The sequence below is a fragment of the Egibacter rhizosphaerae genome, from assembly GCF_004322855.1.
Classification (GTDB): Bacteria; Actinomycetota; Nitriliruptoria; order Euzebyales; family Egibacteraceae; genus Egibacter; species Egibacter rhizosphaerae.
This window is the reverse complement of the sequence record NZ_CP036402.1, coordinates 1424379-1651264: the sequence shown is the minus strand read 5'-3', so window position 1 is coordinate 1651264 and position 226886 is coordinate 1424379. Positions and strand designations below refer to the sequence as shown.

The 226886-nt window shown below is 71.5% G+C and carries 212 protein-coding genes, 2 tRNA genes and 4 pseudogenes (2 of these 218 cut by a window edge); 141 read left to right on the top strand and 77 right to left on the bottom strand.

Annotated elements, in window-relative coordinates:
• Nucleotides 1–309: the start of an acyl-CoA dehydrogenase family protein gene (locus ER308_RS07665; protein WP_165491895.1), read on the bottom strand. 882 nt of this gene lie to the left of the window's left edge; the window shows 309 of its 1191 coding nt (coding positions 1–309); its start codon is at nt 307–309; the stop codon falls past the left edge of the window.
• A gap of 234 nt (nt 310–543) precedes the next feature.
• On the opposite strand from ER308_RS07665, the gene ER308_RS07660 reads away from it, so the two are divergent.
• The 4 genes from ER308_RS07660 (at nt 544) to ER308_RS21460 (ending at nt 5085) form a co-directional block, all read left to right on the top strand.
• The gene (locus ER308_RS07660) at nt 544–2340 is read left to right on the top strand and encodes an MBL fold metallo-hydrolase (RefSeq protein WP_131154438.1); all 1797 of its coding nucleotides are present in this window, start codon (nt 544–546) and stop codon (nt 2338–2340) included.
• Nucleotides 2315–2578 (top strand): hypothetical protein, encoded by a 264-nt coding sequence (locus ER308_RS07655; RefSeq protein WP_131154437.1) that lies wholly within the window; start codon nt 2315–2317, stop codon nt 2576–2578. Before ER308_RS07660 ends, ER308_RS07655 begins: the two co-directional genes overlap by 26 nt.
• 171 nt (nt 2579–2749) lie before the next feature.
• Complete coding sequence (locus ER308_RS07650) at nt 2750–4291, top strand: phosphoenolpyruvate carboxykinase (ATP) (protein ID WP_165491894.1); 1542 nt, start codon at nt 2750–2752, stop codon at nt 4289–4291.
• A gap of 167 nt (nt 4292–4458) precedes the next feature.
• On the top strand, nt 4459–5085 hold the full coding sequence (locus tag ER308_RS21460) for a lysophospholipid acyltransferase family protein (protein ID WP_165491893.1): 627 nt from the start codon (nt 4459–4461) through the stop codon (nt 5083–5085).
• A 66-nt stretch (nt 5086–5151) separates the two neighbouring features.
• Here the strand turns inward: ER308_RS21460 and ER308_RS07640 are convergent, their stop codons facing one another.
• Together ER308_RS07640 and ER308_RS07635 are read right to left on the bottom strand one after the other, a co-directional pair.
• Complete coding sequence (locus tag ER308_RS07640) at nt 5152–5715, bottom strand: mismatch-specific DNA-glycosylase (RefSeq protein WP_240732005.1); 564 nt, start codon at nt 5713–5715, stop codon at nt 5152–5154.
• A 40-nt stretch (nt 5716–5755) separates the two neighbouring features.
• Nucleotides 5756–6316: a hypothetical protein gene (locus tag ER308_RS07635; RefSeq protein WP_131154434.1), complete on the bottom strand. Its 561-nt coding sequence runs from the start codon at nt 6314–6316 to the stop codon at nt 5756–5758.
• 254 nt (nt 6317–6570) lie between these two features.
• Here ER308_RS07635 and ER308_RS07630 point away from each other — a divergent pair, with 254 nt between their 5' ends.
• The gene (locus tag ER308_RS07630; protein ID WP_131154433.1) at nt 6571–7107 is read left to right on the top strand and encodes a hypothetical protein; all 537 of its coding nucleotides are present in this window, start codon (nt 6571–6573) and stop codon (nt 7105–7107) included.
• Between the two features lie 47 nt (nt 7108–7154).
• On the opposite strand, the gene ER308_RS07625 is transcribed toward ER308_RS07630, so the two are convergent.
• Entirely contained in the window at nt 7155–9614 is a 2460-nt protein-coding gene (locus ER308_RS07625) for an AfsR/SARP family transcriptional regulator (protein WP_131154432.1), read from the bottom strand.
• 149 nt (nt 9615–9763) lie between these two features.
• Nucleotides 9764–12457, bottom strand: coding sequence for a bifunctional acetate--CoA ligase family protein/GNAT family N-acetyltransferase (locus ER308_RS07620; RefSeq protein ID WP_131154431.1), 2694 nt, complete (start codon nt 12455–12457; stop codon nt 9764–9766).
• A 124-nt stretch (nt 12458–12581) separates the two neighbouring features.
• Here ER308_RS07620 and ER308_RS07615 point away from each other — a divergent pair, with 124 nt between their 5' ends.
• Nucleotides 12582–13016, top strand: coding sequence for a hypothetical protein (locus ER308_RS07615; protein WP_131154430.1), 435 nt, complete (start codon nt 12582–12584; stop codon nt 13014–13016).
• Nucleotides 13017–13119: 103 nt separating this feature from the next.
• Here the strand turns inward: ER308_RS07615 and arfB are convergent, their stop codons facing one another.
• The gene (gene arfB / locus ER308_RS07610; protein ID WP_131154429.1) at nt 13120–13548 is read right to left on the bottom strand and encodes an alternative ribosome rescue aminoacyl-tRNA hydrolase ArfB; all 429 of its coding nucleotides are present in this window, start codon (nt 13546–13548) and stop codon (nt 13120–13122) included.
• 135 nt (nt 13549–13683) lie between these two features.
• Here arfB and ER308_RS07605 point away from each other — a divergent pair, with 135 nt between their 5' ends.
• From ER308_RS07605 to ER308_RS07595, 3 genes are all read left to right on the top strand, one after another.
• Complete coding sequence (locus ER308_RS07605; RefSeq protein ID WP_165491892.1) at nt 13684–14505, top strand: inositol monophosphatase family protein; 822 nt, start codon at nt 13684–13686, stop codon at nt 14503–14505.
• A gap of 172 nt (nt 14506–14677) precedes the next feature.
• Nucleotides 14678–15619: an ABC transporter ATP-binding protein gene (locus tag ER308_RS07600; protein WP_131154427.1), complete on the top strand. Its 942-nt coding sequence runs from the start codon at nt 14678–14680 to the stop codon at nt 15617–15619.
• Nucleotides 15619–16797, top strand: coding sequence for an ABC transporter permease (locus ER308_RS07595; RefSeq protein ID WP_131154426.1), 1179 nt, complete (start codon nt 15619–15621; stop codon nt 16795–16797). Before ER308_RS07600 ends, ER308_RS07595 begins: the two co-directional genes overlap by 1 nt.
• A 31-nt stretch (nt 16798–16828) precedes the next feature.
• Here ER308_RS07595 and ER308_RS07590 read toward each other — a convergent pair whose 3' ends face one another.
• From ER308_RS07590 to ER308_RS07570, 5 genes are all read right to left on the bottom strand, one after another.
• Complete coding sequence (locus ER308_RS07590; RefSeq protein ID WP_131154425.1) at nt 16829–17800, bottom strand: ATP-dependent 6-phosphofructokinase; 972 nt, start codon at nt 17798–17800, stop codon at nt 16829–16831.
• A gap of 55 nt (nt 17801–17855) precedes the next feature.
• Nucleotides 17856–18746: a helix-turn-helix domain-containing protein gene (locus tag ER308_RS07585; protein ID WP_131154424.1), complete on the bottom strand. Its 891-nt coding sequence runs from the start codon at nt 18744–18746 to the stop codon at nt 17856–17858.
• A gap of 207 nt (nt 18747–18953) precedes the next feature.
• The gene (locus ER308_RS07580; protein WP_131154423.1) at nt 18954–20636 is read right to left on the bottom strand and encodes a D-alanyl-D-alanine carboxypeptidase/D-alanyl-D-alanine-endopeptidase; all 1683 of its coding nucleotides are present in this window, start codon (nt 20634–20636) and stop codon (nt 18954–18956) included.
• Nucleotides 20633–21880, bottom strand: coding sequence for a class I SAM-dependent RNA methyltransferase (locus ER308_RS07575; protein ID WP_131154422.1), 1248 nt, complete (start codon nt 21878–21880; stop codon nt 20633–20635). Before ER308_RS07575 ends, ER308_RS07580 begins: the two co-directional genes overlap by 4 nt.
• Before the next feature lie 73 nt (nt 21881–21953).
• Nucleotides 21954–22826, bottom strand: a complete 873-nt coding sequence (locus tag ER308_RS07570; RefSeq protein ID WP_131154421.1) for a 50S ribosomal protein L11 methyltransferase — start codon at nt 22824–22826, stop codon at nt 21954–21956.
• A 25-nt stretch (nt 22827–22851) separates the two neighbouring features.
• On the opposite strand from ER308_RS07570, the gene ER308_RS07565 reads away from it, so the two are divergent.
• The 5 genes from ER308_RS07565 to ER308_RS07545 all read left to right on the top strand — a co-directional run bounded on the left by ER308_RS07565 (nt 22852) and on the right by ER308_RS07545 (nt 26358).
• Nucleotides 22852–23676 (top strand): pyridoxamine 5'-phosphate oxidase family protein, encoded by an 825-nt coding sequence (locus tag ER308_RS07565; RefSeq protein ID WP_165491891.1) that lies wholly within the window; start codon nt 22852–22854, stop codon nt 23674–23676.
• Nucleotides 23677–23698: 22 nt separating this feature from the next.
• Entirely contained in the window at nt 23699–24247 is a 549-nt protein-coding gene (locus tag ER308_RS07560; RefSeq protein ID WP_131154419.1) for a hypothetical protein, read from the top strand.
• A gap of 18 nt (nt 24248–24265) precedes the next feature.
• On the top strand, nt 24266–25111 hold the full coding sequence (locus ER308_RS07555; protein ID WP_131154418.1) for an aminotransferase class IV: 846 nt from the start codon (nt 24266–24268) through the stop codon (nt 25109–25111).
• A gap of 136 nt (nt 25112–25247) precedes the next feature.
• On the top strand, nt 25248–25826 hold the full coding sequence (locus ER308_RS07550) for a biotin transporter BioY (protein WP_131154417.1): 579 nt from the start codon (nt 25248–25250) through the stop codon (nt 25824–25826).
• A gap of 88 nt (nt 25827–25914) precedes the next feature.
• Nucleotides 25915–26358, top strand: coding sequence for a hypothetical protein (locus tag ER308_RS07545; protein ID WP_131154416.1), 444 nt, complete (start codon nt 25915–25917; stop codon nt 26356–26358).
• Here ER308_RS07545 and ER308_RS07540 read toward each other — a convergent pair.
• Nucleotides 26343–27449 (bottom strand): AI-2E family transporter, encoded by a 1107-nt coding sequence (locus ER308_RS07540; protein WP_131154415.1) that lies wholly within the window; start codon nt 27447–27449, stop codon nt 26343–26345. The genes ER308_RS07545 and ER308_RS07540 overlap by 16 nt on opposite strands.
• Nucleotides 27450–27646: 197 nt before the next feature.
• Nucleotides 27647–28969, bottom strand: a complete 1323-nt coding sequence (locus ER308_RS07535; protein WP_131154414.1) for a M18 family aminopeptidase — start codon at nt 28967–28969, stop codon at nt 27647–27649.
• Nucleotides 28970–29173: 204 nt separating this feature from the next.
• Between ER308_RS07535 and ER308_RS07530 the strand changes: the two genes are divergently transcribed.
• The 6 genes from ER308_RS07530 to ER308_RS07505 all read left to right on the top strand — a co-directional run bounded on the left by ER308_RS07530 (nt 29174) and on the right by ER308_RS07505 (nt 37125).
• Nucleotides 29174–30070, top strand: coding sequence for a MurR/RpiR family transcriptional regulator (locus ER308_RS07530; protein WP_205745952.1), 897 nt, complete (start codon nt 29174–29176; stop codon nt 30068–30070).
• On the top strand, nt 30067–30852 hold the full coding sequence (locus ER308_RS07525; RefSeq protein ID WP_131154412.1) for an enoyl-CoA hydratase/isomerase family protein: 786 nt from the start codon (nt 30067–30069) through the stop codon (nt 30850–30852). The genes ER308_RS07530 and ER308_RS07525 overlap by 4 nt, the downstream gene beginning before the upstream one ends.
• Nucleotides 30849–33047, top strand: a complete 2199-nt coding sequence (locus ER308_RS07520) for an acetate--CoA ligase family protein (RefSeq protein ID WP_205745951.1) — start codon at nt 30849–30851, stop codon at nt 33045–33047. The genes ER308_RS07525 and ER308_RS07520 overlap by 4 nt, the downstream gene beginning before the upstream one ends.
• 88 nt (nt 33048–33135) lie before the next feature.
• Complete coding sequence (locus ER308_RS07515; protein WP_131154411.1) at nt 33136–34281, top strand: TAXI family TRAP transporter solute-binding subunit; 1146 nt, start codon at nt 33136–33138, stop codon at nt 34279–34281.
• The gene (locus tag ER308_RS07510; RefSeq protein ID WP_131154410.1) at nt 34274–34858 is read left to right on the top strand and encodes a DUF1850 domain-containing protein; all 585 of its coding nucleotides are present in this window, start codon (nt 34274–34276) and stop codon (nt 34856–34858) included. The genes ER308_RS07515 and ER308_RS07510 overlap by 8 nt, the downstream gene beginning before the upstream one ends.
• A gap of 8 nt (nt 34859–34866) precedes the next feature.
• Nucleotides 34867–37125: a TRAP transporter permease gene (locus tag ER308_RS07505; RefSeq protein WP_131154409.1), complete on the top strand. Its 2259-nt coding sequence runs from the start codon at nt 34867–34869 to the stop codon at nt 37123–37125.
• 22 nt (nt 37126–37147) lie between these two features.
• Here ER308_RS07505 and ER308_RS07500 read toward each other — a convergent pair whose 3' ends face one another.
• Together ER308_RS07500 and ER308_RS07495 are read right to left on the bottom strand one after the other, a co-directional pair.
• Nucleotides 37148–37576: a universal stress protein gene (locus ER308_RS07500; RefSeq protein WP_131154408.1), complete on the bottom strand. Its 429-nt coding sequence runs from the start codon at nt 37574–37576 to the stop codon at nt 37148–37150.
• Nucleotides 37577–37636: 60 nt separating this feature from the next.
• Nucleotides 37637–41377, bottom strand: a complete 3741-nt coding sequence (locus tag ER308_RS07495) for a multifunctional oxoglutarate decarboxylase/oxoglutarate dehydrogenase thiamine pyrophosphate-binding subunit/dihydrolipoyllysine-residue succinyltransferase subunit (RefSeq protein ID WP_131154407.1) — start codon at nt 41375–41377, stop codon at nt 37637–37639.
• Between the two features lie 232 nt (nt 41378–41609).
• Between ER308_RS07495 and ER308_RS07490 the strand changes: the two genes are divergently transcribed.
• The 3 genes from ER308_RS07490 (at nt 41610) to ER308_RS07480 (ending at nt 44482) form a co-directional block, all read left to right on the top strand.
• Nucleotides 41610–42377 carry an alpha/beta hydrolase family protein gene (locus tag ER308_RS07490; RefSeq protein WP_131154406.1) on the top strand — a complete coding sequence of 256 codons (768 nt, stop codon included), beginning with the start codon at nt 41610–41612 and terminating at the stop codon, nt 42375–42377.
• Between the two features lie 4 nt (nt 42378–42381).
• The gene (locus tag ER308_RS07485) at nt 42382–42996 is read left to right on the top strand and encodes a TrmH family RNA methyltransferase (RefSeq protein WP_131154405.1); all 615 of its coding nucleotides are present in this window, start codon (nt 42382–42384) and stop codon (nt 42994–42996) included.
• Between the two features lie 145 nt (nt 42997–43141).
• Nucleotides 43142–44482, top strand: a complete 1341-nt coding sequence (locus ER308_RS07480; protein ID WP_131154404.1) for a M20 family metallopeptidase — start codon at nt 43142–43144, stop codon at nt 44480–44482.
• A 54-nt stretch (nt 44483–44536) separates the two neighbouring features.
• On the opposite strand, the gene ER308_RS07475 is transcribed toward ER308_RS07480, so the two are convergent.
• Nucleotides 44537–45643, bottom strand: coding sequence for a hypothetical protein (locus ER308_RS07475; RefSeq protein ID WP_131154403.1), 1107 nt, complete (start codon nt 45641–45643; stop codon nt 44537–44539).
• 127 nt (nt 45644–45770) lie between these two features.
• Nucleotides 45771–45864: transfer RNA gene (locus tag ER308_RS21455), tRNA-Sec, on the bottom strand.
• Between the two features lie 169 nt (nt 45865–46033).
• Here ER308_RS21455 and ER308_RS07470 point away from each other — a divergent pair.
• Nucleotides 46034–46600, top strand: a complete 567-nt coding sequence (locus ER308_RS07470) for a hypothetical protein (protein ID WP_131154402.1) — start codon at nt 46034–46036, stop codon at nt 46598–46600.
• 43 nt (nt 46601–46643) lie between these two features.
• Complete coding sequence (locus ER308_RS07465) at nt 46644–47501, top strand: PAC2 family protein (protein ID WP_131154401.1); 858 nt, start codon at nt 46644–46646, stop codon at nt 47499–47501.
• Nucleotides 47502–47550: 49 nt separating this feature from the next.
• Here ER308_RS07465 and ER308_RS07460 read toward each other — a convergent pair whose 3' ends face one another.
• From ER308_RS07460 to ER308_RS07425, 8 genes are all read right to left on the bottom strand, one after another.
• Nucleotides 47551–48519, bottom strand: coding sequence for a hypothetical protein (locus ER308_RS07460; RefSeq protein ID WP_131154400.1), 969 nt, complete (start codon nt 48517–48519; stop codon nt 47551–47553).
• A 9-nt stretch (nt 48520–48528) separates the two neighbouring features.
• The gene (locus ER308_RS07455; protein WP_131154399.1) at nt 48529–50046 is read right to left on the bottom strand and encodes an acyl-CoA synthetase; all 1518 of its coding nucleotides are present in this window, start codon (nt 50044–50046) and stop codon (nt 48529–48531) included.
• Nucleotides 50047–50089: 43 nt separating this feature from the next.
• Complete coding sequence (locus tag ER308_RS07450; protein WP_131154398.1) at nt 50090–50965, bottom strand: amidohydrolase family protein; 876 nt, start codon at nt 50963–50965, stop codon at nt 50090–50092.
• A 37-nt stretch (nt 50966–51002) separates the two neighbouring features.
• Nucleotides 51003–51464 (bottom strand): MaoC family dehydratase, encoded by a 462-nt coding sequence (locus ER308_RS07445; protein ID WP_131154397.1) that lies wholly within the window; start codon nt 51462–51464, stop codon nt 51003–51005.
• 91 nt (nt 51465–51555) lie between these two features.
• On the bottom strand, nt 51556–52854 hold the full coding sequence (locus tag ER308_RS07440; protein ID WP_131154396.1) for a TRAP transporter large permease: 1299 nt from the start codon (nt 52852–52854) through the stop codon (nt 51556–51558).
• Between the two features lies 1 nt (nt 52855).
• Complete coding sequence (locus ER308_RS07435; protein ID WP_131154395.1) at nt 52856–53437, bottom strand: TRAP transporter small permease; 582 nt, start codon at nt 53435–53437, stop codon at nt 52856–52858.
• A 39-nt stretch (nt 53438–53476) separates the two neighbouring features.
• Nucleotides 53477–54697, bottom strand: coding sequence for a TRAP transporter substrate-binding protein (locus ER308_RS07430; RefSeq protein WP_131154394.1), 1221 nt, complete (start codon nt 54695–54697; stop codon nt 53477–53479).
• A gap of 162 nt (nt 54698–54859) precedes the next feature.
• Complete coding sequence (locus tag ER308_RS07425) at nt 54860–55777, bottom strand: SDR family oxidoreductase (protein ID WP_131154393.1); 918 nt, start codon at nt 55775–55777, stop codon at nt 54860–54862.
• A 286-nt stretch (nt 55778–56063) separates the two neighbouring features.
• On the opposite strand from ER308_RS07425, the gene ER308_RS07420 reads away from it, so the two are divergent.
• Nucleotides 56064–56915: a PaaX family transcriptional regulator gene (locus ER308_RS07420; protein ID WP_165491889.1), complete on the top strand. Its 852-nt coding sequence runs from the start codon at nt 56064–56066 to the stop codon at nt 56913–56915.
• A gap of 111 nt (nt 56916–57026) precedes the next feature.
• Here the strand turns inward: ER308_RS07420 and ER308_RS07415 are convergent, their stop codons facing one another.
• Nucleotides 57027–57440 (bottom strand): PaaI family thioesterase, encoded by a 414-nt coding sequence (locus ER308_RS07415; RefSeq protein ID WP_205745950.1) that lies wholly within the window; start codon nt 57438–57440, stop codon nt 57027–57029.
• A 160-nt stretch (nt 57441–57600) separates the two neighbouring features.
• Between ER308_RS07415 and ER308_RS07410 the strand changes: the two genes are divergently transcribed.
• Together ER308_RS07410 and ER308_RS07405 are read left to right on the top strand one after the other, a co-directional pair.
• On the top strand, nt 57601–58419 hold the full coding sequence (locus tag ER308_RS07410) for a tetratricopeptide repeat protein (RefSeq protein ID WP_165491888.1): 819 nt from the start codon (nt 57601–57603) through the stop codon (nt 58417–58419).
• Between the two features lie 128 nt (nt 58420–58547).
• Nucleotides 58548–59057 carry a proteasome activator gene (locus tag ER308_RS07405; protein WP_131154389.1) on the top strand — a complete coding sequence of 170 codons (510 nt, stop codon included), beginning with the start codon at nt 58548–58550 and terminating at the stop codon, nt 59055–59057.
• 36 nt (nt 59058–59093) lie between these two features.
• Here ER308_RS07405 and ER308_RS07400 read toward each other — a convergent pair whose 3' ends face one another.
• Nucleotides 59094–60020: an HAD family hydrolase gene (locus ER308_RS07400; protein ID WP_131154388.1), complete on the bottom strand. Its 927-nt coding sequence runs from the start codon at nt 60018–60020 to the stop codon at nt 59094–59096.
• A gap of 176 nt (nt 60021–60196) precedes the next feature.
• Here ER308_RS07400 and ER308_RS07395 point away from each other — a divergent pair, with 176 nt between their 5' ends.
• The 7 genes from ER308_RS07395 to ER308_RS07365 all read left to right on the top strand — a co-directional run bounded on the left by ER308_RS07395 (nt 60197) and on the right by ER308_RS07365 (nt 65686).
• Complete coding sequence (locus ER308_RS07395; RefSeq protein WP_131154387.1) at nt 60197–61306, top strand: hypothetical protein; 1110 nt, start codon at nt 60197–60199, stop codon at nt 61304–61306.
• A complete protein-coding gene (locus tag ER308_RS07390; protein ID WP_165491887.1) occupies nt 61303–62427 on the top strand; it encodes a TadA family conjugal transfer-associated ATPase in 1125 nt (374 codons plus the stop codon). Before ER308_RS07395 ends, ER308_RS07390 begins: the two co-directional genes overlap by 4 nt.
• Nucleotides 62427–63563, top strand: coding sequence for a type II secretion system F family protein (locus ER308_RS07385; protein WP_131154385.1), 1137 nt, complete (start codon nt 62427–62429; stop codon nt 63561–63563). The genes ER308_RS07390 and ER308_RS07385 overlap by 1 nt, the downstream gene beginning before the upstream one ends.
• Nucleotides 63564–63988: 425 nt before the next feature.
• Nucleotides 63989–64177, top strand: a complete 189-nt coding sequence (locus ER308_RS07380; RefSeq protein WP_131154384.1) for a hypothetical protein — start codon at nt 63989–63991, stop codon at nt 64175–64177.
• The gene (locus tag ER308_RS07375; RefSeq protein WP_131154383.1) at nt 64174–64818 is read left to right on the top strand and encodes a molecular chaperone DnaJ; all 645 of its coding nucleotides are present in this window, start codon (nt 64174–64176) and stop codon (nt 64816–64818) included. Before ER308_RS07380 ends, ER308_RS07375 begins: the two co-directional genes overlap by 4 nt.
• Before the next feature lie 293 nt (nt 64819–65111).
• The gene (locus ER308_RS07370) at nt 65112–65435 is read left to right on the top strand and encodes a hypothetical protein (protein WP_131154382.1); all 324 of its coding nucleotides are present in this window, start codon (nt 65112–65114) and stop codon (nt 65433–65435) included.
• Nucleotides 65435–65686 carry a hypothetical protein gene (locus ER308_RS07365; RefSeq protein WP_131154381.1) on the top strand — a complete coding sequence of 84 codons (252 nt, stop codon included), beginning with the start codon at nt 65435–65437 and terminating at the stop codon, nt 65684–65686. Before ER308_RS07370 ends, ER308_RS07365 begins: the two co-directional genes overlap by 1 nt.
• Here the strand turns inward: ER308_RS07365 and ER308_RS07360 are convergent.
• Both ER308_RS07360 and ER308_RS07355 read right to left on the bottom strand, forming a co-directional pair.
• Nucleotides 65671–65901, bottom strand: coding sequence for a hypothetical protein (locus tag ER308_RS07360; protein ID WP_131154380.1), 231 nt, complete (start codon nt 65899–65901; stop codon nt 65671–65673). The two genes, ER308_RS07365 and ER308_RS07360, sit on opposite strands and share 16 nt — an antisense overlap.
• Nucleotides 65901–67022, bottom strand: coding sequence for a tyrosine-type recombinase/integrase (locus ER308_RS07355; RefSeq protein WP_131154379.1), 1122 nt, complete (start codon nt 67020–67022; stop codon nt 65901–65903). Before ER308_RS07355 ends, ER308_RS07360 begins: the two co-directional genes overlap by 1 nt.
• A 154-nt stretch (nt 67023–67176) precedes the next feature.
• On the opposite strand from ER308_RS07355, the gene ER308_RS07350 reads away from it, so the two are divergent.
• Nucleotides 67177–67356 carry a hypothetical protein gene (locus ER308_RS07350; protein ID WP_131154378.1) on the top strand — a complete coding sequence of 60 codons (180 nt, stop codon included), beginning with the start codon at nt 67177–67179 and terminating at the stop codon, nt 67354–67356.
• On the opposite strand, the gene ER308_RS07345 is transcribed toward ER308_RS07350, so the two are convergent.
• Nucleotides 67319–67630: a helix-turn-helix transcriptional regulator gene (locus ER308_RS07345; RefSeq protein WP_131154377.1), complete on the bottom strand. Its 312-nt coding sequence runs from the start codon at nt 67628–67630 to the stop codon at nt 67319–67321. The two genes, ER308_RS07350 and ER308_RS07345, sit on opposite strands and share 38 nt — an antisense overlap.
• 202 nt (nt 67631–67832) lie before the next feature.
• On the opposite strand from ER308_RS07345, the gene ER308_RS07340 reads away from it, so the two are divergent.
• The 23 genes from ER308_RS07340 (at nt 67833) to ER308_RS07235 (ending at nt 78098) form a co-directional block, all read left to right on the top strand.
• Entirely contained in the window at nt 67833–68168 is a 336-nt protein-coding gene (locus ER308_RS07340) for a helix-turn-helix transcriptional regulator (protein WP_131154376.1), read from the top strand.
• Nucleotides 68169–68376: 208 nt separating this feature from the next.
• Nucleotides 68377–68598 carry a hypothetical protein gene (locus ER308_RS07335; protein WP_131154375.1) on the top strand — a complete coding sequence of 74 codons (222 nt, stop codon included), beginning with the start codon at nt 68377–68379 and terminating at the stop codon, nt 68596–68598.
• A gap of 40 nt (nt 68599–68638) precedes the next feature.
• Complete coding sequence (locus ER308_RS07330) at nt 68639–68974, top strand: helix-turn-helix domain-containing protein (RefSeq protein ID WP_131154374.1); 336 nt, start codon at nt 68639–68641, stop codon at nt 68972–68974.
• A gap of 21 nt (nt 68975–68995) precedes the next feature.
• Nucleotides 68996–69217, top strand: coding sequence for a hypothetical protein (locus ER308_RS07325; RefSeq protein ID WP_131154373.1), 222 nt, complete (start codon nt 68996–68998; stop codon nt 69215–69217).
• Nucleotides 69218–69219: 2 nt separating this feature from the next.
• Nucleotides 69220–69402, top strand: coding sequence for a hypothetical protein (locus ER308_RS07320; RefSeq protein ID WP_131154372.1), 183 nt, complete (start codon nt 69220–69222; stop codon nt 69400–69402).
• Nucleotides 69402–69569: a hypothetical protein gene (locus ER308_RS21450; RefSeq protein WP_165491886.1), complete on the top strand. Its 168-nt coding sequence runs from the start codon at nt 69402–69404 to the stop codon at nt 69567–69569. Before ER308_RS07320 ends, ER308_RS21450 begins: the two co-directional genes overlap by 1 nt.
• A gap of 13 nt (nt 69570–69582) precedes the next feature.
• Nucleotides 69583–70005 carry a hypothetical protein gene (locus ER308_RS07315; RefSeq protein ID WP_131154371.1) on the top strand — a complete coding sequence of 141 codons (423 nt, stop codon included), beginning with the start codon at nt 69583–69585 and terminating at the stop codon, nt 70003–70005.
• Nucleotides 70002–70535: a hypothetical protein gene (locus tag ER308_RS07310; RefSeq protein WP_131154370.1), complete on the top strand. Its 534-nt coding sequence runs from the start codon at nt 70002–70004 to the stop codon at nt 70533–70535. Before ER308_RS07315 ends, ER308_RS07310 begins: the two co-directional genes overlap by 4 nt.
• Nucleotides 70456–70887 (top strand): hypothetical protein, encoded by a 432-nt coding sequence (locus tag ER308_RS07305; RefSeq protein ID WP_131154369.1) that lies wholly within the window; start codon nt 70456–70458, stop codon nt 70885–70887. The genes ER308_RS07310 and ER308_RS07305 overlap by 80 nt, the downstream gene beginning before the upstream one ends.
• Nucleotides 70888–70924: 37 nt before the next feature.
• Nucleotides 70925–71257, top strand: a complete 333-nt coding sequence (locus ER308_RS07300) for a hypothetical protein (RefSeq protein ID WP_131154368.1) — start codon at nt 70925–70927, stop codon at nt 71255–71257.
• Nucleotides 71254–71499 (top strand): hypothetical protein, encoded by a 246-nt coding sequence (locus ER308_RS07295; RefSeq protein WP_131154367.1) that lies wholly within the window; start codon nt 71254–71256, stop codon nt 71497–71499. The genes ER308_RS07300 and ER308_RS07295 overlap by 4 nt, the downstream gene beginning before the upstream one ends.
• Nucleotides 71496–71918, top strand: a complete 423-nt coding sequence (locus ER308_RS07290; protein ID WP_131154366.1) for a hypothetical protein — start codon at nt 71496–71498, stop codon at nt 71916–71918. Before ER308_RS07295 ends, ER308_RS07290 begins: the two co-directional genes overlap by 4 nt.
• Complete coding sequence (locus ER308_RS07285; protein WP_131154365.1) at nt 71915–72301, top strand: SLOG family protein; 387 nt, start codon at nt 71915–71917, stop codon at nt 72299–72301. The genes ER308_RS07290 and ER308_RS07285 overlap by 4 nt, the downstream gene beginning before the upstream one ends.
• Before the next feature lie 312 nt (nt 72302–72613).
• A complete protein-coding gene (locus tag ER308_RS07280; protein WP_131154364.1) occupies nt 72614–73153 on the top strand; it encodes a crossover junction endodeoxyribonuclease RuvC in 540 nt (179 codons plus the stop codon).
• Between the two features lie 157 nt (nt 73154–73310).
• Nucleotides 73311–73568, top strand: a complete 258-nt coding sequence (locus ER308_RS07275) for a hypothetical protein (RefSeq protein WP_131154363.1) — start codon at nt 73311–73313, stop codon at nt 73566–73568.
• Entirely contained in the window at nt 73568–73876 is a 309-nt protein-coding gene (locus ER308_RS07270) for a hypothetical protein (RefSeq protein WP_131154362.1), read from the top strand. The genes ER308_RS07275 and ER308_RS07270 overlap by 1 nt, the downstream gene beginning before the upstream one ends.
• Nucleotides 73869–74933, top strand: coding sequence for a hypothetical protein (locus ER308_RS07265; protein WP_165491885.1), 1065 nt, complete (start codon nt 73869–73871; stop codon nt 74931–74933). The genes ER308_RS07270 and ER308_RS07265 overlap by 8 nt, the downstream gene beginning before the upstream one ends.
• 46 nt (nt 74934–74979) lie before the next feature.
• Nucleotides 74980–75837, top strand: coding sequence for a hypothetical protein (locus tag ER308_RS07260; protein ID WP_131154360.1), 858 nt, complete (start codon nt 74980–74982; stop codon nt 75835–75837).
• A 502-nt stretch (nt 75838–76339) separates the two neighbouring features.
• Nucleotides 76340–77107, top strand: a complete 768-nt coding sequence (locus tag ER308_RS07250) for a hypothetical protein (RefSeq protein ID WP_131154358.1) — start codon at nt 76340–76342, stop codon at nt 77105–77107.
• A gap of 105 nt (nt 77108–77212) precedes the next feature.
• On the top strand, nt 77213–77428 hold the full coding sequence (locus tag ER308_RS07245) for a hypothetical protein (protein ID WP_131154357.1): 216 nt from the start codon (nt 77213–77215) through the stop codon (nt 77426–77428).
• Nucleotides 77425–77553, top strand: a complete 129-nt coding sequence (locus ER308_RS22745; protein ID WP_276319878.1) for a hypothetical protein — start codon at nt 77425–77427, stop codon at nt 77551–77553. Before ER308_RS07245 ends, ER308_RS22745 begins: the two co-directional genes overlap by 4 nt.
• Entirely contained in the window at nt 77543–77752 is a 210-nt protein-coding gene (locus ER308_RS07240) for a hypothetical protein (RefSeq protein ID WP_131154356.1), read from the top strand. The genes ER308_RS22745 and ER308_RS07240 overlap by 11 nt, the downstream gene beginning before the upstream one ends.
• A gap of 46 nt (nt 77753–77798) precedes the next feature.
• Nucleotides 77799–78098: a hypothetical protein gene (locus ER308_RS07235; protein ID WP_131154355.1), complete on the top strand. Its 300-nt coding sequence runs from the start codon at nt 77799–77801 to the stop codon at nt 78096–78098.
• On the opposite strand, the gene ER308_RS07230 is transcribed toward ER308_RS07235, so the two are convergent.
• The 24 genes from ER308_RS07230 to ER308_RS07115 form a co-directional block, all read right to left on the bottom strand.
• Entirely contained in the window at nt 78095–78868 is a 774-nt protein-coding gene (locus ER308_RS07230) for a peptidoglycan recognition protein family protein (protein ID WP_131154354.1), read from the bottom strand. The two genes, ER308_RS07235 and ER308_RS07230, sit on opposite strands and share 4 nt — an antisense overlap.
• 3 nt (nt 78869–78871) lie before the next feature.
• On the bottom strand, nt 78872–79264 hold the full coding sequence (locus tag ER308_RS07225; protein WP_131154353.1) for a hypothetical protein: 393 nt from the start codon (nt 79262–79264) through the stop codon (nt 78872–78874).
• Complete coding sequence (locus ER308_RS07220; RefSeq protein WP_131154352.1) at nt 79248–79451, bottom strand: hypothetical protein; 204 nt, start codon at nt 79449–79451, stop codon at nt 79248–79250. The genes ER308_RS07225 and ER308_RS07220 overlap by 17 nt, the downstream gene beginning before the upstream one ends.
• Nucleotides 79444–80862, bottom strand: a complete 1419-nt coding sequence (locus ER308_RS07215) for a tail fiber domain-containing protein (protein ID WP_131154351.1) — start codon at nt 80860–80862, stop codon at nt 79444–79446. The genes ER308_RS07220 and ER308_RS07215 overlap by 8 nt, the downstream gene beginning before the upstream one ends.
• A complete protein-coding gene (locus ER308_RS21445; protein ID WP_165491884.1) occupies nt 80855–82633 on the bottom strand; it encodes a hypothetical protein in 1779 nt (592 codons plus the stop codon). Before ER308_RS21445 ends, ER308_RS07215 begins: the two co-directional genes overlap by 8 nt.
• Nucleotide 82634: 1 nt before the next feature.
• The gene (locus ER308_RS07205) at nt 82635–83498 is read right to left on the bottom strand and encodes a hypothetical protein (protein ID WP_131154350.1); all 864 of its coding nucleotides are present in this window, start codon (nt 83496–83498) and stop codon (nt 82635–82637) included.
• Nucleotides 83491–83793: a hypothetical protein gene (locus ER308_RS07200; protein ID WP_131154349.1), complete on the bottom strand. Its 303-nt coding sequence runs from the start codon at nt 83791–83793 to the stop codon at nt 83491–83493. The genes ER308_RS07205 and ER308_RS07200 overlap by 8 nt, the downstream gene beginning before the upstream one ends.
• Entirely contained in the window at nt 83790–84029 is a 240-nt protein-coding gene (locus ER308_RS07195; protein ID WP_131154348.1) for a hypothetical protein, read from the bottom strand. Before ER308_RS07195 ends, ER308_RS07200 begins: the two co-directional genes overlap by 4 nt.
• A gap of 121 nt (nt 84030–84150) precedes the next feature.
• On the bottom strand, nt 84151–85275 hold the full coding sequence (locus ER308_RS07190) for an SU10 major capsid protein (RefSeq protein ID WP_131154347.1): 1125 nt from the start codon (nt 85273–85275) through the stop codon (nt 84151–84153).
• The gene (locus tag ER308_RS07185; protein ID WP_131154346.1) at nt 85268–85588 is read right to left on the bottom strand and encodes a hypothetical protein; all 321 of its coding nucleotides are present in this window, start codon (nt 85586–85588) and stop codon (nt 85268–85270) included. Before ER308_RS07185 ends, ER308_RS07190 begins: the two co-directional genes overlap by 8 nt.
• 2 nt (nt 85589–85590) lie before the next feature.
• Nucleotides 85591–86154, bottom strand: coding sequence for a hypothetical protein (locus tag ER308_RS07180; RefSeq protein WP_131154345.1), 564 nt, complete (start codon nt 86152–86154; stop codon nt 85591–85593).
• Between the two features lie 369 nt (nt 86155–86523).
• Nucleotides 86524–86865, bottom strand: a complete 342-nt coding sequence (locus ER308_RS07175) for a hypothetical protein (RefSeq protein ID WP_131154344.1) — start codon at nt 86863–86865, stop codon at nt 86524–86526.
• Nucleotides 86866–86889: 24 nt separating this feature from the next.
• Entirely contained in the window at nt 86890–87285 is a 396-nt protein-coding gene (locus tag ER308_RS07170) for a hypothetical protein (RefSeq protein WP_131154343.1), read from the bottom strand.
• Nucleotides 87286–87333: 48 nt separating this feature from the next.
• On the bottom strand, nt 87334–88368 hold the full coding sequence (locus tag ER308_RS07165) for an ATP-grasp fold amidoligase family protein (RefSeq protein ID WP_131154342.1): 1035 nt from the start codon (nt 88366–88368) through the stop codon (nt 87334–87336).
• Between the two features lie 25 nt (nt 88369–88393).
• A complete protein-coding gene (locus tag ER308_RS07160; protein WP_131154341.1) occupies nt 88394–90292 on the bottom strand; it encodes a glycosyl hydrolase family 28-related protein in 1899 nt (632 codons plus the stop codon).
• On the bottom strand, nt 90292–90735 hold the full coding sequence (locus ER308_RS07155) for a hypothetical protein (RefSeq protein ID WP_131154340.1): 444 nt from the start codon (nt 90733–90735) through the stop codon (nt 90292–90294). Before ER308_RS07155 ends, ER308_RS07160 begins: the two co-directional genes overlap by 1 nt.
• A gap of 64 nt (nt 90736–90799) precedes the next feature.
• The gene (locus tag ER308_RS07150) at nt 90800–92245 is read right to left on the bottom strand and encodes a hypothetical protein (RefSeq protein ID WP_131154339.1); all 1446 of its coding nucleotides are present in this window, start codon (nt 92243–92245) and stop codon (nt 90800–90802) included.
• Nucleotides 92245–93612, bottom strand: coding sequence for a peptidoglycan-binding domain-containing protein (locus ER308_RS07145; protein ID WP_205745949.1), 1368 nt, complete (start codon nt 93610–93612; stop codon nt 92245–92247). Before ER308_RS07145 ends, ER308_RS07150 begins: the two co-directional genes overlap by 1 nt.
• The gene (locus ER308_RS22015; protein WP_240732074.1) at nt 93613–94704 is read right to left on the bottom strand and encodes a D-Ala-D-Ala carboxypeptidase family metallohydrolase; all 1092 of its coding nucleotides are present in this window, start codon (nt 94702–94704) and stop codon (nt 93613–93615) included. It lies immediately after the preceding gene.
• A gap of 12 nt (nt 94705–94716) precedes the next feature.
• Nucleotides 94717–95811, bottom strand: coding sequence for a hypothetical protein (locus ER308_RS07135; protein WP_131154337.1), 1095 nt, complete (start codon nt 95809–95811; stop codon nt 94717–94719).
• Nucleotides 95808–100883: a hypothetical protein gene (locus tag ER308_RS07130; protein ID WP_131154336.1), complete on the bottom strand. Its 5076-nt coding sequence runs from the start codon at nt 100881–100883 to the stop codon at nt 95808–95810. Before ER308_RS07130 ends, ER308_RS07135 begins: the two co-directional genes overlap by 4 nt.
• Complete coding sequence (locus ER308_RS07125; protein WP_131154335.1) at nt 100880–101392, bottom strand: hypothetical protein; 513 nt, start codon at nt 101390–101392, stop codon at nt 100880–100882. Before ER308_RS07125 ends, ER308_RS07130 begins: the two co-directional genes overlap by 4 nt.
• Nucleotides 101393–101401: 9 nt before the next feature.
• Nucleotides 101402–103285: a hypothetical protein gene (locus ER308_RS07120; protein WP_131154334.1), complete on the bottom strand. Its 1884-nt coding sequence runs from the start codon at nt 103283–103285 to the stop codon at nt 101402–101404.
• On the bottom strand, nt 103285–105069 hold the full coding sequence (locus ER308_RS07115) for a hypothetical protein (protein ID WP_131154333.1): 1785 nt from the start codon (nt 105067–105069) through the stop codon (nt 103285–103287). Before ER308_RS07115 ends, ER308_RS07120 begins: the two co-directional genes overlap by 1 nt.
• A gap of 222 nt (nt 105070–105291) precedes the next feature.
• Between ER308_RS07115 and ER308_RS07110 the strand changes: the two genes are divergently transcribed.
• The 11 genes from ER308_RS07110 to ER308_RS07065 all read left to right on the top strand — a co-directional run bounded on the left by ER308_RS07110 (nt 105292) and on the right by ER308_RS07065 (nt 111588).
• Entirely contained in the window at nt 105292–105474 is a 183-nt protein-coding gene (locus ER308_RS07110) for a hypothetical protein (RefSeq protein WP_131154332.1), read from the top strand.
• Nucleotides 105467–105661: a hypothetical protein gene (locus tag ER308_RS07105; protein WP_131154331.1), complete on the top strand. Its 195-nt coding sequence runs from the start codon at nt 105467–105469 to the stop codon at nt 105659–105661. The genes ER308_RS07110 and ER308_RS07105 overlap by 8 nt, the downstream gene beginning before the upstream one ends.
• A 1005-nt stretch (nt 105662–106666) precedes the next feature.
• A complete protein-coding gene (locus tag ER308_RS07100; protein WP_131154330.1) occupies nt 106667–106882 on the top strand; it encodes a hypothetical protein in 216 nt (71 codons plus the stop codon).
• A complete protein-coding gene (locus ER308_RS21435) occupies nt 106883–107047 on the top strand; it encodes a hypothetical protein (RefSeq protein ID WP_165491883.1) in 165 nt (54 codons plus the stop codon).
• An 86-nt stretch (nt 107048–107133) separates the two neighbouring features.
• Nucleotides 107134–107433 carry a hypothetical protein gene (locus tag ER308_RS07095; protein ID WP_131154329.1) on the top strand — a complete coding sequence of 100 codons (300 nt, stop codon included), beginning with the start codon at nt 107134–107136 and terminating at the stop codon, nt 107431–107433.
• A gap of 87 nt (nt 107434–107520) precedes the next feature.
• Complete coding sequence (locus tag ER308_RS07090; RefSeq protein WP_131154328.1) at nt 107521–107721, top strand: hypothetical protein; 201 nt, start codon at nt 107521–107523, stop codon at nt 107719–107721.
• A gap of 296 nt (nt 107722–108017) precedes the next feature.
• A complete protein-coding gene (locus ER308_RS07085) occupies nt 108018–108578 on the top strand; it encodes an LPD29 domain-containing protein (protein ID WP_131154327.1) in 561 nt (186 codons plus the stop codon).
• Nucleotides 108579–108689: 111 nt separating this feature from the next.
• Nucleotides 108690–109787, top strand: coding sequence for a DNA polymerase III subunit beta (gene dnaN, locus ER308_RS07080; protein ID WP_131154326.1), 1098 nt, complete (start codon nt 108690–108692; stop codon nt 109785–109787).
• Between the two features lie 121 nt (nt 109788–109908).
• The gene (locus ER308_RS07075; RefSeq protein ID WP_131154325.1) at nt 109909–110313 is read left to right on the top strand and encodes a hypothetical protein; all 405 of its coding nucleotides are present in this window, start codon (nt 109909–109911) and stop codon (nt 110311–110313) included.
• Between the two features lie 38 nt (nt 110314–110351).
• Complete coding sequence (locus ER308_RS07070; RefSeq protein WP_131154324.1) at nt 110352–110906, top strand: 3'-5' exonuclease; 555 nt, start codon at nt 110352–110354, stop codon at nt 110904–110906.
• A 268-nt stretch (nt 110907–111174) separates the two neighbouring features.
• The gene (locus tag ER308_RS07065) at nt 111175–111588 is read left to right on the top strand and encodes a hypothetical protein (protein ID WP_131154323.1); all 414 of its coding nucleotides are present in this window, start codon (nt 111175–111177) and stop codon (nt 111586–111588) included.
• 525 nt (nt 111589–112113) lie between these two features.
• Here ER308_RS07065 and ER308_RS07060 read toward each other — a convergent pair.
• Nucleotides 112114–114435: a DEAD/DEAH box helicase gene (locus ER308_RS07060; RefSeq protein WP_165491882.1), complete on the bottom strand. Its 2322-nt coding sequence runs from the start codon at nt 114433–114435 to the stop codon at nt 112114–112116.
• Between the two features lie 188 nt (nt 114436–114623).
• Here ER308_RS07060 and ER308_RS07055 point away from each other — a divergent pair, with 188 nt between their 5' ends.
• The 3 genes from ER308_RS07055 (at nt 114624) to ER308_RS07045 (ending at nt 116223) form a co-directional block, all read left to right on the top strand.
• Nucleotides 114624–114965 carry an STAS domain-containing protein gene (locus tag ER308_RS07055; protein ID WP_131154322.1) on the top strand — a complete coding sequence of 114 codons (342 nt, stop codon included), beginning with the start codon at nt 114624–114626 and terminating at the stop codon, nt 114963–114965.
• The gene (locus tag ER308_RS07050; protein WP_131154321.1) at nt 114962–115459 is read left to right on the top strand and encodes an ATP-binding protein; all 498 of its coding nucleotides are present in this window, start codon (nt 114962–114964) and stop codon (nt 115457–115459) included. Before ER308_RS07055 ends, ER308_RS07050 begins: the two co-directional genes overlap by 4 nt.
• A gap of 137 nt (nt 115460–115596) precedes the next feature.
• Nucleotides 115597–116223: a class I SAM-dependent methyltransferase gene (locus tag ER308_RS07045; RefSeq protein WP_165491881.1), complete on the top strand. Its 627-nt coding sequence runs from the start codon at nt 115597–115599 to the stop codon at nt 116221–116223.
• A 71-nt stretch (nt 116224–116294) separates the two neighbouring features.
• On the opposite strand, the gene ER308_RS07040 is transcribed toward ER308_RS07045, so the two are convergent.
• Nucleotides 116295–118403, bottom strand: coding sequence for a sodium-translocating pyrophosphatase (locus ER308_RS07040; protein ID WP_131154319.1), 2109 nt, complete (start codon nt 118401–118403; stop codon nt 116295–116297).
• Nucleotides 118404–118821: 418 nt separating this feature from the next.
• Between ER308_RS07040 and ER308_RS07035 the strand changes: the two genes are divergently transcribed.
• The 6 genes from ER308_RS07035 to topA all read left to right on the top strand — a co-directional run bounded on the left by ER308_RS07035 (nt 118822) and on the right by topA (nt 126315).
• On the top strand, nt 118822–119973 hold the full coding sequence (locus ER308_RS07035; RefSeq protein ID WP_131154318.1) for a phosphate/phosphite/phosphonate ABC transporter substrate-binding protein: 1152 nt from the start codon (nt 118822–118824) through the stop codon (nt 119971–119973).
• A 77-nt stretch (nt 119974–120050) separates the two neighbouring features.
• Entirely contained in the window at nt 120051–120827 is a 777-nt protein-coding gene (gene phnC / locus ER308_RS07030) for a phosphonate ABC transporter ATP-binding protein (protein WP_131154317.1), read from the top strand.
• Complete coding sequence (locus ER308_RS07025; protein WP_131154316.1) at nt 120824–121726, top strand: PhnE/PtxC family ABC transporter permease; 903 nt, start codon at nt 120824–120826, stop codon at nt 121724–121726. The genes phnC and ER308_RS07025 overlap by 4 nt, the downstream gene beginning before the upstream one ends.
• Nucleotides 121723–122601, top strand: coding sequence for a phosphonate ABC transporter, permease protein PhnE (gene phnE, locus ER308_RS07020; RefSeq protein WP_131154315.1), 879 nt, complete (start codon nt 121723–121725; stop codon nt 122599–122601). Before ER308_RS07025 ends, phnE begins: the two co-directional genes overlap by 4 nt.
• Nucleotides 122598–123623 carry a deoxyguanosinetriphosphate triphosphohydrolase gene (locus tag ER308_RS07015; protein WP_131154314.1) on the top strand — a complete coding sequence of 342 codons (1026 nt, stop codon included), beginning with the start codon at nt 122598–122600 and terminating at the stop codon, nt 123621–123623. The genes phnE and ER308_RS07015 overlap by 4 nt, the downstream gene beginning before the upstream one ends.
• 85 nt (nt 123624–123708) lie before the next feature.
• On the top strand, nt 123709–126315 hold the full coding sequence (topA, locus tag ER308_RS07010; RefSeq protein ID WP_165491880.1) for a type I DNA topoisomerase: 2607 nt from the start codon (nt 123709–123711) through the stop codon (nt 126313–126315).
• Between the two features lie 248 nt (nt 126316–126563).
• Here topA and ER308_RS07005 read toward each other — a convergent pair whose 3' ends face one another.
• Nucleotides 126564–127487, bottom strand: a complete 924-nt coding sequence (locus ER308_RS07005; protein ID WP_131154312.1) for a class I SAM-dependent methyltransferase — start codon at nt 127485–127487, stop codon at nt 126564–126566.
• A gap of 211 nt (nt 127488–127698) precedes the next feature.
• On the opposite strand from ER308_RS07005, the gene tmk reads away from it, so the two are divergent.
• Both tmk and ER308_RS06995 read left to right on the top strand, forming a co-directional pair.
• The gene (gene tmk, locus ER308_RS07000; protein WP_165491879.1) at nt 127699–129888 is read left to right on the top strand and encodes a dTMP kinase; all 2190 of its coding nucleotides are present in this window, start codon (nt 127699–127701) and stop codon (nt 129886–129888) included.
• Nucleotides 129885–131066 carry a DNA polymerase III subunit gene (locus tag ER308_RS06995; protein WP_131154310.1) on the top strand — a complete coding sequence of 394 codons (1182 nt, stop codon included), beginning with the start codon at nt 129885–129887 and terminating at the stop codon, nt 131064–131066. The genes tmk and ER308_RS06995 overlap by 4 nt, the downstream gene beginning before the upstream one ends.
• A 364-nt stretch (nt 131067–131430) precedes the next feature.
• Here the strand turns inward: ER308_RS06995 and ER308_RS06990 are convergent, their stop codons facing one another.
• From ER308_RS06990 to ER308_RS06975, 4 genes are read right to left on the bottom strand one after another with little or no spacing between them, the layout of a single operon-like run.
• A complete protein-coding gene (locus ER308_RS06990) occupies nt 131431–132516 on the bottom strand; it encodes a glycine betaine ABC transporter substrate-binding protein (RefSeq protein ID WP_131154309.1) in 1086 nt (361 codons plus the stop codon).
• 60 nt (nt 132517–132576) lie between these two features.
• Nucleotides 132577–134520, bottom strand: a complete 1944-nt coding sequence (locus ER308_RS06985; RefSeq protein WP_131154308.1) for an ABC transporter permease — start codon at nt 134518–134520, stop codon at nt 132577–132579.
• Nucleotides 134517–135623 (bottom strand): quaternary amine ABC transporter ATP-binding protein, encoded by a 1107-nt coding sequence (locus tag ER308_RS06980; protein WP_131154307.1) that lies wholly within the window; start codon nt 135621–135623, stop codon nt 134517–134519. Before ER308_RS06980 ends, ER308_RS06985 begins: the two co-directional genes overlap by 4 nt.
• Nucleotides 135620–137092, bottom strand: a complete 1473-nt coding sequence (locus tag ER308_RS06975) for an aldehyde dehydrogenase family protein (RefSeq protein WP_205745948.1) — start codon at nt 137090–137092, stop codon at nt 135620–135622. The genes ER308_RS06980 and ER308_RS06975 overlap by 4 nt, the downstream gene beginning before the upstream one ends.
• Nucleotides 137093–137340: 248 nt before the next feature.
• Between ER308_RS06975 and ER308_RS06970 the strand changes: the two genes are divergently transcribed.
• Complete coding sequence (locus ER308_RS06970; protein ID WP_165491878.1) at nt 137341–138189, top strand: cytochrome c oxidase assembly protein; 849 nt, start codon at nt 137341–137343, stop codon at nt 138187–138189.
• Nucleotides 138190–138258: 69 nt separating this feature from the next.
• Here the strand turns inward: ER308_RS06970 and ER308_RS06965 are convergent, their stop codons facing one another.
• Nucleotides 138259–138561: a hypothetical protein gene (locus ER308_RS06965; protein ID WP_131154304.1), complete on the bottom strand. Its 303-nt coding sequence runs from the start codon at nt 138559–138561 to the stop codon at nt 138259–138261.
• Between the two features lie 244 nt (nt 138562–138805).
• Between ER308_RS06965 and ER308_RS06960 the strand changes: the two genes are divergently transcribed.
• Nucleotides 138806–139291: a universal stress protein gene (locus ER308_RS06960; protein ID WP_165491877.1), complete on the top strand. Its 486-nt coding sequence runs from the start codon at nt 138806–138808 to the stop codon at nt 139289–139291.
• Between the two features lie 81 nt (nt 139292–139372).
• On the opposite strand, the gene ER308_RS06955 is transcribed toward ER308_RS06960, so the two are convergent.
• Nucleotides 139373–140737, bottom strand: coding sequence for a cell wall-binding repeat-containing protein (locus ER308_RS06955; protein WP_165491876.1), 1365 nt, complete (start codon nt 140735–140737; stop codon nt 139373–139375).
• Nucleotides 140738–141296: 559 nt separating this feature from the next.
• Between ER308_RS06955 and ER308_RS06950 the strand changes: the two genes are divergently transcribed.
• The gene (locus ER308_RS06950; protein WP_131154301.1) at nt 141297–142697 is read left to right on the top strand and encodes a dihydrolipoyl dehydrogenase family protein; all 1401 of its coding nucleotides are present in this window, start codon (nt 141297–141299) and stop codon (nt 142695–142697) included.
• Between the two features lie 99 nt (nt 142698–142796).
• On the opposite strand, the gene ER308_RS06945 is transcribed toward ER308_RS06950, so the two are convergent.
• From ER308_RS06945 to ER308_RS23145, 6 genes and pseudogenes are all read right to left on the bottom strand, one after another.
• Nucleotides 142797–145955 (bottom strand): ATP-binding protein, encoded by a 3159-nt coding sequence (locus ER308_RS06945; protein ID WP_131154300.1) that lies wholly within the window; start codon nt 145953–145955, stop codon nt 142797–142799.
• A 73-nt stretch (nt 145956–146028) separates the two neighbouring features.
• The gene (locus ER308_RS06940; protein WP_131154299.1) at nt 146029–147420 is read right to left on the bottom strand and encodes an FAD-binding oxidoreductase; all 1392 of its coding nucleotides are present in this window, start codon (nt 147418–147420) and stop codon (nt 146029–146031) included.
• 153 nt (nt 147421–147573) lie between these two features.
• Complete coding sequence (locus tag ER308_RS06935) at nt 147574–148509, bottom strand: ATP-grasp domain-containing protein (protein WP_131154298.1); 936 nt, start codon at nt 148507–148509, stop codon at nt 147574–147576.
• 100 nt (nt 148510–148609) lie between these two features.
• Nucleotides 148610–149107: a hypothetical protein gene (locus ER308_RS06930; RefSeq protein WP_131154297.1), complete on the bottom strand. Its 498-nt coding sequence runs from the start codon at nt 149105–149107 to the stop codon at nt 148610–148612.
• A 117-nt stretch (nt 149108–149224) separates the two neighbouring features.
• Nucleotides 149225–149866 carry a helix-turn-helix transcriptional regulator gene (locus ER308_RS06925; RefSeq protein ID WP_165491875.1) on the bottom strand — a complete coding sequence of 214 codons (642 nt, stop codon included), beginning with the start codon at nt 149864–149866 and terminating at the stop codon, nt 149225–149227.
• A 258-nt stretch (nt 149867–150124) separates the two neighbouring features.
• Nucleotides 150125–150217, bottom strand: a pseudogene (locus tag ER308_RS23145) (hypothetical protein); the annotation flags it as partial.
• A 423-nt stretch (nt 150218–150640) separates the two neighbouring features.
• Here ER308_RS23145 and ER308_RS06915 point away from each other — a divergent pair.
• Nucleotides 150641–156157: a S8 family serine peptidase gene (locus ER308_RS06915; RefSeq protein WP_131154295.1), complete on the top strand. Its 5517-nt coding sequence runs from the start codon at nt 150641–150643 to the stop codon at nt 156155–156157.
• A gap of 141 nt (nt 156158–156298) precedes the next feature.
• Nucleotides 156299–158860 (top strand): sensor domain-containing protein, encoded by a 2562-nt coding sequence (locus tag ER308_RS06910; RefSeq protein WP_165491874.1) that lies wholly within the window; start codon nt 156299–156301, stop codon nt 158858–158860.
• A gap of 33 nt (nt 158861–158893) precedes the next feature.
• Here the strand turns inward: ER308_RS06910 and ER308_RS06905 are convergent, their stop codons facing one another.
• Together ER308_RS06905 and ER308_RS06900 are read right to left on the bottom strand one after the other, a co-directional pair.
• Nucleotides 158894–159763 (bottom strand): RNA polymerase sigma-70 factor, encoded by an 870-nt coding sequence (locus tag ER308_RS06905; RefSeq protein ID WP_131154293.1) that lies wholly within the window; start codon nt 159761–159763, stop codon nt 158894–158896.
• Complete coding sequence (locus ER308_RS06900) at nt 159760–160350, bottom strand: carboxymuconolactone decarboxylase family protein (RefSeq protein ID WP_131154292.1); 591 nt, start codon at nt 160348–160350, stop codon at nt 159760–159762. Before ER308_RS06900 ends, ER308_RS06905 begins: the two co-directional genes overlap by 4 nt.
• Before the next feature lie 470 nt (nt 160351–160820).
• Between ER308_RS06900 and ER308_RS06895 the strand changes: the two genes are divergently transcribed.
• Both ER308_RS06895 and ER308_RS06890 read left to right on the top strand, forming a co-directional pair.
• Nucleotides 160821–163205, top strand: coding sequence for a cell wall-binding repeat-containing protein (locus tag ER308_RS06895; protein WP_131154291.1), 2385 nt, complete (start codon nt 160821–160823; stop codon nt 163203–163205).
• A 156-nt stretch (nt 163206–163361) separates the two neighbouring features.
• Nucleotides 163362–163437: transfer RNA gene (locus tag ER308_RS06890), tRNA-Thr, on the top strand.
• Nucleotides 163438–163752: 315 nt separating this feature from the next.
• Here ER308_RS06890 and ER308_RS06885 read toward each other — a convergent pair.
• The gene (locus tag ER308_RS06885) at nt 163753–164064 is read right to left on the bottom strand and encodes a hypothetical protein (protein ID WP_131154290.1); all 312 of its coding nucleotides are present in this window, start codon (nt 164062–164064) and stop codon (nt 163753–163755) included.
• Nucleotides 164065–164477: 413 nt separating this feature from the next.
• On the opposite strand from ER308_RS06885, the gene ER308_RS06880 reads away from it, so the two are divergent.
• Nucleotides 164478–164750 (top strand): hypothetical protein, encoded by a 273-nt coding sequence (locus tag ER308_RS06880; RefSeq protein WP_131154289.1) that lies wholly within the window; start codon nt 164478–164480, stop codon nt 164748–164750.
• Between the two features lie 94 nt (nt 164751–164844).
• Nucleotides 164845–165477 (top strand): DUF4126 domain-containing protein, encoded by a 633-nt coding sequence (locus ER308_RS06875; RefSeq protein ID WP_131154288.1) that lies wholly within the window; start codon nt 164845–164847, stop codon nt 165475–165477.
• On the opposite strand, the gene ER308_RS06870 is transcribed toward ER308_RS06875, so the two are convergent.
• Nucleotides 165464–165988: a DUF421 domain-containing protein gene (locus ER308_RS06870; protein ID WP_131154287.1), complete on the bottom strand. Its 525-nt coding sequence runs from the start codon at nt 165986–165988 to the stop codon at nt 165464–165466. The two genes, ER308_RS06875 and ER308_RS06870, sit on opposite strands and share 14 nt — an antisense overlap.
• A 329-nt stretch (nt 165989–166317) precedes the next feature.
• On the opposite strand from ER308_RS06870, the gene ER308_RS06865 reads away from it, so the two are divergent.
• The 26 genes and pseudogenes from ER308_RS06865 (at nt 166318) to ER308_RS06745 (ending at nt 196302) form a co-directional block, all read left to right on the top strand.
• Nucleotides 166318–167088 (top strand): cell wall-binding repeat-containing protein, encoded by a 771-nt coding sequence (locus tag ER308_RS06865; protein WP_131154286.1) that lies wholly within the window; start codon nt 166318–166320, stop codon nt 167086–167088.
• Between the two features lie 608 nt (nt 167089–167696).
• Nucleotides 167697–167981, top strand: a pseudogene (locus tag ER308_RS23140) (transglycosylase family protein); the annotation flags it as partial.
• Nucleotides 167982–168203: 222 nt separating this feature from the next.
• Complete coding sequence (locus ER308_RS06855; protein ID WP_131154285.1) at nt 168204–169229, top strand: ring-cleaving dioxygenase; 1026 nt, start codon at nt 168204–168206, stop codon at nt 169227–169229.
• The gene (locus ER308_RS06850) at nt 169226–169897 is read left to right on the top strand and encodes an alpha/beta hydrolase (protein ID WP_131154284.1); all 672 of its coding nucleotides are present in this window, start codon (nt 169226–169228) and stop codon (nt 169895–169897) included. Before ER308_RS06855 ends, ER308_RS06850 begins: the two co-directional genes overlap by 4 nt.
• A 52-nt stretch (nt 169898–169949) precedes the next feature.
• On the top strand, nt 169950–170531 hold the full coding sequence (locus ER308_RS06845) for a disulfide bond formation protein B (RefSeq protein ID WP_131154283.1): 582 nt from the start codon (nt 169950–169952) through the stop codon (nt 170529–170531).
• 163 nt (nt 170532–170694) lie between these two features.
• Nucleotides 170695–171333 carry a TlpA family protein disulfide reductase gene (locus tag ER308_RS06840; RefSeq protein ID WP_131154282.1) on the top strand — a complete coding sequence of 213 codons (639 nt, stop codon included), beginning with the start codon at nt 170695–170697 and terminating at the stop codon, nt 171331–171333.
• A gap of 202 nt (nt 171334–171535) precedes the next feature.
• A complete protein-coding gene (locus ER308_RS06835; protein WP_131154281.1) occupies nt 171536–171901 on the top strand; it encodes a hypothetical protein in 366 nt (121 codons plus the stop codon).
• A gap of 123 nt (nt 171902–172024) precedes the next feature.
• Nucleotides 172025–173119, top strand: coding sequence for a zinc-dependent metalloprotease (locus tag ER308_RS06830; protein WP_131154280.1), 1095 nt, complete (start codon nt 172025–172027; stop codon nt 173117–173119).
• Complete coding sequence (gene tilS / locus ER308_RS06825) at nt 173116–174723, top strand: tRNA lysidine(34) synthetase TilS (protein ID WP_131154279.1); 1608 nt, start codon at nt 173116–173118, stop codon at nt 174721–174723. Before ER308_RS06830 ends, tilS begins: the two co-directional genes overlap by 4 nt.
• Before the next feature lie 101 nt (nt 174724–174824).
• Nucleotides 174825–175379 carry a hypoxanthine phosphoribosyltransferase gene (gene hpt, locus ER308_RS06820; protein WP_131156938.1) on the top strand — a complete coding sequence of 185 codons (555 nt, stop codon included), beginning with the start codon at nt 174825–174827 and terminating at the stop codon, nt 175377–175379.
• A 256-nt stretch (nt 175380–175635) separates the two neighbouring features.
• Nucleotides 175636–177291, top strand: coding sequence for an ABC transporter permease (locus ER308_RS06815; protein ID WP_131154278.1), 1656 nt, complete (start codon nt 175636–175638; stop codon nt 177289–177291).
• On the top strand, nt 177288–178340 hold the full coding sequence (locus ER308_RS06810) for an ABC transporter ATP-binding protein (RefSeq protein WP_131154277.1): 1053 nt from the start codon (nt 177288–177290) through the stop codon (nt 178338–178340). The genes ER308_RS06815 and ER308_RS06810 overlap by 4 nt, the downstream gene beginning before the upstream one ends.
• 204 nt (nt 178341–178544) lie before the next feature.
• Nucleotides 178545–179711, top strand: a complete 1167-nt coding sequence (locus ER308_RS06805) for an iron ABC transporter substrate-binding protein (protein WP_131154276.1) — start codon at nt 178545–178547, stop codon at nt 179709–179711.
• A gap of 239 nt (nt 179712–179950) precedes the next feature.
• Nucleotides 179951–181951: an ATP-dependent zinc metalloprotease FtsH gene (gene ftsH / locus ER308_RS06800; RefSeq protein ID WP_131154275.1), complete on the top strand. Its 2001-nt coding sequence runs from the start codon at nt 179951–179953 to the stop codon at nt 181949–181951.
• 130 nt (nt 181952–182081) lie between these two features.
• Nucleotides 182082–182777, top strand: a complete 696-nt coding sequence (gene folE, locus ER308_RS06795; protein ID WP_131154274.1) for a GTP cyclohydrolase I FolE — start codon at nt 182082–182084, stop codon at nt 182775–182777.
• Nucleotides 182778–182821: 44 nt separating this feature from the next.
• A complete protein-coding gene (gene folP / locus ER308_RS06790) occupies nt 182822–183961 on the top strand; it encodes a dihydropteroate synthase (protein ID WP_240732000.1) in 1140 nt (379 codons plus the stop codon).
• A gap of 131 nt (nt 183962–184092) precedes the next feature.
• Nucleotides 184093–184470 carry a dihydroneopterin aldolase gene (gene folB / locus ER308_RS06785; protein WP_131154273.1) on the top strand — a complete coding sequence of 126 codons (378 nt, stop codon included), beginning with the start codon at nt 184093–184095 and terminating at the stop codon, nt 184468–184470.
• Nucleotides 184467–185027, top strand: a complete 561-nt coding sequence (folK, locus tag ER308_RS06780; RefSeq protein WP_205745947.1) for a 2-amino-4-hydroxy-6-hydroxymethyldihydropteridine diphosphokinase — start codon at nt 184467–184469, stop codon at nt 185025–185027. The genes folB and folK overlap by 4 nt, the downstream gene beginning before the upstream one ends.
• Complete coding sequence (locus ER308_RS06775) at nt 185024–185647, top strand: LOG family protein (protein ID WP_205745946.1); 624 nt, start codon at nt 185024–185026, stop codon at nt 185645–185647. Before folK ends, ER308_RS06775 begins: the two co-directional genes overlap by 4 nt.
• Nucleotides 185648–185649: 2 nt before the next feature.
• Nucleotides 185650–186426 carry a type III pantothenate kinase gene (locus tag ER308_RS06770; RefSeq protein ID WP_131154272.1) on the top strand — a complete coding sequence of 259 codons (777 nt, stop codon included), beginning with the start codon at nt 185650–185652 and terminating at the stop codon, nt 186424–186426.
• A 202-nt stretch (nt 186427–186628) separates the two neighbouring features.
• Complete coding sequence (locus tag ER308_RS06765; RefSeq protein ID WP_131154271.1) at nt 186629–190024, top strand: pyruvate carboxylase; 3396 nt, start codon at nt 186629–186631, stop codon at nt 190022–190024.
• Nucleotides 190025–190188: 164 nt separating this feature from the next.
• Nucleotides 190189–191730, top strand: coding sequence for a lysine--tRNA ligase (lysS, locus tag ER308_RS06760; RefSeq protein WP_131154270.1), 1542 nt, complete (start codon nt 190189–190191; stop codon nt 191728–191730).
• A 223-nt stretch (nt 191731–191953) separates the two neighbouring features.
• Nucleotides 191954–192395, top strand: a pseudogene (locus tag ER308_RS23360) (Clp protease N-terminal domain-containing protein); the annotation flags it as partial.
• A gap of 77 nt (nt 192396–192472) precedes the next feature.
• Nucleotides 192473–194491 (top strand): annotated as a pseudogene (locus ER308_RS06755) (ATP-dependent Clp protease ATP-binding subunit); the annotation flags it as partial.
• Nucleotides 194492–194970: 479 nt separating this feature from the next.
• Nucleotides 194971–195645: an endonuclease NucS gene (gene nucS / locus ER308_RS06750; RefSeq protein WP_131154268.1), complete on the top strand. Its 675-nt coding sequence runs from the start codon at nt 194971–194973 to the stop codon at nt 195643–195645.
• A gap of 165 nt (nt 195646–195810) precedes the next feature.
• Complete coding sequence (locus tag ER308_RS06745) at nt 195811–196302, top strand: hypothetical protein (RefSeq protein ID WP_131154267.1); 492 nt, start codon at nt 195811–195813, stop codon at nt 196300–196302.
• Nucleotides 196303–196322: 20 nt separating this feature from the next.
• Here ER308_RS06745 and ER308_RS06740 read toward each other — a convergent pair whose 3' ends face one another.
• Nucleotides 196323–197051, bottom strand: coding sequence for a pyrimidine reductase family protein (locus ER308_RS06740; protein WP_131154266.1), 729 nt, complete (start codon nt 197049–197051; stop codon nt 196323–196325).
• Between the two features lie 89 nt (nt 197052–197140).
• Here ER308_RS06740 and ER308_RS06735 point away from each other — a divergent pair, with 89 nt between their 5' ends.
• The 8 genes from ER308_RS06735 to ER308_RS06700 all read left to right on the top strand — a co-directional run bounded on the left by ER308_RS06735 (nt 197141) and on the right by ER308_RS06700 (nt 205509).
• The gene (locus ER308_RS06735; protein WP_131154265.1) at nt 197141–198115 is read left to right on the top strand and encodes an HhH-GPD family protein; all 975 of its coding nucleotides are present in this window, start codon (nt 197141–197143) and stop codon (nt 198113–198115) included.
• 29 nt (nt 198116–198144) lie between these two features.
• On the top strand, nt 198145–199539 hold the full coding sequence (locus ER308_RS06730) for a YihY/virulence factor BrkB family protein (RefSeq protein WP_165491872.1): 1395 nt from the start codon (nt 198145–198147) through the stop codon (nt 199537–199539).
• Between the two features lie 73 nt (nt 199540–199612).
• Nucleotides 199613–201001, top strand: coding sequence for a DNA repair protein RadA (radA, locus tag ER308_RS06725; RefSeq protein ID WP_131154263.1), 1389 nt, complete (start codon nt 199613–199615; stop codon nt 200999–201001).
• A gap of 49 nt (nt 201002–201050) precedes the next feature.
• Nucleotides 201051–202118, top strand: coding sequence for a DNA integrity scanning diadenylate cyclase DisA (gene disA / locus ER308_RS06720; protein ID WP_131154262.1), 1068 nt, complete (start codon nt 201051–201053; stop codon nt 202116–202118).
• Nucleotides 202119–202321: 203 nt separating this feature from the next.
• Nucleotides 202322–202804, top strand: a complete 483-nt coding sequence (locus tag ER308_RS06715) for a CarD family transcriptional regulator (RefSeq protein WP_131154261.1) — start codon at nt 202322–202324, stop codon at nt 202802–202804.
• A gap of 35 nt (nt 202805–202839) precedes the next feature.
• Nucleotides 202840–204045 (top strand): PIN/TRAM domain-containing protein, encoded by a 1206-nt coding sequence (locus ER308_RS06710; protein WP_131154260.1) that lies wholly within the window; start codon nt 202840–202842, stop codon nt 204043–204045.
• Between the two features lie 44 nt (nt 204046–204089).
• Nucleotides 204090–205133: a sugar-binding transcriptional regulator gene (locus tag ER308_RS06705; protein WP_131154259.1), complete on the top strand. Its 1044-nt coding sequence runs from the start codon at nt 204090–204092 to the stop codon at nt 205131–205133.
• A gap of 7 nt (nt 205134–205140) precedes the next feature.
• The gene (locus ER308_RS06700; protein ID WP_131154258.1) at nt 205141–205509 is read left to right on the top strand and encodes a hypothetical protein; all 369 of its coding nucleotides are present in this window, start codon (nt 205141–205143) and stop codon (nt 205507–205509) included.
• Nucleotides 205510–205521: 12 nt separating this feature from the next.
• Here the strand turns inward: ER308_RS06700 and ER308_RS06695 are convergent, their stop codons facing one another.
• Nucleotides 205522–206253, bottom strand: a complete 732-nt coding sequence (locus tag ER308_RS06695; RefSeq protein WP_131154257.1) for an IspD/TarI family cytidylyltransferase — start codon at nt 206251–206253, stop codon at nt 205522–205524.
• Nucleotides 206254–206611: 358 nt separating this feature from the next.
• On the opposite strand from ER308_RS06695, the gene ER308_RS06690 reads away from it, so the two are divergent.
• From ER308_RS06690 to ER308_RS06670, 5 genes are all read left to right on the top strand, one after another.
• A complete protein-coding gene (locus ER308_RS06690) occupies nt 206612–207154 on the top strand; it encodes a 2-C-methyl-D-erythritol 4-phosphate cytidylyltransferase (protein ID WP_165491871.1) in 543 nt (180 codons plus the stop codon).
• A 17-nt stretch (nt 207155–207171) separates the two neighbouring features.
• Complete coding sequence (ispF, locus tag ER308_RS06685; RefSeq protein WP_131154255.1) at nt 207172–207672, top strand: 2-C-methyl-D-erythritol 2,4-cyclodiphosphate synthase; 501 nt, start codon at nt 207172–207174, stop codon at nt 207670–207672.
• Nucleotides 207673–207712: 40 nt separating this feature from the next.
• The gene (gene cysS, locus ER308_RS06680) at nt 207713–209113 is read left to right on the top strand and encodes a cysteine--tRNA ligase (RefSeq protein ID WP_131154254.1); all 1401 of its coding nucleotides are present in this window, start codon (nt 207713–207715) and stop codon (nt 209111–209113) included.
• A 212-nt stretch (nt 209114–209325) separates the two neighbouring features.
• A complete protein-coding gene (gene rlmB, locus ER308_RS06675; protein ID WP_131154253.1) occupies nt 209326–210030 on the top strand; it encodes a 23S rRNA (guanosine(2251)-2'-O)-methyltransferase RlmB in 705 nt (234 codons plus the stop codon).
• A gap of 113 nt (nt 210031–210143) precedes the next feature.
• On the top strand, nt 210144–211445 hold the full coding sequence (locus tag ER308_RS06670) for an SAM-dependent methyltransferase (protein WP_131154252.1): 1302 nt from the start codon (nt 210144–210146) through the stop codon (nt 211443–211445).
• 25 nt (nt 211446–211470) lie between these two features.
• Here ER308_RS06670 and ER308_RS06665 read toward each other — a convergent pair whose 3' ends face one another.
• On the bottom strand, nt 211471–212277 hold the full coding sequence (locus ER308_RS06665) for an SDR family NAD(P)-dependent oxidoreductase (protein ID WP_131154251.1): 807 nt from the start codon (nt 212275–212277) through the stop codon (nt 211471–211473).
• 132 nt (nt 212278–212409) lie between these two features.
• Here ER308_RS06665 and ER308_RS21425 point away from each other — a divergent pair, with 132 nt between their 5' ends.
• Nucleotides 212410–213054, top strand: coding sequence for a hypothetical protein (locus ER308_RS21425; RefSeq protein ID WP_165491870.1), 645 nt, complete (start codon nt 212410–212412; stop codon nt 213052–213054).
• A gap of 67 nt (nt 213055–213121) precedes the next feature.
• Nucleotides 213122–213919 (top strand): SURF1 family cytochrome oxidase biogenesis protein, encoded by a 798-nt coding sequence (locus tag ER308_RS06655; RefSeq protein WP_165491869.1) that lies wholly within the window; start codon nt 213122–213124, stop codon nt 213917–213919.
• A gap of 51 nt (nt 213920–213970) precedes the next feature.
• Here the strand turns inward: ER308_RS06655 and ER308_RS06650 are convergent, their stop codons facing one another.
• A complete protein-coding gene (locus ER308_RS06650) occupies nt 213971–214342 on the bottom strand; it encodes a SaoD/DsrE family protein (protein ID WP_131154249.1) in 372 nt (123 codons plus the stop codon).
• A 560-nt stretch (nt 214343–214902) separates the two neighbouring features.
• Between ER308_RS06650 and ER308_RS06645 the strand changes: the two genes are divergently transcribed.
• From ER308_RS06645 to ER308_RS06600, 10 genes are all read left to right on the top strand, one after another.
• Entirely contained in the window at nt 214903–216174 is a 1272-nt protein-coding gene (locus ER308_RS06645; RefSeq protein ID WP_131154248.1) for a glycine cleavage T C-terminal barrel domain-containing protein, read from the top strand.
• Nucleotides 216175–216274: 100 nt separating this feature from the next.
• Nucleotides 216275–217324 (top strand): methylenetetrahydrofolate reductase, encoded by a 1050-nt coding sequence (locus ER308_RS06640; protein ID WP_131154247.1) that lies wholly within the window; start codon nt 216275–216277, stop codon nt 217322–217324.
• Nucleotides 217321–219018 (top strand): formate--tetrahydrofolate ligase, encoded by a 1698-nt coding sequence (locus ER308_RS06635; RefSeq protein WP_131154246.1) that lies wholly within the window; start codon nt 217321–217323, stop codon nt 219016–219018. Before ER308_RS06640 ends, ER308_RS06635 begins: the two co-directional genes overlap by 4 nt.
• 90 nt (nt 219019–219108) lie before the next feature.
• Nucleotides 219109–219699, top strand: a complete 591-nt coding sequence (locus tag ER308_RS06630) for a cyclodeaminase/cyclohydrolase family protein (RefSeq protein WP_131154245.1) — start codon at nt 219109–219111, stop codon at nt 219697–219699.
• Nucleotides 219696–221090, top strand: a complete 1395-nt coding sequence (locus ER308_RS06625; RefSeq protein ID WP_131154244.1) for a bifunctional folylpolyglutamate synthase/dihydrofolate synthase — start codon at nt 219696–219698, stop codon at nt 221088–221090. The genes ER308_RS06630 and ER308_RS06625 overlap by 4 nt, the downstream gene beginning before the upstream one ends.
• 239 nt (nt 221091–221329) lie before the next feature.
• Complete coding sequence (locus tag ER308_RS06620) at nt 221330–222061, top strand: GntR family transcriptional regulator (protein ID WP_165491868.1); 732 nt, start codon at nt 221330–221332, stop codon at nt 222059–222061.
• A 73-nt stretch (nt 222062–222134) separates the two neighbouring features.
• On the top strand, nt 222135–224666 hold the full coding sequence (locus ER308_RS06615) for a GcvT family protein (RefSeq protein ID WP_131154242.1): 2532 nt from the start codon (nt 222135–222137) through the stop codon (nt 224664–224666).
• A 9-nt stretch (nt 224667–224675) separates the two neighbouring features.
• The gene (locus ER308_RS06610) at nt 224676–225443 is read left to right on the top strand and encodes an electron transfer flavoprotein subunit beta/FixA family protein (protein ID WP_131154241.1); all 768 of its coding nucleotides are present in this window, start codon (nt 224676–224678) and stop codon (nt 225441–225443) included.
• Entirely contained in the window at nt 225443–226423 is a 981-nt protein-coding gene (locus tag ER308_RS06605) for an electron transfer flavoprotein subunit alpha/FixB family protein (protein WP_131154240.1), read from the top strand. The genes ER308_RS06610 and ER308_RS06605 overlap by 1 nt, the downstream gene beginning before the upstream one ends.
• Nucleotides 226424–226474: 51 nt before the next feature.
• Nucleotides 226475–226886, top strand: the start of a protein-coding gene (locus ER308_RS06600; RefSeq protein ID WP_131154239.1) for a PLP-dependent cysteine synthase family protein. Its footprint extends 557 nt past the window's final position; only the first 412 of its 969 coding nucleotides appear in the window; it begins with the start codon at nt 226475–226477; its stop codon lies beyond the right edge, outside the window.

The following is a 226886-nucleotide window of genomic DNA, read 5'->3' as shown; positions in this document are numbered from 1 at the left end:
CGGGTTCGGTGGGCCGAGCGCGTACCCCGCGAGGGCGAGTCCGGAGCGTGCGGCGTCCTCCACGAGCAACGTCATGCCGAGGGCCGAGAGGTCCCACCCGCCGACCTGCTCGGGCATGTGCGCGGCGTAGAACCCTGCCTCGCAAGAACGCCGCCGGACGCTGTTCGCCGCTGCCTGGACGTCCGGGCCGACCGGCTCGCGGCGCAGCGCCTCCGCGAGCTGGTCCTCCAGGGGGCGCACCTCCCGGTCGAGGAAGGTCGCGAACGACGCCCGCAACGCGTCGAGCTCGCTGGGGATCGTGAAGTCCACAGATACTCCTTCGGGCTCGGCGCGTCCCAGCCCGCTGCATGTTAATGGCCGTTCGCCTGCCCTGGTCCGACGGGCCGGTGCGGTGTCCGCGCACGGTCGCGTGGGTGCACGGCCACTCGGGGGCATCGATACGCGGCCGCGCGGACACGGCGCGCACGGCCACGGCGCGCACGGCCACTCGGGGGCATCGATACGCGGCCGCGCGGCCGGGTTCGTGGCGGTTAGCCTCCCACCGTGCCCAACGCGACGCCACGTTCCGCCACGGACGGGATACCGACGCCGGTCCCGCCGCGCCCCGCAGCGACGGTTGTGCTCGTCCGTGACCGCCCGCACGGCATGGAGGTGCTGCTGCTGCGCAAGAGGGAGGACAGCCCTTTCGCGGCGGGAGCGTGGGTGTTCCCCGGTGGCGCCGTCGACGAGGCCGACCGTGCGGTTCCTCTCGAGCGGCACGCCGCGATGGACCTGTCGGACCGGGCGAGGCGGCTGCGCTCGCGGGTCGGTGAGGTTGCCGGCTGGCACGCGGCGGCGGTGCGCGAGACGTTCGAAGAGGCGGGCATCCTCTTGGCCCGCCGGGTCCGGACCGACCACGAGCTCGCGGCAGGGGCCGAGCTCGTCGGCGGGCGCATCGCACAGCGGCAGGGGCTTGTTTCCGGCTCCGCCACGGCGGCCGATTTCCACGCGTGGCTGTGGAGCAGCGGGCTGGCACCCGACACCGGGAGCCTGACGCCCTTCCGGCGTTGGCTCACCCCTCGCCGCGAGCCGAGGCGCTTCGACACGCTCTTCCTGCTGGCCACCGCACCCGACGAGCAGGTCGCGGTCTCGGACGAGGTCGAGACGACCGCGCACCGGTGGATGACCCCGGCCGGCGCGCTCGCGGCGGCCGAGCGGGGCGAGCTCCCGTTGATCCATCCCACGATCCGGACCCTGCACGCGCTGGCCGACTGCGAGTCGACCGGGCAGGCCCACGGTCTCGCGACGGCCGGCGAACTGCGGCCCCACCTCCCCCACGTCGCCCGCGATGCGGGGGGCCGCCCGACGATCATCGATCCGGGCGAGGACGGGTATCCCGAGGGCCTGTTGGCCACCGAACTCCCCGAATGGGGAACCGGGACCCCTGACCGGGATGCCGGTCGCACGACCGGTCCCACGAGAGGAGGCTGTGTGGAGGCGCGCGCCGAGCTCGATCCCCTCACCACGCGGGTGCTGGCCCCGAACCCGTCGCCGATGACTCTCGACGGGACGAACACCTACCTCCTCGGTGCACCCGGGTCGGGCGAGGTCGTGTGCGTCGACCCCGGCCCCGAGGACGCCGAGCACCGGCGGGCGGTCGAGCAGGCGGCAGGCGATCGGGACGCGGAGATCGTGGCGGTCATCGTGACCCATCACCATCGCGACCACGCGGAGGCGGCGGGATGGGCCGAGGCGTGGGGTGTACCCCTCCGCGCGTTCGACCCCCCGAAGGTGGCGAGCGCGGCGGCCGCCGCCGAGCGGGCCGAGCCCCGGTCGCTGTCCGACGGGGAGGCCGTGCATGCCGCCGGCGTGACGGTGGAGGCGGTGCACACGCCCGGACACGCGAGCGACCACCTGTGCCTGCGCGTCGTCGACACCGGCGCCGTCCTGACCGGCGATCACGTGCTCGGTCGGGGATCCAGCGTCGTGGCCTGGCCCGACGGGGACCTGGCCGCCTACCTCGAGTCGCTGGAGCGCCTCCGCCGCCTGGACGCGACCGCCCTGTACCCGGGCCACGGCCCGTCGCGGGACCGGCCCGGTGATGTGGTCGACGCCTACCTCGCCCACCGGCGAGAACGTGAGCAGCAGGTTCTCGCCGCGCTCGAGCGGGGCGCTCGGTCCGCGCGGGACGTCGTCGAGGTCGTGTACGCCGACGTGGATCCCGCGCTGCACCCCGCCGCGGCGCTCACCGTCCGCGCCCACCTCGAAAAGCTGGTCGCGGAGGACCGCATCGTGCGCGATCCTGGGGGCTGCGGCGACGACGAGGAGGCGTTTGGTGTCCGTCCGGCGAGGCGGCGTTGAGGGCGGTGCGAACACGACCGCCGACCAGCAGCGAAGCGATCGGCGCATGCTGCTGGCGCTGGGGCTCATCGCGCTCGCGGTGCTCGCACTGGGGATCATCGCGGGAGTCCTGGCCACCGGCGGAGAGCGCGGCGGCGAAGGGATGATCCCGGCTCCCGAGGACCGGCAGGGAGAGGAACTCGACGAGCTGCCCGCCGACCCCGAGGCCGATCGGATCCCTGACGCGGACGAGGGCTGATCGCGGCGCCATGCGCCGGAGGGGTGGGGGTCGCCTCTCCCCGAGGTGCCGCCTAAGGGCCCCGAACGATTTCGGGTCTGTCCGGACTCGGCGTTACGCTCACCACAGCGCGGCCGTTCACAGACTGCGCGACGGGGCGTAGCAACGGCCGTCGAGAAGGGAGGTGCCGTCGTGGGCACGTTGCCGCCGGCCAGATCGATCGTTGCGAACCCGACGCAGGACGAGTTGCGCGATTTCGTCCGCACGATGCCGAACGCCCAGCGGACCGAATTCGGCAACTTCAACGTCACCACGGAGGTGACCGCGCGCTCGGCGGGCTCCACGTTCGTGGTCACCGACGATCCGTCATGGTCGTCGAAGCCGACGATGCCCCGTGACCAATACCTTGCGGAGGCGGAGCGGCAGAACGCCTACATCGCCGAGCAGGACATGGTGCTCGTCGAGGGGTACATCGGGCCCGAGAACTCGCCCCTCAAACGCCCCGCGCGCGTCTTCATCGAGGCGTCGAACGCCAACATCCCGGGGATGCAGCAGCAGCTGTACTACCCGAAGGACGCGGACTGGCGGGAGGAGGAGGCCTTCACCGTCCTCTACACGCCCAACCTCTCCGCCCCCGGGTACCCTGAGGAACGGCTCGTGACGATCGACGTCGACGAGTGGACGACCCGCGTGTTCGGGATCGACTACTTCGGCGAGTCGAAGATGGGCGGCCTGCGGATGTGGATGGACTGGGCCTTCCGCCAGGGTGCGCTCGCCATGCATGCCGGCGCGAAGGTCATCCCGACCGAGGACGGCGAGAAGGTCGGACTGATCATCGGCCTGTCCGGCACGGGCAAGACGACCACGACGTTCACCCGGCAGAACAACTCGTTGCCCGTGCAGGACGACATCGTCGCCCTCACCGAGGCCGGGGACGTCTACTCGACCGAGAACGGTTGTTTCGCGAAGACCTTCGGGCTCGATCCCGAGTTCGAACCGACGATCTACCACGCGCTCGCCTCCCCCGAGGCATGGCTCGAGAACGTGGCCGTCGACGAGCACGGCCGGGTGGACTTCTTCGACGACAGTTACACCGCGAATGGACGCGGAACGTTCTCGTTGTCGGCGATCGACCATTTCGATCCGCGCAAGCTCGGCAAGGCCGACTTCCTGCTGATCCTGAACGCGAACGAAACCCTGCAACCCGCCGTCGCGAGGATGGCCTCGGTCGAGCAGGCCGTCGCCTACTTCATGCTCGGTGAGACCAAGGGCACGAGCGCGGGCGGCGCCGCCGAGGCCGGCAAGTCGTTGCGGGTGCCGGGCACGAACCCGTTCTTTCTGGGGCACGAGTACCTGCAGGGCAACCGGTTGGCCGAGCTGATGCGCTCGATGGACTATGACTTCGGCGTCTTCGTGCTCAATACCGGCCGAGTTGGCGGTGGCGAGGACGTGCCGGGATCGAAGAACGTGAAGATCCCGCACTCGTCCGCGATCGTGAAGGCCATTGCCGAGGAGACGATCCGCTGGGAGCGCGACCCCGACTTCGGGTACCTCGTGGCGACGGAGGTGCCCGAGTTCGACGATCCCGAGCTCCTGCAGCCCCGCCGCCTGTACGAGCGGTTGGGCCGCAGCGACGAGTACGCGCGGGAGGTCGCGGCGCTCAAGCAGGCTCGGCAGGCGTTCCTCGCCGAACACGCAGGGCTCGAGCCGGGCATCATCGAGGCGGTGGGCTGATCCCCGAATCGGATTCCGGTCGGCCGGATCGCGCCCACCGGCCGGCCCGGTCGGCCCGGTCGGCCCGGTCGGCTCGGTCGGCCCGCCCGGCCCGGTCGGCCCGCCCGGCCCGGTCGGACCGGAATCCCTCCGACCCCGCACCCGACCGTGAGCCGGTCTACGCCGCGGTGGTCCGCGTACTCGATCTGTGGGTCCGGGGGCGGTACCGGTTACGGGTCCGCGGGCTCGGGCACATCCCCCCGGCCGGCCCGGCCTTGCTCGCGCCCAACCACGTCTCCTACGAGGACCCGGTCGTCATGGCCGCGCTGGCCCACCGAGCCGGCGGTCGGCGCGTGCGCGGGATGGTCGCGGCCGGCGCGTTCGAGCATTCCGTGGCCGGCCCCTTCCTGCGGGTGGGCCGTCAGATCCCCGTGCAGCGTGGACGCGGCGGGGAGGCGCTGGCCGGAGCGCGGCGCCGTCTCGCCGACGGGGAGCTCGTGCTGCTCTACCCGGAGGGCCGCATCACCGTCGACCGGCCCGTCGAGGCCCGCCCGGGGATCGGTCGTCTCGCCATCGCGGCCGGGGTCCCGATCGTGCCGATCGCTTCGTGGGGTCTCGCGCGTGCGGGTGAGGGGCAGCGGCAGCGCGCGGTCCGCACGCCGGCGGGAGTGGCAATCGGCCCGCCACTGTGGCCTCCGCCTGCGGTGAGGCCGGGTGACCGTGATGCCGCGAGGGTGCTGGCCCGGACCACGCTCTCCCGCATTCGGAGTCTGATGCCGGCCGCGCGCCTATTGGCGGGCGCCGAGCCGCACTGACCACGGGGCGTTGCGAGGCCAGCCATCCCCGCGTTGTCGCCTTCCGTCGGGCGCGGATCCTCCAGCCTATGCGTCGACGATTAGCCCCGCTGCACGCCCTGCCGTGCGCAAACTCTGCGCGTGTTCGGCCGGCGTGGCGTGGGCGTTCAGGCCGCTGGGGTTGTGCAGGACCCACCACCCCGGGGGGTCGTTCTGAGGACCCACGCGCGCGTCCGGGCGCTCGAAGGCCACGCGGAACGCGGTGACGCCGAGCACGGCGACCACCCGTGGCCGCCAGTCGGCAGCGAGGCGGCGCAGGCGGGCCGCCCCCCCGCGCAACTCGTCCGCGGACACCTCGCTGGCCCTCGTGGTCGTGCGAGGGCACAGGTTCGTGAGTCCGATCCCGAAGGCGGGCAGGAGGTCCTGCTCGGAGGGGCGGAGACGCCGTGAGGTGAGTCCGGCGTCGGCGAGCGCCCGCCAGAACCGGTTGCTCGGCCCGGCGAAGTGGCAGCCCTGCGTGCCGGATGTCGTGCCGGGGTTGATGCCGCACAGGAGCAGGGCGATGCCGGGACGGCCGATGTCGGGCAGCGGCCCTCCCGAGGGATGGCGCACGACCGCGAACGTTTCGACTCGCGCTGCTTCGTCCGACACGGCCGGTACGTGCCGTGAACGCGATCGTGTGGGGGTCGCGCTACCGGTGGTAGAGCCGCGGAGCCCGGCCGGGGCCCTTGTGGTCCGGATCCGAACCCTGGTCGCTCACCCGTCCGGCCTCGACCTCCTCCTGCACGACGCGACGTACCACGGCCGCGGACGCACCCGTGGCCTCCTCGACCTGCTTGATCGTGAACGTGCCCTTGGGCAGCGCCTTGCGGACCTCGTCGGCCGAGACCCGACTGCGGCGCTGTCGACGCGTGCCGCTGGTCCGGCGGCCGTCGCCACCACGCACCCCCGTGAAGCCGGCCTTCCGGAGCACCCGTGGCGGTACCCCCTCGGCTTGGAACGCACGGTCGCTGATCCCGTGCTGCTCGGCCCAGGCTTTCGCATGCTTGATGAACGCCTGCTCGAACTGCTCGACCGGCGGACGCTCGGCGTCGAGTACCTCCTGCCGCAGTCGCAAACGTTCGAGTTCGTCGTCGGTTTCCTCGATCTTCCGTTTCAGCTCCGCGAGGCGCTCGTCATCACGCATCGCGTCCGGATCCCGCAACGCCACGAGATAGTTCCGGACAGCTTCATCCTGCGTCTTCGTTGCCATTGGGTTCCTCCGCCAGGATTAGAAACGTCCAGGGCACCCACAGTCTAACGCGCGAAGTGCTTGACGCGTAATCACGACTGGCAGAGAAGATGTCTGGACGCGATTTTCGTCATGGTTCGCAGCTCGGGCTCGGTGATCCGCTCGGCGGACACCGCCCACCCGGCCCCTTTCCTTTACCCCGTCGGTGCGCCATCCTGCAGGCGCGGCCCGAGGTCCGTCGCAGCGCTCGAACCCTCGGGCGCGAAGGAGGGGGCATGCGTCCGACCGCCCCGAGTGCGCGATTCGACCCGGCGGCCGTCGCGGTCGAGGACGACCTGTGGGTGCGCCCCGATGCGGCGGCCGAGACCGAGATGAGCGATTGGGACTCCGCCACTCCTCGAGTGGACGCCACGCTCAACGCCCTCCGCGACGATTTCGTCGACGCCTTCAACGATCGCGACCTCGACGCCGTCCAGGGCCTCTGCCGTGCGGATGTGGAGTGTCCGGACCTGCCCGGTGACGGATTCGAGGTGCTCGCCGACGAACTCACCGCGGTCTGGGAGCGATCACCGGGGGTGGTGCTGACCAGGGCGGTGCTCGACGACGAGCTCTGCGCCATGGCCTGGCTGCCGGACGACGAGGGCCGCTGGTCCCGTGCGGCGGTCGTCCGGTTCGTGGCAGCAGGGGATCTGCTCGCCCTCGTCACGGTGTCGGACGACGTGGGGGCCTTGCCCCTCGCCACGGCGACCACCCCGGAGGGAACCGATCCGCTGGCCTGGCTGGGTACCTCCGCCGAGCACGAGGAGGCGTAGTCGGCCGGCGAGGCCGCCCCGGCCACGGCCCGTGGCACGGCCGGAGCTCAGGTCGCCGCCGTCCGTGCCTGCTCGGTGATGTGCTCACCGCCACGACGACGCAGCGTGGCGAGGTCGCGCTTGATCGTGCGCGAGCTCACCCCCAATCGGCGGGCGAGCTCGGTGACGTTCGGCCGCAGCCCGGAGCGCTCCGCTTGCTGCAGGAGGCCGCCCAGCTCGGCGCGCCGGACCGCGACATCGTGGCCGTTCGCCGACGAGGTCTCGAGGCCGGGTTCACCGGCCGCGCCCCTCTCCCCCTCGTGTGCGGGCCGGGCCGGGATCGGCGCAGGCGCGTTCACCGCGGCCCGCCGGGAGGTCCCGCTCGGCCGGTCGGTGATCGTCACGAGCGCTTCCCGGTCGCCCACCCCCCACTGTCTCGCCGTGGCCACCAGCGCCCGGGTGGTGGGGTCGCGATCGAGCATCATCCGGCGCTGCTCGGCGTCCTCGGCGAGCTGGAGGAGCTCGCGCAGATGGGTCCACGCGGTCGCGAGATGCTCGCGAGCTCGGGCCTGATCGCCGCTCGCCGCGGTGGTGAGCGCGTGCGCGAACCAGAACACCGGCAGATGGTCGCCCTCGGCGGCCTGCTCGAGGACCGCGAGGACCGCCTCCCGGGAGGCGTGGACGGCCTCGGGGGTGCGTCCCAGTTCGAGCAGGAGCAGCGCGCGGACCGTCGAGACCCGGGGCAGCACCTCCGGTTCGCCGCGACCCTCGAACACGGCGGCGGCCTCCTCCGTGTCAGCCAGGGCTGCCTCGGGCTGCCCGAGCCGCCCGCGCAGTTGCGCGCGCAGGAGATGGAGCGCGCCCTCCACCCAGGTCGTCCGGTCGACGTGCTCGCGATGGATCGCCAGGGCCTCCTGGACCCTGGCCAGGGCCTCGACGTTGTGGTCCTCCGAGGCGCAGTGCAGGGCGAACGCACGGAAGAGTCGTGTCCGAGCGCGGGTGTGCGGGTCGTCGCGACCGTCCGCGAGCTCGACGGCCAACTGGGTGTCGCGCAGACCTCGCTCGAGATCCCCGAGCTTCAACCGGGTGCTCGCGAGGTCGGTGAGCGCGATCGCCTCGCTGCGGTCGAGGGCCAGGTCGCGCCGAAGCTGCACCTCCTCCTCCTGTAGGGCCAGGGCCCGAGGCAACTCCCCGGTGAGGTTGCAGAGCGTGCCGAGGTAGTGCAGCGCCATCGCCCGGTCGAGGGCGAGGCCCTGCTGTTCGCTGAGCCGGAGCACGTCCGTGAGCAACGGTCGCGCGTCGGTGAGGCGGACCTGCCGGTGCAGTTCGATCGCTCGGGCGAGCAACGCTCGGGCGAGGCCGCGACCGCTCGCGCGGGCGGTCGCCACGGCGCCGTCGGCGCTCTCGAGCGCGCGACGCCCCTCGGCGCCCAGCCCGCGGGCGGCCGTGAGCTCGACGAGCGCGTCGATCCGGTCGTCCGGGCGTGCGTCGTGCCCGCTGGTCGCGAGCACGGCCTCGGTGGCCAGCTCGGTGGCGCGGCGGTGATCGTGGCGGGTGCGGGCCACCGCCGCGGAGGCCACGAGCACCCGCGGATCGGATCCGTCACACCCGAAAAGCAGCGATTCGGCGCGGGACTCCTCCTCGCGAGCGATCGCCAGCTGTGCGGCGGCCAGCCGACGTTCGGCCGGGGGAACGTCCCGGCGGTGCTCGACCTCACGGAGAAGCCGGGCACCCAGGGCGAAGTCCCCCGCACCGGCCGCGGCCTTCACGCCGTCGGCTGCCCGTTCAGGCCCCGGCACTTCGCGGACGTGCGCGGCCACCCTCCCGGCGACGAGCTCCTCGCGAAGCTGTGCGGCGCGGGCATCGGGCGCCAGTCCGTAGCCCTGCAGGCTCGCCTCGAGTCCGTCGAGGACCCCGAGCGCGTCCGCTCGGTCGCCGCGCATCGCGAGGAGCTCGGCGAGCTGGATCGCGTCCGCCTCCCGGAACGGGTGGCGAGCCACCGCGGCCCGCAGGAGCATGACCGCCTCGTCGTCACGACCGCGTGCGAGCAGCTGCCGGACGGTCTCCCGACACGCGGTGCGATCGGCCTCCTCGAACGCGCGCCGGGCGCGCTCGAGCCACTCGCCCCCGGGGCTGATGTCGCAGTCGACGCCCTGCAGCAGTTCGCCCTCGATCCCCAGCAGCACCGCGGTCGCGGTGTCGGGCTCACTCGCGGGGTCGATCGTTCGCAGCCGCTCCCCGTCGACCCACCGTTGCTCGGGGGGCAGGGCCACGAACTCCCCGTCGACCGACAGCGGCAGGTCCGGGAGCGCGCGGCGCAGGGCGAACAGCAGTTGGCTGACCCGGCGGCGTCCCGCGGGGACGCCGCCGCCGGGCGCGAGCGTCACCGCGAGCTCCTCGCGTGTCACCGGCTCCGGCGTGAGCGCGAGATAGGCGAGGAGCGGCTGCAGGCGCGGTGCCGGCGGTCGGACCGGCGCGCCGTGCACGTGCAGACGCAGCGGTCCCAGCAGCGTGAACCGCCACGGCACCGCTGATCGATCCGCCTTCGGGTTCGTCGTACGTCCTCCGAGTCGACCGCCTGTCCCGCGCGGTTGCGCCGCGCGCCCGCTCCAGTACTAAGGGTAGCGGCCCGGCCGGTCGAACGGGAACAAGCCGGGCGCGCGGGACGCCGAGCCCGTTAGCGTCGCGGCCGAGGATGCTCGGCCGCGAGCTTGATCCTCGCGTCGACGGCTGCGATCCCCTTCCGGTGCACGAACACGGGGTTGAGGTCGACGTCGTCGATCTCGGGGACCTCCTCGACCAGCGCGGACATGCGGAACAGCAGGGTCCTGAAGGCGTCGACGTCGACCGCTTCACCGCCGCGGTATCCGGTCAGCAACGGGTAGCCGCGCAGGCTGGTGAGCATCTCCTCGACATCGGTGTCGGTCAGCGGGTGGATGCGCACGCTCACGTCACGAAGCAGCTCGACGAGCGTGCCGCCCATGCCTGCCATGAGGATGGGCCCGAACGTCTTGTCGTGGCTCACGCCCACGACCATCTCGACGCCGCTGCCGACCATCCGTTGGATCAGGAACCCCTGCGCCGCGATCTCCTCCCGTTTCGCCTGGACCAGCTCGGCGTGCATGGCCCGCACTGCTTCGGCGGTCGCTTCGGGCGTGGTGAGGCCCAACTTGACGCCACCGATGTCGGACTTGTGCACCGGGGCCGCGACCTTCGCCGCCACCTCGCCCCCGAGCTGCCGCTGGGCCTCGGCGGCCTCCTCGGGGTCGTGGACGACCCGGGCCGGCGCGGTCTCGATCCCGAACGCGCGCAGCAGCCGGTCCGCCTGCCAGGCGTCGAGCCACGCCTCGTCGCGGGTCCCGCCCAGTGCCTCGTCCACCACGGCTCGGGCCGCGGGCACGTCCGCGTCGTGGATGTCGACGACGTTGCCGAGCGGGCGACGCCGCCACGCGCCGTACTGGGCGATCCGGCCCAGTGCCGCGGCGGCGTCCTCGGGGAAATCGAAGTCGGGGATCCGCGCGTCGAGGAGTTCCTGTGGGGTCCCGCCCTCGGACATGAACACGCCGAGGACCGGGATCTGTGGATCCAGGTGGTCGCGCTGCGCGACCTGCAACTCCCGCGCGACGTCGTTGGCGCGTGTGACGATCGGCGGGATGAAGATCACCATGACGGCGTCGACGTGCGGATCCTCGGCGAGCACTCGCAGCGCGTGGCCGTAGTCCTCGGCGGTGGCGCTCGCGACCATGTCGACCGGGTTGCGGATGCCGGCCTCGGCCGGGAGGAACTCACCGAGCGCCTCGAGCGTCTGTGGCGCCAGCTCGGGCACCTCCAGACCGTTCGACTCGCAGGCATCCGCCGCGAGGATGCCGGGGCCACCACCGTTCGAGAGGATCGCGACGCGGTTGCCCCGTGGGGCAGGCTGGTCCGCGAGGACGCTCGCCGTCCCGAACAGCTGCTCGAGGGTGTCGACCCGGATGACGCCGGCCTGTCGGAAGAGCGCGTCCACGGCGACGTCACCCGCGGCGAGCGCGCCCGTGTGGCTCGAGGCCGCCCGTACCCCCGCGCTCGTGCGGCCCGACTTCACGGCGACGATGGGCTTCTGACGTCCGATGCGGCGGGCGATCCGGCCGAACTTGCGGGGGTTGCCGAAGGACTCCAGGTAGAGGAGGATCACTTCGGTGTCGGGGTCGCTCTCCCAGTACTGCAGCAGGTCGTTGCCGCTGATGTCGGCTTTGTTGCCGATCGAGGCGAACGAACTGATCCCGAGGCCGCGGTTCTGGGTGGCGGACAGGATGGAGAGGCCGAGCGCTCCGGACTGGCTGGAGAACGAGATGCGCCCCGGATCGGGGAACACCTGGCTGAACGTGCCGTTCATCCGCACCGCCTCGGACGCGTTGAGGACACCCATGCAGTTCGGCCCCACGACCCGAGCGCCGTACGCGCGGGCGATCCCCATCACGCGTTTCTCCTCGGCCGCACCCTCCTCGCCGACCTCGCTGAAGCCCGCCGAGATGATCACGATGGCCTTGCTGCCGAGGCGGCCCGCCTCCTCGACGGTGTCGGCGACCAGCGGTGCCGGGACGCACACGAGGACCATGTCCGGGACGGTGGGGCAGGCGGCGAGGCTGGGGTAGGCCGCGACCGACTGCACGTGCGGCGCCGAGGAGTTGACCGGGTAGACCGCGCCCGTGAAGTGGCCGTCGAGCAGGTTGCGGAACACGAGACCGCCGATCGAGGTCGGCTTGCGGCTCGCGCCCACGACCGCGATCGACGTCGGCTTCACTATGCTCGTGAGCGCCGCCACCGCCGCTTGGCGGTCCTGCTCGTCGCTGCTCGCGAGGAACTCCTCGGTCGGGGTGGCACCGAACCTCGCCGTGACGACGTTGCCGTCGGCGTCATAGGCGGGTTCGAGGCCGGCCTCGCGCATGACGGCCAGCATTCGGTCGTTCTCGCGCAACACGTCGCCGGTGAACGACTTGACCCCGAGCTCGTCGGCCGGGGGCAGCAGCGCCCGCAGCAGCTGCGTGCCGATGCCGCGACCCTGCTCGGCGTCCTCGACCACGACCGCGAACTCGGCCGCCGTGGGATCCTCGTCGAGCCGGTCGAAGCGGCTGACGCCGAGGATGCGCCCCGCGCTCTCGGCGACGACCGCGAAGCGGCTGTCGAAGTCCACCTCGGTGAAGTAGCGCATCTGCTCGCGGGTCATCGAGCGCGGGGCGAAGAAGCGCATGCGGATGGTCTCGCGCGACAGCCTGGACCACCACTCCATCATCGCGTCGAGGTCGTCCGGGCGGATCGGGCGGATCCGCACGGTTCGGCCGTCCCGCAGCACGGCGTCGTACTCGTAGCGGGCGAGGTTGGACAGTGGCATCGGGTGGGCTCCTCGGCACGATCGGCGAGCGGCCGGCTGGGGACGCGGTGGTCGGACGTCCCGTTGCTCCAGCCTACGGGCCCGGTGGCGTCGCCCGTGGTCGCCTCTGGCCTACCCTGGGTCCGTGAGCTGGCGAACGATCGCGGCGCGGTTGCGCGCGGGACCCAGGACGGTACCCGAGCACCTGCGGCCCGCCCACACCGCGTTCGAGGCCCAGGCCGAGCGGGTCCAAGCGGCGCGAGAGGCCATGCAGTCTTGCGTGCCGGTCGGGCGCGCGGCCCGCGCGCCGATCGAGGTCGGTGTGGACCTCATGCGCGACGAGCTCGACGAGATCCTCGCGGCGATGCCCGACTGGCGTGTCGACGAGCTCGAGGCCGAGTGGCAGCGGTGTCGGACGGCGACCGAGCGGGCCCGGGCACGCTGTGACCGGGCCGCGCAGGCCGTCGACGGCACCGACGACGGCCACGTCGTGCTGCGCGAGGTCGCGGCGATCGTCATGCCGCTGGAGGTTTGGCTCGAGGCCGAGCGCCACTGGAGGTCACTGCGAACCCGCGGCTGACGTGCGCAGGCGGATCGGCGACGCATCCGCGCCGGCCAGGCCAGCGAGCGTCCCGAAGGGCATCACGCGCAGGTCGGCCGCAGGCGCGGCCGGCGACGGTCGCTCATCCCTCCGGCGGTTTGCGCAGGCGCTTGCGCTCCCCACGGCGGCGCTTGTGCTCGAGGCGGCGTGCTTCCGCCGAGCGGGGACGCCGGGTCGGTCGCCGGGGTTGTTGTGGGGTCAGGGCCTCGGCCAGCAGCGTCTGCAGCCGCCCACGCACCGCCTCGCGGTTGCGGGTCTGCGAACGGTGCTCGCTCGCTTCGAGCACGAGCTCGCCAGCGATGGTCATGCGGTGTCCGAGCGCACTCCGGATCCGTGCCTTCTGGTCCTCGGTGAGGGTCGGGCTGCCCTCCACGTCGAAGCGCAGCTGGACCTTCGTGGCGGACGTGTTCGCGTGTTGCCCACCCGGCCCACCGCTGCGGGCGAAGGACAGCGACAGCTCGGGCTCGGGGATCACGAGCCCATCGCGGATCGGCAGTCCGTCCTCCGGCATGCCTCCAGCGTGCCGCGTTCCCGTCGTCGCCGGCACGGCCTCGAGCCATGGGTGCGATGGTGGGGAGCCTGCCGACCCCAGCGCCGGCCGAGCTCCGGCTGGCCGGCGCCGAACGGAATCGAGGCGGAAGTGGAGGTGGACGAGGCGCTCCAGCTCGCGCTGGCCGCGGCCGAGGAGGCCAGTCATGCGATCCGGACCCGTCTGTCGTCGGCGGGGCTGCCGCTCGCGGCGGCGCGGGCGAAGGGCGGGGACGGCGACGTCGTCACCGAGCTCGACGAGGCGGCGGAGGCCGCGATCATCCATCGCCTCCGGGAAGGGTCGCCCGGCGTGCCGATCACCAGTGAGGAGGCCGGTGCGGAGACCTCCCCCGGGCACGGCGAAGGCCGCGGCGACGGTGATGTGCGGGAGTGGCGGTGGCTCGTCGATCCGTTGGACGGGACGAACAACCTCGTGGTCGGCCTGCCGCTCGTCGCGGTGTCGATCGCGCTGGTCGTCGACGGCGAGCCCCGGGTGGGGGTCGTGCGGGACATCGTGGCGGGCTCGGTGACCACCGCGGTCGCCGGCCGTGGTGCGCACCGCGACGGACGTGCCCTCTCGCTGGGTCCGCCCCCGCCGATGGAGCGCGCGACGGTGTCGTGGATCCAGGGACACGCGGTGGCCGACGCGGACGCTGCCACCGCCGTGCGGCGACGGCTGGAGGACCGCTGCCGCCGGGTGCTCACCACCTGGGCACCCGCCCTGGACTGGTCGCTGCTCGCGTCGGGAGGGACGTCCGGCCTGGTGCTGGTCGACTCCGAGCCCGAGGACCTGGCGGCGGGTCTGCTGTGTGCCAGGGAGGCCGGCGCTGCGGTGCTCGACGCGGACGGTGGTGAGGTTCGCGCCGTCGGCCAGGCCGACCGGCTCGTCGCCGCGCACCCGGAGCTGGCCCCCGTGCTCGTCCCGCTCGTGGCGGCCTGAGTTCGTCCCCCGGCTCGACCGAGGGCCGCGGTGACCGGACGGTGGGAGGATCACGACCTCGCCCGGGGGAGGACGGGGCGTCCGCGACCACGTACTGTTCCCGGCGGCTCGAGGCACGTCGGGGTGACCCGCGGAGGGCCGATGATGCACGAGTCTCGATGAGGAGCGGTGGATGCTGGAGCTCGTTGATCTGGAGCGGAGGTTCGGGGACGTCGTCGCGCTCGGTGGCTTGTCGTTCGCCGTGCCCCAGGGGCAGGTGTTCGGGTTCGTGGGGGCCAACGGGGCCGGGAAGACGACCGCCATGCGCATCGTCATGGGCGTCGGCGCGGCCGATCGCGGGGAGGTGCGTTGGTGCGGCGCCCCGGTCGACGCCGCCACACGCCGCCGGTTCGGCTACATGCCCGAGGAGCGCGGTCTCTACCCCAAGATGGCGGTCCGTCGCCAGCTCGCCTACCTCGCACGCCTGCACGGGTTCGCCCGCGGCGACGCGGACCGGGCGGCCCGCGGGTGGCTCGAGCGGCTCGGCCTCAGCGAACGAGCCGAGGACGCGCTGGAGGACCTCTCGCTCGGCAACCAGCAGCGGGTCCAGCTCATCGCTGCCTTCGTGCACGGCCCGGAGCTGCTCGTCCTCGACGAGCCGTTCAGTGGTCTCGATCCGCTGGGCATCGATGCCATGAGTCGGGTGGTGCGCGACGCCGCGGCGAACGGCGCGGCCGTGCTGTTCTCCAGCCACCAGCTCGACCTCGTCGAACAGCTCTGCGACGGCGTGGCCATCATCGACGACGGGCGGCTGGTCGCCGTCGGCACGGTCGACGAGCTGCGGCGCGGGAACGGCGACCGGCTGCTCAGGGTCCGGGTGGTCGGGAGCTCGGGCGCGCTGGTGGGCGGCTGGGTCGACGAGCTGGCGGGCGTCCGCGTCCGGGGCCGCGAGGGCGGGGTGCTGCTGGAGCTCGATCCGGATCTCGACCACGGCGTGGTGCTCGACGCCGCCCGCGCCGCGGGGTCCGTCGAGCACTTCGGGTTCGTGCACCTGTCGCTGGCCGAGCGCTACCGGGAAGTGGTCACCGAACGCCACCAGGCCCGCGTGGGCGGGCCGCTCGCGGAGGTCGGCTGATGCGCAACACGCTGTTGGTCGCCGGTCGCGAGTTCAGCGAACGGCTGCGCTCGAAGAGCTTCCTGCTGTCGATCGGGTTCTTCCTGCTGGTCGCGATCGCCGCGGCCGTCGTGCCAGTGCTGCTCGAGGGCGACGGTCGCACCGTCGTCGGCGTCGTCGACGCGTCGACCGAGGAGATCGTGCGCAACGCGGAAGCACAGCAGGCCCAGTTCGGTGTGCACTTCGAGGTGCGGCAGGCGAGCCCCGACGAGGCTCGGGCGCTCCTCGAGGATGGTGAGCTCGACGCGGCCGTCGTCGACCGCCGGACCGTGCTGGTGGACGATGCCCTGCCGCGGAGCGCGGAGGCGCTGTTGCAGTCCGGGGGCCAGTCCGTCGCCATCGAGGAGCGTATGGCGGGGGCGGGCTGGTCCTCATTGGAACAGCGTGAGCTGCTCGCCGGCGGGGCCCCCATCTCGTTCGAGTCGATCGACCCCGAGAGCGAGGGCGAGGGCGTCTTCCAGGGAGAGCCGGAGGGCCTTCTCGCCCTCGTCGGCGTGCTCGTCCTCTTCGGGCTGGTGGCGACCTTCGGGCAGTGGGTCTCGCAGGGCATCGTCGAGGAGAAACAGTCCCGCGTGGTCGAAGTGCTGTTGTCGACGGTCTCGTCCCGGGAGCTCCTTGCCGGCAAGGTGCTGGGGCTCGGTGCCCTCGGTCTGCTGTCGGTCCTGCTCGTGGCCGGCCTGGGGGTGGGCGGCGCCCTGGGCACGGGGATCGTGGACCTGCCCGAGGGAGCCTTCGGGGTGATCGCCGCGCTGATCGCATGGTTCCTGCTGGGGTACGTGCTCTACTCGACCGTCTTCGCGATCGCGGGGGCCCTGGTCCCGCGGGTCGAGGAGCTGCAGAGCACCACGGGCCCGGTGATCATCGTCCTGGTCGCGGCGCTGTTCAGTGGGCAGTACGCCCTGTTCAATCCGGGGGCGGCGGCGGTGCAGGTACTGGGCTACTTCCCGTTCACCAGCCCGATCGTGCAGCCGGTCCGCACGGCCATCGACGCCACGACGCCGGTGGAGGTGGCGCTGTCCGCGGCACTGGCCGTCGCGACGATCCTCGTGCTCGTCCCCGTTGCCGCCCGGATCTACGAGCGCGGCGTCCTGCAGACGCGCTCGAAGCTGTCGCTCCGACGAGCGCTGGGCGGTGAGTGACAGGGACGGTGTCGCACCGGACAGCCGGTGTTCAGCGGGCGAGGCGATCCATGAGCGAGATCAAGGGCTCGGGGATCTCCTCGTGGTCGGTCCACGAGCGGGACAGGGGGGTGCGCTCGAGTCGCCCCTTGCGCTCGCCGACCATCACGCGGTCATCGCCATCGAGCAGCGCCTCCACGGCCGCGTCGCCCAGGAGCGAACCGAGCACGCGATCCCGCATCGTCGGCGACCCGCCCCGCTGGATGTGGCCGAGGGCGGTGACGCGGTGGTCCACGTCCCTGAGGCCCTCCACGACGCGGTCGGCCAGCGAGAAGGCACCCCCCGCCTGGTCGCCCTCGGCCACCACGACGAGGCAGAACTGTTTGCCGAGGTCGAACGCCCGCTGAACGTCCTCGCGGACCCGCCGTACGTCGGTCGGGGTCTCGGGGAGCAGGACGTGGGTGGCCCCACCGGCCAGCCCGCAATAGAGGCTGATCCACCCGGAGTGGCGCCCCATGACCTCGATGAAGAACAGGCGGCCGTGGCTCGCCGCGGTGTCGCGGATGCGGTCGATCGACTCGAGGGCGGTGTTGACGGCGGTGTCGAAACCGAGCGTCCAGTCCGTCCCGGCCAGGTCGTTGTCGATGGTCCCCGGCACGCCGACGACCCGGATCGGGCCCTCGCGGCTCAGGGCGTCGGCGCCGCGGAACGAGCCGTCCCCGCCGATCACGACCAGGCCGTCGACCTCGGCCAGGTCGAGGTGCTTCTGAGCCTCGCGGCGCCCCTCGGTGGTCCGGAAGCGCGATGAGCGCGCCGTGCCGAGGAACGTGCCCCCCAGGTGCAGGATGCCCGACACCTCGCGGCTGGTGATCGGCTCGACATCCCCGTCGACCAGCCCCGCGAAGCCCGAGGCGACGCGCATCGTCCGGATCCCGTGAGCGTCGGCGGCCCGCACGACCGCGCGTATGGCCGCGTTCATCCCCGGGCTGTCGCCCCCGCTGGTCAGTACCGCGATCGTCCGCATGTTCCGCTCGCTTGTCCGGGCGACCCGCCGCTGTTCGTGACGCCGGCGAGGGCCCTCAGGTGAAGGTGGGCTCGTCGTCGGTCCGGGACTCGAGCAACGCGTCGAGCCGCTCGGTGAGCTCGGCGAGGTCCTCCACCGACTCGGCACCCGCGGCCCGAGCCCGTTCGGGACGGTGCCCTCGCCCACCGAACACGACCAGCGCGTCGGGGAGCGCGGCCCGGCAGGCCGCGACGACGTTGCGCTCGGTCTCCTTGTCGAGATCGGGGGTGCTCATCGAGACGCAGACGACGTCGTTCGGAACCACCTGCAGGAAGAGCGTGAGGTCCTCGAGCGGCACGTCGGGTCCGAGGTGATGCACGTCGAAGCCGCCGGCGCGCAGGAAGTCGGCGACCATCCGGGCGGGGACGGCGTGGTGGTCGCCCGGCGCGGTGAGCGTCACCGCGGTGCCACGGGTGGGCCCTCGACGGCGGAAGAACTCGGAGAGGCGCGCCATGATCGCCGAGACGATCTCGGTGGCCCGGTGCTCGTCGGCGACGGTGATGCGGCCGGCGGCCCAGTCCTCGCCGATGCGATGCAGCGCGGGCGCGAGCAGGCGCAGGTAGGCGTCGCCGGCGCTCGCGCCGTCGGAGACGACCTTGCGCACGAGGTTGCCTGCCTCGACGCCCTCGCCCCCCAGGAGCAGTGCGTGGAGGCGGTCGACGTGGGTCGGCCAGTCGGTGCCCTGTCCTTGGGCGGAGGGCCGTGCGACGTCGACCTCGCGGTCCGAGACGAACCGTTCGAGGTCGGCGGTCCGTACCCGCAGGCGCCCGCCGGCCTTGAACGCAGGCAACTCGCCCTTGCGAACCCACCGGTACGCGGTCATGTAGTGGACCTTGAGACGGTCAGCGGCCTGCTGCAGCGTCAGCAAGTCGCCGTCCACGGTCGGGGAATCGACCGCTTCCGTCACGGAACCCCCCTTCGATCAGCAGCTGCATCCTATCAACGCTGAGGACCGCTGGCTGGTACCGGATGTGTCGTCGTAGCGGGGATGCGCTGCCTCCACTCAACGATAGATGCTAACGTCTACTTAGCAACGCTGCGCTCGGCGGTGGACGTCCCGGGGTGAGGCCGTACCCGGCCGGTCGCGCCGGGGACGGGGGTCCACCGTCACGGCTCACCCGTCGGCGCCGTCGTCGTTCTCGCCGTCGTCGTTCTCGCCGTCGTCGCTCTCGTCGTCCTCCGGCGGGTCACAGGTCCCGGGGTGGTCGGCAGGCTCGCAGTCGGGCGGATCGGCCAGCACCAGCGCCAGATCGTCCTGCAAGCGTCGGACCGCCTGGATGCCCGGCCCGTCGAGATCGCCGCCCAGGATCGCGAAGTGGTAGCGGTCACCGTCCCGACTGTCCACGTGACCAGCCAGGGCACGGCTGTCCCGCAGCGTTCCCGTCTTGGCGAACACGTTGCCCTCGGCGGCCGTGCCGGTCAGCCGGCGTCGCAGCGTGCCGGACTCACCCGCGACGGCGTGGGTCTCACGCCAGAACTCGTCGTGCTCGGCGGTCACCGCGTGGTCGAGCTCGGCGAGGAGCAGGGCGGACAGCCGGTCGTCGCGCGAGAGCCCCGAGCCGTCGGCGAGCACCGCGTCACCCCAGGAGGGGTCGAGGTCGCGGAGGGCCTCGCGGACCGCATCGTCACTGCCCCCCCAGGTCGGGTTGCCGTCGTGCGCGCCGAGCGTGCGGAAGGTGGCGTCGGCGAGGTGGTTGTCGCTCTCCTGCATCACCACTTCGAGGAGCTCGCCGAGGGGCGGGCTGTGAACCGCGCCGAGCTCCTCGGCCTCCGGGTGGGTGTGCCCGTCCTCGGACGGAGCGCGGCCGGGGTCGCCATCGACGTCGATGTCGGCGTCGTCGAGGAGTTCGGTGACGACCTCCGCGGTGGTGAGGGCGGGATCCTCCGCGGCCGCGCCGAGGAGCCGGCCGTCGCGCTCCTCGAGCTCGCGGCCGGCGTCGATCGTCAGCCCGCTCGACCGGGTGGTGTCGAGCGAGTGGAAGTAGCGCTCCCTCCACCCACCCGGCTCGGGCTCGTCGGCGAAGAAGGAGGGGTCGCCCAGCACGGACCCTTCGATGGTGTCCACACCCGCCTCCTCGACCGCCTCGGTGAGCGGCTCGATGGGGGTGTGCGGACGCTGGGGATGGACCTCGTCGCGGAAGGGCTCGCTGGCGAGGGTGGGATCGCCTTCGCCGACGATCACCAGGTCGCCCTCGAGCGTGCCGTCGATGATCGGTCCGGTCGCGACCGCGCGCGTCGTGAACTCGTGCTCGGGTCCCAGCTCCCGCAGGGCGGCGGCGGAGGTCACGAGCTTCTGTGTGGAGGCGGGCACGACCGCGCGCTCGGGCTCGTGGCCGGCGACGAGGTGGCCGTCCGGGTCGAGAACCGCCACCGACAGCTCCTCGATGTCGGTGATGTCGTCCTCTGCCAGCAGCCCCTCGAGGTGGTCGACCAGATGGGGCGGCAGGTCCCGCGGCTCGCTGCGGGGCTCCTCCTCGGGGGTGGTCCCGGCGGTGTCGGGTTCGCCGGACCCGCTGGACCCCCGATAGAACGGGGTCTCGCGGGCAGCCGAGTCGTGGGGGCGGAGCATCTGCTCCCGGTCGGCGCGCTCGTCCCGGGGAGCCGGACCCCCGGGCCTGATGGGCGACTCGGAGGACGGCGCGGCCGTGTCCGGGGCCGTGTCGGGTGAGGGCGCCTGCCCGCCCGCGGCGAACGCGAGGACGCTCGCGACCGCGACCGCGGTCGCGAGGAGGAGGCCCACCGCGAGCACGGGTGCGCGGCGCCGTCGCTGCCGGAACCAGGGACGAGGACGGCTCATGCCGGCCTCTCGAACCGTGCCACGATCTCGACGTGCGCGGAGTGGGTGAACTGATCGACCGGCGTCGCGCGTGCGAGCCGCCAGCCGTGATCGATCAGCGCGCGAGTGTCGCGCGCCAGCGCGGCCGGGTCGCACGACACGTAGACGAGCGTTCGGTCGCACCGGTCCGCCAACGCGACGACGGACTCCGGGCCCGCGCCCTTGCGGGGCGGATCCAGCACCACGACCCCGAAGCGCTCGCCGTCCTGTGCGAGCTCGGCGACCGCCTCGGGGACCGGAGCGGTGATGACCTCCGCGTCCGCCGGGAGGTTCACGAGCGCGTCCTCGGTGGCCAGTGGGTCGCCCTCCACCGCGGTCACCCGCCCCCCGTCGGCCGCCAGCGCGGCCCCGAACAGGCCGACGCCGGCGTAGGCGTCGAGGACTCGCTCGCCCGTGCGCACCGCGGCTTCGGTGCGCACCAGGTCGGTGAGCGCCGACGCGCCGGCGCGGCTCGGTTGGAAGAACACCGTCGGTGAGACGCGCAGCGAGACCTCGCCGACCTGCTCGCGCAATCGGGGGTCGCCGCGCAGCGCCACCGGTCCGTCGGTGCCGATCAGCGCCGTGTCGGGGGCATGCGGGGTCAGCGGCGGCAGCGGGTCGTCGCCGGGATGAACCTCGATGCTCCGGTGCCCGTCCGCGTCGCTGCGCACGACCACCGCGTCGACGCCCTGCCACGTGTCGCCGGCCGCCTCGCGAGCGGCTTGGGCCGCGGGTTCGAGCAGCGGGCAGGTGGCCACCGGCTCGACCTCGTGGCTCGCCGCGCGATGGAACCCGAGGTGCCCCGACCCGTCCGGCGTGAAGCGGGCACGGTTGCGGTAGCCCAAGCCGTCCCCGCCGTGTGGCCGCACGGTCTCGGCGACGGGAGGGTCCTCGAGCCGCGCGATGCGCTCCAGCTGCTCGGTGACGATCCGTCGGAGCAGGACCGCCTGGTGGGCCGGGGAGATGTGCTGCAGCCGGCATCCCCCGCAGCGGCCCGGACCGAAGTGCGGACACGGCGGTGTCACCCGGTGGGGCGAGGGTTCCACCACCTCCACCGCGGTGCCGCGGGCAAAGCGCTTGCGCTCGTCCTCCACGGCGACCACGACCGTCTCACCGGGAATGGCGTGCGCGACGAAGCACGCCTTGCCGTCCGCCAGACGCCCGACTGCCTCCCCCCCGTGGGCAATCCCGTCGGCGGTGATGGTCTCCGTCCGCGCAGCCGTCATCGGAGGACGATGCTAGCGCCCGAGCGGAGGCGGTACGTGACGGCTCGCCCGCGCTGCCCCGACGAGGCCGGCGTCACGACGCGTGGGTTGCCCGCATGGCCACCCATTCACGCCCCTCGGTGCGCGTCACGGTGAGCCCCGTCCGCTCCAGCGCGCCGCGGGCCTCGTCGGCCCGTTCCGTGCTCACGCCGCTGACGATCAGCGTCCCGTGCGGTGCCACGGCCTCCGTGAGAGCGGGTGCGCTCAGGCCGAGCGCGCGCGTGTCGAGGTTGGCGAGGACGAGGTCCCACCCGGGGGCCACCGCGTCGACGCTGCCGACGGCGAGCACGAGGGCCGCCGGATCAGCCAGGTTCGCGTCCGCGTTCTCCCGGGCGGCCTCGATCGCCACGGGATCGGTGTCGACGCCGCAGGCATGCCTCGCGCCGAGTCGCAGCGCCGCGATGGCGAGGATGCCGGTGCCGGTGCCGACATCGAGGACCGCCAGGTTCTCCAGCGGCTCCCACTGCAACGCCTCGAGGCACATGGCCGTGGTTTCGTGATGGCCGGTCCCGAAGGCTTGTGCCGGCTCGATCCGCAGCTCGACGAGGTCGTGATGCCCGACGCCCGGTGGATCCTGCCACCACGGCGGCACGATCCGCACCCGCACCGCCTCGACCGGCTCGACCGAGGCGCGCCACGCAGCGTTCCAGTCCGTGGCGGGCACTTCCTCCCAGCGGCCCTCGATCGGCAGCGCCCGGCTCGGCCGGGTGGCGAACCAGAGGGTCGCCCGTCCCTCCACCTCGTCCGCCCCGAGGAGCCCCGCGGCCTCGAGCGCGGGCAGGTGCGGATCGAGCTCGTCCAGGGAACGGTCGGTGCGCAGTGCCCACGCAGGCATCGTGGTGGGGGAGGCGTTGCTCGCTGCGGGTGGCATCGGCAGGCTCTCGGCGGGATCGACCACGCGGCGCATGGTGCCAGAGCGGAGAGGAGGGCCGGTGCGCGTGCCCAGCAAGGCTCTCGGTGAGTCGAGTCGGTGCGTGCTCGCCCTGAACGGGCGGCGGGGACCGGTCCTGGCGCCGATGACGTACTGGTCCGACGGGGCCCACCTGTGGCTCACGACGGCCGCATCGTCGACCAAGGCCGCGCTGCTGCGCCGCAGCCCACAGTGCCAGGTGTACGTGGCGCCTCCCGAGGTGGGCGCTCCCGGCGTCGTGGCCCGAGGGGAGGCACGGGTGTTCGGCCTCGACGATCCCGTCGGCCTCGCCCTGCACGGACCGGCGATCGGAGGGGCGCTCGCCGCTCTCGGGGCACGCAACCTGCCCGGCGTGCTCGGTTACGCGCGCGATCTCCCCCGCGTGCCGAAGGCCTGGCGACCACGTGCACGGGTGGTCCTGCGCGTACGGCTGGGGGATGCCAAGCTCGTGACCCCGCCAGCCCTCGATGCCGGTGTCGCGCCGGCGCTGCCGAGCGTCGTGCCGGCCGATGTGCGTCGCGCGCTGGCGGGGGAGCGACGTGTCGCCCTTGGCCTCGGTGAGGACAGAGGGCTCGCGATCGCGCCGGCGACGTGGAGCGCCACGGACCACGGGATCGCGATCGACAGTCCGCTGCTCGACGCGGCTGCCGCGACAGGGCGACGGGCCTGCGTGGCGGTCCACGCCGAACCCGGCTCCGGCCCGCTCGGTGTCGCGGGGAGCGCGCTGCACGGCGAGCTCGCGCAGGGTGTCCTCACCCCGCAGCGCGTCACGTGGTGGCGGGGTTTCTCCGCGGAGACCGTCGGCGTGCCCTCCCGGCAACCCGGTGGCATCGAGTTGCCCGACTGAGACCCCTTCTGGGAGGAATCACATGGGCCCCGAGGTCCCGACCTGCGTCTACCGCGTCGACGCGGCGCTCATCGAACGGCTCGACGAACGCCTCGGCCCGCCGCTGGACTCGTACGTGCGCGGCTGGCAGGTGTGGCTCGAGCCCCACGGACCACAGGGCGAGACGCTCGAGTGGCGGCTGCATCCACCGGCCCGGTTCCGGATGCCCCGGGGGGTCGATCCGCACGACCTGTTCGAGGTGGTGCTCCAGGGGCTCGCGGCCGTCGGTGACCCCGACGACGAGGCCTTTGCCGCCGGTGAGGAGGCACGACGCCTCACCGAGATCTGGGAGGTCCTGGAGGTCTGGCCGACGTTCGGCGACGAGCTCGCGCCCGAGCTGGTGGCTGGCGCCGCCACGAGGGCGCTCGGTCGTCCGCCCGATGCCGCGGGTCACGCGGACCACGCCCGCCTGGGCGATCAATTCAAGGGGCGGCGCGGGGACTTCTCGGTCGGCGTTGCGCTGCTCGAACAGCTCGAGCCGGTGGACCCGGCCGTGCTGCCACACGAGGGCGAGGGGCAGTACCCTTCCTGAGTCGACGAAGGGGGCCCCATGGCCATGACGGTGACGCCGCCGTTGCGCGCGCTGCTCGACGGCGAGCCGGCCGACGAGGACGGTGTCCGCCTCGCGATCACCGACGACGGGGTCGCGCGTGGTGACGGCGCCTTCGAGACCGTCGGGGTCTGGGACGGCCGCCCGTTCCGGTGGGACGACCACCTCGACCGGCTCGACGCGTCGCTCGCGAAGACGCTGCTGCCGCCAGCCGACCGGGCCGCGATCACGGCCGATCGCGACCGCCTGCTCGACGGCCTCACCATCGACGGGGCGCTGCGCTGCTACGTCACGGCTTCGGGCACGCGGGTGCTCACCTTGTCGCCGGGGCCGACGAGCCCGCCCGGACAGGTGCTCATGCCGCAGCCGGCGCCGTGGATCCAGCCCCCGGCGGAGTACGAGCCGGCGGGCGCGAAGACGATGTCGTACGGGCCGAACATGGCCGCCTCCCGGGCCGCCCGCCGGGACGGCGGCGACGACGCGCTCCTCGTCGCGTCCGACGGCACGGTGCTCGAGGGACCCACCTTCTGCGTGCTCTGGGTGAGCGGCGGGACGCTGTGCACCGCACCCGTCGACCGCGGCATCGTCGACTCGATCAGCCGACGGACGTTGTTGGAGCTCGCCGACGACCTCGGGATCCCGACCCGCGTGGTCGGGGTGCCGGTCCCCGCACTCGCCGATGCGAGCGAGGTGCTCATCTGCTCCGCCGTGCGCGACGTGGCCTCGATCGGGCGGATCGGGCCGCACGTGTTCGACGGTCCGACGCCGGTGCGCGACGCGCTCTCGGGTGCGCTCGACGCCGCCCGTCGGGGTGGGCGCCGACCAGCGGCGGGCGCTCCTCCGTAGGCTCGTCACTCGGAGGTGCGCGACCGGCGCTCGATCCGCGAGAATGACTTCCCGTGTCGCTGCGCCGCTGTCCGCTGGGACGGAGAGCGGGGGGCGACCGACCGATACCGCCGCTCAGACTGCCGGAGTCCGTACGATGACCTCCATCTCGGTCCCTCAGCCGGTGCTCGCCGACCGCCTGCCGCGCACGCTCGTCCGCGATGCCGCCCTCGTCGTCGGGCTCGCGGCGCTGACCGCGCTGCTGGCCCAGGTGCGGGTGCCGATCCCGTTCAGCCCCGTCCCGGTGACCGGGCAGACGCTCGCGGTGTTGCTCGGGGCAGCGGCGCTCGGGCCGCTGCGCTCGATGCTCGGCATGCTGCTCTACGTGGCGGTCGGCGTCGCCGGCCTGCCGGTGTTCACCCAGTGGGGCTACGGACTCGGGACCCTGTTCGACATCACGGGTGGCTATCTCCTCGGATTCCTGCTCGCCTCGCTTCTCGTGGGGGCGATGGCGCGGCGTGGCTTCGACCGCCGGCCCCTCGGGACCGCCGCCGCGTTCGCCGCGGGTTCGCTGGTGATCTACACGGTCGCGGTGCCGTGGTGGATGACCGTGACGGGGGAGCCGTTCGGCGCCGTGCTCTGGCAGGCCGCCGGCGTGTTCGTCGTGGGGGATGCGCTGAAGGCGCTCATCGCCGCCGGGCTGCTCCCGGCGGCGTGGAGGCTCGCGAACCGCTGACTCCTTTCCGAAGGCCTCGGCCCCTCCTGCCCCGGCGCATCCGCCGGGCTGGCGCACGTCGGTGGGGAAGGGCACCGTGGTGGCGGCCATGACCGATGCCGCCATGCCGTCACCCCCGGGCTCCGAGGAGGCGCTGTTGCGCGACCCGGAGGCGACCGGTGACCCCAACCTCGTCGCGATCGCCCGCTCGGGGATCGGCCGCGCGCACGCCACCTGGCTCGCGACCGTGGCGCGATCCGTGCCCGCGCGGCTCGACCGGGCGCTCGGCGAATGGTGGGGGCGCCCCGATGCCGTGGTGTTGGTCGCGGCGGTGTTCGGGCTCGCGCTGGGCACGCTCGCGCGCGCGTACCCCGATACGAGCCCGGTGCTGGGCAGGGTGGCCGAGGCGCATCCCTGCTACGCGCCATTGCCCTCGGGACGCCGGCTCGAGGTGCTCGAGACGCTCGCGGGCGATCCCCATCTCGTGGTCGACTGGCTCGAGGAGCTGCTGCCTGGTCTCGAGCGGGAGCGCGCCACCTACTTGGCCGGCTGAATCGTCCCGGCCGTGGCTGGCTCTTCATCGGTGCCCAACGGTGCGCCGAGGCGGCGCCGCAGCACCCCCACCGCGCGGACGGTGCTCGCGGCGACGGGCACGGCGAGGAACGCCCCCAGCACGCCGAACAGTATGCCGCCGGCTGACAGCGCGACGATGATCGCGAGCGGATGCAGTGCCAACGATCGGCCGAGCACGATCGGTGCGAGCACGTTGCTCTCGAGCTGCTGGACCGCGACGACGAGCGCCAACGTCGCGATGGCGATCGCCACCCCCTGGCTCGCGAGGGCAACGAGCACCGCCACCGCCCCCGACGCGACCGCCCCGATGATGGGGAAGAGACCCCCCAGGAACACGAGCACCGCGAGCGGTAGCACGAGGGGGACCCCCAGGATCGCGAGGCCGATGCCGATGAAGATGGCGTCGACGAGCGCGACGAGCAGCTGACCGCGGAAGTATTGCCCGATCGTGTTCCAGCTGGCGTTGCCGAGGTCGTGGACCGTCGCTCGGGCCGAGGTCGGCAACTGGTCGCGGATCCAGACCGCCATCCGCCGCCCGTCCTTGAGGTAGAAGAACAGACCGACCGCACCGAACAGCAGCCCGGCCACGCCCTCGGCCACCGCCGTCGCGATCGTGACGCCTTGCTGTTGCAGGAACTCGACGGCCTGCTCCTGGGCGAGCTCGAGGGCCTCGCCGGGCGTGATGGTGGGCTCGAAGCCCAGCAGCCCGTCCTCGAAGAGGTCCTCGACCTGCCCGATGCCGGCCTCGACCTCCTCGATCAAGCCGGGGATCTCCGCGGCGACCTGGGGGGCGAGCAGGGTGACCCCGCCGGCCACGACCCCCACGAACAGGACGATCGTGAGGAGGGAGGCGAGGCTGGGCGGTACGCGCCACCGCTTCAGTCCCTCGGCCAACGGGGACAGCAGGGCGGCGGGGAACAGCGCGAGGATGAGCGGCACGGTGACGACGCCGAGCTGGCCGAGCACCAGGGCGATGAGCGTGGCGGCTCCGACGATGCCCAGTAGCCCCCAGGCGTAGGCGCCCAGGCGCACGAGTGCTGAGCTGGTCCACGGGCGCTCCGTGGACGACATGGCCGACTCGGTGGGTGTCCGCGCCTGCTCCTCGATGTCCGGGGCATCCCGTCTCTCCTCGGCGAGCGGGGCGCCGTCGGGTGAGCGATCCGCGTGGGGCGTGGGGCGTGGGGCGCCGGCTGGCGCGCGTGGGCCGACCTCGGTCGGGGCCCGCGCCGCACCATGGCGGCGTCGCCCCGCGAGTCGCCCCGCGAGCCTCACGTCTTGCCCCGCTCGATCCGCCCCGCGCCCGACAGATGCGCGCGCAGGGAGGCCACGGTCGGGACGATGTCGCGGGCGTCGGCCTGTTCGCGAACGGAGTGCATCGACAGGATCGGCGCACCGATGTCGACGGTGGGCAGGCCCAGCCGGGTCGCGGTGAGCGGCCCGATCGTGGAGCCGCACGGCAGGTCGGCCCGCGAGGCGAAGCGCTGCGGGGTGACCCCGACCTCGGCGCACGCGGCGACGAACTGGCTCGCCGTGGCCGCGTCGCTCGCGTAGGCCTGCCCGGCGTGATCCTTGATCGCCGGTCCGCCGCCGAGGCGCGGCCGGTGCTCGGGCTCGTGTCGGTCGGCGTAGTTCGGGTGCACGGCGTGGGCGGTGTCGCTCGAGACGAGCAGCGATCTGCTCATCGCGCGCGGCAGGCCCACCGCGGGCTCCTCGCCGGTGGCGGCGACGATCCTCGCGAGCACGTCGCCCAGGAACGAGCCGCGCGCGCCCTCGGCGGAACCGCTGCCGACCTCCTCGTGGTCGTTGGCGACGAGGGCGGCAGTGGCCGGGCCGACCTCGGCCTCGAGCAGCGCCTGCACTCCGGCGTGGCACGAGGCCAGGTTGTCGAGGCGTGGCGCGCGGATCGACGGGCCGTCACCGAACGCCGCGGGCTGGGTGTCCGCGGTGACGAGGTCCCAGCCGAGCAGATCGGTGCGCGCGACGTCCGCGGCTTCGGCGATGAGGTCGAGCAAGGCGTCACACCCGTCGCCGTCCGGACCGTGCACCGGCACCACGTGCTGCTGCGGGTCCGGCTTGAAACCGTCGGTGCGCACGCTGCGGTCCAGGTGGATCGCCAGCGAGGGGATGCGCAGGGGCGCGCCGGGCAGGTGGACGCGTTCCAGACGCACGGCGCCATCGCCCGCGCGAACCGCGACCCGGCCGGCGAGGGTCAGGTCCCGGTCGAACCAGGTGTGCAGGAGGAGCCCCCCGTACGGCTCGCAGCCCGCGAGCCGGTAGCCGTGGCGGGACACCTCCGGATGCGGTCGGAGCTTCAGCGCCGGCGAGTCGGTGTGGGCACCCACGAGGCGGAAGCCGCCGTCGGCCGGCGCGGCCGAACCCACCCGGAACGCGACGATCGAGCCCCCGTCGCGTACCACGTAGCGGCGGTCACCGGCCCGGAGCGACCAGTCCGCGGCCTCGTCGAGCTCCGTGAAGCCGGCGGCCTCGAGGCGACGAGCCATCTCGCCCACCACGTGGAAGGGGCTCGGCCCCGCGTCGACGAACGCCAGCAGGTCGCGCGCGAAGTCGATGTGGGTCTCGTGATCGCTCATGGCGCGACAAGTGTAGGGGCGCGGGCACGCTCGGGATCCGAGGTGCCGCCGTTCCGCACGAGTTCGCCCGGGGGAACCGGCCCCGGCTCCCGACACTGCTGCAGGCTTAGGAGTCCTACTAGCGGAGACGTGCAATATCTGTTGCGTCGAGGCGGCTGATCGGTTAGAAGTCCCGAGTACATGGATGGCGGGGGACAAGACGCCGTGGTCGAGCCCACGAGCTACAAGGATCTGGAGGCCCTCCTTCGGGAGCGCCTCCACGAGTTCACGCCGAACCAACGGCGGATCGCGCAGCAGCTGCTCAGCGACCCCGAGGGCTGTGCCTTCCAGACCGTGAGCGAGCTCGCTGGCTCAGTCGGTGTGAACGAGTCGACGGTGGTGCGCTTCGCCAACGCCCTCGGCCTGCGCGGCTACCCACAGCTGGCTCGGCTCTGCCAACAACGGCTGCGCGAACAGGCGCAGCTCCTCGAACGCTTCGACGCGCTCAACTACCTCGAGACGGTCGACGGCGAGCTGCTCGGGCGCACCGTGGCCTACGACCAGGCGAACATCGCCCGCACGTTCGCCAACGTCGACCCCGACTCGTGGCAGCAGGCGGTGCGGGCGCTCAGCACCTCGAGGGCGGTGGGCGTCGTCGGGCTGCGCAAGTCGTTCGCGGCCTCGACGCTGCTGGCGTACCTCCTGCGCCTCGTCCGCGACGAGGTCCACGAGCTCGGGACCCTGCCGGCGATGCTGCCGGACGGGCTGCGCCGCTTCGGCCCCGACGACGTCGTCGTCGGGATCTCGATCCACCGCTACGCACGCGACACCGTCCGAGCGCTCGAGGTCGCCCGCGCGGCGGGCGCCACCACGATCGCTCTCACGGACAACGCCTCGTCCCCGCTCACGCCCCAATCTGACGTCTCCTTCTACGTTGACGTCGCCGGTGTGTCCCTGTTGCGTTCGGTCACCGCCTTCACGAGCATGGTCCAGGCGCTGGCGAGTGCGGTGGCGACCGAACTGGGCACCCACACCCGGTCCGCCCTGCTGCTCGAGGAGAAGCTCTTGGCCGACTTCGACGTCTACCACGACGGTCCCTCCCGCTCTGGTGGTGCTCGATGACCCGCGAGGTGTTCGTCCACAGCGAGGTCGAGGACGGGATCTGTCACGTCCGTCTCGACCGCCCGGACCGTCTGAACGCCGTGTCCGAGGAGCTCTACGCGGACCTCGAGGCGGTGCTCGAGGGCGTCGCCGGCTATCCCACCGTCCGCGCCATCGTGTTGACCGGTGAGGGCCGCGCCTTTTGCGCGGGGGCGGATCTCAAGGCGCACGCGGATCGCACGCGGACGCCCGCCGAGCGCCGGGCGTACGTGTGGGCCGGTCAGCGCATCTGCCGGTTCCTGCAGCAGATGCCGCAGCCGGTAGTGGCGGGGGTGCACGGGCACGCGATCGGTGCCGGCGCCGAGATCGCCTGGAGCGCTGACGTCGTGATCGCGGCGGAGGACGTGCAGTTCCGGCTACCCGAGATCGGCCTCGGGACGTTCGTCGGCGGTGGCGTCGTGCAACGGCTGCCGTTGCTGGTCGGGCACCTCCGCGCGAAGCAGCTCCTGCTCCTCGGACGTCCCGTCTCCGGCGTCCAGGCTGCGGCATGGGGACTCGCGACCGAGGCGGTGGCGAGCGAGCGGGTGCAGGAGCGGGCCGTCGAGGTCGCGCGGGAGCTCGCCGATCAACCGGCTCGCCCGTTGCGTTTGGCCAAGCAGGCGTTGAACCGCGCCGGTGCGCTGACCCCCGACGAGGCGTTGACGTACGAGGCGGAGTCGCTGCTCGAGTGCATGGGCACCGACGACTGGGAGCGTGGCGTCCAGACCTTCACCGACGACCGCGGCGACCGGGAGGGCCGATGATGGCCGATCCCGTCGCTGCCCTGCTCGACCCGCGCAGCGTCGCGGTCGTCGGCGCGTCGACCAACCCCCTCAAACGCGGGTATCAGGCGATCCGCACGCTGTTGTCGGACGGGTTCCCGGGGTCGATCTATCCGGTGAATCCCCGGGAGACCGAGGTTCTCGGCCTTCCGGCCTACCCGTCGGTGACGTCGATCGATGGCTCCGTCGACCTCGCGTTGATCGTCACCCCGGCCTCCGCGGTGGCCGGGCTGCTCCGCGAGTGCGGGCGCAAGGGCGTCGGCGCGGCCGTCGTGATCGCCGTGGGGTTCGGGGAGACCGGCGAGGACGGCGCGGCGCTCGAGGCCGAGATCCGCGGAGTCGCCGCCGGTGAGGGCATCGGCCTCATCGGCCCCAACACCAACGGGGTGTTCAACCTGCCGGCACGGCTCAACCTCGTCGGCGCCTCCGACGTGCCGCAGGGACGGCTCGCCCTGCTGTGTCAGAGCGGGAACATGGCTTTGTCGTTGTTCACCGAGGTCGCCCACGAGACCTCGCTGGGATTCAGCACGTACGTGGGCATCGGCAACGAGGCGGGCCTGCGCTACCACGAGCTGCTCGACTACCTGCGTGACGACCCGGACACGGGTGCGGTGCTCACCTACGCCGAGGGGTTCCGTGACGGCCGGGCGTTGCTCCGGTCCGCGGCGAACCTCGCCGGGCACAAGCCCATCGTGTGCTACAAGGCGGGCCGCTCGGAGGCCGCGCAACGCTCGGCGCTGAGCCACACCGGTGCGGTCGCCGGCAGCCACGCGGTCGCCGAGGCCGTGTTGCGGCAGGCCGGGATCGTGGTCGTCGAGCGGTCGGACGAGCTCGTGCCGGTGGCGGAGACACTTCTGCAGCAGCCGGCCCTGCCCAGCCCGCGTGTGGGCGTGCTCACCGATGGCGGCGGTCACGGCACCGTGGCCGCGGATGCGCTCGCCGCGCACGGTCTCGAGTTGCCCGCGCTCACGGCATCGACGCGGGAGCGGCTCGCCGAGGTCCTGCCGGACGCGGCCTCCACCCGGAACCCCGTCGATGTCGCCGGTGCCACCGACCGGGACCCGCGGGTGTTCGAGCCCTGCCTCGAGGCGCTCCTCGACGATCCGTCTATCGACGGGATGCTCTGCGTCGGCCTGTTGGGTGGGTACGGGATCCGCTTCAGCGACGAGCTCGCCGAGGCCGAGGAGCAGGCCGCGGCACGCATGGCCGAGATGGCGGCAAACGCCGGTAAGCCGTTGGTGGTGCAGAGCGCTTACGCGCCCGCGCATCCACCGGCCCACGACCTGCTCCGCGGCTCGGGCGTGCCGGTGCACGGCTCGATCGAGACCGCTGCGCGGTGCGTGGCGGCACTCGAGGAACGTGGCCGCTTTCGCGCCACCGCCGAGATGCGCTCGGGGTTCGCCCACCGGTCCCGGGGCGAGCGTACGGACCGGGCCGATCGCGCTGGCGGCGAACGCCGCGCGCTGACCGAGCCCGAGGGGCGTGCGCTGCTCGAGGCGCACGGGCTGCCGGTGGGGCCTTGGACGCTCGCGACCGATCCGGACGTCGCCGCCGACGCGGTCACCGCGCTGGGTGGCCCGGCAGCGCTGAAGATCGTCTCCCCCGACGTCGTGCACAAGTCCGACGCGGGCGGGGTGCTCCTGGACGTCGGTAACGCCGAGGATGCCGCGGCCGGCTTCGAGCGGGTCGTCGGGGCGGTGACCGCGGCCCAGCCGGACGCCTCCGTCGACGGCGTCCTCGTCACGCCCATGGCCCCTCGCGGCGTGGAGCTGATCGTCGGGGTGACCACCGATCCGTCCTTCGGGCCCCTGCTCGCGGTCGGCGCGGGCGGCACGGCCGTGGAGGTGCTGCGCGACACCGCTTTCCGCGCCGTGCCCGTCACCCCGACCGAGTGCGACGAGATGCTCGCCGAACTCGCCGTCGCCCCGCTGCTCGACGGTCACCGGGGCGCTGCCCCGGTCGATCGCGCGGCGCTGCGCGCGCTGCTGACCGGCGTGTCCCGGCTGGTGGCAGCCGAGCCCGGGATCGCCGAACTCGACCTCAATCCCGTCATCGCCCATCCGGACGGCCTCGCGGTGGTCGATGTGCGTGTCGTCGTCGACACGCGGATCGGGCTCGCGACGCCGGGACGGAGGGTCGAATCGATCGCCATGAACCCGGAACACGCAGGGAGGTGAACGGCCGCCAGGACCTCTCGCTTCCCACGGAGCACCCGGGGGAGGGCATCGTCCGCACGACCGCAGCACCGAGACAAGGAGAAGGCAGATGACGACACACCGCGTAAGAGGGCGCACGCTCGCGATGCTCATCGCGCTGCTGGCCATCGTCGCACTGACACTCGCGGCCTGCGAGGAGGCCGACGAGGACGTGGCCGACGTCGATGACGAACCGGACGAGGAACCCGACGAGCCGGACGACGACGAACCGGACGACGACGAACCGGACGACGACGAGCCGGACGACGACGAGCCGGACGACGAGGAGCCGGACGACGAGGAGCCGGACGACGAGGAGCCCGCCGCCGACGAGGCGCACCTCACGCTCGGCACCGGCTCCACCGGCGGCACCTACTACCCGCTGGGCGGCGCCATCGCCGGCGTGTGGAGCACCGAGATCGACGGCGTCAACGTGAGCACCCAGGCCACCGGCGCTTCGGTGGAGAACGCGCGGCTGATCACCGCCGGTGAGCTCGACGTCGGCATGGCGGTCAACGGTGTGGCTGCGGATGCGTACGCCGGCGAGGGCGAGTTCGAGGGCGAGGACCACGACTTCAACATCGTCGGCAACGTTTACGGCGAGGTCATGCAGGTCGTCGCCCGCGAGGACTCCGGAATCGAGACGATCGCGGACATGGAGGGCCAGCGCGTGGACCTCGGTCCTCCGGGCAGCGGCACCGAGGTGCTCGCCCGCGACCTCCTCGAGTTCCACGACATCGACCCCGAGGACGACATCGAGGCGTTCGGCGACACGTTCGGCGACGCCGCCGACAACCTTCGCGACGGCCAGATCGACGCCGCCTTCGCGATCCTCGCCCTGCCCGCCGCGAGCATCGAGGAGGCCGCGACCGCGACCGACCTCAACCTCGTCAGCATCGAGGGCGATCCGCTCGACGCGGCGCTCGATGCCGACCCGACCCTCTCGACGCTCGAGGTCGAGCCCGAGACGTACCCGGACCAGGAGGAGCCGGCCACCTTCGTCACCAACTGGGCGACCATGTACGCCCCGTCGGACATGGACGAGGACCTCGTCTATGACCTCACCCGCGTGCTGTACGACGAGCGCGAACAGATCGCCGAGGCTCACGCCGTCGGTGAGCAGATCCAGATCGACACCGCGGTCGACGGTGAGGGGGGCATCCCGCTTCACCCCGGCGCGGAGGCCTACTACGAGGAGCAGGACGCGCTTGACTGACCCTCGGGCCTCACGGGCGGCGCAGCCGGATCCGTTCGCTGCGCCGCCCGTGAACCCTCGGCCCCGGCGCCGGTGGCTGTTCGCGGCCGGCGCCGGACTGGTCGCTCTGTCCGTCGGGGTGGCCGTGCTCGGCCTGCAAGCATCGGGGGCCACAACCCTGCAGATCGTCGATCGAGGAGACGACGAGACGGTGCACGAGCGCGAGGTCCGGGTGGGCGAGGAGTTCCGGCTCGAGCACCGGCACTCGGTGACGCGGCGCATGGTCTACGAGACCTTCTCGGTGCTGGACCGCGACACCGTGGCGATCGAGGAGTTGTGGTTCGACGAGTTCGGCGCGAATCTACCGGCCGGCCCCGAGGAGATCGACGGCGAGATGACCGAGTTCATCGCTGAGGACGGGGCCTACCGGGTGGTGCACGACAGCCGTCCTCTCGGATCGCTGCTGGTAGTGGCGGGAAGCGCGGACGTCGACCACACCATCGAGTTCGCGGACGGCGAGGAGGTCCGATTCCTCGACCTGGTCGAACCCGGAGCGCACGTCGAGGTCCTGGCGGGCGACGACGTGTCGGGTCAGTGAGGGACGCCATGGGCGAGGATTCCAAGCGGAGCGCGGAGCCGGGCGCAGCCGGCAGTGGCGACGGCTGGAACGACCCTCACGCCCAGCGGGGCCAGACACCCGAGAACCTCGATCGCGGCGACGCCGAGAGCGAGGACCTCTCGGAACACGTGGAGCAGCTGGAGGCTCAGAGCTTCGCCGACTCGCAGCCCGGTACGCGCAGCCAAATGCGCGCCTTCTGGCGATGGGCGATCTTCCTCCTGGCGCTCGGTTACACGCTCTTTCACGTCTACACCGCGATCGTGGGCACGCTGCCGACCCATCAGCACCGCCCGTTGCACCTGGCGGGCGCGCTCGGGCTGATCTTCCTGCTCTACCCGGCGAAGCAGCACCCGGGCCCGAAGGAGAAGCGCCGCAGTTGGGTGCTCACCCTCGTGGGCTTGGCGGTGCTCGGCTATCTCGTGGCCACCGAGGAGGCGGGTCTCCACGCGGTGCTGCCCGCCGTCGGGGTGCTCGCGGTCGTCCAGATCGCCCGTCACCTGCCCTGGCACATCCTCGGGATGCCCATCGCCGACCTCGTTCTGGCGGTCGGTGGCTTCAGTTCCGGGATGTACCTGTTCCTCTTCGGGGATGAGGTCGCCCGCCGCGCGGGCATCGAGACCGAGGTCGACATCGCCTTCGGGGTGCTCGGCACCCTGTTGGTGCTCGTCGCCGTCCAGCGGGTCATCGGGACGCCGCTGGTCGCTGTCTCCATGGCGGCGCTCGGGTACGCCTACCTCGGGCCCCACCTGCCGGGGTTCTTCCAGCACAGCGGCTACACGATCGACCGGATCATCGCCAACTCCTTCCTCGGCAGCGAGGGCATCTTCGGGACGCCGATCGCGATCTCGTCGACGTTCATCTTCATGTTCATGGTGTTCGCGTCGATGTTGCAGCGCACCGGAATGGAGCGCTTCTTCACCCAACTCGCGTTCGGCGCGACCGGTTGGATGACCGGGGGCCCCGGAAAGGTGGGCGTGCTGACCAGTGCGTTCTCGGGGACGATCACGGGCAGTTCAGTGGCCAACACCGTCGGCAACGGCGCGTTCACGATCCCGATGATGAAGCGCGCCGGCTACAAGGCCGAGTTCGCGGGTGCGATCGAGGCCTCCTCGTCCACGGGCGGCCAGTTGGCCCCGCCGATCATGGGCGCCGCCGCCTTCATCATGATCGAGTTCACGGGCATCCCCTACATCGAGATCATCCAGGCCGCGATCATCCCGGCGATCCTCTACTTCACCGCCCAGTTCGTGGTGATCCACTACGAGTCGAAGCGCCAGGGGGTGCGTGGCCTGCCGCGGGATCAACTCCCGAACGTCCCTCGGCTCATGTTCACCAAGGGCTACCTGCTCATCCCGATCATCTTCATCTTCATCATCCTCGCGATGGGCTTCACGCCCCTGACCTCCGCGCTCTACGCGGTGTACGCCACCGTGGTCGTCAACCTCGTGGTGCAGGTCATCGCGGTGATGATCAACAAATGGCGCAGTCTCGAGGACCGGCTGACGATCACCACCCTGCTCGACGGCCTGGTGGACGCGGCACGCATCGCCCTGCCGGTCATCGCGGCGTGCGCCGCCGCCGGGCTCATCGCCGGCGTGGTCACGCTCACCGGCCTCGGTCTCCGGTTGTCCGACGGGATCCTGCAGCTCGCGAACGAGACGCTGATCTTCACGATGATCTTCGCGATGATCGCGTGCTTGATCCTCGGGATCGGGTTGCCGACGACCGCGAACTACGTGATCACCGCGACGCTCGCGGCACCGGCGCTGCTCGTCTTCGATCCCGTCCCGCTGATCGCCGCGCACTTCTTCGTGTATTACTTCGGCGTGATGGCCGACATCACCCCTCCGGTGTCGCTCGCTTCCTACGCGGCGTCGGGTATCGCGAGGAGCAATCCGTTCATGACAGGGGTGCAGTCTGTCCGAATAGCGCTCGGCGGATTCCTCGTGCCGTACATGTTCGTCCTGTCACCCGAGCTGTTGCTCCAGGATTGGACGTGGGCCTTCGGCAGCCTGGCGGTCATCACGGCAGTTGCTGGCATCTTCTTCCTGGGGACGGGTGTCGCCGGCTTCATGGACCGCAAGCTCAACCCCGTCGTACGCGCGCTGATGATCGGTGTCGGGTTGGCGCTGTTGTACGGCGATCCGATCACCGACGGGCTCGGGCTGGGGGTCGGCGCCGCGGTCTTCGTCTGGCAGTGGTGGACCGGCCGCTCCCGCCGGGCCGTGGAGAAGGCCGCGGTGTAGGTGTCCCGAGTCGGGTCGACGGCTACGAGTCGGGCGCCTTCACGGCCAGGACCGGGCAGTCGGCACCGAGCAGGACGTCCTGGACGACGCTGCCCATCACGACCTTGCCCACCGGAGAGCGGCGACGCATCCCGATGACGACGAGTTTCGCGCCTTCGCGGTCGGCCGTGTCGAGCAGGGCCTCGGAGACGCCCTGCCGCAGTCCGTGGCGCACCTCTACCGAAACCTCCACGGATCGTTCGACGAGCTGTTCCCGTAGAGCCTCGAGGCGCTTCTCGATCTCCTCGGCCTCCGCGTGCTCCTCGCGCAGGCGCGTGGGGCTGTCCCCGCTGTCGTGGCCCACGTAGCGCACGATGTGCAGCCGTGCGTCCCGGAGCTGCGCCTCGGCGGCCGCCTCGTCGAGAGCGGCCAGCCCTTGAGGGGACTCGGCGTATCCGAGCACGATGCTCACGTCGCTTCCTCCCGATCCGGATGACCTGCCGGGGCAGGGCTAACCGCGCACCCTATCGGTTCACAGCCCGTCGAACGTCGCGTCGAACAGCTCCTGCTCCTCGATCTGGTGGATCGCGGGACTGCCCGTCGCGGGGCTCGCGCTCTCGGGGCGTGAGATGTGCTTGAGCGTCCACCGGTCACGGAGGATCCTGTGCAGTCGCTGGTGGGCGAATGGCCAAGGCCCCATGTTCTCTGGCTCGTCCTGAACGAAAAACACCTCGTTCGCGTCCGGGAAGGCCTCGATGGCCTCGAGGATCTGGTCCTCGGGCCAGGGGTAGAGCTGTTCGATGCGCACGACGGCCGCAGCAGCCTCCCGTTCGTCCCGCTCGTTCATCAGCTGGTGAGCGAGCTTGCCCGAGCAGAGCAGCACCCGCCGCACGTGCTCCGGCGGGGCGCGGTCGGGCAGGACCTCGCGGAAGTGTCCTTGCTCGAACGCGGCGGCCGGGCTCTGGGCGTCCTTGGCCCGCAGCATCCCCTTCGGGGTGAAGACGATCAGCGGCTTGCGGATCTCGCGCAGGACCTGGCGACGCAGCAGGTGGAAGTATTGGGCGGCGGTGGTCGGCTGCGCCGCCTGGATGTTGTCGTGCGCCGCGAGCGTGAGGAAGCGCTCGATGCGGGCCGAGGAATGCTCGGGCCCCTGCCCCTCGTAGCCGTGCGGCAGGAGCAGCACGAGTCCGGAGGTCTGATTCCACTTGGCCTCCGCGGCCACCATGAACTGGTCGATGATGACCTGGCCGCCGTTCATGAAGTCACCGAACTGGGCCTCCCACATCACCAGGGCGTCCTTGCGGACGACCGAGTAGCCGTACTCGAAGCCCATCGCCGCGAACTCCGATAGCGGCGAGTCGTAGACGGCGAACGGCGCCTGTTCGGGATCGAGCCGCGCGAGCGGCATGTGTTCGGGTCCGCCCTCGTAGTCGACGAGTACCGCGTGGCGCTGGCTGAACGTGCCGCGTGCCGAGTCCTGCCCGGCCAGGCGCACCGGCACCTGCTGCAGGCACAGCGAGCCGAACGCGAGGGCTTCCCCCATGGCCCAGTCGATGGCGTCCTTCTCGAGGAGGTCGCGGCGCTTCTTGAGCTGGCGGCCGAGCTTGGGATGCACGGTGAAGCCGTCCGGCCACGAGGTCACCGCGTGCACGATCCGGTCGAGTTGCTCCCGGCTGACACCGGTCTCGATCGAGGGCAACACCCCGTGGCTCTCGGGTGGTGGGACGTCCGCCTCCTCGAGCGCGCCGCTCGTGGACGCACGGGTCTCCTTGAGGGCGCTCTCGAGCTGCTGGCGGAAGGCGTCCATCGACGCCTCGGCCTCCTCGGCGGTGATGTCGCCGCGGTTGACGAGTTCCTCGGTGTAGATCTTGCGCACGCTGCGGCGCTGCTCGATCGCCTCGTACATGATCGGCTGCGTGTACGAGGGGTCGTCGCTCTCGTTGTGGCCGTGGCGGCGGTAGCAGACCATGTCGACGACGACGTCCTTCGCGAACGCCTGCCGGAACGCGAAGGCGAGCTTCATGACCCGCACGCACGCCTCCGGGTCGTCTCCGTTCACGTGGAAGATCGGCGCCTGGACCATCTTCGCGACATCGGTCGCGTACTCGCTGGAGCGGCCCTGGTGCGGCGCGGTCGTGAAGCCGAGCTGGTTGTTGATGACGAGATGCACCGTGCCGCCGGTCGCGTACCCGTCGAGCTGGCTGAGCGCGAACGTCTCGGCGACCACGCCCTGGCCGGCGAACGCGGCATCGCCGTGGAGGAGGATCGGCAGCACGGGGAACGTGCCGTCGTCGGGGTCCTGGCCGTGGTGCACCCGCACGCCACCCAGATGGTCGGCGGCGTCGCCCTCGCCCTGCAGGCCGGTGGCCTCCTTGCGTTCGAGCAGCGCCCGGGCCATCCCGGTCACGACCGGGTCGACCGCTTCGAGATGGCTCGGGTTGGAGGACAACGCGACGTCGATCACGTGCCCCTCGGGGGAGGTGTGCCGCCCGCGGGTGCCGACGTGGTACTTGACGTCGCCGGACCCCTGCACGCTGTCGGGATCGATGTCGCCCTCGAACTGGCGGAAGATCTTGTTGTAGTCCTTGCCGAGGATGTTGGTGAGGACGTTGAGGCGCCCGCGGTGGGCCATCCCCATCACGGCCTCGTCGATCCCCTCGTCAGCGGCTTGGGACAGGAGCACGTCGAGCATCGGGATCGCCGACTCGGCTCCCTCGAGGCCGAAACGCTTGTGCCCGATGTACTTCGTGTGCAGGAACTTCTCGAAGGCCTCCGCGTCGTTGAGGCGCTCGAGGATGTGCACCTGCTCGTCGTGGTCGAGGTCGATCCGTGCGCCCTCGACGTGCTGTTGGATCCACGCCTTCTGCGAGGGCTCCTGGATGTGCATGTACTCCACACCGATGGTGCGGCAGTACGCGTCGCGGAGGATCCCGAGGATGTCGGAGAGCTTGCGCGGCCGACCGGTCTCCGGGCCGCCGCCGAGCCCGCCGGTCAGGAACTCGCGGTCGAGGTCCCAGATGGTGAGGCCGTAGGTCACCGGGTCGAGCTCGGGGTGGACCTCGGTGAACGAGTCGTACAGCGGGTTGAGGTTCGCGATGAGGTGGCCCCGCACCCGGTACATGTTGATCAGGCGGCCCACCGCGATCTGCTTGGCGGCCTGCGTGTCCCCCGAGCTGTCGAGCAGGCGCGGGTTCTCGTCGGTGCGCCAGCGCACCGGCTCGTACGGGATGCGCAGGCTCTCGAAGACCTCGTCGTAGAAGTCCCGCTCGCCGAGCAGGAGCTCGTGGACCGCTTTCAGGAAGAGTCCGGACTCGGCGCCCTGCACGACGCGGTGGTCGTAGGTCGAGGTGAGGGTGATGACCTTGCCGACCCCGACCTCGGCGAGCGTGCGCTCGTCGGCGCCCTGGTACTCCGCGGGGTAGTCGATGGCGCCGACGCCGATGATGGCGCTCTGACCGGTCATGAGGCGCGGCACGCTGCCGACGGTGCCGACGGTGCCCGGGTTCGTGAGCGTCGCGGTCGTCCCCTCGAACAACTCCGGCGAGAGGTCGTTGGTGCGGACCTTCCGCACGACCTCCTCGTAGGCGTGATAGAAGCCGGCGAAGTCGAGTGTCGCCGCGTCCTTCACGTTGGGCACGAGCAGGGTGCGGCTGCCGTCCCGTCGCTCGACGTCCATCGCGAGGCCGAGGTTGAGCCGATCCGGTCGGCGGGAGTGGGCCTTGCCGTGCTCGTCCTCGTAGTAGATCGTCGTCATCGCGGGGACCTCGGTCATCGCCTTGACGACCGCCCAGCCGATGAGGTGCGTGAAGCTCACCTTGCCACCGCGGGTGCGGCGCATCTGGTTGTTGAGGATCCGCCGGTTGACCTCGAGCAGCTTCGCCGGGATCTCACGGATCGACGTCGCGGTCGGCACCCCGAGGCTCTCCCGCATGTTGTCGGCGATGGTGGCCGACACGCCGCGCAAGGGTTGGGCGTCCTCCGGTGGGCTCGGCGCGGTACCCACCGGTCCGGTGCGTCCGCCCGGCTGCTCCGCAGACGGGGCGGGGCCCTCGTCGCCTGCGGTGCGGGCGGGCTCCTCCCGGATGGCCGGAGCGTCGGCCGTGTTCCGCCCGTTGCGGGCGCCGTCCCGCTCGGCGTCGCGGTCCCACCCCGGCGTGTAGTCGGCGAAGAACTCCTTCCACGACTCTCCGACGGCGTCGGGATCGGCGAGGTACTCACGGTAGAGCTCGTCGACGATCCAGGAGTTCGTACCGAACTGTCGCTGGTCAGTCATTGGGTGGTTCACCGCACCTTGCGTCGTTCTGTCCCGGCGTTGTCGCCGCGCGCCTGCGATGCTATCGGGACTCCGGCTTCGGAGCCTCCCCGAACTTCCAGCTTTGCCGGTTCGGGCGGAGCTCGAGGCGCGTGCGCCCGTCGGCGGCCGTCGCGGGCACACTAGGGCTTCGCGTCACCGACGGAATCGTCGTTGACGTGAAGCGTGGGTGCGGACAGGGAAGGGACTGCGGATGCGCACCGAGGAACTCGAGTTCGTCGGCTCGGCCGGGGATCGCCTGGCCGGCGTGCTGCACGTCCCCGAGGACGCGGTCGAGGGGCCGCCCCGCGGCAGCATCGTGCTCGCGCACTGCTTCACCTGTTCGAAGGACTTGCACACCATGACCCGCCTGGCGCGTGGCTTGGCGGAAGCGGGGTACGCGGTGCTCCGGTTCGACTTCACGGGCCTCGGGGAGTCGGAGGGCGAGTTCGGCGAGACCACGGTCTCGACCAACGTGGGCGACCTCGTTCGGGCCGCGGCGGCGCTGCTGGAACGGGGATACGGGCCGTGCGGGCTCGTCGGGCACAGCCTGGGGGGTGCCGCGGCCCTGCTGGCCTCCGAGCGGCTCAAGACCGTGCGCTCCGTCGCCGTGATCGGTGCCCCCAGCACCCCCGAGCACGTTCGGCACCTGCTCAGCGACCGCGAGGACGCGATCCGCCGGAAGGGCGAGGCCGTCGTCGAGATCGCCGGCCGGCCGTTCCCGATCGCCGAGGAGTTCCTCGACGACCTCGAGGCGCATCGACAGCGCGATCACGTCCGCCACCTCGGGCGGCCGTTGCTCGTGCTGCACGCGGTCGACGACGAGGTGGTCGGCGTCGACGAGGGCGAGGCGAACTTCGCGGCGGCTCGCCAGCCGAAGTCGTTCGTGCCGCTGCTCGAGACCGATCACCTGCTGTCGAGCCACGCTTCCGCCGAGCAGGCCCTCGACAGCGTACGTGCCTGGTTCGAGCGCACACTGTGAGTCGGTGACCGAGCTCGGACCCCAGCGGGAGGTCGGCGTCGGTCCACATCCGGGGCCGTGGCCGGACGATCCGCGGCTCGACCCGGAGCTGCTGGCGCACGGCGACCGCCGCAACGTGGCCGACCGCTACCGCTACTGGACCGTCGAGGCGATCCGCGCCGACCTCGCGTCGCGGGCCCATCCGTTCCACGTCGCGATCGAGAACTGGCAGCACGACTTCAACATCGGCGCGGTCGTGCGCAACGCCAACGCCTTCGCGGCGCGTGCGGTGCACGTCGTGGGACGACGCCGCTGGAACCGCCGGGGCGCGATGAAGACCGAGGCCTACCTGGAGGTGCGTCACCATCCCGACGTGGGCGCGCTCGCGGAGTGGAGTGCTGCCGCCGGCCTCGCGGTCGTGGGAGTGGACAACGTGATCGGCGCGGTCGATCTGCGCGCGGCCGAGCTGCCGCGTGAGAGCGTTCTGCTGTTCGGCCAGGAGGGCCCGGGCCTGTCCGGGGAAGCCGTGGCCGCCTGCGAGGGTCTGGTCGCGATCCCCCAGGCGGGCTCCACTCGGTCGATCAACGCGGGAGCCGCCAGCGCCGTGGCGATGTACGAGTGGGTACGACGCCACGGCTGACCCTCACTGCCACCGGAGGGGAGCCGGGCTCGCCCGATCGGGGGCGACCCGGTGGCGCACCGCGGGGCCGCCTCTCGTCAGCGCGGAGCGACCCTCGGCCTGACGCCCCACCGTCACGATGCCGCCGGCGGGTAGGGTTTGCGCCATGGAGCACAGCCGCAGCCCCTACGACTCCCCGGCCCAGCCCTACCAGGGACTGCTCGAGGAGCGGTTCGCCGCGATCGAGCGCCAGATGGGGCAGGCGCAGCCGGTCCGCTCCCCGCATGACGGGATCGGCGGTGCACGGTACGACCGGATCGCCCAGGCGGTCCGGGAACGCACCGCGAGCCTCGTCGAGCTGTCCCACGCGATCCATGCTCAACCCGAGCTCGCCTTCGAGGAGCACGCGGCGAGCCGCTCGGTCGCACGGTGCCTCGCCGCGGAGGGTCACGACGTCGAGGTGGGCGCCTTCGGGCTGGAGACCGCCGTGCACGCTCGTGCCGGGACCGGCCGCCCGCGGGTCGCCATCCTGGCCGAGTACGACGCGCTGCCGGGCATCGGCCACGCCTGTGGCCACAACGTGATCTGTGCGACCGCGGTCGGCGCCTTCCTCGCCGCGGCCGAGTTCGTGGACGAGTTGGGCGGCTCCGTGGACCTCATCGGCTGCCCCGCCGAGGAGGGTGGCGGCGGCAAGGAGTACATCGCCCGCGCGGGTGGCTTCGACGACCTCGACTGCGCGATCATGCTGCACCCCATGGGCGTCGATCTCGCCGAGCACCCCTGGATCGGCGTACGGCAGGTCGGCGTCACGTACCACGGCCTGCCCGCGCACGCGTCCGCGATGCCGTGGCTCGGCCGCAACGCCCTCGACGCGGTCGTGCAGGCCTACCAGGGGATCGCGCAGCTGCGCCAGCACCTGCTGCCCACCGACCGGGTGCACGGGATCATCACCGAGGGCGGCCAACGTGCGAACATCGTGCCCGACCGGACCGCCGCGACGTTCTACCTGCGGTCGAGGGAGGTGCGGACGCTCGCGGAGCTCGCCGGCCGCTCGCGCGAGATCTTCGAGGCCGCGGCGCTGGCCACGGGGACCCAGCTCGAGCTCGATTGGGACCCGTGCCCCGTCTACCTTCCGGTGCGGCACAACCGGACGCTCGCGGAACGCTACGCGGTCAACGTCGGGGGTCGCGACCGCCGGGTGCTGCCCCACGGCGTCGTCCCCGCGGAGATGACCGGCTCGACCGACCTCGGCAACGTGTCGGTGCGCGTGCCCGCCATCCATCCGACGCTCGCGATCGCCCCGCCCGACGTGACGATCCACACGCCGGCCTTCCAGCGGTGGGCCGCGTCGGAGCGTGCCGACGCGGGTGTGATCGACGGCGCGATCGGCCTCGCGGCGACCGCGGCTGACGTGCTCGGCGACCCGCGGCTCCGCGAGGCGTTCTGGAAGGAGTTCGAGGAGGCCGGTGGCCGCCTCGAGCTCGAGGAGGCGCTCACGCCGGACTGATCCGCGCAGAAGGCATCCTCGTCCCGCGCGGCCGCGCGCTCGCCGGTCCGTCGGTCAGCCGGGCCCCACGACAGGGGCCGCGCCGGCCGCGCCGGCGATGAGCGCGAGCCGCAGCGGGAACTGCACGGCGCGCGCGGCCCGCAGGTCGAAGCGCGCTGTCGTCATCCGGTGCGCGGCGCTGACGCTCAGCAGGTGACCCGCGAGCACGGCGCTCCACGCGACCGTCTCGAGCAGGACGCGGTCGGGGGCCGGGAGCGAGGTGAGCCCGATCGCGACCGTCCAGCCCGCGAGCGCGGGCACCAGCGCATCCGCGAGGAACGCGCGGGGTGTGGCGGCCCGGATCACGACGCTCGCGAGCACGAACGCGGCGAGCAGGAGTAAGGCGATCGCGGGGAGCCCTTCCGGGGCGAGTCCCGCGGCGGTCGCCGCCTCGCCCCACCAGTCCGCTCGGCTCGCGGCCGCCGCGGCCAGCCCCGCGCTCCATGCGGCCAGCACGCCGCGCAGGCCCGGCCGCGGTGCCGACTGGACGATCCCGAGCAGAGGACTGCGTCCGACGAGCGTGTTACGCGCGGCGCGGTCGGGGCCGACGGGCGCGAGCCTCGCCAGCAGGCCGCTCACGACCTCGAACGCCTCGCCGCGCGCGCACCAGTCAGGGCCGCGCACCGCGACCGCCGCGGTCACGAGGAGCGCGTACCCGACCAGCCCGGCCGCGAGCCGTGCGGGGTCCAGGTCGGCGATCAGCAGCGCGGCGACTGCCAGCGTGGTCGGGATCGCCGGTCCCAAGCCCTTGGACCCGGTCGACGCGGCCGGGTCGGGATCCCGCGCGCGCAGCGGGGGCCGGAGGAGCCTCCAAGGGCTGAGCAACCGGCCGACGGGGCCGGCCAGGAGACTGGTGAGCCCGATCGCCATTACGCCGGCACGCACGAGGCCGACGGGCTCGGTGAGCCTGTCGGGCATGGCCGAGGCGACGAGGAGCGTTCCCAGTGCGACGGCCAGACCCGCGAGACCGAGCGTCCGCAGGGCACGGCGAGGGCCGGGAGCCCGAGCCCAGCGGGCCACACGAGGCGGCAGGGGGCGACGCCACAGGGCGAGGCCCGCGCGTCCACGGTGTGCCCGCGCGGTCAGCCAGCCCGCGAGGCCGACGACCGCGGCAGCGCCCACGAGGGCAAGGGTTGGTCTCACAGCGGGCCATCGATCAGCCGGGACCGGTGCCGACCCGGTACCGCGGCGCCGGGCACGCCGACGGCGAGCACGACCACGGTCGTTCGGGTCGGTCGTCGGACGGTCGCGGAGGCGGACGGGAATCGAACCCGCCAGGCCGACTCGGGTCGGCCTCGTCGGTGTTGAAGACCGCGGGGCCCACCAGGAACCCTTACGCCTCCACCCGAGAGGCTACGGCAGCCACCGGCTCCGGGCAGCGACCTGGCGTGCCGAATCGGGACGGAGCCGACGACGTCACCGGGCCGGGGACGACGACCGGCCGCTCGACGGGTAGCGTAATCGGCCAACGTCCTCCGCGATGACGCACCGGCACGTGGGAAGGATGGAGGCATGAACCAGTGGGACGGCGTGGCGAGATGGGTCAACGCGGCCCTCCTCGTGGTCGTCGGCGTGCTGGGCTTCGACACGCTGTTTCGCCTGCTCGAGGCGAACGAGGACAACGTGCTCGTCGCGCTCACGCGCGAGGTCGCGGAGTTCCTGCTGGCGCCCTTCGAGGGCATGTTCGCCGAGGACGAGTTCCTGCTGACGACGTTCGTCGCGGTGCTCGTGTACGGGCTGGTCGCCGCGATCGTGCTGACCGCGCTGCGCGCCTCGCAGGCGACCGGGCGCGCGATCGCCCGGTGGGTCCGCCGCGCGTGGGACTGGGGGAGGAGGCAGCGGCGCTCCCCGTCCGATCCGGAGGCCGAGACGCCGACCGCGATCTGGGGCGGTGCGGCCGCGGAGGGCTTCGATACCGGCCCGCCAGGTCCTGCCACCACGCTCGAGGGTCAACGGGACGGCAGCGCGAACGGTCCGCACCCGGGCGAGCCGTGGCGGCGCGGTGACGTGGGCTCGCAGGGGGACGGCGGGACCGCGGCGACGCAGGAGGGTCCCGACGCCAAGCACTCGTCCTCGTAGGGTCCTCGGCAGCTCGTGGGCCGACGCGTCTAGCCTTGGAGACATGAGCAAGCTGCTGAGATGGCTCGATGACCTGCCGGCCCTGCGGGACCCGGTGCTGCTGGTGGCCCTGGACGGCTTCGTCGACGCGGGCGACGTGGGCGAGCACGCGTCCACGTTCCTGCGTCACCGCTGGCAGGCCGAAGCGGTCGCGGAACTCGACGGTGACGAGCTCATCGACTTCCGCGCGCGACGTCCGACGGTGGTGGTCGACAGCGGCCAGGTCCGCCGGGTGGAGTGGCCCCGGATCCGGCTGCACGCCGCACAGCTCGACGGCCCCCGGGACGTGCTGCTGCTCACCGGGCCGGAGCCCGACATGCGCTGGCACGCGTTCGTCGACGCGGTCGCGAGCCTCTGTGCCCAGGTCGACGTGAGCCGGGTGGTCACGCTGTCGGCGTATCCCGCTGCGGCGCCGCACACGCGTCCGATCGAGATCGTGCAGGCCAGCAACGCGGTCGACGATGGGCCGGTGGAGGGGGCGCGGCCGGTCTCGGGGTACACCGGCCCGATCGGTGCGGCCACCGCGCTGCAGGCCGACCTGGCGGAGCAGAACATCGGCGTGCTGGGATTCTGGGCAGAGGTGCCGCACTACATCTCCGCGAGCCCGAATCCGCCCGGAGCGCTCGCGATGGTGCGCATCGTCGCCGACCTGCTGGGCACCGAGGTCGACACCGAGGAGCTCGAAGCCGCGGCGAAGCTCCATCGCGAGCAGGTCGACGAGGCCGTGAGCCAGCACGACGAGGCGGCCGAGCTCGTGGAGAACCTCGAGGAGTTGCAGGATTCGGACGACGCCGACACCGACATCCCGTCCGGTGAGGACATCGCCGACGAGATCGAACGGTTCCTGCGCTCGCAGGAGTAACGTCTGGCGGCCTCCTTGGCTCAGACGTTCATGCGAATGCGGCAACGTGTCATCGTAAGATGCTGCCGACTCCGCGTAAGGGGCGGGCAGGAGATGGGACCGCTGACAAGAGGTTCGGGTGGGCGCAATGCGGAGGATCGGGACCCGTTGCGCTAGCCCCCGAGTGCGTCAGCGTCTCGGCGCTGTCAGACCATTCCTCCTCGTCCAGCACTCTGAGATTCTCGACCTCGAGATAGCTCACCGGCATTCCGTCGGCCGTCTCGCGGTACTCAAGGATGATCCCGCTCCCTTCGTGGGCGACCTGCTCGACCTCGAAGTCGATCGCACCATCGCTGTCGCCGCAATAGGCCGACTGCTCGTGGCGGCAGTCGATGATGCTCGCCTCCGCGGAGGAGACCAGTTCGTCCTTGCTGATGTCGAGGCGTTCGGCGACTGCCTCCTGTGCCTCGACCGCCTCGTCGGGGGCGGCGCGAACGCTGTCGAGATCTGCGGGGCGCAGGTACGGATTGGGAGCGATACGTTCCTCGGGCGGATGGTCGCGCGTCATCTGCCACCCTTCGGCGCAACTCCGGATCGACGTGCGTAGCGCGTCAGGGGTCCGCTGCGTGCAGGAGACCAACCCGCCGTCTCGGTCGTAGCGGGCGTCGAACCAGTCGTTCCAGGCGGCGGCCCGGAACACGTGGGTTACGCTTTCCACTCGCCCTTCCGTGCCCGGCTGCACCGTGCCACCGAGTATGTACTCAATCTCCACTGGCCAGTTCGAATCGACGGGCCCCAGCGCTTCCGCGGCTGCGCTGTCGGCTGTCGACGTGGAACCTTCCTCGCCGGGCGAGAGAAGGGCGGTGTCCGCCCCCTCGGATGGCAGGCAACCTTGCAACAGGCCTACGGTGCCACAAAGGAGAAGTACCCGAAGGATCATCGGTCGCACTGCCTTGCCTGCGTTCGGGGTCGGACTCCATGGATCATGCGAACGTAGCCACGCGCCATGGGACACCATCGATGCGACCACGATTGTCAATGGGCACGCCTAGTCCGTGCGCAGTTCCTTCTTGAGCAGCTTGCCGCTGGCGCTGCGGGGCAGTTCGTCGACGAGCACGAGCGATTTGGGGATCTTGTAGCGCGCGAGGCGCTGCTCGAGGAAGCCGCGCATCTCCTCCTCGGTGAGGTGCTGCCCATGGTGGGGAACCACGAACGCGCGGCCGGTCTCGCCCCACCGCTCGTCGGGGACGCCGATCACCGCGCAGTCGGCGACCGCTGCATGCTCGTGCAGGGCGTTCTCGATCTCGGCGGGATAGATGTTCTCCCCTCCCGAGATGAACATGTCCTTCACGCGATCGACGATGTAGAGGTAGCCGTCCTCGTCGCGCTCCGCCAAGTCGCCCGAGTGGAACCAGCCGTCGTCGGACATGACGGCCGCGGTGGCGTCGGGCTTGCCCCAGTAGCCGCGCATCACGTTCGGACCGCGGACCACGACCTCGCCCGGACGTCCCTCGGGCACGGAGCAACCGTTGTCATCCACGACGTCGACGTCGCTGAAGAAGCACGGCGCTCCGGCGGAGCCGACCTTGGAGAGGCTGTCCTTGGCCCGCAGGAACGAGACGCCCGGTGCCGCCTCCGTCATCCCGTAGCCCTGCATGAAGGTCATGCCGCGGGCCTGGTAGGTGCGGATCAGGTCCTCGGGGACGGGGGCGCCGCCGGCCTCCACCGCTCGGATCGATGACAGGTCCGCGGACTCCCACTTCGGGGACTGGGCCAGCGCCTGAAACATCGCGGGTACCCCGAACATCCACGAGATCCGGTGTCGTTCGATCAGCTCGAGGGTCTCGTCCGGATCGAACGCGGACACGAGCACGCTGGTGCCGCCCTTGACGAACGTCGGCAGGAAGGTCTGGTTCAGCGCGGCGGTGTGGAACAGCGGAGCGCTGACCAGGGTGACCTCGTCCTGGGAGACGTCGACGTCGATGAGCACGTTGAAGCAGTTCCAGGTGAGGTTGGCGTGGGTGAGGGCCACCCCTTTGGGCTCGCCGGTCGTGCCGGACGTGTACATGAGCATGGCGAGGTCGTCGAGGACCACCGGCACGTCGGGGGCATCGCCGGGGGAGGACTGCGCGATCAGCGGTTCCAGCGCCTCCATCGAGGCGGCCGGCCGGTCACCCACGACGAACCGATGCCGCACCGGCGCCCCGGCCAGGGCGTCCTCGGCCGTGCCCGCGAGGTCCGGCGCCACCACGAGGACGTCCGGCTCGGCGTCGCGCAGGATCGTCCCCAGCTCGGCCGCGGCCAACCGGGAGTTGAGGGGCACGAACACCGCCCCCAGCTGCCCGGCGGCGAACATCGTCTCGACGAACGCGGGGTGGTTGGGTCCCAGGTAGGCGACCCGGGTCCCTCGTGCGACACCGACGCGGTGCAGGCCCCCCGCGAGCCGGGAGACCCGCTCCCGGACCTCGCCGTACGACCAGTGGCGGTCGTCGTGGATCAGGGCGGTGTCCTCCGCGGAGATCCGCGCTCGGCGGTGCGGCCACGATCCCAGCCCTTCGTTGCGCATCGCCCCTCCTCGGGTGCGTCGTATGTCGGTCGTCGCTGCGGGGTCAGCTCGCGACGAGCCCGAGTGCCCGGACCGCGTTCTCCTTCAGTATGAGCGGACGGACCTCGTCCTTGAGCTCCAACTGCTCGAAGTCCGCCAGCCACCGGTCGGGGGTGATCACCGGGTAGTCCGAGCCGAACAGCACCTTGTGCTTGAGCAACGAGTTCGCCTGGCGGACCAACTGCGGGGGGAAGTACTTCGGCGACCAGCCGGAGAGGTCGATGAAGACGTTCGGCTTGTGCATGGCCACGGCCAGGGCCTCGTCCTGCCACGGGACCGAGGGGTGCGCGCAGATCATCGTGAGCGCAGGGAAGTCCACCGCCAGTTCGTCGAGCTCCATCGGGTTCGAGTACTTCAGGCGGATGCCGCCGCCGGCCGGCAGCCCCGCGCCGATCCCGGTCTGGCCGGAGTGGAAGAGCGCGGGCACGCCGAGGTCCTCGATGGCCTCGTACAGCGGATAGAACGCCCGATCGGTCGGCCAGAAGCCCTGCAGGGAGGGATGAAACTTGAAACCACGGACCCCGTGGTCGCGCACCAGCCGTCGGGCGGCGTGCACCGCGGCCCGGCCCCGGTGGGGATCGAGGCTCGCGAACGGGATGAGCACGTCGCTGTGGCGCGCGCACCCCTCGGCCACCTCCTCGTTGCGGATCGGTGGGTGCCCGGTGGCGGCCTCCGCGTCGACGGTGAACACGACCGCCGCGATCCGGCGCTCCCGGTAGTACCCGGCGATCTCGTCGACGGTGGGCTGGGGCACGCCGGCCTTGAAGAACTTGGCCTTGCCCGCCTCCAGCTCCTCCGGCAGCGACGGGTGTCCGTCGGCCGAGAGCTCGGCATGGGTGTGCACGTCGATCGCCTGGAGCGCGTCGAGGTCGAGCGTCATCGCGGCCTCCCGTGGGTCGGTCCCTTCGCCGCCGTCATCACGGGAACCGGCGTTCCAGGAACCGGGCCACGCACGCGGGCTTGTCCGCGCCGTCCACCTCGACCGTGACCGTGTAGGCCGTCTGGACCCCGCCGCCGACGTCCGACACCTCGTCGACGGTCACTCCCGCGCGCACCTTGCTGCCGACCGGCACGGGCGACGGGAAGCGCACCTTGTCGAGCCCGTAGTTCACGCCGAAGCTGAAGCCGCGCACATCCAGCACCTGCGGGAGCACCGTCGGGATCATCGACAGCGTGAGGAACCCGTGCGCGATCGTGCCGCCGAACGGTCCGTCGGCAGCCCGCTCCGGGTCGACGTGGATCCACTGGTGGTCGCCGGTCGCGTCGGCGAACCGGTCGACCTGCTCCTGGGTCACCTCGATCCAGTCGGTGTAGCCCACGTGGGTCCCGGCGAGGGCTCGGAGCCCCTCCGCGCCCTCGACGATGGTCGGTTCGGTCATCGGGGTGCCTCCTTGCCAACGGGTTCGGTTCCGGTGGTCGCGCGACACGGGGTCGGGTCGCGCGACGTGCTGACGAGGCGTCGCGCCTGCATCAACGCATGAGTTCGGGGAGTCGGGTCGCGAGCTCCGGGAACGCGATCACGAGCGCGATCGCGAGGCAGAGGGTGAACCAGAACGGGGTGAGGCCCCGGAACACGTCGCCCAGTGGGATCCTCGTGAGCCCGGACACCACGAACGTGAGCAGGCCGATCGGTGGGGTGAGCAGCCCGGTCAGGAGCATCATGATCGTCAGGACGCCGAACCAGACCCCGTCGTAGCCGAGGTCGATGATGACCGGGTACATCATCGGGGTCATGATCACGAGGATCGCGAGCTCGTCCATCACCGCGCCGAGCGCGAAGTAGACGAGGAAGATGAGCGCGACGATCAGCCACGGCGTGAGGTCGATCTCGGTGACCGTGCGGCCGAGCCACATCGGGATCCGGGTCACGGCGAGGAAGAAGCCGAACATCTGCCCCGCGATCATGAGCAGGAAGATCTGGGCCGAGACCTTGATGGTCTCGTTGACGGCGGTGGCGAGGCGGCCGCGGTCGAGTCGCCGGGTCACCAGGCCGTAGGCCAGCGCGAGGAAGGCGCCCGCGGCGCCCGACTCGGTCGGTGTGAAGATCCCGAAGTAGAGCCCGCCCATGCTGATCGCGAAGATCGTCGGGGCCGCCCACACGAGCTTGACCGCCTGCCCGATCGCGAGGTCGGGACGCTCGCGGGCGGTGGGCGCCAGGGCCGGCCGCCAGCGCACCAACGCGTAGGCGGTGAGCATCAACAGGAGCGCGGTCATGACGCCCGGGACGAACCCCGCGACCAGCACCTGGCCGATCGGCTCCTGGGTCAGGACGCCGTACAGCACGAGCAGGGCGCTCGGGGGAATCAGCGCACCGAGGGTGCCGCCGACCGCCGCCGAGGCCGCGGACATGCCGTCGTCGTACCCGTACCGCTGCATCTCGGGCACGGCGACGCGGGACATCGTGGACGCGGACGCGACGCTCGAGCCGCTCACCGACGCGAACGCCGTCGAGGCCCCGATCGTCGCGACGGCCAATCCGCCACGCATCCGCCAGAGCACGCGATCGAGCGAGCGGTACACGTCGGAGCCGAGTCCCGCGCTCGAGAGCAGCATCCCCATGAGGATGAAGAACGGGATCACCGAGAGGCTGTAGACCGAGGCGCCGCGGAACGCGTCCGAGCCGAGCCGCCCGAGCGCAGGGTCGAGACCGACGATGTAGCCGTAGCCGGCGATGGCGACACCGATCATCGCGAGCGCCACGGGGACCCGGAGCGCGATGAGCACCAGCATCGCCACGAAGCCGAGCAGGCCGACCAGCTCGGGATCCAACTCAGCGCCGCTTCACGAGCGCCGCCAGTGCGACGTAGGCGTTGAGCAGCAGCGCGAGCACGAAGGCGGTGCTGCCGACCACGCCGACGAGCGCGACGGGGTAGAGGGGGAGTCCCCAGGAGGCCGTGGCGTAGCCGCCCGCATCCAGGTCGCCGGCGAACACGAACAGCCGCCACGTGAGCAGGCCCATGATGCCCGCGCCCAGGAGGCCGGCCAGTCCCCGCAGCAATAGCTGACCCCGGGTGCCGAGGCGGCCGAAGAGCAGGTCGACCGCGATGTGCGAGTCCTGGTTCTCGACTCGCGCGAGCCCGAGGTAGACCAGGATCACGACCGCGAGCTCGGTGAGCTCCACCGTGCCCCGCAAGGGCATGGAGAACAGCGAGCGCCCCAGGATGTCGACGACGGTCCAGAGCAGCAGACCGACCATCGTCACCCCGGCGAGCGCGTGGAGCGCCCGATCCACGTGGCGCAGACCGCGTGCCAGGCGTCCGCCGTGGACGTCCTGGAGCCGTTCCATCGCCGGGCCGACCTCGGGGCCGTCCTCGGGGGGAGGACGGCCCTGCGCGGTAGCGTCGTCACCCATCCCGGTGCTGTCCGCCTCCCGTTGCTCGCTGGACCCGACTCACTCCCCTCGACCCGTGAGCTCGAACACGCGGTCGGCCATCTCGGTCCCGGGGACTCCCTCCTCCTCGCGTTCCTCGATCCACGACTGGAACACCGGATCCACGGCCTCGAACCAGCGGTCGAACTCGTCGTCGGACAGCTCGACCGCCTCGACGTCGTGCTCGGGCCAGTACTCCTCCTCGACCTCGGCGGCGGCCGCCGCGTGCGCCTCGGCGAGCTCGAGCGCGAGGTCGTTGCCGGTGAGATCGGCGATGGCGTCCTGCTGCGCGGGTGACAGCTGCTCCCACGCGGCGGGGCTCATCACCAGGACGAAGGCTCCGGTGTAGCAGTTGCACTCGGTGCGGTAGTCGGTCGTGTCGCCGAGGTCGAACACCCGTGTCGCGGAGTTCGCCAGCTTGTAGCCGTCGATCACCCCGCGCTCGATCGAGTCGTAGATCTCGGGCCCCGGCATGCCGGTGGCCGAGGCGCCCATCTCCTCCAGCGCGTCTGTCTGGAGGGGGGCGGGGCTGCGGACCGTCAGGCCCTCCACGTCCTCGAGCGTCTCGACCGGTTCGTCGCGGGTGAAGAGGTCACCCGTGTCCATCGCCCAGAGCGCCAGCACCTCGGTGTCGTCGTACTCGTCGCGGAAGGCGTCGAACTCGTCCCACAGCTCGTGAGCGACCTCGGTGCCCTGGACCGCGTCCTCGAACACGAACGGCGCCTCGATGATCTGCGTGATGGGGAAGCGTCCCGGCGTGTAGCCGGGCATGGTCCATCCGATGTCCTGGGCGCCGGCCACCACGTTCTCGTAGATCGCGTCACCGCCCGCCAGCGCCCCACCGGCGTGGATCTCGACGTCGACGGTCCCGTCCGTCGCCTCGCGGACGTCCTCGACCCAGGGCTCCCAAACGTTCACCTGGATCGGGTCGGTCGGTGGGAACGGGTGACCGAAGGTCAGCGTCACCTCGTCGCCGAAGTCGACGTCGTCGGCCTCGTCGGCCTCGTCGGCTTCGTGGTCGGCTTCGTCGTCGGCTTCGGCGTCTTCGTGGTCGGCTTCGTCTTCGTCGTCGGCTTCGTCAGCCTCGTCGTCATCGTCGGCCGCCTCGTCGGGTTCGGCCTCCGCTTCGTCCTCGGGCTCGTCGTCGGTCGTCTCCTCGGCGTCCTCGCACGCCACCAACAGCAGCGCGAGCACGCTCGCGGCGATGAGGCCTCTCGCGAACCGGCTCATGATGCGTGTCATGGAGCTCCCTTCAAAGGACCGTGGTCTCGACCGCGACCACCCTCAACTCGTGGCCGAGTCCTGCACCCGCGAACGATTCTGCGGGAACACATTAGATGGTCACCACGTTTCGCGTGTCAAGAGATTGTCGTGCTTTGGCCGGCCCAGCGACCGGCGCGCGCACTAGCCCGCCGGGTGCGAGAGTCGGCGGAACAGGCGCTCGGTCTGCTCGGCCGCGCCGGTGCCCCGGTACTCCGCGCCGCCGTTCACCGTCGTGATGTCGCCCCAGTGGTCGGCGACCTCGTCGGGCGTGGGCACGCGGTCGAACTGGACGCCGTCCCCCTGGGCGACCGCGACGCGTGCCACGTGCCCGCCGCCGGCGGCGACGATCGCGCCCGTCTCGCGACAGGCGTCCGAGAGGAGGTAGGCGACGACGGGCGACACGTACTCGGGGGCGAGCAGCTCCTGCTGCTCCTCCGACAGGATCGTCTCGGTCATGCGCGAGGTCGCGATCGGCGAGACGGCGTTCACGCGGATGCCGTAGCGGGCGCCCTCGATGGCGAGGGTGCGCGTCAACCCGACGATCCCCATCTTCGCCGCGCTGTAGTTGGCCTGCCCGAAGTTGCCGAAGAGGCCCGCTCCCGAGGTGGTGTTCACGATCGCGCCGGACGCCTGCTCCCGAAGGTGCGGCCACGCCGCGCTGGTCACGTTGAACGTCCCCCGCAGGTGCACGTCCAGGACGGCGTCGAACTCCTCGCGCGTCATCTTCGCGAACGACCGGTCACGCAGGATCCCGGCGTTGTTGACGATGCCGTCGAGGCGTCCGAACCGATCCAGTGCGCGCTGCACGAGCGCCACGGCGTCCTGCTCGCTCGCGACCGAGCCGTTGTCGGCCTCCGCCTCGCCGCCCGCGTCGGTGATCTCCGCGGCGACCGCCTCCGCCGCACTGGGGTCCTGACCTTGTCCAGCGAGGTCGCCGCCGAGATCGTTGACGAGGACGCGCGCGCCGCGCTCGGCGAGCAGCAGGGCGTGACTGCGGCCCAAGCCACCGCCGGCGCCGGTCACGAGAATGGCGCGCCCCTCCAGGTCGGTATCACTCATCGTCGCTCCTGTCACTGTGTGCGGCCCGCACCGGTTCCACGGCCACGGCGAGCGGATAGTATGCGAAGTCGACACGGTCGAAAGCAATATGTAACACATTGCGACGGGTCGCCAGTGGCGGGGTCTGTCCCGGGCGCGGCTTGACCCGCCCGCCCGCAGGTGCTGTGCTCGGGTCGCCGGTCCGGATCGGCTCGTGCACCATGCGGCCAACGCGGACCGTGCTGAGCGTCCGCTCGGGAGGAGGATGTCGGTGTCGGTCGGGACGGATGCAGCTCCGCAACCGAGGGTGCGCGCTCGGTCGCAGCGGCTGCTGGTCACGCTGCTGGGGGAGTACTGGAGCGAACCGGGAACCCCGATCCCGTCGGCCACCCTCGTGTCGCTGCTGGGGGAGTTCGGGATCGCGCCCGCCAACGCTCGCGCCGCACTGGCCCGCCTCGCCCGGCGCGGTCTGCTGGAGCGCTCACGCAACGGCCGGCGCACCTACTACGACCTCACGCCCGAGGCCGTGGCCGTGCTCGAGCGGGGGGCGCAGCGCATCTTCGGTCTCGGGCGCCGCGGCGCGTCGTGGGACGGGCGCTGGACCGTGGTGATCTTCTCCGTGCCCGACGCGGAGCGGGACCTGCGTCACCTGGTGCGCAGCCGTCTGCGGTGGTTGACCTTCTCGCCCCTGTACGACGCCGTGTGGGTCTCGCCCCACGCCGACCCGGACGACGTGCTGCACCTGCTCGACCAGCTGGGGCTCACGGATGTGCTGGTGATGCGCACCAGCGACGTCTCGTTCCGGGAAGGCAGCAGCCAGCGCCTCGAGCAGGCCTGGGACCTCGCCGCGCTCGCCGAGCGGTACGAGACGTTCCTGTCGCGGTTCCGCCCCCTGGTCGAGCGGGCGGGGCGGGACCGGATCGACGCCGCGGAGGCGTTGGTCGGTCGCACCGAGATGGTCGACGAATGGCGCGGCATCGCCCGCGACGACCCGGATCTGCCCGCGCAGTTCCTGCCCGAGCACTTCCCGCGGGCGGAGGCTAACGAGGTGTTCATGCAGGCGTACGAGGCGTTGAAGGCGCCCGCGCGCGAACGCTTCGAGGAGCTCGTAGCCGGTTCGGCCGACGAGTCCGGTTCGGCCTCCACCGCCTCCGCCTAGGTCGTGGCAGCCAGCCCAGGGCGCGGTCCGGAGTCGCCGGCAGTGGCCCGAGCGGGGAACGCTGCGGGTTTCGGTGCGGTTGCAGCCCGCCTGACCGTTCGCGAGCGGGGCTCAGCCCGCCTCCTCTGCGGGGGAGGTCGGGGGCGTGGACGGGGTGTCGCGAACGTTGGCCAGGCGCACCTTGGCGTGAGCGACGAGTCCCACCTGCGCCTCGGTGATCGCCACCTGCCAGAGCTGGAGCCGGCGACCGCGCTGCAAGGGGGTGGCTTCGGCGCGCAACGATCCCTCGCGGACGGCACGAATGAAATCGGTGTGGTTGCTCACGCCGACCGCGATGCCGTTGCCGGCCAGCCAGGCGAGGCCGCCACTGCTCGCGCAGGCCTCCGCCAGCGCGCTGTACACGCCCCCGTGGACGATGCCCCCCGGCTGGTGCAGCTTCGTGGTGACCTCGAGTTCGCACACCGCGCGATCGGGATCGGCGCTGACGTACCGGGTGCCCATGAGGACGTCGAACGGGCTCTCCACGGGGACTCCTTCGGGGTCGGGGATCGGTCGGGCGCAGGTGGCGGCGGGAAGTCTGCAGCACCACGACGCGTTCTGTCGCGTGGGCGATGATGCTGCCGGTCCGCGTAGGCTCGGAGCCCGCGAGGTTCTCGAAGGACGAGCGAACGGAGGAACGCGCGAGATGGCCGAGACCGTGATCACCACCACGACCGCCGAGACGTTCGATGCCGACGTCGTCGAGCGCAGCCGGGAGCGGGCCGTGGTCGTCGACTTCTGGGCCGATTGGTGCGGTCCGTGCCACCAGCTCGCCCCGATACTGGAACGCGTGGCCGGACGGTTCACCGGCGACGTCGAGGTCAGGAAGCTCGACGTCGACGCCGCCCCGGCCGTGGCCCGCCGGTACCGGGTCCAGGGCATCCCGGCGCTCAAGGCGTTCCGGGACGGGCGTGTCGTGGCGGAGCTCACGGGCGTGCAGACCGAGCGGGCGCTGGAGGACCTGTTCACGAAGCTCGCGCCGTCACCCGCGGACCGACTCACCGCCGCCGCCGAGGAGGCCTCCGAAGCGGAGGCCGAGTCGCTGCTGCGCGAGGCACTGGCGCACGAGCCGGGCCACGCCGGGGCGACGGTCGCCCTCGCGCAGCGCCTGGCCGACCGCCGCGAGATCGACGAGGCCGAGCAGCTCCTCGCGGCGGCGCCGCAGGACGACCGGGCTCGCGAGCTGGCCTCGCGGCTCGCGCTCTCCCGCGCCGGCGGCGGTGACCTGGACGCGCTGCGGGAGCGCGCGGCGACCGATGCCTCGGCCCGGGTCGAGCTGGGACGTGCGCTCGCGGGGCAGGAGCGCTACGAGGAAGCGCTCGACGAGCTGTTGTCCGCAGTGAGCGACCGCTCGGTTCGCGAGGACGCCCGCGCCGCGATCCTCGAGGTCTTCGCCGCGCTCGGCGACGGCCACGATCTCGTCGCACGAACTCGGCCGCGGCTCGCGAACGCGCTCTACGCGTAGCGCACCGTGGCCCCGTGACGCCCTTGCCCCGTGGGTAGGCTGCGAGGACGGACAGGCCAAGGCGGCTGGCCGATGCCGGGAGGCCGGCCGGCGCTGCCCCAGGGCACCGCGAGGACTTGAGGACCAGGATGAGCGATCCGAACGCCACGCCAGCGCAAGGGCAAGAGGCCGCGTCCGGTGGGGACGACTCCGTCGAGATGGTGGAGCACGGCCGCGACGGCTCGTCGATCCACGAGCCCACCAAGCTGATGCGCATCGCGGTGATGCTCCGCGAGATGCAGGAGGAGGTGCGCCGCGCCGAGCCGGACGAGGGTGGGCGTCAGCAACTCAGGCAGGTGCAGGAGCGCGCAGTCGCCGAGATGCGCGCCGTGCTCTCGCAGGACCTGCAGGACGAGCTGGACGCGTTGCTGATCCCCCACCAGGAGGACGCCCCGAGCGAGTCGCAGATCCGCATCGCGCAGGCGCAGTTGATCGGTTGGCTGGAAGGGCTGTTCCAGGGGATCCAGGCGGCGGTGTTCAACCAGCAGATGCAGGCGCGTCAGCAGCTCGAGCAGATGCGGCAGCAGGGTGCACTCCCGCCGGGGCCGCAGGGTTCCCAGGGCGGTCGCGAGCGGCACGGGACGGGCCAGTACCTCTAGACCGGTCGGTGGTCGGGTCCCGGCTCGCCGGGCTGGTCACGAGCGGCGCCCCGCCTCGGCGACGCGTTCGAGCGTGCCGCTCGTCCGACGGGTGATCGTGTTGCGGGCGCCGGCGAGGCGGTCGAACGGCAGGCGCTCCCAGGTACTGGCGAGTGACCAGGGATCGCTGCGCTCGCGACGGTGGTACAGCCACCATCCGAGAGCGGCGACGGCCGACAGCGCCCCGGCTCCGGCGACGATCTCGGCGTGGGGATGCGAGAGGCGGGGAGGGGACTCCGGGCGCTCGAAGTCGCGCACCTGCCAGCCTCGCTCGACCGCGACATGGCGCAGGTCGCGGTCCGGGTTGACCGCGACCGCGTGGCCGACCGCCTCCAGCATCGGCAGGTCCGTGATCGAGTCCGAGTAGGCGTAGCTCGCCTCGAGATCGAGCTGGTCGGCGGCAGCGACGTCACGCATCGCGTCGGCTTTCGCCGGTCCGTAGCAGTAGAAGTCGAGCGTGCCGTCGTAGCGCCCCTCGTCGTCCACGCCCATGCGGGTGGCGATGACACGGTCGACGCCGAGCCGGCTTCCCAGCGGCTGCACGATCTCCTCACCCGCGCTCGACACGAGGAACAGCACGTGACCGGCTCGGCGGTGCTCGTCGAGCAGCTCGAGCGCCTCGGGATACAGCATCGGCTCGATGATCTCGTCGAGGCCCTCGGTGACGAGCTCCCGCAGCCGCGCGGCGTTCCAGCCGTGCATCAGCTCCAGCATGGCCTCGCGTGAGCGATCCATCTTGTCCGCGTCGGCCCCGAACAGCTGGAACGACAGCTGCGCGTAGGTCGTGCGCGCGACGGTGGTCGACGAGATCAGGCCTTCGCGGTGCAGCGCGCGCCCGTACGCGAGCGCGCTGGACTTCGCCACGACGGTCTTGTCGAGGTCGAAGAACGCGGCAGCTCGCCTCCGTCCGTCCCCCAGGGCCATGGGTCCCAGCGTAGCCCCCGACCCGCGCTCGACCGGTCGGGGCGAGGTCGTCCCCCTGTCCGGGGCGGAAGGCTCCCCGCCGCTTCCACAGCGCTCGCCGACCGATCGGCGGGTGGGGACGGGGGTCGCTCGTACGGTCACGGCGACCGACCGAGAGGAACCGCACGGGAGGCGAGATGGGGGAGCCCGACCCGGGACGCAGTGCCGTCGCCGCCCTCCCCGTGGCCGTGTGCCTCGAACCACCCTTGTACGACGAGGTGGCGGGCTGGGTCGAGCAACACTTGGGTTGGCAGGTCGTGACCCCCGAAGGGCCGCCCTCCCCGGCGCTGTTCCTGGTCGCACCGGCTCGCGTGTCCGAAAGGGACGGTCCCGCCGTGGTCGTGATCGACGGGGTCGCCGACGCCGAGGCGGTGCGAACGGCATTGGACGCGGGCGCGCTCGACGCGCTGGGGTGGCCCGAGGATCGCGAGCGTCTGGCCACGCTCGCGGAACGGACCGGACGTCCGTCGACGCACGGGGAGCGAACCGCAGCCGGCGGAGGTGGCTCGACCCCGCATGGTCGGTCGCCGGATCACGTGCAGCCGGGTGGGCCCCGACTGTTGGTGATCACCGGGATCGGCGGCGGGGTCGGCGCCTCGACGGTCGCCCTCGCGCTCGCGGGGCTGACCGCGTGGGCGGGGCACTCGGTGGTGGTCTGCGGCGGGGATGACCTGCTCGCGCTCGCCGGCCGGGACCGGTGGCAGGGCCCCGGCGGGCGTGCCGTGGCCGCGCTCGATGCCGGTGCCGGGCAGGAGATCGAGACGCTCGCGGTCGCCGTTCCCGGCGTCGAGCGCTTGCGCCTGCTCGGTGACGGCCGTCCGGTCCGCCGGGTCGCCGGGTGGCCCGCCGACCTGGTGGTGGTCGATGCGGGTCCCGAGGGCGATGGCGTCGCAGAGGACGCCGACACCGAGGAGCTGGCCGGGGAAGCCGCGGTCCCGGGGCGCGGGTCCGGGAGCCGGCTGCGGGTGGCCCGACCCGATGGCCGGTTGGTGCGGGCACCTCGGACGGGTGACCCGCTCGTGCTCGTGGGTGATGGGCCGCTGTCCCGGCGCGCGGTGCGTGGCGAGCGGGGGAGGAACGCCGTCGTCTCGGTGCCGTGGTCGGCACGGGTCGGGGTGGCCGGTGTGCGCGGCCGGGTGCCGGGTGCGCTGCCGGGCTCATGGCTGGCTGCGTTGCGACGGCTCCTGCCCGTGCGCGGCTCGAGCCCGCCGACTTCGACCCGCGATGGCGGCGCGAGGACGTCATGACCGCGGCACCCACCCTCGCGCGCATCCGACGGCGCGTGGCCGAGGACCCGGAGGTGGCCCGAGCGGGCAGCGGAGCGGACCGCGTTCCTGCCGTCCGTGCCGCCGTCGCCCGCGCCGTGCGCAGCGAGGGTCTGCTGCTGCCCCATGACGAACTCGCCCGCCTCGTCCGCGAGCTCACTGACGAGCTCGCCGGGCTCGGTCCGCTCGAACCGCTGCTACGCGACCCCGCCGTCACCGACGTCCTGGTGAACGGCCCTCGGGAGGTCTGGGTGGAACGGGCCGGACGGCTCGAGCGCACCGACGTCACGTTCGACGACGGTGATGCGGTGCACCAGGCGGTCCTGCGCGTCGTCGGGCCGCTCGGCTACCGCCTCGACCGGGCCCGCCCCCACGTGGATGCGCGCCTTCCGGACGGCAGCCGCCTGCATGCGGTCCTCCCGCCGCTCGCTCCGGACGGCCCGCTCGTCGCGATCCGCCGCTTCGCGCCGGTCGCGATGAGCTGGGACGACCTCACCTCCAGCGGTGCGGTGCCCGAGGACGTCCGCGACCTGTTGCGTGACGCGGTGGCCGAGCGGCGCGCGATCGTGTGCTGCGGGCGTACCGGGGCCGGCAAGACCACGTTGCTCGGGCGGTTGGTCGACGACGTCGGTGCGGACGAGCGGGTCGTCCTCGTCGAGGACGCGCCGGAGCTGCGGCCCCGTTGCCCGCACGCGGTGCGGCTGGAGACGCGGGAGGCCAACGCCGAGGGGGTGGGCGAGACCACGATCCACGACCTCGTGCGCCAGGCGCTGCGCATGCGGCCGGACCGGATCGTGGTGGGAGAGGTCCGAGGTGTGGAGCTCGTCGACGTGCTCCAGGCGCTCGCGACGGGCCACGAGGGCTGCATGACGACCGTGCACGCACGGGCGGCCGACGAGGCGCTGGTGCGCATGGAGGGCATGGCGCTGCTCGCGGGCCTGCCGCTCGACGCCGTCCGGGCGCAGCTGGCAGTGGCCCTCGACCTGCTCGTGGTGCTCGGGCGCGAGCGCGACGGCGCCCGCGGGGTGGTCGAGGTCGCCGAGGTCCAGCGGCGCGGCGACGGGGAGCTCGGCGCGCGCCGACTGTGGCTGCGGGGCGGTTGATGGCTCGGCGCGATCGGGCCGAACCCACGACCGCGGAGCTGACCGCGGTCCGTGCCGCACTCGCCGCGGGGGCCGCCCCTGCGGCCGCGCTGGCGGAGGCGACCACGTCACCGGGGTCGGGTGGCCAGGTCGCGCTGTCGGGTGCGGCCAGCTCGGCTCGGCTCGGCGTGCCGTTGGCCGAAGCCGCGGAACGGGTGCCCGGCGACGGGGCGGCTCGCCTCCTGGTACGTGCGCTCGCGGTGGCCGAGCGCGCGGGAGTGGGCGGCGTCGCGGCGGTCGACCAGGTGCTCGGCGCCGTGCGGGACCGCTCCCAGCTGGATCGGTTGCTGCGGGTGCGGACCGCGCAGGCCCGTGTGTCGGCCCGGGTCCTCGTGCTCGTACCGCTGGGTGCCTGGGTGCTGCTCACCGGCCTCGATCCCGGCTCACTGGGGTTCTACGCCACACCGCTGGGAGCGCTGGCGGGAGTGGCTGCGGCGGCGTTGTTGGCCACGGGGTGGGCTTGGTCGGCCCGCCTGGTCCGACGTGCCGCCACGGCGGGCGAGCGGGCGGATCCCCTCGCGCCGCCGGTCGGGCGTTCGCGGTGGGGGCGCGGTGTGGCGTTCGCGACGCCCGTGGCGTTCGCCGGTGCGGCGCTGGTGGGGCCGCTCACCGGGCTCGCGGCCGGCGTGGGCGTCGCCTGGGGCGCCTCCCGCCCGGTGAGGGCCGACACGCCCGGAGCACGGGTGGGCGGGGGAACCGCCGAAGCGTGCGAGCTCGTCGCGATCGGCCTCGACGCCGGACTCGACCCGGCCGGGGCGCTCGACCTCACGAGCGATCTGGTCCCACCGGCCGCCGGCCCACCACTGGCGCGTGCGGCGCGTCGTCTGCGGGCCGGCTGGAGCCCCGCCGAGGCGTTCGAAGGAGGCCCACTCGCACCCTTGGGTGCGGTGCTCGACGTCGGTCACCGGTGGGGCGCGGGTACCGCGGAGCCGGTGCGACGCCTCGCGGCGGATCTGCGCGACGAGCGCCGCGCCGCCGCCGAGGAGGCCGTCGAGCGGGTGCAGGTCACGCTCGTGTTCCCGACGACGCTGTTCACCCTGCCCGCGTTCGTGCTCGGCGTGGTGCCGCCCGTGCTGTGGACCGCGTTCGGCAGCTGAGGCCGAGATCGAGCCCAGCGGGAGCCCTCGCTCCACAAGGGCGCGCCACCGATCTGAATCACACCGGCGAAACCACCCGTACGTTGTTCACGCCTTCCCCACCGATCGCCGCGCCCGCTCGTGGTCAGCGAGTTCGAGGCGTGGCCCGACCAAGGAGGTGCCCATGGTGCGAACCACCGTTCTCGCGCCGGTGCGCGCACTGCGGCGCCGGCTCGACCCCGCGGACGAGTCCGGCGCCCAGGCCGCGGAGTACGCGATGCTCCGCCCCCACGAGCCGCCGTAGACCGCTGACCAGGAAGGACGCCGCCGATGTGTGGTTCGTGCTGGCACGAGTGCTGCCACGAAGGGAAAGGGTGAGACCGATGGCGACCTGTCGAAGCTGCCGAGCACCGATCGTGTGGGTCGAGACCGTCAACGGGAAGGCGATGCCAGTCGACGCCGAGCCCGACGACGAGCGCGGCAACGTCGCGCTCACCTACGTGGGCAGCACCGGCTCCTACCTCGCTGACGTGTACGCGGACAACGCCGCCGCGCGCGCCGACGACACCCCGAGTCTGTACACGTCGCACTTCGCGACCTGCGAGCACGCCAGCCAGCACAGGAGGGACACGTGAGGATCGTCTGCCGCCCCCTCACCAACTGGCCCGGCCAGCTCCGCGAACCCGGCCAGCGCCGCCGCGCTCCCTTTTCCGCGGGCTGGACCGCCACGCAGGAACTGCTCGGGCGCGAGGCCCGCATGATCGGCGGCCGCGACCTGGTGTTCCAGCTCGCCCTCGACGACACGCAGCTCCGCATCGACGGGTGGCCCCGGGCGAAAGCTCAGACGGACCACCCGGGCGTGACCGTCGTGGTGCCCGACACCGACCACGGCCGTCTGAGCTGGAGCACTGACCGGTACACGCGCTGGCAGGACAACGTCCGCGCGATCGGCCTCTCCATGGAAGCCCTCCGCGCCGCCGACCGGCACGGGGTGATGGCCGGCCGCCAGTACGCCGGGTTCCGCGAACTCGGCTCCGGGGAGAGCGACGAGCCGCGGTTCGCCACGGTCGAGATGGCTGCCCGCTGGCTCGCCTCGGCCTCCGGATGGAGCGGTTCGGACCTTCCGGACTCGTTGGTCACCTCGCCGGGCGTGCGCGAGAACGCGTGGCGCGAGGCCGCGAAGCGGCTGCATCCCGACGCTGGCGGCAACCCCGAAGCGTTCCGCCGCCTCGAAGAAGCCAAGCGCATGCTCGACCTGCACGGAGGTGGCGCGTGATGGAACGGGCGTTGACTGTCCGCCAGCCGTGGGCGTCTCTCATCATGGCTGGCGTGAAGCCGGTGGAGAACAGGTCGTGGCCGGTGCCGTCCACGCTGCCGCAGTACGCGAGGTGCCGGGAGTGTGGCGGTCGATCCGCGGAGCCGGTACCAGGCTCACATGATGATCGGGCGCACATTCCCGCGAGGAGTCTGCGGCCCCACCTAGAGGGCTGCGAACCGGACGGTTCGTTCCCGTTCCGCCTCTGGATCCACGCGGGGCAACAGCACGACCCGGCCGGCACGCAAGCGGTCATGGAGTGGGCGCGCGTAATCAGCGGCGAGACGCGTCGTCGCGGCGTCGGGCCGCTGTTGTCTCCCGTGAAGGAGGCGGCACGGTTCCAAGATCGCAGCCTGCGCGGCGTGTTGCTCGGCTCGGTGAAGGTCACCGGCTGCCACCACGCCGACGATTGCCTGACCGAGACGGGGCCGAACTGGTCGGAGCTTCGCTACTGCTCCCGCTTCGCCGAGCCCGATGCCTGGCACTGGACGCTCGCCGACCCCGAACCGCTCGACGAGCCGATCCCCATGCGCGGCCGACAAGGGCTGTGGCGCGTCGAGGTCGAGGGAGCCGTGTGATGGCGCGCCGCAAGAAAGACGACGAGCCCCCACCGCCCTGCCAACACTGCAACACCAGCCGGCCGCACAGCACCACCCAACGATGCGCGCGGACCGCCAAGCAAGCAGGCGAGACGGCCCGCGCCGAATGGCCCGACCCCCAAGGGCTCGCCAACGCCGCCGACCAGTTCGAGACCGTCGCCAGACAACAACCCGAATGGGTGCGCGACGACCTCGCCGAGCACTACGCCCGCGCCTACTGGGGCCAATGAGACCCGCGCCGCAACCCCCGAGACCGCCGCACCATCACCACCGCCCCCACAACACCGCCGACCAGCGACAGGAACCCGAAGACCCCCGCGAGCGACCCGCCGAACTCGAAGCCCACCACCATAACCACCGCCACGTCCACGATCCAATACGCGACCGTGACCGCGACCCAGCCGAGCGCGAACCCGGCGACCCCCGCGCCCACCGTTCGGAGCATCAATGCCCCCCAAGCATCCCGTCGAGCCTGCCGACCGCCTCGCGCGCGACCTCCCGGTCCACATGCGCGTAGATGTCCGACGTCGTCGACGCCGAAGTGTGCCGCAAGATCTCGCTGATCACGCGCATCTCGACGCCCTGCGCCACCAGCAACGTCGCCGCTCCATGCCGCAACAACTCGTGCGCCGTCATGCGCCGCACCCCCGCCGCCTCGCACACGTCGCCGACCCACTCCGACAACTCCGACGGAACGATCGGGCCGCCCTCCGGGCCGGCCCACACCAGCGGCCACGGCGGCTCGCGCCACCGCTGCGACGCGAGCCGTTCCTCGGCCTGCGCGACCCGGTGACGACGCAGCACATCCACCAGCGTCGAGGTCAGCGGCACCGGCGCGGCGCTGCCCTCCGTCTTCACCGGTTTGCGGCCTCGCCGCGACCCTTGTCGCCCGTAGGGCTGCGCGTCGACCGCCTCGTGCCCGCGGGTGAGCGTCCACCGCACATGCAGCGTGCCCGACTCAAGGTCGACGTCGTTCCAGTCGAGACCTCCGATCTCACCGGGCCGCAGACCGGTGGACAGGCCGACGCGCACGAGGCTTTCGAGACGATGGCCGCTGACCGCATCCAAGATCGCGCGCGCCTCCGCTTCGGTGAGCGCGCGCACGCGTTCGCGGCGCACCTTCGGCGGCTCGACGCGGTCGGCGGGATTGCGGTCGACGAGGTCGAGCCGTTCCGCGCGCGACAAGGCGGCCCGCAGCGTCGCGTACACCTGGAATCGGCTGCGCTGCCCCAGGTGCGCGAGCCTCGGCGCGGCGAGCAGATGCGCGACGTGTTGCGGCGCGAGCTTGCGCAGCGGCACCTCGCCGACCTCCGGGGTGATGTACAGGCGCGCGCGGCCCTCGTAGTAGCGCCACGTGCCCGCCGCGATGTCACCGCGGGCGACCTGACCGGCGAGGTCGGTGTGCAGCCACCAGTGCAGATACTGGGCGACCGTCTGGCGCGCCGCGTCGGGCGGCGCGCCGCGTTCGGCGCGCAGGCGCTCGTCGGTGAGCTTGCGTTCCGCCTCCGCCTCGGTCGCGCCGTAGACCGTGAGGCGCTGCCGGCTGCCTCTGCCGCCGACCGACACTTGGCCGACCCACCGGCCGTCTCCGCGCTGATACAGAGAGCCCGATCCGGCCACTCTGCGTCTAGACAATCTGGATCACCCTCTCGACTTCACGGGCTAGTCCTGTTTGGCTACGAATGACTCGTGTGGTTGAGGCATTGCGAAGGGAGCGGGGATGGGCGTTGACGAGATCCGAGCCGCGGTCGACTACCTGGCGGCGCGTGCGGGCGAGCTGGAACGGCGGGCGGCGGCGGGCGAGGACGTGTCCGGCGAGGTCGCCGAGGTCGCTGAGGACACGAGGCTGCTGGACGCGCATCTCACGGCTCTCCGCCGAGACGTTCGACGCGCTCTTTGAGGTCGTTCATGGCGGTGACGACTTCGGCGAGTTCGCGGTCGCGGCGGGCAGCGGCGTCGATCTCGCCGTAGACCAGCTCGTCGAGGCTGACGTCGAGCGCGTTCGAGATCGCGGTGAGGTGGGTGAGGCGCGGCGAGTGGGCGCCGCTTTCCCAGTCGTGGATGGTTTGCTGGGTCACGCCGACGCGTTGCGCGAGGGCGTCTTGTGACCATTCCTTCTTGGTTCGGGCGCGCTTGATGTGGTCGCCCATCTGTTTCGGGTCGAGTGTCGCCACTTGGTGTTCTCCCTTTCGCTCCCGCCTACGTGACAGGGTGTCCCTGTAGGGGGAGTGTGACGCATCCCGGCGACCCGCGCATCCCCCCGGCGACCGGTCGACGCGGCCAAACGTGTGCGGCGGGACACCTCTTGACAGGGCTACCCTGTGAAGCTACGGTGTGGACCTGTTAGCGATTCCGCCTGTCGCACGAGGGAACCCAATGGACTACCCCGCCGTATGGGGCACCCGCATCCACCGGTGCCGACTCCGCAAGGGCCTCTCGCAACGCAAGATGGCCCCCCTCGTCGCCGAAGAACTCGGCGAGCCGTTCTCGCAGCAGGTCTTGTCGGAGATCGAAGCCGGCGAGTACGCGCCCGTCGACAAGCGGCGCATCGCGATCGCCAACGTCCTCGGCGTCAACGTCTACGAGCTGTTCGCCTACGAGGACAACCGGCTCGACACGGATCAGGGGTTGCGGGACGCGGTGCCGCGCGACGACGACCCGCCGGTGGTGGGTTCGGGGTCGCTGTCCGACCCGCTCGGGGGTGGGTCATGAGGCCGCGGCTGCCGCGCATCCGTCGCACCGGCACTCGGTCGCCGAACGATCCGCCGCCCGAGTGCCACCAGGCGCCGATGGTGCGTGAGGGCGCCGGGTTCGCGCCGGATCTCGGTCATGTGACGTTTTGGCGGTGTGGTCGGTGTCACCAGTGGTTGCGGTTGACGACGGTTGCGGAGTGTGAGCCGACGTTGTTCGGGGGTGACCGGTGACCGCCCCCGACGACGCCGTAGAGAACGCCCGCTGGTTTGAGGACTTCCACCGCGACCGCGCCGCTCGATTGGAGCGCCACCTGCGCGCGCTCCTTGAGATGGACGATCCCCAATGCAGGTACGACCACAACGGGCGCTGCCAGGCGCACTACGTGGAGTCTCCGTGCCGTGTCGCCGCCGCCCGGTCGGAGTTGGGCGACGACGGGGGTGACGACTAATGACCCTCCTCCGCGCCGCGCTCGACGGGGAGAAGACGCCATGACCGCCGACAACGTCGTCTCACTCCCCACCCCCACCACCAACACCGAACAACGCATCGTCATCGAACTCCGCCTCACCAACCCCCACAACCCCAGTGAGGCGGACCACCCACTCCCCGCCGACCCGTTCCCACCAACAAGCGGCGGGGAGTGGGCCATCAAGATCACCGACGCCGCCGAACGCCTCGGCATCTCCGACAGCCACATCCGCAAGCTCATCAAGAACGGAGAGATCCCCAGCGTCGACCTCGGCGGCGCGGTCCGAGTGCCCCTCGAACCGCTCGCCGACTACCTCAACGAGCAGGCCCGCAAGCGCATGCAGTACCCCCACTAGCCCAAGAGGGAGGGATCAGCGATGCCGCACAACTCGACGCACATCTTCGCGGGAGAAGCGGACGAGCCCGAAGTCCAAACCGAATCCGACGGAACCGTGTTCGTCCGATTCTTCGAGGGCGACACGCGAGTGGTGATCTCCGGCTCCGCCGAGCGAGTCGGCGCACTGCTCGGCGCGCCCGCCGACCTGGTGCGCCTGCACGCGGCGCACCGCGCCGACCCCGTCGAGCGGGAGGCGGGTTAGCGATGCCGCGCCGCCAACGCCTATTCGACATGAACCCGCAGACCATGCCGGGCCCCGGCGACCCCGAGACGTGGCCGCCCGGCGCGCGCGACGAATACGACCCGATCGAGCACGAGGACCTGTACACCGACCCCGACGACCCCGACGAAGCGCCGACCTGGCTCGGCTACGCGAAGGACTGGTGATGCACGGACACGCAACGTTCGGACAGCCACCCGACCCGGGTGGCACCACCGGCTATCGCTGCCGCGACTGCTCGGCGGCGTGGCGCACCCCGTGGGGCGAGTCCCCCCAGTGCTGGCACTGCGGCTCGGACCGGGTCGCGGTGTACGCGGGACTGCCGCACCAATAGGAAAGGAGCCGCGATGAACAAGTTCCCCGACTTCGAAGGCGAAGAAGTCCACCGAGGCCGCATCCGCGTGTCCGGTACGGGCGCGTGCCACGAGCCGATGCACCGCGAAGACGAGATCGCGATCGTCATGGTCGGCACGGTCGCCGAGGTCGCCCACAAGATCCACGACAAGCTGCTCACTCGCCTGCACGTGATCGACCCGAACGAGGTGTACGTCACCCACCCCCAGCGGGTCGGCAAGACGATCGCCGAGCTACGCGACGAGCACCAGCAGCTCGAAGACGCCGAGGAAGGCGTCGAGCGGTTGCCGTTCCCCGGCGACGAGGAGCCGCGCGGCGGCGATCCCGAGCAGGTCACCCCGCAGGACCTGGAGGGCGTGGTCGGCGTCGCCGAGGACGCCGAAGCCGACGAGGAGTTCGAGGGGGCTGACGCGTGAGCGGCGAGCCGCGAGCGATCGTCCGCGAAGACGCGAGCGGCAACTGGCGCGTGTGGTGCTTCCCCCCGACCGGCTGCGGCCATCTCACCGGCGGCTTTCCCGACTGGAAGACCGCGGATGCTCGCAGGCGCCAGCACGACGACGAATGTCCGGTGCGCAAGCGCCAGCGCGGCTACACGGGCCAGCTCGACACTGACGAACTGCTCGACGTGGCGCGCGAGCACGCCGACAAGGCGTTCCGAGCGCGCGACGCGTACTACGCGGCGTGCGCCGAGCGCGACGAGTTCGTGCGCATCGCCGTCGACCAGCACGGCGTCGCCGTCGACCGGATCGCCGGGTTGTGCGGCACCGGCCGCGACGCGGCGAACCGGTGGCTGGCGCGCGGACGGCAACGCCACGAGGAGGACGCCGATGAGTCAGCCAGCGCACAAGCCAGCGAACCCGCCGTCGATGGAGGCGATCCGTCGGTTCCCGACGAGGCCGCAGGGGGAGAGCCGTCTGGCGGGCCAGATTCTGCAGTGGGCGCATGATCACGGCTGGTCGTCGCCGCGGTTCGACGCGCGCATCGACTCGTACCGGTGGGCGCTCGACGTCGCCCGCGAATCGGGCGCGGTCGACCCTCGCGGCGAACGATGGCCGCTGTTCGCTGCCCACATCGTCGCTGAGTTCCTGCAAGACGTCACCGGGGAGGAGATCTGCCAGCGCGGCCGCAAGGCGCTGAGGCGGCTGATCACGCAAGCAGGCGCGACGGTGACGCTCACGCTCGTCGCTGACGCGGCGATCCGCGTGATCGAAGCCGACGGGGACCGCACGTTCGGGGAGAGCATCACTGCGTACGCAGCGGCCGTGTGGCGGCGTCAGCGCGCCGACGCGGGTCGCTAGTCACAAGTCAGCCCTGTACGATCGACAGGAGGGAACGATGGCGGACCTTTCCACGATCACCGACACCGTGCTCGCTGCGGAACCGCTCGACGACGCGTCGTGGGTCGCGCATCTCGACCAGTCCGACCGCGAGTACGAACAGCGCGCCCGCGCCCGCGGGATCCACTTGGACGATCAGAGCGACCGCGAGGCGATCCTGCGGTTGTTCGACTGGGTCACCGACATCGCCGGCCAGCACGTGGCTGCGGTCGTCGGCGACGACGAGAGCGCCGTCACCGACGAGGTGATGCGGGAGGCGCACATGCAGGGGCTGGTGCTCGCGCATCGGCTCGCGGTGGTGTGCGCGATGCGGGAGCGGGCGGGTCGATGATGCGCAGCGTCGAGCAGGTCCGCGCTGCGCACTGCGACTCGAAGACGGCGTATCCGAACCGGTTCCAGGCGAAGTTCGAGGCCGACAAGGCGTCCGACCGCACCGGCGAGCTGATCCGCGCGTACCGGTGCGTGTTCTGCCCGGAGCATTTCCACATCGGCCATCCGCCGACCTATGAGCGGTTGGAGGAGTTGGCGTGGGCGGCGCGCCGCCACGCGCAAGGCGAGGAGCTGCCGTCGTGAGCCGCTTGGACGCGCTGCTCGCCGAAGCGCACGCGGCCCTGCCGCCCGACCGCTACGCGCGGCTCATGGACGGTGTCGAGACGACCCGGCAGGCGAGCGAGTGGGGCGACCGGTTCGCCGAGATGATGGTCGAGCGCGCGCTGCGCGACCGCGGTCGAGACCCGGTTGAGGTGTGCGACTGCGACGGGTCGGGCTGGATGCCCGGCGATGGCGGGATGGTGCCGTGCGCGGATTGCGCGCCGGAGCAGTGGCGGCGTTGGCAGGCGGGCCATCTCGGTTGTGACGACGCGGAGTGTGCGGAGTGCGCGAACCAGTCGTCGGGGCGGGCGACGGAGGAGGAGTTGTTGCCGCAGGTGTCCGAGCCGGAGCGGGCTGGCGACATCGCTGAGGTGTTGCCGTTGCAGGGGGGTGAGCGGTGAGGGTGCTCGTCTGCGGAAGCCGCGACTGGGACGACGAGCAGGCCGTCCACGCGGCGCTCTACGGGTGGTACGCCATCGCCAACGGGCGGGGCGACACGTTCACCGTGATCGAAGGCGGCGCGCCGGGCGCTGACAGGTGCGCCTTGACCTGGCCCGCACTCATCCCGCGCGGCCCGGGCATCCGCCACCAGCAATACCCCGCCGATTGGGACACGCACGGGAACGCGGCGGGGCCCATCCGCAACGAACGAATGCTTCGGGGCGGGCGGCCTGACCTCGTCCTCGCGTTCCACGAGGACCCCGAGTTGGGCCGCGGCACGGCCGACATGGTTGAGCGCGCCCGCAAAGCCGAGGTCCCTGTGTACGTGATCGGAAGGGGATAGCGATGCCGGTGAAGCGAGGCCGCGACAGCGAAGGGCCCTTCTACCGCTGGGGAAGCCAAGGCGCGAAATACCGGTATAGCCCCAGCAACAAGCAGTCGCGCCAGACGGCGAAACGCCGCGCCGAGAAACAGGGCCGCGCCGCGCGCGCCCGCGGCTACAGGGGGTGAGACGCATGCTGCACTGGCTGCTCTGCCGACTCGGACTCCGCCACACCCGCATATCCATGCTCGGCTTCGAAGACGCGAACTGGCTGATCTACCACCGCGAATGCGTCTACTGCGGACGCGCGCTCGGCGTGAGAGTGAGGCCCCGATGAGAATCCTCGCGATCGACGCGAGCCTGCGCAGCACCGGATGGGCCGTCGCGCCCGCCCACCACGGGCTCGTCAAACCCCCCAGCGACTATCGCGGCGCGCAGCGCCTCAACTTCATCGTGCGGGAACTCGCCCGCGTCGCCGCGCCGCATGACGACAGTGCCACGTCGTTGCAGCTCGACGTCGCGGTGATCGAGGGGGCGGCGTATCTGCGCACCAACCGCGCCTACGAGCTGGGCGAGCTGTCGGGCGTGGTGAAGTTGTGGCTGCACAGCCACGGGGTGCCGTATGTGGTGGTGCAGCCGAAGCGGTTGAAGAAGTACGCGACCGGCAATGGGAACGCGGACAAGGCGGCGATGGTGTCGGCGGCGCGCGATCGGCTGGGTTATGGGGGACGGTCGGATGATGAGGCGGATGCGTTGTGGTTGTGGCATTTGGCGGGGGAGGCGTTTGGGCTTGTGGCGTCGCCGCATGGTGAGCGGTCGCGGGTGGTGGACGAGGTCGACTGGCCGCGCCTTGCGTCCCGCGTGACGGGGTGATACTGTTTCGCGGCGTAGGCGGGGGTCTGATCCCTCCCGACTACAGGGCTGACGCCCCCGTCGCTTCGGCGGCGGGGGCTTCTTTCGTTCCACCGTTGACAGCCCCACCCTGTCGTTGTACGGTGTGGCCCTGTCAGCCGAACGGGAGGGGTCAGTGGTGAACGAGGAGAACGCGACGCTCGCGAACGTCAACCACAAGACGCAGCAACGCATGCGCGTCGCCGCGCACAAGCTCCGCCCCGGCGACTACCTCTACCCGCACCCCAACGACCCGCCGCATGCGATGTCGCCGGTGCAGGTCGCGAGCGTGGCGGTGAGCAATGGGGTGGTGCGGGTGTGGTCGCCGCGGGGGTCGGTGTTGCGGTTGGGGTCGCGGTCGTCGGTGTCGATCAGCCGCTCTCAAGGAGACGCGTGATGCGTTATGTGTCCAAGCCGCAAGAGGTCGAAGCCATCCAGTGGAGAGGTGACAACCCCGAGGAGGTCGCCTCATTCCTCGGTGGCATGGCGTACTTCGACGTGAGCGCGCCCGTAGGTGGCCCCGACGACGGCCAGCACGAGTTGACCATCGACGCCGGCAAGGATGGCGCGCAGGGGCCGGTGCCGGTGCCGGTTGGGCACTGGGTCGTTCGCAAGCCTGGCGACGTGACTCACCTGTGGCCGGTGGACCCCGACCACTTCGCGCATAAGTACGAGCCGGCAGACCAAGGGAGCAGCGATGAGTGACGAGATCGTGGACGCCGAAGTCGTCAACGACGACCAACAAGACAACAACGTCGCCGCCCTCGCACGCCGCGACGAACACGAAACCGCGCTCCTCCAACCCGCCGCCAGCGTCGAACACATCGGCCAAGCCTTCGAGGCCTACCAACACCTCCGCTCACGCATCCTCACCGACGCCGACTTTCAAGAGGCCGCCGGGTCGAGCTTCGTGAAACGATCCGGCTGGCGGAAGCTCTCGACCGCGTTCGGCGTCACGTTCGAGATCGTGCACCGCGACATCGAACGCGACGACCGCGGCGCCGTCCGCCGAGCCGAGTTCACGACCCGCGCGATCGCCCCCAACGGCCGCCAGGTCGACGGGTGGGGCGCGTGCGACGTGTTCGAGCGATGCTGCGAGCCCGGCTGCACGCGAGGGGGCCGCCATCAGCATTGCGCCGGCGTCGACGGCTTCCGGGCGCACGAGGACGCGTGGACGCACTTCTCGAAAGCCGAGCACGACATTCCCGCAACCGCGGAGACCCGGTCGAAGAACCGCGCGGCAGCGGACTTGTTCGGCATGGGGGAGGTGTCGGCGGAGGAGATGCAGGGGGTCGAGCAACGCGCCGGAAGTGGTCGGTCGCAGTCGAGCGGCGGCAGCAGCGGCGGCGGTGGCGGTCAGCGTGGTTCGCAGGGGTCCAGCGGCGGCGCGTCGCAGCAGTCCGCTAGCGACGCGCAGGTGAAGATGATCCGCTCGGTCTGCACTAGCCGCAAGGTCGGCGACGACTACGTGGACTGGCCCGATGAGCAGCAGATCTCCGACGACGAGTTGAAGGTGTTGATCCACGGCAAGTACGGCGTCCAGTCGACGAAGGAACTCGGCAAGAAGCAGGCGTCCGAGCTGATCGACGCGCTCACCGACGAGAACAAGCGCGCCGCAGCGATCGCGTGGACCCGCGAGCGCATGGGCGCACACCCCCCGGAGACGAACGTCGCCACCGGCGAGGACGCAGACGCGGACGCGGCCGAGCAGGAAGCCGCCGGCCCGCCGACCGCGCCCGAACCCGAAGAAACCCCCTTTTGACCCGCGCCACAACCCCAGCCGGTAGCCGCAACGGGAGGACACCGTGATGAGTGCCACGCCACACGTCAGCGCCCTATCGAAACAGCCGAGCCCGCAGCCGGTGTTCGCGCCGATCCTCGCCGAACGGTGGACCGAAGAGCGCGTCTCCGAAGACCCGAAGGAGCACGCGGTCGCGGGCACTCGGGTGCGCCACAGCGATGCGGGCAAGTGCTCGCGCGCGATCGGCTACCGCGTGCTCGGCGTCGACGAGACCAACCCGACCGACATGACGGGCTGGTGGAACATGGGCATCGGCACGATCTTGCACGACCAGTGGCAGGAGGAGGCGCAGCGCCGCTGGCCGCACGCCGAGGTCGAGGTGAAGGTCCGCGCCGACCCGAACGACGACGTGGGCAGCGGCCACGTCGACTTGGAGGTGCGCGACGGGCCCGTGGAGGGGCTGGCGAGCGTCGAAGTGAAGACGATCGGCGGCTACGGGTTCAAGCGGAGCGTTGGCGCATACACGGGCCGCAAGCGGCAGCCGCCGGAGGGGCCTCGGTTCGACCATATCGTGCAGGGCGCGGTGAACGCGCACTCGAAAGGCGCGGACCGGCTCGTGATCGTCTACCTGAGCAAAGAGGCGATCAGTGCCCAATCGGCCGACCGCGACGGCATCCCCGACCATCTGCGGATCGTCGCCGAGTGGCACTACGAACCCGAGGAGTTCACGCCGATCGCGCTCGGCGAGATCGAGCGGTGGCGCGACATTGTTGAGGCGGTCGACGCGGGTTATGTGCCGCCGCGCTACATCCCTGAGCACGTCGATGTGGTGACGAACCCGGAGACGGGGCGGATGAGCGGTGGCGGGAAGTATCCGTTGTGTGCGTATTGCACGCACCGTGACCAGTGCATCAACGATGGCTGAGGTTCGCTGCGGCTCGGCTTTTCCCGGCGTGGCTAGGCGCGTCCCCGCATGGTGCGGCTTGGTTTGGCTAGCCGGGCTTGCCGAGGCAGGGCTGGGCTTCCCTTCTCGCCGCGGGGCTAGGCGCGGCATGGCTTGGCGCGGCGGGGCAAGGCCCGGCTCGTCTCCCCTTCCCCTGGCCAGGCGCGACCTGTCTGGGCTTGGCATGGCCTGGCGCGGCTCGGCACGGCGGGTCATGGCTTTTCTCCCCTCTGGCGCGGCATGGCTCGTATCGGCGCGGCGTGGCAGGGCATATCGGGGCTCGGCCCGGCTCATCTCCCCTCCGCGTGGCGAGGCTTGGCGCGTCCAGGCGAGCCCTCGCGGGGCCAGGCCTGGCGTGGCATCGCCAGGCGCGGCAACACAAGGCTTCCCTTCCCCCCGCTCCACGGGCAGCGGACACCCGCCCCGCCATCTATCGCGCCACACACCCAGTGGCGCACGTAGCCAGAAAGGAAGGTGACGAACCATGCAGGTTCTCCTCACCGCCGACGGCCGCAGCGAGGCCGGAGGCACCCCGCTGGTAGTGCACAACGAACGTCTCGCCGACCCGCTCGACGACTACGCGCGAGCGATCGCAGCCGTCAGCAAGAAGCGCAACAAGACCGAGGCCGACTTGTGGGAGATCTCCCGCTTGGAGTTCTACGGCAGCCTCTACACGAACGGGAACGGGCCGTGCCTGCCCGCGTGGAACGTGTTGCGGTGCTTGCAGGACGGCGCCAAGCGGATCAAGCGCGGCCAAGACGTCCTCCGCGGCGTGTTCCCACTCACCGAACACGCCGACCTCGTGTACGACGGGCCGCGAGACCCGGAGGAACTGTGGAAGGACGGCAGTTTCCGGCTGCGGAAGACGGTCGGTGTGCAGAAGAACCGGACGCCGCGGACGCGCGGCATGTTTACGGAGTGGTCGTTCTCGCTGCCGGTCGAGGTCGATCCGGTGATCTTCGACCCTGACACGCTCTCGGAGTGCTGGCGCCACGCTGGCCGCTACGCGGGCTTGGGGGAGATGCGGCCGATCTACGGGAAGTTCCTTGCGACGGCGACGGAGTGGCCGATGTCGCAGGACGTGGCTGTGGAGGAGGCCGCGTACGCGCTGGCGATGTCTGTGTCTGCGGAGCAGGTGCAGCGTGACGATCAGAACCGCGCGGAGCGGTATGTTTCGCCGGCTTCGCGGCTGGTGGAGGCGGCTGCGGAGAAGGCGAAGTCGCTGCGTGGGCATGGGAATGGTCATGCCTAGTAGCTCGTACGCGGCGGGGACGCAGGTGTGCCTGCGTCCCCGCCGCGTCGCGTGCTCGCGTTCGCCGATCACGCGCCCCAGCGCTCACCGGAGAGGAGCACGGAGATGAGTGAACGACTGAACTGCCGCCGGAACCGGGTCGCATGGAAGCTAGCCAACCTGGCACTACATCTCGGCACGCCGCGATACCGGATGCTCATCGGACAGGCGGTTCGTCGTGGTCTTGTGCTTCAGCGCCGCGAGACCGAGGAGATTCTGGAGAATCTTGAGGAGATGAGGGCGGGGATTGCGGCCACGCAGCGTGAGGGGGGTCGACGGTGAGCGGTGACGACGTGACGCACTACTGCGGCGACGGCTGCGACGAGACGCACGGTGAGGGGCACTGGTTCGCGACCTACCAGTGCGTGATCTGCGGCGCGACAAGGGAGGCGCAAGGTGAGCGGTGATGACGCGCCGGAGTGGATCGTCAAGCAGGGCTGCGGTCACGTCTCCCGCTGGGTACTGGCCAGCAAGCCCGAGCACTTCAACGGCGACTGGCCCGACGACGGCACCCAGCCGTGCAAGGGCGCGCCGATCATCGGCTGGGGTGAGTGGTGCCCCCGCTGCCGCGACATCGTGTCCGTGAGGGAGGTTGCAGACTGGTGAGTGACGACGCGCTGACCCGCGCTGGCCCGCGACGAGAGGTGACCCGGTGAGCACCACAGCCGAGGACACCTACCTACGCCCCCGCGCCCAACGCGCCCTCACCACCCTCCAACACGCCCACACCGAACCCACCACCAACGGCTGGGTCTGCTCCATGCGCCTCCAACACTGGCGCAGCGCCGGCCAAGGATGGTGGCGAGCCCTCTCCGAACTCCGCAACGCCGGCCACACCATCACCAAACAGGTGTGCCACTGCCCCACACGCTGCCGCCCCCGCCGAGACGCCGCCCGCGAACGCGGCGACCCCGCCCCCGTCCGCTACGCCTACCGCCTCGAACTCGACTAGAGCTTCGACAGCGCCTTACTCAACGACGACACCCGATCCGCGCCGACCAGCTTCCGCGACGACGGCAACCCCGACAGCGTCTCCGCCGCCGGACCGCCGACCGCGAACACCTTGCCGCCGCGCTCGATCTCCGCGCGCGCCTGCTCCGCGTCCGAGGTGAACACGCCCTCGCGCTTGGCCGCCACGACCGCTGCGGCCGACAGCTCGTCCGCGCCTTCTGCATAGACCAGCATCTCGAACCTCGCCTCCTCGATCTCCTCGCCCTCGTCGCCATCGTCGCCGGGGGATAGGCCGGAGAGCTTCGACACCGACGGATACTTGTGCGTGCCCGGACACGACTTCGACGCGTCCAGATCGCGATGACCCCGCGACCGATACCCCTCAGACACGTGGCCGCGCTCGATGCGCCAGCGCACAAGATCCCCCGACGCGGCGACCTGCTGCGACGTCAACCCATGCCGGTTCCCATCGCCGGGCCACAGCACCCCCCACGACGAGTCGTTGTGGCCCGCCACGTGCGCGCCCTGCGAATCGCCGCGCCCCTCATACACACGCCCCGAGGGGAACACGCAGTCGTTGTAGCCGAAGCCGCGCCAGCCGATCGACTTGTGCCACGCGTCGATCGCGTCGACGCGCGCGACCTCCTGGGCCACCGACATGCTCGCGTCGACCGGCGCGCCGTCCTCGGTGTGCCACACCACCATGTCGACCGGCGTCGACAAGCCCCCGCCACGCGCGATACCCAGCTCGGAACGCGACCGCGTCAACAACGGCTACGCCTCCTCGTCGACGTCGAGGCCGATCAGCTCCGCGGCCTCGCGCACCGAACCGACACCCAGCGCCTGCAGATAGCCCTCGGCCTCCTCGTCGCTGCGCGGCGCCTGTTTGAACAGCGCGTAGGCGGCGGCGGCCCGGTGAGTCTCGTCGGGCCACGTCCACCGCTCGGCGGCCTTGCCGATCGCAGCGCCGACGAGCATGGCGACGATCACCGCGACCGCCTCGGCGGCCTGCGCCACCCCGTCGGGCACGGCGACCGCGTCGAGCCCCCAGTCGGCGAGGCGGACGAGCAGCGTGGCGACGGCGCCGGTGAGGCCGGCGGCGGTGGCGGGCGGATGGTCGCGGGCGGCGCGGCGCGCGCGGTGGGCGGCGTTAGCGAGGCGGTTCACTCGCGTCTCCTTGGTCGACGTCGACGGGCTCACCCGATTCTGCCACAGGTTGTTCCTGTAGTTCGCGGCGGAGTTCGCCGAGCGCCTGCACCGCGTCGGCGAGGTCGACCTTCAAGGCGGCGTTCTCGGTTTCGAGCTTGGCGATGCGGTCGGCGAGCCGGTCGATGACCTTGTGCGCGTCAGCCACCCTGGGTCTCCTCCATGCGGTCGGCGAGTTCTTGGATCGCGCGCCACGCGAACGCGGCGAGCTGCACGCCCGACACGGCCCACGAGACACGCTCGCCGCGCTCGTCGGGCACGTCGCGGCGGAGCAGGTCGGGCAGGTCGTCGGCGATCACGCCGACGCGGCGCTTGTCGGCGTCGCGGTGCTTCTTGGCGAACGTGACGACGTCGGTGGCAAGCACGGTGTTGAGCGCGGAGTCGAGCGGTTCGATGTCGCGTTTCGACGCGCGGGCGGACTGCTCGTCGAACGAGTCGGCGTTGATGCTCGTGTAGTTCGTGTCGCCGGTGCCCTCAAGCGCGCCAATGTGCCCGTCGAAGAACCGGAACGTCGTCCCGTCGCTTCGACCCACGCGCAAGCCCGACCCGCGCCAGTCCTCACCGAGCCCCATGTACGGGGCCGTGCCGCCGTCAGAAGCGCGGAAAAGCCCGTTCGTGTTGTTGAGCGTCGCGTTCATCGTCTGCGTCACGCTCGTGCCGCTGTTCACGTACGGGTGGCTGTGGAACGGGTCGTTGGAGTTGATGTAGCTCTGCACATAGTTCTGCGTCGCGACCTCGCTGCCCGAATACTGCAGCGACCCGAGGCCGCTGGGGATCAGGTTGATGGAGCCCTGCGGAACGTCGACCACCAGCCCGCCATCGGTCACGCCGATCTCGGCGCCATCGTTCTCGATGGCGATCTCCATCTCCGGCTGCCGGCCGCCGCCTTCGTACTTCAACGTGAATGTCGGCGCGTCGATCGAGATCGTCGCCTCGATCTCGCCCGCTCCGATGCGGTCCGCTGAGATCGTGCCCGCCGTGATGTTGTTCGCGTTCAAGTTGATGACGTCGATCACGCCCGCGTTGATCGTGCCCGCCGTAATCTTGTCCGCCGTAAGACTCTGGACCTTCTCGTCCGTCACCGACCCGTCGCCATAGTCGCCCGTATCCACCTGCAACGGCTCGACCTCGACCCCATCCGACCACTCGCCCACAGTGCCCGCCGCATCGACCGCGCGGACGCGCGCCCACTTGCCCGCACCAACCGTGATCTCCTCGACGATCGCCCACGTCGACGCGGTCGCCACATCGTCGAGCACGTCGCCGAACCCGCTGTCGATCGCGACCTGCAACTGGTAATAACCGTGGCCGTGCACCAGCGACGAGCCCGACCAGCCGACGAACGCGCCCGACGGGCGACCCCGACGAATCGACACGATCTGCGGCACGGGATCTTCGTCCTCAACCGGCGACTCGTGCGCGTCGATCGCCCCCTCGACGTTGGCGGATGTCTCTACCCCCGCGCGCGCGAGCCGCGACTTGAGGTTCGCCGCGAAATCGCTGTCGAGCCCCGCATGCTCAATCAGGTCGCCGATCACACGGTCGCGGTCGCTAGCCATCGTCGATCACCCGCAACGTCACCACACACGGGCCCTCCAAGCTGTGCCCATCCGTCGACAAGCGCAGATTCGGGCCGCGCACGATCTGGTCGATCACCGCCCAATAGTGCCGCCCCAGCTCCTGCACCTCGACCGGCTCGCCGTCGCGTTCGATGCGCTTTAGCCAGTCGAACTCGCGCTCGGGGTCGGCGTGCTCGACGCCGCCGTGGAACCGCGCCACCGTCTCGTACAGGTTCAAGGGGACCTGCACCACGTCGCTGCGGTCCGGCACCCCATAGGCGCGCAACAGCCAGCGCGTCACCACCGGCGCCTCACCGCCGCCCGCAGACAGGGTCACTCGCGACTGCGCGTACTCACCGCGCCCCCCGACGCGCACCCGCAACGTCGGATCGCTGACGCTCGACACCGACCCGCGACCCGCCGGATCGTCGCTGCCGTCGACGCGCACCTCGGCGGCCACCGTCGCGCCGACCGGCAACGAGTCGGCGTGCACATCGAACGACCAGAACACCTTCTCCTCGTCGAGCCCGAACGCCACACGCCCCGAATCGACCCAGCCCTCGCCGACCGGCACCGTCGACTCGCGGAACACGCCCTCGCCCTCGACCACGAACACGCGCCGGTCGTCGAACGTGACCACCGACACGCACTCGCCGCTCGACACGCCCTCGGCCTCAAGATCCGGCGCCCACGCGGCCACCAGGTCCTGCCCCGGCAGGAACCGCGTCAAGTCGATCCGCCCGAGACTCGGCCCGCCCCCGTTGTCCGGGTCGCTCCACGTGAACCACACGAACCGACCGTGCGGCTCCAAATCGCGCACCGGCCCGCCCGTCTCCACCACCGGGCCGATCTGCACCCCCTCGCCCTCCTCGACGCCGAGCCGCACACCCTTGCTCGTGCCCAACACCACCAAGCCGAGGTAGAACACCATCGCGTAGACACGCTCGCCGTCGGGCAACCGTCCCGCCTGCGCCCCGGCGCGCAGCCGCGTGCCGTCCTCGCGGATCCCCCACCGGTACACCATCGACGTGTCGCCCGAATGGCCCGCCGCGAAGATGAACCGCAGCCCCTCGCCGAACGTGTCCCACTGCCAATCCGGGTTCACCAGCGCCGACACCGGATCGGGCGGATCAGGATCGGTGATGTCGCTCACGTCGTACACGTCCGCGCCAGCCGCCGCCATCAACCGGCCCTTCGCGAACGCGACCCGGTCGGCGACGAGGTCGTTGATCGTCGCCGGATTGTCCGAGGTCGACGTGACCGCCTCGATCCCGTCGCTCTCGGTCGCGCAATACACCCGCTCGCCGTCGGTGGCGACGTCGACGATCGTCGACGAGAACGACGACGTGTCCGACCAGCTCGACCCGTTCCAGTAGGACAAGAAGTTGCCGCGCACCACGTACAGGCGGCCCGCCGCCACGATCGCCTTGCCGACCGTGCCCGAGAACGAGTCGATCCGCTCCGCGCGCGGCAACAAGGTCAACTCGCCGCGCTCCCACGGGTCCACGCCGCGTGACGCATCGAACCGGCGCGGCGACGCCTCCTCGCGGTCGCGCCACAACTGACCCGACCCGTGCGTCCAATCGTGCTGCGACCGACGCCACAAGTCCCGCGGATTCAGCGACTGCTCGCCGGGCACCTCCGACACGTCGATCTGCTGCCGCTGCGTCTCCAACGTGCCGCGCTGCCACTGGTCCACGTCGACCGCGAAGCTGCGCCCCGCGATCGCGACCGCATAGGCCCCCGGCACCTCGCCCGACCGCGCGCGCATCCTACGGCGCCTTCCCCGGCGGGAACGCCGCCGCCTGCGCCGCCAACGCATCGCTCACCGCACGCCGATACAGCCCGTCGACCTGCTGGCGGAAGAACCCGCCCGCCTGCATCTCCTGCGCGTCCCGCGGCCCACGCGCCGTGTCGCGCTGCAACAACTCGCCCATCACGCCCGGCGGCACGCGCCGCGCCGCGCCGACCTCCAACACCTCCTCGGCATAGTCGGGCACGCCGCACACGGCCTGCACATCGTCCGACTCCGACGTGAACTCGGAGAACCCGCGCGTGTAGATGATCCGCACCGACTTGCCCTCGGCGCCCCACACGCGCACCACCGCCCCCGACCCGTGCTCGTCCGGGTCGGGCTTGCGGATCACCCGCCAGCCGATGCGCGCCTCCTTGCCAGAGACCGGCCTCACGTCGTAGACGCCGAGCACCGCATGGTTACCCTCGGGTTCGAGGGTCACGACGCTCTCATCGCCACTCAGCGCCTTCGTCGTCGCCTCGAACCCCAACAAGCCTGTGCCCGACAGCTCGCGCAGCTCGCGCAGCATCGAATCCCACAGCACATGCCGCGGCGCGCGCGGGTTGCGGCGCACCGTCGCCGCCTCGAAATGCGACTCGACCGGCGAGCCGCGGAAACCGCGCTCGACCTCCGCGACCGGCTGCGGCAAATCCGGATCGGCGCGCCACACGTACATCAGCTCGCGGCCGACCTCTAACACCTCGCCGACCGCCAGCGACCGCACGGGGAACTCCAACTCGACCTCGCCGTCCGACGTCGACAGCGGCGCGGCGAGCCGGTTGCGTTCCGCGCGCAGCCCACCGGTCAGATGCCACTCAGCGCGGTCGAGCAGTTCACCCACCGTCGCCATCGTCGCCCTCGCTCTCGATCTCGTCGAGCCGCCGCTCGATCTCGTCGAGCTGGCCGTCGACGTCGCGTAGCCGCTCGTGCATCTCCGGCACCTGCTCGAACACGCGGCCCCGCGGGCCCGCGTCGCCGTCGTCAGCGAACGAGCCCGGCTCGCGCAGCTCGATCCGCAGCTCGCGCAGCGCCTCTTGCTGCTCATCGAACGCCGACCCGAAGTGCCAGCCGACGATCAGCACGAACACGACCGCCGCGACCCCCAGCGCCAAGTCCAGCCAGTCGCGCAGCCTCATCCCAGCCCCGCTCCCGCGACCACACCCAAGATCGCCGACACGATGATGCTCAACGCCAACAGCGCGTTTCGTACCGGGATCTGCCCCTCGCGGGCTTTGAGGTGCGCGATGTCGGTGCGGTTGTCGCGCACCTGCCCGTTGATGCGCTTGACCTCCTCGGTCAGCGACGTCACGTCGCCGCGGAGCCCCTTGATCTGAACGATCAGCTCGCGCGCGGTCGGCTCGTCGTCGGTCACGACTCGCTCCAACGTCGCTTCCACAAGCTCACGCCCCCTCATCGCTCGCCACACGGCGGCCCCCGCCGAGCCTCATCGCTCGGCGGGGAGCCGCCCCGACAACCGCCCTGCCCCGTGGCGGTTACACGGTGAGGCTGTTGAAACGGGCAGCGTGACGGTCGCGGCGGAACTCCAAGCTCCGCTCCGACACCAGGAAGCCGCTGGTGTAGTCACCGACCGTCGAGCGCGGCACGAACTGCATCGGCCGCAGCGGACGTTGGATCGCCTGATCCCGGTTGTACAGGAACACGTCCTTGTCCTTCACCTCGCGGCTCTTGACCACCGTCACGTCGCCGTAGGAGGTGAACAGCACGTCGACCATCTCGCCGCGACCGTTGTCGACGCGCTGCAACCGGATCTGGTTGTTGTCGAAGTCGTCGATCACGGCCTTCTGCGCGATCGAGCAGAGCAGCCGATCCGCCGACCCGCCCTTCTCGTAGATGGTCTGCAACTGGTCGCGGATCGACGAGTAGTCCAGATCGCTGGTGGACGAGTCGACATTCTCGGTGATGTAGAACGTGAGGCCGCCCATCGCGCGGCGCTCCGCCGACTCGTCGTTGAAGCGGGTGCCGTAGATCAGCGCCTGCTCGCGAGCGACGAACTGCTCGCGGGTGCGCCGCTCGGCCTGATGGTTGTACTCCGACGCGACACCCCAACGCTGCGTCACCATCTTCGTGCCCGACACCTTCACCAGCGTCGGCCCGAAGATCTGCGTGAAGTTGTGCCGGTCAGTGCGGTCGAGCGCCCGGTTCTCCTGCGGATCGCTGCCCTCGGGCAGCATCGCGCCGAGCCCGGTCACGTCGTCGCCCGCATCGTGCGTGGACGCCGTGGTCGACATGACACCGCGCGCCACGTCGAGCACCCCGTCGCTGTCGTTGTAGCCGGTGACGCGCAGCTTTTCGTCGTCGATCATCACGACATCGCCGGTCTGGAACCGCTGCCGCTCGTCGTTCGAGCCGAGATCCATCGTCTCCTGCGCGTCGGTCATCGCGTCGCTGAGCGTCGCGCGCGGCAGCAGCAACGTCTCGTCCTGCCACTCGACCTTCTTCTGGCTCGCCGGACGGGACGACAGGATCGTCCGCCCGTCCGCGCCGTACTGGCCCTGCAACACCACATCGGACGGGTCGAGCAGCGCGATCAGCGGCTCGAAGTCGCGCGGCTGGCCCGCGGTGAACTGGTACTCGGTCAGCGGTCGCTCGTCAGGCATCGGCCTGCTCCTTGCTCGACGTCAAAGCCGCCTCGCCCTGCTCGCGGACGCGGCGGCGGGCCTGCTCGAACCGGCCGCGATAGTCGGCGTACTGCTTCACGCCGACCTCGTGGCCCTTCGAGTTGATGATCGGCATCTGGAACCCGCCGGGGCGGTCCTCGTGCGCGACGCCGGCTTCCCAGCGGTTGTAGCGAGTGCGCTGCGGACGCACCGCGTTGCGCCGCGTCGGCGTCGCCTGCGGCGACAACATCACCGTGGCGGCCTTGCACGCGAAGCACGACGAGTCGTGCTGACCGTGATGGCGTCGCTGCATCGCTACTCCACCGGTTCGCTGGTCTGCGCGATCGTGCGCGGATCGTCGCTGGCGATCACCGCGCCGATCGCGTTGCCGACCGCGTCCTCGCGCGTGGCGCCCTGCGTGATCTGCTCGTTGGCCTGCCCGATGATCTGCTCGTACGGGTCGGCCTGGTTGTCGCCCTCCGGCGAGGTGCCGCTGGCGACGCCCTGGCGGATCTCGGTCGACTGGCGCTCGCTGTCGCTCAACTCGGGCCCCTCACTCTGCGACTCCTCGCCACCCGACCCCTCGCTGCCTTCGACCTGGGTGGCCTGCTGGCCCTGCGCGGCGAGCTGGTCGACGAGCTGATCGGGGATCTCGCCCTCGATGCCCATGAGCATCTGGCCCGTCTCGCCCTCCGGGTCGACGCCCTTCTTGAGCAGGAAGTTCTCGCGCTTCACGCGCTGCGTGTCCTCCCTGCGGTTCGCGGCGCTGCGGAGATTGTCGAACGCCTCGCGGCTGATCACGATGTTGCCGTTCTCGTCGGTCTGCGGCTCGTTGTCGCCGCCACCGTCCTGCGCCTGCGCGGTTTGCTCGTCACCCATCGCCAGTCACCCTTTCTACGCTCCGAATGTCCCTGATACGCCAGGGCGCGCGGAGGACACGCCCCAGGGGGGAACCCTCGTTCGAGGGGAATCTGAGATGCACGATTAGCCAGCACCCTCCCGATTCGGGGGTCTCGCTGCGTGTTCGCTGGCTACTCCGCTTTGATGGCTACCCCCGGCCCAGCGGGAAGGCCGGTTCGCGGCCAAGGAGACGATCCTCTCTACAGCTCTCGCCCGCCGAAGGGCGCGGCCAACCTCGCGGTCAGCTCGCGCGCCCCCCGACGACGGCCGAAGTGGATCGGCAGCCTCCTTCGCGCCACAAGGTGTACCTGTTCGCTCGCCGCGACGCAACGACCTCGCCCTGTGGCGCTAGACCGTGTCGATCACGAACGGGCCGAGCACCGGCACCACGTCGCCGCCCGCGCCGGTCGTGTCGACCCGCACCCACACGGCCGCCTGCGACCGGCGCAGCCGCGCGAACCCCGGTCCGACCAGCAACCGCGCGACCGCGATGTGCGACTCGATCGGGTCGCGCCAACTGCCAGATTCCCAGTCGGACTCGTCGATCTGGTCGCTGGGCACGTCTGTGCGCGCGACGGCGAACTCGACGGGGAAGTCGGTGAGGTCGTCGTTGCCGAGGTCGTCGGGGTCGGCTTCGACGCGCACGGGCAGGTATTCGATGCTCGCGCGCGGCAGGGTCTCGCGTCGCATCCCCATCTCCTCCCAGGCGGCCCCTTAGTGCCGCTCCACGGTAGCCGACCAGATCCGCGGGGCGAGTTCGCCGGTGATGCGGACGTTGCGGCCAGTGATCACCCGCAGGTTCGGAGCGACCGCTTGGTAGACGGCGTCGCCGGGCGCGGGATGCACGCGGTCGACGATGCGCAGCGTCGGGGCCAAGGCGGTCCAGGTCGAGTCGGCGGGCTGCGGCTCGACGAGCTGGCCGAGCCCGATCGTGGGCGTGGCACTCGTGTAGGTCGCGTCGCCGGGTGCGGGGCGGATGCGAATGTCGGAGACGACGTTGGGGGCGACGGCGGTCCACGTCGAGTCGGCGGGGATCGGCGTGATCGTGCGATCACGTGCTTGGGATCGCGCGTACGTGGTGCGCCCGTGGGTGAGGGTGCCGTAAGTCATCGCGAGGATGGTACTAGCGCGGCGAGGCGATCCGTCGGATAGCGGGCCCTAGTGGATGGCCTGCGCGGCCTCCAGCGCCTCGAATCGCTGGCCCGCCAGCGCGTCGTTGAGTAGGCGTCCCTCGGCTTCGAGCCAGAGGTCTCCAAGCCATCGGTCCGTCTCATCGTCGAAGCGGTCATACCGAGCAGGCTTCGCGCCCATCTCGCCGAACACGAGTCCGTTTCGGCCGTGCAGGAAGTCGATGCGCATGAACGGCGCGGGGATCTCCGCGCTGAACCGCTCGACCATCTCAAAGTCCGCGTCACTCACCCCGACGCCCTCGAACGCGCTGTCCTCGTACTTGCCGGTCGCGATCCGCTCTCCGTCGCGTGACCACCAGCAGTGGCGCGTCTCAGGGTCCCGCACGATCTCTAGTGCCAGCCCGACGCGACCGTAGAAGCAGTAGAACTTCACGTCGCGGGCGGGCCCCTCCTCGGCGACGTCCTCGACTAGCTCCTCCCGGGCCCACTCGTCGGTCTTGATCCGGCCCTCGGCGAGCATCTGGCGGCTCATTGCCACCGACTCGCCCCACTCGGTCCAGGTCTGCTCCTTGGGGCGGAACACGCGGTGCTCGTCGAAGCAGAGCATCACACCGCGCGCACCGGTCGAGTTCGTCGGCTTGAACGCAACACCGGGGCGCGGGTCCAGCTGGTCGAGAGTGAGTGTCTCCGACGAGGCTTGTGGGGTTCGGATGCCGCAGAGGTCAGCGAACCTTGCCGACACTGCTTTCCGCTCAAGTGCCCCTTCGAGCTTGAACGGGCCGAGGTGGTGGCGACGGCGCCGCAGTGGCAACAGCCTCTGGAACGAGGCGACTGGAGCGAGGTCGGCGCGGAGACTGAGCGCGTGACGGAGGATGTCCTCGGGCAGCTGGCCGGGCTCTAGCGCTTCGAGGATGTGGCTGATGGCGCGCAGCTTGGTGTCGGCATCGGGGGCGTTCCGGATCACGCGGCGGCACGCGTCGGCGAGGTCGCGAGCGGACGCGTGGTCGCTGTCGATCTTGTCGGCGGCGAGCTGCTGCAGCGTTGCGAGATGGTCGTCTGTCATGGTTGCAGGCTAGGCGACTCGTTGGCTAGCCGTCGATCTCGCGGTTGTCGCCGATATCAGCGGAACCCCAATCGCCATGCAAGTGTTCGCCGTCCCGAGCGACGATGAGGTTCCCGTCCACCCAGCAGTCCTGCACGTTGTCGGAACGAATGCCTCGACCGTCGGGCACAGTGACGCTGTTGCCGGTGATCGCGATGTGCTCGACGAGATCGCCCTCGCTAGGCTCGTCGGCTATGAGAAAAATGCCCGTCCAGATCTCCGTATCGGGGGGCGATTCAACAATGTTCCCCGAGATCGCGCCACGTCTGATCGCACGCCCGTGGCGCGACTGGAGGGTCAAGACCCGGAAGGCCTGAGACCGCACCGTGTTGCCCGTGACGACGACATTCGTGAGGGGCTCCTCAGCGTCCCCGATGTCCTGCGAGCATCGGATCATGATGCCCTCGCCGCCATCGGCGGGATAGATATCATTATTGGCGATGGTGTACGAGGCCTTCTCGCCGTTATCGGGCTCACACAAGAGCCCATAACCAGCACCCCCATAAACGATATTACCGTCGAGGGTCACATTGATCCCACGAATAAAGATACCGTGACCGGACTCGTCACTGACGCTGATCGTGTTTCCCTCATACACGAAGAACTCGCCAGCGCCATGCATCGACAGCCCCGCCGCCCGGCCGCCATAAACGGTGCACCCAGTCACGGTGACGAACCGGCTCCATCCATAATCGGACGAGTCTCCACCGTTATCGACCAGGTGGCGAACATCATCGCCCGTGCATCCCGCAACGCTGCCCCATTGAGCGCCGTTCTGAAATGCAACCCCAGCGCCACCGGTGTTGTCGATACCGCGCATCTGTGCCCAGTGGACCCCCGCCACGCGCAAGTGCATCGTTCGGTCGGCGCAAATGGCCCGACCCGTCCACCCCTCGAAGGTAACGTCCTCGACCATGACGTTGGCGGAGTTCTTGAACACCACCGCCGACTGCGCATCCTCCTGGGTCTCGCCCGGATCGGGATCGCCGATGATCTTCCCGGCACCTCGGACGCTCACGTTCGTGATCGGGTCGAGCTTCGACGCCTTGGGGTTCTCGTCGGTCGGGTAGCGGCCCCACACATGCTCCCGTAGCTGCACGGTGTTGCCGTCCACCGAGACTACTGTGTGGGTTTCGCCCTGCATGGGCATGTTGGTGCGCCACATAATGTCGCATTGCAGGAAGATGAAGTCGCCGAAGCTGAACGGCGAAGCATCGGCCAGATCCACGGTGAGATCGCCTGGCTCGACGGCTGCGGTGATGTCGGTGGTGTCGGTCAGGTCGCCTTCGGACTGCAGTAGCCCGTCGCCGAGCATTCCGGTCTTGGGCGCCTCGGTCCCGTCGATGACCGCGTCGGGCGCGAGATCGAGCGTCGTGTTCGACGGCAGCGTGACCGTGTCAGTGACCCGGTAGGTCCCCGGCGGGAACCACACCGGCCGCCCATCGGCCGCGTCGATCGCTGACTGGATCGCCTCGGTGTCGTCGGTCGACCCGTCGCCCTCAGCTCCGTAGTCAGGGTGGGTGACGTCGACCATGCGCTGCAGCTGGTAGGTCGCGCCAGCGGACGCCTCGGTCAACAGTTCGTCCAGCTCGGCCGCCGTCAACCCGTGCCGCCACAACGTGCCCTGCGGCCACTCCTGCGCCGACGTGCCCTCCTCGCCGCGCGAAATCGTCGCCGACGACGAATCCGCCGCGTGATCGGTCACATGCACGACCTCGGGATCGCCGCCCATCGGATCGAGCACGAGCACCGCGAACTCGTCCGGGTCCCCGCCATCGACCACCGGTAGATCCTCAAGGCCCGGCGAGTTCAGCGTCGACGCGCCCGACCCGAGCGGGTCGTCGTCGACCTCGCCGTCAACGAAGTTCGCGCGCACCCTGCCCATCAGGCAGCCTCCGCCGCGCTACGCAGAATCCCCGCGTCATCCCAGTCGATCAGCAACTCAGTGCCGTCGGTCTCACGCTCCCCGCCGAAGTCGACATAGCCCAACAGCAGCGACGTCGACGCGGCCCCGGTGTCCTTGTACGCGACCGCCCAGCGCGCCGCCACCGACGAGTCAGGCCACGCCACATTGTCCGCGTGGAACACGGTGCGCAGATTCGCGGCCCCATAGGACAGCGACCGGCCAGTCAACGCCTCACCGCCCGACGAGTAGCCGGCGCCGGACACCTCGTCGGCGTTGACGTCGCCCCAAAACTGGTGGTTGGCCTGGTCCGGCGTGTAGTCGTCGGTGAGCAGCGCAACGCGGATCGTGTCGTTCAGCAGGTCGACGTCTTGTCGGACGACCGCTTCGACGCCGCGTCCGAACCAGTGCATCGCATCGGCCATCGCCAACCCCTACCAGTCGGCGCCCCACAGGGCGCGGTTATGTCTTCCACAGGGTAGACCCGTGCTAGTCGGCAGGGCCAACACCCAACCCCTCCTGGCCGAGCAGCGCGCCGCCCGCGCCCTCGAACGGCGACTGGCGCAACTCCTGGCGGCGGCGCATCCGCTCGGTCGCGTCGACGTCGACCTCGAACGCCGCGTCGACCAACTGTCCCTCGGTGAACTCGCCGCGTTCCCACGGCAGATCGTCTGCGAGCGGGCGGAGCTGCCCGGCCTCCTGAAAGCGCGGCTGCGCCTCCTCGAACCCGAAGCCCATACCGGCGATCCGCTCGGCGCGGTCCTCGGACACCTGGAACCCGCCGATCGACCCTGCGCCGCGCACCCCCGCCATGTCGACCGCTCGCTCTAGCTGCGGCAACGACCGGTCGGGGTCCAAAATGAAGCTCGCGAGCGCCTGACGGTTGTTCGCGCCGAACAGCTCCCCGAACGCGTCAAGTACCTCCTCGGGCTGCTGGTCGACGCGCACGAACCCTTCCTGTACGCGCTGCTCGACCTCGCGGGGGGAGAGGTCGTCGACCAGTAGCTCTTGGATCTGCTGCGGCGAGTCGTAGAAGCCCTCCGGCATGCCCGACTGGCGCATGATGCGGCGCACGTCCTCCTCGTACTGGATGACCTCCTGCTCCGAGACGGGCGTCAATCCCTGTTCGCGGCGTTCGGAGATCGAGGGGAACCGCTGCTGGTACTCGGGGCGGTCGCGGAGGTCGCGCATGATCTCGGTCTCGCTGCGGCCCGCCTGGATCTGCTCCCACACCCAGTCGGCCAACGACCCGAGGCCCCACTCAGACAGGTCGTCGCGGATGCGGTTGAGCGCGTCGCGATCTCGGGGCTCGTCGTCGCCGACCAGCGACTCTTGCACGAAGTCGCCGTGGATGGTGCGTTCGATGCCCATCGGGCCGCCGAACACGTCGAGCGCGCGCGTGTCGTGCCGCTCGCCCATCGCGTCGAGGTCGCTTTCGGACACCCGCTCGGGTTCGCCGTACAGCGACATCAACCCCGACTGGATGCCCGCGCCACCAGCTCGGTGGACGCGCCGGTTCGCGACGAAGTAGTGCTCGCCCGCGTCGGTGACGACGAACCGTCCGCGCGGCGGATCGTCGACGAAGCCCTCGCGGATCTGCTCCTCGATGCCGCGCGGCCCGCCGAAGAAGTCGATCGCGTGCTCGTCAGTGATGCGCCCGCGCTCGTCGAGCGCGCGCCAGCCGACCTCCTCGGGGCGGCCCCCGAACAGCGTCTGCAGTCCAGCGCGCAAACCAGGCCCTGACACGCGATGCAGTTCGCCGTCGTAGGCCAGCCACTCGCGCCCGTCCGGGTCGACGAGGTAGCGGCCGTGGCGCGCCACGTCGCGGATGCTGCGCGTGCCCGACGCGCGCTCGCGCGCCTCACGCGCCGCGTCCGGCTGGATCTGCACCTCGCCGCGAGGCGCAGGCGTCAAATCGTCGAGGTTGAAACCCATCAGGCGATCCTCCCGAACGTGCGACCCAACATCTCCGTGAACGCGGAACCCTGCTCCTGCGCCTGCCGCGTGCCGCGCCACTCAGGCAGCCCACGCGCGTACTGCTGCACCTCGCTCATCGTCATCGGCCGGCGCTCGTCACCTTCGGTGGCGAAGTCGAGCACCGGCGAGAACCGCGAGTCGTTGACAAGATCGATCGTGTCCGGGTTCATCTCCAACGTGCGCGCCAGCTCCTCGCGGTAGGGCTGGAAGAACTGCTGCGGCGAGACGCCGCGCGCGAAGTAGTCCTCCAAATGCGGGTAGCGGCTGCGCGCCATGTCGCGCAGATGCGTCTCCAACCCGTCCTCGGTCGCCTCGCCCGAGAGGATGCGCTGCGCCCAATCCAAGGCGCTGTCCTCCGACATCGGCACCATCCACTCGTGCGACTGGGCGACGATCGCGTCCTGCATCGCGCCCATGTCGCCGCCGACGCGCTGATCGCCGCGGAAGTCGGCCTCGTTCGCGATCGCGCGCTGCATCCGCTCGCCCTGGCTGATGCGACCCGTGTTGATGTCGACCCAGCCGTTGCCGACCGCCTCCAAGGCGAGCTGACGCATCCGGTCCTGGTCGATCGACACGCCCATCCGCGAGGCTTGCAGGCGAATGTCGAGCATCACCGAGTCCATCACCTGCTCGCTGCGCGCAGGGTCTTCGGAGCGGATGCGTTGCCACTCGCGCCGCGCCGGCTCGGTGTCGGTCCACCAGTCGGTCGTCATTATCTGCGACTCGATCCAGTCGGGATCTCGGCCCTCCCGAATCGCAGTGCGCATGACCTCGGCCAGCTCGGGCTCGTCGAGCACCCACGCCATGAAGCCGTAGCGTTCGCGGACGAACTCCTCGATCTCCTCGTCGGACGCGTCGGGCCCCGGCTCGTCGGGGTCTCGCGGCGCATCGAGCGTCGTGCCCGGCACGCTCGCGCCGCCGCCTGGGCCGCTCGGTGTGGCATCGTGCTCGGGCGACACGCGGCCGGGCGGCTGGTCGCCGCGCACGGGGTCGCCGGGCCGGCCGGTGTCCATGAAGTCGGTGTCGCCGCGGCGGAACTCGTCTCCGCCCTCCCACGAACGGCCGAGCAGACGCGACCCGGTGCGATGGTCGACGACGCCGTTGACCGAGATGCCGTTGTCGCGCTGGAACGCGCGCAGCGCGTTCTCGGTGCGCGGCCCGAACAGACCGTCGATCGGGCCGACGTCGTAGCCGCGATGCTGCAACGCGCGCTGGATGCCGCGCACATCGTGGGTGTAGCTCGGCGTGCCGCGCACCGGATCGCCGGGTCGCGGCTCGTCGGGCGCCATGTGCGGCGGCAGCGACCGCCCCTGCGTGTCGGACATCTACCTCACCCCTCCCGGCAGCGACGACGAGCCGAGCACGCTGCGGAACGCGTCGACCGCCGTGCTCACAGGGCTCGCCGGTTCCTGCATCATCGTGCCCACATCCTGAGCTTGTGGGAACGATCCTGCGTCGAGGTTGCCGAACCCGTCGAGCCGCACCGGCGCGTTCGCGCCGCGATGCCACGAGATGTGCACGTGGTCGTCGTGCCCGTCAGGGTCGTTCCACGGGTGCAGCACGATCCGGAACGGCCCGTCGGGGCCGGCCTGCGCTTCCGCCCAGTCGGCGAGTTCGCGCATCTGCTCCATCGACCCGGCGAAGTCGACCGCGCCGCCCCACAAGTGGTCGCTGTTCGTCGCCCCGCCGACGCGTTCGTTGTGCGCCTCCGACCGGTGATGGCTGGTGACGCGCATCCCGAACGACTCGGCGATCGTCTCCGCGGCCCGGCCGATCTCGTCGCCGGTCCACTCGCCGCCGCCCTGCGGGCGCATGCGTCCCGCGCCCGCCTGCGTGCCCGGCGACGGGCGGTGCATCTGGCCGAGCACACTGTCGACGTACTGCTCGACGCTGGTGCCGAGCGTGTCCGCGATGTTCGCCACGCTCGACGAGTCCTGGTTCCACCGATGCGCCCGACCGGGGCCGGCGAACCACGCGACCGCGACCCCGTCCCACGAGCCGAACTGCTGGTAATACTCCAACATCTTGTGCTGCGCGACGCGGTCCTGCGCCTGCGGGTCGCGCCAGTCCGCACCGGGAATGCCGGCTTCGGCCGCCCAGTTGTCCCAGTTCGAGTCCAAGATCTGGTACTTGCCGAGCGGCTGGCCGTGGCGCGTCTGCGGCCCGCGAATGTGGTACTGGCCGCCCGACTCGACCTGCGCGATCGACTCCAAGAACTCGTCGATCTCGCCGTGTCCGCCGCCGCGACCCGGCGCGGGCTGCGCGTCGACGACGTTGCCGCCACGCATCTCGCCGACCGGCAAGCCGCCCTGCCGGCCCGCGTCGACGTCGCCGATCGTCGTCACGTCGCGGTCGCCGCTCTCGCTCACCATCGACCCGCCAGTGAGCCGCTGCACGCTCGACATGAAGTTGCGCATGCCCGCCACGAGCTACACCCCCCGCCCGCGCGTCGCCATGCCGCGGAATGCCTGGTGCGCCTGCCGCGCCTCGCGATCCAAGACGTCGCCGGGCGCTTGCTCCTCGACGAACTCGCGGGCGCGCGCGGCGACGTCGACCCCTTCGGTCTCGACCGCCTCGGGCGGCTCGCCCGGCTCGACGTCGGGCGCGCCGCGCATCGGATGTTCCGGGTCGGGCCGGTCGAACTGCGTCTCACCCTCGGGGTGGCCGACGAACTGCTCGTCGCCGGGCCGCTGCGGCATCCCCGCCTCCTGCCTCTGCAACGCGGCGCGGTACTCGTGCTGGGTCATCTGCCGTTCGCGCTGCAGCCGATGCGTGAGACTCACGAACGCGCGTTTCTCCTCGTCGGTCGCGCGGCGGCCCGCGACCTGCCGGAACGTGTCGTCGACCGTGTGCCCGATCGCCTCGGGGTCTTGCAGGTCGATCATCGGCGCGGGCTCGCGATGGTCGGGGTCGTCCTCCAAGTCGTCCATGCCACCCGACGAGTCCACCACGCGTTCGAGCACGTCCCAAAACGGCAGCTCCTCGCCGGTGCCGGGCTCGCGGTAGTGCGCGGCGAACTCGAAGAAGTTCATCGCCGCCGACAGCGTCTCCGGGCCCCCGAAGCCCCAACGGATGTCCTCGAACGGCTCCTGGTAGAACCCGCCCGCGTAGAGCTTGCGCTGGTACTCGCGCAACTCGCGTTCGGGCGCGTTGCCGATCACCGACTGGGCCGCCTCCTCGGGAGTGCGGCGCTGCTCGACCGTCTCGCGACGAATCGGGCCGGGCGTGGTCATGTGCTGCGCGATCGGCTCGGGCCAGCGGCCCTCCTGGCGCGTCTCTTGCCGAAAGCCGGTGATCACCGTCGGCTGCTCGAAGTCCTGGTCGGCGCGGCTCGCCGCCGTCGACGCGATCGCGAGGTCCATCATCTCGTCGACGCCGAGGTCGCCCTGACCTCCCACCGGCGGCGCGAGCCCGTCGTCGCCGACCGTCGGGCCAGCCGGGTCGACCGCGGCCGGGTCGACGCCCGCCTGCTCGGGCGGCTGGTTCTCGTCGAACGCGTCGGCGGCGCCTGTGATGTCGCTCACTGTGCCGCCTCCTGCCGGCTCGTGCCCGGCTCCAACGTGTCGAACTCCAAGTAGCGGTGCGCCAGGTCCGCGAACGCGGGGTTCTGCTGGATGAGCTGCTGGCGGGCGTGCTGCCACGCCTGGTGCAGATCCTCGTTCGCGCGCGCGGTCAACGAGCGGACCTCGCGCTGCTCCAACTCGCCGATGAACCGGTCGCGCAACTCAAGGTACGTGTCGAGACCTTGGATGTCGGGCCGCTGGTTGACCGGTTCGAGGCGCGTCATCCAGTCGAACGCGCGGATGCGTTCGCGCCAGCGGCCCCGGTCCATCTGCTCGCGCTCGCGACGCCACTCGGGATGCTGCTGCTCGACCTGGTCGACGACCATGCTGCGCGCGCGAGCGATCGGCTCGGCGTCGGGATGGTCGAGGTGCGGCAGGCCGCGCCGCTCAAGCTCGCTGTCGATGCGGTCCATCAGGCGGCTGAACTTGATCCGGCCCGCCCGCACGTCGGTGTCCTCGATCATCTCGTCGGGCGTGAACCGGCGACGTCGCGTCTCCTCCGCGCCGAACCGCAACGGCGAGTCCATCTGCGCGTCGTACACCGCGCGGGAGAACTCAGGGATCGAACCGCCGCCGCCCGAGCCCAAGATCACGGGGAACAAGTCGGGATGCTCCTCCGCGAACGCGCGGTACTGCTCCCCCGCGACCCAGCCTTCCTGGGTGGCGGGCACCCCGTCCATCGACTCGGTGAAGTTCTGCGTCAACGCGAAGAACTCGTCGCCGAACGTCTCGTAGAACCGCGAGTCCGCCGTGGCGGGATCTTCGCGCTGCAGCTCTTGGTACCGGTCGATGTAGGGACGGAACGGCGAGTCGAACTGGGGGCTCGCGGGAGCCGCGAACGACGTGAGCGCGTCGAGCAGTTGCAGCGACGTCGCTTCGCTCTCGACCTCGTCGACGAACGCGCGTCGCGCCTCGGGATCGTCGAAGTCGACGGGCTCGCGTTCGCCGAGCCGCATCTCGGTGAGCTTGGTGCGCAGGATGCCTTGGAAGTTCGAGGCGTAACGGTCGTCGCTGTAGCCCTCGAAGTAGCCGCGCATGTCGCGTTGCCAGCTCGACATCAGCGCGTCGGGAATGTCGCGGCTTGGCCCGAACGGCAAGATCGGCGACATGACGTCCTCGAACTCGGGGCGGCGGCGCACCAGCTCCGAGGCGGGAATCTGAATCCACGGGCCGAAGCCGGCCATCGTCTCGACCATGCCCTGCACCCCCTCGGGGCCGCCGACGACCGGCGCGACCGCCAGCGACCGCGGCGACAGGCGCATGTAACCCTGCGAGTCGACCGCGTCTTGGAACAATGGCGACTCGTTGAGCAGCCCCTGAGCGAAGTCGGGCACGCGCATGTCGATCCACCGGTTGCCTTCGTCGTCCTCGTGGAAACCGGGATACTCGGTGAGGCCTTCCCACGACTTCATCGCGCGCACCGCCGCCGCCGGGTTGTCGGCGACCAGCCCCGCCCACGTCGCGGTGATCTCGCGGAACGCGTCGAAGAACTGCGACTGGAACCGCACCATCTCACCGAACTGGCTGCGCTCGGCGAGGTCGAACATCAACTCGCGCGTCTGCGACAACGCATAGTCGCGCGCCTGGCCCTCCCACGCGTCGAGCTGCTGCCGCGAGATCCGCTGGCCCTCCGGCACGCCCCCGTGCAGCTCGCGGAGCCGCTGGTTGTAGTGCAGCGAGAACGACGGCATCCGCGACAACTCGTCGTCGACGAGCGTGCCCAAGAACCGCATGCCGCGCTTCACGAACGTGTTGACCGTGCCCATGACCCCCTGGCCGGCAAGCTGCGCGATCGCTTCGCCGTGCACCTCGGGACGCAACGCCGCATCGGGGATCGCCGTCTCAATGTCGTTGGCCTGCAACGTGCGATGCAGCGCCTTGTCGGCCAGCTCGGGATTGCCGTCGACGAGCCGCTGGGCCTCGTCGTAGAGATGCGCCGCCCACGTCTCGCGGTCGAGGTTGACCCACTCGCCGCCCTCGGGCACCTCCACGCGCGCGCCCGACCCGTCGACGTCGTCGCGCCACGGCACCGACCGGCGATACGCCGCCCCGTCGGGCGAGTCGAGCCAGTCGACCATCCGCTCCATCGTCACCGACGGCGTCTCGCCGTCGCGGATGCCGCGCAGCGCCTGCGACCAGAACTCGTCGCCGCCGACCTGGTTGTTGACGTTGCGCGCCCACGAGTCCGCGTGCCGCGGGTCGGTTCCCTGGACCGTCTCCATGTTCCGCGGGTCGGGTTCGAGGCGCCGCATCAGCGTCTCCTCCGACCCCATGACCTCCTGGATCTGGCGCATCTGCCGGTTGCGTTCGCGGTAGATGTTCGACGCGTCGCCCGCCGCGCCGAACGGGCCCTCGTGGCGGGCCCCGCCGACGACCGGGCCCTTATAGCCCATCGCGTCCATGTCCGACAGCTTGCGATGCAACCCGCGGCCAGTGAACCCGCCGATCGCCGCGCCCACCGCCGCGCCCGCCGGCCCGGCCGCCGCGAAGCCGGTGCCGGCGCCGCCCGCGACGCCGAGCTGCGTCGCGCGTCGCTGGCCCCTGCCCGAGTGCGGCGCCATCTCGACGCCCAGCTCGCGCATCGCCGCGCGCGTCATGTTCGCGCCCGCGCGCGGCATCTGGCCAGCGGTCGCGAGCGCCCCGAACTTGAAGACGTTACGCATGTTCTGGTCGGCGACCACGCGCATCGGCCACGCGGGACGCAGCAGCACGTTCGCCTTCCAGAAGTAGTTCAGCCCCTCGGCGGCTTCGCGGCCGAGCCGCCGCGTGCCCTCCATGCGCCGCCGCGCCTGCGTCGGATCGGGCAGCGCGCCGACCTCCTCGCGCAGCCGCTGCATCTCCGGCAGGATCACGTCGCCCGCGTCGGGGTTGGTGGCGGCCCAGTCCTCAAGGTCGTCGAGCGCGTCGTCGATCATGCGGCGCTGGTAGCGCGGCGCGTCGGTGTCCTGGTCCATCGCGCGGCGCGACCGCTTCAACCGGCCCCGCAGGTCGGTGCCGACCTCCAGCCCCTCGATCGTCTGGTCCATCAGCGTGCGCGCGCGGCCGAGGACGCCCGCCGGCAACGGGTCGGCGGGCGGCGTGAACCCTTTCTTCTCCAACCGGCGCATTGCCTGCAACACGGCGGGGAAGTCGGTGGCGGTCGTGAAGTTGCGGGTCTGCGTCTTCGCCATCGGCGCGGGATACACGCTGATCTCGCCGTCGGGGCCCGCGAAGCGGATCAGGTCGCGGTCGCCGGCCGCGAACGCCTCGCTGCGGCCCGACTGCTGCAACCGGCGTGCCTGCTCGCGGCCCGTTGCCATCTTCTCCATGATCGGGCCCATGTCGGCCTCGTTGACGCCGAAGTCGCGAGCGACCTTGCGGAACGCGGCCTGCTCCATGCGGTTCCACAGCTCGAACCGCTGGCCCGCCTGCATCGGCTCGTTGAACGCGCCCACCCACCGGTCGATCTCGTCGCGCGACATGCGCGCCTGCCGCAACGTCCGCTCGACCATCGTCGACACGTGGTGGCCGTCCTCAAGGTCGATCTGACGATGCGGACGCTTGGTGAACATGTTCAGCACGCGTCCCGAGCCGGGCTCTTGGAACATGCGACCGCGCGTGACCGCGTCGCGGGCGTCGCCGAGACGCGACAAGCGCGGCTCGTGCTGCTGCGACCCGGCGGTGCGGCGCCACTGCTGCAACATCTCGTTCTCGACGTCGAGGTAGCGCAGCTCCGCGTCGAGGCCGGCCTGGTGGACCTGGTCGTTCTTGATGCGCTCGTGCGCGAGGTCGCGGAACCACGGGTCGCCGATCTCGTTCGGCCACGAGTAGTCCTCCATGCGCCGCTGGATCTCGTCGGTGACGCGCCGCTGCTGCGCCTGCCACTGCGTCAGCCGGTCGGCGGCTGGCTGCTGGAACGCGCCCTCGCCGGGGCGCGGGGCGCCGTGCTGCTCGCGCAGCCGCGAGAGGTCGCGCTGCTCGCTGGTGGCCTCCGCGACGCGCAGTTCGAGGTCTTGGCTGTAGCGGTCGAGCGCGCGGAGCTGCGACATGTCGCCCATGAACAACCGCATCGCCTGCTCGCGGCTCTGCTTGTTCGGCAAGCTCGCCAGCGCCCACGACTTGAACTCGCCGTGCGGGTCGCCTTGGAAGAACCGGCGGCGGATCTCCCCCGCGGTCTGCGCCGCGTCGCCGGTCTCGTCGAGTCGGCGGGTGATGAAGTCGTCCATGTCGCGCCACGACGCGCGGAAGACGCCGCGTTCCTTGCCGCGGCCGGTGAAGAACTCCTCGCGTTGCACCGCGCGTCGCTGCGGGTCGGCGTCGAGCGGACGTTTGAGGTAGCGACGCCGCGCGCTGCCGATCCACGACGCGCCGATCACGTCGGGCTCCAACGTCAACGTCGACACCGCGTCGTAGGTGCCCGACCAGAACCGGAACGCGTCCGAGCCCATCAGCTCGGCGACGTCGTCGGGGTCGGTGATGTCGGTGCGCGTCAGCCGCGCGCCGAGCGCCTGACCCGGCGACGCCGACTCGGCGAGGTCCCACGCGGCCTGCCACTGCTTCGACAAGCCCTCGAACAAGCCGAGATCTTCGGTCTCCTCGTGCCACCGCTGGTCCTCGGAGAGGTTCTGCATGTGGTGGGTGGCGGCGTGCGCGCGGTTCCACGGCTCGTAGATGTTCTCCATCATCCAGTCGAAGCCCTCGCCGACTGGTTCGCGCACGCGCTCGGGCACCGCGCCGATCGCTGCACCCACCCCCCGGTCGGGTCCGAACATCTCGCCCATCGCGCCTTCGAGCAGACGCTCTTGCGTGATCGACCACAGCGACTCGTGGAAGTCCTCGTCCTCGAAGCCCGGCAGGATCGGGGTGGCGTGCGCCATGTCGACGAAGAAGCCGCCCGTCTCGATCGCGCCCTGACTCAACCCGCCGAAGAAGTCGGTGGTGCGATCCCAGCCGCGCTCCCAAATCGACGCCGACTCGGCGACCTCCTCGTCCGGGTCGGGCGGCGACTCGTGCACATTGCGGCCCAGCCGCGCGAACTCGCCCATGTAGCTCATCGACTCGCTCCGCCCCCTTCGCCGCCGAGCAGTTCGCTCATGTCGACATCGGCGGGCATCCGCGACCGCATGATCCGAACGAACTGCTTGAACACGTTCGACGTGCCCGGCCGCGCGGCGTGCTGCTCCCACAGCGGCAAGCGCCGCGCGATCTCGACCAGCCCCTCGCGCTGGCCGGGACGCATCTGCTGCATGCCCTCAAGGCCCTGCCCGCCAGTGCCGAGCCCTTCGCGCACATCCTCGCCCGGCCGATCCGACGGACGGTTCATCATCACCGGCGACGCGTCGGCCTGCTGCGCGCGCTGCAAGACCTGCTGGAACCGCTGCCGCTCGTCGGGCGCGGGCATCTGCTGCTGCTGCTGCTCAAGCTGCTGCCGCTCGCCCCAGGTCGTCGACCCGGCAGGCACATCGGGCGCCTGGGCGGGCGCGTCGGCCTGGTTGCGGTCGGTGCGCTGCGCCGACGGCCGTCCGGTCTGCGACGGGTCGGGTCCGCGTCCGCGCCTTGGCATGTCGCCTCCTTAGCTCGGGCTCGCCCGCAACGCGGTCGCGAGCTGACGCAACCGCTCCTGCCCCGTCGTCGGTCCCTCGACCGGCGACAGCTGCGGCGCAGCCTCCTGGCGCGCCTGCATCGCCTCCTCCGCGGGCGCGGCCGGCTGCAACCCCGGCTGCGCCTGCGGCGCCTGCGGATCGTCCTGCATCTGCTGCATCTGATCGGCCTCGCGTTCCTGCGCGGCCTCCTGCGCGCGCTGCACCGCGTCGACCTGCGACTCGCCGCGCTGCATCGCCCGGATCGCCTCGACCGCGTCCTGCACCAAGATCTCGCCGCCCGCGACCTGCTGCGCGAAGCTCACCCCGAACGCGTCCTCCAACCGTTCGAGGTGGATCTGATGCTCGGCCTCCTCGTGGTCGGCGATCATCGGATGCTTAATCCGCGCGGTCTTGCGGTCGAGCAGGTTCGCGCCGACCATCGACCCGATCGCCGTCGTCGTCTGCGTCACATCGGCACCCGCGATCGCGTAGCTCACCGCATTGTTGCGGCCACCGTCGGCGGTCTGGTTGTGCTTGGCGGGCTCGAACGCGAACACGCCCCGGTCGGCGGGCCACCCCGAGAACCGCTGGTGCCTGCGCCGCGGCCAATAGCCCTCGTCGACAGCGAACACCATCTCGTTGACCGTGCGCAGCGCGTACTCGGAGACGGTGTGCATCTCTTGGATGCGCGGGTCGAGGCTCATGTCCTGCATCGCGTCGAGCGCGCGCCCGGTCCGCAGGCTCGACGGCGTCTCGCCCTGGAACTGCGGCAACGCGCCCGCGTTCGCGCGCACGCCGCGCTCCAACCGGTCGATCACCGGCTGCGCCGCCGGCCCCGGCCCGTCCTGCAGCACGCCGAGCTGCGCCACGCCGCGCAGCCGATTCATACGGCCCGTGTGGCCCGGCTGCCAGTTCCCGTCGTGCGACACGATCTGCGGGTCCTCGTTTTCGCTGCCGACGAGGTAGCGGTCCTGGAACACGGTCTTCTCGGCGGCCTTCACGTCGAGCGCCATCATCTTCGCCCACAGGTCCGAGACCGGCACCGCGTTCTTCACCTGCGCCATCACGCGGTTCAACGTCACCCGGTAGGGCACGTGCGCGGTGCACCGGCCCGCGCGGTTCGGCCACCGGTGCAGCGGCGCGGACACCTCGGGCTTGTCGGCCAGGAAGTTGCGGGTGCGCGACCAGTCGGGCTGGCGAGGCCCGAGGATCCCGAGGACGATCTCGTCCTCGTCGATCCACTCGAACACGTCCCACACCTGCGACTCGGGGTTGACGCGGTAGTTGTCGAGCACGTCGCGCACGTCGTCGCCGTACTGGGCGAGCAGTTCGGCGCGCGTCTTGCCGTACACGAACGCGCAGTCGCGCGGCGCGCGGACCTCCTCGGCGTCGCGCGGCTCCGGGTAGCTCGACAGCGGATCGCGCAGCACGATGCGCGACCGGCGCTCCTCGAAGTCGGGCACCACCGCGAACGCCATCGACCCATAGCCCGCGTAGTGGCGGAACGCGCGCGCCATCAAGATCGGCAGCGCCGAGTAGTCCCACGCCGAGTAGAGGTTCTTGCGGCGCCGACGCGCCCAGTCGGCCGCGGTCTCGTGCGTCACCCCGTCGCCGACGACCTTCGGCACCTCCACGTGCGGCATCACCGACGCCGCGCGCATCGCCGTCTGGTCGATCGCGTCGGCGAGCAGGAACGGCACGGGCGCGTCCAGCTCCTCCTCGTCGTCGACCTCGGGGATCGGCACGCTCCAATCGCCCTCGTAGCGGTCGCGCACCTCGATCATCTCGCGGATGCGCTGCGAGTCGCCGTCGCGGCGCGTCCGCACCTTGTGCAGGATCTCCTCGAACTTGTCGTCGCGCGCCGGGCGGACCATCAGCGCCTCCCCGAAGTCAACGGCGTGTACGCCACCGGCTTCCAGCCGGTCGGCCGGTCCCACTGCGAATCGTCGGACGGCGCGGTCGGGCGCATCTGCTGCCACCTGATCCATGCGATCCACAACGACATGACGCGGTCCTGCTTCAACCGCGAGCCGCGCACCGGCCGCCACGCCTCAAGTTCCTGCACCAGCGGCTCCATGCGCCGCCGCGTCCACCCGACCTCGCGCGAATCGGGAAGCTCGTGGCACGCCGAGCACGACGCGACGTCGCACTCGCCGTCGCGGTGCCACGGGACCTCGATCTCGCGTTTCAAAAAGCTGCGCGCCATCGTCGCGATGCCGAGCTGTTCGAGGTCGTGGGAGACCTTCTTCTTGTCGGTCGTGTGCTCACGAATCGAGAACCCGTACTCGCGCGCGAGCGCGCGCAACCGCTCGTCCTTCTGCAACCCCCGCTGGAACGCGTTGATCTCGATGCGCACATCGACCGGCCGATACGCGCTCGCCCACCGCTCCAACCGGTCGAGAATGTCCTCGGTGCGCGACAGCCCGTACCACTCGTGACTGTCGAGCACGCGCGCGCGATCCGGCCAATAGGCCAGCGCGCACAAGCTCGTGTAGCCCGCCCCCAAGTTCGGGTCGACGCCGATCACCACCGGCGCGGCCTGCTCGTGCTCAGCCAGCGGGCCCGCCGCCATCGCCGGCTGCTTGCACTCGTCGAGCGCGTCGCTGGGGAACGTCGCGTTCTCGCCGAGCTTCGGGCGCATCATGTACGCCGCCGCCCACGACTGCTCGCCGACCTGCTTGCGCACCTTCGGCAGATGCTCCTTGGGGAACACCACCGGGTCGACCGGCTCGCCGTCGCCGTCGACCACCGGGAACTTGAGGTAGTGGTCGACGACGTCCTCCTCGATCAGTCGCTCGTACAGGTCGCCGTGGTCGAGGCGCGTTCCCAAGATCACCACGCGCCCGCGACCCGGACCGGGCCGGCGAGTGAAGATGTCGAGGCGGAGCTTGTCGAGCTTCTTCTCGGTCTGGTCGACGTCGTCGATCGTCTGCGGGTCGTCGATGATGATCGTGTCCGCACGCGACCCGTAGATCTGCGACGTCCACCCGCGCGCGGTCATCGAATAGTCGCGGTGCGACAGCGTCGACGTGGCGACCGTGAAATGGTCCTGCGCCCACGGCTTGCCGCGCTTCTCCTGCCCGTACTCCTTGAACGGGCCGAACCTCGCGATCATCTCCGCCGTCAAACTCGTGTCGGTGAGCAGCGCCTGCATCCGCCCGACCGACTTCTTCGCGTGGTCGAGGCTCTTGGAGATGTTCAGGATGCGATGATTCGGGTCGGTCGCGAGCTTGCCGACCGCCCAGTTCTCCAACGTCGTCGTCTTCCGAGCGCCCGGCGGCAACAACACCAGCGTGATCTCGCCCTCGCGCGTGCCCTCAAGCGCGCGATGGATCGCCGCGGTGTAGAAACTCTGCTCGACCCGTCCGCCCTCCGGGCTCGGGATGAACGCGCGCTCGAAGTCCTGCAACGTCCCGTTGAACCCGGACGCGTCGCCGCGCGCCCGCTGCCCCGCCAGGTCGGCGCGCGCCGCGAACTCCGGGTCGCGCTGACGCCACCGCTGATACGTGTTCAGCGCGACACCGACCTCCTGGCACGCGCCCGCCACCGTGTGGCCGGCGTGGCGGAACTGCAGCCAGTCGGCCTTGCGTTTCTCCGCCGCCTGAGAGATCCGCGCCGTGTTCCGCGCGTGCGGCGTGAGGTTGTCGGTCGCGCTCATCGCCCGCGAGGGTACACGCCTTCACCCTGTTGACGACACAGCGCAGCCCTGTCACACTCCCACGCGTCGCAACGGCCCTTCGGGTGCGTGACGTCGCTTGGGGTGAAAGCCCCCAGGGTCCCCGCCGGCCCTGGGGGCTTTCTTATGGCCGAGGTCGTTGACCACAACCAGAGCCTGTGCCACCCTCGTGCCCCCCAGACGACGGGACCACAAGGAGGGGCTGTGAACGACAAGGCGACCGAACGAGTCTCCCGAGCCGCCAGCGTGCTCACCCTCACCGCCCTCGCACCGTGGCTCGCGAGCTACATCGGCTGGCCCACCAGCCTCGCCATCGCCATCTGGATCTTCTTCGCGTTCGACGACCGCATCCCCCAACCCACCGCGGAGGAGGCGACTCGTGCCTAGCCACTACGCCGACCAGCCGCCCGCAGCCGCGCCCACGCCACGCACCGACGGGCGCGGCTTCTACGACACGTTCCAGCCCAACCCGCCGCGCCGCCAGCGCCGCAACCAACGCAGCGGCACGAACTCGGGTGGGGCGCGCAGGCGACAGCCCAGCCGCGGCAACTACCGGCGCGGCAAGCGCGGCTAGGCGCTCCACGATGGCGAAGGGGCTCGACTGGGAGAAGGCGCGCAGCCGCGAACGCGGCCGACGCGGCTCACCTGCCTACGCGCCCTCCCGCGACCTCGAATACGCGCCCGGCGTCACCCGAGCACGACACCCGGGCGCCTGCCCCGCGTGCGAACACCGCATCGCAACCGGGCAACTCATCCAAGGCTCAGGCATCAGCGAACCCGGCTACCGCTGGGAACACGCGCGATGCCCGAAACAGCGCGCTGCTGCCGGCGCGCGTCCCGGCGAGGAGCGGGGCAACCGATGGCAGCCCGCTAGGGAAACGTAACCGGCCGGAACTGTGAGCTAAGAGACAAGCCACGGCCCCCAGACCCGCACGCGTACCGCTGGACAGCACCCACAGCAGGTGGACGAGCGCAGCGGGCTACGGCGAGTCGGGGGGCCTCAAGGTCGGAGTGACGCCCCTAGCGTGAGACAAAGAACGGCCTGCGATCCTTTAGGGCTCAGAACGGGGGGCACAAAACCACGCGCCATACCAGAAGCCCCGGGCGCGAAGACACCACGCAGGAGATCGCTGCGAAAAAACGGACCGGCGGGCGGGCGGCGGGGACGTAGGGCCAACCGCCGAACCCCACCCACCCCAAAACCCCAGCACACACCCCCAACAACACCCCCCCCAACCCACCAGCCACCCGCCTAGTGACCCCCACAACACCACCACAACCCCCACCGTCCACCACACCCACAACCCCACAGTCAGGGCGTGAGCGGGGGGTGGGGGGTCGGCACATCGGCCGGTTGCCTCGATGAGCAACCCCCCACCCCCTATCCGCTCACGCTCGCCGACGATGGCTGTCAGGTTTGACTGGTTGTGGTTGGTGGGTGGGGGTGGTTGGGTTGGTTGGGTTTGGGTGTGCGGTGGGTGCACCCCGTGCCGGTAACAGGTTGACCCTGTTGCGCTCGGGGGTTACGATGCGGTCGCACGGTACAGGTTGGCCTTGTGGAGCTAGGGAGGGATTGGCGATGCGGACGATGGTTGGTAGGGCTCGTGCGGAGGCGATGCGCAACGGCCTCGTGCGGGTGTCGATGCGTGGCAGTGGGCTGGTGGCGTTGTTCGATGCGAGCGGTGAGCCGTTCGACGGGACTGCTCAGGCGTTGCGCGGTGATGCGTTCGCTGCGGCGCGGGATGCGGCGCGCGCGGAGGCGGAGCGCGCGTGGGGCGAGCGGGAGGTGGTCTAGGTGCACGCGACACGGGTACGCACGTTCGATCGTGACGGGCGGCAGGTCACGCGTGCGGAGTGTGTCACGTGCGGCTCGCACGGGCCGGAGCGCGACGGCGGGGATATCGACGTTCTCGCCGTCGCGCGGGCGGACGCGGGACGCCACGAGCGGGAGGCGGAGTAGCTGCAGCGCGGCGCTCATGCCTCGCGCGTGGGCGTCTCGGTGCCGCTAGGCGCCACCCCTGTAGGACGGATCAGAAGGGATCAGCGATGGACACTGTGACCACTCTCACCGAGGCGCGCGTGCGCGTCGACCAGCTCGCCGACGACCTGCACCGCGCGGCCGATGCCGTGGAGGTGTCGGAGGCGGGCACGCTCGCGCGGATCCGCGCGCACAACATGCGCACCACGGCCGACAAGATCGCCGCGGCGGCGGGCAGCTCGTCGCCGTTGGGGCCCGTGGAGGCGTCGGCTCGGTTGATGCATGAGTCGGAGGTGTTGGCCGCGAACGGTCGCGAGCGTGAGGCGGTGGCGTGCGAGCGCGCGGCCGCCCGGATCGCCTTCGAGTAGCGGCAGCGCAGAGCCCATACGCGCCACGGTGCGGCGTGTGGGCTCGACGGTGCCACTAGCCCGAGGCGCCAATGGGAGGGATCAGCGATGGCAACACAAGTCACGATCGACGGCGCCACGTTCGAGGTCAGCGACCGCGGCCGCGTGTTCTGGTCCGACGACTGGGGCCGCGTGATCGGCTGGGCGATCCGCAGGGAGCACGGTCTCCGCGATGTGCACTACGGGGCGGAGACCTACGGGCACGTCAGCGTGCACTTTGATGGGCAGTCGACCGGAGGGAGTCGGTGATGGAAGCTGCACCTGTCTCGCGGTGCCGTTACTGCGGCCTCGCGATCACATACGAGACCGACGAGGCCGCCGACGGGCAAACCCACACTTCGTGGTGGGCCGAGGACGATACGCGCGGATGTGCCGGCCAGGGCGAGTGGGGCGAGGTTGTGGAGCATCGCCCGTATCCCTCGCCGTTGTCGTCTGCCTCGGTCCCCTGGCCGGGCATCGATGAGGCGCGCCTCACATAACAGGTTGACACCGTACCCGCAACGGGTGTACCCTGTACCCGTCAGCCCACATAGGAGGGATCAGCCATGACGCACCGCCGATACCTCGCCCCAACCGAGACCGCCAAGCTGCTACGCAAACACCTCCGCGCCACCTTTCCCAGCGCCAAGTTCAGCGTCCGCACGAGCAAGTACGCCGGAGGGGCAAGCCTCCGAGTCTCATGGACCGACGGGCCCACCGACGACGAAGTCCGCGCGGCCACCTCGCTATACGAGGGCGCCGACTTCGACGGCATGACCGACTGCAAGCACTACCGAGATTCCATCCTCGCGCACCAGGACGGCACCGTTGAGGCCGTGCACCACGGCGCGGACTTCATCTTCACCCACCGCCAGCTATCTCCCGAGTTCGTGCGTGCCGCTAAGGACTTCATCGCGCACCAGGGGCGGCAGGTGATCGGGGGGAACGGGATCGGATGCTACGGGCGCGGATGTGCCGCCCGCGGATTCGACGATCCGGGATGGGGCGCGCGCGGCCGAGACGGCGAGCGCGTGTGGGCGTGCTCGATCGAGTGCGCAGCGGAGATCGAGATCCGAAACGGCCAGATACGACCGACGAACAAGGAGGTGATGCGATCCGCGAGCTAGGTGCCAGCGCGGCGCCCACACCCACCAGGCGGGGGAGGTGTGGGCGTCCCGGTGGCCCCATAGCCCAACGAGGCCACCTAGCCCTGTACCGCCAACACGGAGGGATCAGCGATGAAAGCCACACTCGCCACGCGCGACCTGAAAACCGCGCTCGCCGAAACCAAGCGCAGCCTCGGCAACCGCGCAAACCTACCCGCACTTTCCGGGGTCCGCGTCACCGTCGACAGCATCGACGGCGTCACGCTCGCCACAACCGACCTCGAACTCACCACGTGGGCGCGCGTCGACACTGCCGACGCGCTCGACGACGGCCACGCGCTCGTGCCGTTCGCCGCGCTCGACAAGATCGCGCGCAAAGTTGACGGCGACACGGTGACGCTGCACGTCAACGGCGACCCCGACCGGCTCCGCATCGTCTCGGGCGACGCGGACGTGTCGCTGCGGACGATGCCGGCCGACGACTACCCGCCGCTGCCGCAGCCCGACGGGGTCGACTGGCGCGACCACTCGGACCACCTCGCATGGTTCGCGGCGATGGTCGAGACCGCCAGCTCGGACGACGCGCGGCCGGTTCTCACCGGGGTGTGGTTCGGTGACGACGGGATCGTGGCGACCGACAGCTACCGGCTCGCGTGGGCCGCCACCTCGTCGCACCTGCACCGCCTCGTGCCGAGCCGCGCGCTCGACGCGGTCCGCAAGTCGAAGGTCAAGACGCTGACCGCCGCCCCGGGGGCCGACAATCCCGGCGCGGGACTGCAGGCTGCGTGGTTCCACGGGGCGACCGGCCGACTCACGCTCACGTGGCACTCGCGCACCATCGTCGGCAAGTTCCCCGACTACCCGCAGTTCTGGCCCGACAAGACCGAGGGCGCGGTCACCGTCGACCGCCAGCGACTGCGCAAGGTCGTCGACCGGATCGGCTCGCTCACCGGAACGCAGCCCGTCGTCCTCGCGATCGACAGCGGCCGACTCACGGTTGAGGGCGGCACGGGCGAGACCGGCGAGGCCAGCGAATCGGTCGCAGTCGAGACAGGCGGCGAGCCCCCCGAACGGATCGCGTTCAACCCGCGCTACCTCACCGGTGGGCTCGGGATGCTCGACGGAGACCGGGTGACCGTCGAACTTCGCGACGAGGTGAAGCCCGCAGTGATCCGAGACGCGGAGGGGGGTGATGAGTTCGGGTACTTGTTGATGCCGGTCCGCGTATAGCGCGGGCGGGCATCCGAGGCTGGCCCGCCGGGATGGTCTTTGGGGAAGGGGACCGGACCGGCGGGCCAGCCGCCCTAATCGGTCGATCGTGGATGGAGGGACGACGATGCACCCGGATTCGATGGAATCGCCAGAAGACGAGATCGAGGCGCCGACGGGCACGCGGACCGTGCTGCTGCCCGTCGAGGAGCTGCGCGCGGGCGACTACGTGTGGGCCGGCACCGACTTCGGCTTCATCCGACTCGCCGACGACCCGATGTTCGACCATGCCGGCGACGTGATCTTCGGTGACTCGTGGGAGGAGGTCTCCCCAGTCGCCAACTACTCGCTAGACCGGCTCCGCTGGCTGCCTAGGGGGTCGATCGTGCGTGCTGCTGTTCCCACTCGCACGGACCTCCGGGCCTCGTTCCGCAACGTCGGCGCGGTCATCTATGGGCAGGCCCCCGGAACCGCTCCCGTCGCCATTGCCAGCACGGTCACAGACGCCGAACAGCTCGTCCGCCTCGCCAATGGCGACAGCCCCTAGGCCGACCGACACGCTCGACGCACGAAAGGACGCGCGCCATGAGCCGCCTCGTGTTCCTCGACATCGAAACCACCGGGCTCGACCCGGACCGCCACGAGCCGTGGGAGATCGCCCTCATCGTCGACGGCGAATCCGACGAGCGCGTCTACCGACCGAAGCCCTCACTGAGGACCGCGGACCCTACCGCGCTGCGCATGACCGGCTTCTACCACCGCACAGAGACCTTCGAGTGGACGTGGGAGTACCCGCCCCACGTAGCGGATCGGATCGCGCCGGTGCTCGCGGGCGCGCACCTCGTCGGCGCGGTGCCGAGCTTCGATGCTGCGTTCCTTGACCGGTTCCTGCGCGACTGGGGCCAGGCGCCTGCGTGGCACTATCACTTGATCGACGTGGAGGCGATGGCCGTCGGCTACCTCAACGGGCGGGCCGACTGCGGGGAGCCGATGCCGGACCTGCCGCTGCCGTGGCGCTCGGATGACCTCGCGCGCGCCTGCGGCGTCGAACCAGTCAGCGACGACGAGCGGCACACCGCCCTCGGCGACGCCCGCTGGGTCCGCAGGTGGTACCTCGCGCTCACCGAGGCGGCCTCGTGAGACCGCCCGTGCTGCCACCGTACTGCCACGAACAACCCGCCACGTGGCAACACAAGGCCACCCCGTGAACTCCACAAGCCCCGAGACCAGCAACAAACCAGTCCAGCCAGTGCCACGCACAAGGCCATCCCGTAGGTGTGGAGTACGCGATGCTGGGCGGTGTGAGCGCCGCTGCGTGTGGCGGGCTGGTGGAGATCTTCACCGAGCCCGACGTGCTGCGGATCATCGTCGATGCGGTGGTCGACACGCTCGGCGACACCGTCGGCGGATGGTTCTGAGCTCCCGGTCGGGGGACGCGCGCAGGCGCGTCCCCCGACGCGACCACCGGTGGGCGGAACGGGGCAGCCAGGCCGTCGAGCTCGCCCTCTTGTTGCCCGTCGTCGTGCTGCTCGCGGTTGCCGTCGCACTCTCCGCGGTCGTCGGTGCCGACGTGGTCGCCGCGCAGACCCTCGCGCGTGACGCGGCGCGTCACGCCGCGGTCGGCGATACCGCTGCGGCGGAGCAGGCGGTCGCGGACGCCGCGCCGGCCCCCTACGAGCTCGTCGTGGAGCCGGCGAGTCCGCAACCCGGCCAACCGGTCACCGCGAGGGTTCGGCTGCAGGCCCGGGTGCTGCCCGAGCCGTTCGGACCCGCGTGGCTGCCCGAGGTCGAGGCGACGATGCAGGTCGAGGAGCCCCCGTGAGAGCGCCGCAACGACGATCGCGAGGCTTCGACGCAGGGGGACGTGCGCCAACGGGTCGTCCACCGACGAGCGGGGACGACGAGGGCAGTGTGGCCGTCCTGCTCGTGGGCTCCATGCTGGCACTCCTGCCGGCCCTGCTCGTGTCGTGCGTCGCGCTCGCCGACCTGGCGCTCGCGCACGCCCGCGCGCAAACGGCTGCGGACGCCGCGGCGCTGGCCGCTGCGGGTGCCTCTCCGCTGGCAGGGGGAACGGGGGATGCCGAGGTGGCCGCGCGACGACTGGCGAGGGCCAACGGCGCCCGGTTGCGCGACCTCGATGCCGACCTGCTCTCGGCGACCGTCGTCGTCGCGGCCGAGCCGACCGCCGAGCTCACCCGACTCGTCACCCCGGAGGTGCGCTCGCGTGCCAGCGCCGAGCTCTCCCCGCCCGAGTCGACCCCGGATCCCCCCGCGGACGGGGGACCGGCCGCGGCGGCCGTCGGTCACGGCAGATCCCCAAGAGCCGCGTCTCGGGCGACGCCGGGAGTCATCCGGCGGACTCGCTCGGCTCGGCGAGCTCGTCCAGTACCGCCGAGAGCAGTCGCACCGCGCCGGCCTTGTCCAACGGCTCGTTGCCGTTGCCGCACTTCGGTGATTGCACACAGGAGGGACATCCCTCGGTGCACCCGCATCCCGCGACGGCGTCGCGGGTCGCGACCAAGTGCGTCACGCCCGCCCTGAACGCCCGGTCGGCGATCCCGGCGCCGCCGGGATAACCGTCGTAGACGAAGATCGTCGCCGCGCCCGTGTCGGGGTGCCAGGGCGTCGACAGACCGCCGACGTCCCAGCGGTCGCACATGGTGGTGAGCGGCAGTAGTCCGATCGCCGCGTGCTCGGCCGCGTGGGCGGCTCCCGCCACCGCGCGCTCGTTGTTGGGGAGCCCGGCCTCGGCGAGCACGTCGGCCGCAATCGTCAACCAGAATGCTCGGGTGTCCAGGCGCGAGCGCGGCAGGTCGAGGTCGACGACGCCCAGGGACTCGCCGGTGAACAGCCGCCGCCGCTCGTAGGCGAGCACCTGGGTCGTGACCTCGACGCGGCCACGCGCGAGGCCGCACCGCCCCCAAGCCTCCTCCTCGGCGACATCCGCGACGGTTACGTCGGTGTCGACACGAGGGTGGGTGGTCACGTCTCCGTCGTACGGCGAGACCGCCGCGATGCGGTCGTCGAGGTCGAGGTCGTCCACCGCGTACACCGCGCCCTGGTGCACGTACACCGCTCCCGGGTGCACCGTCCGGAACGCACGCGCCTCGTCGACGTCGCCGATCAACTCCCCCGTGGCCGCGTGCACGATGCGGAAGGGCTCGCCGCCGGCCGAGCGGATGGCGACGTTGCCCGCCGGCGACCCGCGTCCGGCCCAGTACCGCTTGTCGCCCCTGCGGCGCAGCCGCCCGGCCTCCTCCTCGGCGGCGAGCACCGCCCGTGCATCGGTCCCGAGCAGGCAGGCCTCCTCCTCGTCGGCCACCGGCAGCTCGAAGGCCGCGCATCGCACGTGCGGCGCGAGCACGTGCGGGTTCGACACATCGGCGGTGGCGGCCTCCAGCGGACGGCTCCAGAGATGCTCGGGGTGCCGCAGCAGGTACCGGTCGAGGGGATCGTCGTCGGCGACGAACACCACGACCGCCTCGCGGTCCCGGCGGCCGGCGCGACCGGCCTGCTGCCAGAGCGAAGCGGCGGTTCCGGGCCATCCCGCGATCACCACGGCATCGAGGTTGCCGACGTCCACGCCGAGTTCGAGCGCGTCGGTGGCCGCGACCCCCCGCAACGACCCGTCGGTCAGGCCCCGTTCCACGTGGCGCCGCTCCTCTGGCAGCAGCCCCGCTCGGTAGGCGAGGACGCGATCACCGACGCGTTCCCGGGCCGCAGCGGCCACCAGCTCGGCGGCCTTGCGCGACTTCACGAACGCCAGCGTGGCGGGGCCCGCTTGCACCATGCCGCTCAGCAGGTCCGAGGTTTCGGCGAGCGTCGACCGACGCGTGCCGGCGTCCGGGTCGGTCAGGGGTGGGTCCCAGAGCGACAAGGTCACTGCGGGACGCGGTGAGCCATCGACCGTGATCTCGTCGACGTCGAGCCCGGTGAGGTGGTGGGCGTGCTCGCCGGGGTTCGCGATGGTCGCGCTCGCGAACGCGAACGTGGGTGCGGCACCGTACCGCTCGGCCACGCGGCGCAGGCGGCGCAGGACGGCCGCGACATGGGCGCCGAAGACCCCGCGAGCGGTGTGCAACTCGTCGATCACGACGAATTCGAGCCGGTGGAGGAAGTCCGCCCAGCGGCGGTGATGGGGAAGCAGACCGGTGTGCAGCATGTCGGGGTTCGTGAGCACCACGTTCGCGGTACGTCGAACCGCGTCGCGTTCGTGGCGCGGCGTGTCCCCGTCGTAGGCCGCGGCGCGCACGTGGGGAAGCCGGAAGTCGCGCAGCGCGCGCAGCTGGTCGCGCGCCAGTGCTTTCGTCGGGGCGAGGTACAGCGCCGTCGCCCGATCGTCGCCCGTGAGCCGCTCGAGCAGCGGTAGCTGGTAGCAGAGGCTCTTGCCGCTGGCGGTCCCGGTCGCGACGACGGTGTGCCGCCCGGCCCGCAAACGGGCGTGCGCCTCCGCTTGGTGCGTGAACAGCTGCGCCACGTTCGCGTCGGCGAGGCGCTGCCTCAGAACGGGGGGAAGATCGTCCGGCAGGGGCACGGTCCGCGCGGGGCGGGCGGGCAGCCGGTGGCTCGCCGCGATCCGAGGCGCGATCGTGCGATCGGCGTCCGGAACCGGCGGATGGCGCTCGGTGAGGTCGCCCGCGATGGCGTCGAGGGCTCGGGCGGCGTCCACGTTCCCATCCTCGCACGCGGTTCCTTCGGTTCCCGCAGGTTTGCCGGGCGCGACAGTCGGGCACCAAAGGAGAGTGGCGCGGCATCCCCCAGCCGCCCCTGCAAGCGTCGAGCACACCCGGGTACCCGGACGGTTCCGGGTGCGAGAGCCGATCGTCCGGGCGAGGCGCGGACGAAGGAGCAGGTTCAGTGGAGCTGTCCCTCAATCATTACACCCAAGGCACGCGTACAGTCCTCGAGGTCGGCGGCGAGGTCGATGTCTACACCGCCCCGAAGCTGCGCGAGCAGCTCGTCGAGTTGGTGAGCGACGGCCATCACGACATCATCGTCGACATGACGAAGGTCGAGTTCCTCGACTCGACGGGGTTGGGCGTGCTCGTCGGAGGCCTCAAGCGGGTGCGCTCCCACGACGGGTCGCTCGCGCTCGTCTGCGACCAGGAGCGGATCCTCAAGATCTTTCGGATCACCGGGCTCACCAAGGTGTTCCCGATCCACGATTCACTCAGCGAGGCGCTGCAGGACGGGGAATGAACGAAGTCGAGCTACGCCTGCCGCCCGACGTCGCCTACGTCGGGATCGCACGCCTCGTCGTCACGGCCGCGGCTCGCCGCCACGGCCTCGACGATGCCCGCGCCGAGGATCTCAAGATCGCCGTGAGCGAGGCGACGACGAACGCGATCCTCGCCCACCAGCGGGTCGAGGAGGAGCAACCGATCGTGCTCGCCTTCGGTCCCGAGGCCGGACAATTCCAGGTGCTCATCCGCGACACGGGACCCGGGTTCGAGCCGCCGCCTCCCGACGACCCGGACACCCGTGACTGGACGCAGGAAGGTGGCCTCGGAGTCACCGTCATCCGGGGTCTCGCCGACGAGGTGATGTTCGTCCGTGAGCGGGGGACGTGTGTCGACATGAAGTTCTCGGTCGAACTGGACAACCACGACGGCGCGTCCGACGGGAACGGTTCTCCCGACGGGGACGGTTCCCCCGCCGGGTCCGCGTTCCCACGAGGCGACTCCAGCGGCTGACGCCGCGTCGACCGACTCGACGCTCGCGCGGTGTCGTCCGCTCGCTAGCCTGCCCGGTGGCGGCGACGTCGCTGACGAGCCGCTCACCCGCACGGGTGAACCGATGACCGCGGCCGGCTTTGGAGCGGGGGCAACGGGTGGACGCGCGCACACGCCACAGCATCGATGCCTACGACGCCGCGGCTCGTGCCTACCACGACCATTGGTGGGATCGCCGACCGCTCGACGCGGTGCGGCGGTTCGCCCGGTCGGCCGGCCGGGGCGCGATCGTTCTCGACGTCGCGAGTGGGCCCGCGCTCGACGTCCGTGGGCTCCGCGACGTCGGCCTCAGCGTCGTCGCTGGCGATCGGTCGATGGAAGCGATGCGCCTCGGCCTCCACTTGTTCCCCAAGCGACCCCTGGCCGTGTGGGACCTGCGGGCGCTGCCGTTCGCTGACGACACCTTCGGTGGCATCTGGGCGCACGCGGCACTGCAGCACCTGCCCCGCGGAGAGTTGCGTCGGGCCTTCGGCGAGTTGCGCCGGGTCCACGCGCGGGGACCGATCTTCGTGACCTTTCGCGAGGGTGACGGGGATCTCGAGCGCGTCGATGACCCCCCCGTGGGGGAGGTTTACGCCACGACGCTGCGGGAGGCCGAACTGAAGGCGCTGCTGATCGACCAGGGGTACCGGGACGTCGAGGTCGAGCGTCGCCCCGACCCGCTCGAGCGGCGCGAGGTCGCCTGGCTCCACGGTTGGGGGCTGTTCGGGGCCCCGGGCACGTGATCCCGTTGACCCCGTGATATGCGACGGCCCCGCCGGTAGCCGGCGGGGCCTCGTGACTGGGGCGGGCTCGGTTACGAGAAGATGCCGAAGTCCACGAACGCGGTCGCGAAGATCAAGGACACGATCGTCATGACCTTGATGAGGATGTTCATGGCTGGCCCGCTCGTGTCCTTGAACGGGTCGCCGACCGTGTCGCCCACGACCGCCGCGGCGTGGGTATCGGTGCCCTTGCCGCCGAAGTTGCCGGCCTCGATGTACTTCTTCGCGTTGTCCCACGCGCCACCCGCGTTCGCCATGTAGATGGCGATCGCGAAGCCGGTGACCAGGGCGCCGGCGAGGAAACCACCGAGGGCGTTCACGCTGATGAGCCCGATGATGATGGGGACGAAGACCGCGAGCGAGCCCGGCAGCACCATCTCCTTCAGCGCGCCCTGGGTCGAGATGTCGACGCAGCGGGCGTAGTCGGGCTTGGCCTGCACCTGCCCCTCGCGCAGCCCCGGGATCTCGTTGAACTGGCGGCGCACCTCGATGATCATCTTGTCGGCGGCCCGGCCGACGGCCTGCATCGTCAGGGCGGCGAACAGGAACGGCACCATCGCGCCGATGAACAGCCCGACGAACGCGTCGACCTGGCTGATGTCCATCATGATCTCGCCGCCCGCCGCGATGACGGCTTGCTCGAACGACCGGAACAGCGCCAGGGCGGTGACGGCCGCGGAGCCGATCGCGAAGCCCTTCGCCACCGCGGCCATCGTGTTGCCGAGCGAGTCGAGGCTGTCGGTGACCTCGCGGACCTCCGGGTCGAGGTGGGCCATCTCGGCGATGCCACCCGCGTTGTCGGCGATCGGACCGTAGGCGTCGGTCGACACCACCACGCCGAGCGTGGCGAGCATGCCGATCGCCGTGAGGGCGATGCCGTAGGTCCCGGCCTCGGGCACGTCCGGAGCGGCCCACTGGCCGGCGAAGAACGCGACACCGATGGCGGCCACGATCATGAGCACCGAACCGGCCACCGAGAGCTTGCCGGTGGCCACGCCCGCGACGATGTTGGTCGCGGTGCCCGTCTGGGAGGTCTTGGCGATGTCCTGGGTCGGCTTGTAGTGGTCGCTCGTGAAGTACTCGGCGAGGTGGCCGATGCCGAGCCCGACCAGCAGGCCCGCGACGACCGCGATCGGGAAGCCGAGCCAGTTCTCCACGTCCTCAACGCCGCTGAACAGCCACCACGCCAGCACGAAGGCGAGCACGACCGTGATCACGGCCGCGACCTTGGTGCCGCGGGTCAGCGCCTTGGAGAGCTCCTTGCTTTCGATGTCGGGCTTGGCCTTGACGGTGAACGCCCCCAGGATCGCGGCAAGCATCCCGAAGGCGGCGATCGCCAGCGGGAAGACCAGCGCCGGACCCTGGATCGCGAGGCCCGCGAAGGCGAAGCCCGCGAGCGCGATCGGGGCGATGATCGACCCGGCGTAGGACTCGAACAGGTCTGCGCCCATCCCGGCGACGTCCCCGACGTTGTCGCCGACGTTGTCCGCGATCGTCGCGGGGTTGCGGGGGTCGTCCTCGGGGATCCCGGCCTCGACCTTGCCGGAGAGGTCCGCGCCCATGTCGGCGGCCTTGGTGTAGATACCTCCACCGATACGGGCGAAGAGGGCGATCGAGCTCGCCCCGAGGGTGAACGCCGTGACGACCTGGAGCGAGTCCTCCACGGCGAGCCACTGGTGGAAGACGATGTAGGAGATCGCCACCCCCAGCAGGCTCAGCCCGGCGACCGAGAAGCCCATCACCGCGCCGCCGCGGAAGGCCAGCGGCAGCGCGAGCTGGGGCCCGGTCTTCGCGGCCTCCGCGGTGCGCGCGTTCGCCATCGTGGCCACGGTCATGCCGATGAACCCGGCCAGGCCCGAGGTCACCGCGCCCAGGATGTAGGCGATCGAACCCCAGGGGCGGCCCCAGGGCAGCGCGATGAAGATGATGATCGCGAGGACGACGACGAACACCGCGATCCAGGTGTACTCGCGGCGCAGAAACGCGCGCGCGCCCTTCTGGATGTCGCCCATCAGCTCGACCATCCGGTCGCTGCCGGGGTCGGCGCTGCGCACGATGCCGAAGAACACGTAGGCCAGCACGAGGCCAGCCAGCGCTGCGATCACAGCGAAGGTGGGGATCAGATCCTGAACACCGTCCATGTCGGCTCCAACTGAGGGTCGGGGCTAGGGGTCGGTACGGAGGTCACGTCCGTCGGGCCGCCGCGCGCCCTGCGCGAAACCGGTGTGTGTCGCGTGCAGGCGCAGCGAGGGTCTCCGTCGGGGTTGCGATACCCGCGCGAGGCGCGCAGTGTCCGCACCTGCGGGCTGGACCGCGATGCAGGATACCCAGGGCGGCCGGTCGCGGCCAACCGACGCCGACCGCCCGGTGCCGGCGGGGTGAACCCGACTGCTCCGTTCGGTCTCGGAAAGCGCGCGTCGACACCGTTCGTGCGGTACCGTCGCGGGGCCACCTCCCCCACCCTCGCCCGGTTATCGTGCGCCCGTCACGCGATCACGGTGCCGCTGTTCCCCGCGGACTACTCCGCTAGTACATTTCGCGAGGACCTTCCGCTAGGACATGGAGATCATGATGAGGCGACTGTTGCTCCTGTTGCTCGCCCTCGGCCTGGTTGTCGCCGCGTGTGCCGAGGAGGACGAGGACATCGCCGACGAGCCCGACGACGACGAGGAAGAGCCCGTCGACGACGAGGACGATGAGGACGACGAAGACGATGAGGACGACCCGGACGACGACGATCCCGAGGACGATGCTCCCGACGAGGACGAGGAGGACGCCGCCGCCGAGCCGGGGGAGGACTGGCCGGACGAGATCACGCTGACCCTCACGCCCTCGCAGGACGCGCAGGCGCTGATCGACGACGCCGAACCGCTGGCCGAAGCCCTCGAGGAGTCCCTGGGCATCGAGGTCGAGTCCCAGGTTCCGACCGACTACGCGGGCGTGATCGTCGCGCTGGGTTCGGGCGAGGCCGACGTCTCCGGCGGGCTCGGACCGGTGCAGATGACCCAGGCCGAGGACGACGCCGGCGCGAACCTGATCCTGCAGTCCGAGCGGTTCGGCGAGTACGTCTACGTCTCGCAGTGGTTCACCAACGACCCCGACACCTACTGCGAGGACGAGCCCGTCGACGTCCCGTACGAGGAGGACGGTGAGGAGTACTCGATGCTGTTCTGCAACGGGGTCGACGAGGCCGAGGACTCCGAGGCCGGGCCGATCGGAGAGGACGCGCTCGCGAACGCCGACGGCGCGACGATGGCCTACGTGGAGGAGGGCTCCACCTCGGGCTTCGTGTATCCGGCGCTGCAGCTGCTCGAGGCCGGCCTCGACCCGATGGAGGACGTCGAGCCGCTGTTCGCCGGCGGTCACGACAACGCCGTCACCGCCGTCTACGAGGGCGACGCCGACCTCGGCGTGTCCTACAACGACGCGCGGGAGGACGAGGTCGACGTCTTCGACGACGTCGGGGAGGAGACCGTGGTCTTCGCGTGGTCCGATCCGATCCCGAACGACGGGTTCGCGGTGAACAGCCAGCTGCCGGAGGATCTCCAGGACGCCATCACCCAGGCCCTCCTGGACTTCGCCGACGATCCGGACGGTCAGGAGACCCTCGACAATCTCTACAACATCGACGGGCTGACCGAGGTGGACGAGGAGGCGTTCGACGTCATCCGGGCGGCTCGCGAGGAGCTCGACGACATCATCGACGAGTAGCCGCGTACGAAGGCACCGGGGCGGACGGTACGATGCCGTCCGCCCCTGCTCGTCGCCGCTTGGCAGGTGGGAGCGAGATGATCACCTTCGACGACGCCACGGTCGTCTACCCCGGGGGCGTGCGGGCGCTCGACGGGCTCAGCCTGGAGATCCCCGAGGGTGAGTTCGTCGTCATCGTCGGCCTGTCCGGCGCCGGGAAGTCGACGATGATCCGCACCGTGAACGGCCTCGTCCCGGTCACAGGCGGCTCGGTCACGGTCGGTGACCGCCGCGTCGACCAACTGGGGCGCGCGGGCACCCGGCAGCTGCGGGCCGAGGTGGGGATGATCTTCCAGGCGTTCAACCTGGTGGAGCGCACTAGCGTGCTGAACAACGTCCTGATGGGGCGACTGCACCACGTGCCGCTCTGGCGCTCCACCCTGGGACTCTACGGCCGCGAGGACGTCGAGATCGCGATGCAGTCCCTGGAACTGGTCGAGATCGTCGAGAAGGCGTACGTGCGGGCGAGCAACCTCTCCGGGGGCCAGCAGCAGCGCGTCGGGATCGCCCGCGCACTCGCGCAGGAGCCGACGGTGCTGCTCGCCGACGAACCGGTCGCCTCGCTCGACCCGCCCACCTCGCACGTGGTGATGAAGTACCTCCAGGAGATCAACCGGCGGCTCGGCATCACCACGCTCGTCAACCTCCACTTCCTCGACCTCGCGCGCAAGTACGCCGACCGGCTGATCGGCCTGCGGGAGGGGCAACTCGTCTTCGACGGCCCGGGATCGGAGGCGACGGAGGAGGTCTTCGAGCAGATCTACGGGCGCAGCCTCACCGCTGACGACGTGCTCGAGGGCGGGGCTGCCCTGTGACCACCCCGGCCTCGTCGCAGCAGGCACCGGCGCGCGGGGCGCGGCCGCGCAAGCCCCCGCCCACACCGTTCGCGATCGGCGGGATGATCGGCCTCGTGGCCTTCACGCTCGTGACCGCGTGGGATTGGACCTTCGGGATCGGGTTCAACCCGCTCGAAATCCCCGGCGAGTTCCGTGACTCGAACCCGCAGATGGTCGAAGGGTTGTTCAACATCACGGACGCGGAGTGGCGCGCCGAGTACGCCGCGCGCCTGAGCGCGGCGTTCATCGACCCCGAGAGCCCGCTGCTCATCTCGTTCGACTCGCGCATCGGCCGGGGTCTGCTCGAGACCATCCACATCGCCGTCATCGCCACCATCCTCGGCAGCGCGATCTCTCTGCCGCTGTGCATCGCGAACTCGAAGGTCGGGGCGCCGAACCCCGTGGCGCGCGTGGTCATCAAACTCCTCAACAACGCGAACCGCGCGATCCCCGACATCATCTGGGCCTCGGTCTTCGTGGTCCTCGTCTCGGTCGGCGCACTGCCCGGCATCCTCGCCCTCACGATGTTCACCATCGGCGTGGTGGTGAAGCTCACCAGCGACACCGTCGACGGGATCGACATGGGGCCGGTGGAGGCCGCCCACGCCGTCGGTGCGAGCCACCCCAACGCGATGCGGGTCGCGGTGGTGCCGCAGGTCCTGCCCGCCTACGCGGCGTTCTCCCTCTACGCCTTCGAGTTGAACCTGCGTGGCGCCGTGATCCTCGGGTTCGTCGGCGCCGGTGGGATCGGGGAGGCCTTCAACTACTACTGGTCGCGTCTCGAGTTCGAGGGCGTCTCGGTCGTCGTGTTCGTGTTCCTCGTGGTCGTGATCGCGATCGAACGCATCTCGATCGGGGTGCGGAGGCGGCTCATATGAGCCGGACCGAGACGCCCGCGGAGCGCCACGTTCGCGAGTCGGTGCGGCCGGAGAAGCCCTTCGCGCGTTTCCGCTGGACCGTCACGGTCGTCGTGCTCGGGGTCTTCCTCTGGTCGACCCTCACCGTCGACGCGGCGTGGGGACGGCTGCTGCAGGCCCCCGAGCGGGCGTGGACGTTCCTCGTCCTCGTGATCGAGAACGCCTCGCTCGCCCCGCTGCTCATCGCGCTCGAAGACATGTGGATATCGGTCGCGATCGCGTGGATCGCGACGATCATCGGCGTCGTCCTGTCGTTCCCCCTGATCTTCCTCGCCGCGTACAACCTCGTGCCGCGGTGGATCGTGCAGCCGGTCCGCCAGGTACTGAACGTTTTCCGCGCGATCCCCGAGATCGCGCTGGCGATCGCCTTCGTGCCCTTCTTCGGCCTCGACCCGGTGACCGCCGCACTGGCGATGGGCATCAGTTCGATCGGCACCCTCGGCAAGCTCTCCGCCGAGATCGTCGAGGACATCGACCGCGGCCCGCTCGAGGCCGTGGAGGCCAGCGGGGGTGGCTGGCTCTCCAAGGTGCGCTGGGGCGTGTTGCCGCAGGCCATGCCGGAGATCGCGGCATTCTGGCTCTATCGTTTCGAGATCAACGTCAGGGTCTCGGCGGTCCTCGGCGTCATCGGCATGGGGGGGATCGGGACCTTCGTGCAGGAAGCCATGCGCTTCAACGACTACGAGCGCATCGGCCTCGGGTTGGTGGTCGTGGTCGTGGTGACGATCCTGATCGATACCGTCTCGTCAGCGCTGCGCCGGCGCCTCATCGCCGGGGTGCCGGTGTCGGTGGACGCCAAGCGTCAGCAGATCCCGGACGGGACGAGCTCACCGTGACGCCACCCGCGATCCAGCTCCGTGACCGTGGAGCCCGCGAGGCCGCCGAACAGCAGCTCAGCCCCATCGCGACCCGGTCGACCGAATCCCGCGGTCGCGTCGAGCCGGAGCCGCCGTGCCGCCTGCGCACCTCGTTCGAGCGCGACCGCGACCGGATCCTGCACTCCAAAGCGTTCCGGCGGCTCAAGCACAAGACCCAGGTGTTCATCAACCCCGAGGGCGACCACTACGTCACCCGGATGACCCACGCGCTGCAGGTCAGCCAGGTGGCGCGCGCGCTCGCGGCGGCGCTGTCACTCAACGAGCCGCTGACCGAGGCGATCGCGCTCGGGCACGACTGCGGGCATACACCCTTCGGGCACACCGGCGAGGACGCCCTGGATCAGCTGGTCGACGGCGGATGGCACCACGCGGCGCAGGGCGTGCGTATCTTCGAGCGTCTCGAACCGTGCAACCTCACCTGGGAGGTGCGGGACGGCATCCGCGGGCACACGTGGAAGATCGATCCCCCGCCCGCGACCCCGGAGGGCACCGTCGTGCGGTTCGCCGACCGCATCGCCTACCTGTCGCACGACGCGCTCGACGCGATGCGCGCAGGGCTCGTGGCACCGGAGAGGTTCCCCGACGATGTGCGCCGCTATCTGGGCCAGCCGGGCCGGGAGTGGATCGAACGGATGATCGACGCGGTCGTCGATCCCTCGGTTGCGGCGGGCGAGGTCACGATGGACCCCCGGCTGCTCGAGGTCATGGGGGAGCTGCGCGACTTCATGTTCCGCGAGGTGTACCTGTCGCCGGAGAACGAGGCCCACAAGAGCGCCGCCGTGCAGGTCATCCGCCAGCTCGTCGAGTACCACCTGGAGTACCCGCAGGAGGTGCCCGAGAGCTACCGTGACGCCGATGCCGACCTCACCACCCGGGTCGTCGACTACGTGGCGGGCATGACCGACCGCTACGCGCTCGCCCGACACGACGAGTTGTTCCGGCCCGTCCTCTTCGACGAGCCCCGCCGTACCCTCGGGTAGGGTGGACGATCGCGGTTCCACAACCCCGGTTGGCGGGCGACGGCGTCCAGGGGTAGTAGTGGGGTGCTGCCGAACGGCAGCGCTCGTGGCAGGCTCCCCGGTCGAGCAGGACGCCATCGCGGGGTGGCCGGCGTGCCGGCCGGTGCGGGCATGCTCGCGCTGTCCCGTCGAGCTGGGGGCCGTGTTCGGTCAGTGTGAAACCGGATCACGGTGGCACCCTGCGAGGGGTGGTCGGCAGCCGAGCCGGCGCCCGCACGATCCGGCCGCCGTCCCGGTATCGGTCCGCATCGGTACGAGAAGCCGCACGATCCGCGACTGCGGAAGGTACGCCGTGGCGAAGAACGTGGTCATCGTCGAGTCGCCGTCGAAGGCGAAGACGATCGAGAAGTACCTGGGCGACGACTACAAGGTCGTCGCCTCGTACGGTCACGTCCGCGACCTGCCACGCAGCGACTTCGCGGTCGACGTGAACGGCGGAGATGCGTCGTTGCGCTACGAGGTGCCCAAGTCCGCCGAGAAGGTGGTCGGTACCCTCAAGCGCGAGATCGACAAGGCCGACAACGTCTTCCTCGCCACCGACCTCGACCGCGAGGGCGAGGCGATCGCGTGGCACGTCGCCGAGCTCGCGGAGGTGTCGACCGACGCGGCGAACCGCGTGGTCTTCAGCGAGATCACTCGCGACGCGATTCTCGCCGCGTTCGAACAGCCGCGCGAGATCGACGAGGCGCTCGTCGATGCGCAGCAGGCCCGCCGCGCGGTCGACCGCATCGTCGGGTACCGGTTGTCGCCGACACTGTGGCGCAACGTTGCGAGCGGCATCTCGGCCGGTCGTGTCCAGTCTGTCGCGTTGCGGCTGATCTGTGACCGCGAGGACGAGATCCGCGCGTTCGTGCCCGAGGAGTACTGGACGCTCGAGGCCGACTTCGACGCGGATGGCGGCAACCGGGTGACGGCGAAGCTGCACACGCTCGACGGCCGCCGGGTCGTCGATCCCAAGACCCGCGACGAGCGGGAGGACAAGGGCACGTCGGACCGCGTGGTCGTGCTCGGCGACCAGGCGAGCGCCCGCGAGGTGGAGGCCCGCACGCGGGCGATCCCGTCGTGGACGGTGACCGGGACGACCCGTCGGGAGACCCGGCGCAACCCGCAGCCCCCCTTCATCACGTCGACCCTGCAGGGCGAGGCCTCCAGCAAGCTCGGTTTCACGGCGCAGAAGACGATGCGCGTGGCCCAGCAGCTCTACGAGGGCATCAACCTCGGTGACGAGACCGTCGGCCTCATCACCTACATGCGGACCGACTCGGTCAACCTCGCGGCCAGCGCCCTCGGCGAGATCGGGGAGCTCGTCCGGCGCGAGTACGGTGAGCGGTACGCGCTCGACCAGCCGCGCCGCTTCACCCGCAACGCGAAGGGCGCCCAGGAGGCCCACGAGGCCATCCGTCCGACCGGCATCGACCGTCGCCCGCGTGAGGTGGCCGGACGCCTGGACCGCGACCAGCTCGCTCTCTACGACCTGATCTGGAAGCGCACGGTCGCGACGCAGATGGCGCCGGCGGTGTTCGACAACCTGCGCGCCGACGTCGTCGACGCCGAACAGCCCGACCGCGGCCCCGCCTACCGGGCGACCGGGCAGGTGCTGAAGTTCGACGGGTTCCTGAAGGTCTACCGCGACGAGGACGACCCCACCGGTGGCGGGCAGCTGCCGGAGCTCGCCGACGACCAGGGGCTCGAGCTGGCCGAGGTGCGCAGCGAACAGCACGAGACGCAGCCACCGCCTCGCTACACCGAGCGGCGCCTCATCGAGGTGCTCGAGGAGGAGGGCATCGGTCGGCCGTCGACGTACGCGCAGATCATCCAGGTCCTCGTGCAGCGCGAGTACGTGCGCCTCGAGTCGCGCCGCTTCTTCCCGACACCACTCGGTGAGGTGGTCACGGCCTATCTGAAGCAGCACTTCAGCGAGGTCGTCGACGTCTCGTTCACCGCGCGGATGGAGGCCGAGCTCGACGAGGTCGCCCAAGGGCGCCGTCACATGGGCCCGATGGTCAGTGAGTTCCTCGGCGAGGTCGACGACTGGATCGCCGAGCGCAAGCCCGAGCGGCCCCGCATCCCGATCGACGGTGTGGAGTGCCCGACGTGCGGCGCCGGGATGGAGAAGGTCTTCAGCGGGAAGTCGCGACAGTGGTTCGCCTCGTGCAGCCGGTGGCCCGAGTGCGACGGCACCCTGCCACTCGACCAGTACGGCAACGTGACCAGCGTCGAGGAGCTCCAGCCCGACGAGTCCGTTCCGTGCCCCGAGTGCGGCAAGGGCACGATTCGCCGCGAGGGCCGGTTCGGGCCGTTCTACGGGTGTCAGGACTATCCGAAGTGCCGCGGCATCGTGAACGTCGAGCAGCGCATCGGCTTCTCGTGCCCGAAGTGCGAGCAGGGACAGCTGGTCCAGCGCATGAGCCGATACGGCAAGCCTTTCTACGGTTGCAACCGCTACCCGGACTGCGACTTCGCGCTGTGGACCGTTCCGCTCGCCCAGCCGTGCCCGCACTGCGGTGGGCCCATGAAGCCGCCGCGGCGCAACGCGAAGAACCCGACGGCCCAGTGCGCGAAGTGCGACGAGAAGGTGCCCGTCGATCCCGAACCCGAGCGGGTGACCACCGAGGAGTACGTGCCCGGCCGTCGTGAGACGGCGGCGTCCTGACCGCACCGTCGGGCCTCGTCCCCGATGGTCGCGCCGTCCGGCCTCGTCCCCGATGTCCACCGGCTCGCCCCGTTGCACGCGGGTGAGGTGGTCGTTCTGGCGCGAGATGTTGCGCGGGGATGAGGAGGTCGATCCGGTGCAGGTTGCACGCGGGTGAGGTGGTCGTTCTGGCGCGAGATGTTGCGCGGGGATGAGGAGGTCGATCCGGTGCAGTGCGAAGCGTGCGGGGAACGCCCGCCGAGCGCTGGTTAGGTCGCGCTCGCGGGTCGGCGCGCGACGGCGAGTAACCCCGTACCGGGCCCTTCCGGCTGATCGTAGGCGCGAACGGCGCCGATCCGTTGCGTGCCCGGCGCGCCCGCGCTCGGCCGCCGCCTGCCCGCGGCGGCGCCGAGCCGCACGACCGCGCGTTCCACCGCTGACGGCGAGATCGCCCGCACGGCGCCCCAGACGCGATTGGCGAGCGGTTCCCCGACCCGACGTAGCGGCCCGATCCGGAACACCGGTCCGTCGAGACGCCACACCTGGAGTGGCCACCCGCCCGTGGCGCCGATGAGGAGGCGCCGCAGACCCTCATGGTCGAGCGGGCCGATGTGGGGCGCGTACCCCGACCAGCGCCCGAGGTAGCCGGTCTCGTCCGGGGTCGAGCAGACCAGCAGGCCCCCGGGACGGACGAGGCGGGCGAGGTCACGGACGAAGGCCGGCTGCTCGTGCGGCGGGATGTGCTCCACGACCTCCATGGCCGTCACGAGGTCGCTGCTCGCGGTCGCCAACGCGTCGGTCGCGGGGAGCAGGCCGGCATCGGGGAAGGCGCGACTCGCGACGACGCGGACGGGGTCGTCGGGCTCGACGAGCGTGAGGTCCGCGCCGAGGCGCCCTGCCGCCCAGTGCGCGAACGCTCCCGTGCCGCCCCCCACGTCGACGACGTCGCGACAGGGCCGCCGTGACGCGAGGTCCACCGCCGCCAGGTAGTTGGACAGGTGGCGGGCCAGGAGGCGAGTGTCGCCGTGCGTCGACGGATCGCCGCCGTCCTCGTTGGTGGTGCCCTCGAGGCCCCGGCGGGCGGCCGCGACGGTCTCGAGGGTGGGCGTCACCTCTTCGAGCGCGGTGGGAAGTCCGCGCAGATCGGGTGGCGCCGTATCGGGCAGACCCGGGTGCGAGATAGGCGACCGCATGCGGGCACGGTATCGTGCGCGCCGCGCGCGAGCGCGCCGACGGTCTCGACCTCCCGACCCACCTCGTGGGTGCTGGCCGGCGCGGCGCGTCCCGTGGGTCGGTCATCGATCCGCATCGGTACGCTTGCCCGGAGCGCGAAGGCCGCGCGGTCGCAAGGGGGCTGTCATCACCCGGGAGTCGGACGCGAGTGGCGCGGCACTGGGTCCCATCGTGACCAGCGGCGCCTCCAGGTCGGCGTACCGCCACCTCCTCCGCAACCGGAACTACCGCGTGTGGTTCTCGTCGGCCCTGCTCTCGGGTCTGGGCGACTGGATCGGGCTGGTGGCGCTGCAAACCCTCGTCGCGGGCCTCTTCGCGGACGCGGGGGAGGCCCGCCTGCAGCTGTTCGCCCTGAGCGGGATCATGATGGCGCGGCTGCTGCCGAGTCTGTTGGTCGGCCCGGTCGCCGGGGTCTTCGCCGATCGCTACGACCGCAAGCGGCTCATGGTGTTCACCCACCTCGGCCGCGGCACCATCTTCGTGCTCATTGCGTTCAGCGGTGATCTGATCGCGCTGTTCACGCTGACCCTGCTGGTCGAGTTCCTGTCGCTGCTCTTCCTGTCCGCCAAGGACGCCTCCCTGCCCACGATCGTCGACCGACGGCACCTCAAGGAGGCGAACCAGCTCAATCTCCTGGTGACCTACGGGACACTGCCGGCCGGGGCGTCGGTCGCGACCGTGATGATCTGGTTCGCCGGGCTCCTCGAGGTGATCGGGCTCGAGGACGCGGACCCGGTGATCATCGCGTTGCTGCTGAACGCGACGACGTTCCTGCTCGCCGGGACGCTCCTCAGCCGACTCCACCTGCCGCGGCAGGAGCGTCGCGCCGCCCCCGAGGAGCGCGCGGGCCTCGTCGCCGAGCTCCGTGAGGGGCTGCGCTTCATCCGGGAGCTGCCGGTGATCCGGGCGCTCATCACCGGCGTGGTGGGCGTCGCGTTCGGTGCGGGGGCCTTCGTGTCGCTCGGCCCGGCGTTCGTGACGCAGACGCTCGAGCGGGTGGAGGCCGACTGGTTCATCCTGATGACCTCGCTCGGCATCGGACTCGTCGTCGGCATCGGGTTGGCGCCGGCCATCACCAAGCGGCTCTCCAGCGAGCGCGCGTTCGCGATGGGGCTCGTGCTGGTCCCGATCGCCGCGCTCGTGACCGCCACCCAGTCGAACTTCACGATCGTCCTGGGCGGGGGCGCGGTGCTCGGCAGCATGGTGGGCTTCAGCTTCGTGCTCGGCTACACCCTGCTGCACACCCACACGCCGGACGACCTGCGCGGCAAGACGTTCGCGGCGTTCTACACGGGGACGCGTCTCGCGATGTTCGCGGCCCTTGCCGCCGCGCCGCTCGTCGCCGCGGTGATGGTTCGCGGCACGCTGATCCTCGGCGAGGTGCTGATCACGTGGTCGGGGATCCGCATCACGATGACCCTCGCGGCGTTGGTGGCCCTGGTGAGCGCGGCGCTGGCCGGTCGATCGCTCTGGCGGGCCGCGAGCCCCGTCCGCCGCCCGATCGAGCTGCTCGGCCGCTCCGAGGTGCGGACCGACGGGGTGTTCGTCGCCTTCGAGGGTGTCGAGGGCTCGGGCAAGTCCACCCAGGTGCGCACGCTCGCGGAGCGGTTGCGCGCCGAGGGGCACGACGTGCTCGTGACCCGGGAGCCCGGTGGTTCCCCGGTCGCCGAACGGGTGCGCGAGGTGTTGCTCGACCCCGAGAGCGAGGCGATGGACGACCGGACCGAGGCGCTGCTGTACGCCGGCGCGCGGGCCGAGCACGTGCGGAAGGTCATCCGTCCGGCGCTCGACGAGGGGAAGGTGGTGATCTGCGACCGGTTCATCGACAGCTCGCTCGTCTACCAGGGCATCGCGCGCGGTCTGGGTGAGGACGACGTGGCCGAGATCAACCGGTGGGCGATCGAGGGCCTCGTTCCGGACGCGGTCGTCCTGTTGCGGCTCGACCCGGCCGAGGGATTGGCCCGGGCCCATGCGCGCCGCGTCGAGCTCGAGGGCACCGGGAGCTCGGCCGACCGGTTGGAGCAGGAGCGCCTCGACTTCCATCGAACGGTGGCGAGCGGCTACCTGCGCCTCGCGAAGGTGCACAACCGGCGCTTCGTGGTGATCGACGCCAGCTCGCCACACGAGGTCGTGGCCCGTCAGGTCCGCACTGGGCTGCACCGGTGGCTGCCGCTGCCGGAACTCGACGAGACAACGGACGTGGCCGGTGAGCACGTTCCGGACAGCGCGCCGTCTGCCGCGGCAGGCGCGCACGATGAAGGCAACAGCGCGGTGGAGCAGGAGCGCAGTGCCATCAACGCCGATGATCGCGTCCCCCCGCACGACGAGGAGCCCGCCGCCACCGACGAGAGGCGTCCATGACCTGCAACGAAACGCTGTTGCCCAGCGAGGACGACCCCTGGGTGATCCCCGGCCAGGACCGGGCCGCCGGCGTGCTCCGCGAAGCCGCGAAGCAGCGAGAGCCGGGACACGCCTGGGCGTTCGTGGGGCCCCGCGGGGTCGGCCAGGACACCGCGGTGCGCGCCCTGACGGCCACACTGGTGTGCGCGTCGGACGCAGCTCCGTGCGGCGCCTGCCCCGGGTGCGATCAGGCATTGCGGGGCGTGCATGCCGCGCTGCAGGAGTTCCCTCCGACGGGATCGGCGCACCGGGTCGACGACGTGCGCGAGCGCTGGCTCCCCGCGGCCTTCCGCAGCTCGGCGGACTGGAAGGTGCTGCGTATCCCCGACGCCGACCGCATGACCGATGCGGCGGCGAACGCGTTCCTCAAAGGGCTCGAGGAGCCGCCGCCGCGCACACTGTGGCTGCTGGAGATCACGGACCCTCAGGCGCTGCCGGACACGGTCCTCTCGCGCTGCCGGACGTTGCGCTTCGTGCCCCTGGGGGTTGCCACGCTCGAGGCCGAGGCCGCCCGCGTCGGGCTTGCAGATCCGACCGACGCGGCGCTCGCGGCCCGTGTCTGCCTGGGTGAGCCGGCCCGACTGGGATCGCTCGCGACGACGGGACTCGAGCCCGTGCGTCGCCACCGCGCGTTGCTCGCTCGGTTGCGCGAGCACGGCGCGGGGCAGGCGCTCGTCGCGGCCAAGGAGATCACCGATGAGCTCGGGCAGGCCGAGAAGGTCGCTGACGACGAGTACGACGAGGCACTCGAGGCGCTGCGCACCGCCCACGGGGAATCGCCGCCCCGCTCCCTCGAGCGCGCCCTGACCGAACGGCGTGACCGGCGCCGTCGGGAACTGCGCACCTCCGCCGCCGAGGCGGCGCTCGACGACCTCGCCGCGTGGTACCGCGACGTGTTGCTGGTACAGACGGGGGGTGATCCCTCGCAGGCCGTGCACGCCGACGCGGTCGCCGAGCTCCGCGAGGATGCGGATGCCCTCGCGCCCGCCGGGGCGCTCGAGAGCCTCGAAGCGGTGCTGGCCACGCGCGATCGGTTGGAGACCGCGATCACGCCGAGGCTCGCCCTCGAGGCGCTCTTCCTGGACGTCGCAGCGCTGATGCTCACCCACCGAATCGGGCCACCGACCGCAGGGCGGTGAGGCGGGGTATCGCCCCGCCGCGCGACCGAGGGGTTGGGAGGGTGCCGCGCGGCGGGGCTGGGCCGCTGCCCGCCGGGAATGCCACGCCATCCCCGGCGCGGCGGGCCTTGCGTGTTGCTGGACCCTCAGAATGCCCTCGGCGATTCGCGCCGGCCGGGCCGTTGGTCCCGAGGTGGCGGGACCTCCGGTACCCGCTCGGCTGCGACTCGGGAAGGGCAGCAGACGGTCGGATTCGGCTCAGCGCTGGCGGAACCGCTGCCGTGGTGGCCATGGCGCGCACCTCGTCAGTCGGTCAACACACGGGGCAAGCGAAGGACCGCCCCCGGGGCGGCCCCTCGCTGGTTCCGAACGCGTGGGTGACTGCCTACGGCAGCCAGTCCTGCCACACGTCCTCGCGCTCGTCGACCCACCACTGGGCCGCGTCACGCTCCGACTCGCCCTCGACGTCGATGCGGAACGTGATCTCGTCCTGCCACTCGTTCTCCATCGTGAAGCTCTCGAGGAACGCGTGGGCGTCCGGCTCCTCGTCGGCGAGGTCGGCGTTGGCCACCTTGAGGAGCACGTCCTCGGGATAGCCGCAGTCGCGTTCCTCCTCGGGGGCCTCGAGGCACTCGTCGGTCGGCTCGGGGAGCTCGACCATCGCGAGGTCCTCCTGCGCGTGCATCCAGTGCGGCGTGTAGAAGTAGAAGAGAACCGGCTCCTCGTTGTCGATCGCGGTCTCGACCTCCGAGAGCTGTGCGGCTTCCGAGCCCGACTGGACGATCTCGAAGTCGAGGCCGAGGTTGTCGATGATGTGCTCGTCGAACTGCACGAAGCTGGGATCAGCGGCAAGGAACCGGCCGCTATCGCCGGTCTCGGCGGTCGAGAACATCTCCTCGTTGCCCTCGAGACCCTCCCAGGTCTCCATCTCCGGGTTCTCGTCGATCACGTACTGGGGCGTGAACCAGCCGATCTGTCCGAGGGCGCCGAGCTCGCCGAGCTCGGCGACGGTGCCCTGATCCTCGACGTAGGTCTGGAGGTTGTCCTCGTGCCCCGAGGGCCAGACCTCGAGCACCGCGCTGATGTCGCCATCCGCCAGGCCGGTCCACTGGGCGTTCTCGTCGATCTCGATGACCTCGACGTCGTAGCCCATCTCGTCCTCGAGGATGATCGCGGCCACGTGGGCGTTCGCGAACGAGCCCGGCCAGGGGTTGGCCGCGAGCGTCACCTCGCCGTCGCCGGGTGTCTCGAGGTCGGGGTCGTCGATGTCCTCGTCCGCCTCGTCCTCCGGGTCCTCGTCCGCCTCGTCCGCCTCGTCCTCCGGGTCCTCCTCCGGTTCGTCGCCGTCCGGTTCCTCGTCCGGGTCGTCGGCGACGTCGTCCTCGATCGCGTCCTCGTCGGCGGCACATGCCGCGAGCAGCGTCGCGAGCGCCAGGACGAGGGCGAACATGATCCAAGGTCTGGTGTGCATCGTGTGGGTCCTTTCCGCTTGCCGGTTCGATAGCCGTTCAGGTCGTGTGAATGTGGCGGGCTACGCGGTCTTCATCGTCGCCCGCTGGCGCTCGGCCTCCTGACCCCCGCCGCCGAGCGCCTGGGTGATGCGGTCGACGAGGATCCCGAGCAGCACGATCGCGAGACCAGCGGCGATCCCACCCCCCACCTCGCGCCGCGTCAAGCCGTCGACCGCTTCGATGCCGAGAGCGCCGGCGCCGATGAGGCCGGCGATGATGACCGTGGCGAGCACCATCATCGTCGTCTGGTTGACACCCATGAGGATCGAGCGTTTCGCCAGGGGCAGCTGCACGGTGCGCAGGAGCTGCCAACGGGTCGCTCCCGTGGCGCGGGCGGCCTCCAGGGTCTCCTCGGGGACCTGGCGGATCCCCGCACTGGTGAGCCTCACGATCGGCGGCATCGCGTAGATGACGCTCGCGATGATCCCGGGGACGCGTCCGACCTGGAACAGCACCACCACGGGAACGAGGTAGACGAACGCGGGGAGGGTCTGCATCGTGTCGAGCACCGGCCGTAGAGCCGTCTGCGCCTTGTCCCACAGTCCGCCCGCGATGCCCAGGGGGAGGCCGAGGGCGACGGTGAGCGCCGTGGCGAGCGCGACCTGGCTCGCGGTGTCCACCGCGGGCTCCCAGAGGCCGATCGCGCCGACGATCGTCCAGGCGACCACGGCGTAGAGGGCGAGGCCTCCACCGACGGTCCGCCAGGCCGCCAGGGCCGACAGACCGGTGATCGCCCACCACGGCAGCCAGAGCAGAAGGTCGTCGCGCAACGGGTTGAGGCCCCAGATCAGCACGAAGTCGCTGAAAGCCCGTGTCGCCGAGCGCCACTCCTGCTGTACGTAGTCGTTGACGACACCGATCCACTCGGCGAGCGGGATCGCCTCCGGAAAGGGGAACGTGGCGGCCCCGGGCAGACGCCCGAGAAGCAGGCCCAGCGCGAGCCCACCGAGCAGCCCCGCCGGCCACGCCCACCTCGGAAGGCGACGGCCCCGGATCGCACCCGCCCCGAACGTGATGCGGTCCAGGACGACCGCGATGAGCACGATCGCGACGCCCGGTACCGCCGCGGCCGGCACGTCGACGGTCCGCAGACCGCTGAACACCTCGTTGCCGAGCCCGCCACCGCCGATCAACGCGACGATCACGACCATCGCGAGCGCCATCATGATCGTCTGGTTGATGCCGACGCGGATGGACGGCATGGCCTGCGGCAGCTGGATGGTGCGCAGCAGTTGCGGACCGGTGGTGCCGAGCGACGTGCCGACCTCGAGGGACTCGCTCGGGACGGTGCGGATCCCGAGCGCGGTGAGGCGGACGACCGGGGGGATCGCGTAGATCATCGTGGCGATGATCGCGGGTGCCTGGCCGATGCCGAACAGCACGATGAGCGGTACGAGGTACACGTAGGCCGGCGTCGTCTGCATCGCGTCGAGCACGGGGCGTACGACGCGCTGCACGGCCTCCACGCGGCCGGCGAGGACCCCGATCGGGACGCCGATCGCGACGCTCGCGGCCACGGCCACGGTCATCTGTGCCAGCGTGAACATCGCCGCTTCCCACTGGCCGATCATGCCGATCGCTGCCAGTGCGGCAACGGTGACGATCGCGATGCGCCAGCCGGCCGCGAGGTGGGCGATCACGGCCACGAAGATCATCACCCCGGGCCACCCCAGCCAGTCGAGCCAGCCGTTGATCTCCGCGAGTCCCAGGGCGACCGCACGCGCGATCGGTCCGAGCACCGACACGAACAGCCAGTGCTCCTGGCGGTTGGCGACGGCCCAGTCGTCGACCGCATCCACCCAGCCGACGAGGTCGATCCGCACGATCTCGGGGAACTCGCGTCCGAAGCCGCCGAGGCCCGCGAGCACGAGGAGGACGAGCACCGCCAGCCCGCCCCAGAGCGGCCCGTTGGCGGCCCCCCCGACGGGGACCCGACGGGTGGTGCCGTCGGTCGTAGCGCTCATGACGGGTCCGGCAGGCTGCCGCCGTAGATGGCCGCGAGCACGGCCTGGGGCTCCAACGAGCCGACGATGCGGCCATCGTCGGTCACCGTGATGGGCCGATCCCCGGCGATGGCGGGGATGCAGTCCCGCAGCAGGGTCGTCGCCTCGACCTCGAGGGCGGGCGTGGTACCCGGCCGCGCCTCGTCCGTCGGTGTCGCGATGTCGCCCGCGGTGAGTACGAGCGCCCGCGGCACCTCCTTGGTGAAGTCACGCACGTAGTGGTCGGCCGGGCGTTCGAGGAGCTGTGCGGCGGTGCCGATCTGCACGACCTCCCCGTCGCGCATCACCGCGACCCGGTCGCCGAGGCGCAACGCCTCCTGGAGGTCGTGGGTGATGAACACCATCGTGACGCCGAGTTCGCGCTGAAGGCGGATGGCCTCCTCCTGCATCTCGGCCCGGATCAGCGGGTCCAGCGCGCTGAACGGCTCGTCGAGCAGCAGGATGTCGGGATCGTTCGCGAGGGCTCGGGCGAGGCCGACGCGCTGCTTCATACCCCCCGACAGCTCGTCGGGGAACCGGTCGGCGAAGCCCTGCAGCCCCACCAGTTCGATGACCTCCTCCGCCTTGCCGCGTCGGGTCGCACGGTCGACGCCCTGGATCTCGAGGCCGTAGGCGATGTTGTCCCGGACGTTGCGGTTCGGCAGCAGCCCGAAGTGCTGGAAGACCATGCTGATCGTGTGCCGGCGGAGCTCCCGCAGCTGCGCGGCGTCGGCGTCCAGCAGCGACCCGCCCGCGATCTCCACGCTGCCCGCGGTCGGCTCGATGAGCCGCGAGAGGCACCGCACCAGCGTCGATTTCCCGCTGCCCGACAGGCCCATCACGACGAAGATCTCGCCGACGCCGACGTCGAAGGTGACCTCCTGGCACGCGACGACGCACCCGGTCCGCTCCAGCAGCTCCACGCGGGAGAGGTCGGCGTCGGGGGAGCCGACGATCCGCTCGGGGCGTGGCCCGAAGACCTTCCACAGTCCACGGCAGCGGATCGCGGTCTCCGTCCCCTCGGGCAGCAATCCGTGCGCGGGGTCCGGGGGAGGGGTCGTGGCAGCACGCTGATCGATGCTCATGCGGAACCGAACCACCCGGTGGCCTCGGGTGCGAGGTTGGTGCTGACGTGCTTGACCTCCTGGTACTCCTCGAGGCCGAGTCGGCCGTTCTCCCGGCCGATGCCCGACTGCTTGTAGCCGCCCCAGGGGGCCTGCGGGTAGTAGGGGTGGTAGTCGTTGATCCAGACGGTCCCCAGCCTCAGCCCGCGCGCCATACGCTCGGCCCGGGCGACATCGCGGGTCCAGGCGGCGCCCGCGAGGCCGTAGGTGGTTCCGTTCGCGAGCTCGAGCGCCTCCTGCTCGGTGTCGAAGGTCTCGACGGTCAGGACGGGGCCGAAGACCTCCTCGGTGATGATCCGCTGATCGGGGGCGCAGCCGAGCACGATCGTCGGCTCGTAGAAGAAGCCCTTCTGCAGCTCGGGGTGGTCCGGACGGCGGCCCCCGACGGGGATCTCGCAGCCCTCGGCGCGCGCCTCCTCCACGAACGCCTCGACCTTGTCCCGGTGGGCGGCCGAGATCAGCGGCCCCATCTCGGTGTCGGGCTCGGTGCCGCGGCCGAGGCGGATCCGGCGGGTGCGTTCGATCAGCCGCTCGGTCACCTCGTCGGCGACCGGGCGCTCGACGAGCAACCGTGCCCCCGCCGAGCAGACCTGCCCGGCGTGGAGGAACACCGCGAGCAGCGCGTAGTCGACCGCGGTGTCGAGATCGGCGTCCGCGAAGACGACGTTCGGGTTCTTGCCGCCGAGCTCCAGCGCGACCTTCTTCACGTTGCCGGCGGCGGCTTCCATGATCCTGCGCCCGGTCCCGATGCCGCCGGTGAAGCTGATGAGGTCGACGTCGTGGCTCGCGGCGAGCTCGGCGCCGACCGGGTCGCCGGGCCCGAGCACGAGGTTCGCGACCCCCGGGGGGACGCCCGCCTCGTCGATCAGCTCGAAGACCTTGATCGTGGAGAGCGGCGTGAGCTCGCTCGGCTTGGCCACGAGGGCGCACCCCGCGGCGAGCGCCGGTGCGAGCTTCCAGGAGGCCTGCAGCAACGGGAAGTTCCACGGGCTGATCTGGCCCACGACGCCGATCGGCTCGCGGTGAACGACGCTGCGCACGCTCGCGACCGGCGCGTCGACGACCTCGCCCGCCTCCTTGTCGGCGAGCCCGGCGTAGTACCGGAAGACGCTCGCGATGTCGTCCATGTCCATGCGGGACTCCACCAGCGTCTTGCCGGTGTCGGAGGTCTCGAGCTGTGCCAGCTCCTCGCGGTCGCGCTCGATGAGGTCGGCGATGTGGGCGACCACCCGCCCGCGGTCGGCGCCCGGCAGGTGGGGCCACTCACCTCGGTCGAAGGCCTCGCGTGCGGCGGCGATGGCCGCTCGGACATCGCGGTCGTCGCCCTCGTCGACGGTGCGCACGACGGAGGCGTCGTAGGGGTTGATGACGTCGCGGCGGGCGCCGGCCTCGGCGCCGCGCCACTCGCCGGCCAGGTAGAGATGGGACACGTGGGGCTCACGAAGGTCGACGGCGGGTTGTCCGCAACGACGATAACCGGAAGCCGCCGCGCCTGACAGCGCGCGGCCGATCACGGACCACGCACCGCGACGAGGATGACCGTCGTCGCACGAGAACGCTGATCCGCTCCGTGGCTCGAACGTCCGCCCGGGGCCCGGACTGCTACCGTCGCGCCAGGATCGCGGGTCGGGTTGCCGATCGCCGGACGCGGTCATGGTCACGCGAGGAGGCACGCGCGGTGGACTTCTGGTGCTCGGCGACGTACGAGCCGTGGTCCTGGACCCCCAGGCCGTACCTGGGGGCCTGGCTGCTGTCAGCAGCACTGCTGGCCTGGTACTTCCTCGCGCGGGCCCGTCTCGCGCCCCCTCGTGACGGCGCCCCGTCGCGACGCCAGATCGCGTCGTTCGTCGGGGGCGTGGTGGCGCTCCACCTCGCCACCGACTGGCCGATCGCGGCCCTCGGCGGGGGCTACCTCGCGAGCGCGCACGTGGTCCAGTTCATCCTGATCTCGTTCGTCGCGATGCCGCTGCTGCTCGCGGGCGTGCCGGCATGGCTCGCCCGCCGGGTCCTGCGTTCGGGCGGGATCGCGGTCGCCCGGTGGCTGGCCCGGCCGCTGCCGGCGCTGGCGATATTCAACGGGACGCTGCTCGCCACGCACAGCCCGCTGCTGCTGGACCCGTCCCTCGAGAGCCAGGTGGCCAAGCTGGTGATCGACCTCGCGTGGATCCTCGCCGCGATCGTGCTGTGGATGCCCGTCCTCAGTCCTCTGCCCGAGGTGCCGCGTCTGTCGCCTCCTGCGCAGATGGCCTACCTGTTCGGACAGTCGGTACTGCCGACGATCCCCGCCTCGTTCCTCACGTTCGCTGCGTTCCCGCTCTACGAGGTGTACGAGCTGGCGCCACCGGTGCACGGCTTCGACGCCACGATGGATCAGCGGTTCGCCGGCCTCGCGATGAAGGTCGTCGCGGGGTTGCTGCTGTGGGTACGCATCGCGCGCATCTGGTTCCGCTGGAGCGCGAGCGAGGAGGCCGACCCGCCGCCGCCGACCGCGGGGACGGCCGACGAGGTCGCCTCACGCCCGCTGTGAGCGATGAGGCTCGGGCGCGACGACACGCCGTCCCCGCATCGCCGCGCGTGGCCCTGACCGGCGGTCGAGCTACGAGCGGCCCCCCTCGCCCTCGTCCTCGTCGGCCGCGTCGTCCTCGTGCCAGGCCCACTGCTTGCCGGAGCCGGTGTCCTCCACCTCGCCCTCGGCTGTCTCACCGGGCTCCCACTGCTTGCCGCTCCCAGTGGTGCGTTCGCGCTCGGGATCGTCGGCGGTCTCGCCGGGCACCCACTGCTTCCCGCTGCCCTCGCGCGGTTGGCGCTCGGGCGGTGCCTCCCGGTGGCTGTTGGCGAACTGCTTGCCGCTGCCCTTGTGGCGGTTCTCGCTGCGCTGGTCGTCCGACTCGCTGGTCACGACACATCACCCCTTTCGAAGCCACGCTGCCCGGGATCGGGTGCGGGGAAACGACGGGACATCCCGGGCGGCGGTGGTGAGGGTCCTTGGTCCCGCCCGCGGTGGGCCGCTCGCCGGGGCGGCGTACGCGTCGCGAGGGGAATGATGCTGGATGTGGCGAGACCCGCGTCGCCACGCGCCGGGGCGTCGCGGACGGCCCGTACCCGGGTCGGGATGCCGCAGGCCCGACGGGAAGGAGAGCGTTATGGGAACGAATACGGAAGGCGCCCGCGAAGCCGCAGCGTTCGGTGAGGTGGGCCACATCGTGGTCGCGGTGGACGGGTCGGACACGGCTCGCGCAGCGTTGCGCTGGGCAGCGACCGAGGCCCGCTCCCGTGGGGCCAGCCTGTCGGTGGTGCACGTGTATCAGCCGATGTCCGCCGCCTATCCCTACCAGACCCTCGACGGCGGCGCGCTGCGCCAGCAGGTCGAGGAGGAGACCCGTCAGGGCGCCCAGGAACTGCTCGACGGGGTGGTCGCCGAGGTGCCCGAGCTCGAAGCCCTCGGAGCGGAGGTCGAAGTGCGACGTGGTCGCCCGTCGACCGAGATCCTCGAGGCTGCCGAGCGCGCGCACCTGATCGTCCTGGGCACCCGCGGGCTCGGTGGTTTCCGCGGGATGCTGCTGGGCTCGGTGGGCCAGAGCGTCGTGGCCCAGTCCACGATTCCGGTCGTGCTGGTGCCGCAGCCGTAGCGCGCGACCCGGTGGTGCCCGCGCACAAGCGGGGCCCGGCACCATGGTGCCGGGCCCCGCCGTGGTGCGCTGGTGCCGCGCCTACTCGGCGGGTCGGACGAACCCGCGCAGGTCGCTACGCCACACGCTGACCTCGCGCACGGGGATCCCCGTCCGGGACGCCTCGATCATCTTGCCGTTGCCGGCGTAGATCGCCACGTGGCCGACCGGGTTGCGGAACGCGGCGATGTCGCCGGGCTGGGCGTCATCGGTCGAGACCCGCTGGAGGTTCGAGAACTGGGCGCTCGAGGTGCGCGGGATCGACACGCCCTCCTGGGCCCAGGCCCAGCTCGTCAGCCCGGAGCAGTCGAACCCGCTCGGCGTGCTGCCGCCGTACACGTAGGGCGTTCCGAGCTGGCTGCGGGCGTGCTCGACGACGCGCTCGCCGATGGACGGCTCGGGCTCCGGCTCGGGCTCCGGCTCGGGCTCGGGCTCGGGGTGCTCCTCGCCGCGAAGGGAGATGCCGAGGGCCTCGAGCGTCTCGCCGTTGAGCGAGCCGTTGCCGCCCACGTGCACCGAACCGTTCCAGCGGTCGACGTGCTCGCGCAGGAAGGCGTCGGTGGGCTCGTGTGGTTGGTGGGGACGCGTGAGCAGGAGCGTGCCGTCGATGCGGGCCGACAAGGGGGCCGCGATGACCGCGTCAGCGAACGCCTCGCCGGTGGCGAAGACCGGCGTCGCTTGCTCACCGCCGCGCAGCTCGAGGGCCATCCTGGCGACCTCGGCGGACGTTGCGTAACGGTCGGCGCCGGAGATGCGCGTGACGTCAACGACGTGGTTCTGCAGGTCGTCGACGACCGCGTCGGCCACTGCCGCCGGCCCGCCGACGACGGTGGCGCGCTCCGCGCCCAGAGTCTCGATCGTGTCGACCACCGTCGGATGCAGGTCGTCGTTCGGGGTGAGCAGCACGGGCGCCCCGTTGGCCGTCGCGAGGGCGGTCGCGCTGATCGCGTCGGGGAAGTCCCGGCCCGCGACGACCAGCACCTCGTCGGCGGGCAGGTGTTCGGCGATGGCCTCGGCGGTCTCGTAGCGGGTCTCACCGCCGAGACGTTCCACCTGCGGCTCACCAGGGAGCGCCGCGATGTCGTTGGCGACGCCTCCCGCGACGGCGTCCTCGCCTCCGAGGATCGTCACCTTCTCGGCCCCGAGCCGTTCGATCTCGTCGCCGACCGCGGCGGGCAGACCACCGGCATCGGTGAGCAGCAGGGGTGCGTCCTCGGAGGCCGCGAGCGCCGCACCGCCGAGCGCGTCCGCGTAGTCCGACGAGGTCGCCACGATGACGTGGCCCGCAGCGTCCCATCCGTGCTCGGAGGCCTCGACGGACGTCTGGATCCGGCTGTCGCCGGCAATGCGCTCGGGCTCGTCGGCGGCAGCGATGCCGGTGAGGGCGACGACCGAGAATGTGCTCAATACGGTCAGGATCGTGAATCGACGCACGAGAGCAACCACGTGGGGGACCTCCTGGGGATCATGGGGGTTGTTGTGGGGGAAGTGGGGGTGGTGGGGGTTGTGGCCACCCGGTGCGGGTGGCGCTTCGTGTCTGAGCGGCTGTCGCCGCCCGGGGGGTGCCGCGCTGCCTTGTCGCCCCGACGCCACAGGGGTGGTGACGTCCGGGACGGCTCGTGGGCTCTGACGCATCGCCCTCGTGGACCCTTGCGCCCTACTAGATCGCTGGTATGACCGATTTGTCGGGTCGTGGGATGCCCTTTCGGACAGGTGTATGCCGGATTCGGCGAAATCTGGGTTGGGAAACCACGCGTGGTCTAGGTGTCGTTACGCGCCGAAGTGGTTATACGCCGGTTCCTCGCCCCGAGGTCACGGCCAGGCGTTGATCGTCCGCGGTCGGGGGAGGGTCGCGAGCGTCACTCGGCAACCCGAGTGACGAGCCCGGCTGAAACGCGTGGCGCGGGCGTTGATCCCGAGTCTGGCGCAGGCGATGAGCCGGCTGCCGAAACAAGAGGGGGTTGGGATGAGCAACGACGAGCCGGCACGGGAATTCGACGTCATCGTCATCGGCGGGGGCTCCACGGGGGAGAACGCCGCAGGGCGCGCGGTCGAGCGGGGGCTCGACGCCGCGCTGGTGGAGAGCGAGCTGCTGGGAGGTGAGTGCTCGTACTGGGCGTGCATGCCGAGCAAGGCGTTGTTGCGGCCCGGCGAGGTGCTCGCGGCCGCCCGCGCGGTCCCCGGCGCGGCCCCCGCGGTCACCGGCGGCGTCGATGCGGCGGCGACCCTGCGCACCCGCGACCTCCTCGCCACGCCCGACGACACGGGTCAGGAGGAGTGGGTCGAGTCCGCAGGGGTCCACCTGGTGCGCGGTCGTGGGCGGCTCGAGGGAGAGCGGCGGGTGGCCGTCACGGCCGACGACGGGGCGGTGACCCGCGTAACGGCTCGGCGTGCCGTGGTGGTCGCGACCGGCACGAGCGCGGCCATCCCGCCGATCGAGGGTCTCCGGGAGGCGCAGCCCTGGACCAACCGGGAGGCGACGCAGGCGACCGAGGTGCCGCGGCGGCTCGCCGTGCTCGGTGGCGGGGTCGTAGGCGTCGAGTTGGCTCAGGCGTTCGTGCGGCTCGGTGCCGAGGTCACGTTGCTCGAGGCCGAGGACGCGTTGCTCGGCGGTGAGGAACCGTTCGTCGCGGAGCAGATCACCGAGGCGCTGGCCGCCGATGGCGTCGATGTGCGCCTCGGTGCGCACGTGAGCTCGGTGTCGCGACGGGACGACGGCAGCGTCGCGCTCGAGGTGTCCGATGGCGCCAAGGTCGAGGCCGACGAACTGCTCGTCGCCGTCGGGCGGCGCCCGCGCACGACCGACATCGGCCTCGAGCAGGTCGGCCTCGAACCGGGCCGCTACATCGAGACCGATGACCGGCTGCGCGCCACCGCCGTGGCGGGCGACTGGCTGTACGCCGCGGGCGACGTCAACGGACGCAACCTGCTGACTCACATGGGCAAGTATCAGGCCCGCATGGCCGCGGACGTCATTGCCGGCCGTGACGTCACGGCGTGGGCCGACCACACCGCGAACGTGCGCGTGGTCTTCACCGATCCGCAGGTCGCCGCGGTCGGGCTCACCGCCGCGGAGGCGAAACGGGTCGGGTTCGCGACCCGCGTGCTCGAGGTCCCGACCGGCGCGAACGCCGGGGGCGCGCTGCTCGGCAAGGACACGCCGGGGACGAGTCGACTGGTGGTCGACACCGAGCGCGACGTGATAGTCGGCGCGACGTTCACCGGTCCCGGCGTGGGTGAGATGTTGCACGCGGCCACGATCGCGGTCGCGGGGGAGGTGCCCATCGACCGGTTGTGGCACGCGGTGCCCGCCTTCCCGACCGTCAGCGAGGTGTGGCTGCGCTTGCTCGAGCAGGCCGGCCTCTGACCGGTTCCGGAGGCGGCCCACCGAGCGCGGCCTGCGACGCGTTCTGCCGCCGTTCGTGACCGCCCGGACCGTGGGCCCGTCGCCCCACGGCCACCGCGCTCAATCGGAGGTGGCCTCCAGGAGGGCGTCTGCGGCCGCGACATCGTCGGGGTTGCAGCCGCTGGCGCGGGGGCGGACGGGGCCGAGACAGCGAACGGCCCCCCGGAGATCCCCGGCATCGGCGTACCGGCGTGCCAGGTCGATCGCAGCGCGCAGTTCCAGCGCCAGTGCCCGCTGTCCGGCGGCGACCTCGAGCGCCTGCTTGAGGAGCTCGCGCCCCACGGGGTCGGAGTGCAGGATCCCGTCGAGCCGCCAAAGCTCGGCGATCCAGAAGCGGTCTCCGTGGGCTGCAGCGGTCTCGCGGGCCATTCCCAGAACCCGCGAGGCCTCCTGCCGGCGACCCGTCTCGGCCAGCACCTCGGCGAGCAGGGACCACCAGAAGGGCATGCGGGTGCCCGCGTGCTGTGCACGCAGACGGTCGATGCCCTCGCGGATCTCGGCCTCGCCGGCCGGTCCCCCACGGGCTCGCCCCGCGAGGATTCGGCCCCACTCGCCGTAGTAGGCGAAGCCGTAGCGGTCGCAGAGCTCCCGGACAGCGGCCGCGACCGCGCCACAACCCTCGAGATCTCCGAGCAGGTAGCGGGTGATCGCCCCGTAGGCCTGCGCGATCGTCCGGTCGAAGGGGCGGTCGGTACCGGCGGCCAACTCGATCGCCATCGCGGCGCTGGCCGCCGCCTCGGACGTCGCACCGCTCAGCCACAGAGCGTGCGCCCTCCATGCTCGCGCCATGATCTCGAATCGAAAGCCGTAGAGGAAGGCCCCCTCGGCGTCGACCTGCTCCTCGATCCCCGCGAAACGCGCCAACGCGTCACGGGGACGCCCGAGGCTGGTCAGGGAGCCGGCGCTGGCGAGCCCAAGCTGGCGCGCCTGGTCGGGATAGTCCGCAGCTCGGACCATCAGGCGCTCGGTCAGGGCCAATGAGTCCGCGACCCGACCCCGGGCGAACAGGTGGCCCCATCGCGCCCCGTGGCTGCGCAGCGCGACGCTCATCTGGCCGAGCCGTTCGCCCAGTTCCGCGGACCTCGCGAGCGTCGTGCCGAGCTCCGGTGCCGCGTACCCGCGACGGGCCAGCAGCGGGGGCACGAGCGCCTCGCGCACCTCGAGTTCCCATCGGTCGCGCGAGGAGCTCGGCGGAACATCAGCCAGGAGCTCGAGGGCCCGGTCGTAATGGCGCACGGCGTCGTCGAGCGCGAACACCGCCGTGGCGGCGTCCGCGGCGATCGTGTGATAGCGGATGGCCCGCTCAGCCTGTCCTCCCTGCTCCCACTGCTCCGCCAGTTCCGCGGCCACGCTCTCGAGGCGGTCGCCGTACAGCTGCTCGAGCGCGACCGCGACGCGGCGGTGCCACAGCTTGCGGTGCGGTGGGGTCAGACGTGCGTAGGCGGCGTCCCGTAGCAGGTCGTGGGTGAAGTCGAAGGTGGTGGAGCTGTGTTCGCGCAGGAGCCGGCGCCGCCACAGCTCGTCGATCGCCGCGATGAGCGTCGCGTCATCGAAGTCGCCGGCGGCGGCCAAGAGTTCGAAGGAGAAGTCGCGGCCGACCGTTGAGGCCAGGCCGACGAGCTCGTCGGCCTCGGGGCCGAGCTGGGCGAGGCGCCCGGCGAGCACCGCGTCCACGCGGGCCGACCGGTGGGGCCCGTGGCGCGAGGATTCGACCATCAACAGTGGGAAGCCTCCGGTATCGGCCTGCAGCCGGTGGCGGTCCTCCCGGGGGAGGGGGAGGCCGCGCAGCATCTCGACGAGGTCCGCGGTTTCGTCGGCTGAGAGGGGTGTGAGTTCGAGATCGCGCAGGATCCCCTCGGCACGAAGTCGTCGGCACCAAGCGGCGAGATCGGGGTGATCGGCGAGCTCCTCGCTGCGCAGCGTGGCCAGCACGAGGAGGGGGGCATCCACCGTGGCGTGGAGTAGGATCTCGAGCCACGCGAGCGTCTCACCGTCGCACCACTGGAGGTCGTCGAGCACGAGCAAGGTGGCTTCCGGGACGGCGAGCACGGCGCTGGCCAACCCCTCGAAGAAGTGGCGCCGCCGCCAGGCGTCGGCCAGCGGTTCCGGGCGCCCCTCGTCGGCCTCCGCGCCGAGCTCGGGCAGGAGGCGCCCGACGGCGACACGGGATTCCCGATCCAGCTCGGAGAGATCGCGGTGAAGCCCCGGGGCGCGCAACCATTCCGCCACGGGCGCGAGCGCGAGGCGGCCCCTGGATGGGAAGCACCGGGCCCGTGCGACCCTCCCGCCGCCGCGGTCGACGGCCTCGGCGAACTCGGCCGCGACACGGGTCTTGCCGACCCCGGCCTCGCCAGCGACCAGCACCATGTGCGGCTGGGTGGTCGTCTGCCCCCAGTCGCCGTGCAGCCGGGCCAGCTCGTCGGCCCTGCCGACCAGCGGGACGTCGGCTCGCCACTCGGGGGCAGCGGGCACGGGGGCGACGGAGCGGGCGACGAGCTCCTCGTAGACCGTCAAGGTCTCCGGCGAGGGCTGGATCCCCAGCTCGCGGGCGAGGACGGCGGCGCAGCGGTGGAAGGTGCGCAGCGCGGCGGCACGGTCCCCGGTCTCGGCCTCGAGCGTCATCACGGTGCGATAGCCGGCCTCCTCCAGCGGCTCGAGTTCGACGCGGTGCCGCGCGTGCAGCAGTGCCGTCGCGGTGTCGCCCCGCTCCGTGTGGGTGGCCACCAGTCGCTCCAACAAGGTGATGCAGACGCGGTGGAGCCGCTCCCGCTCGGCGAGCACCCAGTCGTCGTAGAAGGCGGGCAGGAGTTCACCGTCGTAGGCGCGCACCGCGCCGTCGGCGGCGATCCGGAAGCCCGCGTCGTCGCCGGCGGCCGCGGCGGCCTCGGCCTCCGCGGCCGCGCGCTGGAACACGACGACGTCGACCGTGCCCGGCGCCTCCGCGCGCCAGCACACGCTGGTCGGATCGATCACCAGCCACTGATCGAGATCCGGCAACGCGCCACGCAACCGATGGAGCTCGCGGCGCAAGTTCGTTCGCGCTTGTGCGTCCGAGGTGTCCGGCCAGAACACCCCGGCCAGGTGCTGCCGCAGCTGCGGTGCCCCCTCGTGCACCGCCAGGTAGGCCAGCACACCGAGGGTCCGTGGCGATCGCAGTTCCTCGATGAGTGTCCCGTCGAGCGCCACGCGCTGTTCGCCGAGCAGGTTGACCTCGAGCATGCCGAGCCCCCTCCGGGGTGAGGCTACACCCGAGGGACGCAGGGGGGAACGGCGTCGACCGCGGGCAGCCGTGCTAGCCGGCCGGCGGGATGTTCTGGTTCACGCGGAAGAAGTTGTCCGGGTCGTACGCCGCCTTGACTCGCGTGAGCGGCTCGAAGTTGTCGCGGTACGTGGCGCGCACCCGATCGGCGCCCTCGTCCATCATGAAGTTGACGTACCCCCCGCCGCTCGAGCTGGATTGCAAGGCCTCCCAGTAGTCCACGACCCAGTCGCGGACGCGATCGGCGTTCCCGGCGTCCGGATCGGCGCCGAGGAACACCGCCGCCCACGTCGCGTCGCGGTGCGAGAACGCGGTCTCCTCAGGGCCGACGTGGTGCGCGGCTCCGTCGATCGGATACAGGTGCATCGTGGAGAGCGGCGTGGGGACCTTGGCGAACGTCTCGTGCGCCACGACCGCCTCGTCGGGGATGTCCGCACAGAAGTCGCCACGCCAGTACATCTGCAGCCCCGGCGGGTACAAGGGATCGAACACGGACTGCAGGGCCGGGAATGGCACCTCGTGGATCCCGTCGATCAGCGGTGAACCGAACGCGCGCACGGGGGCCAGGGTCTGCTCGGCCTGCTCCTGCGGACCCGTGTACACCCACACCACCCCGCAGACGTGGTGCCCGTGCAGCTCCTCGGGGAGCGGCGGCGCAGGCGGCACCGTGCCGACCATGAAGAACCCGTTGAGCTCCCTCGGGGCAGCGGGCAGGAACTCCCGGTACCAACGCAGGACGTCCCCCGTGTCGGCGACGTCGTGGAGCACCGGGCCCGCGATCACCGTGGCGACCGGGTGACACCGGAACGTGAACGCGGTGACGACGCCGAAGTTCCCACCGCCCCCGCGCAGAGCCCAGAACAGGTCGGCATGCTCGTTGTCGCTCGCGGTGACCAGCCTCCCGTCGGCGAGGACGACGTCGGCCTCGAGAAGGTTGTCGATCGTGAGTCCGTGACGACGGGTGAGGTGGCCCAGCCCGCCGCCGAGCGTGAGTCCGCCGACGCCCGTGGTGGAGATGACCCCCGAGGGGGTCGCGAGCCCGAAGTCATGGGTGGCGTGGTCGACGTCGCCCCATGTGGCGCCGCCCTCGACGACGACGGTCCGCGCGTCCGGGTCGACGCGGACACCGCGCATCCGCGAGAGGTCGATGACGAGCCCGTCGTCGCACACCCCGAGGCCGGCGCCGTTGTGGCCGCCACCGCGGACCGCGACGAGCAGGTCGTGCGCTCGCGCCGCGCGGACGGCCTTGCGGACGTCCGCGACGTCCGCGCACTGGGCGATCGCCGCGGGCTTCCGGTCGACCATCCCGTTGTGGACCGCCCGTGCCGCGTCATAGCCCTCATGGGCCGGGCGAATCAACGTGCCTCGCAGACCGGCTTCCAGCTCCGTGATCGCGGCTTCGGCCGTGCTCGTGGTCCGCTGCATGGTGAGTCCCTCCTGTCGGTCGTCCCGGTCAGTGAGGGCACGGTGCGCCGTCGAGCGTTCGCGAAGCGTTGCGAGCGCGAAATCTCTTGGCGCACTCGACGACGCCCGTCGGCGGCGGGCGAGGCGAGGAGGGCCGCCCGTGGGAGGCGGTGCTCAGTGCGGGGAGGGCTGCGCGGCGGGAACCGGGTCGCGCACGTCGCTCACGGTCCGCAGAAGTCGTGCGACCTCCCGGGGGCCGGAGCGTGGCGCGACGCGTTCGACGTCGCCGTTGTAGTTCGTGTTGGTGTTGACGTCGTAGGTCAGCAGCCGTCCGTCGGCGGTCTCCACGTACTCGAAGGCGACCACCTCGATGGCGTGCTGCGCGGCGAACGCCTCGTACCGAGCCACCAGCGCCGGATCCACCTCGTGGCGCAGCGTGAACAGCGAGCTCCCGTCGGCGCGGCAGGCGTCGGCCGGGCACAGCTCGAAGCCCTCGCTCGTGTCCACGTCGACCGCGTAGAGCAACCGCCCGCCGACGAGCTCGACCCGGGTGATGAGCGGCCGGGGTGCGGTGACGTACTCCTGCACCAGGCGCACCCCGTCGGGCGACGCCGGCAGCTCGCCCGCGGCGGCTGCCGAGGCGAGCGATTCGTGGTCGTCGAACGTGACCACGCCCCAGCCGGTGCCGCCACGGTTCGGCTTGACGACCAAGGGGGCGGGCACGTCGGCCGCACTGCGCGCCACGTCGTCGGGATCCTCCCCCGCGATGGCGGCACTTCTGGGCGTCGCGATGCCGGCGGCCCGCAGGGCGACGTGCTGGGCGGCCTTGCTGACCTCCAGCTCGAGTGCCCGGCGACCGTTGACGACCCGGCGACCGTGGGCCTCGAGCCAGTCGAGGACGGTGCGCGTGTGGGCGATGGCTCGGTCGTGGCCGCGGGTGGCGGCGCTCGCGCTCATGCGGGACCAGAACACCCCCTCGGGGGGAGGCGCATCGAGGTTCAGCGACCCCCCGTCGAGATGCCAGTCCTCCCAGGCGAGGCCCTCGGCCTCGAGGGCCTCTGCGAACGGTCCGAACCACGTGGGGTTCTCGTGCAGGACGTACACGGTCATTTCTGCCCTCGGGATCCTGGCGTGGCGCGATCGGACGTCGCTCCGCCCCTTGCGTTCACCAGGTTGCCGTCGTGACGAGGGTCGCGCGAGGCGGCGACGGTCAGTCGGCTTCGGGGCGGGCGTCCGACGCGGTCCCGAGCACGCCCGCCGCCAGCGTGCGGGCGGCCTCGAGCCGGGCGCGGTCTCCGGTCAGGATGCTCGCGGTGAGGCCTCCCTGAAGCAGCATCCCGAGATGCGCGGCGAGGGCTTCGGGATCGTCGACTCCGGTGGCCCGCACCTGGGCCTCGAGGAGCTCGGCCGCCTGATGGTGGTGCGCGCGGACGACCGGACGCATCGCCGGGTGCTCGCACGTGTCGCTGCCGATCCCCAGCAGGGCCCGTCCGGTCGGCTCCGCCGGCAGGTCGGCATCAATGTACGCGTCGAACACAGCCAGAACCCGGGCGGTCGGCGACGTCGTCTGCGCGAGGCGACGGTCCAGTTGCTCCTGCCAGCGACGATGCTCGGCTTCGAGTGCGGCTGCGAGCAGGCTCGGTCCCGCCTCGCCGTCCCACGCGGCCTGTGCGTGGGGACGATCGTCACACCGCTCGGATGCGCTCAAGTGCCCTTCGATCGCAAGGATGTCGGGAGCGGCACGATAGCGCGTGAGCTCCGATGCGCTCGCGAACCGCGACAGCTGCGTTGAGGCTCCCCCCACTGCCGCGGCGTGCCGTCAGTGTCACGCGAGGTGCGGGTCCGCGGCTTCCGCTCGTGCCACGTCGACGATCTGCTCGACCGGCTCCGTCGAGCAGGGCAGCCACCCGAGGTCGGTCGCGCGTGCGCCCAGCTGGAAGCGGGTCGTCGCGCCGGTCTGCTCCATCAGCCGCTGGACGCGCCGGCGCAACGTGCGTTGTGCGATCCCCATCTGGCGTGCGATCGCGCGGTCCGAGAGCCCCGCCTGCAGGAGGTGCAGCAGCTGCTGGTCGTCCGCGGATAGCCCGGATCCTGGCCGGGCGGCCGCGCCGTCGAGCACCAACGGGTAGGCCCGCAACCAGACCGATTCGAACAGGGTGCACAGGGCGTCCAGAAGGCCGCACGCGCTGAGGACCACCGCGCTCTCGCAGCCGGCGTCATGGGGTCCGTTGTCGAGCGGCACCAAGGCGCGGTCGTCGTCCGCGATGGCGAGCTTGAGCGGGAGGTGCTCGGCCACCCTCGCCTCCTCGCCGTCGCCGGCCTGGGTCCTCACGTGGGCGAGGATCGCGTCGTCGTCGAGCGCCGCGGCCTCGTACACCGCCCGGAACCGCACGTTGCGGGCCAGCACGCGCCGCTCGTGCTCGTTCTGCATCTCGGGTGGCGTGAGGTACGGCATGCGCGTGAACATCCGGATCTCCCGGGTGCTGCTGGCCTGAAGCTGCGCGAACCGTTGCATGACCGCGTCACGGCCGTGGATCACCTCGACGAGCCCGCCGGTCTCGTCGCTCGTGACCCGTTCCTGGAACTCCTGGCCGAGCTGTGCAGCCTCGATCCTGACCTGCTCGAGAGCGAGCTCGCGCTCCCGGATGAGCGACTCGACCGCCAGTTCCGGTGGCGCGGCCCGGAAGGCGGCGCGGTGCGTGGTGCGGTGAGCCAGCCCGCGTTCCTCGAGCCGTCCCAGGGCGAGCGCAACATCGGTGGCGGCCGCACCGAGCGTGTCCGCGAGCTCCGTGATGTCAGCCGCCTGCGTGCGGACCAGTAGGCGGTAACAACGCTCCTCGAGTGCGTCGAGACCGACGCGCGACAGCGAGATCTTGCATCCCCCCCGAGTCGCGACGGGTAATCGCTGGACGACTCAGCGTGGATGGCTTCATGATCCGACGCAAGTCCCGAATAGTTTTCGTGGCAATCCACCCGCGGGTGTGGGATATCCCGCTCCCTCGATCGAGGGGCCGTACCACCTCCGGCAAGGGGAGCCTCGCTGTCCGCCTGAGGCCGCTGGCCGGAGGCGGACACGACGGTGCGCGCCCTCGTCCATACGTTCCGTCGCACGAGTCGGTCCGCCGGCAACGGGAGTCGAGGCTCGACCCTTCAAGGTCCCGACGCCCTCCCATGGCCGGTGACCGCTGTCCCACCGGTGGCGCTCCCCGGGCACCACCGCCACGGAGGAAGGAACGGACCCATGAACGCACTGACCTTGCCCGCTCGGGTTTGGGCCCCCCTCGCGGTGCTCGCCGGATTCGCGGCGGTGGTGCTGGCCCTCCCCGCCGCGACCGCGCACGGGGAACCCGACGGAGCCGCCGACATCCACCCCGATCTCGAGGCCGAGTTGGCCGAGCCCGGGGTGACCGAGACAGATCCTGTACAGGCGCTCGTCGTGCTGGACGCCGACGATGACGTCGCGGCGGTCGCCGGTGACCGGGACGACGTGGTCGCCGAGTTGCGCGCCAGCGCCGCAGCCGCCCAGGGCGCACTCGACGAGCAGATCGAGCAGCGTGCCGAGGAGATCGGCGACCTCGAGGTCGTCAACCGCTTCTGGATCCAGAACATGGTCCTGGTCGAGCTGACCGAGCTCGGCCAGGCCACGACCCTTGCCACCTTCGAGGGTGTCGACCGCCTCGTGCCGAACTTCGAGGTCGAGGCGCCGGATCCGCAGCCCGGCGGTGAGGAGCCGGACGCGGCGATCGTCGACGACGAGATCACGTGGGGCCTCGACCGCATCGAAGCGGACCGCGTGTGGGAGGAGCTCGGCATCGACGGCCAGGGCGCCCGGGTCGCGACGCTCGACACCGGCGTCGACATCGACCATCCGGACCTCGAGGGGAAAATGGTCAGCGACGACCCCAACGATCCCACGTATCCGGGTGGGTGGATGGAGTTCGATGGCGACGGTGGGCTCGTCGAGTCCCAGCCCGCCGACAGCTCGGATCACGGGACCCACGTGGCGGGCACGATCCACGGGGGCGACGAGTCCGACGTCGCGATCGGGGCCGCACCCGAATCCGACATGATGCACGGTCTCGTCATCCCGGGCGGTGGGGGGACCTTCACGCAGGTGGCCGCCGGTATGCAGTGGGCCATCGATCCCACCGACGCCGACGGCAATCCCGCCGGCGAGCCCGCCGACGTCGTCAACATGTCGCTCAGCGCAACCGGCCTGGCGGACGAGATGATCGAGCCCACGCGGAACATGCGCGCCGCCGGTGTGTTCCCGGCCTTCGCGACGGGCAACGACGGCGAGGGCACCATCGGCAGTCCCGCGGCGGTCCACGAGGCCGTCGGCGTCGGGGCGACCGACGCGGACGACGATGTCGCGGCCTTCTCGTCGGGCACGACCATCGACCGGGACGACTGGACCGACCCGCCGAGCCAGTGGCCCGCCTCGTACGTCAAGCCCGACCTCTCCGCACCCGGCGTCAGCACGTGGTCCGCCGCGCCCGGGGGTGGCTACCGCTACGCCAACGGGACGTCGATGGCCGCACCCCACGCGGCGGGGACGGCCGCGCTCCTGCTCTCGGCCGCTCCGGACCTCGGGGTCGACCAGCTCGAGCGGACCCTCGTCGACACCGCGTTCTGGGACGATCGTTACGACGACGAGCCGCCGGACGTCCGGTTCGGCGAGGGCCGGATCAACGCGTTCGAGGCCACCGCCCGAGTGGCCATCGACAGCGGCATCACCGGCACGGTCAGCGACGACGAGGCCGGGGAGGCGATCGAGGACGCGCGCGTGGAGGTCGCCGGGACCGATCGCGTCGTTCGCACCGGCGAGGACGGCGAGTTCACCGTCCGCCTCGAGCTGGGGACCTACGATCTCGACGTCGACGCGTTCGGCTACGAGGAGGTCTCGGTCGAGGGGATCGAGGTCGTCGACGAGGAGTTCACCCAGGCGACGGCCGCGCTCCCGCTCGAGGACACCGGGGAGATCGCCGGGACCGCGACCCTGGCCGACAGCGGCGAGCCGATCCCCGGAGTCACCGGCGAGGTGCTCGACGTGCCGGTGGCCTTCCGCGACGAGACCGGTCTCGACGGGGAGTACTCCATCACGGAGGTGCCGGTCGGCACGTACGAGGTGGCGGCCACCCACCCGGAGCTGTCGGGACCCGATCCCGTCACCGTCGAGGTGGAGGCCGACGACGTCGCCACGGCCGATTTCGAGCTGGAGGCCCCGGTCGGCGAGGTCGCGATGGTGAGCTCCGACCCCGGCGACCAGTTCGCGGACTACTTCGACGAACGCGGTATCGACGTCGACTTCTACCGCGGCAACGAGCTCACCGAGGTCGACGCCGACAACTACCTCGCGATCGGCTGGGGGTACGACACCGTCACGCCGAGCGACGAGGAGTTCCACGCGTTCCTGGATGAGACCGCCGACGTCGGCACGGGCCTGTTGTTCCTCGACCACGCCTTCTCCTCGAGCAACGGGCTGCGGGTGCTCTCCGAGGTCACCGGGCAGCCGGAGAGCACCGACAGCACGACGACGTCCGCGGACGCGGACACCTCCTTCTACGAGGTGACCGACGAGCCGGACCACCCGCTCTTCGAGGGGCTCGGCGTCGAGCCCGGCGACCGCATCACGCTCGACGACAGCTCCCAGACCAAGTGGATGGCCTGGTTCGATGGCTACGAGGACGGCGATCGCACGACCATCGCCGACATGGGTCGTGACAGCGACGAGGAGATCTACGGCGGCGGCATCGGTGTCCACGACACGGGCGATCACCGCCACGCGCTCCTCTCGAGCCACGGGTCGTCCTCCACCCGCGGGCCCGAGGACTGGACCGACGACGCGTCGACGCTGTTCGACAACACGGTGGACTGGGTCGCCCGCGAGCCGGAGGAGGACCCCCCGGTCTTCGTGCACAGCGGCCTCGAGGTGGAGCCCGACCTCGTCATGTCCGACGAGGAGGTCGAGGTGACCGTCGACGTCACCAACGTCGGAGGGTCCGAGGGGGCGCACACGTCCGAGCTGCTGATCGACGGTGAGGTCGAGGACGAGGTCGAGGTGACGCTCGCTCCGGGCGAGACCGAGGAGCTCGACTTCCCCGTCACCCGCAGCGAGCTCGGTACGTACGACGTGCGGATCGGTCCGCTCACCGATGCGTTCCGGGTCCGCGCCCCGAGCGTGTCGCTCTCGGTCCTGGAGCTCGGTGGCGAGGGTCTGCCCGAGCCGGGCCCGCTCGCGCACGCCGACGTGGACGTGCTCCACGACGGCGAGCTCATCCCGATGGGCACCACCGACACGGACGGCGAGCTCGAGTTCGAGGCTCCGGACGTGGTCAGCGACGTCACGCTCATCGTGACGCGCTCGGCCGCGGGCGACGGGCTCGGCGAGGACCCGGAAATCCCTGAGCAGTACCTGCTCACCGAGGATCTCACCATCGCCGACGACCGGTGGCTGGAGCTGGCCCCGTACACCTCCGCGGATCTCGACGGCCCCACGGCCGACGACCGCTACCACTTCGCGGCGGTGGCCGACCTCAACCTCGAGCCGGTCGATGAGAGCCACGAGGCCGTGGCGCGGCTCAGTGGCGAGTTCACCGAGCCCTACGGCTACGGGTTCGCTCCCGGCGAGGTCGTGGTGTCCCCCGACATCTACCGCTTCCAGGCGCTGCACGAGCTGGAAACGGTCCCGCACGACTACCTCTTCGAGTCCGAGACGGTGACCGGCCTCGAGTGGGTCGGGCCGGTCGACTACGAGCTCTCGTTCGGCGGCGAAGCCCACGCCGAGATCGCGACCGAGGCCGGCGAGGGCACCGAGTTCGACGTCGCCTGGGACGTCGTCGACGGTCACGGCATCGCGTTCGACGGCATCTCGGAGTCGCCACTGGAGCCGTTCGCCGACCTCGATCGGGTGACCGACATGGGCGCGGCCCCGGAGCCCTTGCAGGGCCTCGACCCCGTGAACGTCGAGCTCGGGCTCCACGATCCCGACGGCGACCTGCTCAACTTGGGCCTTGCGGACTGGGACGACCGTTCGTTCACCCGCGACCTGCTCGACTACACCGAGGAGGTCGAGCCCGGTACGTACGAGATCGAGTTGGACCTCGACACCGGCCCGTGGAGCGGCGAACTCGACACATGGGACGGCGTGACGTTCCCGACGCGGGAGCTCTCGACCGATGCGATCGAGGCCGGGGACGCCCTCGACGTGAGCGTGACCTTCGAGGCGCCGGGTGACGGCGATCTCGAACTGCACGAGTCCGTCGCGGCGTCGGAGGCCGACGAGGTCGGTGGCGAGGAGGTCGGGCTCGGTTGGCCGGTCCAGGACTGGGACGGCTCCGTTCCGGCCGAGTACGACGACGCCGGGACGTGGACGATCGATTGGGAGGACGTCGAGGAGGGCGAGTTCGTCACCATCGACTACACCGTCGCCTCATCCCCCAACCTGTCGGCCGGTGACTACCACCTCCACGGGACGGTGACCGACGCCGACGCCGACGTCGAGCAGGAACTCGCCGGTGACGCCCACCTGACCGTCGTCGAGCCCGAGGAGGGCGGCGACGCCGGGGGAGGCGACGACGACGGAGGCCACGGTGACGACGGAGGCCACGGTGACGGCGGAGGCCACGACGATGGAGGTGACGACGACGGCGGTGGTGACGACGACGACGGCGGTGGTGATGACACCGGCGGTGGCGACGACGGCGGTGGTGATTACGACACCGACGGTGACCGCTCGCCGGGCGAGGACGACGGTTCCGACGAGGACGCCGAACCGGGCGCGGACGCTGGATCCGACCCGGATGCTGCGGCCCCCGAGGCCGACGACGTCGGCGCTTCCGTGCAGCGCTTGGCCGGCGAGGACCGGATCGAGACGGCCGTGGAGCTCAGCGCCGACGGGTTCGAGGGCTCGCACACGGCCGTCCTCGCACGGGCCGACGATCCCGCCGACGCTCTGGCCGGAGCCGGCCTGGCCGGCGTGCAGGAAGGGCCCATGCTCCTGACCCACGCCGACACGTTGCCGGACCGCGTCGCCGAGGAGCTCGAGCGCCTGGGGGCCAACCGGGTGATCGTGCTCGGCGGCGAGGCTGCCGTCTCGGACACGGTGGTCGAGCAGGTCGGTGACCTCGGCATCGAGGTGTCGCGGGTCGCCGGCGACGACCGGTACCAGACCGCCGCGGCGGTGGCCGACGAGATGGGGTCCACTGACGAGGTGTTCTTCGCCGACGGTCATGAGGGCTGGCCGGATGCGCTCGGCGCGTCGGCCCTCGCTGCGGAGACCGGCTCACCGGTGCTGCTCACCGGTGGCGACGGCCTGGCCGCCGCGACCGCGGAGGCCGCGGCCGGGGCCACTGCCACGATCATCGGTGGTAGCGCTGTCGTCGGGGAGTCCGCGGCGGCCGAACTCGACCGCGTTGCCGGGAGCGTGTCCCGCATCGCGGGTGAGGATCGCTACGAGACCTCGGCGCTGCTCGCCGAGGAGACCGTCGAGCGAGGCCTTGCCGCGGAGCGCCTCCTCGTCGCGACCGGTGAGCACTGGCCCGACGGGCTGGTGGCCGGCTCGGCCCCGGGGGTGCTGGTGCTCGTCAACGGCGACGGGTCCGGCTTGGCACCGGGCACCGAGGCGTGGTTCGACCGCCATGGTGAGGCGGTGAGCAGCGCCGATCTGATCGGAGGCTCCGCTGTGATCACCGCGGACACCGAGGAGGCGATCGCCGACCGGCTCGACCCCGGCCCGCTCCGTCGTCTCGGCGCGTGAGCGGCAAGGGGCGCCGACTCGCGTATGGGTGCCCGGGTCACGGGCGTCCGAGCGATTAGGGTGGAGCCGCCACGTTTGCCGCCGACGGACGTGGTGTCTGCCCGTCGCCCCCAGCGACGGCGAACCTCGTGTGAGGGTGTGATGGCCGACGCCGATCAGCTCGAGGCGATCATCGAGGCGGCGACCTCGTTCGTTGCCGCGATGGACACGTCGGGCCGGCCGCGCTGGGTGAACTCGCCAGGGCGCCGCCTCTGCGGTTTGGGCGAGCAGCTCCCCGAGCAGTTCTCCGCCTTCTGTCCCGAGTGGGCGGCGCGGGTGCTGCACGAGGAGGCGATCCCCGCCGCGATCAACGATGGTGTCTGGCGGGGAGAATCCGCGCTCCTGGCGCAGGACGGCAGCGAGGTACCCGGATGGCAGACGGTCATCGCGCACCGCGACGCCGGCGGCTCGCTGGCGGCGCTGCTGCTCATCTTTCGCGACCGGCGCGACACCCGCGAGCTCGAAGCTCGGCTGCGGTACCAAGCGGGGCTGCTCGACGCGGTCGGCGACGCGATCGTCGCCGCCGACCTCGAGGGGCGCATCGAGTACTGGAACGCCGCCGCCGAGCGGTTGTACGGGTGGAGTTCCGAGGAGGTCCTGGGTCGGGACGTCGTCGAGGTGACGGCGAGCGAACTCGACGCGGCCCGCGGACGCGAGATCTTCGCGGCTCTCCGACGCGGCGAGCAGTGGTCGGGGGAGTTCACGATCCGCCACCGCGACGGGCGCGTCATCCCGGCCCTGATCACCAACAGCCCCTACATCGACGAGCACGGAAGCCTGGCGGGAATCCTGGGGGTGGCGACCGACATCAGCGATCTCCGCCGTGCGCAACAGGAGGCACAGCGTCGCATCGCCCAGCAGAGCGCGGTCGCCCGCTTGGGCCAGGAGGCCCTGGACACACCGGACATCGACGTCTTCCTGCGCCGAGTGTGCGTGTGCGTCGCCGACGTGCTCGACGCGGAGCTGTGCAAGGTGCTCGAGCTCGATCGCGAGGCGGGACACATGCACTTGCGTGCTGGCACCGGATGGGACGAGGAGGTGGTTCGTGAGGCGGTCGTCCCGAACGACGCCGGCTCACAGGCCGGCTACACGTTGCTGGTCGACAAGCCCGTGGTCGTGAGCGACTTCGGGCTCGAGGAGCGGTTCACCGCCCCCAGGCTCCTCGTCGAGCACGGCGTCGACAGCGGGATGAGCACCCAGATCTCCCTCGGCGACGGCCGTGTCTACGGCGTGCTCGGGGTGCACAGTCGACGCGCCCGGGACTTCACCGACGACGACACGGCGTTCCTGCGCAGCGTCGCGAACATCGTCGGTTCGGCGATCGATCGGGACGCTGCCGCGGCCGCACACGAGCGGCTCGCGCTGTATGACCCCCTCACGCGGCTCTCCAACCGCACGCTGCTCCGCGACCGGCTGGCGGGCGCGCTGGCTCGCGCCCGCTACGAGCCCGCACGGGTGGCGGTGCTCTTCATCGACATCGACCGGTTCAAGCTCGTCAACGACAGCTGGGGCCACCACGCCGGCGACGAGCTGTTGACCGCGGTGGCCGAGCGGCTGCGGTCGAGCGTCCGCGCCGGGGACACCGTCGCCCGCGTGGGGGGCGACGAGTTCGTGGTGGTCTGCGAGGATCTGCCGGCCGGTCAGGCCGCGGCATTGCAGCAAACGTTGGATCTGGCCGACCGCGTGAACGCCGGGCTGGACGGGCACTACGAGCTGTCCGACGGCGAGATCCACGTGACCGCGACCATCGGTGCGACCCTGAACAAGGGTGACGACGATCCCCTCGACCTCGTTCGCGAGGCCGACGCGGCGATGGACCGGGCGAAGCAGGACGCGCCCGGTCGGGTGGCGGTCTTCGACGAGGAGATGCGCACCCGCTCCTACGAGCGACTGCAACTGGCCAACGAGCTGCGTCACGCGTATCACGAGGGCGAGTTCTTCGTCGTCTACCAGCCCCAGATCGATCTCGGCACGGGCGAGGTCGTGGGCCTCGAGGCGCTGCTGCGGTGGCAGCACCGCGAGAAGGGGACGCGCGGGCCAGGGGAGTTCCTGCCGCTGGCCGAGGAAGTGGGGCTCATCGGCGAGCTGGGCGCGTGGGTTCTCTCCCGCGCCTGTCAGGAAGTGGTCGACATGTTCCCCGGCGTTGGGGGCCAGCCGCCAGGGCTGGCAGTCAACCTGTCCCCACGGCAACTGGTGGAATCGGGCCTGATCGGCACCGTGGAGGAGGTGCTGCACAGCAGCGGGCTGCCTCCGGAGCGGCTGTGCCTGGAGATCACCGAGAGCGCCATGATCGACGATCCCCACGAGGCGCTGCTCACCCTCCAGCAACTGCAGGGGCTGGGTGTGCGGATCGCGCTGGACGACTTCGGCACCGGCTACTCGTCACTCACCCATCTCACGCAGTTCCCGATCGACACCATCAAGATCGACCGGTCCTTCGTGTCGCCTCTACCGGATCCCGGCAGCCATCGAGAGATCATCCAGGCCGTCATCGGTCTGGCCGGCACGCTCGACCTGCTCTGCGTCGGGGAGGGGGTCGAGACCGAGGCACAACTCCAAGCGCTGCGTGCGCTCGGCTGTGGGGCCGGTCAGGGCTATCACTGGAGCAGGCCACTGCCCGCCGCCCGGATCGTCGCAGCGCTGCGCGATCTGCGCGGCGGGTGAGCCGACCCGCGACGTCGCGGAGCCGGGGCCGGCTCACTTGGAAAGCCGGGCCGGCTCCTCGAGCCCGCCCAGCTTCTGCGGGTTGTTGACCGCGTAGATACGGGTGATGCGTCCGTCGTCGATGACGAGGCTGACCACGGCGTGGAGCTCGCCGTCGAGATCTATCCGGACCGCCGGGGCGCCGTTCAGCCACGTGGTGGCCAGTCGGGCGCCCGGCGCGAGCTCCGTGAAGCGGGTCAGGAGGTGAGCCACCCGATCAGCGCCGGTGACGGGATGACGAACCGCGGGCGCCAGACCCCCGCCGTCGGCGACCGCCAGCACGTCGGGCGCCAGCACGTCGAGCAGACCCTGGAGGTCCCCCGTGTGAAGCGCTGCCAGCAACCGCTCCACCACGGCTTGCTGCTCGGTCGTGCTCACCTCCATCCGCGGTCGTCGGGCGGCCACGTGCTTCCGGGCCCGATGGGCGATCTGACGGATCGCCGACGGGGACTTGTCCAGCGCCACGGCGATCTCGTCGTACGGCGTGTCGAAGACCTCGCGCAGCACGAGCACCGCGCGCTCCGTCGGACCGAGCGTCTCCAGGACCGTGAGCATCGCGATGGAGACGCTCTCGGCGAGCTCGACGTCCTCGGCCACGTCGGGGCTGGTGAGCAGCGGCTCCGGAAGCCACGGCCCGACGTACTCCTCGCGGCGCCTGCTCAGCGTGCGGAGTCGGTTGAGTGCCTGCCGGGTGACGACCCGGACGAGGTAGGCGCGCGCGTCGCGCACCCTCGCCTGGTCGACGTCCGCCCACCGCAGCCACACCTCCTGGACCACGTCCTCGGCGTCCGCCGCCGAGCCGAGCATCTCGTAGGCGACCGTGAACAGCAGGCTGCGGTGGGTGATGAACGGGTCGTCGCTCATGAAGCCGACGCGATGCCGCTCGGATCGACGAGCGGGGGTAGCCCGCACGAAGCCGCCAAGCCTTGTGACGTGAGACCGAGCGCGACGTTGGTACGGGCCGCCAGGTTCGCCGCTCCGATGAACGCGGTGAGCTCCACCAGCGCCGTGTCGCCGAGTTGCTCTCGCAATCGTGCGGAGAGCTCGTCGTCGACCGTTGGCGGGGTCTGGCTCATCGCCTCAGCGTACGCCATCACCTCCCGCTCCAGCGGTGTGAAGAGGTCGGACTCCCGCCACCGGGGCACCTCGCGGGCCTTCTTGAGGTCGAGGTTCTCGTTGTAGGCCTCGAAGTACCCCAGATCCAGGCAGAGGCTGCAGCCCACGATCGACACCGTGGCCATGTGGGCGAACGACTTCAGTTGCGGGTCGCACGTGTCCCACTTCCGGGCCTTGCCCATGAGCCCGAAGAACGCCTTCAGTACGGCCTTGCTGTGCCACATCACCCCGAGCGCTTCCGGGACCTCGCCGAACCTCCTCCGACTGGACCGCTTCAGCATCGCCCCGAACGGGCCGGTGACCTCGGCCGGGGGAACGCGAGTCGCGCTGGTCATGTCGCCTCCTTATGTGGTGGACTCGACATGAAGACACCGGTCGCGGCCAGATTGTGACCGACGCTTCTCGTCGAGCCGGGGGCGCGAGTGCTGGCATGACTCGCCGCCTCGGGAGCACCGTCCCGTGCTCGCCGATATCGAGCGCGAGTCCGGCCGGACCTACCGAACACTGCTGGACGCGCACCGCGCCGACCGGGGTTGCCTGTTCGTCCTGGTCTACGGCTCCGAGTCCGACTGGGGTCCGCCGTGCGTGTGGTTTGCTCTGCTGCGCGTATGGCTACCTTTCGTAGTACGCCTCATACCCTTCGTAGTGTGTGGCGGGAGCGTCGGTTGGCAGCTGTCCATCTCCGAGCCGCTGCCGACGGCGGTCGAGGAGCCCTTGACTGAGATCGGCGCTGACCCCGCGGCCTTGCAGGCTCCGTGACTGGTGCAGCGACCGTTCGAACCAGCCCAACTGAGGGAGTTGGTCCATGCGCAATGCGGTGAACTCCCGTGTCGGCACGCCCACCACGTCGGTGCTGTCGAGCGCGCTCGGACTGTTGGCCGTCGCTGCATTCGGCCTGTTGCTCATCACGATGCCAGCGGCCGGGGCGGCCTCGTTGCCGTCCGAACCGCCACCCGATCATGTTCCTGAGCCGGCCGCACCCGCAGGCGACAGCGACCGGTTGATCGTGCACCTCGAGCCCTCAGGGCTCGGCGCGGACCCGGACGGCCCCCCGACGGCCGTAGCCGAAGCCGCCGGCCAGCTCGGCATGACCGAACGCCGGCGCGTGCCCCCACTGGATGCGGTGATCTACGAGTTGCCCGAGCAGGCCTCCGATGAGGCCGTCGCGCGACTGTCCGCCCTCTCCGGGGTGCGCCACGTCGAGCGAGACGCGCGAGTCGTGGCGACAGAGAGGACGCCAGACGACGAGCTGTGGGAGCACCAATGGGGCTTGCGGCAGGTCGATGGCCCGCAGGCGTGGGACACGACCATCGGCAGCGAGCAAGTGGAGATCGCGATCCTCGACACCGGCGTACAGGCCGACCACCCGGATCTCGATGGCAAGATCGGCACCGAGTCGGGCGCGAACTTCACCGACGAGGGCGATCCCGACGACACTACCGACCGCAACGGGCATGGCACCAGCGCTGCGGGGGTTAGCGCTGCGCTGACCGACAACCAGTCGGGTATCGCAGGAACCTGCTGGGAGTGCCAGATCCTTCCGGTGAAAGTGATGGACGGCGACGGGCGCGGCTCGGTGTCCGACGTCGCCGCCGGGACGGTGTACGCGGTCGATGCGGGCGCCGACGTGATCAACATGAGCCTCGGCACCGGTAGTGATGTGCGGGTCATGCGGGATGCGGTCGCCTACGCCGAGGAGCGCGACGTCCCGGTGATCGCGAGCGCGGGCAACTTCGGCAATGCCGAGGGGACCGAGGGCGAGGAGCCGGTCTACCCCGCCGCCTACGACCGCGTGGTGGGGGTGGCCGCGAGCGACGAGGACGATGAACGGTTCACGTTCTCCTCCTTCGGCGAGTGGGTCGAGGTCGCCGCGCCGGGCTGCAACCCGGCCACCGACCTGACCACCAGCAACTACGAGTACCGCTGGTTCTGCGGCACCTCCAGCGCCGCCCCGCTGGTCTCAGGGGTCGCCGGCCTCGGGATCTCCGAGCAACCCGACGCCTCGGCGGCGCAAGTCCGCGAAGCCCTGACGGACTCAAGTGCCGAGATCGACTATGTCGTGTACGGCCGCATCGACGCAACCGGCACGCTACAGACGCTGTCCGAGGTAGAGCCTGAGCCAGAGCCCGAACCCGAACCCGAGCCCGAGCCCGAGCCCGAGCCCGAGCCTGAGCCCGAGCCCGAGCCCGAGCCTGAGCCCGAGCCCGAGCCCGAACCCGAACCCGAGCCCGAGCCCGAGGACGACGAGGAGGTCGAGACCGAGCCCGGTCTCGAGCTGCGGCGCATATCCGGCGCGGACCGCTTCGGCACCGCCGCGCGGTTGTCGCAGGACGCCTTCGAGTCCGGGGTGGCCCACGTGTACATCGCGGTCGGCTCGCAGTTCCCCGACGCGCTCGCGGCGGGTACCAGCGCGGCCACCGCTGACGGTCCAGTGCTGCTCACTCGCGGGGACTCGCTGCCTGAGGTTACCGCCGACGAGCTCGACCGCCTCGAGCCCGACGAGGTGGTCCTCGCCGGTGGCACCGCCGTCATCGACGAGGATGTTGAGGTCGCGATCGCGGACGCGGCCGACGGGCCGGTGCGGCGCATCGCCGGCGCCGATCGGTACGCCACCGCCGGCGAACTGGCCACCGACGGCTACCAGACCCCTGTGCCGGTGGCCTATGTGGCCACCGGGGACGGGTTTGCCGACGCGCTCGCCGGCGTGCCCGCCGCCGCCCGACAAGGCGGGCCCATGCTGCTCACCCGCCCCGACTCGTTGCCCGGTGCCACCCGTGAAGCGCTCAACGATCTGAACCCCGAACGCATCGTGGTGCTCGGTGGCACCAGTGCGGTCTCCGCGTCAGTGGAGAGTGAACTCGACGACCTCGCCTCGGACGGCGCCGCCCGGATCGCCGGGGCGAACCGCTTCGAGACTGCTGCGCAGGTCGCTGCAGCGACTGTCGACGAGGGCGTTGCCGCCGCCTACCTGGCCACCGGGCAGGACTTCCCCGACGCGCTGGCCGCCGGCCCCGTCGCGGCTGCGGACAACGGCCCCGTGCTGCTCGTCACCCGTGACCATCTGCCCGAGTCCACACGCCAAGAGCTGCGCCGCATTCAACCTTCGGTCAACGTCACCCTCGGCGGCACAGCCGTGATCTCCGACGCCGTCGAGGCAACCGCCGGTGAAGCCAGCGCCGCCGAAGAGTGAAGGACGCCGCCGGCACGCACCGTTCCGAGCTTGCCGATGGTGGGGATCGCAGTAGGCTGGCCTGCCGGCACGGCGGTCGGGCCGGAATCAGCCGGGGAACCGGTTGTTGGGAGCCCCGTGCTCCGAGCGCCCGACAGCCGCGTGAGAAGCAGAATCGCCGGGATAGCTCAGTCGGCAGAGCGGCTCACTCGTAATGAGCAGGTCAGGGGTTCGATTCCCCTTCCCGGCTCCACCATCCCCGCAGGTCGCCCCCGCCAAGACTCGGCGGGGCGCTTCTGCGCCCGAGCATGGTCACGAGATGGTCACAAGCCGCGCCGGCTGGTCACGCGAAGGGGCGGACCCCTGTGGCCCCCGCCTCAATGCGAGGCTCGCGGCCCGCGTCATGCGCCTAGTCGCGCTCCATCCACTCCTCAGCCCCGCTGACGAGTCGCGCGATCTGCTTCGCCGCCTCCGCCTCCATCGCCGAAGTCCGCCGGTAGCCAGCGGCAGCTGAGCCTCGCGGGGAGGAACCCCCAGAGGAGTAGCTGGATGCGCGCGCTGAGCGTGGTCATTTGCCCTTGAGCGGCTTCAACCGACCCTTGCGTGGCTGGACCCAGGTTCGTCCGCGTTCCTGAGCGTTGGCCAGGGCGTGCTCCCACTCCTCAAACCGCGTCACGACGCTCCACAACTGCTCGCGAGGACCCCTGGGCTCCGGCCGCAGGACGATGGCGTGGACCCCGAGGGTGGGAAGCATCGAGAAGCGGATGTGCCGCGACCGGGCGTCGTGGTCGATCGTGACCCAGACGTGGTTGGGTTCGCTGCACCACCCCACAATTAGCTCGTCTGCGGTACCGCTACCAAGCTCGGCTTCGAGTTGCACCCGCGTGCCGGATAGCTGACGAGGCGCAGCGCTTCGCCGACCCTCCAGCTGAGGTTCTCGTCGAGCAGGTAACCGGCCGGGGCGTTAGGCATACAGCCGGGCTCGACCGAACGCGCCGGAACGCCAGTGAGGCCATTGGTAATGAGCAGGTCAGGGGTTCGATTTCCTTCCCGGCTCCACCGTCTCGCCGGGGGAAACGCCCGGTGACCTGCGAAAACGCAGCTCATCGGGCTCCTGGCGGCTCTATCCGGAACCGTGCTGCCGCCGTCGTCAGTTTCGTCAGTTTCGTCGGTGTCGTCGCATGGATGAGGACGTGGGACGTGCTGCACCATCGGGTCACCGCACCCACCGGGCTTCCCGTCGGCCGTGCTCGGGCGTAGGGTGCGCGAAATCAGAGTCGAGAGGGGCGACCGATGACCTCGTCACGCAGGATGCAGACGGTGCAGGAGTGGTTGTACGTCATCATCGTGGGCGCGCTCGCCCTGTACCTGGTGATCGGCGTCATCGCGTGGACGTGGATGATCCTCGCGGGCATCGCGGCGCCTGACGCGTTCGCCACCATCCTCGCCGCGATCGCTGGTGCCCTGGCCGGCATCGTTTCGCCGCTTCAGGGTTCGGCGCGCCGTGCATCCACGGAACCCCCGGACGCGGCGACGGTCCCGAACGACGCCGGAGAGGCGCGCTAGCGCCGTCGTGGAGGCGCCCACGTATCGTGGGCGCGCAGCGGGCGAACGGGCCCGATGCCAGGACGGTGCGCCCGGCAGGAGAACGAGGGCAGCGGTGACGGTGACGCTCGTGGGGCTCATCGCCGGCGTCGGCTGGGCGTCGGGCATCAGCGTGTACCTCGTCGCGGGCCTCGTCGGCGTGTTCGGGCGCCTCGGCATGGTCGACGTGCCCGAGGCGCTCACCTCGACCCCGGTGCTCGCGGTCGCGTTCGGCCTGTTCGCGATCGAGTTCGTCGCCGACAAGGTCCCCTACCTCGACAGCGTCTGGGACGCGGTGCACACCGTGTTGCGACCCGTCGGTGCTGGCGCCATCGGCGCCCTGCTGACCGGCGACCTCGGTCAGGGGGTGCAGCTCGGTGCGGCCCTGTCCTCGGGCGGGTTGAGCCTCGTGAGCCATGGGGGAAAGGCGGCGCTGCACGCGGCGTCGAACAGTTCCCCCGAACCGGTCAGCAACGTCTTGCTGTCCACCGCCGAGCAAGGGCTGGCAGGAGTGGTGGTGTGGCTGGCGGTCACGAACCCGGTGGTGGCACTCGTCGTCGTGCTGGTCCTCTCCGCGCTCGCGGTGTGGCTGCTGTGGTGGGGGGTGCGGATCGTGCGCCGCCGGCTGCGTCGGAGGCGCGCTCGCGGGTCGGGCGCGGAAGCTGCCGTGGACGCCGCGAGCCCCGAGGACGCAACTACGTCTCGTTGAGTCGCGCAAGCGCCTCCCCGTCGCCGATCTTGTCGGCGGTGACCACCGAGAACTCCCCGTCGGGCTCGAGGATGATCGTGTGGGCCTGCGCGAGGGAGCCGAGGCCCTTCTCGCGAAGGTTGACGAGGACGTCCTGCTCGGTCAGGCGGTGGCGGCGCATCGCGTCCCGCTGCAGCGCGCCGTCGTGGTAGAGCAGTGAGGGGCGCGCGTTCACGGCGCGGGCCACCGCCGGCACACGCGCCCGCAGCCACACCACGAGCCACTGGATCCCGATGAGGGTCGCGAGCGCGACGACGGCGTCGATCGTGCCGACCTCCGTGGCGGTCACGACACGCCCGAACGCCGAGCCGAGCGTGACCGCGAGGATGAAGTCGAACGGGGTCATGCGGGCGAGGGTTCGCTGACCGCTCGCGCGCACCATCAGCACGAGGGCCACGTAGGTCACGGCGGTCACGACGAGTGTGCGGGCGATCGCGCCCCAGCCGTCGGTGAAGAAGACGACATCCTCCATGGCGCGCAGTGCTCCTTCGCGGGGTGGGTTCCGGTCCGGGACGGACGGTCCACTCCCTATTCCCGTTCGCGGGCGCCCGGAAGCCCCGGCGCCTCGGGGGCGGACGGGACAACTCGTACGAACTCGCCGTAACCCGCCCGAACGCCTCAACCCATCGAGGGGGCGAGTGCGTCGGAGGGCCCGGACACGCGACCGGCCCGGAGAGCTCGCGGGCCGGCGGAACACCGAACCCGATCGAGGGGGCCGCAACCAATGCCTTCGTACACGTATCCGCGCACGGTTGTGCGATCCGTCGTGCTGACAGCCTTCGTGGCGGTCTGCTGATCGCGATGACCACCGCCGGGAGCGCGGCGGAGACTGCAGCGCAGGACACCGATGAGGACGATGCTCCCACCACCGACCGTCTGGAGGGAGCCGACCGCTACGCCACGGCCGCGCAGCTCGCGCTCGCGAGCCACGAAGATGCTCAGACCGCGATCCTCGCTTCGGGCGAGGACTTCCCGGATGCCCTGGTCGCCAGCTACGGCCCAGCAGGGGTGGACGCACCGATCCTTCTCAGCCGGCACGACACCGTCCCCGACGTGACCCTCGACGCCCTGGACGACCTGGGAGTCGAGTCCGTCTTCCTGGCCGGTGGGGAGGCCGCGCTATCCGACGGCGTGCTGGACGAGGTGCAGCAGGACCACGACGCCTTCCGCATCGATGGCGCCACGCGCTACGAGACCGCCACCCTGATGCTCGAGGGGTTCGATCCCCCCGAGGTCGGCACCCTGGACGGCGATCGCACCGCGCTGCTGACCAGCGGCGAGGATTTCGCCGACGCGCTCGCCGCCGGTCCGGTCGCGGGGAGTGCCGATCTCCCGCTGCTGCTGACCACCCCGCAGCGCTCCGCCGTGACGGAGGCGACCGCCGACGCCATGGAGGGCACGCGCCACGACGTGGACATCGAGCGGGTCATCATCGTCGGGGGCTCCGAAGCGGTCGGTGAGGACGTCGAGGCCTATCTCGCCGACGAGCGGGGGTTCGAGGTCGAGCGCTGGCGCGGTGTCGGGGTTGAACCGCTGACCGGCGCACCCGTGCCGCACCCCCGGGATACGTGAACGCCGTCTAGCGCCCACCTGCCCGAATCGTGCCAGCAAGCGGTGACGACCGTGTCAGATTTCTCATTTCCGGTGAGGGTGGATCGCTGACCAGCGACGATGCGTCGAGCCAGCGGCCGCTCCGCGCGAGTCCCCTCGACCATTACGTGTCCGGTCATTTCCCCATCGGCCCACACCAGCCCCTGGCATGTGCGCAGGGCCTCCATACCGTCGTGCAGGTCATCGCGGCGGCCGGACGCAGTCCCGACCTGCGGCCGCCACCGGAACCCCACACGCGAGGAGACCCTATGTTCCGTAGCTCCCCAAAGGCCGCCGGACGCCGGCGAGTCGCCACGATCCTCACGGCGACCGCCGCGTTCGCGCTCGTGGCCGGACCCGCCTTCGCCAGCTACGAGGTCGAGTCCGGCGACACGCTCAGCAGCGTCGCTGACGAGCACGGCCTGTCGAGCTGGCGGGTGCTGTACGAGGCGAACCCGCAGATTGACGACCCCAACCTGATCCACGTCGGCGAGACCCTCGAGCTGCCCGACGGCTCGGGTGGGGGTACCAACGAGCAGTCGACCGAGCAGTCGACCGAGCAGGAGTCCAACCAGGAGCAGTCGACCGGGGGCGGCGACTCGGGCTCCGCATCGGCGCCGAGCGCTTCGACCGGCGTCTGGGATCGCCTCGCCGAGTGCGAGTCGAACGGCAACTGGTCGATCAACACCGGCAACGGTTTCTACGGGGGCTTGCAGTTCCACCCGCAGACCTGGGCCGCGTACGGGGGACACGAGTTCGCCCCGAACGCACACCAGGCCACCCGTGAGCAGGAGATCGCGATCGCCGAGCGCGTGCTCGAGGGCCAGGGCTGGGGTGCCTGGCCGGCCTGCTCGAGCCAGTTGGGTCTGCGCTAGATCCGCCCTCGACCCGTCCCGGGTTGGCGAGACGCGCACCCGGGACCGGGCCCGCACCACACGGCCCCGCCGATTCGTCGGCGGGGCCGTCGCGCGTCGGCCGCTGGACCTTCACGGATATCATTCGGATCCGAATGATTGTGCGCCGTCTCGTCGGGCACGATCCGTTCGGCGGCGCCGAGCCGCTCGCCGCGACCCGACCGACCGGGCTCAGGAGTCCTCATGGCCGTCGAACCACTCGGCATCCACCACGTGACCGCCGTGGCCAGCGACCCGCAGCAGAACGTCGACTTCTACCTGCGCGTGCTCGGCATGCGCCTCATCAAGCAGACGGTCAACTTCGACGCCCCGGACACCTATCATCTCTACTACGGCGACGACGAGGGCACGCCGGGCACGGTCCTCACGTTCTTCCCGTGGCCCGGGGCACCGAGGGGCCGCCGGGGCACCGGACAGGCCACGACCGTGAGCTTCTCGATCCCGCAGAACTCGTTGGGTTGGTGGACCGAGCACCTGAACCGGTTGGGCATCGAGACCGAGCAGGTCACCTCACGGCTCGAGGAGGACGCGCTGTCGTTCCGCGATCCCGACGGCCTCGTCCTCGAACTCATCGCGCATGAGGGGACCCGCGAGTCCCCGCCGTGGGAGCGGAGCCCCGTCCCCGCGGAGCATCAGATCAGGGGATTCCACTCGGTCACGCTGTCCGAGCGGGGCGCGGACCCGACCGCGGGGATGCTCACCGACCAGCTCGGGTTCCGGCTGGTGGACGAGGTCGACGGTCGCTACCGCTTCGACATCGACGATGGCGGTCCGGGACGCCGCGTCGACGTGGTGGCCCAGCCGAGCGCTCCACAGGGGCTCGTGGCCGCGGGCACGGTGCACCACGTCGCGTGGCGCGCGCCCGACGACCCGACGCAACGGGACTGGCGCGAGGCCCTGGCGGGGCAGGGCGTCGAGGTCACACCGATCATCGATCGCCAGTACTTCCACTCGATCTACTTCCGCGAGCCCGGCGGTGTGCTGCTCGAGGTCGCCACCGACCCACCGGGGTTCACGGTGGACGAGCCGCTGCTCGAACTCGGCCGACGGCTGCAGCTGCCGCCGTGGCTCGAGCCGAGCCGGGAGCAGATCCAGGCCGCCCTGCCGGAGCTCAAGCTCCCGGAGGACCGCGACTCCCCCTTCGCGGGCCGCCGCCACGAGGCGGATGACGCGCACGGGGAGGGCCCGGGCGCCGGGGAGTCGCGGTGAGGGGCTTCACCGCCGTTCTCGAGGCGCCGCGCTCGGAGGGCGCCCCGGTCTTGTTGCTGCTGCACGGCACCGGTGGGGACGAACAGAGCCTCTTGCCGCTCGGTCGCGCGCTGGCGGGGGACGCGGGGCTGCTCGCCCCCCGGGGGCCGGTCACCGAGGGCGACGGGGTTCCCCGCTTCTTCACGCGCATCCCGACCGGCGAGCCCGGCCCGTATCCCTTCACGTTCGACGATGCCGAGATCGCCGACCGGGGACGCGAGCTCGCCGAGGCGGCCCGCGAGCGGCTCGCCGAGGAAGGCTTGGCCGACCGGCCCCTGATCGCCGTCGGGTTCTCCAACGGCGCGAACATGGCCACGGTCCTGCCACTCCTGGAGCCGGAGCTGCTCAGGGCGGTCGTCGCGTTCGCCCCGATGCCCGTCATGACGGCACCCCCGGAGGCGTCCCTGGCAACGCTGGGCGCGTGGCTGGGCACCGGGCGGCACGACCCGATCGCTACTCCCGAGGGGGTGGAGGCCGTCGCCCGGACGCTCGCCGACCGGGGCGCGGCCTGCGCGGTCGCGCGGTACGAGGGCGGGCACGAGGTGACCCGCGAGGCGGCGGACGCGGCGGCCGGCTGGCTCGGGACGCTGCGTGCCGCGACCGCCGATCCCGGCAAGCCGCTGCCCTGAGCGCCGCAGCGGCCGCAGGCGCGAAGGTGGGCGCGGGCTACGCTGGCACGTGATGCCGGATGTCATGACGATGTCGACGTTCTTCGCGTTGCTGGCGCTCGCCGCCGCGGGCCTCGCGCTCGGGCTCGCTGGTGCGCGGTTGGTCTCGCCCCATCGCGGCTGGCCGGCGGCGCGCGAGGCCGTGGGTGACGCCGCGTTGCCGGTCGCAGCGGTCATCGCCGCGGGGGCCACCGCGGGCAGCCTGTACTACTCCGACGTGGTCGGCTTCCAGCCGTGCCCGCTGTGCTGGTACCAGCGGATCGCGATGTACCCGCTGGTGATCCTCCTCGGCGTCGCCGCCGTGCGGCGGGATGCCGGGGTGCGCTGGTACGCCTGGCCGCTCACGGGGATCGGGGCGGTGATCGCGATCGCCCACTACCTCCTCGAATGGCTTCCGGCCGAGGGCACGGTCGTTTGTGAGGCGGGCGGCGGCTGCGGCGTCGCCGACTTCCGCGTCTTCGGCTTCGTGTCCTTGCCGTTCATGGCGCTCGCCGGGTTCGCTGCCGTCGCCGCCCTCGTGTACGTCGCGGTCGACCGGGACCGGCAGGGAGCCCGCGAGGAGGTCGGCAACCGCTCGGAGCGCCAGCCCGACTGAGGTCGCCGTGACCAGGCGCGGATCCTGATCAGGTCCGCCGGAGGGCGCGGATGGCGACCGCGAGGCGGTGAGGGCACCATCAGGGTAGGAGTCCAGTAAGGATGCGGACGGTCGGACGACGATCCGCCCGACCGTCTCGACCGAGCAGTGGAGGAGACGCGCGATGTCCACGACGAGCCGCAGACGCAAGAAGAAGGGCGGGATCCCCCCGATCGTGCCCGTCGGCGTCGCCGTGGTGGCGGGGATCGGCTTGTTCGCCGTGCTGCTCACCAGCGGAGGCGGCGACACGGGCGCGGTCAGCATCGAGGGCGAGGACCTGCCGGCCTACGAGCAGGAGACGGGCGAGGACGCCGCCGTCGGTGAGCAGGCACCGACCGTGGAGGGGGAGGACTTCGACGGTGACCCGGTGACCGTCGACTACTCGGGCGACGAGGCGACCGCCTACTTGTTCCTGGCCCATTGGTGTCCCGCCTGCCAGCAGGAGGCCCCCGAGCTCCAGGAGCTGATCGATGCGGGCGACGTCCCCGACGACGTCAACGTGGTGAGCGTCGCCACGGCCATCGACCGCAACCGCGACAACTATCCGCCCGACGAGTGGCTCGATTCCCTCGGATGGGCGCCCGACGTCGTCGTCGACGACGGCAGCGACAGCCTCGCCGAGACGTTCGGCCTCACCGTCTACCCGTACTGGGTGGCGGTGGACAGCGACGGCGTCGTCCAGTCGCGCCACGCCATGCTCGACGGATCGCAGATGGCCGACCTCTTCGCGGAACTCTCCGGCCAGGAGCAGGCCTCCCGCTGAGGCCGACGCCGAGCCTTCGGTAGCCCACCGTCCGAGTGGGCGACCGCCGAGGCGCACCCGCCCTCTCGCGGCCGGCTCGCGTCGGGGCGAGCAGCCAGTAGACTCGCGGCTTGCCGCAGCCCGTCTCGTCGGCCGGGGCGAACCCGTCCGCGGCATGGTGGGCGATCGGCGCTGGACACAAGGACCCGACCCGGAGGTGGCCATGCCCGCGCGCCGACTCGGCGTCCGGTTCTCCGACCTGCTCGCCGTGCTCGGCGTGCTGGCGCTCGTGCTCTCACTGTTGGCGGTGCTCGTCGCCCCGGCCGCGACCGCAGAGGTCGACGACGAGGAACTCGAGGAGTTCGAGGAGGAGGAGGTCGAGCCCCCCGACTTCGAGGAGGTCTGCGCCGAGGACCAGCCCGGGGCCGACTACTGCCCGGAGACCTACGAGGAGCCGAGCTGGTTCCGCTGGCTCACCCGCCCGCTGCTGATCATCGGCTTCATCCTCGTCACGGTGCTCGCGACCGCGTACCTCGTCTACCAGCCGCGCTTCGCTCGCGAGGACGAGGAGGAGGGCGCGTCACGCTGACGCCATGCTGCTCGGCCACCTCGCCACGTGAGCCGGCGCGACGGGCGGCGTCGTCGTCCGCCGCTGGCACCGCTCGCCCCGGCACGCACGCCGACCGGGGCAGGGCCGACGCAGGAGGGCGGCATGAGCAGTCATGACCCGGAGGCCGGCGCGGCGTTGGCCGACTGGTCCCTCGCCGAGCGGGTCGCGTGGACCCTCGGCGGAACCGGCCAGCCCGCCGTCGGTGCCGCCGAGGTCGCGGACCTGCGGGGCGACATCGACGCGCGGCTGGCGATCGCGGACGAGGCCGCGCGGCGGGTCACCGGTCTCGGCGACGGGCTCGCTCCCGCGACCGGTCGGGTGGTCGGTCGCCGGGCGTGGATCCGCGGCAACGTCTCCAGTCTCGCGGTGCTCCTCGATCCCGCGGCCGACCGGCTGCTCCGTACGAGCGGCCTGCCTCGCGCGGTCGCCCGCCGCGCGCTCGCGGCCCAGCTCGGCACCGTCTTCGGGTACCTGGCGCGGCGCGTGCTCGGCCAGTACGAGGTCTTCCTGCCCGAGGGCGTGGCGCAGGGCCGCCTCACCCTCGTGGGTCCGAACCTGCTGCAGGTCGAGCGGGAGCTGCTGCCGGGCAGCGGGGTCGCGGCCGGCGAGCTGCGTCTCGGCATCTGCCTGCACGAGGTGGCGCACTTCCTGCAGTTCGAGGCGGTGCCGTGGCTGCGGCCCCACCTGCGCGGCCTCGTCGACGAGTACCTCGCCGAAGCCCGGTTGGATCCGGAGCGCTTGCGCGAGTTCGCCCACCGCGCCTCCGAGCTGGCCCGCCGCCCCGAGCGCGTCCGCGAGCCGCAGGAACTGCTCGGCCTCGTCCTCACCGAGCATCAGCGCGAGATCCTCGATCGGGCGCAGGCGCTCATGACGCTGCTCGAGGGACACGGCAACGTCGTGATGGATTGGGGGGCCGAGGTCCTGGCCGAGGGTGACCAGCCCCTGGACGCGGGCGGGGTGCGGCGGCTCCTGAACCGGCGTCGTGCCCGTGGCGGCGACCGCGCGATCCGGCAGGCGCTCGGCCTCGGGATGAAGGCGGAGCAGTACCGCGTGGGCGAGCGGTTCTGGCTCGATGTCGGAGCCCGCTACGGCCGACCCACCCTCGACCGCGTCTGGGGGGGCCCCGAGCTGCTGCCGACTCGGGACGAGCTGGCGGATCCCGACGCGTGGGTGGCCCGGACAGGGGGTCCGGCGTGAACGGACTCGACGAGGGCGCTGCGCGCGTCCCGCCGGCCGCGGCGTCCGCCGCCGGCGCGCCCTCCCCCGGCGCCGCCCCCGCGGGCCAGACACGGGAGGGCCTGGTGGCGGAGGTATCCGCGGCGCTGCGCGTCGTGCCCCACGGCGTGGGGGTGCTGATCGCATGCTCCGGCGGCCCGGACTCGACCGCGCTGGCCCATCTGGTGGTGGAGGCGCGTCCCGACCTGGCCGCGGCCGTGGCGCACGTCCGCCACCAGCTGCGACCCGACGGCCCCGATGCTCGGGTTGCCGCGGCCCACGCCGCCGCGCTCGGGTTGCGCTGCCACGTCCGCGAGGTGCACGTGCCATCGACGGGGGAGGGGCCCGAGGCCGCTGCGCGGGCTGCCCGCTACACGGCGCTCGCGCGTCTGGCGCGCGCCGAGGGCGCCCGGTACGTCCTCGTCGGGCACACCGCCGACGACCGGGCGGAGACCGTGGCGCTCAACCTCGCGCGCGGTACCGGCATCCGCGGTCTCGGCGGGATGCAGGCGGTGCGGGCCGACGACGACGTTCGCATCGTTCGGCCACTGCTGCGGTTGCGGCGGGACGACGTCCGGGGGTTCGTCCAGGGGGAGGGCCTCGACGCGGTCAGAGATCCGACCAACCACGATCCGGATCAGCGGCGCTGGCGGGCCCGCCATGAGGTGCTGCCGGCCCTCGCGCGCCTGTCGGGCGGCAGCGGGGATCCCGTCGCGGTGCTCACCCGCCTCGCGGACCTGGCCGCCGACGACGCGGACGCGCTGGACGAGTTGGCCGCGGCGCATGCGCGTCAGCTCGTCGCGCGTTGGGGGCCCGTGCGGGCGCTGCCCACCGAGGAGCTCGCCGCCTTGCCCCGCGCCCTCGGCAGTCGTGTGCTGCGGCTCGTGCTCGCGAGCGTGCGCGGCGGGGCGTCCGGCCTCTCCGCCGACGCGATCTCCGCGGCGCTGTCCCTGCAGTCGGGCCAGGCGCTCGACATCGCCGGCGGGTGCGTCGTGACCGCGGGTGGGGGATGGCTCGCCGCGGCGCCCGCGGGGCTCGCGCCGCTGGAGCGCACCCCGGTCGCCGTGCCCGGTGTCACGCCCCTCGAACCGCTCGGCCTCGAGTTGCGGGCCGACCTGCCGTGGGGGGAGGGCGCCGCGGACCATCGGGGCCAGGCCACACTCGATCTCGGTGGCTTGGCGGCTCCCCGTGTCGTGGACGCGACCGAGCCGCCCCCGGATGCGCCGGGGCCGCTGCCACCCCGCGCGCGTCGCGGGGGCAGTTGGTGGACCGTGTTGCCGTCGGGACTCGAGGTCGGGCTCGCGGTCCGCAGTCGGCGGCCCGGCGACCGGCTACCCATGCGCCGCGGGACGCGCAAGCTGCAGGACGTGCTCGTCGACGTCGGGGTGCCGCGCGTCGCGCGCGAGCTCGTTCCGGTCGTGGTCGACGAGGACGACCAGCCCGTGTGGGTCCCCGGCGTCGCGGCGCGTCGGGTCGAACCCGACGCCTCCGCCGGCGCGCGGCTGTGGGTCACCGCGGCAACGCCGGCGGGGGAACCGGGCATGCTGGTCGCCGCCAGCCTCGAGACCACCGGGAGGTCGACGTGACCGAGCCACAGCCCGAGGAGCCGCCCGCCGAAGCCCTCGGCGAGAGCGCGTTCGCGCCGAGTCCGCTGCCCGACACCCCACGCGCCGACGAGCCGCAGGTCCTGTCGGATCAACACCCCGACATCGAGAGCGTCCTGATCGACACCGGGCGCATCGATCAGCGGCTCGCCGAGCTCGCCGCGAGGATCGACCGGGACTACGCGGGCGGCGACGTGCTGCTGGTGGGGGTGCTGAAGGGCGCCTTCGTGCTGATGAGCGACCTCGCGCGGCACGTCACCGTGCCGGTCCAGTGCGACTTCATGGCCGTGTCGAGCTACGGCTCGTCGACGCAGAGCTCTGGGGTCGTCCGGATCCTCAAGGACCTGGACACCGACATCGCCGGGCGGCACGTGCTGCTGGTCGAGGACATCCTCGATTCCGGCCTCACCCTGCGCTACCTCGTCCGCAGCCTGAACGCGCGACATCCCGCGAGCCTCGGGGTCCTGACCCTGCTGACCAAGCCGGATCCGAGCCGACCCGACGTGCCGGTGACCTACGAGGGCTTCGCGATCCCGAACGTCTTCGTGGTCGGCTACGGGCTCGACTACGCCGAGCGCTACCGCAACCTGCCCTACGTGGGTGTTCTGCGCCCCGAGGTCTACGGAGCCTCCGGCTAGTCGCTGCGGGGCACCGCGGTCTGCTGCCCCGCCCCCCGAGGGGTCATGCCCCGCCCCGAGGGCTCACCCGCAACGTGTCTACCGCCCCCGAGGGCTCGAAACCTTGCGCAGCCGGCGGTGTCACGGCAGAGTGGGCGTTCGTTAGGTGAGCCTTAGTTCGTCCGCGACGCCCGGCCAGGGACCGTCGCGGCTGCACCCCAGCACGCCGCTCGGCCGCGCGGCGGACTCGAGCGCCAACCGGAGGACATGCGCCCGTATGGCCACCGCCAGCGCGCCGGCGCCGAACGCGCCGCCACCTGGCACCGCGTCGGCGCCACGGGACTCGCGCGAGTCGTCACGTCGTGGGCGCCCGCCGGTCGCGTTGGTGGTCCCGGCGGTCCTCGCCGCCCTCGCCGCGCTGCTGCCCCTCTCGTACCTCGTGTTGCGCGCCCTCGACGACGGGGGTCAGGCGGTCGACCGCCTCCGGTCCGCCCAGACCGTCGACGTGCTGGCGAACACCCTGCTGCTCACCGGCCTCGTGACGATCGGCTGTATCGCGATCGGTGTGCCGCTCGCGTGGCTCGTCACCCGGACGGACCTCCCGGCGCGTCGCACGTGGACCGTCCTCGCGGCCCTGCCGCTGGTGATCCCGAGCTACGTGGCGAGCTACGCGTTCATCGCGGCGTTCGGTCCCGGGGGTGTGCTCGCCGAGCTGACGCCGGTCGTCCCGCCGAGCATCTACGGGTTGCCGGGGGCCGTGCTCGTGCTCGTGCTCGTGAGCTACCCGTACGTCCTGCTCACGGTCCGCGGGGCGTTGCTCGGGGCCGACCCGTCGCTCGAGGACGCGAGCCGCAGTCTCGGCGTGTCGCGCGCGGCGACGTTCCGGCGGGTCACGCTGCCGCTGCTCCGTCCCGCGATCGGGGCGGGCGGGCTCCTGGTCGCCCTGTACGCGCTGAGTGACTTCGGAGCCGTGAGCCTGCTGCGGTTCGACTCGTTCACGCGGGCCATCTACAACAGTTACCGGGCGGGCTTCGACCGGACCGGGGCGGTGGTCCTGGCCCTCGTCCTCGTCGCGCTCACCGCTGCGCTGCTCCTCATCGAGGCGCGGTTCCGCGGGCGTGCGCGCCAGCACCGCGCTGGCTCCGGTGCGACGCGCACCGCCCACCCGGTGCGGCTCGGCCGTTGGAAGTGGCCCGCCGTGGCCTTCGTCGCGAGCGTCGTCGGGCTGGCGCTGGTGGTGCCGCTGGGCGTGCTGGGGTACTGGTTGGCGCGGGGGGTCGCCGAGGGGGAGCCCCTGCGGCTCGCCGGCCAGAGCTGGGTCGCGGCCTGGGGCTCGGTGCGAGCCGCGGGCCTCGCGGCGGTCGCGGCGGCCGCTCTCGCGATCCCGGTCGCGGTGCTGTCGGTGCGGTACCGCCGCGGCAGCACGATCCTGCTGGAACGCGCGACCTACCTCGGGTACGCGCTGCCGGGCGTCGTGATCGCACTGGCGCTCGTGTTCTTCGGGGCGCGTTGGGGAGGCCCGCTCTACCAGAGCCTCGCGATGCTGGTGTTCGCCTACGTCGTCCTCTTCCTGCCGCAGGCGGTGGGTGCCACGCGCGCGACGGCGCTGCAGCTGCCCCCCTCCCTGGAGGACGCCGCTCGCGGCCTCGGTGAGCCCGCCTGGAAGGTCCTGTGGCGGGTGACCATCCCGTTGCTCCGGCCCGGCGTCATCGCCGGGGGCGCGCTCGTGTTCCTGACCGCGATGAAGGAGCTGCCGGCAACCCTCCTGCTCGGCCCCACCGGGGGGCGTACGCTGGCCACCGACGTCTGGAACGCGACGAACGAAGCGTTCTTCGCACGGGCCGCGGCTCCCGCGCTGCTGCTCGTGCTCATCGCCGGGGTGCCGATGGCGTTGCTGCTGCACCGCCGGCACGGCTTGGGTGGGTTCGCATGAACGCGATCATCAGCGCGAAGGGCCTGACCCGGCATTTCGGCGGGCCGCAGGGCGTGCGCGCGGTGGACGGGGTGGATCTGGCCGTCCGCGAGGGCACGATCCTCGGCCTGCTCGGCCCTTCCGGCTGCGGGAAGACGACGTTCCTGCGGCTCGTCGCCGGGTTCGAGGAGCCCGATGACGGGCTGGTCGAGATCGCCGGTCGTGTGGTCGCCGACGAACGCACCTGGGTGCCGCCCGAGCGGCGACACATCGGCGTCGTCTTCCAGGACTACGCGCTGTTCCCCCATCTCGACGTCGCGGGCAACGTCGCCTTCGGCTTGCCGCGTCGGGCCCGCAAGCGCGGCCGGCGTGTGCGGGAGGTCCTCGGCCTCGTCGGCCTCGAAGGCAAGAGCGCCCGATTCCCACACGAGCTCTCCGGTGGCGAGCAGCAGCGCGTCGCCCTGGCCCGTGCGCTGGCGCCGGAGCCCACGGTCGTGCTCCTCGACGAGCCGTTCAGCAACCTCGACGCCGCGTTGCGCGCCGAGGTGCGCGGGGAGGTGCGTCGGATCCTGAAGGACGCCGGGACGACCGCGCTCTTCGTGACCCACGATCAGGAGGAGGCGCTCTCGCTCTCCGACGAGGTCGCGGTCATGCACGCCGGGCGGGTCCACCAGCTCGACAGCCCCGAGGGCCTCTACCGCTACCCGGTCGACCGGACGGTCGCCGAGTTCGTGGGTGACGCGGACTTCGTGCCCGGCCTGCACGTCGGGACGCGTGTGAGTACCGATCTCGGCGAGCTGCCGCTCGTGACGCCGCTGCCCGCCGACGGGCGCCCGGTGGAGGTGCTGGTGCGCCCCGAGGACCTGCGCCTCGAAGCGGACCCCGAGGGCGACGCCCTCGTGGTCGACCGCGAGTTCTACGGTCACGATCAGGTGCTGTTCGTGCGCCTCGCGAGCGGACGCCACGTGCGTGCTCGCCTGGGCTCCGTCGCCCACCTGGCCGTCGGCGACCGTTGTCGGGTGACGATGGATCGCGCCGTGCAGGCCTTCCCGCCGCGCGAGGCCCAGTAGCTCCCTGCACCACCCCGCCCGGGCGGGGTGGTGCTCGATAGTGCACACGATCCCGCCCGGACGGAGCCGGTCCAGGGTGGAGGCCGCTTTGCGGCGGGCCGAACACTGAGTTAGGGTAACCTTACCTAACTGAGTTGGTCGGCTGGCGCTGCGAGACAGCCCAGTTCGTGCCACGTTCGCCCGCGAACACGACTGGAGGAACGAATGCCCCTTGCCCGAACCGTCCTGCTCGCGCTCGCCCTGGGAGCCGCGCTGGCCGTGCTCCTGTCGGCTTGTGCCGAGGGGGACGACGACGCTCCGCAGGAGGGCGATGACGCGGCAACTGAGGACGACGCCGACTCCGAGGACGATGGCGACCCCGAGGACGACGGCGACCCCGAGGACGACGGCGACCCCGAGGACGACGCCGACCCCGAGGACGACGCCGAGCCGGCCGAGACGGACACCGGCGAGCCGCTCACCATCTACTCCGGGCGCAGTGAGGAGCTCGTGGGCCCCCTGATCGGCGACCTCGAGGACCGCGCCGGGATCGACATCGAGGTGCGCTACGGCGACACCGCCGAGCTGGCCGCACAGATCCTCGAGGAGGGCGAGAACACGCCGGCCGACCTGTTCTTCGGGCAGGACGCCGGCGCCCTCGGCGCCCTGAAGGTCGAGGACCGCCTGTCGGAGCTGCCCGAGGACGTGCTCACCCGCGTGGACGAGCGCTTCGCCGACCCGGAGGGCGCGTGGGTCGGGACGTCCGGGCGCGCCCGTGTCATCGCCTACAACACCGAGGCGGTGGACGAGGCGGACCTGCCCGACAGCCTCCTCGACTTCACCGACGAGCGGTGGGACGGACGCCTCGGCTGGTCGCCGCCCAACGGGTCGTTCCAGGCGCACGTCACGGCGCTGCGCACCGAGCTCGGTGACGACGAGACGCTCGCATGGCTCGAGGGGATCGACGAGGTCGGCACCGAATACGAGAACAACACGGCCATCGTCGAGGCGCTCGGGCGCGGCGAGGTCGACGTCGGCCTGACCAACCACTACTACCTCTACCGGTTCCTCGAGGAGGACCCGGACTTTCCGGTCGAGAACGCCTTCCTCGAGGCCGGCGACGTCGGCAACCTCATCAACATCGCCGGCGTCGGGGTCATCGCGGAGAGCGACCACCAGGACGCGGCGATGGCGATCACCGAGGAGTTCCTCACCGACGAATCGCAGCAGTACTTCGCCGAGGAGGTGTTCGAGTTCCCGCTCGTTCCCGGTGTCGAGGTGGATGAACGCTTGCCCGAGGTCGAGGAGATCGAGAGCCCGGACATCGATCTCTCCGACCTCGAGGATCTCGAGGGCACGATCGACTTGCTGCAGGAGGCCGGCGTGCTCTGACGCACCGCGGGCGCGCGCAAGGGGCACGTGCGCCGGGGCGCGCGCCCCAGCGTCCGGCGGCGGCGCGGTCGTCGCGCACGCCGACGACACACGGGCCCACGCGCGCCGGGGTCCCGCCTCGCCGATGCTACGATGTCGAGGCGCGGGCCCCGCCCACGGTCGACGATCGCGCCGCTTGTGGCGGACTTTGGCACGCCCGCCGGCAGAGTTCGCGTCCCGCGGCCGAGACGAGGACGGCAATGAGCGTGAAGCGGCTCCTTCGGAGCCCGTTCCTCTGGGTGTCGGTGCTCGTGCTCGTCGGGCTCGGCATCGCCGCGATCCTGACCCTCGGTGAGGATCCCGAGGAGCTGTCCTACGACGAGTTCCTCACCCGCCTCGAGGGCGGGGAGATCCGCACTTACGAGGACTTCAGCGCCGATGAGCGCCTCGAAGGCGAGCTCGACGGCGACGCCGACGAGGCGGACACGTACGTCACCCACTACAACCCCGAGCTGAACGGCGAGGAGCTGTCGCAAGCCCTCGTCGAAGCCCGTCAGGACGGGCGGGTCGAGCGCGCCGAGGTCGACACACAGGCGAGCGCGGCGCTCTGGCAGACGCTCGCGCAGTTCCTGCCGCTGCTGCTGATCTTCGGGCTGTTCTTCTTCCTCGTCACCCAGATGCAGGGCGGCGGCGGGCGGATGATGGGCTTCGGCAAGGCGAAGGCCAAGACCGTCACCAAGGACACCCCGACGGTCACGTTCGGCGACGTCGCGGGTGCGGCCGAGGCCGTCGAGGACCTGAAGGAGATCCGCGACTTCCTCTCCGACCCCGCGCGGTTCCAGGCGATCGGTGCCGAGATCCCCCGGGGCGTGCTCCTCGTGGGCCCGCCCGGCACCGGAAAGACGCTCCTCGCGCGCGCGGTCGCTGGCGAGGCGGGCGTGCCGTTCTTCTCGATCTCCGGTTCCGACTTCGTCGAGATGTATGTCGGTGTCGGCGCGAGCCGGGTGCGCGACCTGTTCGAGCAGGCCAAGGAGGCCGCGCCAGCCATCGTGTTCATGGACGAGATCGACGCGGTCGGTCGGCATCGCGGCGCGGGCATGGGCGGTGGACACGACGAGCGCGAACAGACGTTGAACCAGCTGCTCGTCGAGATGGACGGCTTCGACGCGACCACGGGGGTCATCCTCATCGCCGCGACGAACCGGCCCGACATCCTCGACCCGGCCCTGCTGCGACCGGGGCGTTTCGACCGACAGGTCACGGTCGACCATCCCGACCTCGAGGGGCGCCAGCGCATCCTCGAGGTGCACGCGCGGGGCAAGCCGCTGGCCGACGACGCCGATCTGGCCGTGATCGCCCGCCGGACCCCGGGCTTCACCGGCGCGGACCTCGCCAACCTCGTGAACGAGGCGGCGCTGCTCTCGGCCCGCCGTGGCGAGGTCGAGATCTCGATGCACACGCTGGAGGCCTCGATCGACCGCGTCATCGGAGGACCCGAGCGCGCACGGGTGATGAGCGACACCGAGCGTCGCACGATCGCCTACCACGAAGGCGGGCACACCATCGTCGGCCATGCCCTGCCCCACGCCGACCCCGTCCACAAGGTCTCGATCATCCCGCGCGGCCAGGCGCTGGGTTGGACGCTGTCGCTGCCGACCGAGGACCGGTACCTGGTCAGCCGCGGGGAGCTGATCGACCGTCTCGCGATGATGCTGGGAGGCCGCGTCGCCGAGGAGCTCACGATCGGCGACTACACGACGGGTGCGTCGAACGACATCGCCAAGGCGACGGCCACGGCGCGGGACATGGTCACCCAGTACGGAATGAGCGAGCAACTCGGCCCGCTCAAGCTCGGCGGCGGTGACGGCCAGCCGTTCCTGGGTCGCGACTACGGCCACGAGCGCGACTACTCGCCCGAGGTCGCCGCCGAGATCGACCGTGAGATCCGCGTGCTCGTCGACCAGGCACACGACGAGGCCCTGGAGATCCTCGCCGCCAACCGCGCCGTGTTGGAGGAGCTCGCCGGAGCCCTGATGGACCACGAGACCGTCGAGGGCGAGGAGCTCGCGGCGATCCTCGGCCGGGTCCAACCCAGGCCCTCCCGCAAGCTGCCCGCCATGGGCCACGGGGACGGCGCGGGCTCCGGGAACGGGGTGCCCGTGAGCCATCTGCGCCGACTCGATCCCGGCCTCACCGACTCCGTGAATCGCACCAGCGACCAGGGGTCCCCTCGAGGCCGAGGCGAGGGACCGGGCGCCTGAGGCCACGGCATCCCGGGACCCGCCGTGAGAGTCTGGAGGCAGCCTCCGCCGGTGGGTACGGACTCGACGGCGCGAGGCGAGCGGAGCCGACCGGTGACGGTCGGTTCGGCGTGTCGGAGAGGAAGCGACGATGAGCGACGTCACCACCGGCGGCGCCCCTGAGGGCAACGGGGCGGGCGCGGACGGCCCCGGCTCGAGCCACGAGCCGGTCCGCACCCTCACGGGCGTGCCGCCGGGCAGGCCGTTCGACCACGAGCGCATCGCCCGTGGCGTGCGCGAGATCTTCGCGGGCCTCGGGCTCGACGACGACGATCCCCGCCTCGCCGAGACACCCGAGCGGGTCGCCCGGATGTACGACGAGATCTTCGCCGGCCTGCTCGTCGAGCCGGCGGAGGTGCTCGACGTCGTGTTCGAGGAGGGGCACGACGAGCTGGTGCTCATCAAGGACATCCCGTTCGCGAGCACTTGCGAGCACCACCTGGTGCCGTTCGTGGGTCGTGCCCACGTCGGCTACATCCCGAACGAACGGGGTCAGGTCACCGGCTTGTCGAAGCTCGGGCGCCTCGTCGATCTCGTCGCCAAACGACCGAGCCTGCAGGAGCGCATCACCACCACGGTCGCGGACACGCTGGATCGAGTGCTCGAGCCCCGCGGCGTGCTCGTCATCGTCGAGGCCGAGCACCTGTGCATGTCGATGCGGGGCATCCGCAAGCCCGGCGCGATGACCGTGACGAGTGCCGTACGAGGCATCATCCGGGAGGACGCCGCCACCAGGGCGGAGGCGATGTCGCTCGCGCTGGGGTCGAACAACCGGAGCATGCACTAGCGACGCGTCTCCCGGACAGGGGCGGGCGGTCACGCGAAAGGGCAATGGTGGGGCCGATCGTTCGTGTCGCCGGCGCGGGGCTGCCGGAGGCCCCGCGACCGTTCGTCGTGTCGGGCGTCCGTTCCCTCGAGGAGTTGCGCGCCGCGTGGGCCGCATCGGGTGCCCGGGTGCGCCGGGAGGGCAACCGGCTGGTCGGGACCTCGACGGTGGAGGCCCTCGTCCGGGCGGCGGGCCGATGCTTGCGCGACGACGAGGCTCGGTCACTCGAACGGGCCGCGCGCGATGCGATCGCGGCGTGGGCGGACCCGACCCCCACCCTCGAACTGCCGCAGGGCGCCCTCGAGCTCGCCGGGGGCCCCGCCCTCATGGGCATCGTGAACGTCACGCCCGACTCGTTCTTCGACGGTGGCGTCGTCTACCCGGGGAATCACCCCGATGCGGCGGTGCGGCTCGCCCGCCGGCTGGCGGCCGAGGGGGCCGCCATCATCGACGTCGGGGGCGAGTCGACACGGCCCGGGGCGGATCCCGTCGACGAGGCGGAGGAGCTCGCGCGAGTGGTGCCCGTGATCGAGGCGCTGGCCGCTGCCAACGCGCCCGAGCCGAAGCCCGTCGTGAGCATCGACACGATGAAGCCCGAGGTCGCCCGTCAAGCCGTGGCCGCGGGCGCGCAGTTGGTCAACGACGTGAGCGGTGGCCCCCCGGAACTGCTGGAGGTCGTCGCGCGCACCGGCGTCGGTTACGTGTTCATGCACCGCAGGGGCACCCCCAAGGACATGCAGCAGCACGTCGACTACGGCGACGTGGTCGGGGACGTGTTCGACGCGCTCACCGACGGGCTCCGCCGATGCGTCGCGGCCGGGATCCCCGAGTCGCGCATCGCGGTCGACCCCGGCATCGGGTTCGCCAAGACCGTCGCGCAGAATTGCGCGTTGCTCCGCGCCGTCCCGGAGCTGCGCAGTCTCGGGCGACCGGTGGTGGTCGGCGCGAGCCGTAAGAGCTTCCTCGGCAAGCTGCTCGACGGCGAGTCGACCGCCGATCGCCTCGAGGGCAGCCTCGCCTGCGCCGCCCTCGCGACCGCCGACCGTGCCGGCGTACTGCGCGTGCACGACGTCGCCGAAACCGCCCGGGCGGTGCGGGTCGCCCGCGCGATCGCTGCCGCGGATGACGCGGTGGTGCGGGCGTGAGCCGGTAGGCTAGCCCCGCTGCGGTCGGTGGCCCCCGCGCCGGCGGCCGCACGTGACGATCACGACGACACGGCAGGCGGCGTGCGGTGACACGGGTCCCCGCACGCGTGTAGCCGACAGGGAGGCCCCAGGTGGGTGCGGGTGACCGGATCGAGTTGGTCGGTCTGCGCGCGTACGGCCGTCACGGGGTGCAGCCCGAGGAGCATACGCGGGGCCAACCGTTCGTCGTCGACGTGACGCTGTCGGTGGACCTCCGGGGCGCGGGCGCCAGCGACGCCTTGCGCGACACCGTCGACTACGGTGCGCTGGCCGATCGTGTGCGGGCGGCGATCACCGACACCCGCTTCGACCTGATCGAGGCGCTGGCCGAGCACGTGGCGGGTCTGGCGCTCGACGAGCCCCGCGTCGAGGAGGCGAGCGTGCGGGTCGCGAAACCGCATGCTCCCGTGCCGGCGGACGTGGGGGAGGTCGCGGTGTCGGTCACCCGTTCGCGGGAGTCGGCCTCGTGAGCGCGGTGCTGCCGCCGCGTCGCCGGGAGGCCACGGCCTTCCTCGGCCTCGGGAGCAACCTCGGGGACCGTTTGGCGCATCTACAGGACGCCGTGGACCTTCTGCACTCGCGGCCGGGTCTGCGCGTCGTCAAGCTCTCGAGTGCGTACGAGACCGAGCCGGTGGGGGGCGAGCACGTCGGCGACGAGTTCCTGAATCTCGTCGTCCGCGTCGCGACCCGCGCGAGCCCACAACGGCTGCTGACCGCCAGTCAGGCGGTCGAGCAGGCCCTCGGGCGGGTTCGGACGGTCCGGTGGGGTCCGCGTACGATCGACGTGGACATCCTGCTCTACGATCAGCGGGCCGTGCAGACCCGCCGCCTGCAGATCCCGCACCCGCGGCTGCACGAGCGCGCATTCGTGCTCGTGCCGCTCTGCGAGCTCGCGCCCGATCACCCCCTGCCGGACGGTCGGACGGTCGCGGAGGTGCGCGACGCGTTGGGAGCCGCCGCGGGGGTAGAGGTGTCGCAACTCGAGGTCGAGCTACCCACGTCCAGAAACGGAGGAGCGCGCGCGTGACCGACCGAATCTCGAGCGTGTGTGTGTTCACCGCGTCGAGCCCCGGGACGAACCCCGCGTATCGCGACGCCGCCTGGGCCCTCGGCGCGACCCTCGCGCGCGAACGTGTCCGGCTCGTCTACGGCGGGGCCAGGGTGGGGCTGATGGGCGAGTTGGCCGACAGCGTGCGCGCCCACGACGGGGAGGTGGTGGGGGTGATGCCACGCAACCTCGTGGACTGGGAGGTCGCGCACGAAGGGTTGAGCGAGCTGCGGGTGGTCACGTCGATGCACGAGCGCAAGGCACAAATGAGCGAGCTCGCGGACGCGTTCGCGGCATTGCCGGGGGGTCTCGGCACGCTCGAGGAGCTCTTCGAGGTGTGGACCTGGAGCCAGCTGGGCCTTCACGCCAAACCGGTCGCGCTGCTCGACCCCGGGGGCTTCTGGCAGCCGTTGCTCGGGTTCCTGGACGGGATGGTCAGCGAGCGGTTGCTGCGTCGGGAGGACCGCGAACGCATCGTCGTTGCGGACGACCCCGACACGCTGCTCGACCGCTTGCGGACCGCGGAGCCGGCCACCGTCAGCGGCAAGTGGCTCGACAACGGCCCGGCACACGCCCGTGCGCCGGGCCTGGAGGCCTAGCCATGCTGCTCGCCGTGGACGTCGGCAACTCGCAGACGGTCATCGGCGTGTTCGATGCGGACCGGTTGCCGCACCATTGGCGGCTGTCGACCGAGGCGCAGCGCACCAGCGACGAGTGGGCGATGCTCTTCGGGGGGCTGCTGCGGTTCGCCGACCTGTCCTTCCGCCGCAACGTGCACGGCCTCGTCATCTCGTCGGTCGTGCCCACGGTGACCGGCGAGCTCCGAGCGATGGCCGATCGCTACTTCCCGTTCCGTCCGGTCGTGGTGGAGCCGGGAACCCGGATCGGCATCCCGATCAAGATGGACAATCCCGACGAGGTCGGGGCCGACCGGGTCGTGAACGCCCTGGCTGCGCACCACGAGTACGGCGGTCCGGGCATCGTCGTGGACTTCGGGACGGCCACGAGCTTCGACGTCTACGGGGAGGGCGGCGAGTTCGTCGGCGGCGCGATCGCCCCCGGTGTGCAGTCGTCCATGGACGCGCTGTCGGCGCGCGGCGCCCAGCTGCGCACCGTCGGGCTCACCACCCCGGAGCAGGCGGTCGGTCGCAACACCGTCGAAGCCATGCAGTCGGGGGCGGTCTACGGGTTCGCCGGCCAGGTCGACCGGATCGTCGAGGAACTCGTGGCCGAGCTCGGGCACGCCGGCCGAGGGCCGGTCGTCGTCGCGACCGGGGGGCTGGCCCAGGCTGTCGTCGCCGCCTGCCGCAGCATCCACCACCACGACCCTTGGCTCACCCTCAAGGGTCTGCGTCTGGTGTGGGAGCACAACACGTAGATCCGCCGAACCGCCCCCCGCGAGGCGCACTGGCGCCCCCGAGACGATCGGGGCCCTCGCCGCACGGAACGGGACACGTCCGGTCGTAAGGCGTGCTCGGGTCCGTGGCTCGCTGGTCACCCGGTCACGAGCCATCTAGGCTCCGTCGGGCACGGCCAGCGATGGGCCGCCCACACACCGGGGCTCCCGCCAAAGGACGCACATGGTCGAGAAGGTGTTGGTCGCCAACCGCGGAGAGATCGCGATCCGCGCGTTCCGAGCGGCCACCGAGCTGGGGATGCGGACCGTCGCGGTCTACACGCTCGAGGACCGCGACTCGCTGCATCGGCTGAAGGCCGACGAGGCCTACCAGATCGGGGAGCCGGGCCACCCTGTGCGGGCCTACCTCGACGGCGACGAGCTCATCGCCACCGCTCGCGAGGTCGGCGCGGACGCGATCTACCCCGGGTACGGCTTCCTGTCCGAGTCGACCGACTTCGCGGCGGCCTGCGCCCGGGCCGGCATCACGTTCGTCGGCCCGCCCGCCGAGGTGCTCGGCCTCACCGGCGACAAGGTCCGCGCCCGCGGGGCCGCCGCGGACGCGGGCATCCCCGTCCTGCGGGCGTCCTCCCTGATGGAGGACCCCTCCGACGCCCCGGCTGCGGCGGAGGAACTCGGTTTCCCCGTGTTCGTCAAGGCCGCTGCCGGTGGCGGCGGCCGGGGTCTGCGGCGCGTCGAACGACCCGAGGACCTGCCCCGGGCGGTCGAGACCGCGATCCGCGAGGCCGAGGGGGCGTTCGGCGACCCGACGGTCTTCCTGGAGCAGGCGGTCACCCGGCCCCGCCACATCGAGGTGCAGATCCTGGCGGGCAGCGCGGGTGAGGTGCTCCACCTCTACGAGCGCGATTGCTCGGTGCAACGGCGTCATCAGAAGGTCGTGGAGTTGGCGCCCGCGCCCGACCTCGACCCCGAGGTGCGCGAGCAGATCTGCGCCGACGCGGTTCGTTTCGGCCGGGCCGTGGACTACCGCAACGCCGGCACCGTCGAGTTCCTGCTCGACCCCGACACGGGCCGGCACGTGTTCATCGAGTGCAACCCCCGGATCCAGGTCGAGCACACCGTGACCGAGGAGGTCACCGACATCGACCTGGTCCAGTCACAGCTGCGCATCGCCGACGGCGCGACGCTGAAGGACCTCGGGCTGCGTCAGGACGACGTCCGCGTGCGCGGCACCGCCATCCAGTGCCGGATCACGACCGAGGACCCGCGGAACGACTTCCGGCCCGACACCGGGCGCATCAGCGCGTACCGCTCACCGGGCGGCGCGGGCATCCGGCTGGACGCGGGCAGCGCCTTCGTGGGCAGCGTGGTGAGCCCGCACTTCGATTCGATGCTGGTCAAGCTGACCGCCCGGGGCCTCGACCTGTCCCAAGCCGCTCGGCGCGCCCGGCGCGCGCTGGCCGAGTTCCGCATCCGCGGGGTGCGCACGAACACGCCGTTCCTGCAGGCGGTGCTGGCCGACCCCGACTTCCTCGCCGGCCGCGTGTCCACGAGCTTCATCGACGAGCGCCCGCACCTCACCCGGGTCTCGGCCGGTGAGAACCGCGCGCAGCGGATGCTCGAGTTCGTCGCCGACCGGACGGTCAACCGACCCCACGGCGAGCCCGGCGACTTGATCGACCCGGGCTCGAAGGTGCCGAACCTGCGTGGTTCGGAGGACCCGCCCGCGGGCAGCCGCCAGCGCCTCGAGGAGCTCGGGCCCGACGCCTTCGCGGCCGAGTTGCGAGCCCAGGAGCCCATCGCGCTGACCGACACGACGCTGCGGGACGCGCACCAGTCGCTGTTCGCCACCCGCATGCGCACCTTCGACATGGTCGCGGCCGCGCCGCACCTGGCTCGACGGCTGCCGCAGTTGCTCAGCCTCGAGGCGTGGGGCGGGGCGACCTACGACGTCGCGCTGCGCTTCCTGTACGAGGACCCGTGGAGCCGGTTGTCCCGCCTGCGCGAGGCCGTGCCCAACATCTGCCTGCAGATGCTGCTGCGCGGCCGGAACCTGCTCGGCTACACCGGGTACCCGGACGAGGTCGTGCACGCGTTCGTCGCCGAGGCGACCGACGCGGGGATCGACATCTTCCGGGTCTTCGACGCGCTCAACGATCTCGAGCAGATGCGGACCGCGATCACCGCGGTCCGCGAGGCGGGCGCCCTCGCCGAGGGCGCGCTCTGCTACACGAGCGACCTCCACGATCCCGGGGAGCACACCTACACGCTCGACCACTACCTCCGCGTGGCGGAGGGCCTCGTCGAGGCCGGCGCGCACATCCTGTGCATCAAGGACATGGCGGGGCTGTTGCGACCACCGGCCGCGCGGACGTTGGTGACCGCGCTGCGCGAACGCTTCGAGCAGCCCGTGCACCTGCACACCCACGACACCGCCGGGGGACAGCTCGGGACCTACGTGGCCGCGCTGGAGGCCGGCGTCGACGCGCTCGATGGGGCGCAGGCACCGCTGTCCGGGATGACCAGCCAGCCGAACCTCGCCGCGATCGTCGCCGCGACCGATCGCACCGAGCGAGCCAGCGGCGTGAGCCTCGACGCGCTCGGCGACCTGGAGCCGTACTGGCACGCGGTGCGCCAGCTCTACCGGCCGTTCGAGGCCGGCCTGGCCTATCCCACCGGGACGGTGTACCGCCACGAGATCCCCGGCGGGCAACTGTCGAACCTGCGGGCGCAGGCCAATGCGGTCGGTCTCGCGGGCCGCTTCGAGGAGGTCGAGGAGGCCTACGCCGCCTGCAACGACGTGCTCGGCAACATCATCAAGGTGACGCCGACGTCGAAGGTCGTCGGCGACCTCGCACTGCAGTGCGTGTCCACCGGCCTCGACCCTTACGAGCTCGCCGCCGACCCGAGCGGGCACGACCTGCCGGACAGCGTCATCGGCTTCCTGCGCGGCGAGCTGGGGACCCCTCCGGGCGGGTGGCCGGAGCCGTTCCGCACGAAGGTCCTGGCCGCACGCGGGGAGGCCCCCGTCCGCACGACCCTGGCCGACGCCGATCGTGCCGGGCTCGAGACGCCCGGCGCCGAGCGTCGCGCGAAGCTGAACCACCTGCTGTTTCCCGGCCCCGCACAGCAGTACGAGGAGGCCCGCGAGCGGTGGGGGGACCTGTCGGTCCTGCCCACCGAGCCGTTCCTGTACGGCCTCGACCAGGATCGCGAGATCGCGATCGACCTCGAGCGAGGGGTGCGCCTCTACGTCGAGCTCGAGGCCGTGAGCGAGCCGGACGAGCGCGGGTTCCGCACGGTCCACGTGACCCTGAACGGGCAGTCGCGCCCGATCGACGTGCGCGACGAGTCGGTCGAGAGCGAGATCGCGCGGGTCGAGAAGGCTGATCCGAACCAGCCCGGGCACGTCGCCGCGCCGCTGACGGGGGTGGTCACGCCGAGCGTCGCCGAGGGCGACCGCGTGCAGGCCGGCTCGGCGGTGGCCACGATCGAGGCGATGAAGATGGAGTCGCAGATCTCGGCGCCCGCCAGCGGGACCGTGAACCGCGTGGTCGTCGTCCCGGCCACCGCCGTCGAGCCGGGGGACCTCGTGCTCGAGCTCGACCTCGACGGCTGAGACCCCGCCCGGGGCGGGATCGTGCTCGGTGGTGAGCCTCGCCCCGCCCGGTTGATGCGCCTCGCCTCCCCTCGGACGGACTGGGGTGCACATGTGCGCACGAGGCCGCCCGGATGCGCGCTGGCAGGTGCGCCGGGCGGCCACGCAGTAGCCTCGGGCCCCTCATGAGCACGAGCGAGAACGATCCATACGCCGGGACCGAGGCCGCGACCCCGGAGGCGGGCGACGCGCGCAGCCGCAGCGAGGAGCTGCGCGCCGAGCGGCGCGCGAAGATCGAGAAGCTGCGGGCGCGCGGCGAGGACCCCTATCCGGTCGGGGTGCGCCCCGGCGACCGGCTCGCCGACGTGCAGGCGGCGTGGGACGGGCGGCTCGAGCCGGGCGAGGAGTCGGGTGAGGACGTGCACGTCGGCGGCCGACTCGTGTTGCGCCGGGGCCACGGCAAGCTCGCGTTCCTCGTCCTGCGCGAGGACGGCACCGACCTGCAGGTCATGTGCCAGCAGGACGTGCTGGGCACCGAGGGGATGGCAGCGCTCGACGATCTCGACACCGGCGATTGGCTCGTGGCTCACGGGCAGGTGGTCCGGGCGAAGCGCGGCGAGCTGAGCGTGCAGGCCCGGGGGGTCCAGCTCGTCGGCAAGGCCCTGCAGCCTCCCCCGGACAAGTGGCACGGCCTCACCGACACCGAGGAGCGCTACCGCCGGCGCTGGGTCGACCTGGCGGTCAACGCGGACAGCCGCCGGGTCTTCGAGATCCGCAGCGCCGTCGTGCGCGCGCTGCGCGAGTCCCTCGACGCGCGCGGTTACCTCGAGGTCGAGACCCCGGTCCTCAACCGGATTCCCGGCGGGGCGGAGGCACGGCCGTTCGTGACCCACCACAACGCGCTCGACCTCGAGCTCTACCTGCGCATCGCGCCGGAGCTGTACCTGAAGCGCCTGATCGCGGGAGGCATGGGCCGCGTCTACGAGCTCGGCCGCGTGTTCCGCAACGAGGGGCTGTCGCCACGCCACAACCCCGAGTTCACCATGCTCGAGGCCTACGAGGCGTTCGCGGACTACCACGACATGATGCGGCTCACCCAGGAGCTCCTCCAGCGCGCCGCTGCGGAGGCGACCGGGACCACCACGGCGCCGGGCGGGGAGGATCTCGCCGGCGAGTGGCCGCGTGTGCCGCTGCTCGAGCTGGTCCGGGACGCCACCGGCGTCGCCGGGTTGGACTACGACGACGCGGTCGACGACGTGCGCGCGGTCTGCGACCGCCACGGCGTCGCGTACGAACAGCGCTGGGGCGCCGGCAAGCTCGTCCTCGAGCTCTACGAGCACCTCGTCGAGCCCCACCTCGTCGAACCGACGTTCGTGATCGACTACCCGGTCGAGGTGAGCCCGCTCGCGCGCCGGCACCGTGACGACCCGCGGGTGACGGAGCGCTTCGAGCTCATCATCGGCGGCCGCGAGTACGCCAACGCCTTCAGCGAGCTCACCGACCCCGACGACCAGCGCGCCCGCTTCGAGGGTCAGGCGGCTCTGAAGGCGGCGGGCGACGAGGAGGCCATGGCGGTCGACGAGGACTATCTGCAGGCGATGGAGTTCGGCATGCCGCCCACCGGCGGGCTCGGGGTCGGGGTCGACCGACTGGTCATGTTGCTCGCCGGGGTCGACACGATCCGCGACGTCGTGCTGTTTCCCACGTTGCGACCCCGGCGCGAGTAGGCCCGCTACCGGCCACCGGTATCGGATCGAGCGTGTGCGGGCATGCTTTGGCGTGCGCGAGAGTGGCCGACGGGTACGCTGACGCGGACCGGGCCGCCCGGGGGGACCGGCCCTCAGGGAGTCGGCCCGTCGAGGTCGTTCGGGGCTCGCTGATGCTACGCTTGCCATCCGGCACCCGACCGACGCCGGGACCCGCACCCGGGCACCCGAGCAGGGGGCACAGATGTTCGAACGCTTTACCGATCGCGCCCGCCGCGTGGTGGTCCTCGCCCAGGAAGAGGCGAGGATGCTCAACCACAACTACATCGGGACCGAGCACATCCTGCTCGGCCTCATCCACGAGGGCGAGGGCGTGGCAGCGAAGGCGCTCGAGTCGCTCGGGATCAGCCTCGAGGGCGTCCGCGAGCAGGTCGAGGAGATCATCGGCCAGGGCCAGACCGCACCGGCCGGTCACATCCCCTTCACGCCACGCGCCAAGAAGGTGCTCGAGCTCAGCCTGCGCGAGGCACTGCAGCTCGGCCACAACTACATCGGGACCGAGCACATCCTGCTCGGCCTCATCCGCGAGGGCGAGGGCGTGGCCGCGCAGGTCCTGCAGAAGCTCGGCGCCGACCTGAACCGCGTCCGCCAGCAGGTCATCCAACTCCTGTCCGGTTACGCGTCGGGCGAGCAGTCCGGCCAGCAGGGTTCGGGCCAGGGCCAGAAGGCCGGCGTCTCCGGCGGCAGCGAGGAGGGCAAGAGCTCGGCGGTCCTCGACCAGTTCGGGCGCAACCTCACCCAGCACGCCCGAGACGGCAAGCTCGACCCGGTCGTCGGCCGCACCCGCGAGATCGAGCGGGTCATGCAGGTGCTCAGCCGCCGCACCAAGAACAACCCCGTGCTCATCGGTGAGCCCGGCGTCGGCAAGACCGCGATCGTCGAGGGGCTCGCGGCCAAGATCGTTGCCGGTGACGTGCCGGAGACGCTCAAGGACAAGCAGCTCTACACCCTCGACCTCGGTGCACTGGTGGCAGGCAGCCGGTACCGCGGTGACTTCGAGGAGCGCCTCAAGAAGGTGCTCAAGGAGATCACCACCCGCGGGGACATCATCCTCTTCATCGACGAGCTGCACACGCTCGTCGGGGCTGGCGCCGCCGAGGGCGCGATCGACGCGGCGAGCATCCTGAAGCCGATGCTCGCGCGCGGCGAGCTGCAGACGATCGGCGCGACGACGATCGACGAGTACCGCAAGCACCTCGAGAAGGACGCCGCGCTCGAGCGCCGCTTCCAGCCGATCACCGTCGAGGAGCCCTCGATCGCGCACACGATTGAGATCCTCAAGGGGCTGCGCGACTCCTACGAGGCCCACCACCGCGTCACGATCACCGACGAGGCGCTCGTCTCGGCCGGCAACCTCGCGGACCGCTACATCAGCGACCGTTACCTGCCGGACAAGGCAATCGACCTCATCGACGAGGCCGGTAGCCGCATCCGCATCCGACGCCTCACCGCGCCCCCGGACCTGCAGGACCTCGAGGAGGACGCCCAGCGCGTCCGCCAGGCCAAGGAGTCGGCGATCGACGATCAGGACTTCGAGAAGGCCGCCTCCTTGCGCGACGAGGAGAAGCAGCTCCTCGAGCGCAAGTCCGAGCGGGAGCGCGAGTGGAAGTCCGACGGGATGGACACCGTGCTCACCCTCGACGAGGAGGACGTCGCCGAGGTCCTCTCGAACTGGACCGGCATCCCGGTGTTCAAGCTCACCGAGGAGGAGACCCAGAAGCTGTTGCGCATGGAGGCGGAGCTCCACAAGCGCATCGTCGGCCAGGAGGAGTCGATCAGCGCCGTCTCCAAGTCGATCCGTCGGACGCGGTCGGGCCTCAAGGATCCCAAGCGGCCGGCCGGTTCGTTCATCTTCCTCGGGCCCTCGGGCGTGGGCAAGACCGAGCTCGCCAAGACCCTCGCCGAGTTCCTGTTCGGTGACGAGGACGCGCTGATCCACCTCGACATGAGCGAGTACATGGAGAAGCACACGGTGAGCCGCCTCATCGGGTCGCCGCCCGGGTACGTCGGCTACGACGAGGGCGGTCAGCTCACCGAGGCGGTGCGCCGCCGGCCCTTCTCGGTCGTGCTCTTCGACGAGGTCGAGAAGGCCCACCCGGACGTCTTCAACTCGCTGCTGCAGATCCTCGAGGACGGGCGCCTCACCGACGCCCAGGGCAAGACGGTGGACTTCAAGAACACCGTGCTCATCATGACCTCGAACCTGGGGACCCGGGACCTCGGCAAGCAGGCCCTGGGATTCCAGGCGCAGGTGAGCGAGGCCGACGAGTACCGGCGCATGAAGGAGCGGGTCGACGAGGAGCTCAAGCAGCACTTCCGGCCCGAGTTCCTCAACCGGATCGACGACACGATCGTCTTCCACCCGCTCACCATCGAGCAGGTGAAGGACATCGTCGACCTCATGATGGGTCGGGTGAAGGAGCAACTGAAGTCGAAGGACCTCGACATCGAGCTGACCGAGGACGCGAAGTCCTGGCTCGCGAACAGGGGCTACGACCCGCAGCTCGGTGCCCGTCCGCTGCGTCGGACGATCCAGCGCGAGATCGAGGACAAGCTCAGCGAGAAGATCCTCTACGGGGAGTTCGGCCCCGGGCAGCTGGTGGTCGCCGACGTCGACACCGACGCCGACGAGATGACCTTCCGCGGGGTCGATGCCCCGCCCGAGTCCCCCCCGGTGGAGCTCGCGAGCTCCGGTGGGGAGAACAGCACCAACGGCAGCTAGCCGCTCGTTCGCACCATCTGCGGCCCCGCCCTGTGGCGGGGCCGCAGATGTGCTCGCCAACAGCGCCTCGTGCGATGCACTGGCCGACCGTGCCCGGGCGATGGACTGCGCGATGCACTTGCCGACCGCACGCCCGCCCCGTGGGGGCTCGGATCGTGCGGGATCGCCCCCGTGAGTCGCCCCCGGTCCACGGACGGGTGTGCGATCCCGGATGTTGCGGTAAAGTTCCCATGACCCGCGGTCGACACGATCTGTAGACGCTCCGACGGGTACACCCTCGACGCCAAGAGTCGGGGGACGCTCCACGCGGGTTGAGCCCGTGACCGGAGCCGATCGGATCGCGGGCCCGGTGCGCCAAGAGCGCCGGGCCCCACCCGTGTCACCGGGGTTTTCTCTTGTCGCGGGCCCCGCCCGCGCTCCGGCGGGTCACGCCCCGCCGACGGGCGGGCGGAGCGCGAGGCGCGTAGCCTGCAGGCACCATGCGCCTGCTCATCGCTCGTTGCTCGGTCACCTACGCCGGTCGCCTCACCGCTACGTTGCCCCCGGCCGTGCGGCTCGTGATGGTCAAGGCGGACGGCTGTGTCGCCGTCCACGCGGACGGCGGCGCGTACAAGCCCCTCAACTGGATGAACGCGCCGAACACGCTCACCGAGGAGCACGGCGACGACGACGTCCTGCGCTGGCGGGTCGAGAACCCGCAGGGCGAGACGCTCGAGATCGCCATCGAGGAGATCCGCTACGACTGGTCCGAGCCGCTCGGGGAGGACCCCGGACTGTCGAAGGACGGGGTGGAGGCCCACCTGCAGGAGCTGCTCGCCGATCACCCGGACGCCGTCGAGGACGGCCTCGAACTGGTGCGGCGCGAGTATCCCACCGACATCGGGCCCGTCGACCTGCTCTGTCGGGCTTCGGACGGGGCCGCGGTCGCGGTCGAGATCAAGCGGCGTGGCGAGCTGCCCGCCGTCGAACAGCTCGCTCGCTACGTCGAGCGGTTGGAACGCGATCCGCTCCTGCGCCCCGTACGCGGGGTGCTCGTCGCCCAGCGCATCAAACCGCAGGCGCGCACGCTCGCCGAGGATCGCGGCCTGGCCTGGATCGAGGTCGACTACGATCTGTTGCGCGGGATCGACAGTGGGGAGTTGCGACTGTTCTGAGCGCCCGACGCCTTCGGGCGGGCCGCCTCGTCCGTGCGCGCGATCGACCCCGGTGCGCGGGGACGCTACCGTCGAGGACGACACCGAACGCAACGGTGCGTCGCGCCACCCCTCGCCGTCGGTCGCGGGCAGCGATGTGTGCGGTCGCCAGGAGCGGAGTCCACGATGGCCGATCCGCCGGTCCCGGGGAACGGGTCCCGTCCGCGCGGAGCCGACCGGCTGTTCCGGGGCGTGGTGACCGGGCACGCAAGCGTGCTGCTGGTGATGGGCCTGATCGGTTTGGTCTGGCCCGGGTCGGTGCTCGAGGCCGCCGGATTGCGGATCGACGAGCTGGTGGCGGTGCTCGGTGAGGAGCCCAGCAGCTATGCCCCGCTCACGATCGTGCGGCTGGGTGGGGTCGGGTGTCTGGCGTTCGGGGGGCTCCTCTTGGTCGCCGCCCGCGGGTTGCAGCCGAGCGCCCGGGAGTCGATGTTGCTCGTGCTCGTCGTCGCCACCGGCTTCACGGGTTTCGTGCTGGCCAGCCAGCAGCTCGCCGTCTGGCGCAACCTGGTCGGCGGGGTCCTGACCACGCTCACCGTCGCGCTCCTCGTGGCGAGCGCGGTGACCCTCGTGCGCCTGCGGACCGAACGCGAGCCGCGCTCCGGACCCGGCGGGTAGTTCGTGGCCGTCCCGCGGACTCAGCGCGCGACCGCGTAGCGTGCGAACAGCTCCTCGTCCTCCGCGAGCAGGCCCTCGAGTCGCAGGGACGCGCGCTGCTGCAAGCCGTCGACGATCGAAGGGCCCGTCCCTCCGGCGAGCTGTGGCGCGAGGGTCAGGCAGAGCTCGTCGACCAGTCGGGCGGCGAACAGCTGCGCGTTGAGCGTGGGACCCCCCTCGCACAGCACGTGGGCGTAGCCGCGCGCCCGCAGGGCCTGTAGGGCGGTCGGCAGATCGACGGCCTCCTCTCCCGCCTCCACGACCTCGGCGACGCGCTCGAGCGCGCGGCGACGCTGCCGAGGGGCGTCGCGGCACGTCACGACGATCGGCGACGTGCGCGCTGCGGTGAACAGCCTCGCCCCCGGGTCGAGTTCGCAGGAGGCCGTGAGGACCACCACGGGTGCCGGGTGGTCGCGGCCGTCGGCGCGTCGCCGCTCGGCCAAGGTCGGTCGCAGCCGGTGCGGGCCGTAGTCCTCGGCCCGAGCGGTTCCCGCTCCGACGAGGATCGCGTCGGCGAGTGCTCGGAGCGCGACGAGGACCCGGAAGTCCCCGTCCCCTCCGAGGAGCCCGGACACACCCTCGGCGTCCGTCGCGTGGCCGTCCAGGCTCGTGACCATGTTGACCCGCAACAGAGCCGCGTGAGGGTGGGCGGGCCGGTACGCGTCGTACGGTTCGATCTCGGTGACGGGTTCGGGCAGCAGGCGGCGCATGCGCGCAAGCGTAGGGGGCCGGCCATCGGACGGTCCAAGCCGTCGGTGGAGGACGATGCCGAGCGTGGGACCGGTACTCTGCGGCTGGCATGAGCGACGAGCACACCGACCGCGCCCACGAGGACACGCGGCTCGGCCGCCTCCAGCGTGCGCTGCTGGCCTGGTACGACCTGCAGGGACGGGATCTGCCGTGGCGCGAGCCTCCCGAGGATGGCTCCGGTCAGACTGCCGACGCCCGGTCCCGACCGGGAGCCCGATGCCGGCCATGGGCGGTCCTGGTCAGTGAGCTCATGCTCCAGCAGACCCAGGCCGCTCGCGTTGCCGCGCGGTTCCCCGAGTTCCTCGGGCGGTTCCCGGATCCCGCGACGATGGCGGCCGCACCCGTGTCGGCGGTCATCGACGCCTGGCAGGGCCTCGGCTACAACCGTCGTGCCGTGAACCTGCACCGCGCCGCCCAGGAGATGGTGTGGCGGCACGGAGGGCACCTGCCGAGGGAGCTCGACGAGTTGGAGGCCCTGCCGGGCGTCGGGCCCTACACCGCCCGTGCCGTCGCGGCCTTCGCGTACGGGCAGCTGCGCGCCCCCGTCGACACGAACGTCGCGCGCGTCATGGCCCGCGCGGTCGCGGGAGCGGGGCTCGGCCGTGCCGAGGCCCAGCGCGTCGCCGATGGTCTGGTCCCGGTCGACCGCCCCGCGGACTGGAGCCACGCCCTGATGGACCTTGGGGCGCGCTACTGCACGGCGCGTCGGCCGGTCTGCGGGAGCTGTCCGGTCGCCACGCAATGCGCGTGGCGGGCCGCCGGGTGGCCGGACCCCGATCCGGCACGGGCGAGCAGCGTTCGTGCCGGCCCCCAGGACGCGTTCGCCGGATCGGATCGCTACTGCCGTGGGCGGATCGTGGACGCGTTGCGCCGTGCCCCGCTCGACGCCTCCGAGGTGGCCGCCACGGCAGGGTTGGAGGACGCCCCGGAGCGGCTCGAGCGCATCGTCGTCGGACTCGTTCGCGACGGCCTCGCGGTCCGGGACGAGCACGGAGGGTTGTGCTTGCCCGGGCGCGGGGGATGATCGCGCCTCACCCCACCGCAGGAGCCGAGATGGCCGCCGACCCGAACCAGGAGCCCACAGCCCTCGAGCGTCCCGACCCGCTGGACCGCGGCGACGGGCCGGTCTCGGCACCTCCGCGCGTGCGTGGTCTCGGCCGCGAGTCCCTGCTCTCGGTGCTCTTGCGCGTGAAAAGCGCGATGAAGGTCGACGACGTGCCGACCCTGAGCGCCGGGATCGCGTTCAAGATCTTCCTGTCGCTGTTCCCCGCCTTGATCGCGGCCGTCGGCGCGTTCAGCCTCATCACCGATCCCGACGAGATCGTCGAGCTCGTCGAGCGGCTCGAGTTCCTGCCCCCCACCATCCAGAACCAGCTGATCGAGCCGCTGGAGCGCATCGTCGAGGGCACCGGCGGTGCGAGCCTCTCGTTGGCGTTCGGCATCGTGGCCGGCCTCTGGTCGGCCTCCTCCGCGGCCGCCACGCTCATGCGCTCGCTGTCGCGAACGTACGGCGTGAGCGAGTTCCGCGGGTTCGTCGCCCAGCGGGTCACGGCGATCATCCTCTGCTTGGCGTTGCTCATCGCGCTCGCTGCGATGGTCGTCCTGCTCGTCGCGGGCGCGCCCCTGCAGCGGATGGTGGTCGAGGGTTTCCCCGCCGAGGTCGCGGACACCCTCGGCCCGACGCTCACCCTGGGGCGTCAGCTGGCGGTGGTCGTCGTGCTGATCGTGCTGTTCGCGTTCATCTACTGGGTCGGTCCCGACCGCGCCGCTCGCCCGCGATGGCGGTGGGTCAGCCCGGGCGCGGTCTTCGGTGTCGTGGGCTGGCTGGTGCTCACGGGTGCGTTCAACGTCTACACCCAGATCGCGGATCCGGCGGCCAACGCGCCGGTCGCCGGACTCGGCGGCGTGCTGGTCCTGCTGCTGTGGCTGCAGCTGTCGATGATGGTCCTTCTGCTGGGCGGGCAGCTCAACGCCGAGCTGGCCCGCGAACAGGCTTCGTTGGCCGGAGTCGCCGCCGGCGCACCCTCGCACGGTGCGGGCAGCGCGCACGCGAGCCTCGCGGGGTCCGCCGCCGCGACCACACCGGCGAGTTCGGCGCCCCCGGCGAGTTCGGCGCCCCCGGCGAGTTCGGCGCCCCCGGCCAGTTCGGCGCCCCCGGCCAGTTCGGCGCCCCCGGCCAGTTCGGCGCCCCCGGCCAGTTCCGCGTCGCCGACGACCCGGCCGGCACCCTCGAGCGCCGTCCTCGGTGGCCCCGAACCCAGCGGCCCCACCGACGGCGCGGCGTACGTCGATGGGGACCGCGGGACCTCGAGCCCGGTCCGCTCCGTGGTGGGCGGGGTGGCCCTGACCGCGGCCGGGGCCCTCGGTGCCGCCCTCGCCGGCCGCCGACGCGGGCGGGGGTCGGGCACGCGGGGAGGCCGCAAGTCGCGACGACGTCAGCATCACTAGGCTCCCCGTTAGCTGCCGAAGGTCCCTGACCCGCGGCAGCGAACCTCGAGCGGCCCGACCAACGAGGAGCGTGATGGCCAAGGCCCGTACCCGCGCACGCTGCACGAGCTGTGATCACGTCGAGCCTCGCTGGGTCGGACGGTGCCCCGCGTGCGGCGAGTGGGGCACGGTCGAGGAGGAGGCGGTCACCCCAGCCGCCGCCGGCTCGACGCCCACGGCGCGACCCGCGGCCCGGGCGACGCCGCTGCACGAGGTCGCCGCGCACGCCGACCGGAGGGTGGCGAGCGGGCTCGACGAGCTCGACCGGGTCCTCGGCGGTGGCCTGGTGCCGGGCAGCGTCGTGCTGCTCGGTGGCGAGCCCGGAGCGGGCAAGTCCACGCTGCTGCTGCAGGCAGCCGATGCGATCGCGAGGAGCGGGTCCACGGTGCTGTACGTCTCCGCCGAGGAGTCGGCCGGTCAGGTGCGCTTGCGCGCAGAGCGCCTCGGGGTCCTCGACGGTGGGGTGCTGCTGGCGACGCACGCGGACCTCTCCGCGGTGACCCACGTCGTCGAGCAGCACGATCCCGGGGTGCTGATCGTCGACTCGATCCAGACCGTGCGCGACCCCGAGACCACCGGAGTGCCGGGCGGGGTCGGGCAGGTCCGTGATTGCGCCACCGCCCTGACGCGCCTGGCGAAGGAACGCGCCATGGCAACGGTGCTGGTGGGTCACGTGACCAAGGAGGGGGCGCTCGCGGGACCTCGCGTGCTGGAGCACTTGGTCGACGCCGTCTGCGAGCTCGAGGGCGATCGACACCATGCCCTGCGTCTGCTGCGTGCGACGAAGAACCGGTTCGGCGCGGTGGGCGAGGTCGGCTGCTTCGAGATGACCGGCAGTGGGCTCACCGGAGTCGTGGACGCCGGCAGGCTGTTCGTCGGGGACACGCACGACGACACGGCCGGGGTGGCCGTCACGCTCGCGCTCGAGGGCCACCGCCCCCTCGCGAGCGAGGTGCAGGCGCTCGTCACCCACACGGGTGCTCCGAACCCCCGCCGGGCCGCCAGCGGGCTCGACGGTCAGCGGGTGCAGTTGCTCGCCGCCGTCTGCCAGGAGCGCGCGCAGGTCAACCTCCGCGAACACGACCTCTACGCCTCGACCGTCGGCGGGCTTCGGCTGGCCGAGCCGGCCGTCGATCTGGCGCTGTGCCTCGCCATCGCATCGGCCCGCCACGGCGGCACGGTCCCCCGCGACCTCGTCGCCCTGGCCGAGGTCGGCCTCGCAGGGGAGCTGCGTCTGGTCACGCAAACCGAGCGTCGGCTCGCCGAGGCGGCACGGCTCGGCTTCCGCAGGGCGCTGGTGCCGAGTGCTTATGATGGCGGCGCGCACGGCCTCACGCTGGTTCAGGAGCCGGATCTCGGGCGCGCGATCGCGGCGGTGACGACGCCACGCCGCAGCGACGTGGCGTCGCCGACCCCCTCCTGAGCGGGGCGCGGCCGAGCGGGACGCATCGTGAACGCGACGAGGAGCGACGGTGGCCCCCCGAGACGAGCGCCTGCTGGCCGTCCTGCAGCGCGTCGCACCAGGCACACCTCTGCGCGAGGGCATCGACCGCATCATCAAGGCCGGCAAGGGCGCCATCATCGTCGTTGGTCACGAGGAGGAGGTGGGGCCGCTCATCTCCGGGGGGTTCAAGCTCGCGGCGAAGTTCACTGCTCAGCGCCTGTCCGAGGTGGCGAAGATGGACGGCGCGATCGTGCTCGACGAACCGCTCGAGCGGATCATGTTCGCCAACGTCCACCTGGTGCCGGACCCCAAGATCCCGACGCGCGAGACCGGTACGCGTCACCGGACCGCCGAGCGCGTCGCTCGCCAGACCGGCAAGCCCGTGATCAGCGTGAGCGAGTCGATGCGGATCGTCTCGCTCTACGTGGAGGGGATGAAGCACACCCTGGAGGAGATCAGCTCCGTTCTGTTCCGGGCGAACCAGGCCCTCTCGACCCTTGAGCGGTACCGGGCGCGGCTGGACGAGGTGTCGAGCCAGCTGTCGGCGCTCGAGATCGAGCGGGCCGCGACCCTGCGCGACGTTGCGACCGTGCTGCAACGCGCCGAGATGGTGCGGCGGATCTCCGACGAGATTGAGGCCCACGTCGCAGAGCTCGGCAGCGACGGTCGCCTGCTGCAACTGCAGCTCGAGGAGCTCATGCACGGCGTGCACCAGGAGCGGGCCCTCGTCGTGCGCGACTACCTGCCGGATCGCCGCCGGAAGGTCGATTCCGTTCTCGATCGCCTTGACGGTATCCCGGCGCAGGAGCTGTTGACCCTGTGGCGGCTGGCGGAGGCACTCGGTTACCGCGAGGACAACGGGGACCTCGAGCAACCGCTCTCCCCTCGGGGGTACCGGATGTTGTGGCGGATCCCGCGACTGCCGTGGGGCATCGTCGAGGGGCTCGTGACCCGGTTCGGCACCCTGCCGCGGATCATGGAGGCGAGCCTCGAGGAACTCGACGAGGTGGAGGGCATCGGCGAGGCCAGGGCTCGATCCGTCAAGGAGGGTCTCGCACGGCTGGCCGAGTCGAGCCTCCTCGAGCGCTACTCGTAGCCGCCCCACCTTCGACCGGGGCGCCCCCGACCGCAGTCGGAGGTCCCGATCCGCTCCGGTGTTCGGGCATCCCCCGATCGGGGGCCCCCAACAAGCCGCTGACCTGCGGTTTCGGTTTTTCTTCAGGCCCTTTCTCTGCTACCCTGCATGCTCAGTCACGATACGCCGACATCGTTGTGGCGGTCCACGGAGGGAACGCGCTGATGAGTTATCGGGTCGGGGACACGGTGGTCTACCCCCACCATGGAGCGGCGGTCATCGAGAAGCGCGAGACACGCAGCCTGGCGGGTGAGGACAAGGACTACCTCGTTCTGCGGCTCACCTACGGCGATTTGACGTTGATGGTGCCCGCCGATGCCACCGACGAGGTCGGGCTCCGCGACGTGTGCTCCAAGGCCGAGGTCGACAAGGTGTGGGACGTCCTCCGCGAGCGGGACTTCACGATGCCGACCAACTGGTCGCGTCGCTTCAAGGCCAACTACGAGAAGCTCAAGTCCGGCGACATCTTCCAGGTGGCCGAGGTCGTGCGGAACCTTGCCCTGCGGGAGCGGGAGAAGGGGCTCTCGGCCGGAGAGAAGCGGATGTTGACGAAGGCGCGGCAGATCCTCGTGTCAGAACTGTCTGCGGCTATCAAGCAGACCGAGGAAGACACCGAAGAACTCATCGAGGACGTTCTGACCGACTGAGGGAGCCCGCGCGGCTCCCGTTCACGGGAGCCGCGATGCGCGACGACCACGACGGCCCCCACGGCCCGCCGCTCACCCACTCGGGAGCATCGCCGGCCCACGTCGCGCGTTCGGGGAACGCCCCCGTGCGAGGCGGGACCGCACTCGTCGAGCTCGTCCGGCTCGCGGTCGTCGTCCTGGGCGTGGCGGTTGCCTACCGCCTGGCCATCACCGAGGCGTTGCCCGCTGCGGTTCCCCACGACGCGTTGCCCTGGGGTTCGGAAGCCAGTCAGCTCATGGCGGTCCTGATCGGCGCCGCCGTCGGCTACGTCGCCGGTGGTGTACTCGGACGGTTCGCGCTCGGACGGATCGACGCGGCCGAGCGGCGGTTCTCCCAGGTCGCCGCAGGCGACCTGCTGGCCGGATTGCTGGGGGCGCTCGCGGGGTTGTTCGTGGCCGCCGGCCTCACCTGGCCGCTGCTGTTGGTCGGCAGCGGACTGCTCACGATCCCCCTCGCGGTCCTGATCGGTGTCGTGGTCGTGGCCGGCGGGATCCGGATCGGCTCGGCGCGCGGAGGAGACCTGTTGCGGTTCGTGGGCGCGAGTGGGCGTCTGCAGGTCGCGACGCCCTCCAGCGGCGGGTCGGCGAAGGTCGTGGACACCAGCGCCCTCATCGACGGGCGCCTGCTCGACGTCTGCCGGGCCGGGTTCCTCGACGGGGCGTTGCTGCTGCCACGCTTCGTCCTCTACGAACTCCAGGGGCTCGCCGACTCGGGCGAGGACAACCGACGCGAGCGGGGTCAGCGGGGGCTGGACGTGCTCGGGGGCCTCCAACGCGCCTCGGGTGTCGCACTCGAGGTCGTCGATCGTGACTATCCCGAGATCGAGGCCGTCGATGCGAAGCTCGTCGCGCTCGCGCGTGACCAGGGAGCCGCCCTCGTCACCGTCGACGCGAACCTCGGGCGCGTGGCCGAGGTCCAGGGGGTGCGGGTCCTGAACCTGAACGCGCTCGCGGAGACCCTGCGGCCGCCGGTGTTGCCGGGTGACGTGCTCTCGGTGAAGGTGGCGAAGCCGGGCAAGGAGGCCGGTCAGGGCGTCGGATACCTGTCCGACGGCACCATGGTCGTGATCGAGCAGGCGCGTGACCGCATCGGCAACGAGGTCGCCTGCGAGGTCACGAGCATCCTCTCCAACCCGCACGGGCGGATGGTGTTCACCGCCCTGACCGACGCGCAGCCCCTGCGCACGGCCGACACCGCCTGAGCCTGCCCGACCGCGGATGGGCGCCTGGCGAAGGCGAGGATCCCGTGGACGCGGCCTTGACGCTGCCCGTGCGCACCTCCAACACTTCCTCAAATCCGTTGGGTCTTGTCACGTTGGTGAGAATCGGGTCGATGGCGGTGCGCAGAACCGATGAACAGCTTGCCGAGGCGGCCCGCCTCTACTACCTCGACGGGTTGAATCAGGGCGAGATCGCGGAGGCGTTGGAGACGACCCGATCGAACGTGTCGCGGATGCTTGCCTCGGCGCGGGACCAGGGCATCGTGCGCTTTCACGTGAGTCACCCACTGGGCCGTCAACACGTCCTCGAGGAGCGGCTCGTCGAGACGTTCGGCCTGCGCGAGGCCCTGGTCCTCTCCGCGGACGCGGGCGGCGACGTGCTGGCGCGCACCGGGGACCTCGCGGCACGCTGGCTGGCAGAACGCATCGTCGACGGGCAGACGCTGGCGGTGTCGTGGGGCCGGACGCTCAAGGCGATGGCCCAGCACGTCCACGTCGATCGGGCTCGCGAAGTTCGCGTCGTGCAGATCGGTGGCGACCTGCAGCTGGATCCGCGTCTGTCGGGCCACGATCTCGTGCGCGACCTGGCCGCGCGGCTCGGTGGGGGCTACTCGTATCTGCACGCGCCCGCGCTCCTGGACAGCCCGCAGATGGTGGCGGACCTGCGGGCGAACACGAACATCAGCCGCGAGCTCGACAAGGCGCGCTCGGCGGACCTGGCGATCGTGGGGATCGGGGGTTTCGGCGAGGGGTTCAGCGCGCAGATCGTCGAGAGCGCGCATCTCACGGCCGCCGAGCGCGCGGAGCTCGAGAGCCGCGAGCCCGCCGGGGACATCGCCGCGCGCTTCTTCGACGACGAGGGCAAGCCCTTCGACAGCCCGCTGCGCGATCGCGTGCTCGCGCTGGAGTTCGACGAGCTCAGGCAGATCCCGCTCGTCGTCGGCGTGGCCGCGGGGAACGAGAAGGCGCGCGGCGTCTGGGGAGCGCTGCGGGGACGTTTGATCGACGTGCTCGTGTGCGACCAGTCCGCGGCCGCGGCCGCACTGCGCCTGCAGAACGAGGTCCCGTGATGGCCCCATGAGCTACCGCACCGTCAAGATCAGCGCCGGGGTCGGCGGCTGGGGTGGGTCCCTGACGGTCACGCCCACGCCCCAGCGCACCGTCGTGGCATCGATCACCGGCGGCGGCGTCCATCCGGTGGCGCAGCGCATCGCGGAGCTCACCGGTGCCGAGGCCGTCGATGCCTTCAACCACCACGTGCGGTACGACGACATGGTCTGTGCGGTGATCGACTGCGGCGGGACGGCCCGCGTGGGGATCTACCCGATGAAGAACGTGCCGACCGTCGACGTGCACCCCGTCGCCCCGGGCGGTCCGCTCGCGCGTCACGTCAAGGCGGACAACTTCGTGTCCGGCGTGGGGCTCGACGAGGTCGAGGGGGCCTGATCCGCGGGCCGCTCAGTGCCGCCCGTCGTCCTCGCCCGGCCACCGGACGGCGAGTTCCTCCACCGCGAAGAGGTCCTGCACGAACGTCACCTTGATGTTGTCCGGGTCGCCCGGCACGACCTCGACGTCGAGGTCACTGAAGCGTTCGACGGACTCCGACGTGTCGACCCCCGCGAAGCCCACCTTCGCGGCCTCCCGGTACGTCCGCAGGAGGTCGGACGCGCGGAAGGCCTGGGGCGTCTGGACCCGGCGGAGGTCATCGGTGGGCAACACCGCCTGCTCACCGTCGCGGTCGCTGCCCGCCCGCAGGAGCACCGGGGCGTCGAGCTCCATGCCGGGGACCGCGCCCCCGACCGCTCGCGCGGTCTCGACGATGCGCCGCAGCAGCCGTTGGCGGACGAAGGGCCGCGCGCCGTCGTGGATGAGCACGAGGTCGATCTCGCCGGTGTCGATCCGCGGGGCGACCGCCTCGAGCCCCGCGTGCTCGCTGGCGTGGCGCGTCGCACCCCCCTCGACGATCGTGCCGACCTTACTCGTGGGGTGTCCTGCGAGCACCTCCTCGATGCGTCCCCGGTCCTCCTCCCTGATGACCAGCACGATCTCGTTGATCAGCGGCGAGCGTTCGAACGCGTCCAAGGACCACGCGACGAGCGGCCGGTCCGCGACCGGCAGATAGACCTTGTTCTCGCTCTGGTGCAGCCTCGTGCCGGCACCTCCCGCGAGCAGGATCGCGCAGGCCGTCATCGCCGGCGTTCCCCCGTGCTGGAAGTGCGGAGGCCGTCGACCGTGCCTGAACCATCGTGAAGACGGGTACCCATGGGCGCATACTAGGCGTGCAGGGCCGAGATGCCGAGGTCCGTCGTCGGCTTCCTGCCCGCCGACACTGAGATGGGCCCGTGTGGCGGCATGCCCGCCGACGAGGAGGAGCCGTCCTGAACCGCATGTCGCTGGCACCGTCACCCGGCGGCGACACGCCTTGCTCTCCGGCACGCGCGGCCGTGCGCGGGGGAGCGTTAGGATTCGCCGTCATGCGAGACCAGACCGTTCGACGGGCTGCGGCCCGGCACCGGGGTGATCGTGCCCGGCGCGAGGGGTGTGCGTCGTGAGCGGGTGGGGCGTGCTCGTGACCTCTGCCGCGACGTCTGCACCCGATCGCTACGGCGGGGCGCTGCGTGAACGGTTCGACGGGCTGGTCATCGTGCGGGACGGTGAGATCGGCCCGGCGCACCCCACGCGCCTCGACTACCTCTTGTCGGGCCTGCGCGACGTCCCACCGGAGGCGCGGCTGGTGACCCTGCTCGACGACGATGCGCTCTCCCCGCACGGGGTGGAGGCCCTCGGGCGCATGCTGGCCGCGCTCACGGCGGCACAGGCCGGGGTGGTGCGCGCGGTTCCGGTCACCGACGCGCTCAAGCGGGTCGATGGTCGTCGGATCCGCGGCGGCGTCGATCGCGCCGGCTTGTTCGTCCCGCAGACGCCGCAGGTCCTGCGCCGTGACGTGCTCGAGGACGCGCTGGTGGCTTCGGCGACGACCCGTCCTCGCGATCCGGCGACGCTGCTGATGCGCCAGGGCCACTCGGTCGGGGTCGTCTGGGGTGGACAGCCGTCGCCGGCGTCGACCTCGGTCGCCGGCTCCGACCGGTAGACGGGCAGGCCGGTCACGTGACCACACCCGTTCGCATCGGCCAGGGGCTCGACGTGCACGCCTTCGCGGCCGAGGACCGCCCGCTCGTGCTCGGAGGTGTCACCGTGCCGGGGCCGGGGCTCGCGGGCCACAGCGACGCGGACGTCGTGCTCCACGCGGTTTGCGATGCGGTGCTCGGTGCAGCGGCACTCGGCGACCTCGGCGCCCTCGTCGGCGTGGACGAGCCCGGGACGGCGGGAGCGTCCTCCGCGGGCTTCGTCGCGCAGGCGGTCGCGCGGGTGCGCGACGCCGGCTGGGTGGTGGGCAACGTCGACTGCACCGTGGTCGCCCAGCGTCCACGCCTCGGCCCGCATCGGGCGGCGATTCGCGGCGGCGTCGCCGCTGCGCTCGGCCTCGCGGAGGACGCGGTCGGGGTGAGCGCCACGACGACCGATCGCCTCGGAGCGATCGGGGCCGGGGAGGGGATCGCCTGCCTCGCCGTCGCGCTGCTCCACCCAGGTCCCGCCGGCGAACGCTGACACCGCCCTGCCCCGCGAACGGGCTGCTACGTTTCGTCGCATGCGTCTGCACAACACGCTGACCGGCACCGTCGAGCCGCTGCGGCCCCGCGCCGAGGGTCAGTTGGGGCTCTACGTCTGCGGGCCGACCGTCCAAGGGCCCCCGCACTTCGGGCACGCCCGCGCGGTGATCGTCCCGGACGCGTTGCGCCGCTTCCTCGAGTGGCGCGGCGTCGACGTGTTCCACGTGCGCAACGTGACCGACGTCGACGACAAGATCATCGACCGGGCCCGCGCCGAGGGGCGGCACCCCGCGGAGGTCGCGGAGACGTTCACGCGCGTCTGGGACGCGCAGATCCAGGCGCTCAACACGTTGTCCCCCCACGTGGCGCCGCGCGCGACCGGCCACATCCCGGAGATGATCCAGCTCATCGAGGCGTTGCTCGAGCGCGATGCGGCCTACGTCGCGCCGCCGGCGGACGACGCCGGGGCGGGCCGCGACGTGTTCTTCCGGGTCGCCGCGTTCCCCGCCTACGGCAAGCTGTCGGGCCGCAAGCCCGAGGAGCTGCGTGCGGGCGTGCGGGTCGAGCACGGGGAGGCCAAGGAGGATCCGGTCGACTTCGTGCTGTGGAAGGCGGCGAAGCCGGGTGAGCCGAGCTGGCCGTCGCCGTGGGGAGCCGGCCGGCCCGGCTGGCACATCGAGTGCTCGGCGATGGCGACGAAGTACCTCGGCAGCGATTTCGACATCCACGCCGGCGGCGTCGATCTCGTGTTCCCGCACCACGAGAACGAGATCGCCCAGTACGAGGCCGCCACCGGCGAGCCCTTCGCGCGCCACTGGCTGCACAACGGGCACCTGACGCTGGGCGACGACAAGATGTCGAAGTCGGAGGGGAACATCATCGCCCTGGACGAGGCGATCGAGCGCTACGGCGCGGACACGCTGCGGATGTTCTACCTGCAGTCGAGTTACCGGGCGCCGGTCGACTTCGGCGAGGACCGGTTGCGCGAGGCCGCCGCGGCCGTCGAGCGGCTCGCGGGATTCCTGCGTGCGACCGCGCACGTCGACGCGGAGCCGGACCCAGGGCTGGTCACCGACGCCCGGGGGCAGTTCGACGAGGCGCTTGCCGACGACCTCGCGACGCCTCGTGCGCACGCGGGCCTGTTCGACCTGGTGACCCGAGGCTACGAGGCGCTCGAGACCGGCGAGGAGCGCCTCGTCGCGGGCGCGCGGACCGCCGTTGGGGAGCTGTCCGGCGTGCTCGGATACACCTTCGAGGACGGCGGCGAGCAGAGCGACCTGGTCGGGCCGCTCGTCGAGGAGCTGCTCGCGTTGCGCGAGGACGCGCGCGCTCGCCGCGACTTCGATGCCGCCGACCGCATCCGCGCCCGCCTCAACGGGCTCGGGATCAGTGTCGAGGACACGCCCCAGGGGGCGCGCTGGCACCGCGTGCGCGTCTAGCCACCGAGGCCTCCGGGGCCGGAGGTCGGGGCCCCGTGTTGGCCGCCCCGTCGCTGCGACCCGACGGCGCCCGGGATGACCGCCCGTCGCTGCGACCGACGGCGCCCGACCGGCCTCAGCGCCTCGCGGGCTCGGCGGTCGCGCCGAGTTCGCTGCGCACCTGCCGCGACGACGACTTGACCGGTTGCTCGACAGTCCCGAGTCTTCGCGGCATGTCCCATGTGGTGCCGGGGCGTCGTGCGGTGCTCGAGGCCCTCGGCGCGGGTCGGGCCCTGTACGAGGTGCTGCTCGTGGCCGAGCGCGACGACGACGAGGTGTCGGAGGCCGCGGAGACCGCCGGCGTCCCCCTCCGGGTGGTCGAGCGAGCCCGCCTCGACGAGGTGGCCGAGGGTGTAGCCCACCAGGGCGTGCTCGCGCGGGCGCCCCACTTCGCCTACACGGCACTGGAGGATCTGGACGGCGAGCCGTGCGTGGTCCTCGACGGGGTCACCGACCCCCAGAACCTCGGGGCGATCGCCCGGACCGCCGAGGCGTTCGGGGCGGCCGGCCTCGTGCTCCCGAAGCGCCGCAGCGCGTCCGTGACGCCGGCCGTCGAGCGCGCCGCAGCCGGCGCGTTGTCCTGGCTGCCGGTCGCCAAGGTGCCCAACCTTCCCCGCGCGCTGGCGGCGCTGTCGGAGCGCAACCTCTGGTCCGTGGGGCTGGCCGGTGAGGCGGCGGAGAGTGTCTGGACAACCGGCCTGCTCGACGCGCCGGTCGCGATCGTCCTGGGTGCGGAGGGTCGCGGGCTGTCGCGCCTGGTCGCCGAGCGCTGCGACGCGCTCGCCGCGATCCCGCTGACGGGCCGGGTGGCGTCGCTGAACGTGAGCGCCGCGGCAGCCGCGGCGCTGTGCGAGGTCGCGCGACGTCGCGCTGGCTAGTACGGGGCTCGGCGGTCGCCGGCGCAGGGCACACTGTCCTGGCAGGAGGACCGGAAACGATCAAGGCGCCGATGTCGGGGGACGCCGGCGACCGGCCCGGAGGGATGGGCACCATGCGCTCCAGGAACGAGTTGCCCGACGACGCGGCTCATCGTGCGCGCGCCACGGACCTGCACGGGAGTCTCCAGGACGCGAGCGGCCGCAGCCTCGCGCTCCGCCTGTGGGACGGGACCGAGCTGGGGCCGCCGGGGGCCGGGTACCGTCTGGTGCTGTGCGACCCGTCGGCGCTGCGGTTGCTGCGGCGGCCACCGAGCATCGGCGACGTCGAGGACGCGTACGCGCGCGGGGACGTGGACGTCGAGGGCGACATCGTGGCGGCTCTGCACGACGTGGCCGAGGGCGAGGACACGCTGGGGTCGTGGGGCAGACTGGTGCGGACGGCTCGCCGGCTCGACCCCCCGTGGGCGGCGGGGCTCGCCGCGAGCCGCACCCTCCGCCGGGGACCCGGGAAGGCCACGCTCGGCGACCGGCGCGTCCTGCCGTTCCGCGACGACCTCCCCCACGAGTTCTACGCCTCGTTCCTCGACCCCGAGCTCGTGCACTCGTGTGCGTACTTCATCGACGATGACGAGGGACTTCCCACGGCGCAGGCCCGAAAGCTCGACCTCGTCGCTCGCAAGCTGCGCCTCGAACCGGGCATGCGCCTGCTCGACGTGGGCTGCGGCTGGGGTTCGCTGCTCGTTCATGCCGCTCGGTACTACGGCGTGCACGGGGTCGGCGTGACCCTCTCGGAGGTCCAGGCCGAGCAGGGTTCCCACAGGATCCATGCCGCGGGGGTCGCGGACCGCGTCGAGGTGCGCCGCGCCCACTACCGCGACCTCGACGAGCCGTTCGATGCCGTTGTGTCCATCGGGATGGCCCACCATCGGGGGCCATCGCACCTGTCCGGGTACCTCCGGCGTGTCCGAGGGCTCCTCGAGCCGGGAGGGCTGGTCCTCTGCCACCGGATGGTGTCGGGTCAGCCCGCGAGCTCGCGCTCCGGGCGGGCGAGGCCCATTCCCGGCGGTGAGGTCACGGCCGAGGCCGGGACCGTGCCGACATGGCGCGCGGTCCGCGAGGTCGAGCGGGCCAGCTTCGGGTTGCTCGACGTCGAGCAGCTCCGGCCGAGCTACGCGCTCACGTTGCGGTCGTGGGTGGCCAACCTCGAGGCCCACCACGAGGACGCGGTCGCCGTGGCCGGGGAACACCCGTACCGCGTGTGGCGCGCGCACATGGGCGGCACCGCCGCGCTCCTCGAGCGCGGCCGGATCGGTGTCGTGGAGATCCTCGCTGGCCGCGAGGCACGAAGCCCCCTCGCGCGGCACTGGAGGCTGCTGCGCTTGCCCACGGCGCCGTCCCCGGCGCCCGCCGCGTAGGAGGCACCGGTCCGCCGTCGACCGGTCAGCCTCCCGGGACTCCCGGGGGCGTGAGGCCGTGCGCGCCGGGCACGCGGGGACCGGGCACGCCGCGGAAGGCGTAGGGCTCCGGCGGACGGCCGGCCTGGACGACCCACGCCTCACCGGTGCCGTCGGATCGCAGTGCCGCGCGCGCACCCGCGACCACATCGTCGATCGGGATGAGCGGGAAGCCGGAGGCTTGCAGGCGATCGCGCGCCGGACCGTCCAGCATCGGGGTGTCGACGATTCCCGGGCACACCGCCTGGATCCTCACCCCACGGTCGGCCAGACCCGGGGCCATGCTGCGCACGAGGCCGACCGTCGCGTGCTTCGTTGCCGCGTAGAGAGGATCGCTGGGCATCGGGGTGAGGCCCGCGAGGGACGCACTGACGAGCACTACGGCGCCCTCGACCAGCGCGTCGTGCGCGAGGAGCGCCCGAAGGCCGAGCACGACACCGTCGATGTTGGTGCGCAACAACCGCTCGCACGTCGCGACATCCAACGCTTCCAGGTCGGGCGTGCCGCTGGCCGTTCCCGCGTTCAGGCAGGCCATGTCCAGCGGGCCGATCGTTGCGGCGGCGCGGTCCCATGCCGCAGCGTCGGTGACGTCCAGGATCAACTCCCGGCCGGCCACCTCCTCGGCGACGGCGCGCGCGCCGCGCTCGTCGCGGTCGGCGATCGTGACCCGCGCGCCGCGCGCGGCGAGATCGCGAACGAGTTCCGCTCCGATCCCGCTGGCGCCCCCGGTGACGAGCACGTGGCGCCCGTGTAGCTCGTGGGCCGTGGTCCCGCGTGACGGTGGCTCGGTCATCGGGGCCTCCTCGGCTCGCGTGCGCCGGTCGGACCGCGGCACCCTAGCGGACGGTGAACCCGTGGACCTCGCGGGTCGAGCACCGGTGGCGCGTACGGCATGCCGCGGTCCGCCACCCGCGGCAGGGAGGCGATGATGGACCCGTGGGACGAGGCTGCGGCCGCGGCGGTCGAACGCCTGCGAGCCCTCGTGGCATCGGCGTCGTCGGCCCGGGCCGAGCCCGTCGATCGGCCGGACGGGACGGTCGCGGCAGCGGCCGGCGCGCGGGAGGGGCTGCGCAGCGGGATCTGGCCGCTCGACTGGGTGGCGCGCGCGGCGGCGTTCGACTCGGCCTTCCCCGACGATGCCGGCGACCTCCTGCTCGAGGCGCTCGCAGCCGTGGTGGCGCCCGAGGCCGCTCCGGGGCTCGAGGAGGCCGACGAGGCCGCCCTGCTCGCGCTGCAACCGGCGGACTGGGCGGCGGCGGTCGTCCACATCGTCGAGGTGGCCCCCCCAGTTCCGGTGGAGGCGGAAGCGCTGGCCGCGGTCGCGGCGGAGGAGGCCGCGGCCGCCGACGACGCGCTCGACTCGGACGAGGTGATGCTGCTCGAGGCCGGCTTCGGGCTGGTCGTCCCGGTGCTCGCGGCCCTCGGCGCGCTCGACGCCGACGACCGGCCGACCCCGGTCGGGGCGTGGCTGCTGCCGCGTGGAGTGGCGCTGGGTCTGGGGACCGACCTCGACGAGGGTGATCGGGCCAACGGATGGTCCGGATCGGCAGGGGCCGGCGAGGCGGAGTGACCGGACGTGGGGCGGCGGCGCGGAGTCGTCGTCTGCCGCTGGGCTCCCCGCCGGGCAGGATGGGGACGTGTACGGGTTCCTGCGCTCACCGAAGTGGCTGCTCGGTCACGTGCTCGTGGCCACCGTGGTGGTGACGTTCACCGCGGCGGGCTTCTGGCAGCTCGACCGGCTCGATCAGGCACGCGAGCGCAACGCTGCGATCGCGGAGAGCATGGCCGCGGAGCCCGCGCCGGTGGACGAGGCGCTCGGCTCGCAGCGGCCCGACTACCGGCGGGTTCACGCGACTGGCGAGTTCGACGCCGAGCACCAACTGCTCTCGGCGCCGCGCTCGGTCGACGGGCAGCCGGCGCAGCACGTCCTGACGCCGCTGCATCGCGCCGACGGCGAGACCGTCCTGGTCGATCGCGGGTGGATCCCGTACGGTCGCGAGGAGGTCGCCGACGAGGAGATCGCTCCCCCGTCCGGTGAGGTGACCGTCACCGGCCTGCTGCTGCCCCCCGAGGAGGGGGATCCCGGCGAGGGTGAGGCCACCACCACCATCGCGCCGGGGGTCGCCGAGGAGCGCCTGGGACTCGACCTGGCCAGCCGCCATCTGCAACTGCAGACGCAGGACCCGTCGGAGCAGGCCCTGCCGACCCACGCCGACCCCACGCTCGACGAGGGCAACCACTTCTCCTACGCCGTGCAGTGGTTCATCTTCACCATCGTCGTCCTCGTCGGCTACCCGATCCTCATCTGGCGGACCGGGCGGGACCGAGGGGCGGAAGCGGGAGGCGACGGCGAGGGTGCGCCCCAGCCGGGCGAGGAGCCGGGTCCGGGGGCGACACCCGAGCCGCCGGTGCCCTCCCGCAACGTGCCCTCGTAGCCTCCGCGGCCGCGCGCGCAGCGGGCAGCACCGTTCGAGCCGCCCGAGGGCTCAGAGGGTGATGATGTGGTCCGGCGGGTTCCCGGCCAGCGCGGCGTAGAGGTCGGGGAAGCAGCCCACGTGCACGCCGTCGACCGTTCCCACGGTCCGGCTCGTGCCGGGATGCGGCTCGCCCTCGGCCAGACCACGCTCGAGCGCGCACGAGTCGCACATCATCAACAGGATCCCTTGGTCCGCGGCCACCTTGGAGAGCCGCTCGCCCACCGGATCGCCGGCGCGCAGCACGTAGTTGTTGTCGTCGAAGAACATCATCCCGACCACGTCAGCGCCGTGGTGCCTCGCCTCCAGCTGGGGCAGGATCATCTTGCCGAGTTTGTAGCTGGCGGTGTGGCCCGAAGTGGAGAACACGTACGCGACCTTCAAGGCTTCCTCCTCGTCGATGGGGACCGGACGCTCACCGACCGGTCCAGCATGGGATCACGAGGCACATCGTCGCACGTGCCATGACGCCACCACCGCCCGCGCCGAGGCCGAGCAGCCCGAGCGCGTCATCCGGCTCCCTGTGCATACGCTTCGTTCCTCGAAGCCCGTGTCCGGCCCTTCACGGGGACGTGCTTATCCGGTAGCCACCGATGGAGTTTCCCCATCGGCCGGGGGCACATGCCCATTCGACCGTGCGATCCCTTGAAAGCAGCCTAGTCGCGCGGATTCGGCGTGTGGACGTCTTGACCCGCGCCCGTTTTGTTGTCATCATGAGTTGCGCAATCCCCAACGGTTGTGCTGGACGCAACGGAAGCGAACGAGGGTGGACCCCGACGATCTGCGACCCGCCGAGGATCCGTATCGAAGGCCGGGGCGGACCGACCGATGAGACCGAGGTTGACCGACCGCGGCCTCCATGGACCAGCCAGTGCCCGCGACGGCCCAGCGCCACGGCGATCGACCAGTCCCACCCGTCCACCCGCAGAGAATCGGAGGCCCCGATGACCGACATCCTCGACCCGACCTCGGGCACCCCCACGGCCGGCGGAGACGCCGCGACCGACCAGGGCGCCTCCCCTCCGGCGACCGACGCGCCCGGGGCCGAACCCGACACCGCTCCGGGCGTGCTCCTGTACCCGCGGCTGCGCAAGTCGCCGTACTTCTGGGCTTCCCGCGAGCACGGCGTCAAGCTCTACAGCGTGTACAACCACAGCTACCACCCGCGGCTCTACACCGACCCGCTGGAGGAGTACTGGGCGCTGCGCAACGACGTGACCCTCTGGGACGTCGGTGGCGCCGAGCGCCAGATCGAGATCAGCGGCCCCCAAGCCTTCGATTTCACGAACCTGGTGATCCCGCGTGACCTGTCGAAGTGCAAGGTCGGCCAGTGCAAGTACGTGTTCATCACCGCCCCCGACGGCGGGATCGTGAACGACCCGGTGCTCCTGCGGGTCGAGGAGAACCGCTTCTGGTTCTCGCTCGCCGACAGCGACGTGCTCCTGTATCTGCTCGGGCTCAACTACGCCCTCGGGATGGACGTCGAGATCAAGGAGGTCGACGTCAGCCCCGTGCAGGTCCAAGGCCCGAAGTCGAAGCAGGTGCTCGTCGACCTCTTCGGGGACTCCATCCTCGACCTGCCGTACTACTACCTGCGGCGGTACCAGCTCGACGACATGACGGTGGAGATCAGCCGGACGGGCTACTCGGGCGAGATCGGGTACGAGATCTACCTGTACGACGCGAGCCAGCACGGCGTGAAGCTCTGGAGCCGGATCTGGGAGGCCGGACAGCCTCACGGGATGCGCCCCATCGGCCCCTGTCACATGCGACGCATCGAGGGCGGGATGCTCGCCTACGGCTGCGACATCACGCTGGACACCAACCCGCTCGAGGTGGGCTATGACTACAAGTGGATGGTCGACCTCGAACAGGAGGCGGACTTCATCGGCAAGGACGCGCTGATCGCGGCCAGGGAGCGCGGCGTCAGCCGTCTCATCGCCGGCCTGGAGATCAGTGGGCCCTCCCTCGGTGGGTACATCGACGGATCGATGATCGAGCCCTTCCCGGTGTATCGGGCCGGCGAGAGCGTCGGCCGGGTCACCAGCGCCTGCCGCAGCCCCGAGCTCGACAAGAACATCGGCCTGGCGCTGCTGGCGGTCGAGTTCACCGCGATCGGGACCGAGCTGACGGTCGAGACGCCCGAGGGGGCCCGCCACGCCACGGTCGTCCCCAAGCCCTTCGTGGATCCCACCAAGGAGACGCCGAAGCAGTAACGGGCCGGGCACGGGCCGGCCCGGCCCGTGCCCGGAATCACACGGGGGGGGTGGACTCCGCACGCGCCCGCTCCCCGCACCGAGCGAGACGGAGGCGGCGATGAGTCCGGAGACGCGGCGCGCGATCGCGGATCTGCTCGAGAACCCGCGCTTCGAGATCCTGCCCCTCAAGGGCGCGGAGGCGAAGGTCGACGCACTGCCGGCCGGCACGACGGTCACGGTCACCTCGTCTCCGACCAAGGGCCTCGAGGCGACGGTGGAGCTGGCCCAGCGGTTGGCCGGTCGGGGGCTTCGTGTGGTCCCGCACCTCTCGGCCAAGCAGATGCCCGCCGGCCGTCTCCAGGAGTTCGCCGGTCGCCTCCTGGCCGTGGGCGTCGAGGACGTGTTCGTCGTCGGTGGCGACGCGACCGAGCCGGTCGGCGACTTCCAGAACGGGTGGGAGCTGCTGGAGGCACTCGCGCAGCTCGGCCATCCGTTCCCGAATCTGGGCGTCCCCGCCTATCCCGAGGGCCACTACCTCGTCGACGACCGCACGCTCACGGACGCCCTCCTGCACAAGCAGGAGCACGCGACCTACATGGTGACGCAGCTGTGCTTCGACGCCGACACCATCGCGCGGTGGTTGGGCGAGGTGCGCGACGCGGGCGTCACCCTGCCCGCCTTCGCCGGGATTCCCGGCGTCGTGGACGCCCGCAGGCTCCTGTCGATCTCCGTGCGGCTTGGCATCGGCGACAGCGTGCGGTTCCTGCGCGGCAACCGCGAGAGCGCCCTGCGCCTCATCCGGGGTGGCTACCGGCCCGACCGGCTCGTGAAGCGCCTGGGAACGATGGCCCGTGACGGGTACGTCGACCTGGAAGGCTTCCACGTCTACACGTTCAACCAGGTGGCCGAGAGCTACCGCTGGGCGGTCGAGGCGCACGAGAGGGCCGAGGCCGACCGCCGCCGAGCGCGGCGCCTGCGATCACCCGCGCGCCGCGGCCGCCACACGACCGCACCTCCCAGAGGGCGGGTGGACACGCGGCCGGCGGCGATGAGCGACACTGCCGATGGCACCACCGCCGATCAGCAGGGATTCGGGCCGGCGGACGGTCCCGGAACCCCCGAGTCCCCTCGTCACACGACGACGACCCGTGCAGGAGGACGACGATGACGTTCCCGAGCGACCTCGAGATCTCCCGGACCGCCCGCCTGCTGCCCCCCGACGACGTCGGCGCGAGCATGGGCATCGACCCCGAGCACCTCGAGCCGTACGGGCGCACCGTCGCGAAGGTCGACCTCGAGGCGATCGAGCGTCGCGCCGATCGACCGAGGGCGAAGTACGTCGTCGTGACCGCCATCACGCCCACGCCGCTCGGCGAGGGCAAGACCACGACCACGGTCGGCCTGGGGCAGGCCTTCAGCCACATCGGTCGTCAGGCGACCGTTGCGATCCGCCAGCCGTCGATGGGGCCGACCTTCGGCATAAAGGGCGGGGCTGCGGGGGGCGGGTACAGCCAGGTCGTGCCGATGGAGTCACTCAACCTGCACCTCACCGGGGACATGCACGCGGTCACGGCGGCGCACAACCTCCTCGCAGCGGTCATCGACAACCACATCGACAAGGGCAACGCGCTCGGGATCGATCAGCACAACATCGCGTGGCGGCGTGTGCTCGACGTCAACGACCGCAGCCTGCGCAACATCGTCGGTGGGCTGGGTGGAAAGGCCGACGGGACGCCCCGGGAGACCGGTTTCGACATCACCGCGGCGAGCGAGGTGATGGCGGTGCTCGCGCTCGCGACCTCGCTGGCCGACCTGCGCGCGCGACTCGGCCGCATCGTGGTCGCCTACACCGCCGCTGGCGAACCGGTGACCGCCGAGGACCTGAAGGCCGCGGGCTCGATGGCCGTGCTGCTGAAGGAGGCGCTGAAGCCCAACCTCATGCAGACCCTCGAACAGACCCCGGTGCTCGTGCACGCCGGCCCGTTCGGGAACATCGCCCATGGCAACTCGTCGATCGTCGCCGATTACGTTGGCATCCGCAGCGGGGACGTGCTCGTCACCGAGGCCGGTTTCGGCGCGGACATGGGCGCGGAGCGGTTCTTCAACATCAAGTGCCGCAACTCGGGTCTCACCCCCGATGCCGCCGTGGTGGTGGCGACGGTGCGGGCGCTCAAGGCGCATTCGGGCCGCCACAAGGTCGTGGCGGGCAAGCCGCTCCCGGAGGACCTGCTCGCCGAGAACCCCGAGGACGTCCACGCGGGTGCCGAGAATCTGCGCCGGCAGGTCCAGAACGTCCGCCGCCACGGGGTGAGCCCGGTCGTGGCGATCAACGCGTTCCCCACCGACCACGCGAGCGAGCACAAGGCGATCCGTGAGGTGGCCGAGGAGATGGGTGCGCGCGTCGCGGTCTGCACCCACTTCACGGAGGGGGGCAAGGGCGCCATCGAACTCGCGGAGGCCGTCGACGAGGCGGCCAGCGAGCCGAACGACTTCGGGTTCCTCTACCCGAGCGACGCGACCCTCACGGAGAAGATCCGTACGATCGCGACCGAGATCTACGGGGCCGACGACGTCGAGATCGCGCCGGCGGCCGCGAAGAAGCTCGAGGGCTTCGAGCGGCACGGTTTCGGGAACCTCCCGGTGTGCATCGCGAAGACCCATCTGTCGTTGTCCCACGATCCCAAGCTCGTCGGGGCGCCGACCGGGTTCACGTTCCCGATCCGCGACGTTCGCGCGAGCGTCGGCGCCGGGTTCGTCTACCCGCTCGCGGGTGAGATGCGCACGATGCCCGGCTTGTCGTCCGCGCCGGCGGTCGAGCGCGTCGACCTCGACGAGGACGGGCAGGTGGTCGGCCTGTCGTGAGACGCTGACCGGCTCCCCGCGCGGGCGCGGTGGTGGCTCGAGAAAACGCTACGGTCATACGGGGCCGGGCGCGAGGAGGACGAAGGACCGGTGGAGACGGAACTGGCCAGCCGTTCGGTGACCGATGTGCTCAAGGCTGTGGCGGGCGAGGCGCCCACCCCGGCTGCGGGCTCGTCGGCCGCCCTCGTCGTGGGCTTCGCTGCGAGCCTCGTGTCGAAGTGTGCGCGCAAGGCGGTGGGGCGCATCGAGGAAGCGCACGAGATCCTCGAGCGGGCCGAGGTGCTACGAGGCCGAGCAGAACAGCTGGCCGAGGCGGACGCCGGCTCCTATCACGGCGTCGTCGCCGCGAACCGCGGCGAGGGTTCGCTGGCCGACGCCCTCAGCGCGGCCTCCGACACCCCGCTCGCGATCGCCGAGGTCGGGGCCGAGCTCGCGGACGCGGCCGCGGAGCTCGCCGGACGCGGGAAACCGTGGTTGCGCGGCGACGCGCACACGGCGGCGCTGCTCGCCGAGGCGGGAACGCGGGCGGCAGTGATGCTGGTCCACCTGAATCTTCGCGACGCGGGGATCGGGCCACGCCACGGTGATCCTCGGGGCGAGCGCGGGCGCTGGCTCGCGGCCGCCGCCGGCGAAGCCCGCGCTCGCTCCGGTGCCGCCGTCGAATCGCGGAGCGTGCGGTGAGCGCTCCGGGGCGTGAGGGCCCCCCCGAGCCGGACGGTGTGGCCCCGGATGGTTCGGACGGCGCGGCCTCCCGCTCGGGGTCCGCCGACCACGCGTACGACGAGGCGGTGCGCGCGCTGTTCTCCCGTCGGCCGGATCGGATGGTCCCCGGGCTGGGTCGCATCCGCGCGCTGTGCACCGCCCTGGGCGAGCCGCAGCGGGCGTTCCGGGCCGTGCACGTGACCGGCACGAACGGCAAGACGACGCTCGCGAGCCTCGTGAGCGCGCTCCTCGTCGCCCACGGCGTGCGCGCCGGTACGTACACCTCGCCGCATCTGCAGGAGGTCGGGGAGCGGGTGCGGGTCGACGGGGCCCCGCTCGGCCGCGAGGAGCTCGTCGACACGCTCGCGCGGTTGCGCGCCCCGCTCGCCGAGGTGGAGGCCGCGCGCGACGAGATGGTCACGTTCTTCGAGACCCTCACGGCGCTCGCGTACGAGCGCTTCGCGCGCGCCGGTGTCGAGATCGCCGCGGTCGAGGTCGGCATGGGTGGACGGTGGGATGCCACGAACGTCGTCGATGCGGACGTGGCGGTGATCAACCCGGTCCGGCTGGATCACGCCGAACTCGGCTCGACCGTCGGCGAGGTGGCCGGCGAGAAGGCCGGGATCATCGCCGACGGCGCGACCGTCGTGTCCGCCGCGCAGGAACCCGAGGCCGCCGCGGTGATCGAGGCCGAGGCGCGCGCTCGCGACGCCACGGTGTTGCGGGCGGGAACCGACTTCGCGGTGGTGCGACGCACTCCCGGTCCTGCCGGGCAGCAGGTGGCGCTGCGGAGCGGGGACCTCGTGATCGACGACATCACCCTGCCCCTGCGTGGCGCCCACCAGGCCGCCAATGCCGCCTGTGCGCTCGCTGCCGTGGAGGCGATGCTGTCGAGCGGTCTCGACCCCGACGCGGTCCACTCGGGCTTCGCGGCGGTCCGGTGCTCGGGGCGGCTGGAGGTGGTCCGCTCGGCGACTCCGCGGGGGGCGCCGGTCGTCCTCGACGGGGCGCACAACCCCGCCGGAGCCGCTGCCCTCGCGGACGCACTGGTTCGCGAGTTCCCGGCGCGTCGGCGGACGCTCGTGCTCGGCGCGATGGGCGACAAGGACTACGGGGGGATCGTGGACGCGCTGTTGCCGGTCTGTGACCGGATCGTCACCACGCAGGCACCGACGGGGCGCAGCGCGCCGCCCGATGCGCTCGCGAAGCAGGCCCGCTTGGCCGGTCGCGACGCGGAGCCGATCGCCGACATCGGCGGTGCGCTCGAAGCGGCGGGTGCCTCGGCGGGGGCCGAGGATCTCGTGGTGGTCACCGGGTCGCTCTACCTCGTGGGCGCGGCCCGCGACGCGCTCGGCCTCCCCGTCCGCTGAGTCCCCGGCGCTGCTCGCCCTTCACTGACCCCCGGCGCTGCTCCCCCTTCGCCTGAATCCCCAGCGCTGCCTCCCTTCAGCTGGGCGGGGTGGTGTGCAGCTCTGAGCACGTGCCCGCCCGGACGGAGCTTCGGGTCCTTCGAGGGACCTGGCCGATCAGCCAGGGCAACGCGATTCGTTGCGTATAGTGCGTCAGGTTTCTCTTGACGCAACGGCTGATGTGTCGTAGATATATCACCATGACGGGCACGGACGCGGCCACGGGCCGCCACGAATCGGCGCAGCCGGAGGCGCACGGCCTCGACCTCCCGGAACTGCGCACACTCGTCGCGGGAGACGTGCGGCCCGCGAGCCTCGCCGACAAGGCCTACTACCTCATCCGCGACGCGATCGTCGCCCTCGACCTTCCCCCGGGGACGACGATCGACGAGAAGGCGCTCATGGCCGAGCTCGATCTCGGCCGCACCCCCGTGCGGGAGGCGCTCCGCCGGTTGGCCGACGATCGCCTCGTCGAGGTCGTCCCGCGTCGCGGCATGTACGTCACCCACGTCGACATCGGGGATCTCGCCGCGATTAGCGAGCTGCGCGTGGAGGTCGAGGGCCACGCGGCGCGACTGGCCGCCGAGCGCGCGAACGCTCGGGAACGTGCGGCGGCTGCTGAACTCCTCGGTCACGTCGCCGCGCACGAGGACGCGGACCAGCGGACCCTCATGCGCGTCGACCAGATGGTGCACCGCCATGTGCATCGCGCCGCGCACAACCCGTACCTGCAGCGGGTCGCCGAGGAGCACTTCCTCTTGAGCCTGCGTCTGTGGTTCCTCGTCCTCGACCGCGTCCCTTGGCTGCCGCAAGCGGTCGCGGAGCACGTCGAGCTGCTCGAGGCGGTCCGCGACGGGGACTCCGCGCGCGCCGAGTTGGTGGTGCGCGCCCACATCGCCGGCTTCGAGCGCACCGTCCGCGAGGTCATCTGAACAGGTATCCGTCCGTGTGAATCCCGCCCGACCACTGCCGATCACCGCCCCGGCCGACCCGAAAGGGGGCACCATGAGCACCCCACCCGAGCAGGCAGACGTCGTCGTTATCGGCGCCGGCATCGTCGGCAACTCGATGGTCCACCACCTCGCGCAACAGGGGTGGGGGTCGATCGTGCTTCTCGACAAGGGGCCGCTGCCGGATCCCGGGGGCTCCACCGGTCACGCGTCGAACTTCATCTTCCCCGTCGACCACTCGAAGGAGATCACGCACATCACGGTCGACTCGATGCGCCAGTACGCCGAGCTCGACGTGCTGACCACCAGCGGGGGAGTCGAGGTCGCGCGCACCGAGGAACGGGTCGAGGAACTGCGCAGGCGCATGACGTCGGCCAAGGCCTGGGGCATCGACTCGGAGCTCATCGGACCGAAGGAGGTGACCGAGCTCGTCCCGTTCGTCGATCCCGAGGTGATCCTCGCCGGCTTCTACACCCCGTCGGTCGCGGTGGTCGACCCGCTGCAGGCCGGGGTGCTGATGCGCGAACAGGCGGCGGCGCGTGCCGACCTCGCGGTGTTCGCGAACACCACGGTGCTCGGGATCGACACCGAGCAGACCCCGGGCGGTCTCCGGCGGGTCACGCGGGTACGGACCGACCGTGGTGACATCGCCACCGACGCGGTCGTCGTCGCGTCCGGCGTGTGGAGTCGCCACATCGCCGGCCTCGCCGGTGCGCGGCTGCCGCTCATCCCCGCGGTGCACCAGATGATCGACGTGGGGCCCATCCCCGAGCTCGCCGAGACCCGTTCCGAGATCGCTTGGCCCATCGTGCGCGACATGGACGCGCTCATGTACGAGCGGCAGTCGGGGGCGGACATGGAGATCGGCAGCTACGCGCACCGGCCGATCCTGCACGACCCGTGGGAGATCCCCTCGATCGAGGAGGCGACGCTCTCGCCCACCCAGCTGCCGCTCACCAAGGAGGACTTCGACCCGCAGCTCGAGGACGCGCTCGAGTTGATGCCCGACCTCCTGACGCGCGAGGGCGCGGGCATCCGCCACGGCATCAACGGCCTGCTGTCCCTGACGCCCGACGGGGGTCCGCTGCTCGGCGAGACCCCCGACGTGGCCGGCCTGTGGTCGGCAGCGGCCGTGTGGATCAAGGAGGGGCCGGGGGTCGGCAAGTACCTGGCGGAGTGGATGACCCACGGCCACCAGGAGATCGACCTCCACAGCGCCGACATCGCGCGGTTCTACCCCCCACAGCGGACCAGGGCGCACGTGATCGCCAGGGCGAGCGAGGGCTTCAACAAGACCTACGGGATCGTCCACCCGCGCGAGCAGTGGGAGTCGAACCGCCGACTGCGCAAGAGCCCCTTCTACGACCGGGAGGTCGCGCTCGAGGCCGAGTTCTTCGAGGCCGGGGGTTGGGAGCGCCCGCAGTGGTACGAGGCGAACCGTCCGCTGCTCACCGAGTACCACGGGCGGCTGGGTGAGCGGCCCCACGAGTGGGACGCCCGCTGGTGGTCGCCGATCATCGACGCCGAGCACCTCGCGATGCGCGACCGGGCGGCGATGATCGACCTGACCGCGTTCGCCCAGTTCGAGGTGACCGGCCCCGGCGCGCTCGACTACCTCGAGCGGATGTGCGTCGCGAAGATCGACCGTGCGGTGGGCCGCGTGGTCTACACGCCGGTGCTGGCCGCCAACGGCGGGTTCCGCAGCGACCTCACCGTCGTGCGGCTGGCCGACGACCGGTTCCGGGTCATCACCGGCGGCGCGCACGGGGGCCGCGACGGCAAGTGGTTCCGCGACCACCTGCCGGCCGACGGCTCGGCCCAGCTCGTGGACGTGTCATCGGCGACCTGCACCGTCGGGTTGTGGGGGCCGCGGGCCCGCGACGTGCTCGCCGCGACCACCGTCGACGACGTGTCGAACGACGCCTTCGGCTTCGGCTCGGCGCAGTGGATCGAGGTCGGCACCGTGACCGCGCTGGCGGTGCGGATCAGCTACGTCGGCGACCTCGGCTGGGAGCTGCACGCGGCGATCGAGCAGGGCGAACAGCTCTGGGACGCCCTCTGGGAGGCCGGTCGGGACCACGGGGTCGTCGCCGCCGGCATCGGCGTGTACGGCACGACGGGTCGGATGGAGAAGGGCTACCGCCTGATGGGCCACGAGCTCGAGCTCGAGTACGACGCGGTGGAGGCCGGCCTCGCGCTCCCGAGGGTCAAGGCGGCCGACTTCATCGGCAAGGACGCCTACCTGGCTGCCCGCGAGGCCGAGCCCGCCGCGGTCCTGTGCACGCTCACCGTCGACGACCTCCAGTCGAGCAGCGGGATCATCCGCGTGCCGCAGGGCGGCGAGCCGATCCTCACCCGCGACGGGCAGGAGCTCGTCGACGCGAAGGGTCGGCGCAGCTACGTGACCAGCGCTGGTGCCGGCCCCTCGGTCGGGGCGTACCTGCTCATGGCCTACCTGCCGTCCGACCGCGCCGTGGAGGGTACCGGCCTCTCCGTCGAGTACATGGGGGAGCGCTACCCGGTGACGGTCGCCCGCGCGGGCCGCACCCCGCTGTTCGATCCCGACGACACCCGCATGAAGGCGTAGGGAGCCGCCATGGAGATCCTCGTCTGCGTCAAGCGGGTCCCGTCACCGGGAGCGAAGATCGCGCTCACGGCTGACGGCACCCGCGTCGACACGACCCACCTCGCGTTCACCATGAGCCCGCACGAGGAGTGCGCGGTGGAGGAGGCCGTCCGCCTGGCTACCGCCCACGGCGGATCCAGCACGGTGCTGACCTTGGGCTCGGCGGCGGCCGACGAACAGGTTCGTCACGCGATCTCGATGGGGGTCGACCACGGCGTGCTCATCGATGCGGGCGACGAGCAGGTCGACCCGCAGGCCACCGCGAGGGCGATCGGGGCAGCGGTCCGCGATCTGGAGCGCGGCCGCGAGCCCTTCGACCTGATCCTGTTCGGCAACGAGTCCGCCGACGCCGCGAACTACCAGGTCGGCATCCGGGTCGCGCACGCGCTCGGCCGCCCGACGGTCGGGGGCATCAAAGCGATCGAGCCCCACGACGGGGTCGTGGCCCTGACCCGCGGGACCGCGGACGGCAGTGAGCACTACGAGTTGCCCCTGCCTGCGGTCGTCGGGGTCAAGGAGGGCATCAACGTCCCGCGCTACCCGGCTCTGAAGGGGCGTGTGCGGGCGAAGAAGGCAGCGGTCGCGAGCGTCGCAGCAACGCCGGATCCGGGTGGGCTCGCGACGGTCGGATTGCGGCACCCGCCGCAGCAGGCCGCCGACACCCGGGTGCTCGGGCACGGCGCGGAGGCCGTGCCCGCCATCGCCGATCTACTCGAACGGCTGGGGGTGAACACGTGATGAGCGGAGTCCTGGGGTTCGTGGAGCACGGGCCGGCGGGCCCGGAGAGGCTCTCGCTGGAGATGCTCACCGTCGCCGCCGGGGACGACGGGGTCGAAGCGGTCGTCGTCGGCCAACCGGGAGCGGGGACGAGCGAACAGCTGTGCGCGTTCGGGGTCGACCGGCTGCACGTCATCGACCATGACCTCGTGGGCGACTACGCGCCCGAGGCCTGGGCCGAGGGTCTCCGCCAGCTCATCGCCACGCGGGACCCGGAGGTGGTGCTCGCGGGTGGCGGTGAGCACGGCAACGAGGTGATGGCCCACGTCGCCGCCCGGCTGGACGAGCCGCTGGCCACGAACTGCGTCGTCCTGACGCCCGAGGGGACCGGGACCGACGGCTGGCACCTCACGCGCCTGCGCTGGGGCGGGATCCTCTACGAGGACGCGGTGCTCACGTCGGACCGCAAGCTCGCGACGATCGCACCGCACGTCGTCGAGCCGGTGCCCAGCCGGGCCGCGGCGCAGGTGCCGGTGGAGGCGTTCGCGGCGGAGCTCGACCCCGTGCTCGCCAGGACGCGCGTGCGTGACCGGACCACCCGCAGTGCGGGCGTGTCGCTCGCCACCGCCCCGGTGGTCGTGTCCGGTGGTCGGGGTGTCGGCAGCGCCGAGGGGTTCGCGGTCCTCGAGGAGCTCGCGGAGCTCGTCGGCGGCGCTGTGGGATGCTCCCGGGTGGTGACGAACAACGGCTGGCGGCCGCACTCGGATCAGGTCGGGCAGACCGGCACCCGGGTCGCTCCCGACCTCTACGTCGCCTGCGGGATCAGCGGCGCGACCCAGCACTGGGTCGGGTGCATGAACGCCAAGGCGATCCTCGCCATCAACACCGACCCGGAAGCGCCCATGGTCACGCGGGCCGACTACGCGGTCATCGGCGACGTGCACGAGGTCTTGCCCGCCCTGGTCGAGGAGGTGCGCAGCCGTCAGGCCGCGCCGGTGTGAGATCAGGGGGCTCGGGGCGCGTGATCGCGAAGGGACGTTGAGGGGGCTGTGATGACGAGGGCTTCCGCGGAGGCCGAGCACCGTCGCTTCGGGGGTGAGCACACCCGGACGATCCTCGACGGGATCGGCGGCACCCCTTTGGTTCCCGTGGACGGCATCTGGGCCAAGCTCGAGTTCCTGAACCCCTCCGGCAGCGTGAAGGCGCGGTTGGCGGCCTACGTCGTCGACCGTGCCGAGCGGGAGGGGCTGCTCCGCCCCGGCGACACGATCGTCGAGGCGTCGAGCGGCAATACCGGCAACGCGCTGTCGATGGTGGCCGCGGTGAAGGGCTACCGGATGCTGGTGGTCATGCCCGCCGGCATGTCGACCGAGCGCGCCGCGATCAGCCGTGCGTACGGGGCGCAGGTCTGGGAGGTCGGCCATTTCCACGTCACCGAGGCCCTGGAGGCCGCCAAGGAACTCG

What these genes read in the sequence shown, in the direction of transcription:
- ER308_RS07635 (WP_131154434.1), bottom strand. Translation starts at nt 6,316, where the DNA reads ATGGCAACGAAGACGCAGGATGAAGCTGTCCGGAACTATCTCGTGGCG.
- ER308_RS07630 (WP_131154433.1), top strand. Translation starts at nt 6,571, where the DNA reads ATGCGTCCGACCGCCCCGAGTGCGCGATTCGACCCGGCGGCCGTCGCG.
- ER308_RS07620 (WP_131154431.1), bottom strand. Translation starts at nt 12,457, where the DNA reads ATGCCACTGTCCAACCTCGCCCGCTACGAGTACGACGCCGTGCTGCGG.
- arfB (WP_131154429.1), bottom strand. Translation starts at nt 13,548, where the DNA reads ATGCCGGAGGACGGACTGCCGATCCGCGATGGGCTCGTGATCCCCGAG.
- ER308_RS07600 (WP_131154427.1), top strand. Translation starts at nt 14,678, where the DNA reads ATGCTGGAGCTCGTTGATCTGGAGCGGAGGTTCGGGGACGTCGTCGCG.
- ER308_RS07595 (WP_131154426.1), top strand. Translation starts at nt 15,619, where the DNA reads ATGCGCAACACGCTGTTGGTCGCCGGTCGCGAGTTCAGCGAACGGCTG.
- ER308_RS07590 (WP_131154425.1), bottom strand. Translation starts at nt 17,800, where the DNA reads ATGCGGACGATCGCGGTACTGACCAGCGGGGGCGACAGCCCGGGGATG.
- ER308_RS07580 (WP_131154423.1), bottom strand. Translation starts at nt 20,636, where the DNA reads ATGAGCCGTCCTCGTCCCTGGTTCCGGCAGCGACGGCGCCGCGCACCC.
- ER308_RS07575 (WP_131154422.1), bottom strand. Translation starts at nt 21,880, where the DNA reads ATGACGGCTGCGCGGACGGAGACCATCACCGCCGACGGGATTGCCCAC.
- ER308_RS07570 (WP_131154421.1), bottom strand. Translation starts at nt 22,826, where the DNA reads ATGCGCCGCGTGGTCGATCCCGCCGAGAGCCTGCCGATGCCACCCGCA.
- ER308_RS07560 (WP_131154419.1), top strand. Translation starts at nt 23,699, where the DNA reads ATGGGCCCCGAGGTCCCGACCTGCGTCTACCGCGTCGACGCGGCGCTC.
- ER308_RS07555 (WP_131154418.1), top strand. Translation starts at nt 24,266, where the DNA reads ATGGCCATGACGGTGACGCCGCCGTTGCGCGCGCTGCTCGACGGCGAG.
- ER308_RS07550 (WP_131154417.1), top strand. Translation starts at nt 25,248, where the DNA reads ATGACCTCCATCTCGGTCCCTCAGCCGGTGCTCGCCGACCGCCTGCCG.
- ER308_RS07545 (WP_131154416.1), top strand. Translation starts at nt 25,915, where the DNA reads ATGACCGATGCCGCCATGCCGTCACCCCCGGGCTCCGAGGAGGCGCTG.
- ER308_RS07540 (WP_131154415.1), bottom strand. Translation starts at nt 27,449, where the DNA reads ATGTCGTCCACGGAGCGCCCGTGGACCAGCTCAGCACTCGTGCGCCTG.
- ER308_RS07535 (WP_131154414.1), bottom strand. Translation starts at nt 28,969, where the DNA reads ATGAGCGATCACGAGACCCACATCGACTTCGCGCGCGACCTGCTGGCG.
- ER308_RS07525 (WP_131154412.1), top strand. Translation starts at nt 30,067, where the DNA reads ATGACCCGCGAGGTGTTCGTCCACAGCGAGGTCGAGGACGGGATCTGT.
- ER308_RS07520 (WP_205745951.1), top strand. Translation starts at nt 30,849, where the DNA reads ATGATGGCCGATCCCGTCGCTGCCCTGCTCGACCCGCGCAGCGTCGCG.
- ER308_RS07515 (WP_131154411.1), top strand. Translation starts at nt 33,136, where the DNA reads ATGACGACACACCGCGTAAGAGGGCGCACGCTCGCGATGCTCATCGCG.
- ER308_RS07505 (WP_131154409.1), top strand. Translation starts at nt 34,867, where the DNA reads ATGGGCGAGGATTCCAAGCGGAGCGCGGAGCCGGGCGCAGCCGGCAGT.
- ER308_RS07495 (WP_131154407.1), bottom strand. Translation starts at nt 41,377, where the DNA reads ATGACTGACCAGCGACAGTTCGGTACGAACTCCTGGATCGTCGACGAG.
- ER308_RS07490 (WP_131154406.1), top strand. Translation starts at nt 41,610, where the DNA reads ATGCGCACCGAGGAACTCGAGTTCGTCGGCTCGGCCGGGGATCGCCTG.
- ER308_RS07480 (WP_131154404.1), top strand. Translation starts at nt 43,142, where the DNA reads ATGGAGCACAGCCGCAGCCCCTACGACTCCCCGGCCCAGCCCTACCAG.
- ER308_RS07470 (WP_131154402.1), top strand. Translation starts at nt 46,034, where the DNA reads ATGAACCAGTGGGACGGCGTGGCGAGATGGGTCAACGCGGCCCTCCTC.
- ER308_RS07465 (WP_131154401.1), top strand. Translation starts at nt 46,644, where the DNA reads ATGAGCAAGCTGCTGAGATGGCTCGATGACCTGCCGGCCCTGCGGGAC.
- ER308_RS07455 (WP_131154399.1), bottom strand. Translation starts at nt 50,046, where the DNA reads ATGCGCAACGAAGGGCTGGGATCGTGGCCGCACCGCCGAGCGCGGATC.
- ER308_RS07450 (WP_131154398.1), bottom strand. Translation starts at nt 50,965, where the DNA reads ATGACGCTCGACCTCGACGCGCTCCAGGCGATCGACGTGCACACCCAT.
- ER308_RS07445 (WP_131154397.1), bottom strand. Translation starts at nt 51,464, where the DNA reads ATGACCGAACCGACCATCGTCGAGGGCGCGGAGGGGCTCCGAGCCCTC.
- ER308_RS07435 (WP_131154395.1), bottom strand. Translation starts at nt 53,437, where the DNA reads ATGGGTGACGACGCTACCGCGCAGGGCCGTCCTCCCCCCGAGGACGGC.
- ER308_RS07430 (WP_131154394.1), bottom strand. Translation starts at nt 54,697, where the DNA reads ATGACACGCATCATGAGCCGGTTCGCGAGAGGCCTCATCGCCGCGAGC.
- ER308_RS07425 (WP_131154393.1), bottom strand. Translation starts at nt 55,777, where the DNA reads ATGAGTGATACCGACCTGGAGGGGCGCGCCATTCTCGTGACCGGCGCC.
- ER308_RS07410 (WP_165491888.1), top strand. Translation starts at nt 57,601, where the DNA reads ATGGCCGAGACCGTGATCACCACCACGACCGCCGAGACGTTCGATGCC.
- ER308_RS07405 (WP_131154389.1), top strand. Translation starts at nt 58,548, where the DNA reads ATGAGCGATCCGAACGCCACGCCAGCGCAAGGGCAAGAGGCCGCGTCC.
- ER308_RS07400 (WP_131154388.1), bottom strand. Translation starts at nt 60,020, where the DNA reads ATGGCCCTGGGGGACGGACGGAGGCGAGCTGCCGCGTTCTTCGACCTC.
- ER308_RS07395 (WP_131154387.1), top strand. Translation starts at nt 60,197, where the DNA reads ATGGGGGAGCCCGACCCGGGACGCAGTGCCGTCGCCGCCCTCCCCGTG.
- ER308_RS07390 (WP_165491887.1), top strand. Translation starts at nt 61,303, where the DNA reads ATGACCGCGGCACCCACCCTCGCGCGCATCCGACGGCGCGTGGCCGAG.
- ER308_RS07385 (WP_131154385.1), top strand. Translation starts at nt 62,427, where the DNA reads ATGGCTCGGCGCGATCGGGCCGAACCCACGACCGCGGAGCTGACCGCG.
- ER308_RS07380 (WP_131154384.1), top strand. Translation starts at nt 63,989, where the DNA reads ATGCCAGTCGACGCCGAGCCCGACGACGAGCGCGGCAACGTCGCGCTC.
- ER308_RS07370 (WP_131154382.1), top strand. Translation starts at nt 65,112, where the DNA reads ATGGAGTGGGCGCGCGTAATCAGCGGCGAGACGCGTCGTCGCGGCGTC.
- ER308_RS07365 (WP_131154381.1), top strand. Translation starts at nt 65,435, where the DNA reads ATGGCGCGCCGCAAGAAAGACGACGAGCCCCCACCGCCCTGCCAACAC.
- ER308_RS07360 (WP_131154380.1), bottom strand. Translation starts at nt 65,901, where the DNA reads ATGCTCCGAACGGTGGGCGCGGGGGTCGCCGGGTTCGCGCTCGGCTGG.
- ER308_RS07350 (WP_131154378.1), top strand. Translation starts at nt 67,177, where the DNA reads ATGGGCGTTGACGAGATCCGAGCCGCGGTCGACTACCTGGCGGCGCGT.
- ER308_RS07340 (WP_131154376.1), top strand. Translation starts at nt 67,833, where the DNA reads ATGGACTACCCCGCCGTATGGGGCACCCGCATCCACCGGTGCCGACTC.
- ER308_RS07330 (WP_131154374.1), top strand. Translation starts at nt 68,639, where the DNA reads ATGACCGCCGACAACGTCGTCTCACTCCCCACCCCCACCACCAACACC.
- ER308_RS07325 (WP_131154373.1), top strand. Translation starts at nt 68,996, where the DNA reads ATGCCGCACAACTCGACGCACATCTTCGCGGGAGAAGCGGACGAGCCC.
- ER308_RS07320 (WP_131154372.1), top strand. Translation starts at nt 69,220, where the DNA reads ATGCCGCGCCGCCAACGCCTATTCGACATGAACCCGCAGACCATGCCG.
- ER308_RS21450 (WP_165491886.1), top strand. Translation starts at nt 69,402, where the DNA reads ATGCACGGACACGCAACGTTCGGACAGCCACCCGACCCGGGTGGCACC.
- ER308_RS07315 (WP_131154371.1), top strand. Translation starts at nt 69,583, where the DNA reads ATGAACAAGTTCCCCGACTTCGAAGGCGAAGAAGTCCACCGAGGCCGC.
- ER308_RS07305 (WP_131154369.1), top strand. Translation starts at nt 70,456, where the DNA reads ATGGAGGCGATCCGTCGGTTCCCGACGAGGCCGCAGGGGGAGAGCCGT.
- ER308_RS07300 (WP_131154368.1), top strand. Translation starts at nt 70,925, where the DNA reads ATGGCGGACCTTTCCACGATCACCGACACCGTGCTCGCTGCGGAACCG.
- ER308_RS07295 (WP_131154367.1), top strand. Translation starts at nt 71,254, where the DNA reads ATGATGCGCAGCGTCGAGCAGGTCCGCGCTGCGCACTGCGACTCGAAG.
- ER308_RS07280 (WP_131154364.1), top strand. Translation starts at nt 72,614, where the DNA reads ATGAGAATCCTCGCGATCGACGCGAGCCTGCGCAGCACCGGATGGGCC.
- ER308_RS07270 (WP_131154362.1), top strand. Translation starts at nt 73,568, where the DNA reads ATGCGTTATGTGTCCAAGCCGCAAGAGGTCGAAGCCATCCAGTGGAGA.
- ER308_RS07265 (WP_165491885.1), top strand. Translation starts at nt 73,869, where the DNA reads ATGAGTGACGAGATCGTGGACGCCGAAGTCGTCAACGACGACCAACAA.
- ER308_RS07260 (WP_131154360.1), top strand. Translation starts at nt 74,980, where the DNA reads ATGAGTGCCACGCCACACGTCAGCGCCCTATCGAAACAGCCGAGCCCG.
- ER308_RS07250 (WP_131154358.1), top strand. Translation starts at nt 76,340, where the DNA reads ATGCAGGTTCTCCTCACCGCCGACGGCCGCAGCGAGGCCGGAGGCACC.
- ER308_RS07245 (WP_131154357.1), top strand. Translation starts at nt 77,213, where the DNA reads ATGAGTGAACGACTGAACTGCCGCCGGAACCGGGTCGCATGGAAGCTA.
- ER308_RS07215 (WP_131154351.1), bottom strand. Translation starts at nt 80,862, where the DNA reads ATGGCTAGCGACCGCGACCGTGTGATCGGCGACCTGATTGAGCATGCG.
- ER308_RS21445 (WP_165491884.1), bottom strand. Translation starts at nt 82,633, where the DNA reads ATGCGCGCGCGGTCGGGCGAGGTGCCGGGGGCCTATGCGGTCGCGATC.
- ER308_RS07200 (WP_131154349.1), bottom strand. Translation starts at nt 83,793, where the DNA reads ATGAGGCTGCGCGACTGGCTGGACTTGGCGCTGGGGGTCGCGGCGGTC.
- ER308_RS07190 (WP_131154347.1), bottom strand. Translation starts at nt 85,275, where the DNA reads ATGCCTGACGAGCGACCGCTGACCGAGTACCAGTTCACCGCGGGCCAG.
- ER308_RS07185 (WP_131154346.1), bottom strand. Translation starts at nt 85,588, where the DNA reads ATGCAGCGACGCCATCACGGTCAGCACGACTCGTCGTGCTTCGCGTGC.
- ER308_RS07180 (WP_131154345.1), bottom strand. Translation starts at nt 86,154, where the DNA reads ATGGGTGACGAGCAAACCGCGCAGGCGCAGGACGGTGGCGGCGACAAC.
- ER308_RS07175 (WP_131154344.1), bottom strand. Translation starts at nt 86,865, where the DNA reads ATGCGACGCGAGACCCTGCCGCGCGCGAGCATCGAATACCTGCCCGTG.
- ER308_RS07170 (WP_131154343.1), bottom strand. Translation starts at nt 87,285, where the DNA reads ATGACTTACGGCACCCTCACCCACGGGCGCACCACGTACGCGCGATCC.
- ER308_RS07165 (WP_131154342.1), bottom strand. Translation starts at nt 88,368, where the DNA reads ATGACAGACGACCATCTCGCAACGCTGCAGCAGCTCGCCGCCGACAAG.
- ER308_RS07160 (WP_131154341.1), bottom strand. Translation starts at nt 90,292, where the DNA reads ATGGGCAGGGTGCGCGCGAACTTCGTTGACGGCGAGGTCGACGACGAC.
- ER308_RS07155 (WP_131154340.1), bottom strand. Translation starts at nt 90,735, where the DNA reads ATGGCCGATGCGATGCACTGGTTCGGACGCGGCGTCGAAGCGGTCGTC.
- ER308_RS07150 (WP_131154339.1), bottom strand. Translation starts at nt 92,245, where the DNA reads ATGGGTTTCAACCTCGACGATTTGACGCCTGCGCCTCGCGGCGAGGTG.
- ER308_RS07145 (WP_205745949.1), bottom strand. Translation starts at nt 93,612, where the DNA reads ATGTCCGACACGCAGGGGCGGTCGCTGCCGCCGCACATGGCGCCCGAC.
- ER308_RS22015 (WP_240732074.1), bottom strand. Translation starts at nt 94,704, where the DNA reads ATGCGCAACTTCATGTCGAGCGTGCAGCGGCTCACTGGCGGGTCGATG.
- ER308_RS07130 (WP_131154336.1), bottom strand. Translation starts at nt 100,883, where the DNA reads ATGAGCTACATGGGCGAGTTCGCGCGGCTGGGCCGCAATGTGCACGAG.
- ER308_RS07125 (WP_131154335.1), bottom strand. Translation starts at nt 101,392, where the DNA reads ATGCCAAGGCGCGGACGCGGACCCGACCCGTCGCAGACCGGACGGCCG.
- ER308_RS07120 (WP_131154334.1), bottom strand. Translation starts at nt 103,285, where the DNA reads ATGGTCCGCCCGGCGCGCGACGACAAGTTCGAGGAGATCCTGCACAAG.
- ER308_RS07115 (WP_131154333.1), bottom strand. Translation starts at nt 105,069, where the DNA reads ATGAGCGCGACCGACAACCTCACGCCGCACGCGCGGAACACGGCGCGG.
- ER308_RS07100 (WP_131154330.1), top strand. Translation starts at nt 106,667, where the DNA reads ATGCGGACGATGGTTGGTAGGGCTCGTGCGGAGGCGATGCGCAACGGC.
- ER308_RS07095 (WP_131154329.1), top strand. Translation starts at nt 107,134, where the DNA reads ATGGACACTGTGACCACTCTCACCGAGGCGCGCGTGCGCGTCGACCAG.
- ER308_RS07090 (WP_131154328.1), top strand. Translation starts at nt 107,521, where the DNA reads ATGGCAACACAAGTCACGATCGACGGCGCCACGTTCGAGGTCAGCGAC.
- ER308_RS07085 (WP_131154327.1), top strand. Translation starts at nt 108,018, where the DNA reads ATGACGCACCGCCGATACCTCGCCCCAACCGAGACCGCCAAGCTGCTA.
- dnaN (WP_131154326.1), top strand. Translation starts at nt 108,690, where the DNA reads ATGAAAGCCACACTCGCCACGCGCGACCTGAAAACCGCGCTCGCCGAA.
- ER308_RS07075 (WP_131154325.1), top strand. Translation starts at nt 109,909, where the DNA reads ATGGAATCGCCAGAAGACGAGATCGAGGCGCCGACGGGCACGCGGACC.
- ER308_RS07070 (WP_131154324.1), top strand. Translation starts at nt 110,352, where the DNA reads ATGAGCCGCCTCGTGTTCCTCGACATCGAAACCACCGGGCTCGACCCG.
- ER308_RS07065 (WP_131154323.1), top strand. Translation starts at nt 111,175, where the DNA reads ATGGTTCTGAGCTCCCGGTCGGGGGACGCGCGCAGGCGCGTCCCCCGA.
- ER308_RS07050 (WP_131154321.1), top strand. Translation starts at nt 114,962, where the DNA reads ATGAACGAAGTCGAGCTACGCCTGCCGCCCGACGTCGCCTACGTCGGG.
- ER308_RS07040 (WP_131154319.1), bottom strand. Translation starts at nt 118,403, where the DNA reads ATGGACGGTGTTCAGGATCTGATCCCCACCTTCGCTGTGATCGCAGCG.
- ER308_RS07035 (WP_131154318.1), top strand. Translation starts at nt 118,822, where the DNA reads ATGGAGATCATGATGAGGCGACTGTTGCTCCTGTTGCTCGCCCTCGGC.
- phnC (WP_131154317.1), top strand. Translation starts at nt 120,051, where the DNA reads ATGATCACCTTCGACGACGCCACGGTCGTCTACCCCGGGGGCGTGCGG.
- phnE (WP_131154315.1), top strand. Translation starts at nt 121,723, where the DNA reads ATGAGCCGGACCGAGACGCCCGCGGAGCGCCACGTTCGCGAGTCGGTG.
- ER308_RS07005 (WP_131154312.1), bottom strand. Translation starts at nt 127,487, where the DNA reads ATGCGGTCGCCTATCTCGCACCCGGGTCTGCCCGATACGGCGCCACCC.
- ER308_RS06995 (WP_131154310.1), top strand. Translation starts at nt 129,885, where the DNA reads ATGACCTGCAACGAAACGCTGTTGCCCAGCGAGGACGACCCCTGGGTG.
- ER308_RS06990 (WP_131154309.1), bottom strand. Translation starts at nt 132,516, where the DNA reads ATGCACACCAGACCTTGGATCATGTTCGCCCTCGTCCTGGCGCTCGCG.
- ER308_RS06985 (WP_131154308.1), bottom strand. Translation starts at nt 134,520, where the DNA reads ATGAGCGCTACGACCGACGGCACCACCCGTCGGGTCCCCGTCGGGGGG.
- ER308_RS06980 (WP_131154307.1), bottom strand. Translation starts at nt 135,623, where the DNA reads ATGAGCATCGATCAGCGTGCTGCCACGACCCCTCCCCCGGACCCCGCG.
- ER308_RS06960 (WP_165491877.1), top strand. Translation starts at nt 138,806, where the DNA reads ATGGGAACGAATACGGAAGGCGCCCGCGAAGCCGCAGCGTTCGGTGAG.
- ER308_RS06950 (WP_131154301.1), top strand. Translation starts at nt 141,297, where the DNA reads ATGAGCAACGACGAGCCGGCACGGGAATTCGACGTCATCGTCATCGGC.
- ER308_RS06945 (WP_131154300.1), bottom strand. Translation starts at nt 145,955, where the DNA reads ATGCTCGAGGTCAACCTGCTCGGCGAACAGCGCGTGGCGCTCGACGGG.
- ER308_RS06940 (WP_131154299.1), bottom strand. Translation starts at nt 147,420, where the DNA reads ATGCAGCGGACCACGAGCACGGCCGAAGCCGCGATCACGGAGCTGGAA.
- ER308_RS06935 (WP_131154298.1), bottom strand. Translation starts at nt 148,509, where the DNA reads ATGACCGTGTACGTCCTGCACGAGAACCCCACGTGGTTCGGACCGTTC.
- ER308_RS06925 (WP_165491875.1), bottom strand. Translation starts at nt 149,866, where the DNA reads ATGTTCACGCGCATGCCGTACCTCACGCCACCCGAGATGCAGAACGAG.
- ER308_RS06915 (WP_131154295.1), top strand. Translation starts at nt 150,641, where the DNA reads ATGAACGCACTGACCTTGCCCGCTCGGGTTTGGGCCCCCCTCGCGGTG.
- ER308_RS06910 (WP_165491874.1), top strand. Translation starts at nt 156,299, where the DNA reads ATGGCCGACGCCGATCAGCTCGAGGCGATCATCGAGGCGGCGACCTCG.
- ER308_RS06905 (WP_131154293.1), bottom strand. Translation starts at nt 159,763, where the DNA reads ATGAGCGACGACCCGTTCATCACCCACCGCAGCCTGCTGTTCACGGTC.
- ER308_RS06900 (WP_131154292.1), bottom strand. Translation starts at nt 160,350, where the DNA reads ATGACCAGCGCGACTCGCGTTCCCCCGGCCGAGGTCACCGGCCCGTTC.
- ER308_RS06895 (WP_131154291.1), top strand. Translation starts at nt 160,821, where the DNA reads ATGCGCAATGCGGTGAACTCCCGTGTCGGCACGCCCACCACGTCGGTG.
- ER308_RS06880 (WP_131154289.1), top strand. Translation starts at nt 164,478, where the DNA reads ATGACCTCGTCACGCAGGATGCAGACGGTGCAGGAGTGGTTGTACGTC.
- ER308_RS06870 (WP_131154287.1), bottom strand. Translation starts at nt 165,988, where the DNA reads ATGGAGGATGTCGTCTTCTTCACCGACGGCTGGGGCGCGATCGCCCGC.
- ER308_RS06865 (WP_131154286.1), top strand. Translation starts at nt 166,318, where the DNA reads ATGACCACCGCCGGGAGCGCGGCGGAGACTGCAGCGCAGGACACCGAT.
- ER308_RS06855 (WP_131154285.1), top strand. Translation starts at nt 168,204, where the DNA reads ATGGCCGTCGAACCACTCGGCATCCACCACGTGACCGCCGTGGCCAGC.
- ER308_RS06845 (WP_131154283.1), top strand. Translation starts at nt 169,950, where the DNA reads ATGCCGGATGTCATGACGATGTCGACGTTCTTCGCGTTGCTGGCGCTC.
- ER308_RS06840 (WP_131154282.1), top strand. Translation starts at nt 170,695, where the DNA reads ATGTCCACGACGAGCCGCAGACGCAAGAAGAAGGGCGGGATCCCCCCG.
- ER308_RS06835 (WP_131154281.1), top strand. Translation starts at nt 171,536, where the DNA reads ATGCCCGCGCGCCGACTCGGCGTCCGGTTCTCCGACCTGCTCGCCGTG.
- ER308_RS06830 (WP_131154280.1), top strand. Translation starts at nt 172,025, where the DNA reads ATGAGCAGTCATGACCCGGAGGCCGGCGCGGCGTTGGCCGACTGGTCC.
- ER308_RS06815 (WP_131154278.1), top strand. Translation starts at nt 175,636, where the DNA reads ATGGCCACCGCCAGCGCGCCGGCGCCGAACGCGCCGCCACCTGGCACC.
- ER308_RS06810 (WP_131154277.1), top strand. Translation starts at nt 177,288, where the DNA reads ATGAACGCGATCATCAGCGCGAAGGGCCTGACCCGGCATTTCGGCGGG.
- ER308_RS06805 (WP_131154276.1), top strand. Translation starts at nt 178,545, where the DNA reads ATGCCCCTTGCCCGAACCGTCCTGCTCGCGCTCGCCCTGGGAGCCGCG.
- ftsH (WP_131154275.1), top strand. Translation starts at nt 179,951, where the DNA reads ATGAGCGTGAAGCGGCTCCTTCGGAGCCCGTTCCTCTGGGTGTCGGTG.
- folE (WP_131154274.1), top strand. Translation starts at nt 182,082, where the DNA reads ATGAGCGACGTCACCACCGGCGGCGCCCCTGAGGGCAACGGGGCGGGC.
- folP (WP_240732000.1), top strand. Translation starts at nt 182,822, where the DNA reads ATGGTGGGGCCGATCGTTCGTGTCGCCGGCGCGGGGCTGCCGGAGGCC.
- ER308_RS06770 (WP_131154272.1), top strand. Translation starts at nt 185,650, where the DNA reads ATGCTGCTCGCCGTGGACGTCGGCAACTCGCAGACGGTCATCGGCGTG.
- ER308_RS06765 (WP_131154271.1), top strand. Translation starts at nt 186,629, where the DNA reads ATGGTCGAGAAGGTGTTGGTCGCCAACCGCGGAGAGATCGCGATCCGC.
- lysS (WP_131154270.1), top strand. Translation starts at nt 190,189, where the DNA reads ATGAGCACGAGCGAGAACGATCCATACGCCGGGACCGAGGCCGCGACC.
- nucS (WP_131154268.1), top strand. Translation starts at nt 194,971, where the DNA reads ATGCGCCTGCTCATCGCTCGTTGCTCGGTCACCTACGCCGGTCGCCTC.
- ER308_RS06745 (WP_131154267.1), top strand. Translation starts at nt 195,811, where the DNA reads ATGGCCGATCCGCCGGTCCCGGGGAACGGGTCCCGTCCGCGCGGAGCC.
- ER308_RS06740 (WP_131154266.1), bottom strand. Translation starts at nt 197,051, where the DNA reads ATGCGCCGCCTGCTGCCCGAACCCGTCACCGAGATCGAACCGTACGAC.
- ER308_RS06735 (WP_131154265.1), top strand. Translation starts at nt 197,141, where the DNA reads ATGAGCGACGAGCACACCGACCGCGCCCACGAGGACACGCGGCTCGGC.
- ER308_RS06730 (WP_165491872.1), top strand. Translation starts at nt 198,145, where the DNA reads ATGGCCGCCGACCCGAACCAGGAGCCCACAGCCCTCGAGCGTCCCGAC.
- radA (WP_131154263.1), top strand. Translation starts at nt 199,613, where the DNA reads ATGGCCAAGGCCCGTACCCGCGCACGCTGCACGAGCTGTGATCACGTC.
- ER308_RS06715 (WP_131154261.1), top strand. Translation starts at nt 202,322, where the DNA reads ATGAGTTATCGGGTCGGGGACACGGTGGTCTACCCCCACCATGGAGCG.
- ER308_RS06710 (WP_131154260.1), top strand. Translation starts at nt 202,840, where the DNA reads ATGCGCGACGACCACGACGGCCCCCACGGCCCGCCGCTCACCCACTCG.
- ER308_RS06700 (WP_131154258.1), top strand. Translation starts at nt 205,141, where the DNA reads ATGAGCTACCGCACCGTCAAGATCAGCGCCGGGGTCGGCGGCTGGGGT.
- ER308_RS06695 (WP_131154257.1), bottom strand. Translation starts at nt 206,253, where the DNA reads ATGACGGCCTGCGCGATCCTGCTCGCGGGAGGTGCCGGCACGAGGCTG.
- cysS (WP_131154254.1), top strand. Translation starts at nt 207,713, where the DNA reads ATGCGTCTGCACAACACGCTGACCGGCACCGTCGAGCCGCTGCGGCCC.
- rlmB (WP_131154253.1), top strand. Translation starts at nt 209,326, where the DNA reads ATGTCCCATGTGGTGCCGGGGCGTCGTGCGGTGCTCGAGGCCCTCGGC.
- ER308_RS06670 (WP_131154252.1), top strand. Translation starts at nt 210,144, where the DNA reads ATGCGCTCCAGGAACGAGTTGCCCGACGACGCGGCTCATCGTGCGCGC.
- ER308_RS06665 (WP_131154251.1), bottom strand. Translation starts at nt 212,277, where the DNA reads ATGACCGAGCCACCGTCACGCGGGACCACGGCCCACGAGCTACACGGG.
- ER308_RS21425 (WP_165491870.1), top strand. Translation starts at nt 212,410, where the DNA reads ATGATGGACCCGTGGGACGAGGCTGCGGCCGCGGCGGTCGAACGCCTG.
- ER308_RS06645 (WP_131154248.1), top strand. Translation starts at nt 214,903, where the DNA reads ATGACCGACATCCTCGACCCGACCTCGGGCACCCCCACGGCCGGCGGA.
- ER308_RS06640 (WP_131154247.1), top strand. Translation starts at nt 216,275, where the DNA reads ATGAGTCCGGAGACGCGGCGCGCGATCGCGGATCTGCTCGAGAACCCG.
- ER308_RS06635 (WP_131154246.1), top strand. Translation starts at nt 217,321, where the DNA reads ATGACGTTCCCGAGCGACCTCGAGATCTCCCGGACCGCCCGCCTGCTG.
- ER308_RS06620 (WP_165491868.1), top strand. Translation starts at nt 221,330, where the DNA reads ATGACGGGCACGGACGCGGCCACGGGCCGCCACGAATCGGCGCAGCCG.
- ER308_RS06615 (WP_131154242.1), top strand. Translation starts at nt 222,135, where the DNA reads ATGAGCACCCCACCCGAGCAGGCAGACGTCGTCGTTATCGGCGCCGGC.
- ER308_RS06610 (WP_131154241.1), top strand. Translation starts at nt 224,676, where the DNA reads ATGGAGATCCTCGTCTGCGTCAAGCGGGTCCCGTCACCGGGAGCGAAG.
- ER308_RS06605 (WP_131154240.1), top strand. Translation starts at nt 225,443, where the DNA reads ATGAGCGGAGTCCTGGGGTTCGTGGAGCACGGGCCGGCGGGCCCGGAG.